This is a genomic window from Corynebacterium sp. NPDC104732, assembly GCF_055583565.1.
The window spans coordinates 1-191,355 of the sequence record NZ_JBVJNS010000004.1 but is presented as its reverse complement, the minus strand read 5'-3'; the positions used below and the strand labels follow the sequence as shown (position 1 = coordinate 191,355).

Below are 191,355 nucleotides of genomic sequence, written 5' to 3'. Positions count from 1 at the left end.
TGACACACAATGTTGCCCGCCTTATGAATCCCGTAAGAATGATAGACATACATCAGTCCGGGCGGGCCAAACAGGGCAGCATTCGCCCTGGTAAGGCCCCGAGACGCATGAGAAGCAGGATCATCCTCACCTAGGTATGCCTCCACCTCCGTGAGTCTTATCGAAACCCCGTTCCAGGTGAACACAGCACCCAGCAACTCAGGGGCAACAACGTCGGCAGGTCGGGCGAAAAAGTCCATGCTCAGACACTAGGCGTGCCGGATTTGGTAATGCAAAGTGACGTTTTGACGGCTAAAAAGTCAGTTTCCATTACCAAATTCGGCGCCGGCTTTCTCTAACTTCCTCCGCACCCGCCGCATCAGATCTTGCTCCCTCCGGAGCATCCCTTTGGTCACGCGCATGACGTGCCAGCCTTGTTCTTGAAGGTAGGCGAGGATTTCGTTGTCGCGGTCGATGTTTTTCTGGTCGCCGTGGTGTTCGCCGTCGTAATAGATCGCGACTTTGAGGTGCACCCAAGCGAAATCGACGATGGTGACCAATGTTCCGTTTTCGTAGACTTCGTGTTGCGTCGTCCACCCGGGAAGTAGCCGTTTCAGCATGAGGCGAAGAGTGGTCTCTTGGGGCGAATCCGCGTTGGGCACCGAGAGCTTCATGAGGCGTTTGAGGCGCCGTTGACATAGGCGTCGTCGAGCAGCCTTGCGGACGGCTTGCAGTGTAACGCCTGCGTATCGACGCGCAGCGTCCAAAATCTGGACCGCACGGAGTTCGGTTAACCACAATCCTGTCACCTTCGCAGTACAGTAAGTGATGCGTTCCCGCAGGACGTAAATCATGCAATCGATCGTGGCAGTTGCAGCATCAACGCAAATGAGGTCAGGAAAAATTTGGTCAAGACCAGTAACTTCTTGGAAGCGGACCCCTTTAATTAAATGGAGATGAGGGTTTTCTCGGACCCCGCGCGCCGGAGTATGTACCGTAGCCAACGGAATATCCCACCAATACGGCACCCCATGATAAGCAAGCGCCGCGAACCCACCAATAACACCAGAAGGAAAACGCAGATGAGCGGCGCGAACTCTAAAGAGCAAATCAGGAGGGGAAGCAGGAGAAGCGTAAACACCATGGGAAAAACGGTGCACGTGGTTGCGTCAGATAAGGGAAATTGAAAGTTGATGAGCCGGAGCAGGAAAAATTAAAGGGTTCATACTTATTTAGACTTGGCGGGAGCCGGAAAGGGTTCCATCAGACAAGGAACTTGTTGAATTTGGTAATGCAAAGTGACGTTTTGGCAGCTAAAAAGTCAGTTTCCATTACCAAATCCGGCACGGCAGTATCTTGGAAGACATGAACTTTCTCTTCGATCTCTACGGTGTCCTTTTGAAAACTCAGTCGGAGCAGGCGCTCCGGGCTTTGGAGCAGGTGACTGGGGCGACGGATGAGTTGTGGCCGGTGTATTGGGAGTTGCGCCCGGATTTTGATGCTGGTCGGGTGACTGCGGAGGAGTACTGGGACAAGGTGCAGAAGCGGCTGCATGTGGATCCGTTTGATGTTCAGCAGGCGATTGATACGGATTATGCCGGTTGGTTGGAAGAGGATCCGGAGATGGTTGATTTGGTCCGCGGGTTGGCGAAGGACCATAGGGTGGGGTTGCTGTCGAATATTCCGGAGGGGCTTGCGCGTGAGGTGTTGAGGAAGCACACGTGGCTGCAGGATTTCGACAGTATTGCGATGTCGTATGACATTGGGGTGGAGAAGCCCCAGCCGGAGGCTTATGCGAAGGCGTTGGAGTTGTTGGGGACTTTGCCTGCGGAGACGCATTTTTTCGACGACAATGAGGCTAATGTGCGGGCTGCGGAGCGGTGTGGTTTGCAGGCGCATTTGTTTACTGGCATCGACACCTTGAAGGAAATATTGTGATCCTGGAATTCAATGGCAAGGCTCCGAAGATTCATCCGGATGCGTTTGTGGCTCCGAATGCGACGATTATCGGTGATGTAGAGATCGGTAAGGATGCCAGCATTTGGTACAACGTGGTGATCCGCGCGGATGTGAATAAGATCCGCATTGGTGAGCGCACGAATGTGCAGGATGGGTCAATTTTGCATGTGGATAGGGATGCGCCGTGCATTCTTGGCGATGACGTCACGATCGGCCACATGGCCCTGATCCACGGTACGACGGTGGGCAATGGCACGTTGGTGGGGATGAAGTCGGGCCTGCTCAGCCGGTCGAAGATTGGTGAGGGGTGTCTTATTGCCGCTGGTGCGATTGTGCTTGAGGGGCAGGAAATCCCTGACCACACGTTGGCTGCGGGGATTCCGGCGAAGGTGAAGCGCGAGAATGATCGCGAGTTTGTCACCCATGCGGGCCATTACGTGGAGCTTTCCAAGGAGCACGGGCGCCTGTAGTTCCAGAAGGACGGCGCCAGCACCATACATACAAGGGTGCCGAGTATCACCAGTACTCCACCGGAAATGATGGTGTAGGCGGGGCCGATCAGGCCCGAGCTGTAGCCGTGGAGGAGGTCGCCGAAGCGCGGCCCACCCGCGACAACGATGAGGAAAATTCCTTGGATGCGCCCTTGGACGTGTTCGTCGGCGGATTCCTGGAGGATGGCGGAGCGGAACGCCATGCTGAACATGTCCATCATCCCGCCGAGGACCAGCATGACCAGGCAGAGCCACGCGAGGTGGGAGAGGACGCCAATACCGGCGCCGATCACCGCTAGCCCCCAGGCGATGATGAGGACGTAGACGGCTACTCCTTGCCGTGTCACCGTGCTGATCCAACCAGAAAATAGCCCACCCAGGACCGCCCCTAGCGCCATCGACGCGTACAACAAGGCCAGGATCGTCCCTCCCGAAGCAGGACCGCCGAAAGAAACGTGTGCGATCTCGGGGTAGAGGGCGCGCGGTAGGCCGAAAACCATCGCGATGAGGTCGGCGACCAGGGAAATCAGCAGGATAGGCTGCGTCGCGGCATATTTCACCCCGGCCACCACCGACGCCACGCCTGGCCCGGGACCGCCACCCGGCACTGCAGGCAGCTTCACGACGGCCCAAAGGGTGCTCATCAAGGACAACGCATCGATCGCGTACAACCACGCAAAACCGGTAATCGGGATTAACGCTCCGGCCAGCAGGGGACCCACAATCGCGCCGAACTGCACCAAAGTCATGTTGAGCGCTGCCGCGGCGGCGAGCAACCCCTTAGGGAGCAAACGCGGCATCAGCGCGGTGCGCGTTGGCTGGTTGACCGCGAAAAACGCCTGCTGCAGGGAATACGTGCCCAGCAGGAGCCACACATTCGTGTTACCCAGGACGGTCAGGACCCAAAACAGTGCAGTGGTGCCGATGAGGCCGAGAGTGGTCGCTAGCAGCACACGGCGCTTATCAAAGGCGTCGGCAATGGCGCCACCGTAGAGGCCGAAAACGATGAGCGGAACTAAACCAAAAAGGCCGGTGAGGCCGACGTAACCAGAATCCTTCGTGATCGAGTAGATCTGCGCCGGGACGGCCACGACCGTCATCTGCCCGCCAATGACGGTGACTATGTTTGCCAGCCATAGGCGTCGGAAAGCAGGCGATTGAAGCGGACGAGTGTCGGCGAAGAGCTTGGTCACGCCTTCGCCAACTCCAGCGGGTGAGCGTTGAACATCGACAGGGACAGCGCGTGGGTGATGGTGCGCAGCGTCTCCAACTCGGGGCGGGTAAGCCGCAGCTTGACCTCGTCGTGGAACGCCTCGGTGAGCTGAGCGCGGATCCGATTGCGGTTCTCCGGGTTGATGAAATAGGAGCCGGAAAACACGATCTGCTTCGGACGATCCTGCTCAATCAGATAGGTCAGCCACTCATCCACAGACATACTCACCTCCGGGATGGACACGCCCGTCCTGTTGATATACGCCGCTGATGTGGTGTTATCCGAATACAGGACAAACACATCCTCCTCAGTGATGTCCTGCTGAGACTCCGCCAACGCGAGCGCAGACGCCGCATTACCGGTGATAGTGGGAACGTGGAACTCAAACTCGAGGCGCTCACGGATCGCAGTGAAATCATTCCAGTGCAGCGAGGCCGCGCTCAACGCAATACTTTTAATCGGCAGATGAAGATCACCCTTGATGCGGTAGATCGCAGCCACGATGTACTCCAGCACATCCGCACACACGTGATTTTGGGCGAACTCGCTCACCACAATCTCACGAAGCAGGCGACCACGGGCATCAAAGCAACCGATAACAGCGTCATCCTTATCGAGCGCCACCCCAATGAAAGCGCCCGGCCACGACGCCAACTCCAGGGGCACCACGGGACGACCCGGGCGAGACGTATTGATCAAATCGCGCCTCTCGCGGAGCAAGCCGGCATTAGCGAGAGCAGCAACGGCGCGGGTGATCGTCGGCTGCGACAGGCCGGTCGCCTTCACAAGCTCACCACGGCCCACATGAGGCGAACGCCGAACATGGTACAAAACCTGCGCAGCAGGAGTAGCCGGCTTCTCAAAAATTTGGCTGAACGCAAGTCTCATGATGAAAATTATAGTTTCCGCTCAGGTGCAAGTTTGTTTCCTACGGGCAAAATTCTCCGATAGATCGATTTTGTAGCATTTGCTATCACAATCCGTCCTGGCAATCGTCGCTGAAAAAGCTAGACTATGCGCTTATGACTCGAGAGCCATCCCTACTCGACGCCACGTGCGACGCATACGTCCACGCCGTCGCAGCCGTATCACCGACCGACGCCACCGGATGGGGCATCCCCGGACACGACGACCAGCTCCAAGACTTTTCCCCCGCATACTGGGACAAACTTGCTGACCTTTCCCGAGACCTCCTCGCTGACGTCGACGCCTTCGACGACTGCACCGATGACTGCGACGACATTGATGACTTCGACGACGTCGATACCGTCACCGCCGCGGTGCTCCGCGACCGACTTGGACTCCAACTGGATCTTCACCACCGCGCAGAAAACTACGCCCTACTGAACAACCTGGCCTCCCCAGTCCAAACCATCCGAGACACCTTCTCCCTCATGTCCGACCAGGACGCCATCCGGGCCCGCCTGGCCAAGGTCCCCTCCGCTCTCAAGGGCTACCGCGAATCCCTCGCCCTCGCCGCCGGCCAAGGACGAGTCGCTGCGCTGCGCCAAGTGGAACTCCTCATCGCAGAATGCGGCAACACCTCCTTCTACGACACTCTCGGAGCCCCCGAAGCAGAAGTTAAATCCGTCAAAAAAGCCTTTGCTGAACTGGGAGAATGGCTCTCCGAGTGCCTGGCCTCCCATGCTCCGACCACAGATGCTGTCGGCCGGGAACGCTACGAGTTGTTCTCCCGCGAATTCGTCGGAGCGTCTGTAGATCTCGACGAAGCCTACGAGTGGGGCCTCGAAAGGCTGCGCGACATTATTGCCGCACAAGAATCCGTTGCACGACAACTGTACGGACCGGGAACCACCGTCCCGGAAGCAATCACCAAGCTCAACTCAGACCCCAAGTATCTGATCGAGGGCGTCGATAAGCTGCAGCAATGGATGCAAACCGCAGCCGACGAAGCAGTCGCCGCCTTCAACATTCCCGAAGAAATCCGCCGCATCGAATGCTGCATCGACAAAGCCGGCACCGGTGGCATCTTCTACACCCCACCCACCGCCGACTTCTCCCGCCCCGGTCGCATGTGGTGGTCCGTCGCGCCGGGCGATAACACCTTCCACAAATGGCAGGAACTCACCACCGTCTACCACGAAGGCGTCCCCGGCCACCACCTCCAAATCGGCTCCGCCATGCTCGCCCCGCTCAACCTCTGGCGCCGCGTCCCCTGCTGGAACTCCGGACACGGCGAAGGTTGGGCGCTCTACGCCGAAAACCTCATGGACGAACTCGGATACCTATCCGACCCCGGCATGAAAATGGGACTACTCGACGCCCAACGACTCCGCGCCGCCCGAGTTGTCCTCGACATCGGCGTCCACCTCGGCAAACACGTCCCCGATGGAATCAGCACCTGGGACGCCTCCTACGCGCGGAACTTCCTCCGCGAAAACTCCGCCATGAGCCCCGCCGCCCTGGAATTCGAACTCAACCGCTACCTCGGCTGGCCCGGACAAGCACCGTCCTACGCCCTCGGACAACGGCTCTGGCAACAACTGCGGGACGACGCCCTCGCTGCCGGCATGTCACTACAGGATTTCCACGCACGCGCGCTGTCCTATGGATCAATCCCGATGGAGATCCTTAGAGAGGAAGTCCTTGCCGGATTTGGTAAAGCAAACTGACGATTTTCCCGCTAAAAGTGCGGTTTGCATTACCAAATCCGACGCGCCAGTATCTTCGGCAAGTATCCCGCCACGAGCAAGATGGCGATGAGTCGGATGACTTGGATCGCGGCGATGGAAGGTCCGGCGTCGAATTCATCGGCGAGGGCTAAGACTGTTTCTAGCCCGCCGGGGCTGGTGGCGAGGTATGCCTCGAAGTATGAGGTATCCAGCCAGTGCATGATCCCAATGGCCATGATTGCGCAGGATCCCAGTAGCAGGAAGATGAAGATGAAGGTGGCCGGGAGCTGCTTGGCGAAGAATTTCAGCGCGGGGATCGAGAGCATGCCACCGGCGGTCCAGCCGATGATGACGAACGTGAAGATTTTGAGTTCTGTGGGCAGCGCTAGGGCAGAGGGGTGTGGAAAGAATTGGGCTAGGAGGATCGTGAGACCGAGTGGCCCGATAATGCCGGGCGCAGGGAAACGTAGCAGTGTGGCCAGGGGTTCTGCGACGAGCACGATTGCCCCGATGGCGAGCAGCGGGATGAGTTCGTAGGGAGCTTCCTGGTGGGAGATCGTTCCCCGGGGCACATCCATCAGTGGCACGAGCAGGGGCAGCGTGATCGTCACGGTGAGGAGCCGCAGGTATTGGGAAAGCGTGACATAGCGGAAGTCCGCGCCCATGGTCTCGGCGAGCACCGGCATGATAGAGGCCCCGCCAGCCAGCATGGATAGCACACCAGTCTCCCGAGAGATTGCTGGTTCGTGGCGGGAAAGGAGCATACCACCTGCGATACCGATGCCTACCGTCACCGCGGAAACCACAACACCAGGCAGGATGAAGTGCAACAGGTCCTCTGGGCTGGTGGCAACGATGGGGGCTGCCGCCATGACCGCAATGAGATTACGGCTGATCCTTTTGAGCAGAGAGTGCACCGGGAGCTCGGTGGACGTGTAGAGCGCCAGCGATGCGGAACCGACGATCGCACCCAGAATCCAAGCAGCGGGCACCCCGGCACGGTCGAAGAGAAAACCGCAGCCGAAAGTCAGTGCGATGACGATCGACCAGCGTGTAACCATAAGTTAAAATTCCTTTCCGTCACCTAGGTTAGGAGTAATCAAGTTGGAATGGGGAATACTCATCGCAGGATCGATGGCTGCCGGTTGGGTCGATGCGATGATCGGAGGCGGAGGCCTCATCCTTATTCCGCTGCTCATGGCCGTATTTCCGGGCATGTCTCCAGCGATGGTCGTAGCGACCAACAAAGTCGCAGCGATCACAGGCACCGCATCAGCGGCGGTGGCATACCTGAGGAAAGTTGCCGTGCCACGCCAGCTGGCGGTGATGTTCATCCCGATCGCCGCGATGTGTTCGGGCGTCGGTGCATTGATCGCAGCCATGATCTCCAAAGACGTGATGCGGCCGATGGTAATCGTGCTCATGCTGATCGTCGGCACGATTGTGGCGCTTCGGCCATCGTTCGGGCAGGGGGAGTCGGAGGAAGCACCGTCGATAGGCAGGCGGGTGCTGACCTTGCTTGGGGTGGGCGCGATCGCATTTTATGACGGCATCTTCGGACCCGGCACGGGCATGTTCCTGATCATGGTGTTCACCGGAATTTTGTCGCAGAATTTCCTGGCGTCCACCGCGCTGACCAAGGTGGTCAATACCGCCACGAATCTGGGTGCGCTGGTCGTTTTCACAGTTGGTGGACACATTTGGTGGCAGCTTGGCCTCACTCTGGCGGTAGCGAATGTGATCGGGGCACAACTCGGCGCCCGCACGGTGCTCGGCGGTGGAACACGCCTCATCCGCATCCTCTTACTGTGCACAGTGGTGATCATGTCCTGCTATTTGGGCTGGCAGCAGTGGGGTTGATCTCATTCCTTTTCCAACCCTGGGCGGTGCTGGGGTACGCGGTCGCGCTGTCAGTAAAGGCACGCTGGGCGTGGGTGCCCGTCGCGTGCGCCAGCTTAACCACACACCTGCTCAAACCCCTTTTCGCCGTCCCGCGGCCGGCCACTGCAACCGTGTATGAGGCTTCCTACTCTTTCCCTAGCGGGCACGCCACAGCGATTGCTGCGTTGGCCTGCGTGATTGTTGTGCTGTGGTCCCGGTGGTGGGTGGCCTGTGGCGCTGTAGCATTGGCGCTGCTTGTGGGCTATTCCCGCCTGTATTTAGGGGTACATCGGCCAGTGGAAATCCTCGCTGGGTACGCGGTGGGATGTGCGTGGGTTTTTGCCGTAAGTAAAATTCGACATTTTTGCTCTGATACGGCATGAAAAACCGCGAAAATGCCGAATTTTACTTACGCTTCGTTAATGCTGTCGCCGGCGCCGACCACGGATCTTCCGGCCACGGGTGCTTCGGGTAGCGCCCGCGCATCTCGGCGCGCACGCCCCGGTAGGGGCCATTCCAGAAACTTGCTAAGTCATCGGTGACGGCCAGCGGCCGGCCCGCGGGGGAGAGCAGATGAAACTGCACCCGTACCTCACAGAACACCGGAGATTCGGCTAGGCCGAAGCATTCCTGCAGCTTGACCCGGCATACCGGGCGCCCGGAATCGTAGTGCAATGCGTGTGAGCGGCCACTCGGAACCTTCAGGCGCTCCGGGGCGAGCTCATCCAGGCGCGCAGCTTCAGGCCAGGGGAGGAGGGCTTTGAGGAAGTCGGCACCGACTGTGGCGCTGGAACCCGACCAGGTGCGGGTCAAGGATTCATCGGAAACATCCGGCCATGGCGCGCCCAGCTGAGCATGCAGGAACGCCAAGCGATCGCGCAGCGCCACGAACCCCTCGGAGGTGTGCAAAATGCCAAAACCCTGAGCGCGCACCGCATTAGTGAGAGCTTCTTCAATCTCCAAAGGAGAAAGCGCAACCGGGGTACTGGACAGCTCGATAGCGCCTGCCCGCCGCACCCGACGCCCCTTCACACGAGTGCCTTCCACCAGTGCAGACGTCTCCTCCACCACCGGAACCACCCGTAATGCGTCCTCTTGGCTGAGCGCCGCAGCAGCGCGAATCACGCCACCGCTCTTGGTGCGAGACACCGCGGCGCAGGCAATCCACTCGGAGCCCAGGTCCGGGAAACCCAAGGTAGCGCGGGTGCCCGACGCCAGCTGGAACTCGTTTCCTGCTACCCGCCGTGCCACCCATTCCGGGTAGGCAAAGGCCGTGGTCAACCCGGGTTGGACAGCGCCGGAACCCGACAGTCTTTTCACCTCACGGGCTGGTGGCTGAATGCGGGCGATATCGCCGGAAGGTTGGTCAGCAAGCGCAGCCACCGTTCGGGCATCCCCAGTTTCTAACAGCGCCCGGCCCAGCCGGGGCGCCACCGGTAGCAGCGCTAACGAACGAGCAACCTGAGGATCATCCGCCCCTAAAGTGCGCAACGTTGCGAGTGCATCCTCGACCGAGGCTGCGGGCATCGGATCCAGCAGCGGTACGTCAAGCGAACCCCAGCATTTCAGGAACAGCACCGCCTGGGTGAGGTCAGCCGATTGGATTTCTGGGGTGGTGAAAGATTTGAACGCCTCATACTCACTGGAAGAATAGGCACGGATCACGCGGCCAGGTCCCTCGCGGCCCGCACGCCCAGCACGCTGGTCCGCAGAAGACCGGGAGATTGAAGCTGTGACCAGTCCCGTCATCCCGCGGGCGCGATCATAACGAGGTTCGCGTGCCAACCCCGAATCAATCACGGTGCGCACACCAGGAACGGTGATGGAGGACTCGGCCACATTCGTCGCCACGATTACGCGGGGAGCGTCGGTATAGAGCGCTGCATCTTGCTCCGCCAGGGACAGGCGCCCATGCAGCGGATACGCATCAATTTCCTCGCACACCCACGCGACTTCCCGCGCGCCGGGAACAAAGACCAACACCGAATGCGAACCAACATGAGACTCGGCGAGGCGCGCAAGCGCAGCGTAAAACGACCGCGTACCCTCCAGCCGGCCGGGAATCGACTGGTAAGAAATATCCAGCGGATGCAGCACAGCCGGGGTTTCCAGCACCGGCACGCCGCCGAGTAACTCGGAAAACCGGGCAGCATCCAGGGTGGCTGACATGGCGAAGAGAGCGAGATCGTCCCGAACTGAGCTCAGCTCAATGAGCATGCCAAGCACCAGGTCCGTGTCCAACCCGCGCTCGTGCACCTCGTCCACTACCACGGCAGACACGCCCTCCAAGAAGGGGTCCTGCAACAGTCGGCGCAACAACACTCCGGGAGTGACGAACTCCACCAGGTCCGAAGGCTGGGAAGCCCCGCGTACCGCGAATCCGACCGGAAGGCCCGACAGCGCACGAAGCCGCGCCGCGGCCGCCCGCACGGCAACTCGCCGAGGCGCCACCACTACGACACGGCCACCGACAGCATTAAACACCGCCGGCGGGACGAGCGTCGTTTTACCCGTGCCGGGCGGTGCTTGGATGACGGCGCTGTGGGCGTCGTGGAGCTCGGCGAGGATGCCCGAAACAGGCAGACCAGCGCCGATCTTTTCTAAATCAAACAAGCTTGTCTTGGATCTGACCAGCCAGCGCGTCCAGGTCGGAAGTGATGGAACGGTGCGCGCGTCGACGCTGCTCAGGGGTCATGAACTCCGCATTGTCCACGGCCTTATCCAGCTCATTCAGGCGCTCATCAGCATCAATCTTGAAACCGCGCGCAATCGGGGCATCCTCCAGATTCTTCCGCATCCCCGCAATACGCGCCTTAAGCGACGCACCGTGGCCCGCGAACTGGGACATCTCTGCAGCCGAGATTCCCGCCTTCTGGGCGCGCTGCTTGGTGATCGCCTCCCGGATCTGCGTGGAAGCCTTATAAATCAACGGCAGCAAAATAGGGGTCAACATCCGGGCGGTCCCCAGGTAACGCTGGACCTTAGCCTTGTTAAACCTGCCGGCCTGAACACGCGCCAACTCGGTCTTGGCTAACTTTAGCTCCTGCTTACGCTTCGCCTTCAGGCCCTTGCTTTCTGCCTTGAGCAGCTTGTGTTCCTGCTTCGCGAGCAGCTTCTCCTGACGAACCTTAGCCTTCTGCGCGGCCTTCACCTCAGCCTTGGCACGAGCCTTCGCGGCCTTCACCTCAGCCTTAGTCTTCGCGCGGGCCTTACGCATCGACTCAAACACACCCATGGTTAACTCCCGAATACTTCGTAAAACTTTTGCTCCTTATTACCCTACCTGGGATATGGCAAAGTAGTTGTTGTGATTTCTCCGAGCGATCTAGTCGGCTGCCGCTACCGGTCCGTGCAGCGCTCAGCACACCCCGACGTTCCGCCGACCCCCGCGGGCCTCGCGCGACTGGAAAGAATTGAGAAAGCCCGCGCTGTGGTATTCGAATCATTGCCGGTCACGCCAGCGCGCGGGGACCGAGGCTACTTCGCTCGGGTTGACGCCGGGGACGATTTCTTCGACACCCTCGAAGCGATCGCCGCCGGGGCCACCCTCATCACCAACGCCGTGCTTAACGACGTCTCCATCGACATCCTCGTCGCCTTCAACGGAGGATACCTGCCCGTCATCATCACCAACCACCGAGCCGCCCGCCCCCACGCCGGTCGCCGTGTTTCTTACCTGGCCGTCCCCCGCCTCGGCCTCGGCAGCCCCCTGACCGGCGAATACAAGATCCGCCACCACGCCATCGATACGTACCGGCTCGCGATCGCCGGTCGCGCCCTCCAAGAAATGGATCTCGAACGCGGCTACGGCGGCGTCATCGGCCAAGACCGCACCCGCGCCTTCCTGGACCCGCTCCCGCCGCTTTACGACGCCCTCGACCGAGCCCTCCTAGTAGAAACACCCACCGCACCCAGACGCGTCAAAGAATGCGATTCCTGCAGGTACTGGCCCTATTGCTCTGAGCAATTGACCGCTTCTGACGATATTTCACTACTGCTCCCCGGGGACCGCGCGAACCCCTACCGAGAGATGGGACTTACCACCGTCTCGGCATTGGCTGCAGCGAACCTCGGCGACGCTTCCCGCATGGCCGTCGCGTTTCAAAACGGCGAGGTAGTGGTGCCCCGCGGGCCAGTAACCGCACCCCGCTTTGACGTGGAACTGGATATCGACCTCGAAAGCTATCTTGACCAAGGCGTCTACCTCTGGGGAGCATTCGACGGATCCACCTACCACGCCTTCACCGCGTGGTCGCTTTCCACAGAATCCGAAGCTTTCGCTGCATTCTGGGACTTCATATCTGGGGTTCGTGATAACGCCCTAGAGCAGGGCCTCACATTCGGGGCCTTCTGCTACTCCAACCACGGCGAAAACCACTGGCTACGTTCCGCCGCCCGCCGCTTCGCAGGCCAACCAGGGGTTCCCTCGTTGGAAGAGGTGGAAGACTTCATCGGCGCCCCCTACTGGATCGACATCTTCCAACTCGTCCGCAAACAATTCCTGGGCCCATTCGGGCTCGGACTGAAAGTCATCGCCCCCGCAGCAGGATACAACTACCACGTCGACGTCGACGGCGAATCCTCCGTCAATCTGTACCTCGCCGCCGCCTCCGGGGCAACGGACGCCCGCGAAGAACTACTGCAATACAACGAAGACGATTGCCGGGCCACCGCGGCTGTCAGAGAGTGGCTTGCCGGATTTGGCAATGCAAACTGACGTTTCTGGGCTTAAAAGTGCGGTTTGCATTACCAGATTCGACATCTACATCTAGTAGTTCTCTCGCTTCTTCACCGCCGCAATGACTGCGTAGGTTACGGGCATCATGCAAACTTCGACACCGGTTTTCCACAGGAATCCGACCATGGTGTAGTTCACGGTGTCTGTAAAGGTGGTGATGCCGATGACGGGGGCTGCGATGAGGCAGAAGATGAGGGTGTCGCCAAACTCGCCCACCACTGTTGACGACAGCAGCCGCGCCCACAAAGACTTTTCACCTGTTTTTGCCTTCAGTTTCACCAATGTAAATGCGTTGAGTAGCTGTCCGACCAGGTAGCCGGCTAGGGAGGCAGCCACGATTCGGGGCACTAAGCCGAGTGTTTCGGCAAACGCCTGCTGGCCCTCGTAAAAGTCAGCTGCCGGCAGCGCAATAGCGATGTAGAACGCGATGACCGCGATGAGCATGCCAGCGAAGCCAGTCCAGATGGCGTTGCGAGTTGCTTTGAAGCCGTAGCATTCGGAGAGCACGTCGCCGATGACGTATGCGGCTGGGAAGAGGAAGAACGCGCCGTCGGTGATGATAGGGCCGAACGCGACGCCCTTGGAGGCCGTGATGTTCGAGATGATGAAGATCGCCACGAACAGGGCGAGGAAAACAGGGTAGTAGGAACGTTGGACAGTGATGTGGCGGGGTGTACTAGCGGGCGCAGCGGTGGCTACGCCCTCCCCAGACTTAGAAATATTCACTAGCATTAATTACCATGATCGGACGCTATGCACCCAGCCCGAGCGGGGATTTACACTTCGGCAACCTCCGTACCGCCTTGCTGGCCTGGCTGTTTGCGCGTCACGACGGCGGGGGCTTCGTACTTCGCGTTGAGGACGTTGATACTGGTCGTTCGTCTATGGAATCTGCTGAACGGCAGCTTGAGGATCTTGCCGCGATTGGCCTGGACTGGGATGGTGAACCGCTCTACCAATCAACCCGAAGTGATGCCTACGCGACAGCACTGGCTAGTTTGGACACCTACCCGTGCTATTGCTCACGGAAGGAGATCCAGGAAGCATCTCGTGCTCCCCATGCGATTCCGGGATCCTACCCAGGGACCTGCCGAAACGGGGCAGTGGTGCGCCCCGGCAAGGCCCCTTCAACTCGCCTGCGCTCGTCAGTGACGTCATTTACCGTGCAGGACTACTTTGCAGGTTCGTATACCGGCGACGTCGATGATATGGTCTTGCGACGTGGTGACGGTGACTGGGCCTACAACCTGGCCGTCGTCGTTGACGATGCTTACCAGGGCGTCACTCAAGTAGTACGGGGCGATGACCTGCTGCCCTCAGCGCCACGTCAGGCATATTTGGCATCTTTGTTGGGGCTTCCTGTCCCCGAGTATGTGCACGTGCCGTTGGTGCTGAATGCCGCGGGTAAGCGGTTAGCTAAACGCGATGGGGCGGTTACGTTGCGCGACATGGACCTGTCCTGGGCCCGAGCAGAGCTCGCCCGTTCGATTGGGTTGCAGCCCGCCTCCCCAGCCGGGCTATTGGAACAATTCGCCCCTTCGAAACTGTCGCGGCAACCGGTGGTATTTAAGTAGGGAACCATTTGCGGGATTTGGTCAGTCTAACTAAGTGTGGAGACATTATCGCATCGTAGTTACCTGGCCATCCGATCCAGCTCGTCTGCCGTCCTCGGCGGATGGGCCGCTTTGCAATGCCATGGGCTGGATTTCTACCACGATGCCCCGGTTCACCTGCACGTTTCCTATCGTCCCCGGAAACCTGATCCACCAGGTATCGTGACATGCTATCGGTCGCATGCCTTGGTGCATGAGCGACAATGGGGTGAGGTAGTTTGTCGGTTCACCGATGTGGCCACTGCTGTGGTCGACTGTCTAGTGAGTATCTTTCGCGGGCATCATGAATGGAGAGTGCCACACATAGCCGGGCTCGCTCCTGCAGAAGTGCACGCCATCGAAATTCTCGATCTGGTGCGCACTAAAATCGGTTTGACCAGGGAAGATCTCTTTGCAGAAGCTGCATCGCGGACGTGCCGAAGGAGGCTTAAACGGCTGTGGAAGCTGAGCGTGGCGGGGGTGGATTCTCCACCAGAAACGCATATGCGACTCATCCTCCGGGATCTCGCGGACTGGGAGAACCAGACGGAATTCTTTGACGCAACGGGTAGATACCTCACTGCTGCTGACCTTTATGACCCCGTGTCTCGCCTAGCTTTGTTCTATGACGGTGAACACCACCTGCAGCGTTTACAACGTGATTACGATTCGGAGGTTGGGCAACAGCTATTGCTTCAGGGCATCACACCAGTTCGTATTACTGCCGGGCAGATCCGTAATCCGGAACAGCTACGTTCGCTTGTGTCTGCATTGCAGAAGCGTAAGTAAAATTCTGCATCTGAGACGCTTTTGACCGGTCCCGTGGACTTGAAATGCAGAATTTTACTTACGCCCCAACAGTGCGCTCAGCACGACAATCACGCCACTGAGCCCTGCGAGCCAACCGATAAGCCACCACCAGCCAAGCTGAAACATATGTCCAGACAGCCAGCCGACTAAGGAACTTCCTGCGTAGTAGTTGAAAACATACATACTTGACGCTTCTGCACGGTGAGATTTGGCCAGCAACCCCACCCAACTCGATGCCGTCGAATGCATGACAAAAAAGGCTGCTGTGAACACGAATAATGCCACGAGCAACAACAGTAATGAGCTCGTGCCAAGCCCCGGTAGGGACAGCAACATCAGCAGCGCCGACGCCAAAACTACGTGTTCCCGCCCAAACCGCTGCACCATCTTGCCGGCCCGCGCGGAACTCCACGTGCCTGACAAGTACATCAAAAAGAGCAAACCGACTAAGCCCTGCGACAGTCCAAACATCGACACCAGTCGAAAACCTAGGTAGTTGTATACCGACACGAACGTGCCCATCGCCAGGAAAGGTAGCACAAACAGCAGCACGAGTCGTGGGTTTTTCCAGTGTCCAAGCATCGCGTGAAATTCACTGCGGAAATGCAGTTCCTTCGGCCTAAAATTGCGCTGCTTAGGCAGTAGCATCCACACCGCGAGCGCCATCGCAAACGCGAACACAGCGTTTACGCCCATAGCCCACTGCCACGACGTGAACTCCAGCATTCCCGCCGGAATGAGACGACCGATCAGCCCACCGACAGTATTACCTGCGATATAGATGCCCATCGCGCGAGCAAGCTCTTCCCGGCCCATCTCTTCACTTAGCCAGGTCATCGCCACCGCTGGAGTGCCAGCAAAAAATAGGCCCTGAAGTGCGCGAATGGCGATGATGGCGTACGCATTAGTCAAGAATGGGATCACAAGCCCCAAAGCAGTGGCGGCTAGCAACGACCCCACCAGGATCCGCCCACGCCCAAAGCGCTCGGAAAGAATCGACGCCGGAACCACGCAGAGTGCGAGCATGCCGGTAGTCGCTGAAATGGTGAGAGCCGCAGTGGTCGGGGAGATCTTGAACACGGAGGCCAACGTCGGTAACAGTGCTTGAGTGCAATAAAGCCCGTTGAAAGTGGCGAGGCCGACGGCGAGCATGGCAATAATCGCTTTTTGGTCTCGTGTCATACTCATAAGTATATGGCGGGCATTGGAATGCTCTTTCAAAGGTCTGAAAGGAATAAGAATGTTGAATGAAAAGACAGCGATCCTCGCAATTCACTTGATGGGTGACATCGTTGCTGACGGCACCGCTTTTGGCAGCCTGTTCTACCCAGAGGTGGCTCGTCGTGATGTTATTGGTAAGTGCAATACGGCCTTTACTAAAGTGCGCGACGCTGGAGGCACGGTGGTTGCTCTACGCGTAGCCTTTCAGGACGACTACTCCGACCTCGCGCCACATATCCCGCTGCTTGCAATGGCACAACAGGCGGGGGCGCTCAAGGATGGATCTCCCGGTGCGGATATTGTGGCTGACGTAGAACTACACGATTCCGACATTGTTGTCACTCATACCCGACCCGGACCCTTTTCTTCCTCACACCTGGAGACGCTGCTCAAGGAACACGGGATTGAAAACATCATCGTATGTGGGGTAGCAACTAACGCCTCAGTGGAATCAACAGTGAGAGAAGCGGCAGACCTGGGCTTCAACACGTTCTTACTGGAGGACGCCTGTTCGGCAGTTACGCCGGAAGCTCACGATGCCGCCGTGGAATCGATGCGGTTGTTTGCGCAGGTAATCACTACAGCCGACCTATAAAACGCACATCCGCCCCGCAGCTGATACACGGGGCGGATGTGCTAGGAGAGTTTACTTAGCAGCAGCGAAGCGCTGTGCAACCTCATCCCAGTTGAAGACGTTCCAGACAGCCTTGACGTAGTCTGCCTTGACGTTCTTGTACTGGAGGTAGAAAGCGTGCTCCCACATGTCCAGGAGGAGCAGTGGCTTCAGGTCGATGGAGAGGTTGCCCTGCTGGTCAGTCATCTGCTCGATAACTAGGCGTTCGCCCAGGCTGTCCCAAGCCAGCACCGCCCAGCCGGAGCCCTGCAGGCCAAGAGCTGCTGCTTCGAAGTGAGCCTGGAACTTCTCGAAGGAACCGAAGTCGCGGTCGATGGCGTCGGCAAGCTCGCCGGTTGGCTCGCCGCCAGCGTTAGGGCCAAGGTTCTTCCAGAACAGGGAGTGGTTGGTGTGGCCACCAAGGTTGAAAGCGAGGTCCTTGGACAGGGCGGTGACGACGGCGCCGATGGAACCATCGTTGCGAGCAGCCTCAAGCTTCTCCAAAGCAGCGTTAGCACCGTTGACGTAGTTCTGGTGGTGCTTGGTGTGGTGCAGCTCCATGATCTCAGCGGAGATGTGTGGCTCGAGAGCGTCGTATGCGTAGTCGAGCTGAGGAAGTTCGTACTTAGCCATGTGTTTTACCTTTCGTCGATTCAAACGTGTGCCACCCATGATAGGCGTGTTTGTGGATTCCGCAACGATATGATGGCGTATATGGGATTCTTGTTTGCTCCGAAACCTGTCATGGTCACCGCTGAAAACGCCTTGTCTGGCGGTTCGACACCAGTCAACCCCGCCCCAGCGCCCCACGCCGTGCTCGGAACTGCCCTGGATATGCCAGGAAATGACATCTTGATCGGTATCGGGTGTTTCTGGGGTGCCGAAAAATTGTTCTGGGAGATGCCCGGTGTGCTGTCGACATCCGTCGGCTACGCCGGCGGGTTCACCCCCAACCCGACCTACCGCGAAGTCTGCACTGGCCGCACCGGACATGCCGAGGTGGTCCGCGTGGTCTTCGACTGCCCGCTAGAGGACATCGTGCGCGCCGCCCTGGAAGCTCACGACCCAACGCAGGGATATCGCCAGGGCAATGACGTCGGCACGCAATACCGGTCGCTTATCTGCACCCACGAGCCTGAGAAGGTACGCCCGCTTGTCGACGCCTATGGCGCCAAACTCGCTGCCCACGGGTACCCAGCCATCACCACCGAGGTGACCGACATGCAGCCCTTCTACCTCGCTGAAGAAGAACACCAGCAGTACCTGCATAAAAACCCAGGAGGTTACTGCCCGGTGCATTCGACAGGCATCGCGTGCGGCTAGCCTAGTTCGACGCAGAAAACCCCGAGGGTGATGAGCGCAAGCCCTGCCATCATCTTTCGGCTAATGCGCTCATGGAAGAGGATTGCAGACAGCAGTGTGGTGGCGAGCAGCCCGAGGGCTGCCCAGAGTCCATAAGCAATGCTGAGGGGCATGCCTGATTTCAGGGTGAGTGCGAGGAAGAGGTAGGACACCACATACAGGATCGTTACAGGGAGGAAAATCCAGCGGTTACCGAAAGTCGCGACTCGCAGTAACAATGTGCCACAAACTTCTGAGGCGATAGCGGCCAGCAAGTAAATCATGCTTGTACCAGGTAAACGCCGACGACAATGAGAGCTAGCCCGAATGCTGCTAGCGGTGAGATCGGGTCATGGAACAGTGCAGTGGCGGCGATCGCGGTGAGTGCGACTCCAATCGCGGAACATAAGCCATAAGCGACACCAAGCCCCATGCCGGCTTTGAGGGTGCGGCTGAGAAAGAAGAACGCGCTGGCATAGCCCACCACCACAATCGGCCACAGAGCCACATGAGTGAGGGCGGGTTCAAGGCACAGTGTTGCGATCACTTCGCAGGCGATCGCGCCACCAAGATAAGCGTAAGTAAAATTCTGCATTTCGAGCCGTGGATTCCTTATTTTTCGGGCCGAAATGCAGAATTTTACTTACGCCTGAAGCTGCTCCACAACCTGAGCAAGGGTGCCAACTTGGTGTGCGGCAGGGGTGAAGGTGCCATCGACATTCTCGTTGTTCAGATTGACGGAGACCTGCGCACGGGTGGTGCGCATGGAGAAGTTGCCGAGGACGGTGCGTAGCTGGTCTACAACCCGGATGGCGCCGTCGTAGCCGTAAGAGATAAATCCAGCTGGTTTTCCTGCGAGCTCTACGCCGAGGGAGTCGATGGCGTTCTTTAAGGCTCCTGGAATGCCACGGTTATATTCGCCAGTGACAAATATGAATGCATCGTATTGCCCCATTGCGTTGCCCCAGGCCTGCTGTTCGGGGACGTCGTACTTTCCTTGTTGCGCCATCGGTGGGACGGATCCGGTGAATACTGGGAGGTTGAATTCCTTGAGGTCAACCAGTTCAGCGCCTTCGATGTGTGATAGCGCCCAGTCGGCTACCTGCTTGCCGAAGCGACCTTCGCGCACAGATCCAAGTACGATAGCGATTTTCATAGCTAGCTCCCAAAATGTTGACGTTTGAACAATGTAGATATTAGCACTGCGCTTTAGACAAGGTTTCAGGTGCGCTATTTATGTCGTGTTGTCTGGTAATACGAAAAAACCGCAACTGTCCGTGGGGGTACGCACTCTTTGGGGTTGCGGTTTGGGGGTTGGTGGGGTTACTGGCCCTTGAGCTTGTCCTTTGCTAGCTCCTGAGCGCGGTCTACATGCTCTTCGTGCTGGTGGTTGGTCTTGGCGTCGATAGCGTCGCCAGCCTTATCGATAGCCTGATCCACCTTATCTGGGTTGTTAGCTGCAGCTTCTTTAGCCTTGTCAAAAATTCCCATGTGTTATTCTCCTTAGATTTATGTTTGGGGATGCCCTCGATGCTAGAGATGTTTGGAGGGAACATGTATTCGATAGATAGTCTGTCCTGGCGTTTTGACTGCATTTGAGGCCGGATTGTGGCCTAACTGTGATACTTTATAGTCTTTTATTGCAGGTAGGTGCGGAGGGTTGTTCGCGAACATATGTTCTAATTTGGGTGAGGTGTGTCCGGACAGCATTTTAAAATAGGGTCATGAACGCTGAAATTAACGAAAAAGGACTTGTTACCTGCTCCGATGGGCGCATCAGGCCGAGGTGGGCGACAACATCTGACTTAATGCAGGACTACTACGATTACGAATGGGGTAAGCCACTAACCACAGAGGACGATGCCTTTGAGCGGCTCGTACTAGAGGGGTTCCAAGCTGGGCTTTCTTGGGAAACCGTGTTGAAAAAGCGAGCGGCTTTTCGGGAAGCATTTGCGAACTTCCATGTTGATACCGTTGCTGATTACAACGAAGCCGACATTGAACGACTGCTGAACAACCCAGCCATCATCCGCAATAGAAAAAAGATTTGCGCTGCGATAACCAATGCTTGTTGTGTACAAGAACTGCGGGATGATGGCGGCTTACTCACATTCCTATCCAGTTTTGCACCCACCGAATGGACCCAACCGGAATTCCTTACTACTGCACAAACAACCTCAGCCGAATCCATAGCAATGTCAACTGCGCTTAAAGCTCGAGGTTTCAAGTTTGTTGGTCCCACCACTTGTTTTGCGCTCATGGAGGCCACAGGAATGATAAACAACCGCGTAGTTGGCTCGTCCGACCTAAAGTAGTGACTATGACAAAGACTGCACTGGTAACTGGAGCGTCAAGTGGCATTGGGGAAGCGACCGCTGAAGCGCTGGCTAAAGATGGCTGGCAAGTCATCGTTGCTGCTCGTCGTGTTGACCGTCTGAAGAGCATCGCGGATCGCATCGGAGGAACTGCTGTCGAACTTGATGTCACCGATATCGAATCTGTAACCCGACTGGCTGAGCAGATCGACTCCCTTGACCTACTCGTTAACAACGCAGGTGGTGCGAAAGGCCTCGATCCTATTGCCGACGCCGACGTCGACGATTGGCGTTGGATGTATGAAACCAACGTGATCGGCACCCTGAACGTCACTCGGGCACTGCTGGACAAACTGCTGAAAGCCGAAGGCACCATCATCAACATCGGCTCCATCGCAGCCTTCACCCCATACAAAGGTGGCGCTGGCTACAACGCCGCAAAGTTTGGCGTCCGTGCAATGACCACAGTGCTGCGCCAAGAAATGGAAGGCCAGCCACTGCGGATCACCGAAATCGATCCTGGCCGCGTAAAAACGGACTTCTCTCTCATCCGCTTCAAAGGGGACAAAGACAAAGCGGATGCCGTATACGCAGACAAGCTCAACCTCACTGCCGCGGACATCGCGGAAGCTGTCCGCTGGGTAGCCTCGCTACCAGCACATATGAACATTGAAAACATGACCATCAAACCAAGGGACCAAGTATGATCGTCACCACCACCAACTGCGTTGAGGGACGCGAAATCAGCCAATACCTCCGTGTCGTCGCTGGAGAAACCATCGTCGGCATCAATGCTTTCAAAGACTTCACCGCAGGATTTCGAAACATCGTTGGCGGTCGCGCAGAATCCTACGAGGGCGAAGCAGCTGCCGCCCGTGAAAATGCCCTCGCAGAGCTTGTACAACGGGCTCAGGAACTGGGCGCCGATGCAGTTGTAGGGGTGAGCTTGGACTATTCCGCCATGGGGCAAGCAAATAACATGCTCATGGTTAGTGCAACTGGTACTGCCGTAAAACTGGCGTAAGCTCCTTCACTATGTACGACGTCGGAATCAAAGACGAAACCATCAAACTAGGCCAGTTCATCAAGCTGGCCAACCTCGTAGAAACAGGCGGGGAAGCCAAGGAAGTCATCGCTGCCGGTAACGTCACCGTCAACGGTGAGGTAGACACCCGCCGCGGCAAAACACTACGACACGGTGATGTTGTGTGCATCGGCTCAAACTGCGCTAAAGTCACCGCTGCCGAAGACGACGACTACTTCGATGAAGCCACAGCCAACGATGACTTTGACTACGAAAAGTGGAGGAACATGTAGCCATGCCCGCATTCGAAGCACGCCACGGAATGCCGATCTGGGTAGAGCTGTCTACCTCCGACATCCGCAAAACCTCCCGCTTCTACAGTGAAATCTTGGGTTGGGACACAAGTGACGACGCCGACTATCGCATTGCCCGCTCCCAAAACCTCCCCGTAGCCGGCTTTGTCGCCCAGGCCGACGCCAGCACCCCAGACGCCTGGATCACCTACTTCTACACCGAAAACCTCGACAACACAGTACTGCGGGTCGCTGAACTCGGTGGCCGAGTACTCGTCGAACCAACCGAAGTAACACGTGGCACAATCGCGATCTGTGTCGATACAGCAGGCGCCCTGTTCGGTCTCATGCACACCGACGAGATCTTCGTTGCCGGGGGCGAACCAGGAACCTGCGCCTGGTACGAGCTCACCGCGACAGCTAAATACGAGCGTGCCGTCGAATTTTACGAAGAGCTCTTCGGCTGGATGACTAACTCCTTGGGTAACGATAACGGCGACTTTAAGTACACCACCGTGCTGGAAGATGGGGCGCCGTTCGCGGGAATCTGGGATGCCGAAGGCCAATTCCCACCACAGGTTCCAAGTTTCTGGCAAACCTACCTTGGCGTGCTCAACGTGGATGAAGCAGCAAGCAAAGTCGCGGAACTCGGCGGCACCATCGTCCGGGAACCATGGGACTCCGACTTCGGTCGCATGGCACTGATCGCTGACTCTACTGGCGCCACCTTCACGCTTGCCCAGGTACCCGAGCCCATCGAGGAAGGACGCGAAGAAGACCCGCTCCAGGGGATCGACCTCAGCCAATTCCAGTGATCGAGCAGGTACTCGATTTTGTAGATCGAATCCCCGCGGGTCAAGTCGCCACCTACGGGGAAATCGGACATGCCGTTGGATGTAGCGCTCGTCAGGTAGGAAGAATCATGCGAGACCACGGCCACCAGACCAACTGGTGGCGCGTCGTCCGCGCCGATGGCACCAGCACTGTCGCAGAAAAAGCCCGCCCACACTGGATCACAGACGGGCTGCCACTCACAGAAAAAGGCGTGGATCTTAGGCGGATCTAGTACCCATTCAGAAACTCCGCCACAGCCTTAATTTCATCCCGTGCGGCGGCGGGGGTCTGAATCCAGTCGCCGTTTGGTCGGGTGAGGAGGTAATTGTCGTAGCCGGCATCTTCCACGAGTGGGCAACCGTCGGCGAGCCCCCAGGCGGTGGGTGCGAAGGATTTAGCCTCTGCCACCTGGTTTGTTACCAAGATGGTGGTGCCGGACAGCTGTGCGGCGGCTGCGACGAGCGGGTACCAGTAGTTGTCGGTGGCGGGGCCGTCTGGGCGTCCCCACGACGCAACGGCGGTGCGCCCAGTGGGGTGAGACGGGGTGAATAGCACGCCGAGCCCGTGTTCCGACAACCGAATTCCTTCGGAGTACAGCACGCCGGGCATCTCGTGATCCGCTGCGGCGCCGAGCTGCATCATTGCGGCGTGGGTGAGGCGATCGGGGAGGCGGGCCAGCCAATCCTCCTGGTCCGACAGTGGGTAGTGTTCCTCGAAATACCAGGTGATTTCCGCGAGCTGTTCTTCGGGAGTGAGTTCGCGGTCTTGACCACCGACAACAAAATCGTCCATAAAGTGGAGTATATGTTGTGCTTCGATACGACCCTCGGGCCCCTCACCGTGGTTTCCTCAGCAACAGGCATTAAGCAGGTGCTTTTCGACGCCCACAGCAGCGAAAACCCTACCCCCTTCGAACAACAAGCTAGGGCCGAAATCGTGGAATACCTCGCTGGTGAGCGGAAGATCTTTGAGGTGCCCTTGGATCGAGCTACGCCGAAAACCTTTGGAGACGAGGTGCGGCGGCAGTTGTCGTCGATAAGCTATGGCCAAACAAAAACCTACGGTGAGCTGGCGAAACAGCTGGGCAAGCCACATGCGGCTCGTGCGGTGGGGACGGCTTGTGCCCGGAATCCGCTGCCAATCCTGGTACCATGCCATCGCGTGGTGGGGGCACATGGGCTGGGTGGTTACCTGGGCGGACTGGAGACGAAACAATACCTCCTTGAGCTGGAGCGCATACACTGGCGGTCATGAGTGGTGTAGCAGAAATTCTCGCAGCAGAACTGACCCCCAGTAAAGAAGAAGTTCTTCGTGCCTGGTGGCCAAACTTTCAAGAAAAAGGCGCTTTTCGCCTGGTAGATCCAGCGGGTGAGGTGGGGATCGACTTCGTTATCGGCACCGACGAGGCGGATCGCTACCTGCAGCTTCCCGTCACCTACCGCAGCGCGGAGCTCGACGGTGGCTCGGTGGGGCAGCTGGAACACAGCGTGTTAGGTACCCGCTACCTCACGAAGGCCACGTATGACCCTGTTGCCGTCGGGGAAATCGTGCGAGTCATCTTGGCAGGTGACAATGAAGCGCAGCGTAGCGACGCCAAACCCCAGATCCTTAAGATAAAGGGAAGCGGGCAGACTCCCTCCACGGAGGTCACCGAAGTGGTCATCGAAGACGCCTCTGAAGAACGCGTCTTTGCTAATGCCAAAATCAACGGCGTCGGTCGGTCCTTTGAGCTGCGCTTGCCACGCCGCCTGTTGCCTGTCAAGTATCTGCGTGCCTCCCGGGTGCCATCGCCCCGCAATATCACTGGTGTGTTCTCGGATTCGGAAGAACCATTGGTGATTGCGGAGCTCATCTGGCGAGACCTTTAAAGGAGGCTGGCCCACCACATCAGCAAGGATGCCAGCGCGCTGATTGCTAGGCCGGGGAGGGCCAGCATGAGTAGCTGGCTGATGCGGTATCGGCGGAGTGCCCGTGGGCCAGCGCCGACATCGTGCAATCGCTGGCGGTCCTGACGCGATTCGAATGTGGTCAGAGCCAGGATCGTGGCGACGATCGCGAAGACAAACACCACACAGAACGCGATCGTGGTTCCAGAAATGGCCCGCGTGACGGCGGAATGATTAGCCGCCGTCAGCTCCATGCCAGAGCGCTGGCTGAGGCGCTGCAGTTCGACCAGCTGCCAAGCGGAAGGGCTGTTCGGGAACAAACTACCCCGGTAAATCAGATGGCCCGACGCCATGTCTGGGGTGAGAAGCTCGCCCGGTCGTTCCATGCCGAGCTCCCTGGCAGACACAGGTGTTCTCTCAGCGAGCTTGGCTTTCGCCTGGTTCCGTACCTCCACCGGCAGGTTGAGCCGATCCAGGAGCTCTGGGGTGGTGACCAACTGTACATCACCGATCCCCAGGTCAATCCAGGGGCCTCCGTAGCCTTGTTGATCGGTCGGCCCAGCGCTGTATAGATCGATACGCGGCCCAAAATCCGCTTCGAGATCATCCAACGTTGCTGCGTAACCATCGGGTGTGGTTACTTCAATGTTGGGTGCTGCCAGCACACCTTCGGTCAGGACACCATCCGGTTCCATAAAGATGGTGGCCCACAATCCGATGCCCGTGGTCGCCAGGGTAGTGAGGACGATGGCGCCAATCGCGGCACTGCTGCGTCGAAAATGTCGAAAAGCATTGCGTGCCGCCATCGCCTCGAGCAGTGGCAGTCGTGGCGCGCACCAGCCCAGCAACGTTACAGCTGTCAACCCGCACAGTGCGCCACCCATCACAATGAGCATCACCCCGAGGACCAGCCACTGTGCGGTTGTAAAGATAAGTGCGATACCGCCGAGGAGGAGCACTGGACCGGGTATCGCTACCCAGCGCGGAGGGGTGCGACGCTGTCCGCCGAGTAACGGCAACTGGGAGGCCACCGCTGCCGCCAGGATCATCGGCGCGGAAAACAGTGCGCCCGCGTGATAATCCCAGCGCACTGAGCAGCCCAACAAATACTGGATTGTGGCCTCCGAGATAGCCCAGGATGAGAGCAAACCGAGGAAAACTCCCAGCGCTGCGAGCATCAGCCCCTCGGCTAGGAAGAGCAGACGAATAGCGCTACGACGCGCGCCGGTGCAGCTAAGTAATTCGAGGGTGTTACGCATTCGCGCATGTGCCACAGTGAAAATCGGTGCGGCCAGTCCCGCGGTGAGGATCAGGATGATTCCCCAGACCGGGGCAAACAGCACAGAGGTTACCAAGCCATGCGTGATGATGTTTCCCAAGCTTGGTGGCATGGGATCTGCACTGAACAGCTGGAGATATGTGGTTGGTGGCTGGTGCTCCACGAGCCACCAGTTGCTATCGAGGGAACTGAAGTCAGAGATGTTCGCGATGGCGTTCCGGTGATAGTGCAGGTCATGAACCGTAACGGGGACTCCGCCAACATTTACTGTGTCCCCGATGTCCACCCCGATCGCTCCCGCCGGATTCACCGGCAAGTCAATGGTGCCCGCAGGCGGGATACTCAGGTCCTCATTGGCGGCAGATTCGGGGAGCGCCGTAACCCAGAGCCTGGTCGAAAGGTCGCCAGAAGTGCCTTTCAAGTAGCCACGGAACACAGGGGAGAACCCGTCGCCGGGTGGTGAGTCAGTTTGCACGTAAGTGAGCGTGTTTTCCGGGTGCTCATCCAGATATATCGAAGTGGACAGCACACTGAAAAAGCTGACAAAGAAGGTCACGGGCAGCGCGAAAAGGAGCACTGCGACGAGTGATCTACCCCAGTACTTTCGGATGTCCCTCCAGGCCAGGCGGATCATTGCAGCTCACCGTCCTTCAAGTGCAGTGTGCGGTCGGCCCAGGCGGCGAGTCGCGGTTCATGGGTGACGAGTAGCCCGGAGGCACCGGCGTCGATTTTCTCCCGGAGCAGCCGGATGACCTTATCGGAGGTGGCGGTGTCGAGGGCGCCGGTGGGTTCGTCTGCGAGCAAGGTGGTGCGGGACCCGATGAAGGCGCGGGCAATGGCAGCACGTTGTCGTTCACCTCCGGAGACATCGGACGGGAAGTGAGCAGCGACCTCAGCGAGTCCCAGCGCGGACAGTTCTTCCAGTGCGGCGGTACGGGCGCCGGATACTCCCGCGAGTTCCAGAGGAAGCGCGACGTTTTCGAGGAGAGTGAGGGAAGGAATCAGGTTGTAGTCCTGAAACACGAAGCCAAGCTTGTCGCGTCGCAGGTCAGCGCGCGCGTTAGGGGTGAGGAGGGAGCAGTCTAGGCCGTCGATAAGCACGCGTCCGCTGGTCGGCATTTCCAGCAGCCCGGCGATGCGGAGCAGGGTGGTTTTCCCGGAGCCGGAGGGGCCCATGACCGCGACGAGTTCACCGGGTGCGACCTCGAGCGAGACGCCGCGGAGGATGGTGCGGGGGCGGGCGCCGTCGGTGACGGTGTAGGTGACATTGTCGAGCTTCATAGCTGTTCCTCCAGGTAGTCGAGCCAGCGGCTTTCCGCTTCGAGGTCAAAGATCTGTCGTTGCTTCAGCAGCTCCGCCGCCCCCTCCGCCGGGGTGCGCACGAGCTCACGCAGCCGAGCCATGTTTGCTTCCCGCTGAAGTTTGATAAGCGGCCCGCGCTCCTTCACGACGGCCATCCGAATCACCAACTCATCGCGGTCATCCGCCGGCTTCTCGACGGCCACTGCCAGCTCACGAGTAAGCTCCGCACGCCCCGTCGCGGTAAGCGAAAAAATGTCCGCTTTACCCTCCCGACCGGTGATCTCTACCAGGCCATCGCGCTGCAAACGCTTAACAGTTTGATACACCTGGCCAATGTTCAGCGGCCAGGTGCGGTCGGTGCAGTCATGGAAAGCATGTTGCAGCTGGGCGACCCCCATGGGGTGATCCACCAGCAGCGTCAGTAACGCGAATTTGACGGACATCGTTTTCAATCTCCTCCTTACTGAGTAAGTTTAGAGTTACTTGTCGGATTTGGTAATGCAAACTGACGTTTGAGCGGGTAAAAGTATGGTTTCCGTTACCAAATCCGGCACGGGAGTATCTTCGAAGCCATGCTCCACGTCGATGTCTCCTACGGTTACAAGCTGCCTTTGGGTTCGTTGGCTCGCGATTTTAAACCAGGAATGTATGGTTTCGCGGGGCCTAACGGTTCCGGAAAATCTACGTTGCTGCTGACTATCGCTGGTGAGCTGGCTCCCATCTCAGGGGAGGTGGTGTGTGCTGGGGAGCGGCCGATAGTGCGGATTGGTGATCCGATCTTTTATCCAGATCTGACGGTGGCTGAGCATTTGGAGTTGCTGCCGGTGCCTTTTGATCAGGTGGTTGACTCTTGGCAGCTGGGGGATTTGCTGCCACATCCGCCGATCTGGTTATCCAGCGGTCAGCGTCAGCGCGTGTTCTTGGCGTCGCAACTTTCGATTCCCGCCGATGTGAGCATTATTGACGAACCAGAGCGCCATTTGGACTCTGACTGGACTGATTTTCTTGCTGTTGAGCTGCGCGAACTATCCGGAGACCGGGTCGTTTTGGTTGCGTCCCACTCTCCGGCGATCTTGGCAGCGTGTGATGAAGTAATTGCCCTGTGATGTCCTTTTTAGAGAACGTTTCGGGCTGGCTCTACCCGGTGGTGCTGGGAGGATTTGTTCTGGGCTTTGGTTGGAATGCGGTTGGTTGGCTGGAGCAGCGTTCCCACCTGGACGTGGCGGTGGTTCCTCGGGAGATGGCGCTTGTTGCGGCTGTTATAGCCGTCTGCCTTTTCATCGTATTGTTGGAAAAGATCATGCCGCTGCGGGCAATGGCTGAGCTGCGCTGGGTATATCGACAGCGCCCATACAACCGGATGCGCAGCTGGGACGCTGATTCTGTCATACAGCTGGTCGCCACGGGCGCATTCGGCCTTTTGGTGGGGGCGAGCGTTGGGCAGCCACTGCTGGCAGTGTTGGCTCTCGGGGTGAGAGTGGCGTGGGGGATGCGTCGTAAAGCTAGCCTGGCGACCTTGCTGCAAGCTGGCCGCACCCGGACAATCGGCCTGGCCAGCCTGCATGTCCAAGACAATGAGCTTGCCTCCGACGCCCTCGCCGCCACCTGGGTCTCCTGGCGCATCCTTGCGCGCGGCCCGCTCGTTGTGCGTCGCTACCTCAGGCGCTCCTACCTGCTGCTGCTCGGCGCACTGCACTTTACGACGGCCATTGCCACCGCCAACGCGTTAGGCCCAGCGGGACTCCTCGTCTTCGCGCTCGCCTGGACAGTGCTGGGAGCGGGAGTGTATCGGTGCGCTGACCTGCGCAAACTTCAGCGGTCAATGGTGTGGGAGATCGGGGTGGTTGTGGTGCATGCCCTGGTCGGGACGCTCTTTTGCGCCGTCATGTGGCATCTCACCTGGATCGGCGCCACAGCTCTGTTCGCAGCGTTCGCGTGGGGATCCTATCAGCGCGGACAGCCCCGACGGGTCACCAGGCTCAGCTACGGCGATAGCGGCATGGGCATGTCCGCGCCACCCGAACTCATCGGTTACTACCTGCGCGGGTTGATGGTAGTGGTTCTTGCCGGATTTGGTAATGCAATCTGACGTTTGAACGGTCAAAAGTACGGTTTGCGTTACCAAATCCGACATCGGGAAGCTCTACCAGATGCGAACCCGCTCGGCTTCCGGAATCGCCATTTCGCCGACCTCGAAGGCTTCGTAGAATTCGTCGATGTTGGCTGCGATCACGTTGCAACGGAACTCGGCAGGGGAGTGCGGATCGATGGCCAGGTACTGTTCGGCCATTTCCGGGCGGATCGCGGTGCGCCAGATCCGTGCCCAAGAAAGGAACAATTCTGGCAGTTCCTCGCGGGAGCCGCCAGACATGAGGTAGGCGGTGACGGCGATGCCGAGTCCGCCGAGGTCACCGATGTTTTCGCCTAGGGTGAACTCGCCGTTGACGCCCTTGATTCCTTCTCTACCGGCCAAAACGGACGGAATCAAGCCATCGAACTGGGTAACCAGCTTGGAAGTGAGCTCAGAGAACGCGGCTCGGTCTTCCTCGGTCCACCACGAGTTGAGGTTGCCATCGCCGTCGTAATGCGAGCCTTGGTCGTCGAAGCCGTGTCCGATCTCATGGCCGATGACTGCACCGATGGCGCCGAAGTTGACGGCGTCGGAGGCGGTGGGGTCGAAGAAGGGCGCCTGCAGGATCGCTGCCGGGAAGGTGATGTCGTTGACCACGGGGTTGTAGAACGCGTTGACGGTTTGTGGGGTGGTGACCCATTCGTCGCGATTCGCGGGCTTGCCCACCTTGGCCGCTTCGTAGTCGTGGTTGAACGCCGAAGCCGTGCGGATGTTGTCCAGCAGGCTATCCCCAAAGGTCAGCGCGTCAAAGGAGCGCCACTCGTTTGGATAGCCGATCTTGGCGCGGAACTTCGACAGCTTTTCCAGGGCGCGGGTGCGGGTTTCCGGAGTCATCCAGGTCAGGGCAGAAATGCGAGCTTCGTAGGCATCAAGCAAGCTGGCGACCAGACGGTCCATTTCCTCCTTATGCGCAGGAGGGAAATACTTGGCCACGTAAGCCTTGCCAATCTCCTCGCCCACCATGGATTCCACCAACTCCACGGCGCGCTTCCAGCGGTCACGCTGTTCGGTGGCGCCGGTAAGGACACGGCCGTAAAACTCCCAGTTGGCGCGGGAGATTTCCTCGGTGAGGTACGCCGCACGTTCACTCAAAATGTTCCACGTCAGCCAGGGCTTCCAGTCCTGAGACTCGAGCAGCTCAGCCAGAGTCGTGGTGAACGACGGCATCATGTTAATGACGCGGTACTCCGGAATACCTGCTGCTCGCAGGATTTCCTGGATCGGCTGCGGCAGTTCATCAAAGGCGCAGGGGTTGAAGGTCTTCTGTGCGTCGCGGGCTTCCACGTTGCTCCAGTGCGCGGCAGCAAGCTTTTTCTCCAGCTCAATCACAGCCGGGGCCAGATCGGACTTGCCGAGGAACTCAAGCATACGGGCCATGTGCTGTTCATAGGCGGCCAAAATCTCTGGGTATTCGCGGTAGTAGGCTTCGTCGGGAAGCCCCAGCCCGGCTTGGTAGAGGTACACCAAGGATTCCTCGGAGGCCGAATCCTTGGCGATGTATGCACCGATCGGCGCGGAAACACCGGTGCGCCAGAGTTTGCCCAGCGCCTCGGTCAGTGGGAGTTCCATGAGCCCGAAGTCAGCGTCGAGGGGACCAACGCCGAGGGTGTTCAAAGTCTCAACATCCATGAAGCCGGTGTAGAGCGGATGGTCCTTGACCAGCTCGTGGACTGCAGCTTCGGCATCGTCGCGCAGCTTATGGAAAGTGCCATCTACGGCGCGATCATCAGGGATGACGTGGCTGGCAAGCCAGCTGCCATTGACGTGTTGATAGAGATTGTCCATACCGCACTATTCTAGTGTTCATGCCGTCTTACCGACTGAAACCCCGCCTCCAGGTTTGGAAAATCACAGGCCTCGTCGCGGCGTTGCTCATCATTCCTAACGCAGTAGACCCCATCGTTCCCGACCTTGACGACGATCGAGCTCAAGTGAAACTAGGGGAAAAAGCCTCTGATTGGGAGATCCCCCTCGAGTGGCCCGACGGTGGTCCCTTGGTGTGCGAAAAAGACGACGACTCGATGTACACATCTTGGCTCTGTGAAGGAGCGACAGTCTCCAGCATCGTGATGGACAACGTCATCGACCAGAAAAACTCGCTTAAGCGTGGAATACGTGCGATGACCATTTCGGAACCAAAACTGGGGTCCTTTGCCTATGAAGGCAATGTGCTGTTGTACGAGACCAAAGATGCGATTGCACTATCGCAACAAGGTGTCGGCGATCAAGAAGGAAAAACATTGGTCGTGGTGGTGAGCGGAGAACAGCAAGATCCGTACACAGACTTGGTCCTCCACAACCTTCGCGGTAACGAGGATAAGCGCCCAGACCTGAACGAGATTGGAACAGCAGCGTGAATAAAACCCTCTTGATGTGGCTGTTAGCTGTCATTGTGCTCCCCGCGACCGTCGTGGCCGTGCTTGCCAATGCGTTGCTTTCCTCCGTTGGCACCTGGGTGGGCCTGTTGTTTGGTGCGTTGTACCTGGTAGCAGGTACATTGCTGTTTCGCGCCGGTCCGCTGTGGCCCAACGCCGGGTCGTTATGGTGGCTCAGCTGTGTGGCATGGGGAGCGGGGATGTCCGTAGCCCTGGTTTTTCCCGCATCCACTGGCTGGACAAACATCACTGACAAGTTGGGCTGGGAGCCCGTCGCAGCGTCATTCTCGGGAGCTTACCCGGAGGAGCTTTCCAAAGCGTTTGGGGTTGTCATTATTTTGTATGCCTTCCGTAAACTCAATCGACCTTGGCACGGTTTTGTCACCGGCGGCCTGGTTGGCTTGGGGTTTGAGGTGCATGAAAATGTGATTTATGGCGCAACGGGCGCGCTTCTCGACCCCAACAGTGATTTCAACGGCGCTGTGGAAATGTGGTTTACCAGAATGGTGGCCGGACCTGGCCTGCATATCGTGTTCACAGCTCTTGCCGGGTGGGGCATTGGCTTGGCGATGTTCCGTCGTGACTCTTTGCGGGGTCTGTGGTGGGTTGTTGCTGGTCTATTGCTGCATTTTGTGTGGAATATTTTGTGGCCTTCGGAGTTCTGGCTCGTTGTGCACTATGTCGCGCTGACGATTTTGATATACCCGTTGTTCATCTGGGTGTATTGGCAGGCGGTGCGTGCAAAGAAAACTGACAATTCTTACGTGTTACTCGCGTGACTTGTGTGAAAGTTGTGTACCTTTGTTGTCATGCGTATTACTCGACGGACACGACAGGCACTCCTTCCACTGCTGTTATCTGCCACTTTCCTGCTCGCCCCCGGGGCGGTAGCTGATAGCCACAAGGCGCCTTCCGGCGTCGACGTTGCCAGCTGGCAAGGCTCCATCGACTGGGCCACGGTGAACCAATCGCAAGAGTTCGCTATCGTCAAGGCAACCGAAGGCATCGGCTACCAAAACCCGCAATACACACACGATATTCAGCAGGCAAAAGCCAACGGCCTGACCGTCGGGGCCTACCACTACGCTCGTCCCGGCTCTGACCCAGCAGCCCAAGCTGCAGAATTTGCGAAGGCATACAGCGCACACCAGCAGGATCTGCCACCAGTAATGGACCTGGAACAAACCGACGGGCTAGGTCCTGCACAACTAAAAGACTGGACACGCACCTTCCTGAAGGAAACTGAACGCCTCACCGGCCGCAAACCTATCGTTTACACCTACCGCTACTTCTGGCAACAGGATATGGAGAACACCACAGAGTTCGCCCACTACCCACTATGGTTTGCGGCATACCAAAACGATGTTCCTGATAATCTCCCCGGAGGCTGGGAACAGATGGCTTTTTGGCAGCGCACCGGCGACGGCCGAGTCACCGGCATCAACACCCCGGTGGATATGAACCTCTTCAACGGCACCCCAGACCAGCTGAGGGGATTCTCCGGCTTCGGTGGCGTTCTCCGCCCAGGAGAAGTAGTAGCAGCAGACCGCAACCTAGGTGAATCCAACAAGCAGCTAATCGCTGCACTCCTAGCAGCTGCCGGCGCAATGGGCATTATGCCAGCTGACCAGGCCGGAGGAATGGCCGAACAGCTCGGAAGTGCAGCCGGCCTGGAAGGCGATGCCGCCGGCGCACTAGGTGGCCTGGTGAAAGACCTCGGTGGCAACCTGCCCGTCGGTGACCTGAACACCATGCTTCAAGGCGACTACACCATCGGTGACCTACTGCTCCTGCTCAATGCCGCTGGCCACCACAATCCTTAACCGGTATTCGTTGACACAATGAAAAAGTGGGGTTAAGTAGCAAAAGTGTGTCTGAATTTTGCAGGAAAGCCAGGTCAGAGCATGTAAACAGGTGCTGCATATTGTTTCGGGCCTTATAAACCCACAAATCTTGTTCAATACCGCGAGTGATACCGCACCTGTACCAAAAGGTGAGGTTACCTAACTCCGGTGGCTAAGAACCGACCCGATGCCCGATCTGCCAGGGACAAAAAGCACCACAGGTGGCGATGCACCACAACCAGAGCTGATCACACACGCGGCGAACTTTTCGGGCCTTCCTGCTTATGCTGTCGGCTTAGCCGCAATGACCGATGCTGCAGCCTCGTGAGGTATCTTCCGATGGAGTCTGGGCCGCAGGTTCGCTTATTGATGCCTTCTGCACCGCCGACCCCTACCCGCGTAAATGATCAGGTCTTTATCGAGGCGACCTCTACTGCAGCAGGGTGCTTACTCATCGCATCCCTCCTCGACCACGTAGTGTGCTGGCACTGGGGCAAACGAAACCCACGCCAACCGGGAAACCGGCCGACCGGTCCTGTTGCGTCAACGGCTATGCCAGCTGACTACTAACGCACCAGTGCTTGGCCGGGCACGCATTGTGCTGCTTAACTCCGCAAAACCCGGGAAGCGTTCCCCGGGTCTCGGTGATCTTTTAGGCTTCACACCTGCTATTTCACTGTTTTGGGCCCGAGATCCGGGAAATGCTTCCCGGGTTTTAGGAAGAAACTTCAGGGTCCGTGATCAGAGCCCCCAGAAGTGCAGTAGCAATACAAAAGTGTCCGACCTGTGACACGCCGACCAGACACACATTTTGCTACTTAACCCGAAAAAGTCCCCAATGGATGGGGACTTCGGTGTCTCAACCCGCTGTCGGATAATCCCTGACAGCGGGTTTTGCTATGACTACAACACCATCACGCCGAGTGGCGCGGGGATAGGGCGTCGATAAGCACAGCAAACGTGCGTGACTTACCGATACCCGAAGACTACTCCGCGGTCTGCATCCTCCCCGGGTTCCACAGGCCGGAGCGCTGGATCGTTTCGTGATGGATTACAGCAACGTCGGGGACTTGCCCGCGGACGTTGGTGCGTGGCGAGTACCGGGTGATGGAGCCCCAGTCGCGGTGCCAGTCGTTCTTAAGGTAGCCAGGGATTTCGATGGAGGTGTTGACGGCTTCCGTCACACCCAGCACGCCACCGCCGGCGTAGTCCATCACTGGCGACAGCGTAACTTTACCTGGGTGATCTGGTGCGATGCGGTACTTCGGCAGCTCGGCGACACCGGCGTAGTGGCCGAAGGTGCGCTGGCATGGGAACTGGAGTGCAACCGCCCAGTCGAGCAGGCCGGGATCTTCGGAGCCGATGACCTCGTTGAGGGATTTAAGCTCTGGGACACGTGGGGGCAGGAAGGCCAGCCACTGTTCTGGGTCCAGGTTTCGGTCTTCTGCGACGATACGGACGGCGTTAGCTTCGGCAGGGATCTGATCCATCGGTACGCGCAGGTTGCGCCAGGATGGGGTAGGGCCAATATCGAGCGGTTCAATTTCGCCGCGGCCAGTGACCTGGGAGTCATTGACGGTGGCGTACTCAAGGACCAGCTTCTGACCCTTTTGTTCCACACCGTTGATGTCGTGGTGGTAAATGCGACCAGCTGCGGAAATCACCACGATAGGGGTGGTTTCCGAACGCTGTGGCAGGGCGTACCACGCGGTAGTGACCTCAGCTGGGAACTGTGGTCCTTCCGTGTAGGAGCCGACGAGCGGGATTTTCTTGTAATCCAGGTCGAACGGGAGGGATGCGCGGGAGCCATTCACGCCGACATCCGCGCGAACACCGCCGGAGTTACCGGTGGTTTGGCCGCCGCCGATTTCGGTAGTGGAGTCCGATGCAGTCGCGCCACCGATGGTGCCCTCCGACTTATCGATACCCACAGACTCAGTATCGATAGTGGCCGGGATGTTGTTGGCGTCAAACCCTCGGTTGCTCACCTCCAGGGAGGTGCCCAGCTCGGAGCCGTCCAGTGGGGTGAGGAAGGAATCATTGGAGTTGGTCTCCAGCATCGCGTCATTCGCCAGCGCGCAGTGGTTGCCCACCGCAGAACGGAAATTACCAAGCCCCACGGAGTACGCCGGGTACTGCGACACAAAGCCCTTGCCCAGGCTGAGGACGGTAAAGACCATCACCAGGGCGGAGACAACGGCGATAGGAGAGGCTGCCAGGCCCTGGAACCGCTCTAGGCGCGCGCTTCTCGACGCCTTCAGCTGATCCAGTTCGCCAGCGGCCTCCGCTTGTGCGGTGCGCACGTCAGACACGAAGGACTGCACCACGCCGATGAACAGCACGAGCAGCGAGATCGCCAGCATCACGCTGGAAGCTTCGATGCCTTTGAGCTGGACAGTCTTGTCATACCATGGCACCCCGAAGCTGGAGACGTACCACCAGCCATTAGGTCCGGAAAGACAGAACGCCAGGATGAACAGGATGCCACCGAACAGCAAGGTGCGGGAGCGGGCAGATTTCAGCGCCATGTGCGACAGCGCAACGGCAGCCAGGCCAGCCATGGCGGCGCCAATGCCGGCCCACACACCGAAGTGGTGAGTCCACTTGGTTGGGGTGAACATCATGAAGAACAAAGTGCCCAGGAACACGAGCAGCAAGCGCATCGACGGGCCCTGCGCCGAGCCCGGCACCCGCCCATTTCGCAGCATGGATGCCAGTACCAGCGCCACGGAGACGAACACCATGATCACCGCGAAGCGGCGGGTGAACGAGCCGTCCACGGTCTGGCCCATCAAGGACTCGTAGCGCACCCACTCCTGGTACCAGGACAACGCCGGACCCTTTTCCGCACGAACCCTAATCGCTTCGATCACGGTGGTGAGCGTCTGGTCACCGAACACTGCCAACAAAATCGCCGTGCCGGAGGCAAGGAACGGCGCCACCATAGCCAGCACAGCGCTGAAGGTGCCCTTACCGCCGTGCGGAGCACCCAACAGCGGCAGGCGTCGATAAACGATGCGAATCAGGCTGGACAGGCCAGCGAGTAGCGCCGCAACAGCCATCAGGCCCGTCGGTCCGGCCCCCAGAGACAACGTCGCCACGATGACTGCCAGAGCTGCCGGCAACAAGCGAGAGGTAGCGATAGCGCGTTCCATGCACACCCAGGTCAGCAGAGCACCAAGGGCGATCACTGGCTCCGGGCGGGTGCCGTTGTTGTAGACGATCCAGAAGCTTAGGAAGCTGAACGCCGCAGTCCAGTGCGCGACACGACGGTCACCAATCCGGGTACCCAATCGCGGCAGCACCTCACGCGTAATGAGCAACCACACGATCCAGCCAGCGAGCAGGCCAGGCAGGCGCATCCAAATGGAGCTAGTAGAAATGCGCGCCATCACGGCGAGCAGATCGTAGTACGGGGCGCCGAACGGAGACTCTGGCACGCCAAACCAGCGGTAGTAGTTCGCCATGTAACCCGAATCGTGTGACAGGCGAGCCATGGTGAGAAGGTAGCCGTCGTCAGCAGTGTTTGCACCAATGAAGTGCCACAGCAGCAGCACGGCACCGACCAAGGCGTCGAGAGGCTTAAGCTTCCACCACTCCGGTGGGAAGAAACTCCGCGAGGTGCGTCCATCCAGGGTGTCGAAGCGGTGCAGGCACCACAGCGACACCATCGTCAGCGCCAGGCCCAGCCACATCGCGATGTACTTAATCGCGCTCGGGCTAGAGGTAAACCGTGAGTTCACCTCCACGTGGGCGGACAGGCCATCGATGCGCTCATCACCCGGAAGATCCGTGTAAATACCAGTGAGCTGCGGGCGGTAATCGCCCTTAATGGTCTCAGACTTGTTGCCGAAGGACACCGTGGTTTTCTCTACTGTGGAAGATACCTTCAACACGCCGTCGGTAGGCAGGTTAGACTTCGGGACGCTCAGCGGGACGCGGTCACGAACCACCACGTCCAAGCCCTGCGCCGTCCAGCGCACGAACAACCCGCGCGCCGTAGCGTCCTTAGAATCAGCAGGAAGCGTACCGAGCACCATCCACTGGTTCTCCGGCATCTTCTTCGTCGCAGCCACCGGAACTTCCAGGTTGATCTCCTGCGGTGCGTAGGACAACAGCGGTGCGTTGACGCTGTTTAGGCCGTTCTGGGGCCAGTCAAACGAGGATTGTGTTTGGCTGACCGGCAGGAACGGTGTGAGGACGAAAAGTAGAAATCCGACGAGACCAGAAATGATCGCGGTGGATTTTAACCAGTTCGGGGCTTGTTTCGCTGCTTTTGACACAAACAAATACTTTACGTCACTGGCTTAACAACTACCACAAGCGGACCGATCTGCTTGACATGCCAACCTTCGAAAACCGCTGGATTAAAGAAAACCCCACGGAATCGGACATTCGGATTATTCGGGTAAATGTCCTCAGCCAGATCGTACTTCCAGGTGCTCTTCGGATCCGAGGCATCACCATGAAGGATGAACACATCCGGCGACCGCCACGGAGCCTTCTGCAACTCCGCCTGGAACCGCTGCGGGTCCTTCAGATCCGTATGGGAACGGGTGGCCCACTCTTCAATGAGCTTATTGCGCTCCTCAAACCGGCCGAGCGGATTAGCGTAGTGGCCGGTAAAAGCCTGGAAACCATAATAAGGGTAGAAGGACATGAAGTCCTTCACATCTGTGAGGACGACCGTGCTCGTTGGCTGGTACCCCTCAGACTGGATGAAAGAGTCGATCTCAGCGAAGTATTTCGCGGAATCCGCCGGGAAGCGATCCGCGCGATCACCGTAGCCATCGGTATCGGTGTAGGCCAAGTCAATGGCCACCCGAGCATGGTTGGGGATGCGCTGCACATAGGAGACCCCCGCCGCGAAGAGGATTACCGCCATCGCCGCGGAAATCTGAATGCGGGCCCGGGCAGACAGCTGCTCTGGCCAGACACGTGGCAGGCCATTAAGCCGCAGGTCAGCAATGCCCAGCACTCCGGCAGTAGCCAAAATCAACGTCACCAGGATGTCCAGCCGGAACCCCAGCAGCGTATTCCCGGACAGCGTGAACACCATCGACGCCACAATCCACCCGTAGACAATGACAAGGGTAATTCCGAGGGAACGCACATCGTGATCCTGGAAACGGAACACCAGGAAACCCAGGCCGATCATGCACAACAGCCCAATCAGGGTGAAGGAAAAGAAGGGGAGCGGCAATTGCGTGCCCTCCCACGGCAAGTAATGGGTAGCGCTGGAATTACTGATCGGGGCGCCCCGGAGGATCTGCCACAGGTATGGCCCCCACACCACCAGCGCGATCAACGACGAGCTGATACCCACCACTGCCAGCTTGAGCACCGGCTGGAACGAACGCTCAATCAGCAACGCGTACATCAAAGCAATCACCACCACGCTCATCGCGATGGCTGCCGTGAAGATCGTGTACGTTGCCGCGGAAAGACCAAGGTACACAGCGAGGGCAGTGGCCGCCGGCCAACTGTTATCCATAGTGCGTGACATGAGCACAGCAGCAGCCGGGATACCCAAAGCGACAATGCCCGCATAGGGTTCCTCCGGACTCATCACCAGGAAAATCGCGATGCTGACTAGGGCAATCGTCACAGCAATCGGCAGGCTTCCCGTCAGACGCTGCCACAGGGGCACCAGCACGCACGCCACAGCACCGATGGAAACCAAGGCCCACGGTTGGTAGGCCTCCCACCCGGGCAGACCTAACAGATTCGCTAGGCGCGCACCGAGCCAGAACCAACCACCAGGGTAGAACGAGGGCATCCCCTCATAGTTCATGTCCGGCAAACCCGGCTCTGCAGCCAGACGAGTCAAGAACTGGGTGCGAAACCCCTGGTCAATTGTGACGCCGTCCAGGTACAGGCGCGTCGCGGACAACGGCAGCCCGACGGAGGTCACCACGATAGCCGCCGGAGACAGGTATGTGACTAGGTAGGTCAGCAGGACGCGCCAGCGCGGGGGCTTGGCCCCCTTGTGGGCGTCACGAAGCCAGAAAAAAACGAGCGCGCCGACGGCGACGAGGACCATGATGGACCCGGCCGTCGATAAGGCGCGCGAAACGTATGAACCACCAAACGCCGGCAGGTTGGTGGTCTTAAGCACCAACCAACATGCCAGCGTAAACAGGGCGCTGCCGAGCCCGGTGGCGAACATCGCGAGGACAGTGGTGCGGATACTGAGTTTGTCAGCGGTGTAGTTCTCGGCGACGTTCATTATCTCTCTTTGTTACAACGGCAGCTTACGGAAAATAGGTTTCGGAATGTGTTGCAGAACCAGCATCACCGCCTGGAACGCAGGGTGAACCCACAGCTCGCTCTTACGATCCAGCACGCCCGCCACCACTGCCTTCGCCACGTCTTCGCGGTTCACAGTGAGCGGGGCTTCCTTAACTCCTGCGCTCATCTTAGTGCGCACCTGACCCGGACGAACAACCAGAACGTTGACGCCGAACTCACGCAGTGCCTCACCGAGCTGAGTGAAGAAACCATCAAAGCCGGCCTTGGTGGAGCCGTACACAAAGTTAGAACGACGCACCTTCACGCCCGCCACGGAGCTCAGCGCAACGATGGTGCCGTGCTGCTGCTTCTTCAGACGCTCCGCAAGCAGCGTACCGACGGACACCGCACCGGTGAAATTAATCTGGGCAGCTTCCACAGCCTTCGCCTGGTTCTGCCACTGCTCCTCATTGTCACCGAGGACGCCGAATGCCACAATGGCGACGTCAATATCGCCCGTGATCTGCTCGAAAACCGCAGGGTGGGAATCGAAATCGACCGCATCGAACTCGATGAACTCCGCCGTGCCGCCACGCTTCTCGACGGCCTGAATAGCCTTCTCTGGACGCGTGCGGTTAGCCAGAGTGACCTTCGCCGCACCGCGGTCGAGAAACTCCTCAACAATGGCAAGTCCAATGTCAGAATTGCCACCGAAGAGCACAATGTGCTGGGGCTTTCCTACTGCGTTAAGCATTTACTTTCCTCCCAATTCGAGGCGACGGGACATATCGGACGCGAAGACACCGGTCGGGTCGATCTCATTACGGATCTTGAGCCAATCAGCCATGCCCGGGTACATCTGGTGGAAATTCTCCGCCGAGGTGCGGGATTCCTTAGCCAGGTACAGGCGGCCACCGAACTCCATGACTCGTTTGTCCAACTCATCCAGGAACTGGCCCAGGCCCGGCTTGATTGGGAAGTCCACGCAGACGTTCCAGCCAGGCATTGGGTAGGACAGTGGAGCCTTGTTGCCCTCACCGAACAGCTTGAACACATTCAGCGCAGAGTAGTGGCCGGACTTCTGGATGTCCTTGACAATCTCCTTGAACGGCTCCACAGCCTCGCGCGGAACCACGAACTGGTACTGCAAGAAACCCTTCTTGCCGTAGCCGCGGTTCCACTCGCCGATCAGGTCCAGTGGCTGGTAGAACTGCGTCAGGTTCTGCACTTGGTTCTTGTAGGTGCCGGACTTGAGCCACCACAGCTCGCCGATGGCGATCATGGACAGCTTGTTCATGGTGAAGGATGGGAAGATGTCTGGCACGGTGACCAGCTGCGGGGCGTTGAACTTCAGCGGATCCTTCGCCAGCTTCGGGCTGAGCTCCTCCAGCTGTGCGAGGGTAGCCAGGGAGCCACGAGAGATAGCTGCGCGACCGAGCTTTGGCTCTGGGGAGATCGCGTCGAACCAGGCGGAAGAGTAGGTGTATTTCTTCTCGGAGCCGTCGGAGTGGAACTCGATGGTCTCATCCAGATTCGCGGTCAGGTCGCCGTCGGCAATGAAGTAGGCCGTTTCGGTGCGGGTCATCTTGATGCGTGCCCGCAGGATGATGCCGGTCAGGCCCATACCACCCACGGTGGCCCAGAACAGCTCACCCTTCGGATCGTCCGGGGTGCCTTCTGGCTCCAGGTGCAGGATGCGGCCATCCGCCACCAGCAGTTCCATGGACACCACGTGATCGCCGAAGGAGCCAGCGGAGTGGTGGTTCTTGCCGTGGATATCTGGTCCGATAGCGCCACCGATGGTCACCTGTCGGGTGCCGGGAAGGACGGGGACCCACAGGCCGTATGGCAAGGCCGCCTTCATCAGCTGATCGAGGGTCACACCACCGTCTACGTCGACGATGGCGGTTTCCGTGTCGATGGAGTGGATCTGGTTCAGCGGCTGCATGTCGATGACAAGGCCACCAGCATTCTGGGCAGGGTCGCCGTAGGAGCGACCCATGCCACGGGCGATCACACCACGGTCGTTCTTCTCGGCAGCTTCCTTGACTGCGCGGACGATCTGCTCCACGTCTGGGGTGGACAATACCTGCGCAGTTGTCGGGGCGGTACGACCCCAACCTGTCAGTACTTGTTGTTTAATCACGCCATCAAGGCTACCCCCTGTTTCGTCCGGGTGGCTGTCCCCATTCTGGGGGATCGCTCACATTTGGCTGGGCCTGCGCACTAATACAGGTCCAGGAGGTCCTTGATTTCGGTGGGAAGATCGTCCTGCGTGGTGATGGTGGGGCCATCATAGTTTTCGAGGATTTCGTAGACCCGCACCCGGTCCTGGGAATCCAACAGAGGCAGTTCCTGCGCCAGCATCATGGTCAGTTCGTTGCTCAACGGCGTGTTGGTCATGGTGGCGGCGGTGTGTTCGGTGGGGGCCTTCTTCTTCAAAAATCCAAACATGAGGCCATACTAGTAGCTATGGATGATCTGATTCTTGCTACTTCGGTGGGGCTTGCCACTGCGCTTCGGAAACCATGGCAGCGCGTCGCTACGCTTGCTGCTGGCGTGGGGACGGTGGCCTACATTAATTCAACTGATGATGACCCCAACAACGACCCTGCTGTTGTTATTGACAGGGTAAAGCAGCGCATTGGCGATATTGGAGACACACCCGGGCCGGAGTCGGATGCTCCCGCGGGGGATTTGGGCTCGCCACTGCGCACGTGGGCGATTGTTGGCGGTCTTGCGCTAGCTGTTGTCGGCGCAGCGAAAGCGGAAAAGTACCTGCTCAAGCACCCCGTGGCGCGTATCATGGCGGGCTGTGCGACGGGCACTGCCACATACTTGTGCTGCCAAAGCGTCACTTAGCCTTTAGCATCACAAGATGTGAGCTTCGTACCAGTAACTGACCCAGCACGGCAGCGCCCGTTGCGTCGCGAGCCTGCGGCGCCGGGACACGCGTTGCTGATTCAGGCTGCTGCGGCCGGATGTTGGCGTCGGCTCCGGGTCCCGGCAGAAATTGGGATGGAGCGTTTCGCTCGGATTATCCAGCTCGCCTTCGATGTTGTGGAGTCTGCCGAACACGCATTCCTACAGTTGGATGGCTCGGAGCAGGGAGCGCCGGTGGTCATGCCGGCGCCGACTTTGGTGCGTTTCGATGCCGCCGGCACGCCGTCGGAAACAGTGACATTGGGGGAGCTGCTGCGCGTCGCTGACCTGCGATTTTTATCTAGGTTTGCGGATCCTCTGGTTATCGATATCTCGTTAGTATCAGAGATTCAGCGCTCTCCGCGCCTGGAAACACTGTGCATTGATGGTGAGGGAACGCTCGAGCAAGGATTTTTTGACATTAAAGCGGTCAACCGCGAGCTTGATGCCGAGCGGTGGGTGTTTGCCAAGATGGCTGAGGTCAAACCCAGCCTGCAGGACCTGATTTTCCGCACTGGGATGTGGGAGACTGCCCAGCTCATTGCGTTTTTGAACATCGACTCCCCGGCGGATGTCACCGAGTCAGAGGCCGCGAAGATGATTGAGCCGGTACTCTCTGACGCGCGTCTGGTGGAGCTGCTCGACCTCGATGACACCCGACTCGGCCTCACCACTGCCCTTGATACTTGGCATCACATTGCTCACCGCCTCCCTTTGGAGCGTGATACTCGCGGCAATGACGCTGCCTGGCTGCGACTCATCGCTCTGATCTCTTCTATGCCGTTTGGTGCCGCGACGACGTTCATCCTGGAAGGCATGGCGTGGACGGGTCAGCGGACGACGCTCGCAGAGGTGGATTCACTCACCCGGCAGACGATGGATGTACTCCGTGCGCTGGGGATCATTGTGGGCGATGACCTGGTGCTCGGCGGTGTGCTGTCTAAGCCGCGCCGGGAGTTTCTCCGGATGATCCTCCACTCTTCTTAAGTGATTTCACTACCCTGGGCACTATGCGTTCCTTGATTTTGTGGGCTGGGGTCCGGGGCGCAGACGTGTACCGGCACATTGGGGTTAATGACACGATGTGCCTCGGCGAGTTGTCTCGGGTCCTGAACATCAGCTTCGGCTTTGACCCGGCTGAGCCTGCGACCTTCCCTGGCCACAATCCTGCTGACCGCATCCCTGACGAGTTCACGTACGAGTGGGGGCTGTGGACCGTCGACGTGCGGGTTGTTGATGCCTACCCCCGCGACGAGGGCACCCCGCGCGCCCTGTGCATTGGTGGGGCAGGCTCGCTTGACGACGACTTCAACCTCGCAACCGTGAACACCGAACTTACGGGTCGCGAGACTGTCTCAGCCGTGCTTTCCCTCGCGCACCCGGAACTGCGGGAGTTGATCGAGCGTGGTTCGCTCTACGACTTCGTCCCGCTGCTGCAGGCCATTGACCTGCGCCAAGCTTTGCAACCAGCCTCGGAGTTTCCTTTGGAGTCTGATCCGGCTGCCCGGGACGCCTACTGGGCGATGGTGTTGGTGCTGTCCTGCTTTAGCGATCCAGACATGTCCGATCAGCTCCTGGAAGGCGCCATGGCTTCCCTCGGCTGGGTTGAGGACGATGGTTCTCCCCTCACAGCGGCCGCGATCCGCGCGCTGTGCTCGTCGTCCCTTGCCCGGCTCGCCGAACTGGGAGCCTACGGGCGACACGCCAAATCCCCAGTCGACCGACTAGAGATTTATCGGAACCTGCTCGCGGGGTAGGCTATCTGCTCGTGGATATGAAAACCCAGGGCTACCGCTTCATCATTTCCGGCGTCATCTCGGCCGTTGTTGACTGGGGCGTTACCGCTCTCACCCAGTTCCTGTTCGGATTCGCGGCATCCCGTGCCCGCCTCGTCGGCTTCATCTTCGGCACGATCACCGCCTACATGATCAACCGGCGCTGGACCTTCCAAGCAGACCACTCCTGGAAGCGCCTGTTCTACGTGGCGGTCCTCTACACCGTCACCGGCTGGCTCAACATGACGCTGTACGCCTGGGGATTCCACCTGCTCGAGCCTCACACGCCGCGACTTGTTGCCTCCATCGGCGCATTTGTTTTCGCGCAGGGCATCGCCACAGTGATCAACTTCTTCGCGCAGCGGATGTTTATTTTTAAGCAGCCCAAGAGCGTCATCGTGGTGGAGCAAACCCCATAGGAAGGGCAACATTGCTAGTGAACCGAGAGAGCCTCATTGTTCGCTACGTTTTGGTCGGAGTGTTGTATGCCTATTGGGTGATTCCGCCTCTGGTTCTTGTGGAAAGCTATATTGCTTGGTTGCTTGCTGTCATCGGCGCCGTGGTTGTGGGATACGTGGCTCGTAAGGCACGGCTGTGGCATTCGTTATTTGTCAGCGGATGCGTGGCCTTTGCCTGGGGCAGGTTCACGATCTACGCTGTGGATCCGTCGGTAGCGTTCGCCGCCCCCAGTACCGTGGTCGCATTAGTTGTGCTCGGTTTTTGTGGCATCTCGGCGATTCAAGAGAGCGAACGCGAAGATTAGTTGGCCCGGGAAACAGGGTGCTCTTCCGGCCCCGAGATTGGAGGGCCAGGCGCACGGCCCCGAGATTACGGTCCCGAGATCGCCCCAAAAATGTCCTCACCATCCCGAACTTCGGGAGGGTAATGTCGGGGCGAACATACAAACAGCTTCACACGCCCGGAAATGACGCTCCAAGAGAGCGAACGCGAACCCTAAGGTCGCTCAAACCTCTCATCACGCCCCATCTTGTGCAGCCTTAGCCATTCGCGGAAACCGGCAAAGTCTCGCTCCTGCACGAGGAAGAACCACGCAAAGCGGGCGTATTCCTGGGGCAGGAGTTTGCGCATGCCGGGCTGGTTCATGAGGTAGCCGCGGTTGCGGTAGGTGAAGAAGCGCTTGGCTTCGGAGGACGGGTATTGGGTGTGCATTTTGCCACCCAAAATTGGCTTGAATTCGTCGGAGCCATTGGGGTGGAGATATGCGCAGGTCAGGCAGGTGCCGAAGGGGAGCCCGGAGCGGACGAGGCGGCGGTGGTATTCGACTTCGTCGCCACGGATGAAGAGGCGGTAGTCCGGCACACCGATTTGTTCCATGGCTTTGGCGGAGATCAGCGCACCGTTGAACAGGGACGCGATGCCGGGCAGGAAGCCGCTGCCGAGTTCCGCACGAGACCGGCGCCAGCTGAGGCCACGGCGGAGCGGGAAAGCCAGTTCAGAAGGCGCTGCTTTGTCCACCACGACGGGGGATACTTCCGCCAGGCCGTGCTCAAGGGCGCACTCGTACAAGGAAGCCAGAACGTCCGGCCCCTCGGGACGGCCGTCGTCGTCGGCGCACCAGATGGCGTCGGCCCCCAGCGCGAGCGCTGTGAGGAAACCGTAGGCGAAGCCGCCCGCGCCACCGAGGTTGGTGCGGGACGGCAGGTATACTCCGCGGGAACCGCACACCTGAGTGACCAGCGACGCCACGGCGTCTTCGCAGCCGTTGTCCACGACGATGATCCACTCGACGGGGCGGGTCTGTGCAGCCACCACTTCGAGGGATTCGCGCAGCATATCGACGCGCTGGTGCGTCACAATCACCGCGGCGACGCGGTCAGTCTTGGAGAGCATTAGGCTTCCTCTTCCATTCGCTTGATCAGGCGACGAACATGGTCGGCGGCGCCTTTACCTTCGTATGCTTCCACGATCTCGGGGACGGTGCCAGCTTGGCGGATGGTGCCGTGGTCGACCCAGAGGGCGGTGTCACAGAGCTGCGCGAGGAAGTCGTTGGAGTGAGAGGCGAACACTAGGATGCCGGAGCGCTCCACCAGCTCTTGCAGACGGGAGCGGGCTTTGGCCATGAAGGCGGCGTCGACGGCGCCGATGCCTTCGTCGAGGAGCAGGATTTCCGGTTCGATGGAGGTGACCACGCCGAGCGCTAGGCGGATGCGCATGCCGGTGGAGTAGGTGCGCAGTGGCATGGCCAGGTATTCGCCGAGCTCGGAGAACTCCGCGATCTCATCCATCTTCGCTTTCATCTGCTTGCGGGTCTGGCCGAGGAAGAGACCACGGATGATGATGTTTTCGTAGCCGGAGATCTCCGGGTCCATGCCCACGCCCAGGTCAAAGACGGGTGCGACGCGGCCGCGGATGTGCGCGGAGCCACGAGTGGGTTCGTAGATGCCGGACAGCAGGCGAAGCAGGGTGGATTTGCCGGCGCCGTTATGTCCGACGAGCCCCACGCGGTCGCCTTCCCGTAGGTGCAGGTTGACGTCGCGGAGTGCTTCGACCACCACGGTGTTGTTGGAGTTTCGTCCTATCGCCCCGCCGGCGGCGCCGAGGAACGCCTTCTTCATGGAGCGGGATTTGGCATCGAAGATGGGGAAGTCGACGCAGGCGTTGTGTGTATCAATTGAAACCATCGAGTTCTCCTTACACCCAGTAGCTCACGCGGTAGCGCCATTGTTTCATCGCCAGCATCGCCAGGATGAGGCCACCTGCGGTGCAGCCGAGGACGACATACCAGTGGTAGGCGGGAAGCGGTGCACCGATCAGTGGCGCGCGGACCACTTCCATGTAGTGGTACAGCGGATTGAGCTCGACGATGCGGGCCCGGGTTGCCATCTCCGGTCCGGCGGTTTTGAGGGTGGTAGTGGTCCAGACGATAGGCGTGACGTAGAACAGCAGCTGCACCAGCGCTTCCAGCAGCGGTGCCACATCGCGGTAGCGGGTAGCGATGATGCCGAAGAACATCGACACCCACACGCCGTTGACGATCAGCAGGATGAGCGCGGGGATTGCGAGTAGCAGGTCCCAACCGAGGGGGCGGGGGAAGATCAGCATCAGCAGCACCCAGATCACCATGTTGTGCAGCAGGAAAAGCGTTTGGCGCCACACCAGGCGGTACACGTGGACTGAGAGAGCGGAGGGGAGCTGCTTAATGAGGCCTTCGTTGTCGATGAAGATGTCGGCGCCTTCTTTAATGGCACCGGAAATAAATCCCCACATGATCAGGCCGACAGTGACGTGAGGCAAGAATTCCGCGAGCGGGATCCTAAACAGCAGCGAGTACAGCAGGCCGAGGGCGAGTGCCATGACACCCGTAGCAATGGTGATCCAAAGGGGGCCCAGCACGGAGCGTCGGTAACGCTGCTTGATGTCCTGCCAGCCGAGCTGCAACCACAGTTCGTGCTGGTTGAAACCGCGCACGAGGTCGTTCCACGCTGCGGTGAAGGTCATGGATCGGGATGCTGGCGCGTCGGTGGCATCGACGCGGGTCATCCGCTCGAGAACTGCTGCTTTGTCTGACACTCCTATGAGCCTAGCTGTAGCTGTATGCTTTACGAGGTAAGTGGGTGCCTATCCTGAGGAGTTTTTATGTTTGACGTCGCGTACGCGAGAGGTCACTACACCTCGCTGAGCGATGGTTGGACGTATCTGAATGCCCACGTGCATGCGCAAATTCCCGAGCGAGTATCTTCTGCTGTGTCGACGGCGTTTCGCACCTCTGCGCTTCTCGACGCCCGCATCCCCACCTCTGGTAGCCATTCGCGCTCTCAGGAAAACCGCTCCAGTCTGGGGGTGAGCCATGTTGCGGCTGCCCGCGTGGCGGTTGCTGATCTGGTGGGCTCTGTTCCAGAACGCGTGGTTTTGGGGGCTAACAAGCAGATTTTGCTGAACTGTTTGGCGGAGGCGCTGCAGCCACGTTTGCGGCGTACTACCCAGATGGTGCTGAACCGAGTTGACCCAGAGTCGACCAATGAGCCGTTTCTTCGTCGTGATGCGTCCGTGGTGTGGGCGGAACCTGATCTGGGGACCGGTGAGTTGCCGGCCTGGCAATACGAAGAGGTGGTCAACGGTTCCACACGGCTGGTAATGGTCCCTGCGGCCCATGCCCTCACCGGAACAGTGACGAAAATCTCAGAAATTTCAGATATTGTGCGGGCAAAATCCCGGGCTTGGCTGGTGGTTGATGCCTCCGCTGTGGCTGCCTACCGGCCGATCTCCATTGATGACTGGGGTGCGGATGTCGTGGTGGTTGACTTCGCCAAGATGGGCGGGCCACAGTTTGCCGCTCTGGTATTTCGTGACACCTCCATGTTCCCGCTGCTCAAGTCCCTCAATAGTGCTGCTCCGGCGGATTCCGCTGCGAAGCTAGAAATCGGTGAGTTGTCCCCTGGCCTGGCAGGAGGCGTCAGCGCGATCGTCGATCACTTCGCGGGATTGGTGGAAAGTGGTGGCACGAGGAGCACCCGGCTACAGCGATCCATGGTGGAAGTTGATCGTTATTCGCGTCAGCTCACTCGCCATTTGCTCAATTCCTTGCTTGGGCTGCCGAAGGTGCACGTGCTGGGCATTACCGGCGAAGCTGCTGGTAAGGACGCGCTCTATTTGGATCGCGTGCCACGGATATCTTTCATGGTGAATGGAGTTCCGGCAGCGACGGTACAGAAGCGACTGCTCACTAATGGTTTGGTGACGGAACTGAGCCCGCGTGACCCGCTGCTTGAGGCGATGGGTGCTTTCGAGGAAGGCGGTGCCATCACGGTCGGCTTGGCGCCGTACAACACCATGAATGACATTGACCAGCTCACTCGGGTGTTGGCGTCGCTCGCATAGGCTGGCGTGCTTCGTGGCGCCACCAGCTGATCGTCACCCCGAGGAGAACCACCATCAACACGTTGCGGGTGATGAGGGCGAGGGTGGGCAGGAAGTCCGGGTCGTTCGTCATTAAGCTGTCGTAGTGACCTGGATAGACGTACTGCGTTAGCCAGGTGATGAGGAGCACCAGCACTGCATTGATCCGCGCGTGCTTCGCGTGAGTGAAGCAGAGACTCACGGCTGTGATCGGGGCGAGCCACACCATGTACTGCGGGGAGAAAACCTTGTTTGTCACCAGCACCGCAACGATCAGCACCATGGACAGCGCGATGGATTCCCAGGAGCGCCAGGTGTGTTTGCTTAGGCGACGCAGCACGATGAGCGCAGCGGCCAACACGGTCAAGTAAAGGGCGATGCTAGCCAATTGCGTAGCGACGTCCACCCCTGGGCCCGTGATCTCGAAGCTTTTCGATTCCGCATAGCGAACCGTGTATTCGCCGCCGCCCGTGGACGCCAGCACCATGAAAGGTGTGGCAGCTATCGATTCGATCTGCAGCCCCCGATCAGACTGGTATTGCAACGGTGACAGCAGTCGATCAACCCCCTGGGTGAGGATGGTCACCAGCGCCATGGCGACGAGCGTGCCACCAAAAACACTGATACGCAGCCACGATTGCTTGCTCTTTATGCTCCCCACCAGCACCGTTGCCAGGACACCTGGCCACAACTTCATCATCGTGGCGGCGCCGAGAAACGCAGCTGAGACTTTCGGGTGCCGCGCCAGCAAGTACGCAAACACGCCCACCAGCAGGCCAGGGATGAGGTCGAGGCGGGTGAGGTAGATCGGGCCAACCACAAAACCGAAAGCCACCCAAAATGCGCCCGCTAAGTAGTGCTTTCTGTGAATGAGGACAGCCAAAAAGAGCAGGTCAAGCACCAAGATGAAGCCGACGTACCAGTATTCGACCCCGGACTGGGTGTCCGGGGCGAAGCGATCAATCAGCCGGATGAGCCACAGATTTGCCTCCGGGTATTCCTTCAAAGCCACCTGGCCGGTGCGCTCCTTGGCGATCTCCGAAAAGTAATAGTGGACATCGCCGAAAATCCAGCGCTGACGCCCGAAGGTCTGCTTGACCATCAACCAACGGCTCAGCGCCCAACCCGAAAGCAGAATCAGAAAAGGCACATTTACCGATACTAGGCGACAGTGAGAACAATCTTCCCAGTGACAGCGCCTTCCTTGAGCAGCTGGTGTGCCTTTTCGGCCTCAGCCAACGGGAGGGTGGTGCTTAAGTGATGCTTGATCTGGCCGTCGTTAAGCAGCGGCCATACGGTCGCTTCGGTATCGCGCACGATGCGGGCCTTGTCGGCGAGGTCGCGGGCGCGCAGGGCGGTTGCGGAGATGCTACCGCGTTTGGTGAGCAGCCGACCGATGTTCAGCTCGCCCTTCACGCCGCCCTGCATGCCGATGATGACGAGGTGGCCGTCCATCGCCAAGGCTTTGACATTCTGATCCAAGTACTTCGCGCCCATAATGTCCAGGATCACGTCGCACTTATTCTTCATCACCTCAGCGAAATCCTCCTCCTTGTAGTTAATGAGGATGTCCGCACCAAGTTCCTGACAGGTAGCAAGCTTTTCGGCGCTGCCTGCCGTCACCGCGACAGTGCAGCCAAGGGCCTTCGCATACTGAATCGCAAAGGTGCCAATGCCACCCGCACCACCGTGGATCAGCAACGTGTTGCTCTGCTTGAGGCCCGCCAGCTGCATATTTGAATGCACCGTGCAGGCCACCTCCACGATCGCCGCAGCCTCAGTGGTGGTCCAACCTTCCGGAATGCTCAGCAACTGGCCCTCAGGGACAGCCACGAACTCCGCATAACCACCACCAGCCAGCAGACAAGCAACCTTTTCGCCCTTCTCACGGGACGTTGTGCCAGGGTCAGCAATCTCCCCCGCGCACTCCAACCCCATAATCTCGCTCGCACCTGGAGGCGGCGGGTAGTGGCCCGCAGCCTGCAACACATCACCGCGATTCACACCCGCGGCATGAACCTTCACCAGCACCTCCCCATCCTTCAACTCGGGCGTAGGGACTTCCGTGAGAGTAAGTTTTTCCTGGATTTCAATAGCACGCATGCCCTCAAGGGTAGTCAAAATAGCAATTGCGCACGCCCATACGTTATTATTTTCTGCACTGCCCCTTTTGGGGAAGATCGAGTCCCTTTTTTTGGGGCAGATGGAAGTATGGCAGAGCGGCCGAATGCACTGGTCTTGAAAACCAGCGATGGGAAACCATCCGGGGGTTCAAATCCCTCTACTTCCGCCAAATGCAAAACCCCTGTTCAGTGTTGAGCGGGGGTTTTGTTGATACTTAAGCCCTGAAACCCGGGAAGTGAAACTCGGGTCTCGGGGCGAAAATCACTGTTTAGCAGATGTGCAGCTCAAAATGGAGCCGAAACCCGGGTTTCACTTCCCGGGGATTCGAGGAAGCAGAACTCCAATGGTCGAGTCCTGAGTGCTGGTAGGCGCGCGTGTCAGCCTGCAGGCAAGGTCTTGCTGATAGCGATTTGTCTGGTCGGGAAATAACTACGCCTTTCAGAGCTAAAGTCCCTGGTTAGCTCTAGGGGTAGGCGTAGGTTTTAGAGGCGCGAACATAATCGCTATCCGCGCAGCTTAAGCAGTGCTGCAGTTGTACGGTGATTTTCAATTTGGTTACGGCGTTTAGTACGCTGCTAGGCGTCCGAAGAGTTTGCGATTACTTTGTTGCGCTCTCCCTGGCCGAGTGGCGGGGGAGGATGACCGCAGTGGGAGAGAAGGTCCCTCATGAGCCTGCAACGCAGGGAGGCGATTCGTTCCTTTGTTGCGGCGGGATTAATCGGAATTTACTTGGTATCGCGGGCCCTTTTGTTTGCGGTTCCTGAAGGAACTATCGCGATGCTGTGGCTGATGGTTGGGGGCAGCGCAGCGGCTTGGGTTGGCATGTGGTGGCTGCTACGGTCCCTCGCCCCACTAATGATGTCGCTTTCAGCATCGAGCTACATATGTGCCATGCTTATCCGGGCTATTCAGGAAACACAATTGTGGGTTCATCCCATGGGGTATCGGGATGACTCGACTTCTTGGCTCGTAGCACAGTTCTTAACGGCCCTGGCATACTGCTTGCTTGCCTATATTGTGTGGAAGGAGCAGATCGGCCACCGGTTCCTCTACCTGCACATAGTGGTCTTTGTTGCCCTAGTTATTGTGCGAACTATCGCTGCCGTTCACGCCGACCTCGGGACATATATCACGGTCATGCTCATTCGGGATCTCGTCGGCGGCGCCTTGTACATCGCATTAGCCATCACTTTCTTCCTGCATGGTCGGCAGTGCTGGGTGGACGCGAATTCCCAGGATAGCCGGCCGTAACTGCGCGCATTTAACGCAGTGGCCCCAGTAGCTCCTCGGTGGCAGCCTCATCCCACAACACCACTGATCCGACCTCGGTGTCGGCGAAACCGTCCAGTGGAATAGTTTCCGTCCGGGTGCCACCCTTCAGAGCCAGCGCGACCCGCGCTAGATGCCATGCGTGATCGTCCTCGTCCACAATGAATGCCGAACCTGTATGGGAAATCAGAGGAATAGTGCGCAGCGGATTCGCGATTGTGGCGGGGGAGGTCGCCTTGTCCATTAGCGCAGCAAAGAATTTCCGTTGGCGCGCGACACGATCCAAATCTCCCATCGGGGTGGCGCGGGTGCGGACATAGCTGAGCGCCGTTGGGCCGTCCATCTCCTGGCATCCCGCATCGAGGTACAAGCTAATCACATCGTCCGCAATAGGCTCATCGACGCAAATCTCCACGCCACCGACTGCATCAACCATGCCCGAAAAACCACCAAAACCAATCTCGGCATAGTGGTCAATCCGCAGTCCTGTGGCCTGCTCGACGGTCTGGGTCAGCAGCTGCGGACCACCGGTAGTGAAGGCAGAGTTGATCTTGTTCTGGCCGTAGCCCGGAATGTTCACATAGGAATCGCGCGGAATCGAAATGAGTGTCGGCTGGCCCGAAGTCGGAATGTGCAGCAACATAATCGTGTCCGTACGGCCCACACCAATATCGCCACCTGTGTTCAGCTTCGCTATCTCGTCCTCGCTCAAGCCTTGGCGCGAATCAGAACCCACAAGCAGCCAGTTCACCCCGGCAGTATTGCTGATTCTCTGAGCAGGCAGCGCCTCCACTCGAGTGAGCTTTGTATCCGCCCACACGAAGGCTCCGACCAGTGCAACCGCCAGGAGCACAGCAAGTGTCATGACACCACGGAGACAGCCGACAGTACGTGGGGTCTTCCGCCGCTTCTTTACCGGCGGATTGTACGGCTGTGGCTGATAGTGCTGTGGGCGGGATTGCTGCTGCTGCGGTGGGGGAAAATACTGTCGGGGTTGGGAAGCAGGCCGCTGCTCCGGGGTTGGGTACTGCTGGGCAGGCCGCTGCCTCGCAGCGGGATATTGCTGAGTAGGGCGCGGTTGTTCCTCGCGCCGGGGACGACGCTGAGGTGGCTGCGTCATCCGCGTGTTCGGTCGCTTGCGCACTGGCCGCCCGTAGCGGTCAAGAATGGGACGCCCGTAGCGGTCGCGTGCTACGTCGTCACCATAGTTGTCGGAATGCTTGCCACCTTCGGTCATGGTTACTAAGGGTAACGCTTTATCTCGAGGTAGTGCACTGTTGCCTGAGCCAGGCGGCGGCGTCGGCTTCTGGATCTTCGGTTGTGACGTCGGGTTGGATGGGGTCATCGGAGAACTCTTCTCCGGTGCGGGCACGGTCTTTTGCGGTGGTGATCATAAGGCCGGCGCCGTCGTAGAGGTCGATTACGACGTTGGCGGACGCATACCCTGCGGTGGGGGCGCCGAAGCTGCGGGAGTTTGACAGTCCGCGGAACGCGAGCATGGTTGCTTCACCAGAGGAGGCGGTATCGGCGTCGGTAAGCACGGCGGTAGGGACATCCTGCTTGCCGCCGTGAGTGGTGGTCGGGGTTCCACCGCCCTTGACGCCGTTGCCTTCTACGGTGACCTGGGTAGTGGCCGTCCGTGAGACGAATTCCAAGGCGGTGCCGTTAGGCAGGAGCGGGCTGAGGCCGCCGAGCATAGGGCCCATGTCGCCGCCCCCGTTGCCGCGCAGGTCGATGATGGCTCCGCAGCGGGCGTGCTCGTGAATGCCGTCGGTGAGGATGGTGGCGTAGGTTTGACCTGCCTCGCCGCGGCTGAGCGCGGGGAGTTTGAGGTAGGCGAGCTCGCCACGCTTTTCGACGGCCGGCATCTCCGCAGAATCCACAGTGCTTGGTTCGTTGTCACCTGGGGCGAGGAAGTTCAAATGCTTACCGCCGCCAGCTTTGAGTGCTGCGCGTAGCGGCTCGTATGTGTCCTCAAAGCTCTTGGTAGTTGTCGCAGCCTCCAGGGCAGCGTCTTTGGCCTGCGTGAACTCTGGGGAATCGGCATTGATGGCCAAGGTTTCCACGATGGCTAACGCATCTTTGGCATAGCGCTCAGGGGAAGGTTTCACCAGGTAACGAATTTTTCCAGTGGTGATCCCTGTGAGCATGGGGCCATAAAGGTAGCCACCGATGGCTGCGGCAATGGTGAACAACGCGACGACTGAAAGCAAAATTTTACGTAACGCTGAACAAATCTCCTGGTTGGCAATCGAGTGCTTCGCAGAGCGCGGTAAGAGTGGTGAAGCGGACAGCTTTTGCCCGGTTGTTTTTCAGGACGGAGAGGTTGACCGCGGTGATATCGACTAGTTTCGACAGCTCCGCCAGAGTCATGCCTTTTTCCTCCAATATTCGATCGAGGTGGCAGATGACCCCCATTTAGATCAGGCCCTCCTGGTCTTCCTGCATTTTCACGGCGCGGTCAAGAGCGATGGCTGTAACTGTCAGAACCATCATCAGGATGTACATCGGGATGAACACCGGATCGTCGATGCCGTTGGGGAGCGCGTTATGCCGGACATCTTCGGTGGCTGATACCCAATTATTGCCGATCCCTTCGAAGAACTGCCCCACGATATAAGCCAGCGCGGCCCAGCTGGCAATTTTGAACATCTTTACGTTGGTGCGATTGAAGAAATCGCCCTTGAGGAAGTTGCGGCCCGCGAGAAGCAAAGTCACGCACAGTGCGATGCTGGCAATCGTCTTGATGACGAATGCTCCAAGGAAAATCGCTGGCTGTCCTTCCTGTAGCGCTTCCAGTGGGACATGAATGCTTTTGACGTCGGATATCAGTAGTCCCACTGGGCTGGAAATCTCGTGTAACAGGGCGAGACGGGCAATGCTCAAGCTGATGAGGAACAGGATGAGAACGTAGCCAAAGTTGGCGGAGCTGATGCCGCGGAGGGCTTTCTTGTCCATGGTTCTTATCCCATCTTGTATCGCTTTTCGATGTATTGACTTTCATTGTATCGATAAACGATATGGAGTCAAGGGGGGTTGGGCTAAAGATTGTCGAAAACTCGGGAAGCATAACCCGGGTTTCGGAGAAAAAAGAGCAAAATAGCACAACTGAAGCCCGAAACGGCTCCGAGACCCGGGTTATGCTTCCCGGGAATTAGCCCCAACGGAGCCGCAAGGAAGCTACAGGGAGCCACAAAACAACTAGCTAGTGCTGCTCGATGCGAACCATCTGGCTCTTGGCCTCTTCTGGTGAGACTAAACGGAGCCGGGTAATGAGTGATGTGCCCGAAATGTCCAATAGCGCGCTGATTAGTGTCGTTCGCAGTTCCGCCGACAGATGTGAAAAAGGGCCACTGGATTGGAGTGTTGCTAGGCCGTGGGCGGTGGCCCATAGGTTTAAAGATGCTTCGAAAATCTGAATTGTTGATGGGGGAGTGCCAGCTACTTCCAGCACTTGTCGGGTGGTGTCAAACAGAAATTGCATGGCTTCGCCCATTGGTACGTCGGGGCTGCTGTCGGGCATGATGGACTGTTCGTAGATGAGGGTGTAGACATCAAAATGCTTTGGGAAAGACACCGCTAACCCGATATATGCTGCGCCGATAGCTTTGCTGAGTTCGAAGGGGTGTGGCGTGTTGGGCAGCTGACCAAATTGCGCCATGAGGTGCATTTTCATGGTGGCACCCAGGTGGTCGCAGAGCTGATGTTGGAAGGATTGGTCGGGTGTGAGTAGCTGGCGGGCAGTGTGCAGGGGAATGTTGGCCGAGGCTGCGGCGCGTTCCACGGTTAGTAGGTTGATGCCCTCTTGGTGGACGACTCTAATGGCGCCTTCGAAAAGCTGCTCTCGCAATGCACTGGCCTTATCGACGTCAAACTCAGTGGGAGGCAGCAGATCACATCGATATGTGTGAGGAGCGAGCTTAAAGACATTCCCCTCTGGCAGCACGATCCGACAGGCGTGAATGACATGGTTGATTACGGCGTTGAACAGTATCTTTCGCCCGCTTTTACTTAGTCGTCTAGTTGCCCCCTGGCAATGCAAATGCGTAATCCCGTGAATCCCGGAATACAGGACAACGGTGACTATTGACCAGAGCCAAGGGGATTGGGGAGACCCTAGCTCGCGCATGTATTTGCGGGTGACCTCTAGCAGTCGAGCAAACACTGGATCTATCGGGAGCACGTCCAGGTTAGCCTCGAAATCTGTTGGGAAAGTGCGAGTGCGGGCCAAGGAGTTGTATGCAGTGAAGTGCAGTGGGGACGTCGATGCGAACGAAAGGTAGCCGTCCGCAAACTGGGTCGCTGCTTGCTCGAAGTCGGCTGTATCGATCGACGACGGGAGATGGGAGTTCAAGCGCTGTGTACATTGAGCCAACAGCTCTTCTCGGAAATGCTCTTCAGTAGGGAACACGTCCTGGGCGTCGTTTAGTGGTATGCCCACCGCAGCAGCTACCTGCTTTAAGTTTACAGATGTGCCGTCTAGTCCTGATGCCCTTCGGATTCCCTCAGTGATTAATTGCTGACGGAGCTGTGAAAGCGCATGCTTGTGTTCCATCTCCATAATTTGAGAGTATCCCGAATGATCACATTTGAAAAATGTTTGGGTGAAAAATAACTAGAAAAAGGCCTGGTAACCGACGAATGCAACGGCGTCGATAAGAAAATGCCCAATGATAAGCGGCCACACCCGACCGAACTTGAGGAAGAACCACCCATAGACAAGGCCCATGACGATGTTGCCGAAACCCGCGGAGACCCCTTGGTACAGGTGGTAGCTGCCACGCAACACAGCAGTGCATCCGAGGATCAGCCACGTCGAAAGGCCCAGCCCTCGTAGTCGGGTGACCAGCCAGCCGACCACCACCACTTCTTCCCCAAAGGCATTGGCGAAGGACCACAACAGCAGTACCGGTATCGCCCACCAGGACTCGAACCCGGAGGGGATCACTTCTTTGGTCAGCCCGAAGTGCAGCGCCCCGAAGTAAAACGCTAGGCCGGGCAGCCCAATGAGGGCCGCGAGCCCGGCGCCGGAAAGTAAGTCCCGGCGCTGGAAGGAAGGCAGCCGGATCCCATCGCCAGCGAGGAAGAACATGGCTAGCAAACCCCACGCCACCAGCACAAAAGCGGAGCATAACTGCAGTGAGTAGTCCAGCCACAACGAGGTGGCCATGGGTTTATTCAAGGTCACCGACTGCTGGTCGAGTGGCCCTTCGAGGAGGGAATCGACGAGTCGTAGCAGGGATCGCACCCCGCTCATGCCGAACGTGATGCTGAGCAGCAGGAAGATTTCCCACTGAATCCGCTTATGAACCATGCAACTCCTCCGCGAGCGCGAGCAATGCAGGAACTTCGGCCCGAATGGCTCCCAGATGAATGGAGCGATCAGCGAACGGGATCGAGATGCCTGCCCACCCGGTGATGTTAAACAGGGTGCACCATGGTGTCCACCGGGTTTGCTCGGCGAAATCCTCGGCGGGCGCCAGCGCGGAGAAGTGCCCGATCGGTGGCGGGTCAAACGCCAGCGTCGGGGTGAGTAGCACGTCAACGTCCCAGGCAGCGCGCACCACCGCCCCCAACGCCGAGCACTTATCGACGGCCATTGCCCGCTCACCATCCGTCAACCGTCGGCCCCGGTCCCGCAGAAACTCCACGATGGGGCTCGCTTCTCCGTCGATCTTCCGGCACATTCCAGAAAGCATTATGCCGAACGCTTCAAAGTAAGAAGCGTCGTAGGCGGGGTCGAGTGGGACAACGTCGTGTCCTAGGTCAGAGAGTGCGTCTGCTGCTTTTTCGCAGGCGGTGCGCCATTCAGGGGCTACGGATCCATCTCCGTGCAGGGGCTCCACAAGCACTCCGACCCGCAGCCGTCGCGCGGCCAACGGCGCACCGTGCATCATGGCCTGATCCTGCACTGAACCAGTGATGAATCCTTGTGCCGTGAGCTTGCCACCAGCATTGTTGTGGGGCGGTTTGTATCCGACCACACCACAAGCTGCTGCCGGGACACGGATGGAACCGCCACCATCGGATGCGTGGGCCACTCGCACCAGGCCACGCGCCACCGCCACAGCAGCACCACCGGAGGAACCACCAGGAGTGCACCCAGGAAACAACGGGTTGTCCACCGCAGGCATGCCCACTGGCTCGGTGTACGCCGTCATGCCTAGTTCACTGGTGGCGGTTTTCCCTACGATCCGTGCGCCCCGTCGCTGCAGCGCCACCACAAACGGATCTGAAGGCTCGAGCACGCGCCGCGTCACGGATCCGTAGGTGGTGGGCATGCCGGACACCGGCATGAGATCTTTGATGGGGAGGAGGATTCCGGAGAGGGGGCCGTCGGTAAGCGGCGGTGGCGTGGTAGCCACGTGGACAAAACCCGACTGCGCCGGGGTGAGCCCTGCAACACGGGAAAGGAACTCCTCAAACATATATCCAGACTAGGGTAGAAAGACATGACTACTTCCGTTGCCTACCTCGGCCCGCAGGGCACGTTCACTGAAATGGCTGCGCTGCGCCTCATGCCAGACGCGGAACTGGTGCCCGTAGACAGCCCCGCGGAAGCGATCGCGGCCCCCACAGACTTTGCTGTGGTGGCGATCGAAAACTCGGTGGACGGCCCCGTCACCCCCACCTTCGATGCCCTGGCCAGCATTGATACCACCCAAATCTACGCAGAAACCGACATCGAGGTCGCCTTCGCCATTATGCGCTCAGCCACCTCCGGCACGAGTACCTTGGCTACGCACCCCGTCGCCTGGCAGCAAGTCAAGGGTTGGGTGGCGCAGAATCTTCCTGGGGTGAAATTCGTCCCCGCCAGCTCCAACGCCGACGCTGCCCGGATGGTAGCCGACGGCGAAGCCGACTATGCCGCAGCACCAGCCCGAGCCGCGGAAATTTATGGGCTGGACACGGTCGCGGAGAATGTGGCTGATGTGAAGGGGGCGCGAACCAGGTTTGTGCTCGTCGGTAAGCGGGGGCGCCCTACCACCCGAACCGGCAACGACCGCACCTCAGTCGCCTTCACCCTCCCCAATGTGCCCGGCTCGCTGGTGCGCGCGCTCAACGAATTCGCCGTGCGCGGCGTCGATCTCACCCGCATCGAATCCCGCCCCACCCGAGAAGGACTTGGCACCTACCGCTTCTACGCAGACATCGCCGGGCATATCGACGACATTCCCGTAGCCGAAGCCCTCCGCGCCCTCTACCTCCACGCCGAGCACATGCACTATCTCGGCTCCTGGCCTGCAGCCACCGACAACACAGGGGATACTGGCACTGACATGCTCCAGCGCATCGCTGACGCCGACGCCTACGTCACCCGACTAAAAACAGGAGACTACTAATGGGACGCATCATCCTGCTGCGCCACGGCCAAACCCACTCCAATCTCAACCGTGTCCTCGACACCCGCCCACCTGGAGCCGAGCTGACCGACCTCGGCCGGGAACAAGCAACCACCGTTGGCCTTGAACTCGCTGAACTTTGCGGCGTCGGCCACGGAAACTTCGGTCGCCTTCGGCTCCTAGCCTCCTCCATCGCGATCCGTGCCCAACAAACCGCAGTCCGCGTCGCAGCCTCCATCGAAGCAACTGCCGGCCTACCAGCCGATTCGCTACCCATCGACGTCCGCATGGGCATCCACGAAATCTCCGCCGGTAACCTCCAAGGCGCCCAAGGCGAAGAAGCCGCCGCCCTCTACACCGACGCCTTCCGAGGATGGCTCGGCGGCGACGCCGACGCACGCTTGCCCGAAGGTGAAAACTACCGCAACGTGCTGGAACGTTACCAGCCAGTAATCGAAGACATCGCCAATTCTCTCGGCGAAGATGACGACGCCATCATCGTCTCCCACGGCGCCGCCATCCGCGTCGTCTCCACCCACGCCTGCGGCGTCGACCCCGACTTCGCCTTCGGTGCCTACCTGCCCAACTGCCGATTCGTCATACTCAACCCGGACGGCAAGGAATTCGGCCAATGGAAAGTCGAGCGCTGGGCGGACACAGCGGTGCAGCTTTAGGGTGGGCGAATTTGTGGTTCTGTTTGACCGTCGCCGAGGTACCCTCAGGCAGTCAGTGAAACAGCAAATAGCTCCTCTCGGTCTTATGCCGGGAAGAGCTATGCTATCTGGGGAATGCCTTTTATTTTGTCATCTTCGCCTAGACCTAACGTTCACGGGCATACTGAGTGAGCCAAAAGGCTACTGCGGCGAGAACGAGGCACACAGTGGCGAGTGCTCCGTACAGCAAGAGTCTATCTGCGAAGCTTGCGACAGCAGTTGCTGCAAGAGGGCTACCCAAATGAGTTTTGCGATAGAGGTTGTAGCTGCCGTTAAGCACTCCCAGCATGGATGCAAAGCTCCCACAAAGGGCAAGGTATCCAATCGTTCTTAGGGTGTTATGTGATGGCATTGCTCTCCACGAAATGCGCCACTAACAAACAAGCGAGCACACATCATTCCTGGTTGTACGTTCAGATTGTGAATTCCTTGGTCGCCGACCATACCCCATGCGCATCCCAAGTGATTACCGTTGGAATGAGTAGCTACGATATGGCCGTTGATGTCACGGTTTTGATAGTCGATCCGGTAATTGCAAATGTTGGCAGCAGTCGTGTAGGTGGCTGTTTCGAAATCAATATGAGTTCCGGATCCATTGATTCGATGGAAGATTTGTCCGCTAGGAATGTTAACCTGTGCGCCGAAAACATCTGCCATAAAGCCCGGAACAAATGCGTATCCCGCAGCGCTCCGAAGTTGCTGGTCCGCCTCGCTGTTTGGGGAAACATAGTCGTAGCGAGAAGGGTCTGTGGACTGAACCGTTCCTCCGAGGACTGTCTCTCCTGCATTTAAGCGATGGTCTGCATCAAGTTCTGTGCTGTGGGCGAGTGGGCCTTGAAGAGCGCTGACTACGGTTACTAGCGCTAAAGTTTTTTTGGCGATGCTCATTGGAATTCCTTTCTATTAACGGGCATCGCTTTGATGGTAACTTGAAAAATTCTTATTGGCAATAACTTTCTAATGCTAAAATCTGAAATTCAGCCGTGCTATCCCCAACCGAGGGCGTGGAGTTCGTCGTCATCGAGGCCGAAGTAGTGGCCGATTTCGTGGACGACTGTGATGGTGACTTGTTCGATGAGTTCGTCTTCGGTGGTGCAGTAGTCCTGGAGGGCGCCGCGGTAGATCCAGATGGCGTCGGGGAGGTGCGCGGAGTAGTCGCTGGTGCGTTCGGGGAGTGCGACACCTTCGTAGAGTCCGAGGATGTGGGGGCCGTCGGGGTGGTAGTCCTCGATGAGGATGACGGTGTTTTCGAGTCGGCTGAGGAGCTCGCGGGGGACTCGGTCTAGTCCTTGGTCCACGAGCTCCTCGAAGCGTTCCTCGGAGACTTCGATCATGGTTCGCGGAGTGGGTTCCGGGTTGGCTGTGGCGGAGGTGGGGCGCCGTCGATGGTGAAGGCGTCCTTGGCTGAGCCCTGGAGGACCGAGAAGTTGCCGGCGTCGTTGGGCTTGAACAGTGCGCAGTTGACTGTGTGGGAGCCTCCGATCCAGGAGTTGGTGTTGATCGAGGTCCAGAACAGTTGCAGCGTGGAGTTGTAGAGGGCGTCGTCGCCACCGAGGTATTCGTGCGCTGCGGTCAGGCATTGTTCGTGGAGGAACTCGTCTTGCTCTTCCACTGTTGGCACGGTGTCGGGGAAGTGCTCCTTGAGGTTGATTTCCTTGGTTACCTCGAAGGAGTGGTCCTGCCCGCAGTCGACGGTTTGGGTGGAGCGAGCCGGGTCTACCAGGACGCAGGTGCCTTCCGGGTGGGTGCGTGACTGGTCTTGCTCTGTCGCACTGCCGGCGGTGAGCATCGGGATTCCGTTCTCGCCAGCAACTTGGAGGCCGCACAGCATGGTGCGGTCACCAGCTGCCCACGCTTCGGGAGGCGGGAGAATCGGGGCGATAGAGTAGCGACCCAGCGGATCGAACTGGCCTTTGAGGTATTCGATAGTGGGGCCCTTGCATAGCTCTTCGCGCAGTTGCGCCTGTCGAGTAACGTCCGGGGCGGGGGCCTTCGGGCCGAACTCCGACGACGGGTACGCAGCCAGGTTCTCGCGCGATGCCACTTCGTAGCGATGTTCCGACGAGCAATCTGTCTGGCCAAAGTTCGCAAAACTACCGTCCGGATTGACATCCCACGTCAGGCAGCTGCCGGTATCTGCGGTGGTGAAAGGTGCCGCCTCGCGCGCAGGCTTAACGACGCCACCACTGGAATTGGAGCCAGGTTTTGACGTCGGTAAGCCTGCAGATTGCGCAGAGTAGCCACCTATGCCGCATGCCGTGGCCAGCGCCATAATCAACGCAGCACGCACTGCCACGGAGCTACGCCAAGAATTCTGAGTAGTCATCAGATCCAATTGTGCCTAACCGATAGCCCAAAATCACATCTGGGCGCGAGTGACATGAGTCTTCAAAGTGTAGCGATCAGTCCGATAAAGCGAACTGCACCACTCCACTGCCAGGCCGTTCGACTGCGACTGGCGCACAATTTTCAACAGTGCGGTGCCGGGATCGACGTCGAGAAGCTCAGCAACCTCCTCGGTGGCATTGACCGCTGTCGCCGTCTGAATAGCATCAGTGACGGGCACGTTATACTCACTGGCCAAAATCGCGTACACCGAATTGTAAACATCGTTTTCCAACAGGTCAGGGACGTGCTTTGAGTTATACCACGCATCGTCAATCGCGTAGGGGATGCCGTTGCCTAACCGCAGACGGCGCAAATGAGTATGCGTCGCAGTCGAGCCGAAAAACTCTGCCACCTCAGCAGGGGCCGCGGCCCGAGCGGAAAGTAAAATCTTGCTCGAGGACTGCAGCTGCTGCGCTGCCATCTCCTGCGAAAACGATGCCAAATGCAATCGCGACACCAACGGGCTCGGAGCCACAAACGTACCTTTGCCACGAGCCCGCTTTAACACCCCTGATGCCACCAAATCACCAATCGCCCGCCGCACTGTAATGCGAGACACCCCATACGTCTCCTCCAATACCCGCTCGCCAGGCAACATGTCGCCAGGCGCGAGCTGCGTGGTGCACAGCTGCTCCAATATTTCACGCAGCTGGGCATGCTTAGGCTTCGAAGGGTCATCCAGGGCGGTGGCAGGTAAATCCGCTGCACTATTCAGAGCAGTCATACTATTAACAATACGCCCTACTGGTTATGACCACCGGGTTGACTGGTGAGTTACTGGTCACTTTTGGTGGTGGGGTTCTTGGTTCTCCCCGACATCACGGCCCCGACATTACCCTCCCGAAGTTCGGGGTCTTTGGGGGCATTCTCGGGGTCGTAATGTCGGGGCCTTGGTTCTAGTAGCGCCACCAGTCAAGTCGTAACACCCCAGTTATCCCACTGGCCCCAACAATCCCGCAACGTGCCTATGAATGAGGCTCGTTGCTCTTCTCCCCGACATTACCCTCCCGAAGTTCGGGGTGGCGGACCCATTTTTGGGGCATTCTCGGGGCCGTAATGTCGGGGCCTTAGCTTCGGCGACCCAATCTCGGGGCCGTAATGTCGGGGCCTTAGCTTCGGCGACCCAATCTCGGGGCCGTAATGTCGGGGCCTTAGCTTCGGCCACCCAATCTCGGGGCCGTAATGTCGGGGCCTTAGCTTCGGCCACCCAATCTCGGGGCCGTAATGTCGGGGGCGTGGGAAACCCGCAGCAATCTAGCCAGCCAACAAGCCCCCGTAGCCCAATCTGATAATGGCCTGGCGAGGCTGCCGAGGGATGCTGAAATGCGCTAGGGTTGACTACGTGATTGATCTCAAATTTCTCCGTGAAAACCCTGATGTTGTGCGTGCGTCCCAGGTCACTCGTGGGGAGGATCCAGCGCTGGTAGATGAGCTGCTTGCTGCTGATGAAGCACGCCGTGAAGCGATCCTTGCCGCGGATACTTTGCGTGGCGAGCAGAAGGCTTTTGGTAAGAAGATTGGCCAGGCCTCTCCGGAAGATCGCCCTGCTTTGTTGGAGGGTTCCAATGAGCTGAAGGAAAAGGTCAAGGACGCGGAGAAGGCGCAGGCTGAGGCTGAGCAAAAGGTCTTTGATCTGCAGATGCGGATCGACAACATTGTGGTTGGCGCTCCCGCTGGTGGCGAGGATGACTTTGTTGTCCTGGAGCATATTGGCGAGCCTACGAAGTTTGACTTTGAGCCGAAGGATCACTTGGAGCTGGGTGAGTCTTTGGGGCTTATTGATATGGAACGCGGCGCGAAGATTTCGGGCGCCCGTTTCTACTTCCTCACTGGTTATGGTGCGATGCTGCAGTTGGGCATGTTGAATTTGGCTGCGCAGAAGGCGATTGCTAACGGTTTCCAGTTGATGATCCCACCGGTGTTGGTTCGTCCTGAGGTTATGCAGGGCACTGGTTTCTTGGGCCAGCATGCGGATGAGGTGTACTACCTGGAGAAGGACGATATGTTCCTCGTCGGCACCTCTGAGGTTGCGCTGGCTGGCTACCACCAGGGCGAGATCATTGATTTGTCGCAGGGCCCGAAGCGGTATGCGGGCTGGTCGAGCTGCTTCCGCCGTGAAGCTGGTTCGCACGGCAAGGACACGCGCGGTATTTTGCGTGTCCACCAGTTCGACAAGCTGGAGATGTTCTCCTACTGCAAGCCTGAGGAAGCTGAGGCTGAGCACCAGCGACTGCTAAGCATGGAGCGCGAGATGCTCGCAGCGGTGGAGGTTCCGTACCGCATCATCGATGTTGCTGGCGGCGACCTTGGTTCTTCCGCAGCACGCAAGTTTGATACCGAGGCGTGGATTCCAACCCAAAACACGTACCGAGAGCTCACTTCAACTTCTAACTGCACCACGTTCCAGGCACGTCGCCTGCAGGTCCGTTATCGCGATGAGCAGGGTAAAGCACAGATTGCCGCTACGCTGAACGGTACGCTGGCCACTACGCGTTGGCTGGTAGCGATTCTGGAAAATAACCAGCAGGCGGATGGCTCTGTGGTCGTGCCGGAGGCGCTGCGTCCATACGTTGGTAAGGAAGTTCTTGAGCCGATTAAGTAGGGGTAGCATGTCCACCTTCGAGTTTCGTCGTTGCGGTGTGGCCTTCCTGCCGAAGGGGTTCAAGCCAGCTACTGCGCACCCGGAGAAAAAGGAGCCGTTTTACGGCAGTATTGTCCGCGTGGTGCGGCTCATGCTGCGTGCCCAGGGCATCAAGGTGTATGTCGAAGGCGCTGAACGTGTTCCTGCTTCGGGTGGCGCGCTGCTTGCCTTCAATCACACGGGCTACTTCGACTTCATTCTTGGAGGTGTCCCTGCATGGGCGAACGCGAAGCGTCTCGTTCGCTTCATGGCCAAGCGCGAGATTTTTGATATTCCGCTGGTCGGTAGTGCGATGCGGAAGATGCACCACATCAGTGTGGACCGTGCGGCAGGCGCGCAGTCGCTTGACGACGCCGTAGCCTCCCTCACAGCAGGCAACCTCGTTGGCATTTTCCCGGAAGCCACCATTTCTCGCAGCTTTGAGATCAAGGAATTGAAAAGCGGCGCCGCCCGAATCGCGCATAACGCCGACGTGCCACTGATCCCGGTGGTGATCTGGGGCTCTCAGCGGATTTGGACGAAGGATCTGCCGAAGAACCTCGTGCGTCCGAAGGTGCCGGTGTGGATCCGGGTGGGTGAACCCCTGCAACTCACTGGCGATGCGGATGTAGACACCGCTGCGTTGAAAACACAGCTGACTGAGCTGCTGGCCCAGCTTCGGAAAGACTATTCAGCAAAGTTTGGTCCTATTTCGCCAGGGCAGCCGTGGATGCCGGAATCGATGGGCGGGAATGCACCCTCCCCGAAACGCGCTGCGCTTCTAGCGTTGGAGGAACAGGAGCGTCGTCAAGTTGCGCGAGAGCGTAAGCGGGAGAAAAAGCTGCGCCGCCTGGACCTGCGGGCCGACCGCAAGGCAATGGACGTGTTGCGCTCGCGCGGCTGGTTCGGCCGGATGAAGGCCCGCATCGCCGCCGCGATTGAGGAGCGACGTGGTCACTGAGCCGCCGTTGCTCATCGCCAGCGACGTTGATGGCACGCTTATCGACGACCATGAGCGCATCCCCGCCACCGTGCGCAGCGCAATCCGACGCGCAGTATCAATGGGAACGGTGTTCGCTCTCGCCACCGGCCGACCACCACGGTGGATTCACCCTATCTTGGAGCAACTAGGGCTCACGCCCGTGTGCGTGTGTGCGAACGGCGCCATCGTCTACGACGCTGCCACCGACACCATGCTCGACGTGTGCAACCTCGCCCCCGACGCCTTGCAAACCATTGCCACCACAGTAGCAACGGTTCTGGAACCCCACGGCGGTGCAGGTTTTGCTGTCGAGCGAGCTGGAACCTCCGCCTGGGCACCAGAAAACGAACTATTTCTCGTGTCGCCAACCTACGTGCCCGCCTGGTTCTCCGAAGACAACGGCATGGTGGACCTAGACACCTTGTTGTCACAGCCAGCGATCAAGCTTCTCATCCGAAACGAAAAGCTCAGCTCAGCGGACATCTATGACCTGGTGGCGCCACGCATTCCCTCCCACCTTGCCCACGTCACCTTCTCCATCCCGGACGGGTTACTGGAAGTGGCCGCCCCAGGAATTACGAAGGCGCGGGGAGTGCAATACCTAGCGTCTCGAATTGGAGCGAGCCCAGCCGATGTCATTGCTTTTGGCGACATGCCCAACGACATCGAAATGCTGCAGTGGGCAGGACACGGAGTAGCCATGGCCAACGCAGTCCCAGAGCTACGATCCATCGCAGATGAAGTCACCCAAAGCAACAACGACGGCGGAATCGCCACCGTGCTGCAACGGTGGTTCTGAGGCAAAACAAGTTTTGCTCACAGAAGTAAAAATATGCGAAATGTATGCTATTTAGAGTATGCGTGTGTGGAAGCTGAGAACATTTTAGGAAAACTCTCGTATGCGTATTAATATAGTTCCATATGCTTCTAATCTGCCCTCGCCGTTGGGTAGTGGCTACCTATAGAGGAAATAAAATGAAGAGTTCGCAGCAGGCCTCGCGTGTTTTTCAAAAAGCATTGGCCCTCATGTGCAGCCTGGCGCTCATGACGAGCGGAACGATGAATATCGCATACGCGCAGGAAACGACTCTAATGTCGACGCCTTCACCGCAAACCGCCCCGGAGGAGGAAACGACACCGAACGCAACCGCTGAGCCAACTCTGCCAGTACTAGAGCAACCGATCCTCACACCACCGGAAACCGTCACCCCCACCGTTGCGCCCCTGGTCCACACATACCGGGCGGAAACAGAAAGTAAAGTTGCAGACGGCGAGGCTGCCAAAAACAAAGTAGTGCTTACGCTGGACCCGGCGCTGCTCGTAGATGGCATGTTGAGCATTGAACGAGATAAAGATGACGTTGAATTTCTTGGGCACGGGTCTGTGCTGCTTAATGGGCATCCTTTGCCAGAGGAAGACGCAGCTTCGATGCCTGAAGGGGAATCGCGAGGTGCCCGCATTGCCGTTAAGCTTCCTGAGGCAAGTTGGACAGTGGGAGACCATCTAGAGATTCAGTATGCAACCATTGAAGCGGATGCGGGTTCGGAATGGCGCCTGGTGAAAGATGGGGCAGAAGTCTTTTCCCTCCGAGACGACATGTCACATGCAGTGGAAGTCAGTGACCCGACTAGTGCCACAGCACAAACCACCACGACCAAAGCGCATCAGGTCCAAGTTCCCTCAAAAGACAAATTTAACAACGGAAAATGCGCAAATTCCTATGTTGGCAATATCTACTTTTACGCACCAGCCAATGTAAAAGCTACTCGCATTACAGTCAAACGAACAACAGCGCTAAACCTGTACATTCCGCCTGCTACGCAGTTCAATAGCGATACCCCTAATATAAAGGTCGCTGAATTTGAACGCATGTATCGAAATGAATACAAGCCGCTGTGGAATGATATTCGCCACAAAGAAATGGTGGTTAGATCTATTGATGATAAAACTCTGGAAATCATCATTCCTGACGGGATTACCATGGAAAAAGGGGAATATGTCAAGTTGACAAATGCATTTTCCTATTGTTCTGCTGGTGCCCCAGACAGAGATAACCTTGAAATTGCTGTCACTGGCGATACCCAAGACGGTGGTTTTTGTGAAGCGCGCCCACGGTACACCTTCCCAGCTCGTAACCTTGGAAACTCGGAAATCAATCGGTTGAGAACTGTCGATGGCGATGGCAACGGTAACCTCGTAGCTTCGCCATGGGATACCCTGAAAGGGGTTTCTGAGTCTGGAGGAAGTGATCCTTACCGAGTCTTTTTCCGGCCGAATGGCAACGATAATGAGTATGTGCTGCGACACGTGCCATTCCAAGGAACCGTCACGGACGGCTCCCAAGTAGTACCGCGCAAACCGAAGCGGGAGCTGTCCCAAATCGAGCGTGAAAATGGCACTAACGTGTACGTCTCTGAATCAAAAGCAAATGGCCAGGTGCGTTGGAAGTCATACGTTGCGCGACAGGATACCGGCACCGGTAGCTTTGTGCGCCTTGGAGGGCCGAACCAGGAAACCGGATGGATTATCAACTCATTGGCTTTTAATCCGCAAGACAACTGGTTATACGCAATCAGTCAGGGACGGTTAGGCGAAGACTGGGGTCGGTTAGCTGGGCAGACCGTGCAGGGGGATGCTCAGAATAAGTTCCGGCCAGTAATTACTGCAGAAGACCCATGCTTTCCTGCAGGGCATTTGCTTCAAATTGATCCCGAGACTGGTGAAGTCTATAACCTGGGTCGGGTAACCCCGAACGTGGCGAGTAAGGAATACGCTTTCCAAGGCAAAAAGCAGGCATATTGGCCTAATGACCTATGGGGCGGAATCAATGTCGGAGGCATTGACAAAGACGGAAACTACTACGTTGCCAACGCTTCAAAGTCTGGAACTGGAGCAGTGTACAAAGTCAACCTGAATGATGTCACCGCTACGCCCACAGACAATGGTAGAAAATGGCTCGCAAGCGGGATCCGGTTAGACAATGACTGGAATGGCGTGAGCGATCACTCCGGTCGAGCATGGTCAGAAGACTGGACGCCACTTTTCGTTCCGGAAAATACATCATGTCAGCCACAAACTAATTCTCCTTGTAAACAGCGTCAAGCTGGAAACTACATGTGGGGGATTAGCAATGGCTGGAACTCCCAAAATGGAGTGTGGATCGAGCGAATCAATCTGACTGATGGCAGTGTGCAGCGTTGGGATATTACTAATATTCGCACGCCCTCTGGTCAAGGTATTTCGAAACCTAATCAGTGGGGTAGAGCTTGGACATTTGGCAACGGCCTGCTTGGATTTGCTACAGCCAGTGTCGGTGCGAACGATAACGTTCTTCGCATCAAAGTGAATGAACCCGAATCAAACAACCCGTCGTTCCAGCTCATCTCGGTCAATGCCGTAGCAACCGCTTCCTACAACTCAAACGGCACTAGTTCCGTGGGGTTTGAGGAAAATGTTGTAGACCTGCAGATCAAGAAGACGCGTGCTGACATCACAGATCGAGATGGAAAATCGAGGATCAAGTGGGAAATCCAGGTCCGAAATTCCAGCGAGAAAAATGCTAGTACTGGGTTTACAGTGTTTGACACTATCCCCAAGGGATATCAGGTGGTTCGCCTGGAGTCGGGTGACTCGGGGGAGCAGGTTTCTGACGGTAAAAGTGTCCGCTTTGGACGTTGGTCGGCCTTCGTAAAGAAAGCAAATGACAATTACGTCATCGAAGGGCATCACGGTTCCTTGAAAGCTGGTGATACCGCGACCTTCTCGATCATCGCAGAACCAATCAACAATCTGGCTCTCCCTAAAGAATGCGTCGAAAATGTAGCTGGCGTCATCGGCATTGACCGCGACCCAAATACCAAGAAGATTGAGGTGGGAGCGAACGGCAAGGATGCGTTTGGTAACTCTTCTGGAACATACGGCGACCTGAACTATATCGGAAAAACGTATTCGGATATCGCCTCGGATGACTATTGCCGCAGTCGCCTCACTGTAATCAAACACGTCGAAGAAAACAGTGTGAAAACTGAGAAGGTTAATGGGTGGGCGTTTACCGCAGCAACCTCTGGCGATCAATCTATTCTGTTGGATGCTGGTAGTGGTGCCAAGCCTGAAGCAGTGAATGCTTCGACCTTAATTACAGGGCAGACCGGGCAAGGAAAATCTACTCACCCACAAGGTCAGGTGTCGTGGATCATCAATTCGATAGACGAACAAAAGATTCGCGTGACGGAAGATCTGGCTGGGCACGATGGTTTTAAGTTCAATTCTGTCAAATGTTCATTGGACGGTAAGAATCAAAATGCGACTGTAGAGAGCACAAAAGATAAACCGGAGTTTGTTGTCACCATCCCTAAAACAGCGAAGGTCACCTGCGAGGTCTGGAATGTGAAGCAGCCAGAAGAAGGCACCATCGCGATCCAGAAAGCGACTTACGATCCAGCAACAAAAGGGCCAATTAATACGGGCAACCTGGTCGGCTGGGCTTTTGAACTGCGAAAGAAGGACGCAACAACGCCTGCGATCGAACTGAAACCAGGTGATGGGACAAATACAGCAAAAGTTACCCCTGGCACCTACGTTCTAGTAGAGACGAAAGCGCCTGCAAACCACAGTCTCCTCCCACAACCCATCGAGTTCACCATCAAGCGCGGTAAGGACGCAAACCTGGAACTAGCTGATCTTGCCAATGGTGGCGGAGTTGTCACATTTGAAAACCCAAATGCCCAACGGCCGAACATTATTCTCACCGTCGCAGACCCCCAGACTGGTACTTTGCCAAAAACTGGTGGCAGCGGTGTAGCGATTCCGGCACTACTGGGAGTGATGCTAGTTCTGATAGGGGCGGTGTTGACACGGCGTCGTAAAGCGCACAGCGTTTAAAAGGGTGACGGCAGTTAAACTGTCCACCATGACTTCAACCGACAAGGAACTGCCCAGCTTCATGCAGCACCCGGACAAGGTGGACCGGATTCTCTTCGCAACCCTCATGATCATGGCGATATACGGGTTTGCGCTGATCCCGTTCCGGGCAGTACTCCTGCTAGAGCACACGTTCTTGTACACGTGGCTCTCCGGTTCGAGTCTGTCGGTGCTTATTTTGGCGGCGCAAAATCCGGATCGACCAGTGTTCCTAGGGTTCGTGGTGCTGGTGGCGGCACTTTCTATGGTGAAGTTTCTGCCCTTGTACTACTGGATGGGGAAGAAATGGGGCCCGGAGTTCATCACTATGAGCTTCGGAGGTCACCCGCCCCGCTGGTTCAGGAAGCTGGAAGGTTTCATCTACCGGCGCATTGATGTCAGTCTGTTTGCTTCCTACATCCCGTTTTCGCCGATTCCCGCGACGATCGTGGTGGCGATCGGTGGCATTGCCAAAGTGAAGGGCTGGTTGGTGAGCATCTACGTTGTGTTGTTTGCGACGATGCTGAAATGCTTCTACCTGTATTTGGGCTTGCGGTTCGGCGAAGGGATTCAGTCTTCGCTAGAAACCATCGATAAATATGTCATGCGGATAACCCTGGCACTGATTGCGTGGATGTTCATCTCCATTTGGTGGAAGAACAAGAAGAAAGCACAGTAGGCTCAGGGCCGGGAAACCCGGGAAACGCTTCCCGGGTTTCGCACAGAGTAACACTACTCAGTGTGGCGCAGCAGTTAGCAGCTACATGTGGATCTGAGTTTGGTTGGTGGCTGGATCGTAGGTGATGTAGCCGTGCTCGAAGTCCATTCGGGTGAGGCCGCCATCTGCGTATTCGTCGCTGGTTGGCAGGCCGAGTGGGCCTGCGTCGAGGCCCTGCTGGATCCACGCGTCACCGATTGCGCCGTGGACGGCGTGGGTGCCGGTGGCTGGGGACTTGACTACAGCGCCGTTTTCGAATGCCTCGAAGGTAACTGGGTTTTCGGCGTCGGCCGCGTACTGGACTGGCCCCTTGGATGCACCCAGCACTCCCTTGGCAAGTGCTGCCACCTTCGCGATGTCAGGGTCAGAGGAGAGCGCTTGGGCGTTGTTGATGGTGCCTGGGATGTCGGAGATCTTCAGGCCAGCGATCTTTGGCACGCCTCCGTCGACGGTGATCCCGGCTGGGAGCTTGCCGCTTTTTGCTAGGAAGCCGAAGACGAGGGTAGCGAGGGTGCCTGCTACGCCGAGGATGGCGTTGAAGTCACCGCCGGCTGCTTGTCCGAGCACGCCGAGCAGATTGCCGATGGTGTTTGCGGGTTGGGTCCCCTGAGCGGCGGGTTGAGCGCCTTGAGCAGCTGGTGCGGTGTTGTCCAGTGCGATAGGTGCGGTGTTCACAGGTGCGCTGGGTGCGCTAGCGGAGCCACCGATGCTGGCGTATTTTTGGGCCGCGATGTCGCGGATGCGTCCCATTTGGGCGTAGCCGGCGTCGCCTGGGCAGGTGGTGGTGCCAACATCGCGGTGCGCGAAGATGTTCGGCAGGGTCACTGCTTGGCCGTAGGGGTACTTGGAGTAGCTGGTGCCTTCGGAGTAGTGGGTGTCGGAGCCCTTGGGGTCGAATCCGGCGACCTTGGCGCGCCAACCAGCGAGTTCACCGACGGACTTGATTTGTGCGTCGGAGGGGGTGACGGTGGAGTAGTCGCCCATCATGGAGATTGCCCAGGTGTTTTCGTTGAAGCCGCCGGCGTGTGCGCCCAAGATTGGCTTGTTGATGCCGCCGTAGCGACCTTCGAAGATGTTGCCGTACTTGTCGACCAGGGAGTGGTATCCGACGTCGCACCAGCCAAGGTTTGCGCCGTGGTACTGGTAAATGCCACGGACGATGCCGGCGGATTGGGCTTCGGTGTAGTTGTTGGAGCCGGCGGTGTGGTGGATGGTGATGGCGTTGACTTCGTCAGAGTAGTCGGGGCTGGCCTGGCAGTTCGTGCGGATCGATTCGTCGGCGCCCCAGCCTGAGCGGGAAATGATGCGTGGCATGCCGTCGGAGTCGGCCATCAGGTCGATTCCGGCGACGGGCGTGCTGGTGCCACCGTCGATGAATACGGCTTCCAGCCCGGCGTTTGTTACCTCGGCGACGGGCTTGATGTCGCCGTAGTTGGTGGGAAGGGCAGGCAGGCCTGCTGGCTTATCGACGGCCAGTTCCGCATTCTCTACCGGTGCTTCCGCAGGCTGCTCGCCCATGAGATCGACGCCGACGAGAGATACCTGCACCCGCTTGGTGGGCTCGATGTAGACGAGCTCGGTGCCGTTCTTCCCGGAAGTGCCGTACTCAGGTTCTGGCTCTGCGTCGAACCATTCGGTCCAGGTGCCGTCGGCACGCTGGCCACGGAAGTGGGCAACAACGTCCTGTTGTCCCGGCCAGGTGAGTGCGAACATGGAGAACTCTTTGTCGCGGGTGAATTCTTTGACCGCGCGTGGTCCGGCGGTTTTGCCTTGGCCGGTGACGGCCGGATCATCGACGACTACGGTTTCGCCATCACTGAACGCGGCGGTTTCCATGGATGCTGCTACGGGGGCGATCCCCTCGGTTTGGGTGGGGCGGATATCGCCTTTCACACCCAGTGCCGCTGAAGCGACAAGGGCGGTGGATAGCAAAATCGCCCACGCCGGGCGTGAGGTCGAAGTGCGAAGAGTTCGTCGTTGCAGCACTATGTTCTCCCTGGTAATGCACACTGGTGCAGCTGTGACAATAGTTATCAGCTGTTCATAATAGTGCAATATTGTGATTGATGATAGTCGAGTGACAAATTTTTTCTTGTGGGAGAGAAAGAATCTCCTGGCTCCGGCCAGGGATCCTGTCGGAACAGCGATAGCCAACTACGCTCTGTAGACATGACTTATGACTTGATTGTGGTGGGCTCTGGCCTGTTTGGATTAACGGTTGCTGAGCAGGCGGCGAGCCGGCTGGGTAAGAAGGTTCTGGTCGTCGAAAAGCGGGCGCATCTCGGCGGAAACGCCTATTCCGAGGCGGAGCCAGAAACTGGGATTGAAATTCATAAGTACGGGGCGCACCTGTTCCACACCTCCAACAAGCGGGTCTGGAACTACGTGAACCAATTCACCTCGTTTACGGACTATCAGCACCGCGTCTTTGCTATGCACAAGGGCACCGCCTACCAGTTCCCAATGGGGCTCGGGCTCATCAACCAGTTCTTCGGCAAGTACTACTCGCCGGAAGAAGCGAAGAAGCTGATCGCCTCGCAGGCCTCCGAAATCTCCGTTGATGAGGCCACCAACCTGGAAGAAAAGGCCATCGCTCTCATCGGTCGCCCGCTTTACGAGGCCTTCGTCCGTGACTACACCGCAAAGCAGTGGCAGACCGACCCGAAGGAGCTGCCGGCCGGCAACATCACCCGCCTGCCAGTGCGCTACACCTTCAACAACCGCTACTTCAATGACACCTACGAAGGCCTGCCTGTTGACGGTTATGCAGCGTGGCTGGAGAAGATGGCTGAGTCTGACCTGATCGAAGTGCGCCTGAACACCGACTGGTTTGAAGTACGCGATTCTATTAGGGCCGAGTCCCCTGATGCACCGGTCGTCTACACCGGCCCGCTCGACCGCTACTTTGGCTACTCCGAAGGCAAGCTCGGCTGGCGCACCCTGGACTTCTCCATCGAGGTCCTCGAAGTTGGCGACTTCCAGGGCACCCCGGTGATGAACTACAACGACGCCGACGTACCATTCACCCGTATACACGAGTTCCGCCACTTCCATCCAGAGCGTGCCGACAAGTACCCGACGGATAAGACCGTCATTATGAAGGAGTACTCGCGCTTCGCTGAGGGGGACGATGAGCCGTACTACCCAATCAACACCCCAGCCGACCGCGAGATGCTGCTGAAGTATCGCGAGCTTGCCGAAGCCGAAGAAGGAGTGTTCTTCGGTGGTCGCCTCGGCACCTACCAGTACCTGGACATGCACATGGCCATCGCGTCCGCGCTGTCCATGTTCGACAACAAATTGGAAGAGCTACTGAAGTAGCAGGACCTGCGCAAATTTAGCGTACGGATGGGATTTTTTAAGTCGAAATCGTCCCATCTGTACGCTTTATTTGGCTTCGGGACATTTTCTGCTTTGATTCCCACCTAGTTGATGAGTAAAGTTAACAGCAGGTTAACAACAAGGTTCCTCTAGGTTAATTGTGGGGGCCTGGGAGAGGGAAACATGTCTCACCGTGATTTTGAAATCGTCCGTGAGGATCTGCACCGCCGGTACGGTCATGTGGTCGATGAGGTCACCATCAATGGCGTGGTGGACGATACTATCGCTGAGCAACAGGCTTCTGCCAAGCTCACCGCCTTTCTACCGGTTTTTGTGGAGCGTTTTGCCACCGAAAAACTCGAAGGCCTGGTCGAAGGTAAGGAAACCAACCCACGCAAAGAAGTTCTCTTTGCCTGCGAACGCAATGCCGGACGCTCCCAACTTGCCTCCGCCATCATGCGTCACCTCGTAGGGGACGACGTGTTCGTCCGTTCCGTCGGTTTGAAGGCCCGCGGTGGGATTAATCCCACCGTCATCGAGGTGCTCAAGGAACGCGGAATCAGCACCGAAGGGCTGTACCAAAAGGAAATCACCCCGCGGGTATCTCACCGGGCTGATGTAGTTGTTTTGTTGGGGATCGACGAAATTCCCGGTATCCCAGGAGACCGCTACATCCGTTGGGAGATCGCGGATCCCGAGGGGGCTTCCATCGAAGAAATCCGCACCATTGCCGACGCAATCGAAACGAAAATTCGCGAGTTGCTGCCACAGCTTGAAGTGGCAGTGCCTGCCTAGAACCCGCCACACCGTTATTCTCCGGGGAGCTACCTTGATGCAAGGTCGCTCCCTTTTTGCGCGCCCTCGCACGAGAGCACACCTAGAACAACTACGCTGGTAATCATCCCAAACTTAGAAAGGCTGGACATGAGCGAGAGCAAAGCGGTAGAGCAATTGCAGCGAGTTCTGCTGCCAAAACGCGGCGAACCGCACGATGTGCGTACCCTTTACCTGCTTGAAGCGGAACAGAACAAAGAGCGAGCCACCTGGTCAGACAGGTTTTCCCTGACCATCCCGGCTGGTGCAGAGGTATCCTTCCAGACCTACTTCAACGCCTTCGCCGCTAGCTATTGGCGACGCTGGTCACAACTAAGCTCGGTGATCCTCAAGGTAGACATCGACGGTGAAGCCCGAGTCGATATCTACCGTTCCAAGATCGACGGCTCCCGTATCGCCGTCGAAGGTGACCTCGTGAGCGGTACCGGTGAGTTTGAAATCTCCCTCGCTCCGTTTGAAGACGGGGGCTGGATTTGGTTCGACATCACGGCTGAGACTGACAGCGTCGTAAAGCAAGCTGGCTGGTGGGCGCCACAAGCCCCGCAGGCGCAGACCATGCCGAACGGCACCCAGGTCGGACCGTTCGACAAGCGCGTCACCGTCGGCATTCCGACCTTCAACCGCCCTGCCGACGCCGTCGCTGCCCTGGAAGCGCTGGCATCCGACCCTGAGGTCGACGCCGTGATCGATACCGTCATCATGCCGGACCAGGGCAACAAACACCCCGCTGACGAGCCCGGCTATGAGGCAGCCACCAAGCACTTTGGCGACCGATTCTTCGAGTTCCGCCAAGGCAACCTCGGTGGCTCCGGCGGCTACTCCCGCATCATGTTCGAAGCTCTCGGCGGCGTAGACGGCACCGGAGCAGCAGGCGCAAAGAAATCCCCGTATATCCTCTACATGGACGATGACATTGCCATCGAACCGGATTCCATCCTCCGCGCCTTGCAGGCAGCCCGCTACGCCAAGAGCCCCACGCTCATCGGCGGCCAGATGCTCAACCTGCAGGAACGCAGCCACCTGCACTCCATGGGCGAGGTAGTGGGACGCCACGACTTCATGTGGACCTCCGCACCATACGTGCACTACGACCACGACTTTGCCAAGCACCCGCTCTCCGATCGCGGTAAGCCAGGCGACAAGCCCGACGCACCAAACTCCCGCGACCTGCACCGCCGCATCGACGTGGACTACAACGGCTGGTGGATGACCATGATCCCGCGCGTCGTTGCAGAAGAGATCGGCCAACCGCTGCCGCTGTTCATTAAGTGGGACGACGCCGAATTCGGTCTCCGCGCCGGGGACCACGGCTACCCAACCGCCACCTGGCCGGGCATCGCCATCTGGCACATGGCTTGGTCCGACAAAGACGACGCCATCGACTGGCAGGCCTACTTCCACCTGCGCAACCGCCTTATCGTCGCAGCACTGCAGCACACGGGACCGGTGGATGGAATCATCAAGTCGATGCAAAAGGCCACCATCAAGCACCTGGTCTGCATGGAATACTCCACCGTCGCCATCCAAAACGAGGCCATGAAGGATTTCCTCGCCGGCCCAAACCAGCTGTTCGACATCCTGGAAACCTCGCTGCCACGCATCAACGCGATCCGCAAAACCTACCCGGACGCAGTAGTCATGCCAACTGCCGCTGACCTGCCGAAACCATCTGGCGCGCCGGGCGTTCCGATCAAGGACATCGGTGGCCGCTCTGCCAAGCCAATCAAGGCTGTGTGGGCACTCAAGGGCTTGCTGCACTCCCTGACCAAGGAAGATCGCAAGCACCACGAAGTGCCACAGGCGAACCTGGCACCGATCAACGCACGTTGGTTCTCGCTCTCGCGTCTCGACGGCGCCACCGTCACCACCGCAGACGGTCGGGGAGTGGTCTACCGCAAACGTGACCGCGACAAGGCCAAGGAACTGCTGCAAGAGTCCCGCCGCCTGCAGAAGGAAGTGGCGGAGCGATTCGCAGAAATGCAAGACAAGTACCGCGCTGCCCACAAGCACCTGACCAGCCGCGAGGCATGGGGAGAAATCTTTAATGACTAAAGAATCCGACATCCTGGTCGCGATCCAGGATCAGCTCTACCGGGAACCCTACATCCAGGTAGCGCGCGGGATGAGCCTGTTCGGTGAGCATGCTGCGGGCTGGCTGGGAATGGGTGTTGTGGGGATGGCCGTCGATAAGCGGCGGCGCCGGAAGTGGGCGGCACTGACCGCGTCGGCGTTTGCTAGCCACGCCGCGTCCGTCGTCATCAAACGCGTGGTTCGACGCCCGCGCCCTACCGACGCACGCCTCACCATCGGCGTGGGCACCCCCAGCCAGCTAAGCTTTCCGTCCTCGCACGCGACCTCAACGACCGCAGCTCTCACTTCGCTCGCGTTGTTGACTCGGTCACCTCTGCCCCTCGTTGGTGTGCCTGCGATGATGCTCTCGCGTATGGTACTTGGAGTTCACTACCCAACGGACGTGGCGGCTGGTGCCATCCTCGGCGCATCCACCGCACTCCTCGCGGACAAGCTTGAAAAGAGGAACGCATGACCATGGAGCAGCGCTTCGGCGACTCGGAACCGCACACCGAGGGCATCGACACGATGAAGAAGCGCCAGCCGCCGAAAAACCTCTTCGACGGCATGATCAAGGCACTGCGCCCCAAGCAGTGGGTGAAAAACGTCCTAGTCGTGGCAGCTCCAGCAGCCGCTGGGGCCGACGCTCTGCTCAGCCAGCGCACGCTTATCGACGTCGCACTGGCCTTCATCGCATTCTGCATGGCAGCCTCGGCCATCTACCTCATCAACGACGCCCGCGATGTCGAAGCCGACCGCGCACACCCGACTAAACGATTCCGCCCCATCGCTGCGGGTGTCCTCCCTGTTAGCCTCGCGTACTTCATGGCCGCCGTGCTCATGGCTGCCGCGCTCGGAATCTCCTTCCTAGCTACCGCAGGTATGTCCTTGGCGATCATCGTTACGATCTACCTAGCACTCCAATTGGGCTACTGCTTCGGGTGGAAACACCAACCTGTGATCGATATTGCACTTGTCTCCTCGGGATTCATGCTGCGCACCATGGCCGGTGGTGTCGCTGCAGGCATCGTCCTGTCCCAATGGTTCCTCCTCGTGGCCGCTTTCGGTTCCCTCTTCATGGCCTCCGGCAAGCGCTACGCAGAAATCCTTTTGGCCGAAAAAACCGGCGCGAAAATCCGCAAATCCCTCGAAGGATACACCCCTACTTACCTGCGCTTTGTCTGGACATTGTCCGCAACGGCCGTGGTGATGTCCTACGCGCTGTGGGGCTTTGATATGGGTCGCGAATCCGAAAAAATCGCTGCGATTTGGTACCAAATTTCCATGGTTCCATTTACCATCGCGATCCTGCGCTTCGCAGCCGATGTGGACCGTGGCGACGGTGGGGCACCAGACGAGTTGGCACTCACAGACCGCACTCTACAAACCCTGGCTATCCTGTGGATTCTCTGCATTGTAATGGCCGTGTACGTTTCACCGATGTTATAACTGCTTGCCTACTTCTGGATTTCGTGTAGGTTAAGTTACGATCTGATAAAGAACTTCGAGGAGAACCATGTCAATTGCAAAGCGTCTGCGCAATGCAGGACGGAAAATCACTTCGGTAGCGCTTGCTGCTGTCACCGCGGCAGGTCTGGCCGTCGCCGGTTCTGGTGTTGCACATGCTGATAATCGCGATTGGCTGCGCCCAGACGCCACCGGTACCTGTGACTGGGACCCAGCAATGTACTGGGTACAGCGTTGCGATGTCTGGTCCGAATCCATGGGACGCACCATCCCTGTCCTGATTCAGCCAGCACAGCGTGGCGGTGACGCAGGCTTCTACCTCCTCGACGGCATGCGCGCCGACAACAACCAGACCGGTTGGACCAAGTACTCCAACGCCCCACAGGCATACGAGAACTCCAACATCACCCTGATCATGCCAGTCGGTGGTGCAGGTTCCTTCTACGCAGACTGGGATGAGCCAGCACTCGTCTCCTCGAACTCCAGCGGAGGCCCAGTTACTTACCGTTGGGAAACCTTCCTGACCAGCGAACTGCCAGGCTACCTGCAGCAGCACTTCGGCGTTAACCCAGGCCGCAACTCCATCGCCGGCCTGTCCATGGGTGGTACCGCCGCACTGAACCTAGCCGCACGCCACCCAGGCCAGTTCCAGCAGGCAATGTCCTGGTCCGGCTACCTGCACACCACCGCCCCAGGCATGCAGTCCCTGCTGCGCATCGCGCTCATCGACACCGGCGGATTCAACCTGAACGCAATGTTCGGCGCCACCATGAACCCACGTCGCTTCGAAAACGACCCATTCCACAATCTGGAAGGCCTCCGCGGCAAGGACGTCTACATCTCCGCCGCTACCGGCAACTGGACCGAAGCTGACATGAACCTAGCCCTCAACGACCGCATCGTAGGCTGGGGACTCGAAGCACTGGCCAACATGTCCACCAGGGAGTGGGAGCAAAAGGCCCGCGGCATGGGCCTGAACGTCACCGCTGACTACCAGCCAGCAGGCGTGCACAACTGGGGCATCTGGAACGATCAGATGTGGAAGACTCGTGACCGCGTCCTCGACGTCATGGGCGCCTGGTAAAACGCACTTTTAAGCCCCCGGCAGGGTTCACCTGCCGGGGTTTCGGCGTTATTGGGGTGCTGGTTGGTGGGGTGTTGTGCGTTGTTCCCGACATTACCCTCCCGAAGTTCGGGGTGAATGGGGCGTTTTTGGGGCAACCTCGGGGGCGTAATGTCGGGGCGATGGTTGTGGCCGAAGCGGCAGATGAAGAACTCCTCGTTTTATTGGTGTGTCACACCCCAAAAGTCTAAAGTTGAACTTAAACTTGAGTCCAACCTGACGGCTGATCCATTTGGCCCACACCAAGTGGCTGCTCGGCCTGAAGCGGCGAAAAATTCATAAGGCGTCACGCCTTCCGGAAGCGGGGAACTTTCGGAAATTGTGGCCCGCAGATATCAGTCTCTGTCTCGCATATGAGGTGGGGACTAGTTCCAGCTGAAAACATACTAAGTCTAAGGAATTTTCATGCGCGAAACTCGCTCTGCTCGGCGACGTTCCCTGTTCCGCACCCTGGCTGCCGTGCCGGTTGCGTTGGCGTTAACTACGTCGATGGCTTCCCCTGCATTGGCACAGAGTGTTTCTTCTGGTGTATCCAGTGGCCTTCCGGGCACAGATTACCTGAAGCCGGGAGAGGTGCCGCCGCGTACCCCAATTAAGACCGATCACCCAAAGATTGAGGGTTTGCCGGCAGGTGTGTCGGTGGACCGTGTTGAGTGGCTCACTGACCGTCGTGTGGCGGTGTTCATTAAGTCGGCTGTGATGCCGGAGCAGTTGATGCAGGTTCAGATTTTGTTGGCCCGCGACTGGCACTCAAACCCAACGATGAAGTTCCCAGAGGTGTGGGCGCTGGATGGCCTGCGCGCAGTGGATACGGAAAATGGCTGGACCATTCACACCAACATTGAGCAGTTCTATGCCGACAAGAATGTGAATGTGATTCTGCCGGTCGGTGGCGAGGCGTCCTTCTACACCGACTGGGAAGGTCCTGCCAACGGCAAGAACTACAAGTGGGAGTCTTTCCTGCTTAATGAGCTGCCAGCTGTCCTAGACAACGGTTACCGGTCTAGCGGTCAGCGCGCTATCACTGGCCTGTCCATGGGTGGCACTGCCGCAATGAACCTTGCTCAGCATCGTCCAGACATGTTCAATTTCGTGGGTTCCTTCTCTGGTTACCTGGACACCACCTCCCCAGGAATGCCGGAGATGCTGCGGGCTGCCATGGTTGAGGGCGGCGGATACGACGTCAACAACATGTGGGGTGCGCCGGTGAACCAGCGATGGATCGACAACGATCCAAAGCTCGGAATTGATGCGCTCAAGGGTAAGACCGTGTATGTATCGGCAGGCAGTGGACGCGATGACTTCGGCGAGCCAGGCTCTGTCGCAACCGGACCGGCCAATGAGGCTGGCAAGGGTCTCGAGGTGGTTTCTCGGATGACTACCCAAACCTTCGTTGCCCGAGCAAAGAAGGACAATGTGCCGGTCATTGCTCAGTTCCGCCCATCTGGCGTCCACAACTGGCCGTACTGGCAGTTCGAGATGGCTCAGGCCTGGCCATACATTGCGGACTCCATGGGGATGAAGAAGGAAGACCGTGGTTCGGACTGCACCACAGTTGGTGCGATTGCGGATCTGACCAAGGGTGGCCAGTGGGGCTCCTGCCTGAATGATGAGTATGACGTCAAGGGCGGTCGGGCTCAGGACTTCCGCGCAGGCCGCGCATACTGGTCCCCAGAGACCGGGGCTCATATCTTGATTGGCCGTATCGGTGCTCGCTACACCGAGATGGGTGCTACTGATTCCTGGCTCGGCTTCCCGATCTCTAACGAGGAAGCTACCCCTGATGGCAAGGGACGCTACGTCCACTTCCAGAACGGCTCCATCTACTGGACCCACGAGACCAACGCCGTGGAAATCCCTCGTGACATGTTCGAGGCGTTCGGTCGCCAGGGTTATGAAGCTGGCGTGCTTGGCTACCCAGTTGACGTGCCAAAGCAGGTCAACGGCAATTTGGTCCAGCAGTTCCAGGGTGGTTACGTGGTTCGTAACAGCAAGGGCGAGGCGTTCTTCGTCCGCGGCGAAATTGCGAAGCACTACGGTGAACTGAAGACGGCGTCGTCGAAGCTGGGTGCACCAGTCTCCGATGAGTTCTTGATTCCGGGCGGTGCCCTGCAGAACTTTGAGCATGGCACCATGTACTGGAGTGCCGCTACGGGTGCGCACTTCATTCTCAACGGCGACATTCGCGATGCGTGGGGCAAAACCGGGTGGGAGAATGGCCCATTCGGCTGGCCAATCGCTGACCAGGAAGCAATTCCAGCCGGTGGTGAGCAAATGAAGTTCCAGCACGGCACCATCAAACAGCTCAATGGCCAAATTGTTGAGGAGCGACGCTAGATGCGTAACACCGCAACCGTAGTCGCACTCGCCGCTGTCGCGCTCACACTGGGCGCGTGCGGTGGGGGTGCGACTGTAGACAATGAAAAAGCTACACCGTCGACCGTGGCGCCGCTGGCGAAGGTGCCGGGGGTTGAGGGCACTCCGGCGTCGACAAGCCCGGCAAAGCCCTCACGCAGCGGCGGTGAGGCAGCAGCCCCCGCGCCGCGCGACGAGGCCGTGCAGGAAGTAAGCGCCTTGCCGACGCCCGCCCCACGCCCCGACAAGGAACAAAAGCTCCTTGATGACCTGAAAAAGCAGGGCATCAAGGTGGAAGGCGTCGAAGACCAAATGGTGAGCGTCGCCGACGGGATCTGTACCCAAGAAAAGGACAACCCAACGGTGGGCGCAGTATCGGGTCAGCTCATTGAGCAGCAGCGCACCGACAAGAAACCAGAAGAAGTAGCGGACATCCTTGTGAAATCCGCGAAAGGGGCGTACTGCTAACGTATGCGAAAAATTCTCACTGTCGTCGTGACGCTGATCCTCCTCGTGGTGGTTGGTGCGGGCGTGATCAACTGGCTTAACAGCACAAACAAGAGCCCGCTTCCTACCGAGCCAGGAGAAACCCCCACCTCAGAGGCAGCCCAGCCTGACTGGTGCCCGAACGTGGAAGTCATCGCGGCGCCGGGCACCTGGGAATCCGCCCCGGAGGACGACCCCATTAACCCGACCGCGAACCCGGCGTCGTTCATGCTGACAGTGACCAAGCCCCTGCAACAGCGATACAGCCCAAATGACGTGAAAGTGTGGACGCTGCCGTACACAGCACAGTTCCAGAACGTCAACGCGATGCACGAGATGCCTTATGACCAGTCACGTCAGGAAGGCACCTCGAAGCTGGAGAATGAGCTGCGCATCATGCATAGGGATTGCCCGATGACCGAATTTGTGTTGATGGGCTTCTCGCAGGGCGCCGTGATCGTCGGAGACATTGCTAACCAGATTGGCGCCGGGCAGGGCGTCATTCCGGCAGAGAGTGTCCGAGGTGTCGCGGTCGTAGCGGACGGGCGCCGTGAGCCTGGTGTGGGTCAGGCTCAGGGTAACCCCGTCTCCGGTGTGGGCGCGGAAGTGTCCCTGGAGCTGCTGAATCCGCTTACCCAGCACATCATGCCTGGCGCTACCATGCGTGGCCCACGCGCTGGTGGCTACGGGTCCCTGCAGGATCGGGTGATGGACATTTGTGCTCCGGATGACCACATCTGCGACGCCCCACTAGGGGTGGGCAATGCCATTGCCCGCGCACAGGCACTCATCGCCGCGAATGCCGTGCACGCGCAATACGCCACCAACCCAAACGTCTTCCCGGGGTTGACCACCACCCAGTGGCTCATCGACTGGGCCGCCGGGCTTATCGACGCCTCGTAGCCGCTTAGCTGAATGCCACCTCGGTCGTTGTTAATGGAGGCCGGGGTGGTTTTTGGTATCTCGGGCGCGAACAAATTGCCTGCATAACTGGCTCAAGGCAGGTAAACTCTTCGCTTAACAAAACTTTCCAGAAGAAATAGTTTTGCTTCGCAAAGCAATCTGGGTAAAGTGACCTCACGAAATGACACGCGACTTTTAAGGACACATATGGATATCAATGCAGCAATGGGCCGGTTCTTCGATGAAACTGGCAATATTGTCCTCCCTCCTGAGTTCACTCTCGCAGCGATGTGCGAGTTGCTGTACCAGGCAGATGCTGCTGCTGGCGGTAAGGACCGCGAAGTACTGCGCTTCTGGGATTACGCGGATTCTCGCGAGGGACAGCTGATGTCCTTCACTCGCGAGCAGGTCAACACCCGCATCAAGGCGGTGGCTGCGCGTCTGCAGCAGACCGGCCAGCTCGGTGACCGTGTCGCAATCCTGGCGGGTAACAGCCCGGAATATGTGTTCTCCTTCCTGGGTGCCCTCTACGCCGGCATGGTGCCGGTGCCACTGTACGACCCAGCTGAGCCGGGCCACACGGATCACCTGACCGCGGTGATCGGCGATTCCAAGCCTAAGTTCGCCCTCACCAATTCCAAGAGCGCAGCCGCCACCCGTAAGTTCTTCGCGGCAACCCCTGCGGCGGAGCGCCCACGCATCCTCTCAGTGGATTCCCTCCCGGACTCCACCGCCGAGGCCTTTGTGAACCCGATGACTAACCCTGAGGTGCTGGCGATGCTGAAGGAGTCTAAGACGGCTCCGGTAGATTCGGTGGCATTCCTGCAGTACACCTCCGGTTCCACCCGCACCCCAGCTGGTGTGGTGTTGACCAACCGCAACATCATGACCAACGTGCTGCAGATTTTCCGTGCTGCACAGCTTAAGCACCCGATGCGCCTTGCACTGTGGATCCCGTTGCACCACGACATGGGCATGATCCTGTCCGCATTCGTCACCATCCTTGGCGTGGGCCTGGACTTGATGCGCCCACGCGACTTCCTGCAGCAGCCATCTCGCTGGATCGAGCAGCTGAACCGCCGCGAGGGCGACGCCAACGTGTACTCCGTGGTCCCGAACTTCGCATTGGAGCTCGGCGCACGCTATGGCATGCCAAAGGATGTAGACGTTGACCTGTCGGCTGTAGACGGTCTGATCATTGGCTCTGAGCCGGTGACCGAGAAGGCCGTCGAATCTTTCTTCCAGGTGTACGGCGAGAAGGGCTTGAACCGGCTCGCCCTGCGCCCAACTTACGGCCTGGCGGAGGCAACCCTGCTGGTATCCACCCCTCAGACGGACGAGCGTCCGCTGTTCAAGCGCTTTGACCGCGAGGCGCTCGCGGAAGGACGCGTGGAGCTCAGCGACGGCGGCACTGCATTCGCTGCAGTTGGCCAGCCAATTCAGCCAATGGCGATGATCCTGGTCAACCCAGAGACTCGCGAGGAAATCGAAGACGGACAGATCGGTGAGTTCTGGTGCCATGGCGCCAACATGGCACAGGGCTACCTGGGCCGTGATGAGGAAACCGCCACCACCTTCCACAACAAGCTGGCGAAGAAGCTGGACAAGGGATCCCGTGCCGAAGGCGTCGCAGAGGATGCGATCTGGATGGCCACCGGTGACTTGGGAACCTTCATTGACGGCCAGATCTACCTCACCGGCCGACTCAAGGACCTCATCGTTATCGCTGGTCGCAACCACTACCCGCAGGACATTGAACACACTGTCCAGACCGCGAGCGAGCAGGTGCGCCCAGACAGCGTTGCTGCGTTCGCGATCGAGGGGGAGGACGTCGAAAAGCTGGTTATTATCGCCGAGCGTGACATTGACCGCACTGAGGACGGCGACGCTGCAGCCATCGACGCGATCCGTTCCGCGGTGACCGCCCAGCATGGTGTTAATCCTCACGACGTGCGGATCGTGGCGCCTGATGAGATTAAGCGCTCCTCGAGCGGTAAGATTGCACGCAGGGTGGTGCGCAAAGCGTACCTTGAGGAAAGCTAGGTGCCACTGTAACGATTTGTAACAAAATCGAGACAAGTACCTAGAGAGCCCTTCTATGTCCTCTCAATTGAGAAGATGGAGAAGGGCCTTTTAGTAATGTCCGTAAATCGATCGAAGAAGGTAGGCTGCCGGCATGGACTCCACGCAGGAAAGCACCGGGATGAATGTCTCTGAGCTGAAAGAGTGGCTGCGTAGTTGGGTGGTAGCCACGACCGGTTTACCTGCAGAAGAGATCACGGACGACAAATCTCTCCAAAACTTCGGTTTGAGCTCCCGCGATGTGGTGCTGCTCTCCGGTGAGCTGGAAAACCTGCTGGGTGTTCAGCTGGACGCCACCGTCGCCTACGAATACCCCACCATCGGGGCACTCGCACAGCGCCTTATCGACGGCGCATCCACCCGCACCCTCACCGCCAAGGGCCGACGCAACGTAGCCGCCACGACCGGCGCGCACGACATTGCCATCGTGGGCATGGCTACCCGTTTCCCCGGCGCCGCGAACGCCGACGAGTTCTGGGACCTGTTGGTTTCCGGTGTGGACGCCACCTCTGACTTGCCAATGGGGCGCTGGTCCGAATACTCCGCCGACGAGGTGATGACGGAAAAGATCGCGGAAAACAATGTCCGTGGCGGTTACATCCAGGACATCGGCACTTTTGATGCTGAGTTTTTCGGTATTTCCCCAGTGGAAGCTGCGAACATGGATCCGCAGCAGCGGTTTGCGCTCGAACTGACCTGGGAAGCGTTGGAACACGCGCACATCCCGGCAAGTTCGCTGAAGGGCGAGTCCGTTGGCGTGTTCATCGGTTCCTCCAATGTTGACTACGGAATGATCATCGTCGCTGACCCAGCTGAGGCGCACCCGTACGCGCTTACTGGTACAGCCAGCTCGATCATCCCGAACCGTGTGTCCTACGCCTTCGATTTCCGCGGACCTTCCGTATCCGTGGACACCGCATGCTCGTCCAGCCTCGTGGCCATTCACGACGCCGTCCGCGCGCTGCGTACCGGCGATGCTGACCTTGCCATTGCCGGTGGTGTGAACATCCTGGCCTCCCCATTCGTTTCCACAGCTTTCGGTGAGCTGGGCGTGATCAGCCCTACCGGTAAGATCCACGCCTTTTCCGATGATGCTGACGGATTCGTCCGTGCCGACGGTGCGGGCCTGTTCGTGCTCAAGCGGGTAGAGGAAGCCATTGCCGACGGCGACGACATCCTCGGCGTGATCAAGGGCTCCGCGGTGAACTCCGACGGCCACTCCAACGGTCTGACCGCGCCGAACCCGGAAGCACAGGTTGACGTGCTGGAACGCGCCTACGCCGATGCCGGCATTGATCCGACCACCGTGGACTACGTTGAAGCACACGGCACGGGAACCATCCTCGGTGATCCTATCGAAGCATCGGCGTTGGGGGCGGTGCTCGGCAAGGGGCGCGACGTCTCAGAACCGACTCTGCTGGGCTCCGCGAAGTCCAACATCGGGCACTCTGAATCCGCAGCCGGTGCCGCTGGCCTGGCTAAAGTGCTGCTGGGTATGCACAACGGCGTGATCCCGCCGAGCATCAACTTTGCCGGGCCGAACCGCTACATCGACTTTGACGCCGAACACTTGGAAATCGTGGAAGACCCACGGGAGTGGCCGGAATACTCTGGCAAGAAGCTCGCTGGTGTATCTGGATTCGGTTTCGGTGGCACCAACGCACACCTGGTGGTGCAGGAGTTTGACCCAGCGGAATACGAACAAAAGCCACAGCAGGATAGCCAGCTGGAAGGCGTGCTGTTGCCGGTGAGCGGATTGCTGCCATCGCGGCGTCGGCAAGCAGCGGCAGACCTGGCGGACTTCCTGGAAGGGCGCCCGGACGCGGACCTCGTGAAAGTGGGACGCTCCCTCGCGCGCCGCAACCACGGCCGCTCCCGCGCTACGGTTGATGCCAGCACGGTGGAAGAGGCCGTCAAGCGCTTGCGCCAGGTGGCGGAAGGCAAGAAGAGTGTCGGTATCAATGCTGCTGACGCGCCTGCCACGCACGGGCCGGTGTTCGTCTACTCCGGGTTCGGTTCGCAGCACCGCAAGATGGCGAAGGACATGCTGGAGCTGTCGCCGATGTTCGCGCAGCGACTGGCGGAACTCAACACGCTGATTGAGTTCGAGTCCGGCTGGTCCCTCCTGGACATCATCGCTGACGATGCCCAAACCTACGACACGGAGACCGCGCAGGTCGCCATCACCGCGATCCAGATTGCCCTCACGGACTACCTCGCTGCGTTCGGCGCGAAGCCAGCTGCCGTTGTCGGTATGTCCATGGGTGAAATCGCCGCAGCATACGCCGCAGGTGGCCTCACCGATGTCGACGCGATGCGCATCGCCTCACACCGCTCCCGCCTGATGGGAGAGGGAGAAAAATCCCTGCCCGAAGACCAGCTCGGCGCGATGGCTGTGGTGGAGTTCTCCGCTGAAGACCTGGAGAGCTTCATCGCAGAGCACCCCGAGTACGAAGGCATCGAGCCAGCCGTTTACGCCGGTCCAGGCATGACCACCGTCGGCGGTCCGCGTGAGGCTGTGATGAACCTCGTAGAGTACCTGGATGGCGAGGGTAAATTCGCGCGCGCCCTCGACGTCAAGGGCGCTGGCCACACCTCCGCCGTGGAGCCACTGCTGGGAGAGTTGGCGGCGGAAACCGCTGACATCGAGCCACACCCCACCACGATCCCGCTGTTCAGCTCGGTGGATAAGGGAGTGGTCTACCCAGCCGGTTCCGTCATCCACGACTCCGACTACTGGCTCCGCTGCACCCGCGGCAGTGTCTGGTTCTTGGAAGCTACCCAACAGGTGTTCGCAGCTGGGCACAGCACGTTGGTGGAGATTTCCCCGAACCCAGTCGCTCTCATGGGCATGATGAATACTGCCTTTTCCGTTGGAGCGGCTGATTCGCAACTCCTCTACGCGCTCAAGCGGAAGGTCCCAGCCGCAGACTCGCTGCGCGACCTGCTGGCGAAGCTGTATGTGGGTGGTGCAGACATCAACTTCGACCTTCTCTACGGCGATGGCGCTCGCCTCGATGCGCCACAAATCACCTGGAAGCACCAGCGCTACTGGACCGCAGCGCGCCCGTCGTCCTCCGGAAGCGTCGGAATGCCAGGCCACAAGGTGTCCCTTCCGGACGGTTCCGTCGCATTTTCCACCCTTGCTGAGCTGGTGCCAAGCACCGAAGCCCTCATGGAGTCTGCAGTCGTCGCGCTCGACGCCGCCGCCACCCTGGTGGCCACCGAAGAACGCGCCCCGCTGCCCCCAACTGGCGAAGTAACCACCCTCACGCACAAAAACTTGGGCGGCATTACCTTGTCGGTGTACCGCAAGCTTGGCGACGCCATGTCCCTCGTCGCTGAAGGCTTCGCAACATCCTCTGCTGCTGCACCCGCCACAACTGTTGACGAACCAACCCGAGTGGTAGCGCCACGCGTGAGGGATGAAATCGACATCGACGCTGTCCACTGGGATCCTACTTCTGGCGAAACTGTGGAACAGCGGATGCGCTCCATTGTCTCCGAGGCCATGGGCTACGACGTTGAGGATCTCCCCCGGGAGCTTCCGCTGATCGACCTCGGCCTGGACTCCCTCATGGGCATGCGCATCAAGAACCGCATTGAGCACGATTTCCAGATCCCTGAGCTGCAAGTTCAGGCCCTCCGGGACGCATCAGTTGCCGACGTGGTGGCCATGGTGGAAGACATGGTGGCAGGCCGGGAACAGGTTGACGACGTGGCTCCAGCTGCGGGCGTCGAAAAGCCAGTGGCCAAGAAGGGCGGCGTGGGCGTGGCCCCGCGTGACGCCTCCGAGCGCCTCGTCTTCGCCACCTGGGCCACCATCACCGGTGCCGCAGCCGCTGGCGTGACCTCCGAGTTGCCGGAACTGTTGGGGACGCAGGCCGCCGACATTGCCGCGCGCCTGAGCGAACGTTCCGGCGCAGTGGTCACCGAAGACGACGTTCTCGCCGCGGAAACCCTGGAACCGCTGGCAAATCTTGTCCGCGAGGGGCTCGAGACCGAAGTCGAAGGCAACATCCGTGTCCTGCGCGCCCGCCCAGAAGGATCCCGCAAACCAGCCGTATTCATGTTCCACCCAGCTGGCGGCTCCTCTGTGGTGTACCAGCCACTTATGCGACGCCTGCCGGAAGACGTACCGGTGTACGGCGTGGAGCGCCTCGAAGGGCCGCTGACTGAGCGCGCCGCTGCGTACCTTGATGAGATCAAGCAGTACTCCGACGGCCTGCCCATCGTGCTCGGCGGTTGGAGCTTTGGCGGCGCCCTCGCCTATGAAGTAGCGCACCAGCTGAAGGGCACTGATGTTGAGGTAGCACTGGTTGCGCTGCTCGACACTGTCCAACCAGCAGAAACCGTGCCAGACACGCCGGAGGAAACCCGCGCCCGGTGGGAACGCTACCAAGCCTTTGCCAAGAAGACCTACGGCCTGGACTTCCCAGTGCCATTCGATCTGCTGGAAACCGCAGGCGAAGACGCGCTGCTTACCATGCTGGCGGAGTTCCTCGCCACCACCGACGCCTCCGAACATGGCCTGTCCGCCGGGGTTCTGGAACACCAGCGGGCCTCCTTCGTAGACAACCGCATTCTGGACAAGATCGACTTCACTCAATGGGCTGGAGTGAAAGTCCCAGTGATCCTGTTCCGGGCGGAGCGCATGCACGACGGCGCGATCGAATTGGAGCCACGCTACGCCACGATTAAAGAAGATGGTGGCTGGTCGGCTATCGTGGAAGAGTTAGAGATCGTTCACTTGCATGGTGATCACCTTGCGGTGGTGGACGAGCCGGAAATCGCCACGGTCGGGGCGCACCTGACCCGGCGGATTACGGAGCTGACTTAAGACGTAGAAACGAGTAGCTTAGAAACGTGACTGGAAAAACGACAGCAGATAAACTCGCTGATCTCCGAGCACGCCTGGAAAAAGCTAAAGATCCAGGTAGTGAGCGGGCGCGAGCGCGACGTGACGAGGCCGGCCTTACCACGCCACGTCAGCGCATCGACCGTCTGCTGGATCCAGGCTCATTCGTAGAAATCGGTGCGCTGGGCCGAACCCCCGACGATCCCGAAGCGCCATACTCAGACGGTGTGGTCACTGGCTACGGTCGCATCGAGGGGCGCCCAGTGGTGATCTACGCACACGACAAAACCGTCTACGGTGGCTCTGTCGGTGAAACGTTCGGCCGAAAAGTCTGCGAGGTCATGGATATGGCCATCCGCGTGGGCTGCCCTGTGATTGGTATTCAAGACTCCGGTGGCGCGCGTATTCAGGACGCGGTGACCTCCTTGGCTATGTATTCGGAGATTGCGCGTCGTCAATTGCCGCTGTCCGGCCGTAGCCCGCAGATTTCCATCATGATGGGTAAGTCCGCTGGTGGCGCCGTGTACGCCCCGGTGACCACCGATTTTGTGGTTGCTGTGGATGAGCGCGCCGAAATGTATGTCACCGGCCCAGCCGTGATTAAGGAAGTTACCGGCGAAAACATCACCTCCGCGGAGCTCGGCGGCGCCCGCCAGCAGGAGCTCAACGGCAACGTCTCCTACGTGGCGAAGGACGAGGACGACGCCTTCAACTACGTCAAGGATCTCCTCGATCATCTCCCGCTCACCTGCAACGACCCCGGCCCGGAGTTTTGGGCTCCTTCCGACGAGGACGTCGCATTCACCGACGGGCTCGACCTGTTCATGCCGAACGACACCAACACCGGCTACGACATGCACGACCTCATCGCGAAGCTGTTCGACGCCAACGACTTCCTAGAAGTGCAGCCGAATTTCGCGCAGAACCTGATCGTGGGCTTTGCGCGTATCGACGGCAAGTCCGTCGGCGTGATCGCGAACCAGCCACTCGTTTATGCTGGCTGCATTGACGCAGATGCTGCCGACAAGGGCGCCCGCTTCATCCGCATCTGCGACGCCTACAACATCCCGCTCGTCTACCTGGTGGACACCCCGGGCTACCTCCCGGGTGTGGCGCAAGAAAAAGCTGGCCTCATTCACCGTGGCGCAAAGTTCGCATTCGCACTGGTAGAAGCCACGGTGCCGAAGGTATCCCTGATCGTGCGCAAGGCCTACGGCGGAGCGTATGCAGTGATGGGGTCCAAGAACCTCTCCGGTGACATCAACCTCGCGTGGCCAACTGCGCAGATCGCCGTAATGGGATCTGCTGCTGCCGTTGTGATGATCCAGGGTAAGCAGCTGGCGAAGATTGAAGACGAAAACCAGCGTGCCTACATGAAGAAAGTCTTCATGGACTTCTACGACGAGAACATGACTTCTCCGTATGTCGCCGCCGAGCGTGGCTACATTGACGCGATGATCGAACCGAATCAGACGAGGTTGGCGCTGCGTCAGGCACTACGTCAACTCGCCACTAAAACCGAGCGTGACCTGCCGAAGAAACACACCATCATGCCGATGTAACGTTCTCGTTGTATATTGCGACAGAGCTGTTAGAGTACACAGCTGATAGAAAGTGAAAGGGCACAAATAATGCTGAGCACCGTTGTGGATGTAATCGGAGACCTCTTCGGCATGTTCTTCATGCTCGTCAACCAGGTCCGTGCGACGCTGTCTCGCTAAATAGCTAGCGAATCTTCAAAGCTCCCGCGCCTCTTTTTGAGGGTGGGAGCTTTTTCATGAGGTTGGGGAGTTTTGGGGGCTGGTCCGAGATCCGGGTTTCTGGTCACACCAAGGGTAAAACCCAAGGTCAGTTACCAGGTAGTCTTCTAAAACTCGGGTTTCGGTGCTGGCCCAAAATCCCAGCAACCCCTAAGCTTTGCGGATAACCCGCGCAGCTCCACGCCAGCCGAGCAACAGCAGGCCGGACATGACTGTGGCGACGATGATGAAGGAAATGTGTGGCACGCGTCCGTTGTTACCTGCCCAGATCCCGAGTCCACAGACTACGGAACACACCCAAACAACACTGCCGGCGGCGAAAGAAGCTGGTGGGCTGGTGATGAAGCGGAGTAGGACCCAGCCGAGGATGACTCCGATGAGGAATGGCCACCAGGTGTCCAGGATGTTGATGAATGTAAAAGGTTCTGCTTTGTGTGCCATGCGTGCGAAGACCGCGAAAAGAAAAATGGCGATGACGTCGAGCAGGAAATATTTCATTGTGTCTCCTTTAGTCCCACTAGATACACTACCCAGCCGATTGCAGTGGCGAGGATGAAGGACACCATTCGGTACACCAGGACGGCGGCGAGGGCGGTGGCAGCGGTGAGCCCTGTGGCTACGAGGGAGGCGGTGAGCGCGGCTTCTAACGGACCTAATCCGCCCGGGGTCACGCCGGTGGCGCCGACAATCTTGGCGGAAAGGAAAGCGAGGGTAATACCGGGAAGAGTAGGGGAGGAGGTCACGGCCATGACTGCCGCCCAAAGCGACGCTAGGTCAAGGAGGCGGTTGAGTAGGGACATCAAGGAGACGGAAGCGAAGCGGGGAAAGGTGAGTCGCACGACTTGCAGTTGATGGATCTGTTTTACTACTGCCGCCATGCCAGCGTCGGGGGTGCGACGCAGCAGCCGGTTGAACACCGGGAGGACTAGACCTGCACAGCGTTCCAGGAACAGCGGGTTGTTGGCGGCCCAGTAGACCAGGAATGCGAGTAGCGCCATGCCGGCGCCCACGAGGAGGAGAGACCAGAGCGAGAATGTTGCCCCGAGGAGGAGTACTGCGCCGAGGCCGAGGAGGACGAGCCAGAGCGTCGATAAGGCGCCGGAAAGCACTACAAACCAGCTGATAACCATGACGGGCGCGCCCCACGCCCGCTGCACCTTGAACTGCAGCACGGTGGACAGCGCCGGCCCGCCGGGGAGACTGTTCGACCAAGAGTTAGCAGCGAGCACCAACGCCAATGCTTGCCGACGCCCCACCCCCACATCTCCTGCCCGGAGCAACTCCACCATGACTTCAGCCATCGCAACGAATGACAGCGCACACAGCACAACCGTGAGCACCACCCACGGTAGGGACGCTGTGCGCACCGCGGTGATTCCTTGGGTGATGAAGTCGAGCTGGTCGCGGAAGAAAAAGGCCGCCGCGCCGAGGAGCGCGACGGTGATAATGACGCGCGCCCAGCGAGCACGAAACAGCTTGCCGAGCGCGTCCACTAGTTGCCTTCTTCCCTCAGGCGTTTCATCAGTTCAGCGAAGGGGACCAAGTTTTCGTCGGAGATGGTGGAGCGTCCGCCACGAATTGCGGCGTTGTGGACGGAAACGTCGTGCACCGACATCTCCCGTGGCGCAGGCTCCGGAGCTGGTGCCGGGGCAGGCTTAGCAGCCGTAGCGATGACGGGCTCCTTGCCGTGGCCCATCCGCTCGGACGCCTGCTTGACCCATTGTGGTGCCCACCAGTTGTCTTCGCGTAGCAGGTGCATGACGGCTGGGACGAGCATCATGCGGATGATCGTGGCGTCGAGGATCAAGGCCGCGATCATTCCGAAGGCGATGTACTTCATCATCACGATGTTGGAGAACCCGAAGGCGCCACACACCACGATCATGATGAGCGCAGCGGCGGTGATGATGGAGCCGGTGTGTGCAGTGCCGTACTTGATGGCGTGGTCTGTGGCGTCGCCCCGGTTGCGGGACTCCACCATGCGGGAAACCAGGAATACTTCGTAGTCGGTGGACAGGCCGTAGACGATGGCCACGATCAGCACCAGCACCGGAGACATCAGTGGCCCTGCGGTGAAGTCGAAGAGCGTTCCGCCGAGGCCGTCAACGAACATCGCCGTCAGGATGCCGAGCGTCGCGCCGAGACCAAGCACCGTCATGATGATCGCCTTCGCCGGTAGGATCAGCGAACCAAACACCAGCGCCATAAGCACGAACGTAGCGATGATGATGTACAGCGCCATCCACGGCAACTTATCGAACAACGCTTCGATCGATTCCACCTCCAGCGCCGGAGTGCCACCGATATACACATTGACGCCTTCAGGGACATCCATCGCACGCAATTGCTTCACGACGGCCTCGTTGTTCTCACGATCCACAATCCCTGCCGAAAGCACGGTGGTGCCATCCTTGGTGGGGTGGGAAGGCGAGAACCGTCCGGTCAGCCCTTCCACGGCATTGGCCTGCTGGTAGATCTGCACCAGCTGATTGTTGTCTGCCCCGGTGACCACGAGCTTGATGGGCTCGGTGCGGAAGTCGGGGAAGGAAGAATCGAAGGTGCTTTGGGCAGCGCGCACCTCGTCGGATGGCGGCAGGTAGGTTTCATTGATCCCGCCGAACTTCACTCCCGTCAGCGGGATGGTCAGGCCAAGCAACACGGCGATGATACCGGCAGCGACGAGCCTGGAGTGCTTCATGGACCAAGCGGGGATGCGTGCCCAAATGGTCTGTTCCCACAGGGACTCGTCCTTAGCGGTCTTGCGGATCGCCCACTTGTCGATGTTCTTCCCCAGCATGCCGAACAGTGCGGGAAGGACCGTGATGGACAGGAACGCAGCGAGTCCCACAGCGGAGATCGCGCCATAGGCGATGGATTTAAGGAAGGCTTGTGGGAAAACGAACAGGCCCGAGAGGGCCACGATCACCATGAGTGCGGAGAACACGACAGTTTGCCCAGCGGTAGCCACGGTGGTCGCCACAGCCGGTTTGATGTCTTTACCCGCGGCCATTTCCTCGCGGAACCGAGAGACCATGAACAGGCCGTAGTCGATGGCCAGGCCCAAGCCCAGAAGCGTCACCACGGATTGCGCAAACACGTTCACCTGGGCTTGTGCAGCCAGAACGGACAGGACTCCCAGGGAACCCGCGATGGACAGGATACCGACCACCAGCGGCATGACGGCAGCGACCACGGACCCGAAAACAATCAGCAGCAACAGCGCGACCAATGGCAGAGCAAACAGCTCAGCACGTTTGATGTCGCCGCTCATGCCGTCGTCAAGCGCGTCGGCGACGGCAGTGGCGCCTGCGACCCTCGTGGTGACCTCGCCGGGCAGGGCGTCGGTAAGCACTGCGTCCTCCACGGCGCGGTAGGACTTCAGAGTTTGCTCGCCGTCGCCCTTCAACCCCACGGCGGCGAACGCGGTCCGCTTGTCCGGGGTGATCAGCTTCGGGTTTTGCTTATCAAAATAGCTGGTGACGTGGGCGATATGATCGGGGTGCTGCTCCTTGAGCTGCGTGAGGTGCTGCTGCGCCGCCGTTATCACGGCAGGGTCATCCACCGACTTGCCCTCGGGGGCCTCAAACAAAATGATGACGTCACCAGAGTTGTCACGCCCGAAGGTATCCAACTCGATGCGGGCAGCTGCGCTCGAGGAGGAATGGGGATCGTCCCAGCCTTCTTGGCTCATGCGATCACCAAGTTTGGTGCCCTGAAAAGCGAATAGCCCCAAGATAGCTGCGACGATCAAGATCGGCACAGTGATGCGAAAGCGATAGGCAATCTCGCCCCAACGATAGAACACAGGTTTCCTTTCGTTCCGCCAGCGGTTAGCGGGAAGATAGCAGCGCGGACAGAGGACGGAACGGCTGGAGCCACGCGCCTTCCTGTGGGAGCGAATCCAGGTTGATACGCGGCAGCGGTTCGCGGAACACACCTGGGATCTCTTCCAGATCAATGAATTTAATTGCCTCGTGGCTGACCGCCCACGATGCGTGCTCGTGGAAACCAATCACCGTGGCAGGGATATTCTGCTGGACCAGCTTCTCCAGCAGCTCACGGAAATTCTGCCCATCAGCAGACGCCACGATAACGCCCTGGAGGATCCCCTCGTTGAAACGACGTTTAATATGCTCCAGCATGTCCGGATCCACATCGGAATCCTCGCCAACCTTCGGCTTAGCAAAGACCGCAAAACCGACGTTACGCAGGGCCTCCACCCAAGAACGCATAACATCTGCGCCACCTTGTGGGACGTTGGTAAACACAGTGGCCTCCGGCTCAATGTGTTCACCGATCTCCGCGGATAGTTCAGCGCCACGGTTTAGGAGCCAGCGACCGATGGCGTCGAAACGCGGGCGGTACGCTGCGGTGGGGCGGCTACCGAGAATCGCGCCGAGGCCCATGTCGATGTTCGGAGCATCCCATACCAGCAGCAAAGTCTGCGGTGGTTCGAAGTCCTGTGGGTGATCGGAGTAGTTGTGCATGAATTCGTGAGCCGACATGTGCTTACCCCTCTCGCACCGGCGCGTCGGTGCGCTGCCAGAGGAACTCGGTGATCACGTGTTGCTTCTCCAAGCCTTTGCCCTCGAACTTGGTGATCACTTGGCGGTCAGTGAGCTGCGGGCACTCCGGCCACGGCCAGCCCTTGAATTCGAGCAACGGTTCAACGTGGACGAGTTCTTTGATCCACTCCGCGTAATCACCGTGGTCGGTGGCGACGTGGAGGACGCCACCAGGCTTCAGGCGAGTGGCGATCAGATGCAGCACACCGGACTGGATGATGCGGCGCTTGTGGTGGCGTGCCTTCGGCCATGGGTCTGGGAAGTAAATGCGGACACCATCGAGCGACTGCTCTGGCAGCATGCGGTTGAGAACTTCGACGCCGTCGCCACGTACGAGCCGGATGTTGCTGAGGTTTTCGCGGACCGCAGCGCCCATCAGCTTAGCCAGGCCCGGCTTGTAGATTTCACAAGCAATGATGTTCGTGTCTGCTTCGAGTGGTGCCATGGCGGCGGTAGAAGTGCCGGTGCCGGAGCCGATTTCGAGGATCGTCTTAGCTCCGGTGCGACCGAACCATTCGTCTAGGTCAATGACCTCGTCGGCGAGAACTTTGCCCATGGCTGGCCAGTTCTCGTCCCACATCTTGGTTTGATTGGGGGTTAGGGTTCCGCGACGGAAACTCATGGAGCCCAGGCGCGGGTAGTCCAAGCCGTCGTTGAATTCGGACTGGAGCGGGCGACCGAAAGGGACGTTGCCAACAGTGGTGCCGTGCGAATCGGAATGAGAAGAATCAGTATTATGCATCGCTGTCTATTTTGCCTTTCCGCCGGTCAAGACACAACATGCAGCTAAAACTTGCAGCTGCGCAGAAAGTGGGGTGCAATGGCGGGCAAAGGTTGTTGTTTCAGTGGGGGGCTGAAAATTGGGGGACATTGGACTTTCACAATTGCGGGAGATAGCTGCCCGGCACGACTCGCGCCCTGAGGTGGCTGCGGCGCTGCGGCGCAGCCGGGAAATACCTCGGGTAGGTGCGTGCACGCTTGAGGTAGCGTTGCCGATCGAGCTTCCCGACGCCCACAGCGTCCAGCTCACCTGGCCCGCTATTGGGGTGGACGTGGACGTGATTTTCCTGGTGCATGATGGGCCGCTCAGCGCGCGGGTGCGTGACCGGATAGCGGCGGGACCAGCGGAGTTTGTGCTGGTGCCTCGGGCTGCAGAGATCGCGGCGGCGTGGGAAAGCTTGGACCCGGAGGTTATTGAGCGGGCGCGGGCCCGCAGCTTGTGGCAGGCGCTGGCGGCGATGGGGATTGCCGTTCCGGCTGCGCAGAGCAGTGGTGGACAGGCCGCATCCTGCAGTGTGTCGGTGGTGGGGCCAGTAGCCGAAGACCGCGAGCGGGTAGCCATGCAGCTTCACGACGCCGGATTCACCCTCGTCGCTAGCCCCGCAGCCGATGTGGTGGTGGCGGTCGCACCGACCACAGGCTGGGGAGCTGCTGATTTTACGCAGCTAGACAGTGTTTTTGCGCAAGTAGGGCGGGTGGTTGCTACCGCTCCAGTTCCGCGCCAGGTGTGTCCTGAAGTGTGGGTTGTGACTGAGGAAAACCTTGCCGATGCGGTTTCTCGGTGTGTCGCCTTGCCTCCGCTTGCCCCGCTGCCGACTGCGGTGCCAGGGGCCTGGGAAAAGGGTGCGGCCCGGTTGGAACGAGTGGGCGGGCACACCGGTTGGGTGGTTCCACTAAGCGACGCACTGGTTATAACCGCTATTACGTTTGTGGGGTTCTCTCGACTTATACACGTGGAGCTTGCCATGATCTTTGCAGTCATTGTGGGGACAATTCGTGCCTGGGTCAGGCTCCGAGTGGGTGGGGGCGCTAGTTCGGTGGTTGGGGCGCCTCGCGACTCTCGACCTGGTGCGTGGGTGCGCCGGAAACTGGCGGGACAAGTGCGGGGGTGAATGAGGGAATGAATTGGCTCACGGTTGTTGAACAGCTGTTAGGTGTTGAGAGTGGCGGCGGCGTTAGCCCCGAGAGCTGGGACCTTGGCGCGGATGCACACTATGAGTATGACGAGCAAGGGGTCACGGTATTTTCCGATCTTGACGGCGACGGTCAGATCGACCAGGTCTCCCGAATGGAGTTTTCCGGACATTCCTGCACGTTGTCCATCGATGACGGGGGTTGGGGAAGTTGGATTGAAGAATCCCCTGAAAGGGGGGAGGAAAATGAGGGATGGGCCACACAGACGGCCGTGGAATACCCAAAAGGATGGGGGTAGCTTACCGGTAATGACAAATTGTGGTCGTTGTCTCATTCGGGAACTGCAAAAGTAGTGCGCATGTGACTAGTCTTGATGAGGAGAACGTAATACGAGCCGGTATTCGGCGACCCTAAACGAATGGCGAAGCCAGTTACCGAAAAGTCAGGAGAAACAATGACCGCTGCTGCAATTAAGGGTCTTGTGGGCGAAGCCCCAACCAACAACGAAGAGATGCTGAGCTGGATTGCGGATGCGGTCGAGTTGTTCACCCCAGAAAAGGTTGTCTTTGCAGACGGCTCCGAAGAAGAGTGGGCTCGCCTGGGCCAGGAGCTTGTCGACGCAGGAACCTTCATCAAGCTGAACGAAGAGAAGCGACCAAACTCCTTCCTCGCTCGCTCGAACCCATCTGACGTGGCTCGCGTTGAGTCCCGTACCTTCATCTGCACCGAGACCGAAGACGGTGCCGGCCCGACCAACAACTGGGCTCCTCCAGCTGCAATGAAGGAAGAGATGCTGGAGCACTACAAGGGCTGCATGAAGGGCCGCACCATGTACGTGGTCCCATTCTGCATGGGCCCTATCAATGACCCAGAACCAAAGCTGGGCGTGCAGCTTACCGACTCCGCTTACGTTGTTATGTCCATGCGGATCATGACCCGCATGGGTAAGGAAGCTCTGGACAAGATCGGCGAGAACGGCGATTTCGTCCGCGCGCTACACTCCGTGGGTGCTCCTCTGGAGCCAGGTCAGGAAGATGTTCCTTGGCCATGCAACGAGACCAAGTACATTACCCAGTTCCCTGAGACCCGCGAGATCTGGTCCTACGGTTCCGGCTACGGCGGAAACGCCATCCTGGCTAAGAAGTGCTACGCGCTGCGTATTGCTTCCGCGATGGCTCATGACGAAGGCTGGATGGCCGAGCACATGCTCATCCTGAAGCTGAACTCCCCAGAGGGCAAGTCCTACCACGTTGCTGCTGCATTCCCATCCGCATGTGGCAAGACCAACCTGGCTATGCTCCAGCCAACCATTGAAGGCTGGACCGCTGAGGTCGTCGGTGACGACATCGCTTGGCTGCACATCCGCGAGGATGGTCGCCTGTACGCCGTCAACCCAGAGAACGGCTTCTTCGGCGTTGCCCCAGGCACCAACTACGCCTCCAACCCGAACGCAATGCGCACCATGGAGCCAGGCAACGCAATCTTCACCAACGTTGCACTGACCGACGATGGCGATGTGTGGTGGGAAGGCCTCGAGGGCGAGCCACAACACCTCATCGACTGGAAGGGTAACGACTGGACCCCAGAGTCCGGCGAGCTGTCCTCCCACCCGAACTCCCGCTACTGTGTGCCAATTTCCCAGTGCCCAGTTGCCGCACCTGAGTACGACGACTGGAAGGGTGTCCCACTGGATGCCATCCTGTTCGGTGGCCGTCGCCCAGACACCGTGCCACTGGTCACCCAGGCATTCGACTGGGAGCACGGCACCATGATCGGCGCCCTGCTGGCCTCCGGCCAGACCGCCGCTTCCGCGGAAGCTAAGGTCGGTGCCCTGCGCCACGACCCAATGGCAATGCTGCCATTCATCGGCTACAACGCTGGTGAGTACCTGCAGCACTGGATCGACATGGGTCGCAAGGGTGGCGACAAGATGCCAGCTATCTTCCTGGTCAACTGGTTCCGTCGCGGCGAAGACGGTCGCTTCCTGTGGCCAGGCTTTGGTGACAACTCCCGCGTCCTCAAGTGGATCGTGGACCGTGTCGAAGGACGCGTCGAGGCTGACGAGACCGTCGCAGGCCTCACCGCCCGCGTTGAGGACCTGGACCTGACCGGCCTGGATGCCCCAGAAGAGGACGTCAAGGAAGCTCTCACTGCACCTGCAGAACAGTGGGCACGCGACATTGCCGACAACGAAGAGTGGCTGACCTTCCTGGGACCAAAGGTCCCAGCTGAGGTACATGCTCAGTTCGACGCATTGAAGAAGCGCATCGCAGACGCCAAGTAACCTTGGACCGCCAAATTTGGCGTACCGATGGGACGAAAATCGCGAAAATCGTCCCATCCGTACGCTAAATCTGGCGGTTTTTCTGTATTACGATCACTAGGTTGCTCACTAAAAACTCCCTCACCACCGGCACTTTCACGAGCCACCATGCCCACCGCGGGTGATACCGAGGGAAAAGCCCGACACATGTGCCTCCGCGCACGGACTGGGCCCAATGGATACCTTCGGCGCAGGAGACATCGAAAAGCGATTCACCGAAGACATTTTTCGGAGGCTTGCCGTGCACGCGGCTGTAGCGGTCCCGGGCCCAAGCCCCACCTACGTAGTGCTGCCACAACCCGGTTTCGTGACCGCCGAAGGGGCCGAGCCAGATGGTGTAGCTGAGTACTACTAGTCCGCCGGGCCGGGTGACGCGCAGCATCTCTTCACCCATGCGCCACGGATCTGGAATGTGCTCTGCCACGTTGGAGGAGAAGGTTAGATCGAACGACGAGGTGGCGAAGGGCAGGCATTGCCCGTCGGCGCGCACGGCCGTTGGGGTCGGAAGGCTGGAGCTGTGTAGTTCGGCGATAGACGGTTCGACGCTGATATAGGAACAATTGTTGGCAGCGAACTCAGCACCGAAATAGCCGGGGCCGCCTCCCACATCGAGCACCGCAGCACCTGTGAGAGGCTGGTGCTTCACGTCGTGGTGGAGCGCGTCCAGTTGGGTGAAAGTGTCAGCAGCTAACCCGTGGTAGAACTCGTCGGGGTGGGTTTGTTCTTTGGGGAAGGAACGCAGCAGTCGGAGCGAGCGCCCGAGAGTTGCGAGGCGTCGGGTGTGATGGAGCTTGGGCACACCAGCATTGTAGGCTGTCGACAGAGATGAATATTTTATTGCTGTGTTGGCGGGATACTGCGCATCCGCAGGGTGGCGGTAGTGAGCGTTATCTGGAGCGTGTTGCGGAGTATGCGGCGCTCCGGGGACACCGGGTTATGTATCGCACGGCTGCGGTGAGCCGGAAGCCTGCCCGAGAAACTAAAGGTGGGGTGGAGTTTCGGCGTCGGGGTGGCCGGATGTCGGTGTATGTGACCGCGGCACTGGAAATGCTCATGGGGGCGTATCGGGATGTTGACGTGGTGGTAGACACCCAAAATGGGATCCCGTTTTTTGCGAAGTGGTGGCTGCGTCGGCCGACTGTGGTGCTGACGCATCACTGCCATCGGGAGCAGTGGCCGGTTGCCGGGCCGGTGTTGGCGCGCCTGGGTTGGTTTTTGGAAGGCACCGTCGCGCCGTTTGCTTACCGACGCTCCCAGTACATCACCGTCTCCGAACCCTCGGCACGGGAGCTGACGGAACTTGGGGTCAATCGGGAGCGGATCGCGATTGTCCGCAATGGTTTGGACCCTGTGCTCGCATTCACGCCCCTTGCCGAGGACGGCAGGGTTCACCTGGTGACGTTGTCGCGCCTGGTGCCCCATAAGCAGATCGAGCACGCAATGGACGTGGTGGCGGCCCTCGCGCCACACCACGATGTGGTCCTGGACGTGATCGGTTCCGGCTGGTGGGAAGACGAACTTCGCCAGTATGCCCGGGAGGTTGGGGTGGACAGCCGGGTGGTGTTCCACGGGCATGTATCAGAAGAAACTAAACATGCCTTGTTGGCACGTGCGGCCGTGCACCTGATGCCGAGCCGAAAGGAGGGCTGGGGCTTGGCCGTCATGGAAGCCGGACAGCACGGGGTACCGACGGTGGGTTATTCCAGCTCGGCGGGGCTGCGGGACTCCGTGATCGATGGCGAGACTGGGCTGCTTGTGCGGGATAAAGCCGGGCTGATCCAGGCGGTGTACGAGATGACTTTGGATGAGGGGCGTCGGCAAGCCTTGGGCGAGGCGGCGCGACTCAGGGCGCGGGAGTTTTCCTGGGCGCACACCGGGGCAGACTTTCTCCAGGTCGTCGCAGCGGTAGCGCACTCGCAACGCCCATCGCGAGCCAGCCGAGCAGCAGAATCAACCCGAGATACCACCGCCAGTTAGGCGGTTGGGGATCCCCGATGGGAGTGAGCTGGCCGTCAGCGTAGATCGAGTCAATACCCATACCGCGCAGCCCCGCGGTATCGCCCCGCTGCCACAGCTGGTGTGCCTCGACGAACCGCGAGGACGGGTAATCGACGGGAACGCCATCAACCGTGAGCGCACCGTTTTCCACCACGGCGATCGCCTTGGGCAGCGGGTGTGCGGTGGGGGTGCCGTCGATAAGCGTGAGCGTGGTGAGCTCTGGCACGAACACCTCCCGCCCCGCTGCCACAGCGTGAAGCTCACCCAGCAGCGCAGGCTCCGGCACCGGTCGTAGCTTCTCGACAGCCACCGGCGCGTCCCACACCTGCCCTAGCGCAGCGCAGAGAGCAACCACCGCCAGTGCCCGCGGACGCACTTGCGCTGCCAGGAACACGTACGCCGGAATGGCAAAGAGCAGCAGTTTGTGCGAATCTCGAAACAGCGCGGCACCAGGCACCTTAGCACTCAGTAATCCCGCCACATCCGGCACGAACGCCAGCGCAACCGTCAGTGCCAGCGCGAGCGCCCCCAAAGCCGCGAGCCGCCGCGGAATTCGCCGGAAAAACACCACGATGATCCCAAAAAGCACCAAGCCCAGGACACCCCACCCGGAGTGTCGTGAAGCAGGCACAGCGGCGGAATTCCAGATACCCCCCAAACTCAACACCGCCCCCACGGTGCCCACCCACTGCTCAGCGCGGGCCGAAAACAGTGCGCCACCAGCAGGAAGCGCGGTCGCGGGGGATAGCAGACTAGGAACGAGCCACGGGGCGGAGAGCGCTGCGCCCCACACGGCAAGCAACCACCGGCGGCCCAGCAGCACCGCCACCGCCGTCGAGACCACCGCGCCCGTCGGGGTGAGCGAGGCCAGCCACAACGCCGGAAGGAGAACCCGCCACCTGCCAGTCAGCGCCCACACGGCGATCCCGGGCAGCAGCCACGCGGCAATCACCAGACTCCACTGGCCCTGCAACAGCCGCTCCACCACAAACGGGTTGACCAGTGTGACCGTCAGAGCGAGCAGCGTCCCGAGCACGCCGGCCCGGGCATGTTTCGCAACGGCCGACGCGCCCCACGCGCCCCACACCGAGCCCACGAGCAGCAGCCCGCGAGCCACCCAAGAAGCAGGAAGGGCAAACCCCAGCAGCGCCAATGCTCCGTCCTGGGGTGCATTCCGGGCGGGCACATCCCCAAAACCCAGGGCCGACTGGTGCAACGCCATGTGGTCAAACACGGACATGTCCCGGTACAGCAACACCCCAGGGGCAGCGAGCGGCCACAACAAGCCACCGATCAGCACCGCTGACCAGCACACGAAAAGTGCGCGTCTAGCCATCATGTCCAATGAGGGCACGGCGCAGGAAGATCACACCGAGGAAAACGCTGACAGTGGAGCCGACCGTGGTGAGCAACAAACCGATCTCCACCCATTTCAGGGTGCGCAGCCCAGCGTGGGCCCGAGTCCACATCTGCGCTTTAGTTCCTTCATCCCACCGCAACGTTGCTGAGAACAAAGTCCGAGAGCTGTCTGTGTCCGACGCAGCTTCCGCATCGTCACGGGCGAGGAAAATACGCGGGATTTCAACGCTGTCCACAATGGTCCCGGTTTTAGGTTCCACCCAGAGCGTGCGCGTCATGGTGTAGTACTGGTTCAGCACCACGGTGCTGGGTCCGGATAACCCCGTGCTGGCCAGTTCTTCTTCGGAGTAGAACTGGCGGGCGGGGCCTTTGATGGTGCCGATGCCGAGCTGAATAGGGCTGAGCTTTTGGTGGAACCGGTATACCTTGGCGCCACGTAGCTGCTCCGCATCGTGGAAATCAATCGGGGTGGAGGTACCTGAGTACTTGTCAAAGAACTGGTAGCTGCGGAATTCGGTGGCAAAGGGGAAGGAATACTGTAATCCTTCTCGGGTTTTGTTGGTGAATTCGCGGGAGAACCCAGGGATGGGGGAAGTCGCGGTGAGAGAGGAGGCGGGCTCATCCACGGGGAAGGAGGAATGCCGCACCAGACGCACTTCGTCCTGGGAGTCGAACAGCACCTCACCGCTTTCTAGGGTGAGCTGCTCCGTCACGCTGTAGCGCACCTCTTTGCGCTTTTCCGCTGGTGCGCTGGTGATTGTTTTGGAGGCGGTGGCGGTCGAGCGGTGCACGTAGCAGCTCAGATCGCTGGTGTCCGGGTTGAGGCAGCGCGGATCGTCCACCACTGGCGTGCCCTGCTCCCAGGCTTGTTGGTCGAACCTGACGGCTTCGGCGGGCTCGGTGCTGGTGTGGATCGACGCGTTCACCGGCAACAGTCGAACCTGGAACGTGGCGAGTGTTGGTCCCACGGCACGCAACGACAACAGGACCAGCGCGAGCGCGAATGCGATCACAGCTTGAGTCTTTTTCGTCACGATCTGAGCCTTTCCGTTAGGATCCAGGTACGACGCACACAGCGGGTGAGGGAGGACGTAGCGAGTGCCAACAGCTCAAGCTTACTTAACGCACCGCTCGTTCATCGCACCCCTCGAAGGGTTACGCGCCGTCGCGGCCTTCGGCATCATGCTCACTCACGTTTCGTTCCAGACCGGCGGCGACCCCGCCTCGGTCCTCGCGCGGTTCGATTTCTTTGTCCCCGTGTTCTTCGCGCTGTCCGCGTTTGTGCTGTGGCGGCGTTACGACGGCGACGCCCGCCGCTACTACTGGCACCGGGCGGTGCGCATCCTGCCCGCCTACCTGGTGACCGTCGCTTCCGTGTTTCTGCTGCTCCCCGACGCTTTCGGTTCCAGCTTACCGATGATCCTCGCTAACCTGACGCTGACCCAGATTTACGTCCCAGACGCCCTCGCGCCGGGCCTGACACATCTGTGGTCACTGTGCGTGGAGGTGGCGTTCTACGTGGTGCTGCCGCTGATTGCGCTGGCGTTACGACGCCTCCCCTCACGAACCCGAGTGCTGGCGATTTTCCTGTTTTCCCTGCTCAGTTTGGGCTGGGCGTTTGTACCCTTCGTGGAAGCAACCCCAGCACCTGGCTTGCCGAACCTACAGATCTTCCCAATTTCCTACACCTGCTGGTTCGCGGTGGGCATGATCGCTGCTGAGCTGGAGGGGCGGGTTCGTATTCCCGGCCCGGTGTTTCTGTATTGGGCGTTGGCGCTGGCGGTGGCGTGGGGAGCCGCACAACCTTGGTTCGGGCCCCTGGGGCTGACCCATCCGACGCCGTGGGAGTTTGTGCGTCGTGTTCTCGCCGGTATGGCGTTCGGGGCTTTGGTGTTTCTACCGGTGGCGTTGGGTCGGGGCGTCGGGTCTCTCACCTCGGGGCCGATGCAGCACCTGGGCAGATGGTCGTATGCCATCTTCCTGTGGCACGTACCGATGCTTGCCTGGGCGTTTCCGCTGCTCGGAGTAACTCAATTTTCCGGGCAGTTCTGGCAGGTCCTCGCCGTGACCGTGGCCTTGACGGTCCCAGTATCCGCGGCTAGCTACTACTTCGTGGAGGAACCTGCCCGGCAGCTATTGAAACGGGTGGCGTCCATCAGGCAACACCAACGCCGCGAGGCTCACACAGCAGGCGAGCGCCACGAACCACTGGTCGCCCGCGTAGGAGGCGCTAGGCCACGGGGCATGGGCGAGCCACAGTCCAGCCAACCCCACCCCTAGCGCGGCAAGCGCGGGCCTGGTCACCAGGGTGAAGCGCAATATCAGCCAGGCTAGCGCTGCTGCAATGATGCCCCAGATTCCACCCACAACGCCCAGCACCACGGCACCGAAAACTACCGGGAACCCAGTATGGCGCAGCGGAACCTGCACATCTTCGCGACGCCACCACAGACACCCGAGCACAGTCACAATGGCCAGAAAAAGGCCACCGAACAGCGACGCTCGATAAGGACCTTCGCCAGCGAAAGTGAGTGAAACGGGGCCGTGGACCCCGGCGGGGATGAGGAATGCTTGGGTATCGGCGTCGATGAGCTGCGGTGCTACCTCCACGCCGCCGACCGTGGCACGCAGGCCCTTGTTGTAGGCGCGGCCGGTGACCAGGATGCGGTCCTCGGACGCCGGTGGGACGGTGCCAGAGGTAGGTAATGGTGCTGGTGGTGGCGCATAGTCCGGGGTGGTGAGGGTGATCCAGGAGGCGGTGGTGGATAGCTCGTGCATGCCGGCGGGCAGGGTCACTGAGTCGCCGCAGGAGAGGGGGGAGCTGTCGAGAAGGAAATCGTCGGTGACCCCGGATGGGTTCGCGGTGCGGGGATCTTCGTCGCAAGAGGAAGCATCGACCGTCACTGTCATGTCCCGTGGGGCGGTGAAACGGCGCTGGATTAAGTCGGTATCCACAAACACGCGCTGGAACAGGAACTTCTGCACTTCAGGCGAGGTGTTCGGTACTTCCAGGACGCGGCTGATGTCGTGCCCCAGCAGCCGGACATCTGCCAGACCCGCTGGAGAAGCGGAGGCACCGAGCGTGATCGTGAGGGACGAGGTTTCGCCAGCTAATTCCACCCGCAGTTTCTGCCCTGGCCTGGCGAATCGATGCAGCGTGGTGGAATCGCTGCTGATGGTGAGCACCACGGGCGCCCCAGTGGTCACTATTTCAAGGACAGGGTCCGTGGCGGGCTCCCTAATGGTCAACGTTTCGCCCTCCTGGTGTCCCGGCGCTGGGAACCAGGCCGTGTCCAGCGAGCCGTCGACTGCAGCCGTAGCGGAGCGCGCTGGGTTGGCGCCACCGAAAGCGGTGGCATCAGCGGCGGAGGACGATACCGAGATCGGGTTCGGGGATACAGTGGCCAGTGGCCCGCGCGAGGGGTAGTCCCGCACCTTGTTGCGCACGTCGTCGCCCTCATCTGGGGGCGCCAAGGGCGCGGATTGCGCGTTCCACACCGTGCCGTAGTTGCGGGACACCAGCTGTGGGGTGTCGGTGACCACCGTCGCGTCGGAAGTCACCAGTTCGTAGGCGCCAGGATCCAGCAGCGCCAGGGATTCGCCACCGCCTGCTACTTTTTGGGTGCCGGACACCAGGTGCATCGAGTGCGCAAGGTCGAACTCCACGATGTCGACCTCACCGAAGGTATGCACCGGCAGGCCTTGTTTTTTGAAAGAATCACTCAAAGCGCGCGATCCCGTTTCGCCGGTGAGGTCATGGCGGATCACTGCGGCGCCGACACCCAGTCGCGCGAAGCCCTCTGGGGTCGGGTGAGCCATGAGTCCGTCCAAACCCCGGATCGCTTCCGGCGGGACTAAGGGGACGGCGTCGCGCACGACCCATGGGACGTCGAGAAGCGGCTGCAGCGGCTCGTCGCGCGTCCACCCCCACTCCTGCCTGGCAAAAGACGACTGTGGCAGGATCACCGTCCGGGTCCCGGCAGCGTTTTCGTTCAACCACGCCGCCGCCTCGTGCCAGTAACCCGGCACTTGCTCGAACCCGCCGCGGGGAGCCAGCCGCCCACTCCACGCCGGCGCCAGCGAACTCACCGCAAGCAGCCACAGCAGTGCAGTTGCGGTGGTGCGCCGCCCCGCGTCGGCAAGCCTTAGCGACGACGCTGCGTGCACAAACCCAACCACCAGCGGCAGCCGTACCAGCACATCGAACTTATGGACGTTGCGCAGCGGCGCGCCCGCTCCGTCTAAGAAGGCCAACACCTGCGCACCCAACGGCCCATGTGCGCTACCCATGATCAGCACGCCGCAGAGCAACATCGTGATCCACAGCCGCTGCTGCGGCGTTCGTACCAACCCCGCTAGGCCCAGCGCCGCCACCGCCACCGTGAGCAGCACAAAGTACGGGCTGGTGGCCAACACCGTGCCGGCGATCCGCTCAGAATCGGCAAATGGAGCCCAGGAAGTAGTGCCACGCAGCACTTCCACCAGTGACAGCCACCGGGTGGTGACGTAGCTGCTCTCAATGAAATCTGTGAACGGCGGGGAATATCTGCCCAGGATTATCAGCGGGCCCAGCCACCAGATGGACACGAGGCAACAACCGGCCAACCACAGCGCCAGTGGCCGCCAGGCGCGCGCCACCAGAAGAGTGACAAACACCGGAAGGCACGCCGCAGCGGTGGCCGTAGCATTCACCGCCCCCATGCAGGCCACCGCGATCACGGAACCGGCCACCCCACGCGTGGTGGGCCGCACTCCTACTATCGGAAGCAGCGCCCACGGGGTGAGCATCATCGGCCACGTTTCTGAGCTGATCGCCGCCACCGTGCTGATCGTGTGCGGCGACAGAGCGAATAAGAAACTGCCCAGCATCTGCCATCCCGGCGCGCCTACCTGAGCTTTCTTTAGTAGGAGGCAGAAGCCGGAATAGCCAAGTCCAAGCAGTAGCCACCACCATAGCCGCTGGGCGATCCAGTCTGGAAGTGGGTCGGTGAGGAGGAAAAACAACCCTTGGGGAAAGAGGTAACCGTAGGCCTGGTTTTGGAGCTGGCCGAGTGGGAAGATGTCGGTCCACGCGTGTAGCGCACCGTGGAGGAACCCCCACGGATTGGCAGTGAGGTCATGCTTGGTGTCCGCAACCGTGAGGCCGGGGGATTGGAGGAATACGAGGATTCCGAGGATCAGCCAGCCGATCAGGTGCGGGCGGCTACTGGCGCGAGCCATACTCCGGGCCGCCTAGCAGCGCGGTGTCGGCATTAGCGACGGGACCGGCGGGTAACGAGTCTTGGTTAGAGACCGTGGCCACGCCGATCACAGCTGCAACTCCCACAGCAAGGCCGAGGACCGCGCTGGCGAGCGCGGGGCCGATGGTGCGACGGGTGAGGGAGTCGGTTTCCAAAGCCATAGGGCGAACTATACCAAGTCGGTGTCGTCGGAGTCCTCTGGCGGGACGATGAGGACCGGCAGGCCGGCGTTGCTGACCAGGTTTTCCGCGGTGGAGGAGGTGAACAGGGAGCGTAGCCCCTTGTTGGCGCGGGTGCCGGTGACGATGAGGTCGGGGGAGAGCTCTTGGGCGGCGTCGACGAGGGCGCTCCAGATGGAGGTGGAGGTTTCCACCAGGTGAGCGTGTGCTTCGAAGCCGTAGGATTCGGCGAGGGTGATGCCTTCTCGGCAGGTGGTGAGCGCGTGGGTGTAGGCAGGGTCGTCCCCGTCGGCGTTTTCCACGGCCGAGGAGAAGTCTGTTTGCATCATTCCGGCGCCGCCGGCGGCGCGTGCTGCCTGCCGGTGTAGTGGTTCCCAGGCGGTGAGAATGTGAACCTCGGCAGGGCGGAGGAGACGGACACCGTATTCAAGTGCCCGCCGGGATTCGGCGGAGCCATCGAATGCGACAAGGATGGTAGGTGCTGTTGGGCGCTCCATGGGGTGAGTGTTTCCTTATGCTGTTTCGGTTGCAAGGTTCTAATACAGCAGCCTAATCAACTTTGTGCGGTATTGTCTGGGAGAAATCAGCTAGTGGAGGGAGAAGTGTTGCGTCGGTTCGCGGTTGTCACTTCTCTGTCCCTGCTGCTCTGGGGGTGTGCGCCGGTGCCGGAGTCGCAGGTCAGTGGGCCGGCGCAGGCGTTGGTGACGATGCTTGCGAATCAGGAACAGGCGGAGCAGGCGGCTATGGAAAAAGCGGATGCGGCGCGTTTTGGGGTGACGGTGGCTCAGCTGCGTGAGGCGCGAGCGTCGCTGCCTTCGGAGCAACGGGCGAAGGTGGCGTCGTTGCTGATGGTTGGGGTGCGAGATTTTGACGATGCGAAGTTCGCGCTGGACCAGGGGGTTGGGGGGATTTTTGTTGGGTCGTGGACGGATCCTGCGCTTCTTACGGAGCCGGGGCGTGATATCGCTGCGTTGCGGGAGCAGGTGGGGCGACCGTTTTCGGTGTCGATTGACGCGGAGGGAGGTCGAGTGCAGCGCCAGCCAGCGTTGTTTGGGCAGGTCCCTGCGCCACGCGAATTGGTAGCTGGCGGCACCCCGGAGCGCGCCCACGAGGTGGCTTTCGGGCTGGGAACTCGGCTGCGGGAGGTCGGTGTGACGGTGGATTTCGCGCCGGTGTTAGACGTCGATCATGGCTCTGCGAACGGGGCTATCGGTGACCGCAGCTTCTCCGGCGATCCGGCCGAGGCGGCGGCGTTTGGGGCGGCGTTTGCGCGCGGGCTTCACGACGCCGGGGTGCATCCCGTGTACAAACATTTTCCCGGTCATGGTCGCGCGTCGGGCGATTCTCACTTTGAGGATGTGACCGCGCCACCCCTTGATGACGTGAAACGGGTAGACCTGGCGCCGTATGGCCCGGCCCTGCGCGAGGCTCCTGGGGCAGTGATGATGGGGCACGTGCGGGTACCGGGGCTTGGCGACGCCACCCCCTCCAGCCTCAACCCGGCAGCCTACAAGTTGCTGCGCAGCGGTGACTATCCTGGCGGTGCGCCGTTTCGTGGGGTGATCTACACCGATGACTTGTCCGGAATGAAGGCGATTTCCGATCAGCTCAGCACTCCGGATGCGGTGCTTGCGGCGCTGATCGCTGGTGCGGATTGTGCGCTGTGGATTTCCACTGTGCAGGTAGGGGCTGCTATTGATGCGGTTGACACTGCGGTGTCCTCGGGTGCCTATCCGCTGGCGCAGATGGAGGATTCTGCTGTTCGGATAAGGTTGCAACAGCTATCTTCCTAATTTTGTTTTTGTGTCAACTATAGTGTTGGGTGTTCGTTGCTTAAAGGTGGGAGTTTGATGTCCGCTGCGAAGATTGCCGCTGCATGTGTTGGTGGTGTCATTGGCCTATCCGCCCTGGCCTATGGTGCTGATTACTTCCTGACCCAAGACCAGGTTCCGCGCGGTACCACAGTCGCTGGTGTGTCAGTAGGTGGTATGTCGCCACAGGCTGCCAGCGACAAACTGGCGGCTGAGTTGACGACGTGCACGCAACATCCGGTGCTGGTGACGGCCGGCGCACGAGAGGCAACCGTGGATCCAGTAGCGGCAGGGCTGAGCGTGAACTGGGAAGAAACCATCGCTGCCGCCGGGAAACCCTCCTTGAATCCGTGGACTCGGCTCTCGTCGTTCTTTGTGGATCGGGAAGTGGGTATCGTGAGCGATGTTGCGGAAGAGCAGTTCGCTCCGGAACTGGACCGGGTGGGGCAGGAACTTTCTATCGCCCCAGTCGACGGCGCCGTGAACATCGACGGCGGCAGGATCAACCAAACCAAGCCCGTCGATGGGCAGCGGATAGTGGACACCGACCTGAGGTCAGCGCTGGTATCGGACTGGCTCAATCCTGCTGGGGTAGTGGTGAAACCAGCAGTGATCACCCCAGACATCGACGACTCTGACATGCAAAAAGCTGTAACCGGCCCCGCCGAACAAGCACTGTCCGCCCCGATCACGGCTACCGGCCACGACGACGTCACCGGCGTGATCCCCGTGGAACGCATGGGTGAGGTCGTGACCTTCGTTCCCGAACAGGGCGCCCTCAAACCCGAGGTGAATGCGGAGGCAGCGCAAGGAATTCTGGCAGAAAACCTCGGCAAAACAGAAGTGAAGCGCCGCAACGCCACCATCACCTTCACGGGCGGCGGCAGGGATGTCACTCCGTCGGTGGATGGCATCAAAATTGACTGGGAAAAGACGCTGATGGATTTCCCGGAACGAGTCGTCGGTAAGGCAGAGCGCACCTTCGACGTGGTGTACCAGGAGGACAAAGCGACGTTCACCACGGAGATGGCCCGCACCGCCACCTTCGACGACACCATCGGCACCTTCACCACCAGCGGCTTCTCCGGGCCCTCGGGCGTCAACATCGCCCGCACCGCCGAGATGGTTGACGGGGCGATCGTCGCGCCGGGCGACACCTTCTCCCTCAACGGCTGGACCGGTCCCCGCGGCGCAGCGCAAGGATTCGTGGAATCCGGCATCATCCTCAACGGGCGCGCGGGCAAGGCGATCGGTGGCGGAATCTCCCAGTTCGCCACCACGCTCTACAACGCCTACTACTTCGCCGGTATGGAAGACGTGACCCACACCCCACACAGCTATTACATCTCCCGCTACCCAGCCGGCCGCGAAGCTACCGTCTATGACGGCCTCATCGACCTCGCATTCAAGAACAATTCGGACTACCCAGTCATGATCACCGCCTCCGTATCTGGAAATTCAGTGACCGTGGCGCTCAAAGGCGTGAAAACCGTAGAGGTGGAATCCGTTCCCGGCGGGCGCTGGGCCCCCACCCAACCCCGCGAGGTGAAGGTGCCGGCCGCGTCATGCCAACCCTCAGGCGGTGCACCAGGCTTCACGACGTCCGATACCCGCATCATCCGTTCCCTATCAGGGGCCGAAATCTCCCGCGAAACCACCACCACGAAATACGACCCGCAGCCGATTGTGCGGTGTGGGTAGGGGATTGGATTCTAGGTTCTGGGGCTTTGGGTGTTGGGCCTTGGTCCCGACATTACGGCCCCGAGATTGGTAGGTCAGGGCCATGACCCCGACATTACGGCCCCGAGGTTGCTCTAAAATCGCTGCGACGAGCCCGAACTTCGGGAGAGTAATGTCGGGGACAACGCTGAACCGCCTTCCCCTCAAAGCTCACGAGTGTAGTTATTGAGGCCAGTGAGGCGGTTGGGGATGTTGTAATTGCTAAGTTTCTTGGCCCCTGCGTTACCTCCCTGGGACGGTCCGGTCAGGAGCATGACCCCGACATTACGGCCCCGAGGTTGCTCTAAAATCGCTGCGACGAGCCCGAACTTCGGGAGAGTAATGTCGGGGACAACGCTAAACCGCCTTCCCCAATGCCCACGATTATAAATATTGAGGCTAGTGACACGGTTGAGAACGCTGCACAATAAACAAGACAGAAGCCACCATCTTGTTGCCTATCAAAATAACCATCGCGCCTTACGGCGGCAAAGATTTCTAACAATTCCCGTAAAACAGTGGCACGCGTCACGTTATAACGGTACGGTTAGAGGAAAATCCGTACTGGTTGAAAGAAGGTGTGTCATGGATGTCGTCATCGTAGGGGCGGCGCGAACCCCGTTTGGAAAGCTGCTTGGCGGTTTGTCCGGTGTGAAGGCGACAGAGCTTGGCTCGCATGCCATCAAGGGCGCGCTGGATCAAGGCGGCATTGACCCGAATGCGGTTGAAGCCGTCGTTATGGGACAAGTGCTGCAGGCTGGTGTTGGCCAGAATCCTGCTAAGCAGGCTGCTTTAGGGGCGGGTATTTCTCCGGATGCGCACACCACCACCGTTAATAAGGTGTGTTTGTCGGGGCTAACTGCGGTGATTGACTCTGCACGTCTTATCCGTTCTGGCGAGGCTGAGGTCGTGGTCGCTGGTGGCATGGAATCTATGTCTAATGCGCCGCATTTGTTGCCGAAGTCTCGTACTGGCACGAAGTACGGTTCGATCGAGATGCTCGACCACATGGCGTGGGATGGTCTTTCGGATGCTGCCCAGGGGATTTCCATGGGTGAGCTCACTGAGCTGCACGCTGAGCGTTATCCGGTGACGCGCGCGGAGCAGGATGAGCTTGCTGCGGGTTCTCACAACCGTGCGGAGGTGAATCGCGATAAGTTGGCCCGTGAGATTGTGCCGGTGACCATCGCGACGCGTAAGGGGGAGACTGTCGTGTCGGAGGATGAGGGCGTGCGGAGCGGTGCGACGCCGGAGACGATGGCACAGTTGCGTCCCGCTTTTACTAAGGATGGCACTATCACAGCTGGTAGCTCTTCGCAGATTTCCGATGGCGCTGCGGCGGTGGTCCTGACTACCCGTGAGCGTGCGGAGAAGGAAGGGTGGCCGATCATGGCGGTGCTGCGCTCTCCGGGGCAGGTTGCGGGGCCGGATTCTTCGTTGCAGGCGCAGCCGGCGAATGCGCTGGCCAAGGCCCTAGAGCGTGAGGGGTGGACCGCCTCGGACCTGGATGTTATCGAGATTAATGAGGCTTTCGCCGCCGTGGGCGTTTACTCCGCGAGACAACTGGGCGTGAGCCTGGACAAGGTAAATCCGTGCGGTGGCGCGATTGCGCTGGGGCACCCGATTGGCGCGTCTGGTGCTCGTTTGGTCGCGCACCTGGCGCACCGCCTGGCTAACGGTGAGGCACGGAAGGTAGGCGCGTCGTTATGCGGCGGCGGAGGCCAAGGTGAAGCACTTTTGATGGAGGCAAACTAATGATTCGTACTGAAGTTCGTGGCAATGCCGGTCTGATCATCCTGGACCGTCCGAAGGCTCTCAACGCGCTGAGTCATGAGATGGCGCTGGACATTGAACGTGCGCTGGAGGACTGGCGCGACGATGACGCCGTCCAGCTCATTATTGTCCGTGGCGTCGGCGACCGTGGGCTGTGCGCCGGCGGCGATGTGGCGGCCCTGCGGGAGGACGCACTTAACGACGGCCATGCCGGAGCGGATTTCTGGGCCGACGAATATCGCCTCAACCTGCTGATTTCCCAGTACCCCAAGCCGTACGTGGCCATCATGAACGGCATCGTCCTCGGTGGAGGTGTGGGGATTTCCGCCCACGGCTCCCACCGCATCGTTACCGACTCCACCAAGCTAGGGATGCCAGAAACCGGGATTGGTTTCTGCCCTGATGTGGGAGGCTCCTGGATCCTCGGCCATGCACCGCACAACCTCGGCATTCACTACGGGCTCACCGGGATTCATGAGGGTGGCGCCCAGGCGATCGAGGCTGGGCTCGCCGACTACCTCGTTGCAGACAAAGACATTGATGCGCTCGTCGCCGAGCTGTGCGAAACCGGGCAGGTCGGGGTTATTGAAAAGTTCGCCGCGGAAGCACCGGTGGGCTTCGGGCCTCGGCGCGTCGATATGGAGCGCATCTATGGTGCGGACACTGTCGAAGAAATCCTCGAGCTCCTCGACGCGCACGACGAAGAATGGGCAGCCGACGCCGCGAAGCGAATCCGACGCAACAGCCCGCACGCACTCAAGGTGACGCTGGAATCCATCCGACGCGCACGCTCCCTCACACTGGCTGACGCGTTGCGTGAGGAATATCGCATTTCCTGCCATATGCAGAAGAATCCGGACTTCGCGGAAGGTGTTCGGGCGCAGATCATCGACAAGGACCGGCAGCCGAAGTGGCAACCCGCTACCCTCGGGGACGTCACCGCAGAATCTGTGGCAGCAGCTTTCGAACCACTGGAAAAAGAATTGGAGTTTTAATGTCTTACGAAAACATCCTGGTATCTCGTGAGGGACGCGTCGGCGTTATCACCCTCAACCGCCCGAAGGCCCTCAACGCCCTCAACGATCAAACCATGCGCGAGGTTGTGGCAGCAGCTCGTGAACTAGACGCGGACAGTGGCGTTGGCTGCATCGTCTTGACCGGATCCGAAAAGGCATTTGCCGCCGGCGCAGACATCAAGGAGATGGCACCGAAGGGTGCCACCGAAATGTACAACCTCGACTGGTTCGCCGGTTGGGACGGCCTCACCGCCGTACGTACCCCAATCATCGCCGCCGTCAACGGTTACGCCCTCGGCGGCGGTTGCGAAGTAGCCATGATGTGCGACTTCATCATCGCCGGTGACAACGCAAAGTTCGGGCAGCCAGAAATCAACCTCGGCGTCACCCCGGGCATGGGCGGTTCCCAGCGCCTCACCCGCGCCGTCGGCAAGGCTAAGGCAATGGAAATGTGTCTGACGGGTCGCATGATGGACGCCGCTGAAGCTGAGCAGTCCGGGTTGGTGGCGCGCGTCGTCCCAGCGGCGTCTCTGATGGAAGAAACAATGAAGACCGCTGAGGTCATCGCAGCGAAGTCGCTCGTTGCAGCCAGCCTGGTCAAGGAGCAAGTCAACGCCGCCTACGAGATGACCCTCACCCAGGGCATCATGTACGAACGTCGCACCTTCCACGCCATCTTCGCCTCCGAAGATCAGAAGGAAGGCATGGCTGCGTTCGTCGAAAAGCGCGACGCGGAATTCCAGGGGAAGTAAATGCGGTATCCAGCGAACCGGGTGACAAAGCTCACTGGATTTGGTGAGTAAGTGCTCGCCTGGCAGCCGCTGCAGCTGCTCAGTGGCATGTACGGGCAGGTCGCCATCGGTGGGCATCTGGAAGTCGCCCCGGATGAGCTGGTCTTCCAACCTCATGCCATGAATCTCAGCACCGAAGTGCTGCGCATCCCGCGCAGTGCCATCGTGGGGCTGCGCAAGAAACAATCGCTAGCTGCCGCGTTGCTGGTGGTGAGCCTGTCAGATGGTCGCGAAGAACGGTTCGTCTCGTGGAAACGCGACGAGATCATCGGGGAGCTTGGGTTAGGCGCACAGTAGAGCAAGCGGGATGACGGCGACACCATCGGGGCGCCGATAGGCGTGCTTTCCGGTGGTGATCACGGCCATGTCGATGACATCATCTGGCAGCTTGTCTCGGAGCCAGAGCAGGTGGCGGACGTCATCATCGTTGGGGGTAGCGGTCAGCTTTACTTCGATCGGGATGATGCCGCCGTCTTGCGTTTCGACGATGATGTCAATCTCTCGGCCACCGTCGAGACTCCGGAAATGCCCAACCTTGGCAAAGTTCGCCTCTGCTGCGACGCGCACGCTGAGGACCGCGAGTGCCTCGAATAGCGCGCCAAGCATCCGGGTGTTTTTCGGAAGCAGCAAATTGCGCTCACTGAGACCTAGTAGCCGCGCGGCGAGTGCTGGGTCTGCTAAGAAATGCGTCTCACCTTGGGAAATTCGTGGGAACGGGTTCATTGCAAAATTCCACGCCGGAAGCGGATCCAGGAGCCAAATTTCCGAGAGCTTTTCCCGGTATTTCATAGTGGTCTTTTTTGAAGGTTTATCCGATTCTGATGGCGTGGCACCGTCAAGAATTTGGTTATAGCTTGCTTCGGTGGCCGTTGCTGCAGCGTAAGACCGTAGCCAATTCATGAGTGACTGTTTGTCACGAACCATGTATCCCTGTTCCACCAATTCTCTATCGACCACGCGTTGCAGATAGGAATCGAGCTGGCTTGTGCGAACCATGGGCGATAATGGCTGAATTCCGGGAAGTCCGCTTTCGGCAATCGCTGTCGCATAATCTTGCAGTGCCACATCCGTCGAACCTGAGAGATCAGCGGTGCCTGCCATCAGCGTTTGCAGGCTTATCGACGCCTTCGCCCCGGCACGCTCGAACAAAGCCATGGGCCTCATTCGTAGTGAGAGGATGCGCCCAGCACCACTGTGCGTGTCTGTGCCAGAAACGGGTGTCGCGGATCCTGTGAGCAGGAACCGTCCAGGTCCAGCGCCATCATCGACGGCTCTACGGACCCGATCCCACACCTCGGGAAGTTTTTGCCATTCGTCGATGAGGATTGTTCCAGTCTCAAAACGTTTAAAGTTGGGATAGGCCTGGAATAATGCTTGATCTTCTTGCTGATCGAGGCGGATAGTTCGCTGAGAACGTTGCTCAGCGGTGGAAGTCTTGCCCACGCCTTTCGGGCCCTCAATAGCGATCGCCGCCACTTCAGGCATGAAGAGATCAAGCTGTTGCTCAAGGGCGCGTGGAAGGTAAGTCATGCTTCAAGGTTACCATTTGAGCAACTCGAAGGTAACCATTTGAGCTACTCGAGAGTTACCGTTTGAGCGGATTGGCTATTGGGGAAAATTATTTGGTACCGCAGTCTCTCACTATCTGAATGGTCGAGCTCGAGCTTCAACGCTTCTAGAAAGTGCTTATACCCGTGTGGGCGGGGCGAAAATCCTACCCGTCCCCAAGCTGTCGTCGCAGCGCAGAGCTTTCCTCAAGGAGCGCTTCGGATGAAATGTCGAGGGAGGTAAAGAACCTGTTCAAGGCGGGCGTTGCGGAGGATGCCAGGGCGATGCCCTGGTCTGTGATGGAGACGAGCACTCCGCGCCCGTCGCGAGGATCCGGCGAGCGCTCCACCAGTCCAGCCTGTTCAAGGGCGGACACCATGTGGGTGATCGACGCGGGAGGGATGTTGAGTCGAGAGCTGGCTTTTTTCATGGGGAGGGCGCCGGTGCGGGAGAACATTAGCAGGGTGAGCAGCTCGAAGCGGGAGAACGTGATCCCGTAGGGTTTGAGGACTTGGTTGACGTGGGCGTCGAGAAGCGAGCCCAGTCGCACCAGCGAGGTGACCGTGGCCATGCCCAACGACGCCGCAGTCCAGCCCTTTTTATCCCAGTTCTGGCGGGCGAGGTCTACGGCGTCGATCGAGGTGGTCATGGGGGAGATGTTAACCCTTCAGTGATGGAAAATCCGAGTCGGAGAATTCGCAGGAGACAGAGGACGCGCCACCGTCGGCTGCGTGGATCTCGTTTTCGCGCTTGCGCAGGTCCACACGACGGATCTTGCCGGACACGGTCTTTGGCAGCTCGTAGAACTCCAGGCGGCGGATGCGCTTGTAAGGGGCGAGATTGTCACGGCAGTGCTTCAGGATGGATTCGGCGGTCTCCGCGTTAGGTTCGAAACCCGCCGCTAGGGCCACGTACGCCTTCGGTACAGCGAGGCGGATCGGATCTGGGGACGGAACCACGGCCACCTCGGCCACCGCCTCGTGCTCAATCACGGCGGACTCGAGCTCGAATGGGGAGAGGCGGTAATCGGACGCCTTGAACACGTCGTCGTCGCGGCCGACGTAGGTAATGTAGCCGTCCTCGTCGCGCTCCGCGATGTCGCCGGTGTGGTAGTAACCGTCCCGGAACACCTCCGCGTTCTTCTCATCGGCCTGGTAGTAGCCCGGGGTGAGACCGACTGGGCGCGGGTCGATGGACAGGCAGATCTCGCCGTGGTTGGTCTCTTCCCCGGTAATCGGGTCGATCAGGCGCACGTCCATGCCTGGCAGCGGGCGGCCCATGGAACCCGGCTTGACGGGCTGGCCTGGGGTGTTAGCAATCTGCAGGGAGGACTCGGTCTGGCCGAATCCGTCGCGAATCGTGGTGCCCCATGCGCGCTCAACGGTGGCGATCATCTCCGGGTTAAGCGGTTCACCAGCGGCAACCAGCTTGGTTGGCGGGGTCTTGAGGCGAGTGAGATCCGCCTGTGCGAGCATGCGCCACACGGTCGGTGGGGCACAGAAGCTGGTCACGCCTTCGCGAGCCATGGTGTCCATGAGGGCCGCGGCGTCGAAGCGAGTGTAGTTGTAGATGAAGATGGTGGCGCCGGCGATCCACGGGGCGAAGAAGTTAGACCAGGCGTGCTTCGCCCAACCCGGTGCGGCGACGTTGAGGTGCACGTCCTGCGGGGTTAGTCCGATCCAGTACATGGTGGTCAGGTGCCCGACGGGGTAGGAGGTGTGGGTGTGCTGCACCAGCTTCGCCTTCGAGGTCGTGCCGGAGGTGAAGTAGAGGAACAGCAGCTCGTCGGCACGCGTATCGACGGCCGGGGTGAACTCTTCTGGTGCCTGGAAAGAATCGGAGAACTGGATAGTCGGGTGGGAGGTTTGCGTTGGGGCCTCGTCGCCACACTGGATGATGGTGAAATCTCCCGTGACATCCTGGAACTTCTCCGCGTCTTCCGGGTTGACGATGACCCAAGACACCTCGGCTCGTTCGGTGCGATCCTGCAGGTCGGCGGTGCCCAGCATCGCGGTTGCTGGGTTCATCACGAAGCCACCCTTGATACAGGCGAGCATGGATTCCCACAGCTCGACCTGGTTGCCGAGCATGAGCATGATGCGGTCACCGCGCTTCACACCGAGGGAGGTGAGCCAGTTGGCCATCTGGTTGGAACGCTGCTTGAGCTGGCCGAAGGTGCGACGGGTTTCAGAACCGTCGATCTCGATAATCACCAACGCTTCGTCGTCATCAGGGAGCGAGTCGAACCAGTCGAGGGCGAAGTTGAACTTGTCAAAGCGGGGCCACTCGAAGGCCTCGCGGGCGGACTCCCAATCCTGCTGATGAGAGATCAGCAGGTCGCGGGCCGCGCGGAATTGTTCTGTCACGGTCTGGTTGGTGGTCATGGTGGCTCCTCTTCGAAGTTCAACTTCAGTGGGGAACTGTTGAGTGATCCAGCTCCACCACAATGGTTAATTGTGATTTGGGTCGCAAGTGAGCTTAGTTGCAAGTTGAACTAATTGCGAGGAGTCGGGGGTAAAAAATTAGACGCGTGTCACAATTCCGTGCAGGATGAGCTTGCCGAGCTCCCGGTACGCATCTGCAAAGGGCAAGGTAGCAGCGTATGTTCCCTGCTGAATCTGTTCCATCGTGCTGCGGATGATGAGGGTGAGAAATTCTGGCGCGGTGGTGGAAAACTCCCCCTTCTCCACGCCCTTGTCGATGATTCCGGCGATCTTTTCCGTTGCGGCTGCGGTGTTGAGTTCGTACACCTCGCGGGCGACTGGTTCTGTAGCAAGATCTCGCATAAAGGCAGGCGAGGCTGGTTCAAGCGCGCTGGTCATCGCGCTGAAATAGGTTTCCAGGATCGCCTGTTGGGTGCGCAGTCCCGCTAGCTGGGCATCTACCTGGCGGGTGACTTCCTTGAAGAAAGTGACCAGAATGCGCCGAATGATGTCGTCGCGCGTCCTGCCCAATGCGTATACGGTCGACTTGCTGCAATGGTGGGCAGCTGCCGCACCGTCAATGGTGAAATCGGCGAAGCCGTGGGTGAGGAAATAGGTGTACAGGGCGTCGAAAAGCTCGCGCTGGCGGGGGGTAAGCACAAAAACTCCTCAGAAAGTAGTGACGTGGCGCACAATTGCCTGTACGCTAACCAATGAAAGCGTACTGATTACTTTACCGTCCCACTTCGAGAGGAACGACAATGCCCCCTATTCTGTCCACCATTGCAACGGACTTCCCGAAGGTCCAATTCCCTCACGCTGACATCCTCGGTGTCGCGGACATGCTTACTCCAGAGGAGCAGACCCAGCTGCAAACCATTCACGAGTTCCTGCAGACCGAGATCCGCCCGAACGTTGGCGAGTACTGGGATCGGGAGGAACTGCCCTTCGACATGCTGCCGAAACTCGCCGAGCATGGCCTGGGTGAACTCGACTTCATCTCCGATTCCCGCCTGTTCAAAGGCCTCGTCTACGCCGAGGTCACCCGCGCCGATGTCTCCCTCTCTGCGCTGGTGGGAATCCACAACGAGCTCATCGTTGATTTCATCAACGCCATGGGTACCCAGGAGCAGAAGGACACCTGGCTGCCGGGGCTGCGGAAGTTCCAAAATGTTGGCTGCTTCGCCCTCACTGAACCCGATCACGGCTCCGACATCGCCGGCGGCCTCGCCACCACAGCTCAAAAAACCAACGACGGCTGGGTGATCAACGGCGAAAAACGCTGGATCGGCGCCGGCACCTTCGCGGACTTTGCCCTCGTCTTCGCCCGCGATCTGGACGATAACGAAATCAAGGGCTTCCTCGTCGAACTCGACCGCGACGGTGTCACCCGCGGGAAGATCTCCCGCAAGATGGGTCTGCGCATCATGCAGAACGCCGATCTGAAGTTCGAGAACGTTGAGATCCCGTTGGCGAACGCATTGCCTGGCGCCGCTTCCTTCGCAGCCACCAACGTACTGCTGCGCAACTCCCGCGCCTGGGTCGGCTGGCAGGGCGCCGGCATCCAGCTCGCCATGTTCGAAGCCGCCCGCCGCTACGCCATCGAACGTGAGCAGTTCGGCCGACCGCTGGCAAAGTTCCAGCTCATCCAGGAGCCACTGACCCGGATCCTGGGCAACGCAACGGCGTCGCTTAGCATGATGGCGCAGGTCGCCCGCATCCAGCAGGACGATCAGATGGACATGCCACATGCCGCCCTCGCGAAGGCCACCACCACCCGCCTGGCCCGCGAATCCGCCGCCGCCTGCCGCGGCATCTTCGGCGGCAACGGCATCTGCACCGACTATGAAGCCTCCAAACTCATGTCCGACGCCGAAATCCTCTTCACCTACGAAGGCACCTACGAAATCAACTCACTCATCGTCGGCCGCGCCGTCACCGGCACCTCCGCATTCGTATAAGGAGACGTTATGGACCTCACTGGAAAAGCAGCAATCATCACCGGCGGCGCATCCGGCCTGGGCGCCGCCACCGCCCGCGCGCTTCACGACGCCGGAGTCAAGGTCTACTCATTCGACCTGCAAGCAGGGGATATTGAGGGCGTTGACTATCGCGTTGTTGATGTAACTTCTGCTGACGCAGTCACTGAGGCTGTGCAGTCGGTGGCATCCGAAGCTGAGCTGCGCGTTTTGGTCGCCTGTGCCGGTATTTGCCCATCGCAGCGCATTGTGGGGCGCAAGGGCCCGCATGACCTGGGGCTGTATGCTAAGACGATTCAGGTGAACCTGATCGGTACGTTTAACGTGCTCACCGCGTTTTCTTCAGTTGTCAGTGAGCTGGAGCCACTTGATTCCGATGGCCAGCGTGGCGTCGCGATCATGACCGCTTCCGTCGCCGCCTTCGAGGGCCAGGTCGGCCAAGCGGCTTACGCATCCTCCAAGGGTGGCATCTACGCGCTCACCATCACCGCAGCCCGCGACCTGGCGTCCCTGGGAATCCGAGTGTGCTCGATCGCGCCGGGCGTGGTGAACACCCCAATGATGGCCTCTATTTCCGAGGAATTCCGTACCGAGCTGGAATCCCGCGTGCAGTTCCCGTCCCGCATGGCTCAGCCAGAAGAGTACGCGCTGCTCGTACGGCAAATCGTGGCTAATAACTACCTCAACGGCGAAACGATTCGCCTGGATGGTGGCCTGCGCATGCCACCGCGGTAGGTGATGTGGGTGCTCTGGCGGGGTTTTCGGGCTTTAAGCACTGTTCGGCGATATTAAATTGACGATGCTTCCTGGATATCGATGATTTTCATTAGGCCGACCTGCAAGCATCGGCAATTTAATATCGTCATTCCCGTGGTGTGGTTCCCGCCCTGGTAGTTCCTTAGCTTGAGATCCTGGGGTTGGGGACGTTGCGTTGTCTGGGTTCGGTAGTGCTGATGTTGAATTGACGATGTTTCCTGGAGGTCGATGATTTTCATTAGCGTGACCTGCAAGCATCGTCACTCCAACATCGTCATTCCCGTGGCGTGATTCTCGCCTTGTAATTTCTTAGCTTGAAATCCTGGGTTGTGGGACTTTGCGCTGTCTGATTCCATGATGCTGATATTGAATTGACGATACTTCCTGGATGTCGATGATTTTCATCAGCGTGACCTGCAAGCATCGTCACTCCAACATCGTCATTCCCGTAGTGGGGAGCCAGAATCTTCTTTTGCTGGAACACCCCTACCCATACGGTTGCAGTCCCCAGTAGGGGAACACTGCCTTTGATGTGGCCTTCATTGCAGCGCTAGCCCCGGAGTGCATGATCTGATCCAAGCTGAGCGCATTGACCAGAAAGGCTGCGCCGGGATCTCCCCAGGTCACTGAGCAGGGCGCGCCGACCCGACGGGACCAGTTGTGTGGCATGGGAGCGGTCGGCTCGAAGGGTATTCCGGCGACCGCCGCCATAAGAGCGACCCAGATCCGGGCGACGCTATCGCGGTGGTAGCCACCGCCTCCTAAAGCTACCCAGCGTCCCGAGGCGTAGCGATCCGCCCAGCGCCCGATGGAAGAATAGGCCCGGTAGAGAGCATCGACTGATAAGCGCAGGTCGGCCAAAGGATCGTCGCGGTGTGGGTCCGCCCCGTGCTGGGAAATGATGATCTCGGGGCGACATACCTTGAGGATCTGCGGGATTAGGGAATGCACGCACCGTAGCCACTCCTCGTCCGAGGTGTCTCGGTCCAGTGCAATGTTCACGGCGGTGCCTAAGGCGGAAGGTCCGCCGATGTCGTGGGCGAACCCGGTACCGGGGAACAGGTAGAGGCCGGATTCGTGGATGGAGATGGTGAGCACGCGTGGGTCGTCCCAGAACTCCTGCTCCACGCCGTCGCCGTGGTGGGCGTCCACATCGATATACGCCACCCGCTGCGCGCCTTTGTTTAAGAGTGACCGGATCGCGATGGCGGCGTCGTTGTACATGCAAAAGCCGGACATTCGATCCGGGAACGCGTGGTGCAACCCACCCGAAATGTTAACGGCCCGCTTCCGGCGCCCGGACCATACTTCTTCGGCGGCGGCCACGGTTGCGGACACGATGTGGGCGCCAATGGACTCCATTACCGGCGTTACTACTGGATTGTCTTCGACCCCGATTCCGTGTTCCAGCGAAGGTTCACCCGCGAGCAAAGCATCAATGTATGCGGGGGAGTGAACCATTTCCAGCAGTGCGCGCGTGGGGGCCGGCGGAACTTCCAGGTCAAAGTGGGACAGGATCCCGAAGTAGTCCGCGAGTTCCACGGCCAAGCGGACACGATCCGCGCCCATCGGATGCGTGTCGCCGAGGTTGTAACCGTAGAGGGCGTCGTCGAGAAGCAACAGCGGTTTCATAGCGATCGTGCCAGCGGGTCGCGTTCGGTGGCCAGCGGGGCGAGGCGCAGGCGCGCGCCGACGACCGTGGTGCCGTCGTTGCTGGCGATCACCGGGGTGAGCTCAATATCCACGATCGCGGCGATATCGTCCTTCAGGCGTGCCACCTGCATAATCAGCTGCTCGATCTGGTCGAGCTGGGCGGGCAGGGAACCGCGGTAGCCCATGAGCAGCGGGGCGGCGCGCAGCTGCTCGATCATGGCGTGGGCGTCGGTACGCCGGAGTGGCGGGACACGCCAGGTGGTGTCTCCGAGCAACTCCGACGGCGGGCCGACGACCCCAAGCGAAACCATCGGCCCCAGCACTGGATCCTCAATCGCACGAATCGACAGGGTGGTTCCCGGCTTCACCGTGGGTTGCACGACTGCTTCGAACCCGATGCCGAGGTCATGAGCCATCGTCTCCAGCGTCTCCCACGCCGTGGTGAGCGCCTCAGCGGAGGTGAGGTGCCGCATGACCGCGGAGAGCTCCGGGCGCCCGCGCACCGCGGAGTGAATGTTCTTGAGCACCACGTTCCAGCCGTACCCCTCGGCAGCATGTAACGCTTCTGCCAGGGACTTCACCGGAGTCCACGGGATCAGATTGATGCCATACGTGCGCAGGATCTCGGCGGATTCTTCGTCGGTGGCCCAGCGCCCCTGCGGGGATTCGTTCAGGATCTGCTGCACTGCCTGCGTCGCGGCGGTTTTGTCGCCTTCGCCGAACTCATCGTCCGGAGTGGGGCGGGTGGCGGCGCGCTGTTTCTCGGACGCCAAAATGCGCGAGACTGCCTCGATGGCGTCAGCGTAGGTGCCGAAGACCGGGAGCTGTCCGCGCTGCTCGGGGCCGGAAAGATCCTCTGTTACGGGGCGGAACCCAACAAACGTGCTGATGAGAGGAGTGTTTTCTGTGGTGGCCGCGAGTTGTTGTAGTCCAGCGTAGGCTGCCTCGAAAAGTTCCTCGCCGATCTCCACAATGCCACTGAGCACCACGTCCGAGGTCTGTAGCGCCTTTTCGGTAGCTGCGAGAATCCCCTCGACGGGATCTTCCAATACCGTGACCGCGGTGGGCTCCAGCCCGAAACGCTGCGCCGACTGCGTCATTTGCGCAGTAAGCCCCGCGGAATTGGAGATAACCGTGATCCGCGGGCCGCGCGGTACCGGCTGGCGCGCGAGCAGCTGAGCAATATCAAACATGGTTTCGCGACGCGTGACCACCATCGCCCCGGTGTTGCGGATGACCTCGTCGAGCGCCTGCGTGGAGGCAGTTTCCAGGCTGTCCAGCTGGTAGTGGCGAGCGGATTTCAGCGCGCGACTCGGGATGAACACCACCACGCGCTTTTCCAGCGCCAAGCGCGAGAGAACCCGGAAGAACTTGCGGGGGTTACCGATCGAATCCAGGGATAACAGGCAGATCTCGGTTTGTTCGTCGTTGGCCCAATACTGGATCACGTCGTTGCCGGTGACGTCACCAAACGAGCCAGCGCCGATGAACGAACTCAGGCCCGAGCCTCGCTTCAACGCGTAAGAGAGGGTGAGCGTCGCAACGCCAGCAGACTGCGTAAACAACCCCACCGTGCCCGTGCGCGGCATCGGCGCCGGCGAGGCATTCAGCTGGGTGTGAGTGTTGATAAGGCCGACCGCCGCCGGGCCCAACGCGCGCAGGCCATAATCACGCGCCTTATCGACGAACGCCTTCGCATCCTCGAGTGTCAGACCAGGGTTCGTAGAACCTGCAAGCGCCACCACCCCGAACGCATGCTTTTCTGCAGCGCATTTCAGGGCGTCTTCAAAAGTATCCGGGTCATGCTCCACGATCACCAGATCTGTATTGTCCGGGATCTGCTTGTAGTCAGTGGTGCCAGTGTGGATGCGGAGCTCACCCTGGAAGCAGGCCTGAGTGAGATTCGGGATCACGGACTGCATGTGGTCAACGTCGCCGATCACGGCCACCGACTTCGGCTGGAGCAGTCTCCGGATCGAGTTCGCTTCCGCACGCAACTCCCGGCGGGCCATGACCTCTCTTGAAGTCTCGGTGGGGTCGATCGGGAAATTCACCGTGATGAAGCCATCCTCTAGCTCCGGATTCACCCGATAACCAGCTTTAATGAAGGTCTGCACCATCGTCCGGTTCTGGGTCAGCATCTCCGCGAAGAAGGTCTCGATGTCACATTCCCGGCCAATCTGTGCCAAGTGCTCCAGCAGAATATTGGCCACACCCTTATGGTGGTGATCGTCCTGTACCAGGAAGGACACATCAGCGGTGCGCGTTTCACCCGGGATCAGAGCGTACTTGGCCGTAGCCACGATACTGTCCCTGTCCACCATGACCAACGTGACCCGGTCATGGTGATCCACATCCACCCAGTTATCCAGGTCCTCGTCGGTCAGCACCGGGTGTGCGGCGAAAAACCGCAGGTACTTCGACCTATCGGAGACGCGGGAATAGAAGTCCTGGAGCCCATCGCGGTCCGAAGCGCGCACAGGGCGCAGCGTGACAATATCGCCGTCATTAAGGACGACATCAGCTTCCCAATGCTGCGGAGTAATCATGTGATCGAGCTTACAGCGGTGTAGGTGCTCTCGGGTGGGGTTTTGCTGATGTTGGATTGACGATGATTCCTGGATGTCGATGGTTTTCATTAGCGTGACCTGGAAGCATCGTCAATTTTATATCGTCATTCCCGTGTGGCAGGGGAGTGTGAGTTGTTCGTGCTGCCGAGCCTGGCTCACGCCTTGTGGGTGCTTGATGTTTCTGGTTTTGGGGCTCTTTGTTACTTGGTTCAGGTAATGCTGATTGTGGATTGACGATGATTCCTGGATGTCGATGGTTTTCATTAGCGTGACCTGGGAGCATCGTCAAAGTAACATCGTCAAAAGATCCAGGACACTAAAATCTGCCCCATGGCCTCTGAACTCATCGAAGAATGGATCCCGGATTCTAAAACCGCGATGCTGATGAACGTCGGTGGCATTATCTCCACGTTCGGCGCGATCCTTGGGTTCGCCACGCTGTTCTCCGTGGCTCATCCGGGTCCGCATACCATCGAGTTTTCGGCCCGTGAACTGGGGCTTGTTTTGAGTTCGGTGTTCCTGATTCTGTTTCTTATGGTGGTTCACGAACTGTTGCATGGTTTCGCGTTGCGAACCCTTGGTCACAAGCCGAAGTATGGAGCCACCATGGTTGGTGGTGTCATGCCTGCGTTTTATTGCACTGCGCCCGGCGCGCGACTAAGAAAAGCCGGGTTCACATATGTGGCGCTCTTGCCGGGGGTGGTGTTGGCGATAGTGCCGGCGGCCTATATCCTTGCTGGTCTGCCGCTTGCGGGGTGGTTGGTGGTTCCTGCCGGTGTGCTGCTGGGTGGCGCGATCGGTGACTGGTTCATGACGTATAAGGCGCTCCGCGCGCCGAAGTTCGCGCAGATCGAGGACATGAAAGACGGGCTGCGTATTTGGCGTTAGCTCACCCCAAACAGTCGCTGTTGGTTCTCCAGGATTGCGGGCACCATGTCTGTCCCGCGCAAAGATGAGATCGCAGCAGCGGTTTCGTGCAGTGCTTGGGATACTTCGCGGGCGTGTTCCGTTTCGTCTTGCTCGCGTGAGGAAGGGAAGTCGGTCTCTAACAAGATCCGATCCGCCGGTACCTGTTTTACAAAGGCCCGGCCGCGTTTGGTCTCCAGCATCCGGGTATTAATGGAGATGTAGCCACCCATTCTGATTAGCCTGGTGAGCTCATCGGAGTTCCCGGAAAACCAGTGAATGATTGGGGTAGCAGGGCAGCCTTCCAGTAGATCCAGTACCGCTGACGCTGAGCGCACCGCATGGATGGACATCACGTGCTCCTCATTAAGGGCGGAAACAATGTGCCTGAAAGCCTGCTGCTGCAGGTCAGCGTTGTCGAGGCGGCGCAGGGAAAAATCCAGCCCGATCTCGCCGATGAATCGGGTGAGGTGCACTGCGTCGTCGAAAAGCGCGAGCTGCTTGTCCATGTCCGATGACACCCACCACGGGTGGTAGCCCAGCGACCGCAGCGGGCCGGGGGTAAAAGAAGAGGGCAGCACGGTTTGCGCCACCACCTGCACATCCAGCGCGGCGAGAAAAGCATCGGGATCGGATAAAAAGTCCAGGTGAAAGTGGGTGTCTAGGAGCATTCGAGAGCCAGGGCTTCCTCGCGGGAACGGAACAGGCGGGGTGGGCGGGGTATCGGTTCGAGGCCGGACAGGCGACGGATCACCTTGCCTGCGATCATCATACCCATAATCGGCGGCATGTAGCTCATGGAGCCGAGCGTCTCCGCTTTGGTGGTGCCGTGGCCGGGGCGCTGCGGAATCTCGGTGGAAAACAGCACCTCGACGCCCTTGATGCGTCGCTTGTTGCACTCCAGGCGCATCACCTTGGAAAGCTGGCACACGGACGTTTTGCGCAGATTCGCGAATTTCAGTTGGGTGGGGTCCAAGCGGTTGGCGGCGCCCATGGAACTGAGCAGCGGAATCCCGTTCGAGGCACACCAGTGCGCGACCGCCAGTTTCTGCGACACCGTATCAATGCAGTCGAGCACGTAGTCGGGACGCGGTAGCTCGTCCAAAACGGCGGGGACGTTGTCCGCAGTGAGGAACACCTGCTGAGCGATGACGGAGGCAGCCGGGTTGATGTCCTGGATCTTCTCCGCCATAACCTCGGCTTTTACCCGTCCGATGGTGGAGGTGAACGCGATCAGTTGCCGGTTGATGTTGCTGGCTTCCACAGTGTCACGGTCCAGGATGATCAAGTTCCCCACCCCACCACGCGCCAACGCCTCCGCGCACGCCGAACCGACACCACCGAGGCCAAGGACCATGACGGTGGCATGTTTTAGGTTTTCCAGGCCGTCGTCGCCGAGTAGGAGGTGGAGGCGGGCGTGACGTTCATCGTGGATGGGCATGAGGCTCCTGGGTTCTGGCGGTATCAGCTCTGGGGTGGTGGTGACCCACTCCTACTGTAGTGATTCAGAAAAACAAAAACCCAGCCACGCGTGGCCGGGTGTTGGAGCCAACAATAATGGTTCGCGCATCACTTAAGAAACACTCCTAGATAGCGGACGTAACCTTTCGTTCTTTCCCTGATGAAGGTATGTCAATGCCCCGGCGAGAATACCTGTCCAGATTTCTCCGTCAGATAGCGCTCCACCGGGGCTTCGTTGCAGATTCTAGCGGACCCTTGCAACTTCGCCATTCAAGCAGGACCGTTGGAGCAAAGAAGTAGATCTAGCTGTAGCGCGTTTGTAGTTCAGCGCGCAGGTCGCGGGAATACTGGGTTTGGTAGGCGACAAGGAATCGTTTTGCTATCCATTTTGGAAGCAGCTTATTTCGAAGGTGCACATCCTCGACAAATCTGACTTGGCAGCTGCCTCTTCCCGTGGGCTCAAGGATCCCCTGCCATGTCCCAACCAGGGTTGGTGAGTCCATTTGAAATTCCCAAATGTGCGGTGGCTCGAAGCAGGTCGTACGAAAACGAATGGGTTTTCCTTTCTTCGGAATCTCGATAAACCTATGCTCGTCGATTAGCTCGCAATCAGCTAGATCGCTACGCCATTTCCAGTTCGTTAGGTCGGTGATCACCTGCCAGATTTGGTGGGGCGTATAGGGAAGATATTCTTCCCAAGTGACAACGAGGTTTCCCATGTCTAACCACCTTTCCTATGCATCATTATAGGGCTGGGGACGAAAACTCTATGGCGGGTGACGGCACCAGCAGCATTGGAGGACACCGCTATTGGTAATGCGGTCGGTGCCTGTTGACAAGATCAAGCCTGAGCCGTACGCACGATAGGTGGGGATTCAGGATGAGGGGAACCTGGGCCCGGTTGGGGACCGTGGCGTCCCTTACCCCAAAACAAAAACCCAGCCACGCGTGGCCGGGATATGGAGCCGATGACGGGAATCGAACCCGCGTATTCAGCTTGGGAAGCTGACATTCTACCATTGAATTACATCGGCAATTGCTGCTTGCAATAGAAAGCATTCTAGCACCAGGAGGTCGGTATTGGAAAACGGGCTGCGTTACACTTAACAACATGCTGCTTTCAGATCGTGATATCCGCGCTGCCATCGAGAACGATGAGCTTGGCATTGAGCCGTTTGAGGAGAAGATGATCCAGCCGTCGTCAATTGACGTGCGTATGGATCGCTTCTTCCGTGTGTTTAATAATCAGAAGTACACGCACATTGATCCGAAGCTGCAGCAGGATGAGCTGACCAGCGAGATTGAGGTGCAGGACGGCGAGCCGTTTATTCTGCACCCTGGCGAGTTTGTGCTCGCGGCGACCTACGAGAAGTTCACCCTGCCAGCGCACCTGGCGGGCCGCCTTGAGGGGAAGTCCTCCTTGGGGCGTCTTGGTCTGCTGACGCACTCCACCGCCGGTTTTATTGACCCGGGTTTTTCGGGCCACATCACCTTGGAGCTGTCGAACGTGGCTAACCTGCCGATCGCGCTGTGGCCGGGCATGAAGGTGGGCCAGTTGGCGCTGTTCAAGATGAGCTCTCCCGCGGAGACGCCGTATGGCAGCGGCAAGCTGGGCTCCAAGTACCAAGGACAGCGGGGGCCAACCCCAAGCAAGGCGTATCTGAACTTTAGGTAACGAAGTCAGCGCACTCCCGCATCCGGGACTAGATTGGACTGTTATGCGTATGACAGTCATCGGAACCGGATACTTGGGCGCTACCCACGCTGCCTGTATGGCAGAACTTGGCCACGACGTCCTGGGCGTGGACGTGGATGAGAGCAAGATTGCCGCGCTGCAAAACAGCACCGTGCCTTTCTATGAACCGGGCCTGCCGGAGGTGCTGGAGCGCAACATCGCCGCGCAACGCCTGAGCTTCACGACGTCCTACGCTGAAGCCGCGTCCTTTGCCAACGTCCACTTCCTGGGGGTCGGCACTCCGCAGCAGCGTGGCTCCTACGCGGCGGACCTTACCTACGTCTTCGCGGTGATCAAGGATCTGGTGCCGAAGCTTAAGGGGCGGCACGTGATTTTCGGTAAGTCCACCGTCCCAGTAGGCACCGCTGCTGAGCTGCAGCAATTGGCCGATGAGCTGGCCCCGGAGGGGACCAGTGTGGAGATCGCCTGGAACCCGGAATTCCTGCGCGAGGGGTACGCGGTGCAGGACACGATCACCCCGGACCGCATCGTGTTGGGAACGCGCGCTGAAGACAGTGAAGCGGAGCAGATCGCGCGCGAGGTGTACGCGATCCCTCTGAACAATGACACCCCATTCATCGTCACGGATCTGCAGACCGCCGAACTGGTGAAGGTGTCCGCAAACGCCTTCTTGGCCACCAAGATTTCCTTCATCAACGCCGTCTCGGAGGTGTGCGAGTTGGTGGGGGCGGACGTCGTCAAGCTTGCCGACGCCATCGGCTACGACGACCGCATCGGCCGGAAATTCCTCGGCGCTGGACTCGGCTTTGGCGGTGGCTGCCTGCCTAAGGACATCCGCGCGTTCATGGCCCGCGCCGGCGAACTGGGCGCTGACCAGGCGCTGACCTTCCTACGTGAAGTCGACGCGATCAACATGCGGCGCCGCGACCGGATGGTGCTGCTCGCGCGGGAGGCCTGCGGCGGCAACCTTCTCGGCCACAACGTGACGGTGCTCGGCGCGGCGTTCAAACCCAATTCCGACGACGTGCGGGATTCACCAGCGCTCTCCGTCGCCGGGTCGCTCTCCTTGGCTGGTGCGCAGGTGACGGTCTACGATCCGCAGGGCATGGATAACGCCCGCAAGGTCTTCCCGACCTTGAACTACGCGTCCTCCACCGATGACGCACTGCGCGGGGCCGACGTCGTGGTGCTGGCCACCGAATGGCAAGAATTCAAGGAACTCGACCCCGTCCACGCCGCTGACCTGGTGCGAAAGAAGGTCATGCTGGATGGTCGTAACGTCCTGCCGGTTGAGAAATGGCAGGATGCTGGCTGGACCGTGCAAGCGCTCGGCAGGAGCCTTTAACGAGCCGGTCGAACAGTGAACGCCGCGATGGCGGTGGTGAGCGGAATAGCGCACACCATCGCCAGGGCGCCCACCCCGGAGCGCATGAGCTCGGTGGCCATCACATGGCTGGTGAGCGTCTGTGACAGCGGGCGGTTTGCCACGTGCAACAGCAGCAACATTGGCAGGGCTGCACCCGTGTAGGACAGCACGAGGGTGTACACCATGGATGCGATATGGTCCTGGCCCACCCGCATCGCGCTGATGAACACTGCCCACGGCGACGCCTGTGGCGAGGATTCGTACAGCTCGTTCACCGTCGATGCTTGAGCGATGGTGACGTCATTGAGCACCCCCAGCGCGCCGATGATGAACCCACACAGCATCAGCCCCGAGACGGAGATATCTGGAAGATACAGCTGGATGAGCAGGTTGTTTTCATCTCCCAGGCCCTGCAAATCATTGGATGCGATGGCGTAGCGGGCCAATATGGCAGCAAACCCCAACGCGCTGAGGGTTCCTGCCAGCGCGGAGGTTGTTTTCCAACTGATGCCGTGCACCAGGAACAACGTGAGAAACAGGATCGCTGAGCCACACGTCAATGCCAGTAGGAGTGGTGAACCGCCGTGTGCGAGCCCGGGGAGTAAGAACACGCTGATCGCAGTGAAGGTGATGGCGAGGCCGATTAGCGAAAGCAGCCCGCGCAACACACCGATGGCCACAACGGCCCCGGCGATGAGCAGCCCCCACCACAGCAGCGTAGAACCACGCTGGAAATCCGCGAACGCGTAAATCAGGGAGCCGTCCGGACCTTTGGTTTCAGTGAGCCAAATGTGCTGGCCTTGGTGTAGTTCGTAACCCTCCGTCATCAGTAGCGTCGATTTGCCCTGGTTGGGGCCCTCTTCCAGGGCGACTAGCGCTCGGGGGCACAGGCTTCCGCGGTTGATAGTGGTGATGGGGTCGCCGTCGAAGGCCTTGCCTACCGACGGGCTGTTGCAGATCCCCGGTCGGGCATCCGTCACTGTACCCGACACTCGAGGCATGGCCAGGTTTGAGGACGCAGAAAACTTCTCGCTCACGTGCACCGGCGTGGAATCCGGCCACAGCCGCAACAATCCGAAAACTGTCGCCAGCGCCGCGCAGACTAAGGCAATGGCGACGATCAGCCGTGGGATGTTGGTCGGTGCCGGTTCCTTGCGACGCCTATGCCTAGTACGGGATGTGGGGGCAGTAACGGAATGGTGGTGGGCCATGCCAGCCGATTGTAATAAGTGATTGGTGAAGTTGAAACTTAAAAATGACGGACAAGAAATTAGTGTCTTGTCAGCAAAAGGAAGGGCGAACTGAGAAGTTAGCAAGAATAACAATCCTACTCTTTACTTCCTTTGCTCGCCCACCTATCTTGAGGGCATATTAACGATCTTGTACTGAGGGATACTTGTGCTCACTTTTGCTTATCGCCTGTTGGAGATTGTTCTCATCGGCGTGGCTTTTACTCTTCCAACAACCGATCCACTGGCTGTGGCGTGCATCGCAATGATGGCAAGTGCAGCATTGAGCGTGATCGCACTGGTGCGGGGACTGGAAGGCGATAAGTACTACGCTTACGGAGTCGCAGTATCGGTCAGTGGTGGCCTCGCGTGGTTCTTGGAGCTTTCCCGCGATATTCCCGCGTGGCTGCTGTGGCTTCCAGTTGCCCTCATCGCCGTGGAGTATGTGATGCGCGGCGGTTCGTTATGGCATAACAAAAACAACTACGCCCGCCGAGCGGGTGCGTAGTTGTCTGGTTAAGTAGCAGAAAGTGTGTCTGTTGTCCGCGATAGGTCCTGTTCAAGGTATGCAAATGCATGTTTTATATTGCTTGAGGTCTTATAAACGCACAATCCTTGTTCAATACCGCGAGTGATACCGCACCTGTACTAACAGGTGCGGTCACCTAACTCCGGTGACCAAAAACCGACCCCGATGCCCCCGTCTGCCGGGGACGAAAGCAAAAACAACGGCACCACCAAAACCAGAGCGGATCACATACACGCGGCGACCTTTACGGGCCTTCCATGCTTATGCTGTCGGCTCAACCGCACTGACCGATCCTGCAGGCTCGTGAGGTATCTCCCGATGGGGCATGCCAACCGGGAAACAGGCCGATCAGCTCTATTGCGTCAACGGCTAGCCCAGCCGACTGCCAACACAATAGTGCCCGGCTAGAGACACACCGCCCGGACACACATTGTGTTACTTAACCCTGTAAAACCCGGGAAGCGTTCCCCGGGTTTCGGTGATTTTTTAGGCTTCACACCTGCTATTTCACTGTTTTGGGCCCAAGATCCGGGAAATGCTTCCCGGGTTTTAGTAAAAAACTTCAGGGGCCGTGGCCAAAGACCCAGAAGTGAAGCAGCAACGCCGACTGGACACACATGTTGCTACTTAACCCGTAGTTGTCTGGTTAAAAAGCTACTGCTTGTACCGCTGGAGGAATGCGCCGAAGCGTTTGATGGCGTCGGTAAGCTCGGCGGTGTGAGGCAGCGTGACCACACGGAAGTGGTCGGGTTTGTCCCAGTTGAAGCCAGTGCCGTGAACCATGAGGATCTTCTCCTGGCGGAGCAGATCGAGCATCATGCGGGCATCGTCGTGGATGGGGTACATGTCCAAGTCGATGCGTGGGAACGCGTACAGGGCGCCCATCGGCTTCACGCAAGACACGCCGGGGATCTCATTGAGGGCCTCGTATGTGGCGTTGCGCTGGCGAAGCAGGCGGCCGCCTTCGCCGGTGAGGGAGTAAATGGATTGCCGTCCGCCCAGCGCCACCTGGATAGCGTGCTGAGCAGGCACATTCGGGCACAGGCGGGTGCCCGCCAGCAGTTCCAGGCCCTCGATGAAGCCTTCGGCGTTATGCTTCGGGCCGGTCAGGATCATCCAGCCGGCGCGGTAACCAGCAACGCGGTAGGCCTTGGACAGGCCGTTGAAGGTAATGCACAGCAGATCCGGGCAGAGGGAAGCGATGGAGATGTGTTCGGCATCGTCGTAGAGGATCCGGTCGTAAATCTCATCGGCCAGGATCAGCAGCTCGTGCTCGCGGGCAATATCGACGATCTGCTGCAGCACCTCGCGTGAGTACACCGCGCCGGTCGGGTTATTCGGGTTGATCACCACGATGGCCTTGGTCTTGTCGGTGACCTTGGCCTTAATGTCCTCGATGGAAGGATTCCAGTCATCCTCTTCATCGCACAGGTAATGGACTGCCTTGCCACCAGCCAGGGAGGTAGCGGCGGTCCACAGCGGATAGTCCGGGGCGGGGATGAGGACCTCATCGCCGTCGTTAAGCAGCGCCTGCGTGACCATGGAGATCAGCTCGGACACGCCGTTGCCGAGGAAGACGTCGTCAATGTCGAACTCCGGGAAGCCCTCGGTGAGCTCGTAGCGAGTCACAATTGCGCGTCGCGCCGGGACAATACCCTTGGAGGTGGAGTAACCCTGGGAGGTAGGCAGCGCGGCGATCATGTCCTGCAGGATGACGTCGGGCGCGTCGAACCCGAAGATCGCCGGGTTGCCCGTGTTCAGCTTCAGGATGCGGTTTCCCTCGTTCTCGAGGCGTTCCGCCTCCGCAGAAACAGGCCCGCGGATCTCGTACAAAACTCCCTTGAGTTTTTCGGATTGATCGAAGATACGTGGTGGTTTCTGGGTATTCACCCGTACTATCATGCCACTGTATGACCCCTAAAATAAAGTACCCACCGTTTGATCTGCAGCTTTCCGACGCCGTCCTGCACCTCCACGTTGTCACCGATAGCGATTTAGCTCACATGTGTTCCGTGGCGGAGGAAGACGTCTTTGAACCTGGCTGCCCATGGGTATTTCCCTGGATTCAGGCAGACGATCGGGCGCTGTCCACTGCCCAATTCCAATGGGGGCTGCGAGCGACTAACAAACCGGAAGATTGGAAGTTGTCTTTCGCCGCCTACCTGGATGGCGAATTCATCGGGTCGATAGACATGCGGGCTGAGCAGTTCCACAAGAGGCGATGCATTGAAACCGGTTCGTACCTGCTGCGCCGTTTTCAAGGCCAGGGCTTGGGGAAGCGGATGCGCGCCATTGTCGCTGCGTACGCGTTTAATTATCTCGGTGCGCGGGAGATGCGCACCGCGTGGCACGAACTGAACAAGGCGTCAGGTGGGGTGAGTAAGGCACTGGGATATGAGGTTGTAGGGCACACAGCATTCGGTGAGGACGACCGCCCGGAGGTACACGCCCGCCTGGTTCCTGAGAATTTTATTGGGTGCCCGAATCTTAACGTTGCTGGCCACACCCCCGAACTGATGTCCTTCCTGGACGCGCACACCACCCGCTAGTGTTACTGGGGCTGGACTCTGCAATTCGAGTGGGTAAGGTATCTGGTTGGTCAGGATGAACATCGGGTGGGAAGACTAACCATGAACAAGCGGATTCAGCAGGTGCCAGGAATCGACGGGCTCCGAGGGCTCGCTGTTATTTCAGTGCTGCTGTACCACTTTTTTGCCTTCGCCGTCCCCGGTGGTTTCTTGGGTGTCGACATCTTCTTCGTCCTCTCTGGTTTCCTCATTACCTCCCTGCTGGTACGGGAAGTAGCTGCAACGGGGCGGGTCGATCTGGCTCACTTTTGGGTGCGTCGCGCGCGTCGTATCCTCCCAGCTGCCGTGTTTGTGTTGGTGGTGTGCACCGCGCTCGCGGGCCTGGTTGGCGGGGATCCTGCGGTGGGGATCGGTACCCAATTCACCTCCACGCTGTTCTTCGTGAACAACTGGGCCCAGATTGCGGGCTCACAGAGTTACTTCGCCCAGTCCGGGGTGCAGCTGTTCGCGCACTACTGGTCGCTAGCGGTAGAGGAACAGTTTTATGTGTTGTGGCCACTGGTCGTGGCCGGAGTCTGCATGCTGGTGCGCAAACGTTGGGCGATGGTTCTCGCGGCGCTGTCCCTTGCTCTCGGGGCGGGCTCCTTCGCGCTCATGCTGTGGCAGTACAACCCTGACGTCGACCCAACCCGCGTCTACTACGGCACCGATACCCACGCGTTCGGCTTGCTCACCGGTGCGCTGCTGGCGTTCCTCATTACCTCACGAACCCAGGAGAGAAGTTTTCCGGCGCCCCGTTGGGTGGACTATGTGGCAGCGGCATTAGGAATCCCGGCGCTCGGGGTGCTCGGATACTTGATCGTCACCCTGCCTGCCACCGCCCCGGAGACCTACCGCGGTGGGTTGGTCGCGGCGTCGTTAAGCACGGCCATCGTGCTGTTTTCCGTCATCCGCGAGACCGGCCCCGTGTCGTGGCTGTTCCGCATGCGCTGGCTGCGTTGGTTCGGCGACCGCTCCTTCAGCATGTACCTGTGGCACTGGCCGATTTTGGTGCTGGTGCGGGAGCAGCTTATCGACGTCGCGCCGGGCAACCAGGTGCTCCCCGGTGTGCTGGCGGCTGCGCTGTCCATCCCGCTGGCGATGTGGTCGTACACCTACATTGAGAATCCGTTCCGTCGACTGGGTTACGCGGGTGTGATCAAGCAGGCCGCAGGACAGTTCGCCGGAGCCCGCACCGGTGCGCTCGTACAGCACGTGACCGCCATGACGGTGGCCAGCCTCGCAGTCATCGCCATCGCCACTGCCCCGAAGCAGAGCGCGCTAGAAACTGACCTCATGGCCCTAGCCGCGCATCCGCAACAAGCAGCGGAAAAAGCGGCAGCTACGCCCCCGCCTGCTGTGACCCGAGAATTCCCGGAGGGGACGTCGATCACCGCGATCGGTGACTCCGTCATGCTCGCCTCCCTGCTTCCGCTGCAAGAACGCTTCCCTGGAATCTACGTCGATGCTGCGGTATCTCGGCATTACACCGCCGGGATCCCCCTGCTGGAGCAGATGGTTGCGGAAGATACGCTCGACCCCTTTGTGGTGCTCGGATTCGGCACCAACGGGGCTAGCTTCCCTGGGCAGATCGACCAGATGATGCAGGTCATTGGCCCGGATCGTACCGTGGTGATGGTGATGCCGTACGGTGACCGCGCTTGGATGCCAGCGGCCCAACAGGAGATTCGCGACGCCGCAGCTCGCTACCCCAACGTGTACCTCGCGGATTGGAACGGCGCAGTGATGGGCGACCCGAGCCTGTTGCGGGAAGACTACATTCACCCTTCCGAGGCCGGCGGCCAGGCCTACGCGGAGGCAGTTGCCGCCGCGATCACTGAGTGGGTGAAGGGCTAGTCAGCTAGTGGCTTGCTTGTGAGCTGGTGGAGAGCGAAGCCCGCGTACATCTCCGCCAGCTCATCGGCGGTGTATTCGCCGTCGTCGCTAAACCACTGTGCGACCCCGATGCCCATGTCGATGAGGGCCCAGCAGGTGATCTTCAGGTCAGTCGCTGTAAAAACGCCCTTATCGACGCCCTCGGAGACAATACTGATCCACCGACCGACGTAGTCCCGTCGCAGCTGCAAAACAATGCTGCGTGCGGGCTCTTCCAGATTGCTGAGCTGGGAATTAGTCACACGCACCCGCCGGGCCTGCGTGGCGTGGAAGTGGACATGGTTGCGGACGGTGGCGGCTAGTTGTTCGGTCGGATCCGCCAGTCCGGCGATCGCCCTGGCATGGGTGCGCAGCATCTCTTCCATTGCGCCGGTGGCGATCTCTTGGAGGATCTCCTGCTTAGAGGAACAGTGGTTGTACAGGCTGGAGGCCCGCATGCCTACCGCCTCGGCGATGTGTTCCATGCCGGTGGCGTGGTAGCCGCGGGCATCGAACAGTTGCAGTGCCGCGGTGATGATCTGTTCGCGGCGCCGTTGGTTAGCCACGGATCCCCCTTCTCTTGACAGTGTGTGCGATCCCGGTCACAATATTGCTACTAATGGCCATTCGTCGGTGGAGGTGCAATGTCCCACAATTTATTTCAGTCTACAACTGATTTCCTGGGCGTTTTCGATGACGTTTCCGAAACAGATGCCGCGGCGTGGGCTCGTGCCGCATCGTTGAAGGAGGAAGTTCACGAGATTATCAATGACGCCTGGGAACGTGCCGAATACCCTACCCAGCTCGCGAAGCGTCTTGGTGAGCTCGACATCCTCACCGACGGGCTGAACATTCCCGGTCATGAGCACCTTTCCCCGCTGGCGGCAGGCCTGGTTCAAATGGAAATTACCCGCATCGACGCCTCCCTCGGCACCGTCATCGCTGTGCAGCCCGGCTTGGCGATGCGCGCGATCGACATGCTGGGCAGCGAGGAGCACAAGGACGAATGGTTAGACGCTTTGGCCCGTGGTGAAAAACTCGCGGCCTTTGGCCTCACCGAACCAGAGCATGGCTCCGACTCCATCGCCTTGGAAACCACTGCCGTCCGCGACGGTGATTCCTACATCCTCAATGGCGAAAAGAAATGGATCGGAAATGGCTCCGTCGGTGACGTCACGGTGATTTTCGCCCGCACCGAAGATGGTAATGTTTCGGCCTTCCTCGTGCCACAAGATACCTCGGGTTACTCTGCGCAGACCCAGGTGGGCAAGGTGTCGCTGCGGGCCATCAAGCAGGCCCACATCGTGCTGGAAAACTGTCGCGTTCCCCTGTCTGCGAAAATGCCCGGCTGTGGTTCCTTCAAAGATGTCGCCCGGGTCCTCACTGCCACCCGCGTCGGGGTGTCCTGGATGGCGCTTGGCTCCGCCATCGCCTGCTACGAGCAGGCCCGCGACTACGCCCTCGAACGTAAACAATTCGGCCGCGAACTCGCCAACGCGCAGATCATCCAACAACGCCTCACCAACATGCTCATGGACATCAGCCAGATGATGCTCATGTGCCGTCGTGTCACCGATGCCCTCGCAGCCGGCACGATGCGCCCCGAGCAAGCCTCCATGGCCAAGGTCCACAACACCCGGGCAGCACGGCGCGTTGCCGCCGACGCACGCGACATGCTCGGCGGGGTCGGTATCCTGCTCGAAAACCACATCATCCGCCACATGGTGGACATCGAAGCGATGCACACCTATGAAGGCACCGACACTGTGCAGTCCCTGATCATCGGAAAGAAAATCACCGGGATGTCGGCGTACAAGTAACAGGCTGTTTTTGCTTACCGACGCCGCGCCCCTGGCTCTCAGCGGGTTATGCTTTACAGCTCTCCTAGCTCCTCGGCGAGCTCGAAAATGCCTTTCTTCCAGCCGAAACCGAGCTTGAGTCCAGTGTCGATATCTGCGGGAGAATCGGCAATGTTCGCGCAATGGGTGCGGCAGTACTCCAGCGTGGTGTGGAACAGTTCGCGTGCGAAGTGTCCCTCGGGGGTGTCGCTGGCCATGAGTTCGCGGGGGTCGTTGGAAGGAAGTGTTGGGGTCAGGCGTGGTCGGTAGGTGAAGTTGGTGTCGATGGTTTCTTCGCGGCCACGGTAGAAGCCTCCGGGGCCCGTGCGCCCGGTAAGTCCACGTTCTACCAGGCCGGCGATGATCGCGTCTCCGCGCAGCGGGTACTGAGAGTAGCCGTCGTCGGCGGGAAGGGCGTCTTCCAGGCTGCCCCAAATTGGGTCGACGAGTTGCAAGCCGATGTAGTCGAGGAGCCCAAAAATTCCGGTTCGTGGGATGCCGAAGGGGCGTCCGAAGGTGGCGTCGGCAAGCTCGTAGCTGAGGCCGTGTTTGCGGGCGAGGTGCACGCCCGCGGCGAGCCAGAAGCAGCCGACGCGGTTCGCAATGAAGCCGGGGGTGTCACGGCAGGTCAGGGCGGTCTTCCCGAGTTGTTCGGTGATTGCCTGCCCGAGGGCTGCGTGCGTGTCCGGATGGGATGCGACGAGTTCCACCAACTGCATGATGTGGGGCGGGTTGAAAAAGTGGGTGATGGCGAAACGATCGGGATCTTTCACTCCCCGCACCAGCTCGGATAGTGGCAAAGTGGACGTGTTGGAGGTGAGGTAGGCGCCATCTTTGAGCTCCAGCTGGCGGTACAGATCATGCTTGGCCTGTAGGTCCTCGAAGATCGCCTCCACTACCCAGTCGCATTCCTTAACCAGATCGAGGTCGGTCGCGGTACTCGCTGGGGTGACGTTCTCCGCAAGCTCTGGGGAGGGAAAACCGCCACGCTGCAGCTGCAGATCGATCCCGCGTTGGGCGCCGTCCCGATCCAGATCGAACAGATACACTTTCATTCCCGAGCTGGCCATGAGTGCGGCGATGCCCGCCCCCATCGATCCCGCACCAATCACAGCTGCAGTTGAAATCGGCATAGCACTCTCCCTTGGCGAATGGTCATTAGTCTGACACGTAGCCTACGTCACAGCCAAGGGTTACGCAATGAAAACTGGCCGGAAGAGCCGCTAAGCCTAGTCGACGCTCGGTCGCGCCCCACCTGGCGGGATCGCTCCAGGAGGCTGCGGAGCTGGCGGCTTCACGACGGGCGGTGCTGCCATCGGTGGTTTAGCAGCGGGTGGCTTGGCGACCGGGGGTTTGGCAACCGGAGGTTGTGCCGCAGGTGGCGTCGCTACTGGGGGCGCAGCCACGGGAGGCTTTGCCACAGGAGGCTTTGCCACAGGTGGTGCCGCGACTGGCGGCTGTGCCGCAGGAGGCTGCGCGGCAGGGGGTTTTGCAGTCGGGGGCTGTGCTGCTGGGGGAGCAGCTACGGGAGGCTGTGCCACAGGTGGTGCTGCTACCGGAGCTTTGGTAACCGGAGGAGCAGCCACAGGAGGAGCAGCCACAGGAGGAGCAGCCACAGATGGCTTTGCCGCAGGCGACGCAGTTACCGGAGGAGTCACTGACTTAGGTTCAGGAGTTTCAGCGACGCTCGCGGGTGGCTTGGCAGGGGATTCCGCAGGGTCTGGTGCAGGCTTTTGTGGTGTGATTTCGATGCGCTTTGGTGCCTCCAGGAACTGTGGTTCGCGGAATTCTGGGAGGTTCCCGTCGGTGAGGACGGCGTCGCGAAGCATAACTGCTACGTCCGTGACTTTGGCAGGGGTGCCGAGCGCCTTCGTGCCGCCGTCGAGCATGGTGTTGCAGAACGGGCAGCCGGTGATGATTTCCTCGGACGCAGCGAGGGCTTCGGCGGCGCGATTTTCGTTGATACGGGTGCCGAGCTTTTCTTCCATGAACATCCGCGCGCCACCTGCACCACAACAGAAGCTGGTGTCGCGGCTGCGAGGCATTTCTACCAGTGGACCAGCTGCCGTGATCAGTTCGCGTGGCGGGTCGTACACCTTGTTGTGCCGGCCGAGGAAGCATGGATCGTGGTAGGTGACCGGCTTGCGGTTTTCGGGGCCACGAGGGATAGGTGTGAGCAGGCCCTCACGCACCAGCCGGTTGAGGAGCTGGGTGTGGTGGATGACATCGTAGTGGCCATCGAAGTCCGGGTATTCCTTGCGCAGCGTGTTAAAACAGTGCGCACACGACGTGACGATCTTGCGCTGGCCGGCCGGGTAGGCGGCGAAGGCATCGTCCAGTACCTCCACGTTGGTGGCGGCGAGCATCTGGAACAGGAACTCGTTGCCAGCACGACGCGCCGGGTCACCAGTACACGATTCCCCCTCGATGACCGCGAACTTCACGCCCGCCACATTGAGCAACTCTGCGATAGCGCGGGACGTCTTTCGGCCGTTGTCATCGAACGCACCAGCGCAACCCACCCACAGCAAGTACTCGAAATCCGTGCCGTCAGACACCACCGGCACCGGAATACCATCGCGGTTCGCCTCCTCCACCCAGGACATCCGCTCTGCGGAGTTTCGACCCCACGGGTTTCCCTTGACCTCCAGGTTCTTAAACATTCCCGTGAGCTCCGACGGGAAGTCGGACTCGGCCAGCACCTGGAAACGACGCAGGTTAGCAATGTGGTCAATGTGCTCAATATCTACCGGGCACTGCTCCACGCAGGCGCCACAGTTAGTGCAGCTCCACAGCGCATCTGGATCCACAACTGTACCCACCAGCTTCAGCACGTCAACATCTTGGTGCGGAATCGCATCACGAATGCCCGTGAGCAACAACTTCGGAGACAGTGGTTTTTCGGTGTGCCATGCGGGGCACTGTTCCTGGCAACGGCCGCAGTCCGTACACGCGGAGACATCGAGCAGCATCTTCCAGGGTGCGTCGGCAAGCGTACCGATGCCAAGCTTATCGACGTCCGGATCCGCATTCTCAAGCGTTAAATGCTTATCCCCGGAGAGCAACGGTGGTAATGCCCCGAGCGACTTTTCGCCAGGCGTGCGCGTAAAGAACAACGTGAAGAAGGCGAGGAAGCGGTGCCAGGCCACGCCCCAGCGCAGCTGGCGACCCACCACGAACAGCCACACCATGCCGGAAAGCAACTTGATCAGCGCAAACACCGAAACCAGCAGGGGAGAGGCTGGCAATGGGATCAGACGCGAGACAAAGTCAGCCCACACGGAGCCGTCACGGAACGTAGCAATCTGCGAGGCCTTGACCAACAGCATGCCCAGCCCCTCAATGAGGACCACAGCCTCAACAAAGTGGGCGGCGCGGGCGTTAGAGCCGTAAAACCTATCGAAGCGGTTATCGGAACCGGCTCGCAACCGAACCCCAATGAGGAACAGGATTCCCAGGACTGTTCCTAGGCCGAGGATTTCCTCAACGAAGTGGTAGATCTCCCAATCACAGAAGCCACCGGCCGGAGAGAAGGTTTGTACGTAGGCCTCAAACCAGAACACCGACCCGATGATGAAGCCAAACATCACGAACCAGTGCGCGAGGGCAACGAATGGCTTCCGGGCCATTCCTTCATGGAGGACAACCTTGCGCAGCACCGTCCACACGCGCTTACCGATGTTGGATGCACGATCGGTTGTTGGTTGGCCCGCAGCGATGAGACGGTAAAGGCGCCACGCCCCGCTCAGGAAGTAAACCCAAGCAGGCAGTGACGCCACTACTCCGAAAATGCCAAGCGCGATGCTGGTTGAGGTCATATGGGGCGGATCCTCTAGTTAGATTTCGACAAGGGATGCTCTACCAACCATAGGCCTAAACTACCGCGCGGCTAAATTACATATCCTTCTGCTGAGACTGGACTCCCAGTTGACGCAACGCACGTGCCGTAGCCAAGAACAGACCAAGGCCACCCAGCAAGGACATCAAACCGATACCGATCACGAAACCAGCCAGCCAGCCGCCCGATGTCAGCCCGCCCGTCTGGGCAGAGTTCGTCACCTGAGGGTTCTGAGAATTCTGGTTAGGAGCCGCGGGAACAGGAGTTGACTTCTTCGAAGGCACCCGCTTCGGCGCTACAGTCTGCTTGGTGGGCGCCGCAGAATTCTTCTTCGCCTTGGAATCAGACTTCGCTGCTGGCTTCGAACCGCCACCAGAAGCGGGGGCCTTAGTTCCGCCGCCAGTGCCGCCACCAGCCGAAGCAGGGGCCTTAGAACCACCTGTCTGGGCCTTAGCAGGGGCCGGGCTGTTGTCGCTGTTACCCGTCTTAGCAGCAGGAGCAGCCGCGGCTGGTGCGGTTTTAGCCGTGGTGGAATCCTTAGAGTTCTTATCGGGGTTCATCAGGTGAGACGCCAACTTCAGGCCAACCGCCCCAAGGCCAAGAGCCAAGCCGATGTTTTCCGCGGCCCCGTTACCTTGGGACTTACCGCCTTCGCTAGGAGGCGTTGGGGAGCCAGGGGCTGGGGCTGCTGAAGTGGGATCCGTGGATGGATCCGTTTCATCCGTGCCTGACTCACCCGTGCCTGGCTTATCCGAATTCTGCTCACACGTCGGGGTGGTATCCCGCTCAGGTTGCTCCGAGAGGTTGAGAGTCTTGGGGTCGATGCCCATCGTTTCTGCAGCGTCGTACAGGGCAGAATCGCCAACCATGTAGTAGGCCACGATTTCCGTGTACAGCTTGCCTCCCTGTGCGAGCTCGCCTTCGAAGGAGTAGACCACGCGGTACGCACCTGGCTGGGTGAAGAAGAAGCCCATGTGGTCATGTGCCGTCTTCGGGTAGTGAACCCTTAAGGAAAGATCCTCAGAGTCGAGTGCAATGGTGGTTGAGCTCAAGGAATCATGCGTTGCAATCATTCGCCCAGGACCCTCGACCTTGTCGAGGCCAAGGCGAAGCCCGTCAGCAGTGACGGAGCTGTAGTCGAACTTCTCCGTAGAAAAACCTGGCCATGGCAGCTCGAAATCTTGCTGCTGTGGCAGCACCCAGGCCGCGCACACCCCAAGCTGAGTGGCGATAGCCGACGGGAGCTGGTGCAGCGCGCGATTCGGGACAGCGTAGACGAACTGGGTGGATCGGTGATCGCCATCCACGTCACTGTGCATCTTGGCTTCGGCCTCACGGCCAGCGCCGAACAGACCCATGTCCTGGTGGCCATGCGTGATGATTTTCTTCGGGTTGGAACGCCACAGCAGTTTCTGGACCTGGTCCTTGCTCTGGACGTACACCTCACGTTCGGCTTCACCGGGAGTTGGTGGTGCCGTGGGGTCAGCAGCCTTGCTCAACTCATCACGGATCACCTCAGCGGACCTCTTGATGGGGGCCAGGTTCTTCGTGGTGCCTTCTGGAAGTCCCACCTCTTCATCGGAGCCCACGAGCCACCGGGTGGTCACCTTCGGACCAGTTTCCGTGCTGCCGTCGGTCTTCTTGCCGCTGACCTGCCAGGTGAGGTCGTAGATTCCTGGTTTGCTAAAGGTCCAGCTGTAGTGGCCGTGAGAGCCCACCTGCAGATCAAAATTCATCATCTTGTCTTTGGTGGAGAAGATTCGCTTAGGCTTTTGCACGGACCGGTTGTAGAAGAACAACTCGACGTCGCCTGGGCCTTCTACTTCAGCGAGCGTCATGTTGACCTTGTTGCCCTCAAAGTCCGTGGGCACCTCTAGCTCGTGGTGCTTATCGAAGGCGCCTGCGCCGGCCCACAGCGGGCGCCACGCATCAGTGAAGTCCACTTCCTGTGGAGCCACCCACAGGATGTCCCCTGGCTCGCCGAGGAAGCTGAGGTTGGGGTCGTCGTAAGGCACGACGAGGCGCGAGACCTCATCGCCTTTCTTGTTGGCGTCCGGGGCAAGGCGCATGCAGAGTTCGTCGGCAGGTACTGGCACCTGACCATCCACGATCATGGTCGTGAGTTCACCGTTGTAGTGAGTGGCGTAGATAGCGTCGAAGTGGGCTTGGTACGCGAGCTTGCGCCCGGCACACGGGTGCAGCTCGTTTGTCCCCGCCATCTTCGTATCAGCCGGAAGATTAACACCGAAGCCCCTGTTACCCGGCTTAAATTCGGTTGCCTGAGCAGTAGGAACGAGCGTGGAGAAAGCGAGTAGGCTCGCTGCAACAAAGCTTAAGGTCTTTTTCATGCGGGAATTCCTTTGTTGAAGGTGCGAAGGACGCCATTTTTGGGGGACAGCAACCAACACAGGAAGAAAATGACAGTACAAGTAAGAACAATGGTCGCGCCGGTAGGAAGGTTTGCGGCCCAGGAAAGATAAATACCCAGGAAGCTGCCGATGCCACCGATAGCGGCGGAAAGCAACATCATCACGCCGAGGCGGTCTGTGAGCAACCTTGCCGACGCCGCAGGCGTAATCAGCAACGCGAGAACCAAAATGTTGCCGATTGTGCGGACAGAGATCACCACCGCAGCTGTCACCATCACATACATCACGATGTCCAGCGCAAAAACCGGCAGGCCTTGGGCTCGGGCGGACTCCCGATCCAGGCTCACGGCGACGAGCTCCTTGTTGAAGGCCAGCAGCACAGTGATGACCACCGCACCAACAATGAACACCAAAATGATGTCCGAATCAGGCACACCGTTGATCGACCCGAACAAGAAACTAGTAAGTGAGGCGGTATAGCCGTCTATTCGGGAAATAATCACCAAACCGAGGGCAAAGGCTGCGGCATAGAAAATACCGATCAGTGTATCTTCCTTCACGCGTCGACGCTGTGAGAACACAGCGACCAGCAGGGCCACCACCGTGCCGGCTACCGCCCCACCAATTAGCACAGAACCCTGCAGCGCAAAGGCGATGGCGATGCCGGGGAAGACAGCGTGCGCGACAGCGTCACCGATGAAGGCCATCCCACGCAACACCACGTGCGTACCGACGACGGCACACACCAAGGAACTAAGCACCGAGATCAGCAGCGCCTTGGGGAGAAAAGCGAGAGCCGGATTAGTCAGGTCAGACAGGAACTGAGTGAAAGAGATCATGCGACACCTACAATCCGCAGGAGCGGAGAAGCGGCGGTGATGCCGAACGCTTCCATCCACACGTTTTGATCCTGCAGTTCGTCGGGAGAGCCAGAGGCAATGACTTTCCCATTCAGGAGCACCACTCGGCTACACACCTCCATAGCTTCGGGCAGGTTATGCGTCGACATCACAATCGCGACGCCTTCCTCCGCGAGCTCGTTGAACAACTCCAGCAGCAGTTCCGCGCTAGGCATATCGAGGCCGGTGAACGGTTCGTCGAGAAGCAAAATGTCCGGGTCCGAGGCGAGGGCGCGGGCGACCAAGACGCGCTGGCGCTGGCCACCGGAAAGCTCCCCGATCGGGCGGTCTGCCAGTTCCTGCAGGCGGACACGGCCCAACGCGCGGTCAACTGCCTTGTAGTCATCGACGCGGGGACGACGCAGCCAACCGATCGAACGGGCGCGCCCAGTCATCACAGTGTCATGAATGCTGATGGGGAAATCCCACGCAAACTCATGCCGCTGAGGAACGTATCCAATTCGGTCACGGGCCTTAGCCACCCGCTCACCAGAGATGAGAATGTCACCGGAGGCCATGGGCAACAGCCCAAGAATCGAGCGGAACAGCGTCGTTTTGCCGGCACCGTTGGGGCCAATGAGGCCGACGAACTCGCCAGGGGCGATCTCCAGATCTACGCCCCGCAGTACCTCGCGGCCGGCGAGGTTTACGCACAGATTCGATACTACAAGTGGGGTCACTTCTTGCTCTCCCCGGACACAGCGGCGTTACGACGCCCTGCAGCAGATCGTTTCATCAGCAGGGCACCCAAGATAAGAACAACAGTGACTACGAGCAGCCCGATACCAACCCACAGCACGGTGTTAGAGCCTTGGGATGAGGAGGCAGAGTCTGCGGTTGTCTCCTCCGCGAGCATTTCACCTTCCCAGGTTGCAGCGGCAGCTTCTTCCACCGAAGTATCGCCAACAGCAAACTTCAGGATCTTCGTGTCACGCATCTCGGTTCCGTCAACCTGCTGGACCACGAGTTCCAATGCCACCTGGTGAACACCGGGCTCGGTAAATACCCAGTTGGCGTGGGTGTGTGTATTGATTTCGGCCCACATGGACTGCTGGGTATCGGACGCGGAGGTAAACAGCTGCTGTGGCTTTGCAAAACCACCGGCCTGCAAGAACAGCGTGTATTGGCCGGGGCCTTGGTGGCCGAGGTAGTTCATGGTGACACCGCGGTCAGCGAGCTCCACGACGCTGGGGTGCTGGGTGTTCCAACCCAGCCAGACTACGCCGGGAACTTCTGTCTGCGGAACGACCCACACGTCTTCACCGCCACTAGCACCAGTGAAGTCAAACTCATCTCCCTCGGGCAACGTTGTCAGCGCGTTATCTCCCACTGGGAAAACAACATCCTCGATGTGTCGCCACACAGGCTGCTCCTGGGAATCATCGCGGACGAGGAACTCCAGCTGCCCGTCGATGATCATAGGGCCGAGATCGGCGTGACCTGCATCGATAACCGCAGGGGTGCCGAGAGGCTCGATGACCTCTTGATCTGTGACGGTTTGCTGGAGAGCCGGATCTTGCATGGGGGCCTGAGCCCATGCTGGGGTGGCCGTGACTAGTGCGATAGTTGCAAGTAATGCGGAAAGTCGTTTTTTCATTTGTTGTCCCAAAATGTTAAGCGGTAAGGCATCGGTGTAGCGAGTCTGCGTTGTAGCGCATCATCGCGGTATAACTGTGAATCTCTTCATCGAAGGAATCGCCGTATATGCGGCAAACCTGGATATTGAGGCGGTGAGCCGTCTCGGTCAGGGTGCCGGACCTACGGGCTAGATTCGGTTCCAAGAAAACTGCTGGCACCTGTAGGTTTTCCAACGTGTGCGTGAGGGCAATCAGGTCGCGGGTACTGGCTTCCACACTGGGGTTCGGTGTGACAAACCCTGCGATGCTGATGCCGTAAGCGTCACCGAGGTAGTGGTACCCATCGTGAGTGGTGACCAAGTGGCGACGAGCCTCGGGGATCGCGTTAATCGATTCCCGCATGTACTCATCCACCTCAGCTAGCTCGGCCAAGTATTGGTCGGTGTTACGCTCGTAATCCCGGGCGCCAGCCGGATCCACCGCGATGAGGTGATCGCGAATGAGCTTGACGTAAGCGATGGCGTTGGCCACGTTATGCCACAGGTGCGGGTCGAGCTCGCCATGGACGTGCTTGCCCAAAACTGCCTGCGGGAGCAGGAAGGTTTCTGTCCCTGGTTTTCCTAGGAAGCGGAATTCCGGGGTTCCCGGAATCTGCTGAAGCGTCGTATTTGGCACTGCGATAACGACGTCACCGGTAGCGTGGTCGCCTGAGTCACCGACGATGCTGATACCGCCCGTGTCCACGTTGACGGCGATATCTTCATGCCCCTGGTTGAGGACTTTCTTTCCAGTAGCTTGCGGATTCACGCCCACTGCAAAGGTGACGGTGGCTTCACCGAGGCTCTCTTTGCCATCTAATGTGGCTTGCAGATCAAGGTCATAGATGCCCGGCTTAGTGAAAGACCAGCTCATGTGAGTATGGGCATCCACGGGGAGCGTGGTGTAGTCATTGCCGAAGCCGTCGGCAGAGTTAAAGAAGATTTCCGGGGTACCGAACGTAGACGTGACAAAACCTGTCATATCTCCGGGCCCACGGACCGCTAGCGCGTTGAGCTTCACCTCGGATGCGCGGGTAGCGCCCTTGTCTTTCCCGGTACCGTTGACGCGAAGTCCCAGCCAGATGGAGTCAAGCGTGATGTCTTCGACCAGCGGGATGACTTTTCCGCCGTAGCGGGCAGCTTCCTCTGCCAAGGTAACCACCGGGACACCAGGGCGCACCGATTCATCCACGGTCCTAATCAAACTCTGCGGCTCGAGCAGCATGTAGTTGGTGAAAGCAACGTCGGCGTTGGCGACGTTGCGCACGTCGCGCAGCGTTGGTTCGTGGGTGTGTGGATCAGCGCCGGGTGGCATGAGAGCCGTTACCCGGGCGCGGTCCCCAGCAACATGGCTGGCGAGATCATACAGAATCGGGGTGGTCACCACCACGTCCGTAATCCCGTCATCGCGCTGGGGGACGGCCTGCGACGAACACGCAGTTAGAGCACAGGCGGCTAGGGCCGCTACCAATTTCTGTTTCACGTTAGAACCAACGGAAGTAACGACCAGTAAAGACGAAGCCAGCACCAAGGGTGAGGACACCCAGCGCCAAAATCGCGATTGGGAGTGTCATGACCGTAAGGCCGGTGTTCGGGAGGGACTTCCCATTAACTGCGCCACCGGCTTGGCCACCACCACAGTTGCTGGAGGTCTTGATCTCTGAACCGAAGTCGAAGTGACCTTCCGTCGCAGAGCCGGCTTCATTTCCGACTTCAAACGTCAACGTTCCAGCGCCAGACGTGGTGCTGCCATCATTGAGCTGTACGGTCTGCGTCAGTTCCACGTGGTACGTACCAGGTGCTGAGAAAACCCAGTTCGGGTGCACGTGGCTGTTGCGCGGCACGACGATCTGCCCACTGCCCTGCCCGTTTTCGGCGCGGAACCATTCTTCACCGACCACATTGCCCAGGTTGCCTTGTGTGAAGACAAACATGTTTCCTGGACCCGAGAAGCTCGTGAGTGACCACGTAACGTCCCCGGAAGCGTGCTCGAGCAGCGAAGGGTTCATCGTGTTTACACCAAGCCATGGCACGTTCGGCTCTTGCGTCGCACCGATCATGTAGGCCTCACCGGCCGGAACCGGTCCGAGAGAATCGGGCAAGTTCTTCTTCGCAGCGGCACCGAGGTTGAACGTTTCGCTGTCGGGGCGCTTCCACACTGCTGGCGACTGACGGTCATCCTTCAGCAGCGGGATCAGCTTCAGGCATTCCTTCGGCGTAGCAGCAGTTTCATTGTTTGCTGAGGCACCGCTTTTCGAGGTCTTCTCTGCTGTAGCCCGCCCGGAATCGGTGGTGACATCGCTGACCGTGGCATTCGTTCCATAGTTGGTTGCTGCAGCCGGGGTGGCGTCGCCACCGCTGCCCACAATCCACTTGTAAGCAGCGCTATTGGAAGTGGTGGTGCCATCTGCGATAGCTTGCACAGTCATCTCGTAGGTGCCAGGCTCTGTAAACGCCCAGTTAGCGTGGGTGTGACCAGGCTGTGCCTGGGTAACCACGCTGCCACTACTAAGCTCATAGGATCCGTTGGTGGTCATGGCACTGAGGGAGCCAAGGTTCTGGTTGAAAAGGTAGACAGAGCCCGGCCCAGAGATCGAGGTGAATTTCAGATCAACTGAAGTGAATCCACCATCGCGCACACCGTTGGTGTCCCAACCTGGCCACAGCAAGTTTGGATCTTGGGTTTGTGGCAGGAAGTAGGTTTGTTTACCAATTTCGGGCACGGACTCGGTAGCGCTGCTTAGCGCAGAATCTTTCACACCCAGAACCACGTCTTCTGGTGCGTGTCGTACGTTGTGGCCGGTGACGTCTTCTTTGAGGTCGAGGAGGAGCGAGCCACCCTCTGCCGTCACGTGAAAGGCATCCACATGGCCCTCGTCGAGGGTGAGGCTTTGCGCTCGGGCCGGGGGAGTGGTGAAGATGCTAATGCTGAAGCACAGCGCAACGCTTGCTAATAGCGCGAGTATGGAGCGGATCCAGTGAGTCCGTGGCAGTGGCATCCGAGGCCTTTCATTTCAGTTTTCTAAAAACTACTTTCGTTAAGCTACGCGGATTAAAAATCGCTGTCAATATTGACCCCTTAGCGATTTTCAACAAAAGTTAACTATTGAAAACGAGAAGTCTTCTCCTGCAGATTTTGACCTAGGGTGATTGTTTTGTGGTGAAAAGCAAAAACCGCTCACCGAGCTTTTGGGGATACTCGGTGAGCGGTCTGTTAGACAATAAGAAGTGACTTCTACTCTTCCTCTACGTTGACTGCCAGGTTGTCAGACTTCTCTCTTGTCTTGGAGGAGTGGCGGCCGAGCTTGCTGAATCGCTCACGAATTGCTTCAAAAGCATCTTCGGCAGAGTTGGTGTTGCCAGCTGAACGAGCTGTCTCAATTTTAATGTCATCCACGGTGAGCTCCCCGGATCGCAGTGAGACCAGATCGGCGTGGTAACGCAGCCACACCGCAATGGAAGCTGCAATAGGGACGGCCAAGAATGCGCCGACGATTCCGAACAGGCTTGAACCCACAGTCACGGACAGCAGAACGATGGCTGGGTGCAGGTTCATGGCCTTGGACTGCAGGATTGGGGACAGAACGTTGCCCTCCAGCTGCTGCACCAAGATGACCAGCGCGAGAACGATAATCGCGGTGGTGAGCCCATTGGATACCAAAGCAACCAGCACTGCCAAAGCGCCAGCAGCGACCGCACCCACGATCGGGATGAAACCGGCGAAGAACGTGAGTACCGCGAGGACGAAGGCAAGGGGAACCCCGAGTACTACCAGGCCGAGCCCGATGATGACGGCGTCGATAAGCGACACTGCCGCCTGCGCGCGGATGTAACCCGCAAGCGTATTCCATGTACGCATCAGCACCTCGGTCAGGTGCCAACCCGTATTCGTGCCCGCGGTGCGACGCACCCACGGCAGGAAGCGATCGCCGTCTTTCAGGAAGAAGAAGGTGAGGACCAACATGACACCGAGGGTGACCAGCACGGACGAGGCGGTTGATACGCCTTGTGCAACGCCTGATGCGATGCCGGACGCCTGTTCCTGCACCTTCACCATGATGTCATTCAGGAACCCCGTTACCTGGTCAATCTTGAGGTTGAACGGTGGGCCTTGCACCCAGCTTTCCAACTTCACCAGGCCTTCGGAGGCGCGGTCAACGAGTTCCTTCGACTGGTTGGCGATGCTCGGCGCCATGGCGGTGAAAGTCCCCACAATCACGCCGATGCTCAAGAGCAAAACGGTGCTCACTGCGAGGCCGGACGACCACTTCTTGCTGCGCAGCCACTTCACCGGTGGCCACAACACCGTGGACACCAGGATGGCAAGCAAGATGGGGAGCAGTCCTGTCCAGACCTGTCCCAGGCCTTTCCACAGAATGAAGCCAGCCACTGCGAGGATGATGAAACGAAGCGCCCAGCCGGCTAACCAGCGGCCATCCTGGCCCAGGATCGCTGCGCGATCAATGAATTCACCTTTAACACGTTTGGTCGTGGGAACTTCAGCAGCTGACTCAACAACTTCAAGCGGATCCAAGGCGTGATCAGGCGTAGCGCCCGTTCCTGTTGTGTTATCAGCTCTCATAAGTGTCTCCCATACTTTTGGTCAGGTGAACAATGCAGAGACGAGTCTAGTGGATGAAGCCACTGTGACATTACTTAAACAAAAACGTGTGGATTTATAGACCCTACCCGTTATCCAGCGGATTTAAGGAGGCCTGCTACAGATGCATATTTGGGGGTAGGGACTAGGGGGTCTGGTTGTTGAATTGCCAGCAAACTCTTATTAGTCTCCCCAAAAGAATATATTTTTAGGGGCAGAGCCTGGCACTGGTTCAACCCTTCGGAAAATTAGAGAGAGACCGCATGAACCTTCGCAAGCGCACCTTCGCGGCCCTGTTCGCCGCCTCGCTGGCCTTTTCCGCGACACCCGTCGTGATCGCCCAGGAGACGGAAGTAAATACCCCAGCAGCAGCCATCCCGGCCATCCCTGAGAAGGTGACGCTGAAGATTCACAAGCTTAAAGGGCTAGAAACCAAGAACCCCTCGAATGGTCTTCCACTGGAACAGAACCCAGACGGTACCGAAGCTGTCACCGGTGTGAAATTCACCGTATCTAAAGTCAAAGGCATCGACCTCACCACCGATGCGGGCTGGAAGCAACTAAAAGACCAGACCCCGGAGAGTGTCAAAGGTCGAGTTGAAAATCCTACCCAGATCACTACTGAAAAAGGCGTTGCTACCGCAGAAGGCCTTGCCCCTGGTCTCTACCTGGTGGAAGAAGAAGCAAACCCAAAGGACAACGACGGTAACGCGTTGGTGAAGTCTGCGCCATTCCTCATCACTTTGCCGATGACGCACCCCACCGAGCGCACGCGCTGGCTGAATGAGGTGCACGTGTACCCGAAGAACCAGGCGACAGAAAAGCCAGTGAAGAAGATCGCGTCGCAGGGGCCGGTGAACGTGGGGGACACCATCACCTACACCATCGAATCTGTAATCCCGACCCTGCCAGAAGGTAAACCTTTGACCGGCTACAACGTGCTCGATCGTCTGCCGAAAGAGCTCGCTAATGGGAAGGTGGTCAAGGTTGAGCTGGACGAAAAAGACTTCTCCTACTACGTGGAAAACAAATACACCGTCGATGCCAAAGGTAACGCCTTGATGGTGAGGGTGACGCCAAGCGAACTCTCGAAACTGACCGCTGGCGCCAAGTTTAAGGTGACCATCGAAGCAACAGTTAAAAATATTGCAGAAGGAATCATTGAAAATGAAGCCTTCGTGCTGCCGAACGATCCTGGCACCGATTACGACATTGAGAACGGCCCGGTGCCGAACCCCTCCAATAATGTGGAGTCCATCTATGGTCAGGTGGATATTGTTAAGCAAGGCGAGGATGAGAACACGAAGCTGGAGGACGCAACTTTCCAGCTGTACCGCTGCAATGGCAATAACAAAGCCGTGGAGGAACCGATCAAGGTCGGCGGGAAGACGGACTTTGTGACCGATAAAGACGGAAAGGTTTCCATTTCTGGTATTCACCTGGGCAACTACTCACCAGATGATTCTGGTACCGATGTTTACACTGACGTTTGGGCTGGTAAAGGTGAGAACTTCTGCCTGGTGGAAACCAAGGCTCCGGATGGATACGAACTGCTGGCTGAGCCGGTAAAGGTCGAGCTTGCGGGTAGTGTTGATGAGTCTCAACCAGTAATAATCAAGAACGTTAAGCACAACGGTGGCTTCAACCTGCCGATGACTGGTGGGATCGGTACTTGGGTGAGCATTATCGCCGGTTTGCTGGGATTAGCGGCTGCAGCGTTCTACTTCTTTGCACCCCGCCGCAACAAGAACTAGATGGGAAAGCATCAACTAGTCACTGAGCAGCGCCCCGCACGGCCACGACACCGTGCGCTCGTGGCGCTGTTCATTGCGCTTGTTTCACTTGCCGTCATGGTTTACCCAGTCGCAGTGACGTATTACAACAACACTCGTCAGGCGAAGGTTGCCGAAGTGAACCGTGCTGCGCAGCAGGCACTCAACCCTGCAGAGCGGAAGATGTGGCTCGAATCGGCGAGAGAATACAACGAGACCGAAACCAATCAACCCATCTTGGACCCGTGGCTCGCTCGCGTTTCTAAGGACAACGCGCCATACCGTAACTACCTTGATGAGCTTGCGTCAAGTGAAATCATGGCGACATTGACCATCCCCAGCATCAAAAGTGAACTTCCGATCTATCACGGTACTGATACGGAAACATTAGAGCGGGGCATCGGACACCTGTATGGGTCGGCGCTGCCGGTCGGCGGTGAAGGCACCCATTCAGTGCTCACGGGGCACACCGGTCTGACATCAGCCACGTTGTTTGACAAGCTCGACAAGGTTGCGGTGGGGGATGCGTTCTTCATCGACGTGATGGGGGAAACCCTCAAATACGAAGTGGAGAGCATCCAAATTGTGCTGCCGGAAGAAACAGAAAGTCTCGCAGCTCAACCGGGGCGAGACCTAGTGACCCTCATTACCTGCACCCCATACGCAGTAAACACGCACCGATTGCTCGTGCACGGCCAACGCGTTCCATACGACCCAGTCAAGGATGTCGATTACGCCGGAAAAATCGCGGTGTGGCAGACCTGGATGTGGGTCGTGGTCGCCATCGTGGTGCTCGCCCTGGCTGTTATTACCTTCCTCATTCTTCGTGGACGTGCCCAAAGGAGGCAAGATGCGTAGAGGTTTTGCTGCCTTGATGGCCACCGTGGCCCTCATATCCACCCCGACGATGACTGCCACTGCGGTAGAACTCTTCCCCGCAACCGCACGGGCCTCGCTCGCGGATATCGCCACCGGTAACATCCACATCGTGCTCACACCGGGGAACCCTTACGACGACAAACCATCTCGCCCGATCGCTAGGGTCCCGGTGGGGATCAAACACCTTGATTTCGACCTGAACAACCCGGACGACATCGCACGTCTTGAACAAGCAACGATGGCTGAGCTCGTCGATAAGGCAGCTAACTTACCTTTCCTCCTCATCGACAACACTGACCACAACGGAGAAGTCACCTTCCGCGACCTGAGTGCCGGTATATATTTGGTCGCCTCGCCGCTTACCGACGCCGACTTCCACCCACTCGTTGTCTCCGTTCCTGCCTGGGACAAGGAAGCCAAGACGTGGCGCGCCACCGCGGAAGCTCGTCCAAAGCCACGTCCGAAATCCCCCGAGCCCGCCCCTTACCTTCCGCCGAGGATTACCACAGTTGATCCGCCGCAGTCCGTGCCATCCCATCCGGCTACTGAAGAGCAGCATCGGAATAAAGGGCTCGGACGCTTGGCCCAAACAGGTGCCAGCGTGCTCGGGGTAGTGGGGATTGCCCTAGCTCTCCTGGTGCTGGGTGTCATGATAGTGCGACGAAACAAAAGGAATTAAGCAATGAGCATTACGAAACGAATCGCAGCGCTCTTAGCCACGCTGTTCATGGCACTTACGATCCTCGTGGTTCCGCAGGCAATAAATCCTCCGAAAGCAGAGGCACAAACTTCTGTTGCGGGTGAATGTGGCGCCACAGTCGCATTCGTTGTTGACCTTTCTAATTCCTTGTCTAACGCGGACGTGTCAAACTTGAAAAGGGCTCTGGCATCGATGATTAATTCCCTAGCGGGAGCCCCATACAATATCGGTGTCTACACCTTTGCTAGTAAAGCGCCGGCTGCGGGCGTACAAAACACAAATTTGAATGCGGTGTCCTTGCAGGACCAAGCAGCAGTACAACAACTGTTAGATAAAGTCGGCGCACTAGAACTTCCCGGTAATGTTTCTGCTCGAGAAGGTGGCACAAACTGGGAAGGTGGCCTCGAACGGGTCGCGGAAGATATTGAGCTGGGAACCAAATATGACATCGTCTATTTCATTACCGACGGTAAACCCACCTTCGATAATTACGGCATCAACTACAAGGGAAATTCCACCGAGCAAAAAGAACTGGACAATGCTATTGACCAGAAAAAACGCATTGAAAAGCTTGGCGGAAAGATTATTCCAGTCGGTGTCGGTGCCGTTGGCTCAACGGAAAAACAGCCAATTTATGAGCTCAGGCAATACCAGGAACCGGTGATCATAGGATACCGCTCCGATCTAACTGGCTACGATTGGCTAGGGCGTCCAATTTATGAAGATATTCCGGTGTATGAAAACCGAAGGGTGACGCGATGGGAAGAAGTTGACCGGAAAACCAACCGTGAGATGCTGGGATCCATCGCAACCGATGATTCGAAAACTATTATCGCACGGGACTACCAGGCCCTCCCGGGGGAATTGCAGTCTAACTTTGTTACCGGATGTCTCTTCGTTAATAAAAACATCGTCGATAACGATGGAAATCTGCTTGAAAAAGGTGCAGACTGGAAATTTGATCTGCAGCCGCTCAACTTCTCGGGCACCCGGAGAACCTTAAGCACTGATCAAACAGGCGTGGCCCTCACCGCTTTTGACCACATTACTTCGTCCTCTCGCGTCGCCATTACCGAGCAGCAGCAAGAGGGGTTCCGGCTGCGGAAAGCAACATGCACCGCCTACAAACCAGGCCAGCAAAAAACTGAAGTGCGGGTATCGCTGACAGGAAACAAGCTAGAAGTCCCGCTTGATCCTGCCAAAATCACTTCCTGTACTTTCGAAAATCTCCCTAGTGTTCCCATGTCCTTGGGCAAGGAAGTTGTGGTTACTGACCCAGTGCTACAACAGCGTCTGCATGACGCAACCTTTGATTTCACCTACACCTGTACCAAGGATCGTGACACCGTCGCTACTGGCGAGATGAAAGGAATGAAAAACGGGGAGCGTCGTTCCATCGGCACAGTGCCATTGGGGACTTCCTGCACGATTAAGGAAACCAAGCCACGGACCGAGCCGGAGCTTTACAGCGTTGCCACCAGCTGGAAAGGCACAAACACCATCGGTCAAGAGACCTCTGGGGACGGGTTGACTCACAAAGTCAAACCCGACCCGGAAGCCTACGTTAAAACGGGCGAAGCGGCCGTGACGGCCGTCAATACCTATTCCCCTAAGATGAAAAAGATTCAACTTAGCAAAGTGATTCCTAATCGGGATCAGCTGCCTGCCTCACAGGTACCGCAGCAGTTCCCGGTGCGCTACGCCTGCCGGTATGTGCCAACAGCCAAAGACCGTCCGGATCAAGGCTCGCCAGTCAACCCGCCATTCGTCGCAGATGGCACCGTCCTCGTTCCACTCGATGGCACCGCTGAGATCGGGCCATTCCCTGTAGGAACCCAATGTGGATTGACTGAGACGAGTACTGACGGTAACCCAGTGAGCATTCCAGGGTTTGACCTCGATACCAGCTGGCAATCCAATGCATGTGATAAACCCGGGGACGCAACCGCTGGGGGACTTAACCAATGCGGTACGAACTACGTATGGCTTAACCCAGTAGCCGGCGAAACCCAGGCCGCAGTAGCGGTAGAGAATAAGTACACGCGTCAAAAAGGCAACCTTGTTATTGAAAAGACGTTGTCTGGTGATGCCGCGCGAGCAGGCAGCGCAACAGAATTCCTGTTCGATGTCACTTGTACCCAAGAAGGCGTGACTGCGTACGGCCCGAAAGAAATCAGAGTTCGAGGTGGGCAGAGCACCCGTCTAGAAGACGTGCCAGTGGGAACCACCTGTACCGTGCGGGAGAAGGACGTCACGATCGAAAACGTTGATGTGGTCAAACCTGCCGAAGGACGCGCAGTGATCACTCCGATCGGTAGCAACGATGCCACCGTGGTGATGAACAACGAACTGACTTACCGTAAGGCCCCGGTGTCTCTGACTAAGACCGTTGACGTGACGCAAGTACGGAACGTGGAGCGGGTGGGGGAGCTCACCGCTGCTCGATTTGACGTCACCGCACAATGTACAGTCCCTGGTGAAGAAGCTCCTCGTGAACTGTCCCACACAATGTCGGATGGGGAAACGTGGCAGCTGGGACAATTCCCCATCGGGACACGGTGCGTATTCAAAGAAGAATACGAAGCACCTGAAAACATCGAGTTCAACCACCACTTTGAACCTGACACCGCTACAGTGCGCTCTGAAACAGGCGAAAAAGTAACCCTGACTAATAGCTTTGCCACCCCGACGGGCGATCTAAAAATAACCAAGCACGTGACCATGGTGAGCGGTGAGGTAGCAGACATTGCTACGTTTGTGCCCAAGTCCTTCAACATGCGACTAACCTGCGGCACCCGGACTGAAACCTTCTCCGTAACCGACAATGCTACGCACACCGTGCCGCAGCTCACCTCGGGTGAAACCTGTACCCTTACGGAACTCGCTTCCGATCCGGCAGAGCTTAAACGCACCACAACAATCACCGGGCAGGATGGAACAACCCAGGAGAGTGCGGAAGGACCGAGCTATACCTTCCAGGTTCCGGACGAGGGCGGAGCGCTCGCCCTCCAAGTCGACAACACCTATGAACCAGCTATGACGACCATGGCCGTCGAAAAGCAGGCACACCTGACCTATGCTGACGGCAGCTCCGTACCGGAATCGGTGCATGGCGCCTTCCTTAAGGACAGAAAATTCGACTTCACCTATACCTGTAAACGTGGCGAAACCGTTTTGGTTCGAGAGCGCGGATTCGAATTGAGTCACGGCGAGTCCAAAGAGATCTCCGTGCCCGTGGGATCCGACTGCACAGTCACGGAAAACCCGCTGAAAATCACAGGCGCAAGCGGCCCAACCATCAGCGCGGCCGGTGATGCAACACTGGAAAACAGCACCTTAACCTTTGCCAAGGTAAGCACGCCGAAGAAAGCCACCGTGACCAACGCTTACGTTGTAGAAACTGGTGCCTTCAATATGAAAAAGAAGGTGGACGGCGACGGTGTCGCCACCATCGGGCGTGACCGTAAATTCACCTTCAACTACAAGTGTGAATACCAAGGTGATGTCCTCAAGGAAGGAACCTGGCAGCTCGGGCGTTTCGACAGTGGCACCATTGCCCGCGTCGACAACCTGCCTGTTGGAACCACCTGCACAGTGATCGAAGATAACGCTTCAGCGGTAGAAACTGACGCAGATTGGTCCGTGCGATGGAACATCTCCGAACAAGCAGACGGCTACGGTGAAGAAACATCGTGTGACAACCGCAGCAGCTGTCAGACAGCTGACAATCAGGCAACAATCACCATTGTTCCGAAAGAAACAACTGCCGAAGGTGGGGTTCATGAGCAAGGCGCCTTGGTGGCGTGGAATACCTACCACTACCACCAAGTCAACTTGAAACTAGCGAAGAAGCTGACAGGTGACGGTCCAGACATTGCTCAAGGCGATACCTTCACCATGAAGCTGGAATGCACCGACCCCCGAAAAGCAGTCCTTCCTTTCGAGCTTCCGGACAACACGAATATTCAAACTGTGGAGATTACTGGCGCGGGAGAAATTCAACTGCCGAAGCAAGTTACCGCAGGGTGGAACTGTCGCCTGACAGAACAGCCAGTCAACCGCCATGACGCATCAGTCACCGCATCGTTCGAAGGTGCGACATTAAACGGTGATGGCACCTTCGGGGATTCTGGTGTCACAGGGACTTTCACCGTGCAAAGCGGCAAAGATTCCACGCAAGTTGTCACCGTCGTTAATGATTACCAGCGTGAACGAGCAGAGCTGCAGCTGACCAAACAACTCGTAGGCGAACAACAAAACAACGTCAATGACTACCTCAACAATCGCGAAACCTTTGCCGTGACCTGGGAATGTGCCGATACCGTGGCGGAAGGTAAAACCTACAGTGGCACCGCGCAGGTGCCATCAGACGGGACAGCGGTTTCTATCACCTTGGCAGATGGTAGAAACCTGCCGGCATCCGCCATCTGTAAATTCACAGAGAACGACGAGGACAAAATCCCCGAAGAATCCAAAAAAACTGTGCACAGCTACCACAGCGTGCAAGTTCGTGTCGGTGACCAGCAAGTCCCCTCAGTAGCAGGCGATAAGACAGTCTCGGAGGTGCCGTTAACCAACGAAGCCGTCACCAGCGTTGACTTCAAAAACTCCTACTGGGTGAACACCGAGTACTTCGGACTGGAGAAAGCCGTCGAAGGCGATCCAAAGAATAAAGTGTTCCCTGCCGACACTGCTTTCCAGTTCACCTTCCGCTGCAAAATCGACGGTCTGCTACCGGGGCAACCGATGCCAAAGGTGATCGGAAGTAACCTCCAATACGAGAAAAACGAGATTAGTGGCGAGTTCGTGCTGACGATGGGCAAGACGTGGAGCCCGGGTGCACTCCCCGAAGGGTCGCAATGCTGGGTGAAAGAAAAACCACTCCCAGAAGCACTGCAGAAGAAACTGGAGGAAGAGAACCTGCGGATGCAGGCTAACTACGTCCACCTCAACGAAGACCGCTACGGGGCTGGCACCAGCGAACCCGTAACAAATCCGACACTGAAAGATCGAATCGGCGACGCCACACGCATCCCGCTGGTGAACGACGAAGTACCGCTGAGTGATAAAGACGGCCGCTTCGCTCTCCTCGTGAATAGCTTGTACCGCACCGACGGCAAAGTAGTGGTGAAAAAAGTTGATCCTGACGGCAAACCACTCGAAGGGGCAAAGTTTGCCATCTACCAGGCTGGAACAGGCGATAAACCCGAAGGAGAACCACTTTTCGCTGACCTCGGATTTGATGGAAACGATCCAACAAAATTCCAGTTAGAGCTAAAACCGGGAAGCTACTACCTTGTTGAAACCCGCTCCGGGACCGGATCACAGCTACTGGCGCAGCCATGGCGGTTCAATGTCGAGGCCACCAACAAGGACAATGTGTTGGAGGACCTAAAGTTCACACTTTCCGCACACTCGGAAAACTCTGGACTGGTTGAACTTAAGCAACCGGAGAACGAAAACGACCCTTGGGTGATTCAGGTAGCTAACGTGCAGGCCGGATCACTACCAAAGACCGGTGGAGAATGGCTGCCACGAGCCTATGGCTTCGCCGCAATCCTGCTGCTTATGGCAACGGGGCTATTCATTAGCTCGCGACGCCGCAGCTAAAAACCGATATTCGGGTTAGCAGTTCACTCACGAGCTGCTAACCCGTTTCTGTAGTGCGGATAGCTTTTTTGTTGCTGAAATCCAATACCCTACGCCTATCCCGTTTCCTGTCCAGGGAATATGGTCATCAACGTGATAGGGATTTGATCCTGAGGTTCAAATCCCTATCCCTCTTTCCGCAACAGTCCTGTAGTTTTCAGTGTGGTCAGTTGTTGGTGGGGGATGGCCGTCGTGAAGCAAGTGCGTTAACCTGCGGAAACAAAAAAGTTGAGTCAAGTGGGAACAAGTTCGCCGTGTGGTGCGTTGTGACTAGTGAACAGGTTGAGTGACACCGACTCAAGGTATCTGGTAGGGTGACTCCAGAAGTTGAGTACAGTGCAGTCAACGTTGCACAACTTTCAATAAACACAGGAGGAAAAATATGGGACGCGCAGTAGGTATTGACCTCGGAACCACCAACTCGGTCGTATCCGTGCTGGAAGGTGGCGAACCAGTAGTTATCGCTAACGCAGAAGGTGCTCGCACCACCCCGTCCGTCGTTGCTTTTGCAAAAAACGGTGAGGTGCTCGTCGGCCAGTCTGCAAAGAACCAGGCGGTCACCAACGTTGACCGCACCATCCGCTCCGTCAAGCGCCACATCGGCACTGACTGGACCGTCAGCATCGATGATAAGAAGTACACCCCACAGGAGATCTCCGCTCGCACGCTGATGAAGCTCAAGCGTGACGCGGAAGCATACCTGGGTGAAGAGGTCACCGACGCTGTCATTACCGTTCCGGCATACTTCGAAGACTCTCAGCGTCAGGCCACCAAGGAAGCTGGCCAGATCGCAGGTCTGAACGTGCTGCGCATCGTCAACGAGCCAACCGCCGCTGCACTGGCATACGGCCTGGAAAAGGGTGACAAGGAACAGACCATCCTCGTTTTCGACCTCGGTGGCGGTACCTTCGACGTCTCCTTGCTGGAAATCGGCGACGGCGTCGTGGAAGTTCGTGCCACCTCCGGTGACAACGAGCTCGGTGGCGACGACTGGGATCAGCGCATCGTCGACTGGCTGGTGGAGAAGTTCAAGGCTGCCAACGGTATCGACCTGACCAAGGACAAGATGGCCCTGCAGCGTCTGCGCGAAGCAGCTGAGAAGGCGAAGATCGAGCTGTCTGCTTCCCAGTCCGCAAACATCAACCTGCCTTACATCACCGTTGATGCGGAAAAGAACCCACTGTTCCTGGACGAGACCCTCTCTCGCACCGAGTTCCAGCGCATCACCCAGGACCTGCTGGACCGCACCAAGGCACCATTCAACCAGGTGATCAAGGACGCCGAGCTGTCCATCTCTGACATTGACCACGTGGTCCTCGTCGGTGGCTCCACCCGTATGCCAGCTGTCACCGACTTGGTCAAGGAACTCACCGGTGGCCGCGAGCCAAACAAGGGCGTCAACCCGGACGAGGTCGTCGCAGTCGGCGCAGCTCTCCAGGCCGGCGTGCTGCGTGGCGAGGTTAAGGACGTGCTGCTTCTCGACGTCACCCCGCTCTCGCTCGGTATCGAAACCAAGGGTGGCGTGATGACCAAGCTGATCGAGCGCAACACCACCATCCCAACCAAGCGTTCCGAGACCTTCACCACTGCGGAAGACAACCAGCCTTCCGTTCAGATCCAGGTCTTCCAGGGCGAGCGTGAGATGGCCGCAGCTAACAAGCTGCTCGGTTCCTTCGAACTCGGTGGCATTGCACCTGCACCACGTGGCGTGCCACAGATCGAGGTCACCTTTGACATTGACGCCAACGGCATCGTCCACGTCACCGCAAAGGACAAGGGCACCGGCAAAGAAAATACCATCAAGATCCAGGACGGTTCCGGTCTGTCTCAGGAAGAAATCGATCGCATGATCAAGGACGCTGAGGCACACGCGGAAGAGGACAAGAAGCGTCGTGAAGAGCAGGAAGTCCGCAACTCTGCGGAATCCCTGGCCTACCAGACCCGCAAGTTCATGGAGGACAACACCGACAAGGTCTCCGATGAGATCAAGGGCAAAGTAGAGGACGCAGCCAAGGCTGTGGACGAAGCTCTCAAGGGTGACGACATCGAAGCCATCAAGTCCGCAGTGGAGAACCTGAACAAGGAATCCCAGGAGCTGGGCAAGGCCATCTACGAGGCGCAGGCTGCAGAAGCAGGTGCCGCTGAGGCTGGCGCAACCGACGACGGCGTTGTTGACGCTGAGGTCATCGACGAGGAAGAAGAGAAGAAGTAATGACTGAGCCGAATCGCGACATGTCGCAAGACCCCGGCGATCCAGAGATCACCGATACGGAAGCCACCTCCCCGGAGGCCGCTGAAGCTGAAGCGGCTGCCGCTGAGGAGGCTCAGGCAGAAGCTGATCTCGAAGCCCAGGTCAACGAGGCACTTGCCGACGTCGACCTCGACGACGACGGCGCTGTCTCTACGGCCGAGGCTGAGCTCGCTGAGCGCACCGAAGATCTGCTGCGGATGACCGCCGAGTACGCGAACTACCGCAAGCGCACCGAGCGTGACCGGAAAGTGGCTATCGACACGGCCAAAGCCAAGGTGATCGAAAAGTTCCTACCGATCCTCGATGACCTGGAGCTAGCCGAAAAACACGGTGACCTGGAAGCAGGGCCACTCAAGGCCTTCGCCGACAAGTTCACTAACACCATTACCGCCGAAGGCCTCGTAGCCTTCGGTGCGGAAGGTGACGAGTTTGATCCAGAACGCCACGAAGCTGTCCAGGATCTATCCAGCGGTGAAGAAAAGGTCATCGGCACGGTACTGCGCAAGGGTTACCTCGTTGGGGAGCGCCTCGTGCGCACCGCAATGGTGATCATCGCAGACCCAGCTGAGGCCTAACATCGGGCTTCCCGTACACACAGAAAAGCAGAAAGGAGGAGATGCCCAATGACGCAACGCGAATGGGCGGAGAAAGATTACTATGCGGACTTGGGGGTCTCCTCGTCTGCATCAGCGGCAGAGATTAAGAAGGCTTACCGCCAGCTAGCCCGTGACAATCACCCGGATAAACATCCAGGTGACAAGGCTGCGGAAGAGCGCTTCAAGAAAGTCGCCGAGGCATACGACGTCCTCGGTGACGAAAAGAAACGCAAAGAATACGACGAGCTGAAAGCCATGCTGAAGTCCGGCGGGTTCGGCGGTTTCGGAGGTCCCGGCTTTCCGGGAGGGTTTCAAGAATCCGGCGGGTTCGAGAACGTTTTCCGAGACGGCAGATTTACTGGCGACGGTGGCTTTGGGGATATCTTCAGTGGCTTTTTCAACCGCGGTGGCCATAGCCGCCAGTCAGCTGCGCCGACGCGGGGCGCTGACGTGGAAACCTCCATCACCCTGGAATTCCGCGAAGCGGCGAAAGGGACCACACTTCCCATCCAGCTAACCGGAGAAGCTCCGTGCACCGACTGCCACGGTTCCGGATCCCGCAGCGGAAACCCCTCCGTATGCGGTGACTGCAACGGAACCGGGTTTACCTCGGAAAACCGGGGCGCATTCGGATTCTCTGCACCATGCACCAAGTGTGGTGGCACCGGCCGGATCATTACCGACCCGTGCCCTACCTGCAACGGCACCGGCACTGCCCGGCGTACCCGCTCCATCACCGTTCGCATCCCAGCGGGTGTAGAGGACGGCAAGAAAGTGCGCCTCGCTGGCCAAGGTGAAGCAGGGCCCAATGGCAAACCTGCAGGTGACCTGTTCGTTAATGTGACGGTCCGCCCGGATAAGGTCTTCACCCGTTCTGGCGACGACATCCAGGTCACCGTGCCAGTCAGCTTCGGTGAGCTGGCGCTGGGAGGTGCCATCACGGTGCCGACGCTTGACGACGCCGTAAAGGTCAAAATCCCAGCCGGGACACCATCCGGCCGCGTTCTACGTGTGCGCGGCCGAGGAGTGCACCGGCCCTCGGGAGTGGCAGGCGATTTGCTGGTGAAAGTTGAAGTGCAGATCCCGAAGAACATGGGAGCTGCAGAAACTTCCGCGCTGCGCACCTACCTGCAAGCCGAGAAGGACGCAGGATATGACCCACGCGCTGGCTGGACCGGACTGGAATAAGGAGGTATCCCCATGAGTAGCCGAGGGCAAGAAAGCGAGGTCTTCGTGATCTCCGTTGCCGCGGAGCTCGCTGGGATGCATGCCCAAACCCTAAGGACATACGACCGATTGGGCTTGGTGATCCCCCAGCGCACCCGCGGGGGCGGACGACGCTATTCGCGCCGAGACGTAGACCTCCTCCGTGAAATCCAGCGCCTCTCCCAAGAGGAAGGCGTGAACCTCGCGGGAATCAAATCAATCATTGAACTAACCCAAGAAAACGAACGCCTAAAAGCAGAAAACGAGCAACTGCGCAGCGAACTAGCCGAAGTCAAAGAAGCTGCATCACGACGCCGCTCTCATGGTGAACTCGTTCACGTCCCACGATCAACAGCAGTGGTGATGTGGGAACCGCGACGTCGTCGCAAGAGCTAGCCTTTTCACAATCCCTGCCCCTTTTGAAAGGAGGGCAGGGATTTTTGTGTGCGGGTTTCTGGTGGTTTGGTGGTTTGGGTGGCTTTGGGGGCTTTGGGTGTTTGGTGGAAAACCCGGGAAGTGAAACCCGGGTTTCGGGCCCTGTGACGCCGAAATCAGGCTGCAAATCTGCTATTTGTTCCGAGATTCGGGGAATGCTTCCCGGGTTTCGGGCGGTGTTGCGTTTTTGCGCGTTGGCCCCGACATTACGGCCCCGACATTACCCTCCCGAAGTTCGGGCTTGCGGACCCATTTTTGGAGCATTGTCGGGGGCGTAATGTCGGGGGGCTGCGGCCTAGCAGAGACCGTCAAATGATTGGTGTGAGGCGCCATAGTGGCCATTGTTACAGCAATCTTCAATCGCCTCATCGGCCTCAACAAGTGCGCTAATGAATTCAAGTCAAGGCTTTACAGCAATCTCCCCGACATTACCCTCCCGAAGTTCGGGCTTGCGGACCCATTTTTGGAGCATTGTCGGGGGCGTAATGTCGAGGCCAATGCACAAACCATTCGGCACCCTCAGGGGTTTGTCTAAATGGGTGGGTAGAACTTGACTTTAACCCGTAATGAAAACGGTCGGCGCTGTGGGGAAACGACCGTCGGGCACCCTTTGCGGCCAGCTTCAACAAAGTTAACTAAATTTGCAAAATGCTCATATCCAGCGTTAATGGATTAACTTCTTTGCAAATATCTTTAATGTGACTCGGGACACAAAATCTGCTGTTAGTGTGGTGGGCAATTCAGCAAGTTCACTACTGAAAACGAAAAGAGGGTCACATGACTGTTTATGCAAATCCCGGAACCGAAGGCTCCATCGTCCAATTCAAGGACCGCTACGACAACTTCATCGGTGGCCAGTGGGTCCCTCCGGTAGCAGGCAAGTACATGGATAACCTTTCTCCGGTCAACGGCGAAGTGTTCTGTCAGGTGCCACGTTCCGACGCTGCGGACATCGATCTCGCTCTTGATGCTGCGCACGCTGCGAAGGCTAAGTGGGGTAAGACCAGCCCAGCCAAGCGCGCGGCGGTGCTCAACGCTATCGCTGATCGCATGGAGGAAAACCTGGAGCAGCTCGCTGTCGCAGAAACCTGGGACAACGGTAAGGCTGTTCGTGAAACTCTTGCGGCGGACGTGCCGTTGGCTGTCGACCACTTCCGCTACTTTGCCTCCGTGGTGCGCACCCAGGAGGGGCGCATGTCGCAGATCGACGACAATACTGTGGCGTACCACTTCCAAGAGCCGATCGGCGTGGTGGGCCAGATCATTCCGTGGAACTTCCCACTGCTCATGGCAGCGTGGAAGATCGCGCCGGCACTCGCTGGTGGTAACTGCATCGTGCTCAAGCCCGCGGAGCATACCCCAGCCTCGATTTTGTACTTCATCGAACTTGTTCAGGACCTGTTGCCAGAAGGCGTGCTCAACGTGGTGAACGGCCTTGGCACGGAGGCTGGCGCGGCCCTGACCGCGAGCGACCGGGTGGCAAAGATTGCCTTCACCGGTTCCACCGAGGTGGGCAAGATTATCCACTCGGCGGTGTCTGACAAGATCATCCCGGTCACCCTCGAGCTCGGCGGCAAGTCGCCATCCATCTTCTTCCCAGACGTGATGGACAAGGATGATGAGTTCCTGGACAAGTGTGTGGAAGGCCTGGCGATGTTCGCCCTCAACCAGGGCGAGGTGTGCACCTGCCCATCCCGCGCCCTCATCCACGAGGACATCGCAGAAGAGTTCCTGAAGCGCGCCGTGAAGAAGGTCGAGTCCCTGAAGTTCGGAAACCCGCTGGACACCGACGTCCAAATGGGTGCCCAGGCTTCCCAGGAGCAGATGGACAAGATCACCGGCTACCTCAAGTCCGGCCCAGCCGAGGGCGCAGAAACCCTCACGGGTGGTGGCGTGAACAAGATCGAAGGCTTGGAGGGCGGCTACTACATCCAGCCGACCATCTTCAAGGGCGACAACACTATGCAGTGCTTCCGGGAAGAAATCTTCGGCCCCGTCCTGGCGGTGACCACCTTCAAGACCTTCGAAGAAGCCATGGAGATCGCCAACGACACCATCTATGGTCTCGGAGCCGGTGTATGGAGTCGAAACGGAAACCAGGCATACCGCGCCGGTCGCGCGATCGAAGCCGGTCGCGTTTGGGTGAACAACTACCACAACTACCCAGCTCACGCTGCATTCGGTGGCTACAAGCAGTCCGGTATCGGCCGTGAGAACCACCTCATGATGATGTCCCACTACCAGCAGACCAAGTGCATGCTCGTGTCCTACGACGAGCGGCCAACGGGACTGTTCTGATGACATAAGGAGTAACAATGAGCACCGAGAAATTCGAGGCAGCGGTCGTCGAAAAGTTTGGCCCGACGCTGGAGCTTACCGACGTCGACCTGCCACAGCCCGGCCCACACCAAGCCCTGGTCAAGCTGCTTGCCAGCGGCGTGTGCCACACCGATCTGCACGCTGCGGAAGGTGACTGGCCAGTGAAACCGGAACCGCCATTTGTCCCCGGCCACGAGGGCGTGGGAGAAGTGGTGGAGCTTGGTCCAGGTGACCACGATGTTGCCGTTGGCGACATGGTGGGAAACGTGTGGCTCTGGTCCGCATGCGGCACCTGCGAGCACTGCATCACCGGTTGGGAGACCCTGTGTAACAGCGCTGAATACGGTGGTTACACCGTCGATGGTTCGTTCGGTCAATACATGCTGGTAGATACCCGTTACTGCGCGCGTATCCCGGCTGGCTCGGACCCGGTGGAGGTCGCGCCGATCCTGTGCGCCGGCGTCACGGTGTACAAGGGCCTGAAGGTCTCGGATACTCGCCCCGGCCAGTTCATGGTTATCTCCGGCATCGGTGGGCTCGGTCATATCGCAGTGCAGTACGCCAAGGCGCTGGGTATGCGAGTCATTGCGGTGGATATTTCCGATGAAAAGCTCGCTCTGGCGAAGGAACTGGGCGCCGAGTTCACGGTAAATGCGAAGGAGGTGGATCCGGTAACAGCAGTGAACACCTACACCGATGGCGGTGCGCACGGCATCCTAGTCACGGCTGTGCACCCGCAGGCCTTCGGCCAGGCAATCGGCATGGCCCGCAAGGGTGGCACGATCGTCTTCAACGGTTTGCCACCGGGAGAGTTCCCAGCGCCGATCTTCGAGATCGTGTTCAAGGGGCTCACCATCCGTGGTTCCCTGGTGGGCACCCGCCAGGACCTTGCCGAAGCCCTCGACTTCTACGCCCGTGGCCTCATCAAGCCGCGCGTGACGGAGTGCAAGCTGGGCGATATCAACAACGTGTTTGAGGATATGCGCAGCGGCAAGATCGACGGTCGCATGGCCATCAACTACGTCTAACCAGCTCCTGGAGCTGCCGGTGAAACTCGGCGTCCGACCAGTAGTCTGAGTGACCGCCCTGGATTGCCCAGGTGCGGTCCGCGCCGAACGCTGGGTCAGCTGGGTCTGGGCCATGCACGCCCGCCCGAGATGTCACCGCGAGCCCAATCGGGTCCGCGGGTGATGTCGCCGCAATGACCTGAGGTTTATCCGAACGAAGATTCAGTGCGGTGGCGTGACTAGTCCCGACTCCTGGGCTGCCCAACAACACCAGGGAATCAGCCACCAAACCTCGCCCTTGTGCCGCGTAACCTGCCACGACACTGCCGTAGGAGTGCGCGACCACCACCCGGTGTGGCTCGTTTCCCACTCGGGCGCTGCGCCGGGAGAGCTCTGCTTGAAACTCCCTCAGGTCCGCCGCTCCCGCCGTTGCTGGCGCGGTGCCGGTGGCGGTGATGAGGTTTTTCGGCGGCTGGTAGCCGATCCACAGTACGCCCGCCCCGCCGGTGAGCTGGGCAATCTGTTGGGTGCGTGCCGCATAGCCAGCCCACCCCGCCGGGTCACCAGACCCCACCCCGGGGACGACGGTGGTCACCGAAGGCGCAGTGTCAAGGTCACCGAACGCCACCACCACGCCGCTTGCCGACGGCAACAACCTGGCATCCGGAAACTGCTCCGCGAGTGCTCTGACCTCCGGCGACGCCGTGGCTAGCACGGATTCATGTATCTCTGGCAATGATGCATCCGCATAATGGGTCAGATCAGGCCCATGCCGTGCTTCAACGCCGCAGATCCGGTTGATTTCCGCAGCGCAGGCACGATCGATGGAGGACCCGAGAGTGCGGAGTTCGCGAAGTAATGCGTCCATGGTGGGGGAGGACTGTGTGGCGGCGTCGGTGGACATGATCAGGGAATCTAAATCAATTTCGATGTCGCGAACGGTGTCCGCTGCGGAATGGAGTACACGGGATACCGCTGACATTTCGGTGATGGTGCCCGCGTGCGCCTTCATAAGGGCGCGATCGGACTTTGCTGCCGCGGTGATGAAATCGGCGGAGTTGCCTGCCACGAGGAAGGTATCCCATGCGTCGGTGGAGGCACGGAGGGCATGAGCTTGCTTGGTGGATAAGGTATCGAGGCGCCCGGCGGCGTCGTAAAGCTCGGCGGATCTAATAGGCAGCATTGACCTGCTCCGAGAATCGCTGGTCAGCGCTTCGCAGCTGGTTAATGGTGGCGACGAGGCGACGGTGGGAATCATGGAGCGCTGCCGTGGTGGAGCTGGAGTTGTCACTCCAGCGTTCGGTGGCAGCTCTCAGAGCTGCGCTGGTGTGCGTACCGGCGGGAAGCTGCGGAAAATCCCGGGGGAGAGTAGCAGGGCGGTTGGGGCGAGAGATGAGTTTCATGAGAGGAGAATGGCATATTCGGCACAAAGTGATGCAGCCTCAGCCGTACTACTTGTGGATAACTACCCGTTATCCACATAAAGTGGGGTGGCATGAAGATCGCACTTATCCAGATGCTGTCCACCGGCGATAAGCTGGAGAATTTGGCCCGCATGGAAGAAAAAGCGCGGGAAGCCGCCGGACAAGGCGCTGAACTGCTCGTTTTTCCCGAAGCGGCAATGAAAGCTTTCCAGAGTGGCCGGCTCGATGAAGCAGCTGAGCCACTGGATGGCCAGTTCGGCAGCGCCCTGACTGAGCTGGCGAAGCAGCTAGGCGTCACCATCGTCGCCGGTATGTTCACCCCTGCAGATAAACAGGGCAAATTCAATCGGGTGTACAACACCCTGATTATCACCAATGGTGCGGAAACGAAACGTTACGACAAGCTCCACACCTTTGACGCCTTCGGCTACCGGGAATCCGACACCGTCGCGCCGGGTACTGAGCTGGTGACCTGGGGTGATCTGGGCTTCGCCACCTGCTACGACATCCGGTTCCCGGAACAATTCAAAGCGCTCGCACGCCGGGGCGCCAAGCTGATCGTAGTATCCGCGTCCTGGGCGAATGGGGACGACAAGCTCCGGCAGTGGCGCCTGCTCACCAACGCTCGCGCCCTCGACTCCACCAGTTACGTGGTGGCAGTGGGGCAGGCTCAGCCAGAGAACCCAAAGGAGGGCGATCCGACAGGAATTGGCCACTCCGCACTCATCAGTCCCACGGGGAAGCGCCTGGTGGAGGCCGGTTTTGACGAGGAAATCGTGCTGGTTGAGGTTGAGCTGGATGACGTCGATAAGGCGCGGGCAGCGCTGCCGGTGTTACAGGCCTAGCACCTGAATATTGTCTGCGGGGGTGCCTGCGGTGAGCATGGCGTTTCGCATCCGCTGCGCCCACTCGCGCGGCCCGGCGATCAGTACCTCACGGTCGCCCCACGCGCCCCAGGCGGTCACCACGTCCTCCAACTTGCCTTCTTGCTGCAGGTGGAGCCCGCGTGGCGCGCGGGAGTGCTCGGTGGCACCCACCCACCACGCGTCCGCAGGCTTTTCGACGACCGGTGTCACCGACAACCACGGCGCGGCAGCAGCCAACTGCCACAGTCCCGCAAGCTCATACAATTCCCCCGGGTATTCTGCCCCATAGTAAAGGTGGGTGCGGCGATGCTTGCCGGTGGTGAACGCATCGAGGATGAGAGCCCTCAAGGGAGCGAGGCCGGTGCCATGGGAAATAAGCAGTGCGTCGGATTCCCCCGACAGCTGCAGGTTGCCGTGGGCCGGGCCGAAGAACCACTCGTCGCCTGGTTGAGAAACAGCGAGGCCTTCCAGCGCAGGGGAGTGGTCGAGGTGAAACTCGATGAGGCCAGCATCGTTATACGGCATGGCCGGGGCCAGGCGAGGCCAATAGCCTTGGATAAGTGGGGAGGATACCCCAAGGTACTGGCCTGGAAGATAGCGGGGCGGCTCCGGGCATTCGAGTCGAACCACGGTGATGCGTCGGGCGCGGCGCTGCACTTCCACCACCTTCCCCCAGCCGGGCGCGGGGGTGGCGTCAAGGGTTGTGCAGAGGATTTCGGCTAACCACTGCAGGCGTTGATCTGCTTCGTGTACCTCAGAATAGGGTAGTTCGGTGCAGAAGTGATGGATCGCGTCCTGGATGATGGAGATGCCCGAACGGGCAATATCGGAAGTGAGTCCGAAAGCTCGGTGCTCACGTGCCAAGTTAGCCACTAGTGCTTCGTCTGGGTCGCTATCCAGCAGGAACGTGAGCGCAAAGACGAGATGCGTGTGGGCGTCCTCAGCATGCGCGGGAAACCACAGTCGCGTTTCGGGATGCTTTTGGTAGAGCCCACCGAGCACACGCTCACGAAACTCCGCTGCGTTGGCGGAAAGTTCACGGGACACGAGGGAAGGCATGCTCCCATTGTGCCGTTAATATCTTGGCATGGACAATTTTTCTGGCGCTTTGCCACGAACCCGCACTGATCGGCTGGAAGAGCTGCCGATCACCCGGAAGCACGCCCGACTGTTGGGTGTATCCGGGATCGGGTGGGCGCTGGATGCGATGGACGTCGGACTGATCTCGTTCATCATGGCTGCGCTGGTGGTGGAGTGGGATCTGTCTAAGACCGAGGTATCGTGGCTGGGATCCGTCGGATTTATCGGTATGGCGCTCGGGGCTACCTTGGGCGGGTTGCTGGCCGACAAGTTTGGGCGTCGGCAAGTATTTGCGCTGACGCTGCTGGTCTACGGCGTAGCGACGGGCGCGTCCGCCCTCGCCGGGTCACTCGCGCTACTCATGATCCTGCGGTTCTTTGTCGGCCTGGGGCTCGGCGCGGAACTGCCGGTGGCATCCACCCTGATCTCGGAGTTTTCTCCGCGGGCCGTGCGGGGGCGCATGGTGGTGTTGCTGGAAGCCTTCTGGGCGGTGGGGTGGATCCTCGCGGCGGTGATCGGCACGTTTGTGGTCGCCAGTTCCCCAAATGGTTGGCGGTGGGCGCTCGCGCTGGGCTGCATCCCAGCCCTGTACTCCCTGATCGTGCGCATGGGGCTGCCCGAATCGGTCCGGTTCCTGGAATCCAAAAACCGGCACGACGAAGCCGAAAAAGTAGTGGCATCCTTCGAAGCATCGCCACAGGCGTTCGCCATTCGACCAGCCCCACCTGCACGGACAACGAAGGTCACCGCCCACCACATCTGGGATCCTTCGGTACGTGGCCGCACCACCGCGCTGTGGATCATCTGGTTCTGCGTCAATTTCTCCTACTACGGTGCCTTCATTTGGATCCCATCGCTGCTGCACTCACAGGGTTTCACGCTGGTGAAATCCTTCAGTTTCACGCTTATCATCACGCTGGCGCAGCTGCCGGGCTACGCGGTAGCTGCGGTGCTCATTGAGAACTGGGGGCGTCGTAAAACGCTTGCTGCTTTTCTCGTGGGGTCCGCGGTCGCGGCGTGGCTGTTCGGGATGTCCAGTGAGCAGTGGCAGATCATCACTGCTGGCTGCTTGCTGTCCTTCTTCAATCTCGGTGCTTGGGGTGCGCTCTACGCGGTGGGGCCGGAGCTGTATCCAACGAACATCAGGGCCGCGGGTACCGGAGCCGCGGCGGGTTTCGGTCGGATCGCCTCGATCATCGCGCCATTGATGGTGCCACCTGTCCTTGCGTCTGTGGGGGCCGATGGGTTATTTGTTCTGTTCGCTGTCGCTTTCGGCACGGCGGCGGTGGCGGCGTTCGCCCTGCCAGAGTTTAAGGGCAGCGAACTGAGCTAGCTTGCTGTGTTTGGCTGCCACCCCAAGGCCGGTGCCACGTGTTCCGCGAAATTCTGCAAAATACCAATGTTGACGTCCGCGCCCATCCCGGTGGGGAGAGTAAGGAGCAAGGTATCAGCTTCTTTGATAGCCGGGTCTTGTTGCAGTTGCTCGATGAGAACGTCAGGTTCCGCGGCATAGCTGCGACCAAAGGTAGCTTTTCCTGCCTCAGGAAGGTAACCAACCTGGTCAACACTTGTTGCTTGCCGCCCGAATAACTCGTGGTCAGCGGGGCTGACCAGCGGGAAGATCGACCGAGAGATGGATACACGTGGTTCCCAGCCGTGGCCAGCTTCCTGCCAGGTCGCCCGGTAGCGCTGAATCTGTTCTGCCTGAATTGCCCCGAGAGTGTCATGGTTGGTTTCCGAAACCAAAGTGGACGACATCAAATTCACCCCGTCCCGAGCCGCCTGCTCTGCCGTGCGGTGGGTGCCGGAACCCCAGTAAATCCGCCGGCGCAGACCCTGTGAATGGGGAAAGACTGGCAACGGGGTGCCTGGCTGAAACATGCGCGGGTATTGCTGCACGAGCGGTGCGGCCTCAGCCATCGGTTCACCGTCAATCGCAGCGAGGAACTTCTCGAAGTGAGCGCGCGCTAGATCAGAACCATCGGGCTTTTGACTGCGGTAGCCGAAAGCTTCCCACCCGCGGGTTGCTACCTCCGGGGCGCCACGGGACAGGCCAAGCGCGACTCGTCCACCCGAGAGCTGATCGAGGGCAGCAGCCTCTTCTGCCAGGTACAGCGGATTTTCGTAACGCATATCAATCACGCCGGTGCCGACCTCAATCCGCTTGGTGGCTCCGGCGATCGCGCCTAAGAGCGGCATCGGCGCGGCCGCCTGTGGCACGAAGTGATGCACGCGGAACGACGCGACATTCACCCCAATCTCATCCGCAGCCTGTGCCAGGTCAAGATGGATCCGCATCATGTCGCTTGCCGACGGCCCCTGTTGGCCTCCCGATGAGTAGTGTCCAAAACTCAAAAACCCGAAGTACTTCACTGTAATTCTCCTATTGCTCGTTTCGCTGCTAGTCGACCTGCTCGAGTGGCGCCCACCGTGGATGCAGTAGAGCCGTAGCCAGCCAGCAGTAGGCGGGGATTCCTCAAAGGAGTGACCTCATCGATCATGTCGATTCCGCCCCGCGAGTTACGTAACTGCAGCGGGGCAAGGTGGTTGAGGGAATGCCGGAAACCCGTGTTCCAGAAGATCGTGTCCACCTCAACCTCCGTCCCGGCAGGGAAGGGATCCCAGCCGTAGGCTGCGGGCGAGTCGGAGCCCTGAAACGTGACCGCGGTGGGGGAGATATGGCTGATCATTCCTCGTGAGATAAGCAGGCCTCGTTCCACCCCAGCGCGATACTCCGGGCGCGCCGGGATACCCGTGCTGGCAACCACCGAACGGGGCGGTTCACCTGTGAAGACATGGGAGCGGACACGGTTTTCCACGGTGCGTCCCCATTCGGGAGAAATGCCCTCGCGGCGCCATTCGGGTGGGCGCCTGGTGGTCCACACTGTGTCCGTGACCTTCTCCAGCTGAAGGAGGAATTGAATTGCAGACAAACCACCTCCGACAACGAGGGTCCGTTGGCCTGCGAAGTCTGTTGCATTCTTAAATTCGTGAGTGTGCAGCTGTCGGCCCTGGAAGGCGTCGATGCCGGGAACGTAGGGGATGAACGGTGAATCCCAGGTCCCGGTTGCGGAAATAACCACGTCCGCCGTGAGTTCGGTGCCGTCTGAGAGTGACAGGTGGAAGTTGTCGGGCATGGTCACCGACGTGACCTTCACTGGGCGTCGCACATGAAGGTTGAATTGTTGCTCGTAGGCTTCGTAGTAGCGTGCTACGGCGACTGATGCGGGGGTGTGGTCGTCGGCAAGCGGGGCAGCCATGCCGGGGAGGTCGGCGATGTGGTGGGCGGCGCCGAGGGTGAGGGAGTCCCAGCGGTGGCGCCAGGCACCGCCGGGGCCGGAGTTAGCATCGAGGATGAGGAAATCGGTCCCGGGGGTGAGGCCACGATGGGCGAGCTGTTGGCCGGCAGCAAGCCCGGCTTGACCTGCGCCGATAACAACAACCCTCAAATGTGACATGTCAACAGTCTAGCGGAAAATAAAGTTGAGTCAAGAAATATCAACTTTTTTCTAGTTGAGTGGAACAGACTCAACCTCTCGTGCGTTACTACTAGTAGAAAGAGAGGAAAAACATGAGTTCATTCAACCCAACTACTAAAACATCCGAGGCCCTGCAGACCGCACTGCAGCTATCCTCAACTAACGGAAATCCAGACATTCGCCCAGCTCACCTGCTAGTAGCGATTCTGGAACAGACCGACGGCATTGCCGCCCCGGTCCTACAGGCAGCGGGCGTAGACCCGTCCCAGGTACTCAAAGAAGCCAAGGCCAAGGTCGACGGCTACCCATCTGCCAGCGGCAGCAACCTAGCGAACCCGCAGTTTAACCGCGAGGCACTCAGCGTGCTTACCGACGCCCAGGAGCTCGCAGGCGAACTTGGCGACGAATACGTCTCCACCGAAGTCCTCCTCGCAGCCATCGCGCGAGGAAACTCCGACGCCGCCGACATCTTGAAGTCTCGGGGCGCCACCTACGAGGTGATTAAGAACGCCTTCACCGCCGTCCGCGGATCCCAGAAGGTTACTTCCCAAGATCCAGAAGGTCAGTTCCAGGCCCTGGAGAAATACTCTACGGACTTGACCAGGCTTGCCCGCGAGGGCAAGATTGACCCGGTCATCGGCCGGGATGAGGAAATTCGACGCGTGGTTCAGGTGCTATCCCGGCGTACGAAAAATAACCCGGTGCTGATTGGTGAACCGGGCGTCGGTAAGACTGCCATCGTGGAGGGGCTGGCTCGCCGCATTGTCGCAGGTGACGTGCCAGAATCCCTGCAGGGTAAAACGCTGCTGTCGCTCGATCTTGGCTCTATGGTTGCGGGCGCGAAGTACCGCGGTGAGTTTGAAGAGCGCCTCAAGGCCGTGCTCGACGAGATTAAGGCTGCCGAGGGGCAGATCATCACCTTCATTGATGAGCTGCATACCATCGTCGGCGCGGGTGCCGGCGGCGATTCCGCCATGGACGCTGGCAACATGATTAAGCCGTTGCTGGCGCGCGGTGAGCTGCGCCTGGTGGGTGCCACCACGCTGGAGGAATACCGAAAGTACATCGAGAAGGATGCCGCGCTGGAACGCCGCTTCCAGCAGGTATATGTTGGCGAGCCTTCCGTCGAAGACGCCATCGGTATCCTGCGTGGCCTGAAGGAACGTTACGAAGTCCACCACGGTGTCCGGATCCAGGACTCCGCATTGGTTGCCGCCGCAACGCTCTCCGACCGCTACATCACCTCCCGCTTCCTGCCGGACAAGGCCATCGACCTCGTCGACGAGGCGGCCTCACGCCTGCGCATGGAGATTGACTCCTCACCGCAGGAAATCGACGCCCTGGAACGCATCGTCCGCCGACTCGAGGTGGAGGAAATGGCGCTGCAGAAGGAATCTGACGCCGCGTCAAAGATCCGCCTCGAGAAGTTGCGCCAAGAACTAGCCGACGAAAAAGAAAAACTTGGCGAACTCAAGGCCCGCTGGCAGAACGAAAAGTCCTCCATTGACCGTGTCCGCACGGCCAAGGAAGAACTTGACCGCCTGCGCACCGAATCCGAGCGCGCCGAACGCGAGGGTGACCTGGGTAGGGTGGCTGAGCTGCGCTACGGCCGCATCCCAGAGCTGGAGAAGGAAGTCGCCGCCGCCGAATCCGCAGTGAACGCCTCCATGGTCACTGAGGAAGTCACCCCAGACACCATCGCTGATGTTGTTTCCGCATGGACCGGCATTCCCGCTGGCAAAATGATGCAGGGCGAAACCGAGAAGCTGCTGAACATGGAAGCAGAGCTGGGTAAACGAGTGGTGGGGCAGTCTGAAGCTGTGACCGCCGTGTCCGATGCGGTGCGTCGCGCGCGTGCGGGTGTCGCTGACCCGAACCGCCCTACCGGCTCCTTCCTTTTCCTCGGCCCCACCGGCGTGGGTAAGACGGAGCTGGCCAAGGCCCTCGCGGAGTTCCTCTTCGACGACGAACGCGCCATGGTCCGTATCGACATGTCCGAATACGGCGAAAAGCACTCCGTCGCACGCCTCGTCGGAGCCCCTCCGGGATACGTCGGCTACGACCAGGGCGGGCAGCTCACCGAGGCAGTCCGGCGCCGCCCTTACACCGTCGTGCTCTTCGACGAGGTAGAGAAAGCCCACCCGGACGTGTTCGACGTCCTGCTGCAGGTCCTCGACGAAGGCAGGCTTACCGACGGCCAGGGCCGCACCGTCGATTTCCGCAACACCTTGCTGATCCTCACGTCCAACCTGGGGGCTGGCGGAACCCGCGAACAGATGATGGACGCGGTCAAGCACGCCTTCAAACCGGAGTTCGTCAACCGCCTGGACGACGTCGTGATCTTCGATGCGCTGTCCGCGGAACAGCTGGTATCCATCGTCGATATCCAGATTGGATTCCTGGCCTCACGTCTCGCAGCGCGGCGTTTGACACTGGCTGTGTCTGACGAGGCTCGTAGCTGGCTCGGCGAACGTGGCTACGACCCCGCCTACGGCGCGCGCCCACTGCGCCGGCTGATCCAGCAGGCCATCGGCGACCAGCTGGCTAAGAAGCTGCTGGCAGGTGAGATTGTGGACGGTGACACTGTCCATGTATCAGTTGCAGAAGGCGGGGAAGGGTTGGAGCTTTCCAGCTAGATCCATCCAGATTCTCGGGCCCGCAGAAACGCTTCAAAGCGGTTTTGCGCCCCGAGTTTCGCCATTGCCGAAGAAAGGTAATTCCTCGTAGTCCCGGTGGCCAGGAACACTTCTTTGGCTATCTGTTCAATCGATCCTCCTTTACCTGCGGCTTCGATTACCTCGGCCTCGCGATCTGTCAAGGGGCTTTCCCCAGCTGTAATAGTCATCGCTGCGAGTTGCTGGTCTATGAAGCTTTTTCCCGCGTGCACAGCGCGTATGGCTGTGGCGAATTCTTCAGCAGTTGCGGTTTTCGGAAGGAACCCTTGAACTCCGTTGGTCAGGGCTCGTTTGAGCTGGAGCGGGCGAGAATGACTTGTGACAACAACGATGGCAGTGTTGGGGCTGACTTGCCCAATTTCGTTGGCAAGGTCGATGCCATCGCTACCTCCCAGCTGCAGATCAGTAACCAAAACATCTGGGATTGGTTCTTGTAACGTTAAAGCTCGTTTCCACCAAGCTATGGCATCTTCAGCACTGGAAAAAGTGGCCGACACTTCCAGATCCTCCTCAAGGCTCAGGAGCGTAGTAAGCGAGGAAGCGATGAGCTTCTCATCATCGACAATTGCAAGAGTGATCACTTGATGTTGTCCTTCCAAGTAAGAGACGCGGTAAAGATGTCGGCATCGTGAGTCAAAGAGATTGCTCCGCCGATTTTCTGAGCTCGATCTTGGAGGACTTGCATCCCCCCAAGGGCCCCAACATCTTGGTCAGCGCCGTCGTTGACTATGGTCACCCCGTCCGTTGAAAAAGCGAAGCTTACGGTGCTAGCAGTAGAGTGCTTAATTACATTCGTCGTTGCTTCACGGATGAACCAGGCTGCGACCTGTCGAGACTTCTCAGGGATGGCCTGTGAGTTCCCCGCTACTAGCACTGAGACTCTAGCCTCTTCCAAGAGCTGGATCGCAGTTTTCAATTCTGCACTGGGACTTAGATTGCGATATCCGGTTACAACTTGACGCAGATCTTCGCGCATAAGCCGAACTAGATGTTCGAGTTCTCGCATTTCGCCTTTGACCTTGTCTCTGTCTCTTTCATAAAGCGCAATCGCTAGTTGAAGCTTGAGGGACATCGCGGCCAAATGCTGTCCCAGGCTGTCATGCAACTCTTGAGCGAACCGTAGCCGCTCCTCGTGTACCCGCAACTGAGACTCGAGATTTCTTGTCCTGCATAGCTCTTTCACTACCTTTGCTGACCAAACAGTTGTTTTGCTCCCCCAAACCAACAGGAGGCAGAAGACAACGACGAAAACAGGATGCGCGAAGGTGGGGTGTTCGACTAGTGCGGCTGTAACTGCGCTCAAAGCGAGCGTGATCAAATACGAATGTGGGAGGTGGATCGTTAACGCGAATGCGAAACTGCTGAGCAAGAACAGTGAAAGACCTGATGATTGCACTGAACGATTCGTGGCAAAAACCAGTACGGTGACGAGCCAACAAGCTAGATTTATTGTTAGCGCTGCAGCGTTTAGGCCTTTAGGAGTCTTAGTGACATCTGATAGAACCGGGGATCGTTCGATGACAAACGCTGCCAAAACGCCGTTCGCTAGAGCGATGAAAATGGCAGTTCCCGACTCGAGTGAAACAGGCTCTTCCAGTGCTGGCCGAAAACTTAGGATGGCGAATGCCACCAACGCTGCGTGCATTGAAAAACGGACGTAAGCAGAGAATTTGTCCGTCTCTGTCATCTCAACGAGCCTTCCCAGCGTAGTCATGGTGCCAGGGTACATCGAGTGTCGTTGCGGGTCAGCGGTTGGTTTCCCACTTCATATAGCGATACGCCGCCCACAGGAGGGCGATGCTCCACACCAGCAACAGAATCATCGGGTTTATCGCGGTAGAGATTGTTGCTGAGAATCCCTCGTCGCCAGTGGCAGCGGCAGCAATATACGTTTGACCTGTCCATTCGATGAAGGTGAGGTCACCGAGCAGTGCGAACGGAGTTCGAGCTAACGGATCTTGGATTTGCTGAGGAAGCGCCGAACGTAGCGGCGACTGTGAGAGCATTGCCAGCACCATGACTGGCAGAGATGTCATCTGAGCAGCCTCAGCATTGGCAGTGATGGAGCTGGTGAGCAAGGCTAATGAGGTCGATATAACGATCCCCAGCAGCGCGATGAGGACTAGTAGAATGCCCGTACACGGGACGATGCCTGTGTAGAAAATGAGGATGGCAGACATCAGCGCAGTCAGCACGAGAGACATGATCGCCCCTGGTGTGGCGAGCGCGACAAGAATCTCTGCGTTTCGAGCTTCACCAGTACGCAGTCTCTTGAGTACCCGCTCGTCGCGACGAGTGGTGGTCATGGAGAGCACGGAATAGAATTGGACAAACATCAAGGTGATGAGGGAAAAGACCTCCATCGAGATTGCGGTGCGAACGGGCGCGGCCGCAGGCTGGCCAGCTGATCCCATGAATAGCATTAGCAGGCCCACCCCGATGGGGAATACCAATGCCATGAACAACAGGGTCTTGTTACGCAAATATTGCCGAATTTCGGCCATAGCCAAAGCCCAGTACCGGTGCCAGCTTGAGTTTCGAGGATGCAGGGATTCATTAACGAATTCGATAACGGCAGAGGCACGTTGGAAGGTGGCGAGTTCCATCTTGTTTACGATCCTTTGTGGCTAGTTTGTATGTTCCTTGTGGTCCGCAATGCTCATAAACACTTTTTCCAGGGAGGCTGGTCGGGCGGAAAAATCATCCAAATCAAGATGGTTTTTATGTGCCCACTCCAAAACAGCGAAAGTGTCTTGGGGTAGTTGCTTAGTTGAAATTATGTGGCGATTTTGCTCGGTCATGATAGTTGTGCCAGGAAGCCGGGGCGGTGTGTCGGAGCTGGTCACCGTAATCTCCGCAGAAACTGTGTTTACCAGTTCGGAAAGAGTTCCTTCTCGGGCAACGGCTCCTCCATCCATGATTGCTATGCGATCGCACAACAACTCGGCTTCTTCCAAATAGTGGGTGGTCAGGATCATTGTGACGCCCTGCTTCTTGAGTCGGAGGAGAAGCCTCCACACGTTTCTACGAGATTCTGGATCTAGTCCTGTGGTCGGCTCGTCAAGGAATAGCAATTCTGGATTGCCGAGTAGAGCGCATCCGAGGTCCAGTCGGCGCTGTTCACCACCGGAGAGGACACCCACCCGGACGTTTAGACGGTGCAATAGCTCGACGTCCGTGAGGACCTGCTCGGGGTCACGTGGGTTCGAGCAGGTCCCTTGCCACATCTTGATGGTCTCCCGCACCGTGAGCTGCCTGGGAAGCCCACCCGACTGGAGCATGATGCCCATCTTGGGGCGAACGACAGCTCTGTTGACAAATGGGTTGTGTCCAAAGACCTTTACGACGCCCGAGGTTGCGGGGGCCAAGCCTTCCAGGATTTCAAGGGTGGAGGTTTTCCCAGCGCCGTTAGTGCCGAGAAGTCCGAAGACCTCCCCGCGACAGACGTGGAAGTTGAGCCCCTTGACTGCCTGGAATGCCTCTGCCCCCTTTCCGTAGCTGCGGGTGAGGTCACTGACTTGGACAATTGTGTCTTGGCAGGTTGGTTGGTTCATGCCTCCATGCTGGCAATGCCGTGGTCAATTAGCTACGGGGATAAATCACCGGCTTGCCTGCCAGTGCTCACGAGGTTGGCATGACATTTGTCAAAACGAGCAGCGTGGCGGTGGGAAATTCCTTCTTGTCGCGAATGATAAAGCTCATGTGAACTGCATACTTTTGGCACTAGGGAGCGGCTGCCGATTTCGGCACAGTGGAAAGCGTAAGAGTTAGGCGAACCCTAAGAGGAGGAATTTTCATGAACATTATTGAAGACATGCTTCGGTTGACTCCAGCGCCGACCGTTCAGCGCGAGGTCGCCGTGTTTTTCCTGACGGTGGCTGTTCTGGTCATTGTCGCGTTCCTGGCGACCAGTTCCGCCAACGGCACTCTCGTGCTTGTCCTGGTGGGTGTGCTGGCCGTGTACGCGGCAGGACGGTTGGTTTACCGACTTCTGAACCCCGCGAAGGTTACCACCCAACGGTAGTTTTGAATGCCTCGGCGCCTGCTATGAATTCATGGCAGGCGCCTTTGTCTGCTTAGTCTCGGCCCGAGACAAATCGGACTAATCGCTCCTCCAGCGCATCAATCTCCCCACTGGGCGGGGCATAGTGCCCCCCACGGTGACGAAGCAGCACTGCCGTGCCCTGCGTGCGCTTCCAACGCGCGCAGAAGGAATCGAAGTCTTGGTCTTGGACAATGGAATCCTTGTCCCCGACAACCAGCAGCAAATCCGTGTCGCTTGGCTGCGCCTCGCACACCAATGTGGCCGGGTCCATCCCCGTAGGATCTGCGGGGAATTCTGCACGATGCTTTTGGCCCAGCTCGGTGGCTAAATATCGCGGTAGGTCCACGATCGGACAGGTGGCGCTCACCCCATCGACCAATTCCGGGTTTCGCAGGCCGGTGACGAGAGCCAGCCATCCTCCGTGCGAGGCCCCGGATAGGATGATTCTTTGATAGCCACGTTGTCGAAGCAGCTTGGCAGCGGTGGCGAGGTCACATAGCGCATTGGGTTTATTTTCGCCCCGCCCTTTTAAGGCCCAGTCGGCCCCGAGCTCACCGCCCCCTCGGACGTGGGCGAATGCCAGTGTGAGATTTTGAGTGACTGGAAGCGAGGAAAATGGCAGTAACGGGGCGCCGAAGCCGCCGTGAACGGTCAGCACGATGGTGTCTCGGAGATCGTGGGGGTGGGAGAAGACGGTGACCGGGACCTCCTGTGTGCCCGCATACAGTGTTGATGTGACAAACGGTGCTTGAGGAATTTCAGAGGTGCCTGCTAGATCGGTGGCGCTGAGGTTAGTCTCATGATGTCCGCAGCGAAAGCTGAACCGCAGCTCGCCGTTGTTCACGAGCTCCCCGACGAACCAGAGGTGGGGAAGTGGGGTGACGTGGCGGTGGCCCGAACTGTTCGTGGCACAAATGATAGTCCCGGTGATGCTGTGGAACACGGCGTAGCGGCTGCCCTGCCACGTCACGCAGCGACGAAACTGCGCCGGGTGTGTTGTCTCACCTGGGCAGTCGTGGCTAGCGGTGTCCAACGGTGCGCAGGGCCGGCCGGTGGCATCGCAGTCAAGGAAGTGGGTCCCTGAGTAGGGGTGAGTGGTGTTCGCAGCGATGTCGACGACAACAGTGCCGGTGGGAGTGCGTGCGATGAGGAAGCGAGAGTTAGCGGAGAAATTGAAATCGGTTGTGGAAAGTGGAAATTGCGCAAGCGTCCAATCGGCTAGGCACAGAATCGAGATCCTGCCAGCGAGATCCAGGAATGCTACGTGGTCGGCGCTTAGCTGAAACTCCCCGATGAGCGGTTGGGACGGCGCAGCTCGGAAACCGCGAGCTGCGGAGAAGTGAGCGAAGTGGAAACGCTCGCCGTCGAGGTAGCTCAGCGCGATTCCGGCCTCGATCTCCGAGATTTGTTGGATTATCGCGTCCGCCGGAATGCATTCGATGAGCTCGGGAGACGCCAGCACTTCTTGGAATGTGGCCTCCAGATGAGGAGCGAGCCTAGGCACCGGCAACCTCCTGGTTGATCACGGCAATGAACTTGTCAATAGTGGGGAAGCCCTGCCCAGTCTTGGTACCGCCATCGGCGACCTCGACCGCGGGGAAGGTTGCGCGGGAAACTCGGTATCCCATCTCCTCCATTCTGCGCAGGACGACCTCCCGTCGCGCACCGACGTCCTCAGCGGAAAAGGCGGGGAAAACGATCACCGGGCAATGCGCGAACGCCGCAGTGGCGCTCACGATGTCATCGGCGATTCCTGAGCTCAGCTTCCCGCAGGTGTTGAATGATGCCGGACAAATCGCAATCGCATCGAGTCCCGCGCTGAGCGTCTTGTGCTGGGCTGTTCCTTTGGTGAGCCAGGCGGTATCCAGCGCTACCGGTTTACCATTGATGGCCTCTAGCGCGGCGACGCTGACAAAGGACTGTGCAGTGTGGGTGAGTGCTACCTCGATGTCCCACTCTTGCACAGTGCGTAAATATAGCAGCCATCCTGGCATGAGCGAGGCGGCAACGCCGCCGGTGATGAAAAGACCAAGTTTCATGACGTGACCTTCCGGTAGTTGAGTGACTGCAGTGAGGTGCTGGCCTTGGCCACGGCGTCGTGGTGGGCAGACAGCATGCCGGGGTTGAGTGCTGCGGTGCGTAGCAGGTGCGAATTCCAGGTTGCGCGAACGGCGTCTGCAGCGAGGGGGAAGTCGCTTGCGATATCGTCGGCGACATCCCGCAGGCCGGTGGTGTTCGCCGCCTTGTGCTCCGCCAGCAATTGGATGAAGAGCTGAAGCTCGGCCCAAATCCGTTCCCGGCCGTTAGAAAACCCGTCTGCGCCCCAGGCGAGTACTGTTAGGGCACCAGCCGATGAGGGATCTAGGAACGCACTGCCCAGCCCAACTCGTCTGTCCCAAGCTGAGCTTGGCGTCAGGACAGTCTCGGCGGTGGAAGAATCCCCGGGTGTGGGGGCGGTCTCCCAGGGGCCACCCCACACCAGGTTCCTGAGGGCTGCCAGAGACTCGGTGGACTCGGGCTCGGCGAGTAGGCGCTGACCCAGCGAGAGCTCGTCTGGGACCTGTTCAAAGATCAGTTGTGATTCCCGAAGCTTTGGCTCCGGATACAGTGTCCGCAGTGCCGGGCCCTCTTGGATGGGGAACGCCCGGTTGGTGGGTTGCACGTCAGTTAACACCGGAACCGCATCGGTGGATCTGTGGGTGAATACGAAGGTGAACGCGTTGTTAGACAAGGGAGTCCACCTCGTTTCGGAATGCATTTTCGCGCTGGTGGAGCTCGTTGAAATCGTTCCTGACTAGGCATTGCGCGGCCACCGCAGATAGTCCAGCTCCGAAACTGGTGTGGGCGTTGATACCAGGGCCACCTATCCATACCGATTCGGTCAGTTGCATTGAGAAGCCGGGGCCGTGTCCTCCTGGGGTGAAGGCACTGATGGCGTCGACAAGCGCGCCGAGGGCACCGGACCTGATTTGAGCGGGGTCGAAGTAGATGACCGTGGCGTCAGGTCGCGGGATGAGGCGGAGGTCTCTACTCTGGCCGAGGGTGGTCTTCATGGACCACCGAGGCAGGTGCGTTTGCCTGTCCATGAAATCGACCAATGCTGAGAATCTGCGAAGGGAGACGCCAGGCAGGTAGAGGCGCCACGCAGCGGTGAGACGAGGCGGCTCGAGTGATTCCACTACGAGCCATCCGGGGAGGGCATTGACCCGCAGCCGAGGCAAGGCCACTGTGAACTGCCCATTCGGTGTCGGGGTGTGAGGGAATTGGTCGGGACGCAGCGTGAATTGGCCATCCTTGCGCAGTTCGCCGTCGACCAAGTCCCAGCCTGGTGAGTGCACGGTATGCGCCGCAAGGTCCACGAATTGCGTCACTGTGGGCAGGTCCGCGAACAGGGCGGCGCTTTCGCAGCCTCGCAGGTGAATGTCGGAGTAGATGTAGGCGCGAAGCTCGGGGGCGGATACTTCCGTCTTGGATGTAAGACGTCGGAATGCGGACGGGGAAATTTTTTGGAAGCTGCTGGTGCACAGGGCTTCCCAGGGAGAACCAGTAGCCATCTTAAGTCTGTTGTCCTTCCAACCAGGCACCAAAGGTGGGCAATCCCGAAGTGGCGATGGTGGACAATGACGTCTCCACCACCGCGACCGTTGTTGGGGGCGAACCGGCGATGATTGCGCCCTGAAGCCGGCACATAAGTGAGAGGAAGACGGCACCGCTCAGCGCTGGCTTGTCGACGGACATCCCGCAGGAGTTCAACACGGAGAGGAATCGGGCAGAAAGCTCCTGAGTTTCACGCATCGCCGTAGTTACTTCGTGTTGGAAGTGAGCTTCAGCGGACGGGTTTCCTTCCTCGGTGGTGAGGTTGGGGCGTGTCATCGCGGCCCAGGTGGAGCGGGCGAGGGCGTAGAATATGACGCTGGCCAGGAAGTTCCCCATGTCCTCCTCTGGGCAGCCGATGCCGCTACACTCCCAGTCGATGAGACTGATCTCATTGTTTTCGGATTTAATCAGGTTGTCTAGCTTGAGGTCGCCGTGAACGAATCGCTGGGGGGTGCTGGTCCGGCGCACTAGTGACTGCGCTGTCTGCACCAACTCGCGGTACTGGTGGCCGATATTGAGGGCTTTTAGCGGGGTGGCAGCGAGATGTTGGAAGCCTAGTGGCTCGACTATGGGACGCTCACGGCTGGCTTTCGGAATGGGAGTGCTCGCAGTTTCAAGCCGCCAGAGCTGGATGAACTCCTCTGCGATCAGTTCAATAAGATGGGGCGTCAAAGTCACTTCGTCAAAACAGGTACCATCGACATACCGGCACAGGTAGAACTCTTCTTCCACGTCCAGTACATGGGACTGAGGTGCGTTATTGGCTAGGAAGCGCAGACGCTGGGTTTCGTCGTCGGCGGGGCCATTAGCTGTGAGCTCGCGACTACGTCGGTGGATGACTACCGGAACTGTGTCAACAGAGCTAAACCTAACGCGTGGATGCTTGGGTACGATATCACCGTCGTGCCAAAGGCGTGCTAGCGGGCTAAGGGGTGGAGCGAATGTAGTCATTGGGCATCACCAGTTTCAGGTCGAAAACAATGGAGTAACTAGTAAAATGCCTCCTGGATTCGTACCGCGGCGGTGGTTGTCAACCTGTTGTGAGTCACTAACTGATTCCCTTTTTATGCGGTTTTTAACACCGTCAGATTGATTCCCTCAACGGCCTTAGGCATC

At 59.0% G+C, this 191,355-nt stretch carries 168 protein-coding genes, 2 tRNA genes and 2 pseudogenes; 83 read left to right on the top strand and 89 right to left on the bottom strand.

Annotation, left to right across the window (positions count from 1 at the left end; translation table 11 throughout):
• Together ACZ6ZO_RS04900 and ACZ6ZO_RS04895 are read right to left on the bottom strand one after the other, a co-directional pair.
• The coding region (locus ACZ6ZO_RS04900; RefSeq protein WP_465290996.1) for a DNA-3-methyladenine glycosylase at window positions 1-239 on the bottom strand (239 nt) is incomplete at its 3' end.
• Window positions 240-299: 60 nt separating this feature from the next.
• Window positions 300-833 carry an endonuclease domain-containing protein gene (locus ACZ6ZO_RS04895; RefSeq protein ID WP_465290994.1) on the bottom strand — a complete coding sequence of 178 codons (534 nt, stop codon included), beginning with the start codon at window positions 831-833 and terminating at the stop codon, window positions 300-302.
• 511 nt (window positions 834-1,344) lie between these two features.
• Between ACZ6ZO_RS04895 and ACZ6ZO_RS04890 the strand changes: the two genes are divergently transcribed.
• Together ACZ6ZO_RS04890 and ACZ6ZO_RS04885 are read left to right on the top strand one after the other, a co-directional pair.
• On the top strand, window positions 1,345-1,917 hold the full coding sequence (locus tag ACZ6ZO_RS04890; RefSeq protein WP_465290992.1) for an HAD family hydrolase: 573 nt from the start codon (window positions 1,345-1,347) through the stop codon (window positions 1,915-1,917).
• Window positions 1,911-2,408, top strand: a complete 498-nt coding sequence (locus ACZ6ZO_RS04885) for a gamma carbonic anhydrase family protein (RefSeq protein WP_182387446.1) — start codon at window positions 1,911-1,913, stop codon at window positions 2,406-2,408. The genes ACZ6ZO_RS04890 and ACZ6ZO_RS04885 overlap by 7 nt, the downstream gene beginning before the upstream one ends.
• On the opposite strand, the gene ACZ6ZO_RS04880 is transcribed toward ACZ6ZO_RS04885, so the two are convergent.
• Entirely contained in the window at window positions 2,372-3,622 is a 1,251-nt protein-coding gene (locus ACZ6ZO_RS04880; RefSeq protein ID WP_465290990.1) for an MFS transporter, read from the bottom strand. The two genes, ACZ6ZO_RS04885 and ACZ6ZO_RS04880, sit on opposite strands and share 37 nt — an antisense overlap.
• Window positions 3,619-4,530 carry a MarR family transcriptional regulator gene (locus ACZ6ZO_RS04875; RefSeq protein ID WP_465290988.1) on the bottom strand — a complete coding sequence of 304 codons (912 nt, stop codon included), beginning with the start codon at window positions 4,528-4,530 and terminating at the stop codon, window positions 3,619-3,621. Before ACZ6ZO_RS04875 ends, ACZ6ZO_RS04880 begins: the two co-directional genes overlap by 4 nt.
• A gap of 134 nt (window positions 4,531-4,664) precedes the next feature.
• Here ACZ6ZO_RS04875 and ACZ6ZO_RS04870 point away from each other — a divergent pair, with 134 nt between their 5' ends.
• The gene (locus tag ACZ6ZO_RS04870; RefSeq protein ID WP_465290986.1) at window positions 4,665-6,275 is read left to right on the top strand and encodes a DUF885 domain-containing protein; all 1,611 of its coding nucleotides are present in this window, start codon (window positions 4,665-4,667) and stop codon (window positions 6,273-6,275) included.
• Window positions 6,276-6,304: 29 nt separating this feature from the next.
• Here ACZ6ZO_RS04870 and ACZ6ZO_RS04865 read toward each other — a convergent pair whose 3' ends face one another.
• Complete coding sequence (locus ACZ6ZO_RS04865) at window positions 6,305-7,336, bottom strand: AbrB family transcriptional regulator (RefSeq protein ID WP_465290984.1); 1,032 nt, start codon at window positions 7,334-7,336, stop codon at window positions 6,305-6,307.
• A 43-nt stretch (window positions 7,337-7,379) separates the two neighbouring features.
• Here ACZ6ZO_RS04865 and ACZ6ZO_RS04860 point away from each other — a divergent pair, with 43 nt between their 5' ends.
• Window positions 7,380-8,135: a TSUP family transporter gene (locus tag ACZ6ZO_RS04860; RefSeq protein WP_465290982.1), complete on the top strand. Its 756-nt coding sequence runs from the start codon at window positions 7,380-7,382 to the stop codon at window positions 8,133-8,135.
• On the top strand, window positions 8,084-8,539 hold the full coding sequence (locus tag ACZ6ZO_RS04855; protein ID WP_465290980.1) for a phosphatase PAP2 family protein: 456 nt from the start codon (window positions 8,084-8,086) through the stop codon (window positions 8,537-8,539). The genes ACZ6ZO_RS04860 and ACZ6ZO_RS04855 overlap by 52 nt, the downstream gene beginning before the upstream one ends.
• A gap of 22 nt (window positions 8,540-8,561) precedes the next feature.
• Here the strand turns inward: ACZ6ZO_RS04855 and ACZ6ZO_RS04850 are convergent, their stop codons facing one another.
• Both ACZ6ZO_RS04850 and ACZ6ZO_RS04845 read right to left on the bottom strand, forming a co-directional pair.
• Window positions 8,562-10,769, bottom strand: a complete 2,208-nt coding sequence (locus ACZ6ZO_RS04850; RefSeq protein ID WP_465290978.1) for an ATP-dependent RNA helicase — start codon at window positions 10,767-10,769, stop codon at window positions 8,562-8,564.
• Entirely contained in the window at window positions 10,762-11,391 is a 630-nt protein-coding gene (locus ACZ6ZO_RS04845; protein WP_182385168.1) for a DUF6474 family protein, read from the bottom strand. The genes ACZ6ZO_RS04850 and ACZ6ZO_RS04845 overlap by 8 nt, the downstream gene beginning before the upstream one ends.
• 72 nt (window positions 11,392-11,463) lie before the next feature.
• Here ACZ6ZO_RS04845 and ACZ6ZO_RS04840 point away from each other — a divergent pair, with 72 nt between their 5' ends.
• The gene (locus ACZ6ZO_RS04840; protein WP_465290976.1) at window positions 11,464-12,873 is read left to right on the top strand and encodes a TM0106 family RecB-like putative nuclease; all 1,410 of its coding nucleotides are present in this window, start codon (window positions 11,464-11,466) and stop codon (window positions 12,871-12,873) included.
• Window positions 12,874-12,924: 51 nt separating this feature from the next.
• Here the strand turns inward: ACZ6ZO_RS04840 and ACZ6ZO_RS04835 are convergent, their stop codons facing one another.
• On the bottom strand, window positions 12,925-13,626 hold the full coding sequence (locus ACZ6ZO_RS04835; RefSeq protein WP_208768282.1) for a queuosine precursor transporter: 702 nt from the start codon (window positions 13,624-13,626) through the stop codon (window positions 12,925-12,927).
• A gap of 8 nt (window positions 13,627-13,634) precedes the next feature.
• Here ACZ6ZO_RS04835 and gluQRS point away from each other — a divergent pair, with 8 nt between their 5' ends.
• Both gluQRS and ACZ6ZO_RS04825 read left to right on the top strand, forming a co-directional pair.
• Window positions 13,635-14,468 carry a tRNA glutamyl-Q(34) synthetase GluQRS gene (gene gluQRS, locus ACZ6ZO_RS04830; RefSeq protein WP_465290973.1) on the top strand — a complete coding sequence of 278 codons (834 nt, stop codon included), beginning with the start codon at window positions 13,635-13,637 and terminating at the stop codon, window positions 14,466-14,468.
• A gap of 333 nt (window positions 14,469-14,801) precedes the next feature.
• Window positions 14,802-15,275 (top strand): hypothetical protein, encoded by a 474-nt coding sequence (locus ACZ6ZO_RS04825; RefSeq protein WP_465290971.1) that lies wholly within the window; start codon window positions 14,802-14,804, stop codon window positions 15,273-15,275.
• A gap of 54 nt (window positions 15,276-15,329) precedes the next feature.
• Here ACZ6ZO_RS04825 and ACZ6ZO_RS04820 read toward each other — a convergent pair whose 3' ends face one another.
• On the bottom strand, window positions 15,330-16,478 hold the full coding sequence (locus tag ACZ6ZO_RS04820; protein ID WP_465290969.1) for an MFS transporter: 1,149 nt from the start codon (window positions 16,476-16,478) through the stop codon (window positions 15,330-15,332).
• A 58-nt stretch (window positions 16,479-16,536) separates the two neighbouring features.
• Here ACZ6ZO_RS04820 and ACZ6ZO_RS04815 point away from each other — a divergent pair, with 58 nt between their 5' ends.
• The gene (locus tag ACZ6ZO_RS04815) at window positions 16,537-17,112 is read left to right on the top strand and encodes a cysteine hydrolase family protein (RefSeq protein WP_465290967.1); all 576 of its coding nucleotides are present in this window, start codon (window positions 16,537-16,539) and stop codon (window positions 17,110-17,112) included.
• Window positions 17,113-17,163: 51 nt separating this feature from the next.
• On the opposite strand, the gene ACZ6ZO_RS04810 is transcribed toward ACZ6ZO_RS04815, so the two are convergent.
• The gene (locus tag ACZ6ZO_RS04810; protein ID WP_182385176.1) at window positions 17,164-17,763 is read right to left on the bottom strand and encodes a superoxide dismutase; all 600 of its coding nucleotides are present in this window, start codon (window positions 17,761-17,763) and stop codon (window positions 17,164-17,166) included.
• Between the two features lie 81 nt (window positions 17,764-17,844).
• On the opposite strand from ACZ6ZO_RS04810, the gene msrA reads away from it, so the two are divergent.
• Window positions 17,845-18,453 (top strand): peptide-methionine (S)-S-oxide reductase MsrA, encoded by a 609-nt coding sequence (gene msrA, locus ACZ6ZO_RS04805; RefSeq protein WP_182385177.1) that lies wholly within the window; start codon window positions 17,845-17,847, stop codon window positions 18,451-18,453.
• Here msrA and ACZ6ZO_RS04800 read toward each other — a convergent pair.
• From ACZ6ZO_RS04800 to ACZ6ZO_RS04785, 4 genes are all read right to left on the bottom strand, one after another.
• Window positions 18,450-18,755: a DMT family transporter gene (locus ACZ6ZO_RS04800; protein ID WP_182385178.1), complete on the bottom strand. Its 306-nt coding sequence runs from the start codon at window positions 18,753-18,755 to the stop codon at window positions 18,450-18,452. The genes msrA and ACZ6ZO_RS04800 overlap by 4 nt on opposite strands.
• Window positions 18,752-19,066 (bottom strand): DMT family transporter, encoded by a 315-nt coding sequence (locus tag ACZ6ZO_RS04795; protein WP_465290964.1) that lies wholly within the window; start codon window positions 19,064-19,066, stop codon window positions 18,752-18,754. Before ACZ6ZO_RS04795 ends, ACZ6ZO_RS04800 begins: the two co-directional genes overlap by 4 nt.
• 48 nt (window positions 19,067-19,114) lie before the next feature.
• The gene (locus ACZ6ZO_RS04790) at window positions 19,115-19,627 is read right to left on the bottom strand and encodes an NADPH-dependent FMN reductase (protein ID WP_465290962.1); all 513 of its coding nucleotides are present in this window, start codon (window positions 19,625-19,627) and stop codon (window positions 19,115-19,117) included.
• 167 nt (window positions 19,628-19,794) lie between these two features.
• Window positions 19,795-19,962 (bottom strand): antitoxin, encoded by a 168-nt coding sequence (locus tag ACZ6ZO_RS04785; protein ID WP_182385181.1) that lies wholly within the window; start codon window positions 19,960-19,962, stop codon window positions 19,795-19,797.
• A 233-nt stretch (window positions 19,963-20,195) separates the two neighbouring features.
• Here ACZ6ZO_RS04785 and ACZ6ZO_RS04780 point away from each other — a divergent pair, with 233 nt between their 5' ends.
• The 6 genes from ACZ6ZO_RS04780 to ACZ6ZO_RS04755 are packed head-to-tail and all read left to right on the top strand — an operon-like array spanning window position 20,196 to window position 23,169.
• A complete protein-coding gene (locus ACZ6ZO_RS04780; RefSeq protein WP_465290960.1) occupies window positions 20,196-20,786 on the top strand; it encodes a DNA-3-methyladenine glycosylase I in 591 nt (196 codons plus the stop codon).
• Window positions 20,787-20,791: 5 nt separating this feature from the next.
• Window positions 20,792-21,493: an SDR family oxidoreductase gene (locus ACZ6ZO_RS04775; RefSeq protein ID WP_182385183.1), complete on the top strand. Its 702-nt coding sequence runs from the start codon at window positions 20,792-20,794 to the stop codon at window positions 21,491-21,493.
• Window positions 21,490-21,810: a YbjQ family protein gene (locus tag ACZ6ZO_RS04770; RefSeq protein ID WP_182385184.1), complete on the top strand. Its 321-nt coding sequence runs from the start codon at window positions 21,490-21,492 to the stop codon at window positions 21,808-21,810. Before ACZ6ZO_RS04775 ends, ACZ6ZO_RS04770 begins: the two co-directional genes overlap by 4 nt.
• 11 nt (window positions 21,811-21,821) lie before the next feature.
• The gene (locus tag ACZ6ZO_RS04765) at window positions 21,822-22,103 is read left to right on the top strand and encodes an RNA-binding S4 domain-containing protein (RefSeq protein WP_182385185.1); all 282 of its coding nucleotides are present in this window, start codon (window positions 21,822-21,824) and stop codon (window positions 22,101-22,103) included.
• A gap of 2 nt (window positions 22,104-22,105) precedes the next feature.
• Window positions 22,106-22,918: a VOC family protein gene (locus ACZ6ZO_RS04760; RefSeq protein ID WP_465290957.1), complete on the top strand. Its 813-nt coding sequence runs from the start codon at window positions 22,106-22,108 to the stop codon at window positions 22,916-22,918.
• Window positions 22,915-23,169 (top strand): MGMT family protein, encoded by a 255-nt coding sequence (locus ACZ6ZO_RS04755; protein WP_232843219.1) that lies wholly within the window; start codon window positions 22,915-22,917, stop codon window positions 23,167-23,169. Before ACZ6ZO_RS04760 ends, ACZ6ZO_RS04755 begins: the two co-directional genes overlap by 4 nt.
• On the opposite strand, the gene ACZ6ZO_RS04750 is transcribed toward ACZ6ZO_RS04755, so the two are convergent.
• Entirely contained in the window at window positions 23,166-23,729 is a 564-nt protein-coding gene (locus ACZ6ZO_RS04750; RefSeq protein ID WP_182385187.1) for a hypothetical protein, read from the bottom strand. The two genes, ACZ6ZO_RS04755 and ACZ6ZO_RS04750, sit on opposite strands and share 4 nt — an antisense overlap.
• A 12-nt stretch (window positions 23,730-23,741) precedes the next feature.
• On the opposite strand from ACZ6ZO_RS04750, the gene ACZ6ZO_RS04745 reads away from it, so the two are divergent.
• Both ACZ6ZO_RS04745 and ACZ6ZO_RS04740 read left to right on the top strand, forming a co-directional pair.
• Window positions 23,742-24,191, top strand: a complete 450-nt coding sequence (locus tag ACZ6ZO_RS04745) for a methylated-DNA--[protein]-cysteine S-methyltransferase (protein WP_182385188.1) — start codon at window positions 23,742-23,744, stop codon at window positions 24,189-24,191.
• Window positions 24,188-24,805, top strand: a complete 618-nt coding sequence (locus ACZ6ZO_RS04740; protein ID WP_182385189.1) for a CG0192 family protein — start codon at window positions 24,188-24,190, stop codon at window positions 24,803-24,805. Before ACZ6ZO_RS04745 ends, ACZ6ZO_RS04740 begins: the two co-directional genes overlap by 4 nt.
• Here the strand turns inward: ACZ6ZO_RS04740 and ACZ6ZO_RS04735 are convergent.
• Genes ACZ6ZO_RS04735 through ACZ6ZO_RS04725 form a run of 3 tightly spaced genes read right to left on the bottom strand, consistent with a single transcriptional unit; the run spans window position 24,802 to window position 27,847 of the window.
• On the bottom strand, window positions 24,802-26,736 hold the full coding sequence (locus ACZ6ZO_RS04735; protein WP_465290954.1) for a hypothetical protein: 1,935 nt from the start codon (window positions 26,734-26,736) through the stop codon (window positions 24,802-24,804). The genes ACZ6ZO_RS04740 and ACZ6ZO_RS04735 overlap by 4 nt on opposite strands.
• The gene (locus ACZ6ZO_RS04730; protein WP_465290952.1) at window positions 26,733-27,383 is read right to left on the bottom strand and encodes an ABC transporter ATP-binding protein; all 651 of its coding nucleotides are present in this window, start codon (window positions 27,381-27,383) and stop codon (window positions 26,733-26,735) included. Before ACZ6ZO_RS04730 ends, ACZ6ZO_RS04735 begins: the two co-directional genes overlap by 4 nt.
• On the bottom strand, window positions 27,380-27,847 hold the full coding sequence (locus ACZ6ZO_RS04725) for a PadR family transcriptional regulator (RefSeq protein ID WP_208768249.1): 468 nt from the start codon (window positions 27,845-27,847) through the stop codon (window positions 27,380-27,382). Before ACZ6ZO_RS04725 ends, ACZ6ZO_RS04730 begins: the two co-directional genes overlap by 4 nt.
• A 129-nt stretch (window positions 27,848-27,976) precedes the next feature.
• On the opposite strand from ACZ6ZO_RS04725, the gene ACZ6ZO_RS04720 reads away from it, so the two are divergent.
• Both ACZ6ZO_RS04720 and ACZ6ZO_RS04715 read left to right on the top strand, forming a co-directional pair.
• Window positions 27,977-28,510, top strand: coding sequence for an ABC transporter ATP-binding protein (locus ACZ6ZO_RS04720; RefSeq protein ID WP_182385193.1), 534 nt, complete (start codon window positions 27,977-27,979; stop codon window positions 28,508-28,510).
• Complete coding sequence (locus ACZ6ZO_RS04715) at window positions 28,510-29,493, top strand: hypothetical protein (RefSeq protein WP_465290949.1); 984 nt, start codon at window positions 28,510-28,512, stop codon at window positions 29,491-29,493. The genes ACZ6ZO_RS04720 and ACZ6ZO_RS04715 overlap by 1 nt, the downstream gene beginning before the upstream one ends.
• A gap of 54 nt (window positions 29,494-29,547) precedes the next feature.
• On the opposite strand, the gene ACZ6ZO_RS04710 is transcribed toward ACZ6ZO_RS04715, so the two are convergent.
• Complete coding sequence (locus ACZ6ZO_RS04710; RefSeq protein WP_465290947.1) at window positions 29,548-31,320, bottom strand: M13 family metallopeptidase; 1,773 nt, start codon at window positions 31,318-31,320, stop codon at window positions 29,548-29,550.
• A gap of 20 nt (window positions 31,321-31,340) precedes the next feature.
• Between ACZ6ZO_RS04710 and ACZ6ZO_RS04705 the strand changes: the two genes are divergently transcribed.
• The 3 genes from ACZ6ZO_RS04705 to ACZ6ZO_RS04695 are packed head-to-tail and all read left to right on the top strand — an operon-like array spanning window position 31,341 to window position 33,733.
• On the top strand, window positions 31,341-31,892 hold the full coding sequence (locus tag ACZ6ZO_RS04705; protein WP_182385198.1) for a hypothetical protein: 552 nt from the start codon (window positions 31,341-31,343) through the stop codon (window positions 31,890-31,892).
• Complete coding sequence (locus ACZ6ZO_RS04700; protein ID WP_182385199.1) at window positions 31,889-32,689, top strand: PrsW family intramembrane metalloprotease; 801 nt, start codon at window positions 31,889-31,891, stop codon at window positions 32,687-32,689. The genes ACZ6ZO_RS04705 and ACZ6ZO_RS04700 overlap by 4 nt, the downstream gene beginning before the upstream one ends.
• Before the next feature lie 30 nt (window positions 32,690-32,719).
• Complete coding sequence (locus ACZ6ZO_RS04695) at window positions 32,720-33,733, top strand: glycoside hydrolase family 25 protein (protein WP_465290944.1); 1,014 nt, start codon at window positions 32,720-32,722, stop codon at window positions 33,731-33,733.
• Between the two features lie 1,007 nt (window positions 33,734-34,740).
• Here the strand turns inward: ACZ6ZO_RS04695 and ACZ6ZO_RS04690 are convergent.
• The 5 genes from ACZ6ZO_RS04690 to ACZ6ZO_RS04670 form a co-directional block, all read right to left on the bottom strand.
• Entirely contained in the window at window positions 34,741-38,037 is a 3,297-nt protein-coding gene (locus tag ACZ6ZO_RS04690; RefSeq protein ID WP_465290942.1) for an arabinosyltransferase domain-containing protein, read from the bottom strand.
• A gap of 11 nt (window positions 38,038-38,048) precedes the next feature.
• Window positions 38,049-39,983 (bottom strand): galactan 5-O-arabinofuranosyltransferase, encoded by a 1,935-nt coding sequence (locus ACZ6ZO_RS04685; protein ID WP_465290940.1) that lies wholly within the window; start codon window positions 39,981-39,983, stop codon window positions 38,049-38,051.
• Window positions 39,984-39,995: 12 nt separating this feature from the next.
• Window positions 39,996-40,739 (bottom strand): decaprenylphospho-beta-D-erythro-pentofuranosid-2-ulose 2-reductase, encoded by a 744-nt coding sequence (locus tag ACZ6ZO_RS04680; protein WP_343158701.1) that lies wholly within the window; start codon window positions 40,737-40,739, stop codon window positions 39,996-39,998.
• The gene (locus ACZ6ZO_RS04675; RefSeq protein WP_465290938.1) at window positions 40,740-42,131 is read right to left on the bottom strand and encodes an FAD-binding oxidoreductase; all 1,392 of its coding nucleotides are present in this window, start codon (window positions 42,129-42,131) and stop codon (window positions 40,740-40,742) included.
• 80 nt (window positions 42,132-42,211) lie between these two features.
• Complete coding sequence (locus tag ACZ6ZO_RS04670) at window positions 42,212-42,439, bottom strand: hypothetical protein (protein WP_182385205.1); 228 nt, start codon at window positions 42,437-42,439, stop codon at window positions 42,212-42,214.
• An 18-nt stretch (window positions 42,440-42,457) separates the two neighbouring features.
• Here ACZ6ZO_RS04670 and ACZ6ZO_RS04665 point away from each other — a divergent pair, with 18 nt between their 5' ends.
• The 5 genes from ACZ6ZO_RS04665 to ACZ6ZO_RS04645 are packed head-to-tail and all read left to right on the top strand — an operon-like array spanning window position 42,458 to window position 45,445.
• Window positions 42,458-42,847 carry a hypothetical protein gene (locus ACZ6ZO_RS04665; protein WP_465290936.1) on the top strand — a complete coding sequence of 130 codons (390 nt, stop codon included), beginning with the start codon at window positions 42,458-42,460 and terminating at the stop codon, window positions 42,845-42,847.
• Between the two features lie 18 nt (window positions 42,848-42,865).
• A complete protein-coding gene (locus ACZ6ZO_RS04660) occupies window positions 42,866-43,894 on the top strand; it encodes an IS1096 element passenger TnpR family protein (RefSeq protein WP_465290934.1) in 1,029 nt (342 codons plus the stop codon).
• 23 nt (window positions 43,895-43,917) lie between these two features.
• The gene (locus ACZ6ZO_RS04655) at window positions 43,918-44,664 is read left to right on the top strand and encodes a plasmid pRiA4b ORF-3 family protein (RefSeq protein ID WP_465290932.1); all 747 of its coding nucleotides are present in this window, start codon (window positions 43,918-43,920) and stop codon (window positions 44,662-44,664) included.
• A gap of 17 nt (window positions 44,665-44,681) precedes the next feature.
• Entirely contained in the window at window positions 44,682-45,101 is a 420-nt protein-coding gene (locus ACZ6ZO_RS04650; protein ID WP_182387454.1) for a GtrA family protein, read from the top strand.
• Window positions 45,102-45,118: 17 nt separating this feature from the next.
• Window positions 45,119-45,445, top strand: coding sequence for a hypothetical protein (locus ACZ6ZO_RS04645; RefSeq protein WP_465290930.1), 327 nt, complete (start codon window positions 45,119-45,121; stop codon window positions 45,443-45,445).
• A gap of 191 nt (window positions 45,446-45,636) precedes the next feature.
• Here ACZ6ZO_RS04645 and glfT1 read toward each other — a convergent pair whose 3' ends face one another.
• From glfT1 to wzm, 3 genes are read right to left on the bottom strand one after another with little or no spacing between them, the layout of a single operon-like run.
• Entirely contained in the window at window positions 45,637-46,533 is an 897-nt protein-coding gene (gene glfT1, locus ACZ6ZO_RS04640) for a galactofuranosyltransferase GlfT1 (RefSeq protein ID WP_465290928.1), read from the bottom strand.
• Window positions 46,533-47,324, bottom strand: a complete 792-nt coding sequence (gene wzt / locus ACZ6ZO_RS04635; RefSeq protein WP_182385211.1) for a galactan export ABC transporter ATP-binding subunit Wzt/RfbE — start codon at window positions 47,322-47,324, stop codon at window positions 46,533-46,535. Before wzt ends, glfT1 begins: the two co-directional genes overlap by 1 nt.
• 10 nt (window positions 47,325-47,334) lie before the next feature.
• Window positions 47,335-48,183: a galactan export ABC transporter permease subunit Wzm/RfbD gene (gene wzm / locus ACZ6ZO_RS04630; protein WP_465290998.1), complete on the bottom strand. Its 849-nt coding sequence runs from the start codon at window positions 48,181-48,183 to the stop codon at window positions 47,335-47,337.
• Between the two features lie 96 nt (window positions 48,184-48,279).
• On the opposite strand from wzm, the gene ACZ6ZO_RS04625 reads away from it, so the two are divergent.
• Window positions 48,280-49,521, top strand: coding sequence for an aminotransferase class V-fold PLP-dependent enzyme (locus ACZ6ZO_RS04625; RefSeq protein ID WP_182385212.1), 1,242 nt, complete (start codon window positions 48,280-48,282; stop codon window positions 49,519-49,521).
• On the opposite strand, the gene ACZ6ZO_RS04620 is transcribed toward ACZ6ZO_RS04625, so the two are convergent.
• Window positions 49,493-50,689, bottom strand: a complete 1,197-nt coding sequence (locus ACZ6ZO_RS04620) for a hypothetical protein (protein WP_465290925.1) — start codon at window positions 50,687-50,689, stop codon at window positions 49,493-49,495. The genes ACZ6ZO_RS04625 and ACZ6ZO_RS04620 overlap by 29 nt on opposite strands.
• 11 nt (window positions 50,690-50,700) lie before the next feature.
• Window positions 50,701-51,642 (bottom strand): NAD(P)H-quinone oxidoreductase, encoded by a 942-nt coding sequence (locus tag ACZ6ZO_RS04615; protein WP_465290923.1) that lies wholly within the window; start codon window positions 51,640-51,642, stop codon window positions 50,701-50,703.
• 102 nt (window positions 51,643-51,744) lie between these two features.
• Between ACZ6ZO_RS04615 and ACZ6ZO_RS04610 the strand changes: the two genes are divergently transcribed.
• Window positions 51,745-51,832, top strand: a tRNA-Ser gene (locus ACZ6ZO_RS04610).
• 497 nt (window positions 51,833-52,329) lie between these two features.
• A complete protein-coding gene (locus tag ACZ6ZO_RS04605; protein ID WP_465290921.1) occupies window positions 52,330-52,914 on the top strand; it encodes a hypothetical protein in 585 nt (194 codons plus the stop codon).
• A gap of 10 nt (window positions 52,915-52,924) precedes the next feature.
• Here ACZ6ZO_RS04605 and ACZ6ZO_RS04600 read toward each other — a convergent pair whose 3' ends face one another.
• The 7 genes from ACZ6ZO_RS04600 to ACZ6ZO_RS04570 form a co-directional block, all read right to left on the bottom strand.
• The gene (locus tag ACZ6ZO_RS04600; RefSeq protein WP_465290919.1) at window positions 52,925-54,169 is read right to left on the bottom strand and encodes an LCP family protein; all 1,245 of its coding nucleotides are present in this window, start codon (window positions 54,167-54,169) and stop codon (window positions 52,925-52,927) included.
• Window positions 54,170-54,188: 19 nt separating this feature from the next.
• Complete coding sequence (locus ACZ6ZO_RS04595) at window positions 54,189-55,145, bottom strand: S41 family peptidase (protein ID WP_465290917.1); 957 nt, start codon at window positions 55,143-55,145, stop codon at window positions 54,189-54,191.
• A 4-nt stretch (window positions 55,146-55,149) separates the two neighbouring features.
• Window positions 55,150-55,350: a helix-turn-helix domain-containing protein gene (locus ACZ6ZO_RS04590; RefSeq protein WP_343158683.1), complete on the bottom strand. Its 201-nt coding sequence runs from the start codon at window positions 55,348-55,350 to the stop codon at window positions 55,150-55,152.
• On the bottom strand, window positions 55,351-55,890 hold the full coding sequence (locus ACZ6ZO_RS04585; protein ID WP_465290915.1) for a hypothetical protein: 540 nt from the start codon (window positions 55,888-55,890) through the stop codon (window positions 55,351-55,353). It lies immediately after the preceding gene.
• A 247-nt stretch (window positions 55,891-56,137) separates the two neighbouring features.
• A complete protein-coding gene (locus ACZ6ZO_RS04580; protein ID WP_465290913.1) occupies window positions 56,138-57,373 on the bottom strand; it encodes a TetR-like C-terminal domain-containing protein in 1,236 nt (411 codons plus the stop codon).
• 174 nt (window positions 57,374-57,547) lie between these two features.
• Entirely contained in the window at window positions 57,548-58,246 is a 699-nt protein-coding gene (locus ACZ6ZO_RS04575) for a CPBP family intramembrane glutamic endopeptidase (RefSeq protein ID WP_417925794.1), read from the bottom strand.
• Window positions 58,236-59,360 carry an amidase gene (locus tag ACZ6ZO_RS04570; protein ID WP_465290911.1) on the bottom strand — a complete coding sequence of 375 codons (1,125 nt, stop codon included), beginning with the start codon at window positions 59,358-59,360 and terminating at the stop codon, window positions 58,236-58,238. The genes ACZ6ZO_RS04575 and ACZ6ZO_RS04570 overlap by 11 nt, the downstream gene beginning before the upstream one ends.
• A gap of 24 nt (window positions 59,361-59,384) precedes the next feature.
• On the opposite strand from ACZ6ZO_RS04570, the gene pheA reads away from it, so the two are divergent.
• Both pheA and ACZ6ZO_RS04560 read left to right on the top strand, forming a co-directional pair.
• Window positions 59,385-60,275, top strand: coding sequence for a prephenate dehydratase (gene pheA / locus ACZ6ZO_RS04565; RefSeq protein ID WP_465290909.1), 891 nt, complete (start codon window positions 59,385-59,387; stop codon window positions 60,273-60,275).
• A complete protein-coding gene (locus ACZ6ZO_RS04560) occupies window positions 60,275-60,949 on the top strand; it encodes a histidine phosphatase family protein (RefSeq protein WP_182385224.1) in 675 nt (224 codons plus the stop codon). The genes pheA and ACZ6ZO_RS04560 overlap by 1 nt, the downstream gene beginning before the upstream one ends.
• A 369-nt stretch (window positions 60,950-61,318) precedes the next feature.
• Here the strand turns inward: ACZ6ZO_RS04560 and ACZ6ZO_RS04555 are convergent, their stop codons facing one another.
• From ACZ6ZO_RS04555 to ACZ6ZO_RS04540, 4 genes are all read right to left on the bottom strand, one after another.
• Window positions 61,319-61,876: a hypothetical protein gene (locus tag ACZ6ZO_RS04555; RefSeq protein WP_465290907.1), complete on the bottom strand. Its 558-nt coding sequence runs from the start codon at window positions 61,874-61,876 to the stop codon at window positions 61,319-61,321.
• Window positions 61,877-61,974: 98 nt separating this feature from the next.
• Window positions 61,975-62,322, bottom strand: a complete 348-nt coding sequence (locus ACZ6ZO_RS04550) for a metallopeptidase family protein (RefSeq protein ID WP_182385225.1) — start codon at window positions 62,320-62,322, stop codon at window positions 61,975-61,977.
• Window positions 62,319-63,314 carry a septum formation family protein gene (locus tag ACZ6ZO_RS04545; protein ID WP_465290905.1) on the bottom strand — a complete coding sequence of 332 codons (996 nt, stop codon included), beginning with the start codon at window positions 63,312-63,314 and terminating at the stop codon, window positions 62,319-62,321. Before ACZ6ZO_RS04545 ends, ACZ6ZO_RS04550 begins: the two co-directional genes overlap by 4 nt.
• Window positions 63,315-63,347: 33 nt before the next feature.
• Window positions 63,348-64,100: a GntR family transcriptional regulator gene (locus tag ACZ6ZO_RS04540; protein ID WP_182385227.1), complete on the bottom strand. Its 753-nt coding sequence runs from the start codon at window positions 64,098-64,100 to the stop codon at window positions 63,348-63,350.
• A 618-nt stretch (window positions 64,101-64,718) separates the two neighbouring features.
• Here ACZ6ZO_RS04540 and serS point away from each other — a divergent pair.
• From serS to ACZ6ZO_RS04515, 5 genes are all read left to right on the top strand, one after another.
• Entirely contained in the window at window positions 64,719-65,978 is a 1,260-nt protein-coding gene (gene serS / locus ACZ6ZO_RS04535; protein ID WP_182385228.1) for a serine--tRNA ligase, read from the top strand.
• A 7-nt stretch (window positions 65,979-65,985) separates the two neighbouring features.
• Entirely contained in the window at window positions 65,986-66,957 is a 972-nt protein-coding gene (locus ACZ6ZO_RS04530; protein WP_465290903.1) for a lysophospholipid acyltransferase family protein, read from the top strand.
• A complete protein-coding gene (locus tag ACZ6ZO_RS04525; protein WP_465290901.1) occupies window positions 66,947-67,777 on the top strand; it encodes an HAD family hydrolase in 831 nt (276 codons plus the stop codon). The genes ACZ6ZO_RS04530 and ACZ6ZO_RS04525 overlap by 11 nt, the downstream gene beginning before the upstream one ends.
• 245 nt (window positions 67,778-68,022) lie before the next feature.
• A complete protein-coding gene (locus ACZ6ZO_RS04520) occupies window positions 68,023-71,859 on the top strand; it encodes a DUF6923 family protein (protein WP_465290899.1) in 3,837 nt (1,278 codons plus the stop codon).
• A 28-nt stretch (window positions 71,860-71,887) separates the two neighbouring features.
• The gene (locus ACZ6ZO_RS04515; protein WP_465290897.1) at window positions 71,888-72,556 is read left to right on the top strand and encodes a hypothetical protein; all 669 of its coding nucleotides are present in this window, start codon (window positions 71,888-71,890) and stop codon (window positions 72,554-72,556) included.
• A gap of 81 nt (window positions 72,557-72,637) precedes the next feature.
• Here ACZ6ZO_RS04515 and ACZ6ZO_RS04510 read toward each other — a convergent pair whose 3' ends face one another.
• Window positions 72,638-74,581 carry an N-acetylmuramoyl-L-alanine amidase gene (locus ACZ6ZO_RS04510; protein WP_465290895.1) on the bottom strand — a complete coding sequence of 648 codons (1,944 nt, stop codon included), beginning with the start codon at window positions 74,579-74,581 and terminating at the stop codon, window positions 72,638-72,640.
• A 183-nt stretch (window positions 74,582-74,764) separates the two neighbouring features.
• Here ACZ6ZO_RS04510 and glf point away from each other — a divergent pair, with 183 nt between their 5' ends.
• The 12 genes from glf (at window position 74,765) to ACZ6ZO_RS04450 (ending at window position 93,656) form a co-directional block, all read left to right on the top strand.
• Window positions 74,765-75,916, top strand: coding sequence for a UDP-galactopyranose mutase (gene glf, locus ACZ6ZO_RS04505; RefSeq protein ID WP_182385234.1), 1,152 nt, complete (start codon window positions 74,765-74,767; stop codon window positions 75,914-75,916).
• A 183-nt stretch (window positions 75,917-76,099) separates the two neighbouring features.
• Window positions 76,100-76,711, top strand: a complete 612-nt coding sequence (locus tag ACZ6ZO_RS04500; RefSeq protein ID WP_465290893.1) for an arsenate-mycothiol transferase ArsC — start codon at window positions 76,100-76,102, stop codon at window positions 76,709-76,711.
• Window positions 76,712-76,840: 129 nt separating this feature from the next.
• On the top strand, window positions 76,841-78,802 hold the full coding sequence (locus ACZ6ZO_RS04495; protein ID WP_465290891.1) for a glycosyltransferase: 1,962 nt from the start codon (window positions 76,841-76,843) through the stop codon (window positions 78,800-78,802).
• Entirely contained in the window at window positions 78,795-79,295 is a 501-nt protein-coding gene (locus ACZ6ZO_RS04490; protein WP_182385236.1) for a phosphatase PAP2 family protein, read from the top strand. Before ACZ6ZO_RS04495 ends, ACZ6ZO_RS04490 begins: the two co-directional genes overlap by 8 nt.
• Window positions 79,292-80,269, top strand: coding sequence for a decaprenyl-phosphate phosphoribosyltransferase (locus tag ACZ6ZO_RS04485; protein WP_182385237.1), 978 nt, complete (start codon window positions 79,292-79,294; stop codon window positions 80,267-80,269). The genes ACZ6ZO_RS04490 and ACZ6ZO_RS04485 overlap by 4 nt, the downstream gene beginning before the upstream one ends.
• Window positions 80,270-80,336: 67 nt before the next feature.
• On the top strand, window positions 80,337-81,371 hold the full coding sequence (locus ACZ6ZO_RS04480; RefSeq protein ID WP_465290886.1) for an alpha/beta hydrolase: 1,035 nt from the start codon (window positions 80,337-80,339) through the stop codon (window positions 81,369-81,371).
• A 444-nt stretch (window positions 81,372-81,815) separates the two neighbouring features.
• Window positions 81,816-83,747 (top strand): alpha/beta hydrolase-fold protein, encoded by a 1,932-nt coding sequence (locus tag ACZ6ZO_RS04475; protein WP_465290882.1) that lies wholly within the window; start codon window positions 81,816-81,818, stop codon window positions 83,745-83,747.
• Window positions 83,748-84,233, top strand: coding sequence for a DUF732 domain-containing protein (locus ACZ6ZO_RS04470; RefSeq protein WP_465290880.1), 486 nt, complete (start codon window positions 83,748-83,750; stop codon window positions 84,231-84,233). It begins immediately after the preceding gene.
• 3 nt (window positions 84,234-84,236) lie between these two features.
• Window positions 84,237-85,154 (top strand): cutinase family protein, encoded by a 918-nt coding sequence (locus ACZ6ZO_RS04465; RefSeq protein WP_465290878.1) that lies wholly within the window; start codon window positions 84,237-84,239, stop codon window positions 85,152-85,154.
• Between the two features lie 207 nt (window positions 85,155-85,361).
• Complete coding sequence (locus ACZ6ZO_RS04460) at window positions 85,362-87,197, top strand: FadD32-like long-chain-fatty-acid--AMP ligase (protein ID WP_465290876.1); 1,836 nt, start codon at window positions 85,362-85,364, stop codon at window positions 87,195-87,197.
• 133 nt (window positions 87,198-87,330) lie between these two features.
• Window positions 87,331-92,076 (top strand): beta-ketoacyl synthase N-terminal-like domain-containing protein, encoded by a 4,746-nt coding sequence (locus ACZ6ZO_RS04455; protein ID WP_465290874.1) that lies wholly within the window; start codon window positions 87,331-87,333, stop codon window positions 92,074-92,076.
• Window positions 92,077-92,102: 26 nt separating this feature from the next.
• Window positions 92,103-93,656: an acyl-CoA carboxylase subunit beta gene (locus tag ACZ6ZO_RS04450; protein ID WP_465290872.1), complete on the top strand. Its 1,554-nt coding sequence runs from the start codon at window positions 92,103-92,105 to the stop codon at window positions 93,654-93,656.
• Between the two features lie 348 nt (window positions 93,657-94,004).
• Here ACZ6ZO_RS04450 and ACZ6ZO_RS04445 read toward each other — a convergent pair whose 3' ends face one another.
• From ACZ6ZO_RS04445 to trmB, 5 genes are read right to left on the bottom strand one after another with little or no spacing between them, the layout of a single operon-like run.
• Complete coding sequence (locus tag ACZ6ZO_RS04445; RefSeq protein WP_182385245.1) at window positions 94,005-94,352, bottom strand: DUF3054 domain-containing protein; 348 nt, start codon at window positions 94,350-94,352, stop codon at window positions 94,005-94,007.
• The gene (locus ACZ6ZO_RS04440; protein WP_465290870.1) at window positions 94,349-95,347 is read right to left on the bottom strand and encodes a lysylphosphatidylglycerol synthase transmembrane domain-containing protein; all 999 of its coding nucleotides are present in this window, start codon (window positions 95,345-95,347) and stop codon (window positions 94,349-94,351) included. Before ACZ6ZO_RS04440 ends, ACZ6ZO_RS04445 begins: the two co-directional genes overlap by 4 nt.
• Complete coding sequence (locus ACZ6ZO_RS04435; RefSeq protein ID WP_465290868.1) at window positions 95,347-97,659, bottom strand: MMPL family transporter; 2,313 nt, start codon at window positions 97,657-97,659, stop codon at window positions 95,347-95,349. The genes ACZ6ZO_RS04440 and ACZ6ZO_RS04435 overlap by 1 nt, the downstream gene beginning before the upstream one ends.
• A 25-nt stretch (window positions 97,660-97,684) precedes the next feature.
• The gene (locus ACZ6ZO_RS04430) at window positions 97,685-98,359 is read right to left on the bottom strand and encodes an NYN domain-containing protein (RefSeq protein WP_465290866.1); all 675 of its coding nucleotides are present in this window, start codon (window positions 98,357-98,359) and stop codon (window positions 97,685-97,687) included.
• A 4-nt stretch (window positions 98,360-98,363) separates the two neighbouring features.
• Window positions 98,364-99,161 carry a tRNA (guanosine(46)-N7)-methyltransferase TrmB gene (trmB, locus tag ACZ6ZO_RS04425; RefSeq protein WP_465290864.1) on the bottom strand — a complete coding sequence of 266 codons (798 nt, stop codon included), beginning with the start codon at window positions 99,159-99,161 and terminating at the stop codon, window positions 98,364-98,366.
• Window positions 99,162-99,303: 142 nt separating this feature from the next.
• On the opposite strand from trmB, the gene ACZ6ZO_RS04420 reads away from it, so the two are divergent.
• The gene (locus tag ACZ6ZO_RS04420; RefSeq protein WP_465290862.1) at window positions 99,304-100,311 is read left to right on the top strand and encodes a hypothetical protein; all 1,008 of its coding nucleotides are present in this window, start codon (window positions 99,304-99,306) and stop codon (window positions 100,309-100,311) included.
• A gap of 38 nt (window positions 100,312-100,349) precedes the next feature.
• Here ACZ6ZO_RS04420 and ACZ6ZO_RS04415 read toward each other — a convergent pair whose 3' ends face one another.
• Complete coding sequence (locus ACZ6ZO_RS04415) at window positions 100,350-100,505, bottom strand: hypothetical protein (protein WP_465290860.1); 156 nt, start codon at window positions 100,503-100,505, stop codon at window positions 100,350-100,352.
• Between the two features lie 282 nt (window positions 100,506-100,787).
• Between ACZ6ZO_RS04415 and ACZ6ZO_RS04410 the strand changes: the two genes are divergently transcribed.
• Window positions 100,788-102,617, top strand: a complete 1,830-nt coding sequence (locus ACZ6ZO_RS04410) for a phosphoenolpyruvate carboxykinase (GTP) (protein ID WP_208768198.1) — start codon at window positions 100,788-100,790, stop codon at window positions 102,615-102,617.
• A gap of 64 nt (window positions 102,618-102,681) precedes the next feature.
• Here ACZ6ZO_RS04410 and ACZ6ZO_RS04405 read toward each other — a convergent pair whose 3' ends face one another.
• Window positions 102,682-103,455: a class I SAM-dependent methyltransferase gene (locus ACZ6ZO_RS04405; RefSeq protein WP_465290858.1), complete on the bottom strand. Its 774-nt coding sequence runs from the start codon at window positions 103,453-103,455 to the stop codon at window positions 102,682-102,684.
• A 26-nt stretch (window positions 103,456-103,481) separates the two neighbouring features.
• Here ACZ6ZO_RS04405 and ACZ6ZO_RS04400 point away from each other — a divergent pair, with 26 nt between their 5' ends.
• A complete protein-coding gene (locus tag ACZ6ZO_RS04400) occupies window positions 103,482-104,633 on the top strand; it encodes a glycosyltransferase family 4 protein (protein WP_465290856.1) in 1,152 nt (383 codons plus the stop codon).
• A 46-nt stretch (window positions 104,634-104,679) separates the two neighbouring features.
• Here ACZ6ZO_RS04400 and ACZ6ZO_RS04395 read toward each other — a convergent pair.
• Both ACZ6ZO_RS04395 and ACZ6ZO_RS04390 read right to left on the bottom strand, forming a co-directional pair.
• A pseudogene (locus tag ACZ6ZO_RS04395) lies at window positions 104,680-105,990 on the bottom strand (MmpA family trehalose lipid delivery protein); the annotation flags it as partial.
• Entirely contained in the window at window positions 105,983-107,047 is a 1,065-nt protein-coding gene (locus ACZ6ZO_RS04390; RefSeq protein ID WP_465290854.1) for a PorA family protein, read from the bottom strand. The gene ACZ6ZO_RS04390 and the pseudogene ACZ6ZO_RS04395, both read right to left, overlap by 8 nt.
• Window positions 107,048-107,111: 64 nt before the next feature.
• Here ACZ6ZO_RS04390 and ACZ6ZO_RS04385 point away from each other — a divergent pair.
• A pseudogene (locus ACZ6ZO_RS04385) lies at window positions 107,112-108,101 on the top strand (acyltransferase family protein); the annotation flags it as partial.
• 45 nt (window positions 108,102-108,146) lie between these two features.
• Here ACZ6ZO_RS04385 and ACZ6ZO_RS04380 read toward each other — a convergent pair.
• The 3 genes from ACZ6ZO_RS04380 to ACZ6ZO_RS04370 are packed head-to-tail and all read right to left on the bottom strand — an operon-like array spanning window position 108,147 to window position 111,929.
• On the bottom strand, window positions 108,147-111,233 hold the full coding sequence (locus tag ACZ6ZO_RS04380) for an alpha-(1->3)-arabinofuranosyltransferase domain-containing protein (RefSeq protein ID WP_465290852.1): 3,087 nt from the start codon (window positions 111,231-111,233) through the stop codon (window positions 108,147-108,149).
• On the bottom strand, window positions 111,217-111,414 hold the full coding sequence (locus ACZ6ZO_RS04375; RefSeq protein WP_182385255.1) for a DUF2613 domain-containing protein: 198 nt from the start codon (window positions 111,412-111,414) through the stop codon (window positions 111,217-111,219). Before ACZ6ZO_RS04375 ends, ACZ6ZO_RS04380 begins: the two co-directional genes overlap by 17 nt.
• An 8-nt stretch (window positions 111,415-111,422) precedes the next feature.
• Window positions 111,423-111,929 (bottom strand): universal stress protein, encoded by a 507-nt coding sequence (locus tag ACZ6ZO_RS04370; RefSeq protein ID WP_465290849.1) that lies wholly within the window; start codon window positions 111,927-111,929, stop codon window positions 111,423-111,425.
• Between the two features lie 105 nt (window positions 111,930-112,034).
• On the opposite strand from ACZ6ZO_RS04370, the gene ACZ6ZO_RS04365 reads away from it, so the two are divergent.
• The 6 genes from ACZ6ZO_RS04365 (at window position 112,035) to ACZ6ZO_RS04340 (ending at window position 118,839) form a co-directional block, all read left to right on the top strand.
• Window positions 112,035-113,225, top strand: coding sequence for a glycoside hydrolase family 3 N-terminal domain-containing protein (locus tag ACZ6ZO_RS04365; RefSeq protein ID WP_465290847.1), 1,191 nt, complete (start codon window positions 112,035-112,037; stop codon window positions 113,223-113,225).
• A gap of 57 nt (window positions 113,226-113,282) precedes the next feature.
• Window positions 113,283-114,944, top strand: coding sequence for a VanW family protein (locus ACZ6ZO_RS04360; RefSeq protein WP_465290845.1), 1,662 nt, complete (start codon window positions 113,283-113,285; stop codon window positions 114,942-114,944).
• Window positions 114,945-115,547: 603 nt separating this feature from the next.
• Window positions 115,548-116,717, top strand: a complete 1,170-nt coding sequence (locus ACZ6ZO_RS04355; protein ID WP_182385258.1) for an acetyl-CoA C-acetyltransferase — start codon at window positions 115,548-115,550, stop codon at window positions 116,715-116,717.
• Window positions 116,717-117,730, top strand: coding sequence for an enoyl-CoA hydratase/isomerase family protein (locus tag ACZ6ZO_RS04350; protein ID WP_465290843.1), 1,014 nt, complete (start codon window positions 116,717-116,719; stop codon window positions 117,728-117,730). The genes ACZ6ZO_RS04355 and ACZ6ZO_RS04350 overlap by 1 nt, the downstream gene beginning before the upstream one ends.
• Complete coding sequence (locus ACZ6ZO_RS04345) at window positions 117,730-118,503, top strand: enoyl-CoA hydratase (RefSeq protein WP_182385260.1); 774 nt, start codon at window positions 117,730-117,732, stop codon at window positions 118,501-118,503. The genes ACZ6ZO_RS04350 and ACZ6ZO_RS04345 overlap by 1 nt, the downstream gene beginning before the upstream one ends.
• A 51-nt stretch (window positions 118,504-118,554) precedes the next feature.
• Window positions 118,555-118,839, top strand: a complete 285-nt coding sequence (locus tag ACZ6ZO_RS04340; RefSeq protein WP_465290840.1) for a hypothetical protein — start codon at window positions 118,555-118,557, stop codon at window positions 118,837-118,839.
• Here ACZ6ZO_RS04340 and ACZ6ZO_RS04335 read toward each other — a convergent pair.
• The 4 genes from ACZ6ZO_RS04335 to ACZ6ZO_RS04320 all read right to left on the bottom strand — a co-directional run bounded on the left by ACZ6ZO_RS04335 (window position 118,825) and on the right by ACZ6ZO_RS04320 (window position 123,173).
• Entirely contained in the window at window positions 118,825-120,072 is a 1,248-nt protein-coding gene (locus ACZ6ZO_RS04335; protein ID WP_465290838.1) for an ATP-binding protein, read from the bottom strand. The two genes, ACZ6ZO_RS04340 and ACZ6ZO_RS04335, sit on opposite strands and share 15 nt — an antisense overlap.
• 184 nt (window positions 120,073-120,256) lie before the next feature.
• The gene (locus tag ACZ6ZO_RS04330) at window positions 120,257-120,739 is read right to left on the bottom strand and encodes a MarR family transcriptional regulator (RefSeq protein WP_465290836.1); all 483 of its coding nucleotides are present in this window, start codon (window positions 120,737-120,739) and stop codon (window positions 120,257-120,259) included.
• A gap of 10 nt (window positions 120,740-120,749) precedes the next feature.
• Window positions 120,750-122,474: an AMP-binding protein gene (locus tag ACZ6ZO_RS04325; RefSeq protein ID WP_465290834.1), complete on the bottom strand. Its 1,725-nt coding sequence runs from the start codon at window positions 122,472-122,474 to the stop codon at window positions 120,750-120,752.
• Between the two features lie 138 nt (window positions 122,475-122,612).
• Entirely contained in the window at window positions 122,613-123,173 is a 561-nt protein-coding gene (locus tag ACZ6ZO_RS04320; RefSeq protein WP_465290832.1) for a TetR/AcrR family transcriptional regulator, read from the bottom strand.
• A 101-nt stretch (window positions 123,174-123,274) separates the two neighbouring features.
• Here ACZ6ZO_RS04320 and ACZ6ZO_RS04315 point away from each other — a divergent pair, with 101 nt between their 5' ends.
• Window positions 123,275-124,474 (top strand): acyl-CoA dehydrogenase family protein, encoded by a 1,200-nt coding sequence (locus ACZ6ZO_RS04315; RefSeq protein WP_465290830.1) that lies wholly within the window; start codon window positions 123,275-123,277, stop codon window positions 124,472-124,474.
• A gap of 9 nt (window positions 124,475-124,483) precedes the next feature.
• Window positions 124,484-125,227 (top strand): SDR family NAD(P)-dependent oxidoreductase, encoded by a 744-nt coding sequence (locus ACZ6ZO_RS04310; protein WP_465290828.1) that lies wholly within the window; start codon window positions 124,484-124,486, stop codon window positions 125,225-125,227.
• A 507-nt stretch (window positions 125,228-125,734) separates the two neighbouring features.
• Here ACZ6ZO_RS04310 and ACZ6ZO_RS04305 read toward each other — a convergent pair.
• Together ACZ6ZO_RS04305 and ACZ6ZO_RS04300 are read right to left on the bottom strand one after the other, a co-directional pair.
• Window positions 125,735-126,880: an acetoin utilization protein AcuC gene (locus ACZ6ZO_RS04305; RefSeq protein ID WP_182385274.1), complete on the bottom strand. Its 1,146-nt coding sequence runs from the start codon at window positions 126,878-126,880 to the stop codon at window positions 125,735-125,737.
• Window positions 126,877-129,450: a GNAT family N-acetyltransferase gene (locus ACZ6ZO_RS04300; protein ID WP_465290826.1), complete on the bottom strand. Its 2,574-nt coding sequence runs from the start codon at window positions 129,448-129,450 to the stop codon at window positions 126,877-126,879. Before ACZ6ZO_RS04300 ends, ACZ6ZO_RS04305 begins: the two co-directional genes overlap by 4 nt.
• 351 nt (window positions 129,451-129,801) lie before the next feature.
• Between ACZ6ZO_RS04300 and ACZ6ZO_RS04295 the strand changes: the two genes are divergently transcribed.
• Window positions 129,802-130,359 (top strand): DUF3267 domain-containing protein, encoded by a 558-nt coding sequence (locus tag ACZ6ZO_RS04295; protein ID WP_465290824.1) that lies wholly within the window; start codon window positions 129,802-129,804, stop codon window positions 130,357-130,359.
• Here ACZ6ZO_RS04295 and ACZ6ZO_RS04290 read toward each other — a convergent pair.
• The 4 genes from ACZ6ZO_RS04290 to ACZ6ZO_RS04275 all read right to left on the bottom strand — a co-directional run bounded on the left by ACZ6ZO_RS04290 (window position 130,356) and on the right by ACZ6ZO_RS04275 (window position 132,872).
• The gene (locus ACZ6ZO_RS04290; protein WP_465290822.1) at window positions 130,356-131,048 is read right to left on the bottom strand and encodes a TatD family hydrolase; all 693 of its coding nucleotides are present in this window, start codon (window positions 131,046-131,048) and stop codon (window positions 130,356-130,358) included. The two genes, ACZ6ZO_RS04295 and ACZ6ZO_RS04290, sit on opposite strands and share 4 nt — an antisense overlap.
• Window positions 131,039-131,818, bottom strand: coding sequence for a tRNA threonylcarbamoyladenosine dehydratase (locus ACZ6ZO_RS04285; RefSeq protein ID WP_465290820.1), 780 nt, complete (start codon window positions 131,816-131,818; stop codon window positions 131,039-131,041). The genes ACZ6ZO_RS04290 and ACZ6ZO_RS04285 overlap by 10 nt, the downstream gene beginning before the upstream one ends.
• A 322-nt stretch (window positions 131,819-132,140) precedes the next feature.
• A complete protein-coding gene (locus tag ACZ6ZO_RS04280; protein WP_465290818.1) occupies window positions 132,141-132,557 on the bottom strand; it encodes an SRPBCC family protein in 417 nt (138 codons plus the stop codon).
• Window positions 132,558-132,798: 241 nt separating this feature from the next.
• Window positions 132,799-132,872, bottom strand: a tRNA-Gly gene (locus tag ACZ6ZO_RS04275).
• A 77-nt stretch (window positions 132,873-132,949) separates the two neighbouring features.
• Here ACZ6ZO_RS04275 and dcd point away from each other — a divergent pair.
• Window positions 132,950-133,513, top strand: a complete 564-nt coding sequence (gene dcd / locus ACZ6ZO_RS04270) for a dCTP deaminase (RefSeq protein ID WP_182385280.1) — start codon at window positions 132,950-132,952, stop codon at window positions 133,511-133,513.
• A 49-nt stretch (window positions 133,514-133,562) separates the two neighbouring features.
• Window positions 133,563-134,879: a UDP-glucose dehydrogenase family protein gene (locus ACZ6ZO_RS04265; protein WP_208768171.1), complete on the top strand. Its 1,317-nt coding sequence runs from the start codon at window positions 133,563-133,565 to the stop codon at window positions 134,877-134,879.
• Here the strand turns inward: ACZ6ZO_RS04265 and ACZ6ZO_RS04260 are convergent.
• A complete protein-coding gene (locus ACZ6ZO_RS04260; RefSeq protein ID WP_182385282.1) occupies window positions 134,876-136,111 on the bottom strand; it encodes a YibE/F family protein in 1,236 nt (411 codons plus the stop codon). The two genes, ACZ6ZO_RS04265 and ACZ6ZO_RS04260, sit on opposite strands and share 4 nt — an antisense overlap.
• Before the next feature lie 187 nt (window positions 136,112-136,298).
• On the opposite strand from ACZ6ZO_RS04260, the gene ACZ6ZO_RS04255 reads away from it, so the two are divergent.
• The gene (locus ACZ6ZO_RS04255) at window positions 136,299-136,637 is read left to right on the top strand and encodes a hypothetical protein (RefSeq protein ID WP_182385283.1); all 339 of its coding nucleotides are present in this window, start codon (window positions 136,299-136,301) and stop codon (window positions 136,635-136,637) included.
• A gap of 675 nt (window positions 136,638-137,312) precedes the next feature.
• Here ACZ6ZO_RS04255 and ACZ6ZO_RS04250 read toward each other — a convergent pair.
• Window positions 137,313-138,548 (bottom strand): pyridoxal phosphate-dependent aminotransferase, encoded by a 1,236-nt coding sequence (locus tag ACZ6ZO_RS04250; protein ID WP_465290815.1) that lies wholly within the window; start codon window positions 138,546-138,548, stop codon window positions 137,313-137,315.
• 20 nt (window positions 138,549-138,568) lie between these two features.
• Here ACZ6ZO_RS04250 and ACZ6ZO_RS04245 point away from each other — a divergent pair, with 20 nt between their 5' ends.
• Together ACZ6ZO_RS04245 and ACZ6ZO_RS04240 are read left to right on the top strand one after the other, a co-directional pair.
• On the top strand, window positions 138,569-139,207 hold the full coding sequence (locus ACZ6ZO_RS04245; protein ID WP_465290813.1) for a GNAT family N-acetyltransferase: 639 nt from the start codon (window positions 138,569-138,571) through the stop codon (window positions 139,205-139,207).
• Between the two features lie 81 nt (window positions 139,208-139,288).
• The gene (locus tag ACZ6ZO_RS04240) at window positions 139,289-141,082 is read left to right on the top strand and encodes an acyltransferase family protein (RefSeq protein WP_465290811.1); all 1,794 of its coding nucleotides are present in this window, start codon (window positions 139,289-139,291) and stop codon (window positions 141,080-141,082) included.
• Here the strand turns inward: ACZ6ZO_RS04240 and ACZ6ZO_RS04235 are convergent.
• The gene (locus ACZ6ZO_RS04235; protein ID WP_465290809.1) at window positions 141,079-141,666 is read right to left on the bottom strand and encodes a TetR/AcrR family transcriptional regulator; all 588 of its coding nucleotides are present in this window, start codon (window positions 141,664-141,666) and stop codon (window positions 141,079-141,081) included. The two genes, ACZ6ZO_RS04240 and ACZ6ZO_RS04235, sit on opposite strands and share 4 nt — an antisense overlap.
• A 78-nt stretch (window positions 141,667-141,744) precedes the next feature.
• Here ACZ6ZO_RS04235 and ACZ6ZO_RS04230 point away from each other — a divergent pair, with 78 nt between their 5' ends.
• Window positions 141,745-142,920, top strand: a complete 1,176-nt coding sequence (locus tag ACZ6ZO_RS04230; RefSeq protein WP_465290807.1) for an acyl-CoA dehydrogenase family protein — start codon at window positions 141,745-141,747, stop codon at window positions 142,918-142,920.
• Window positions 142,921-142,973: 53 nt separating this feature from the next.
• On the opposite strand, the gene ACZ6ZO_RS04225 is transcribed toward ACZ6ZO_RS04230, so the two are convergent.
• The 9 genes from ACZ6ZO_RS04225 to ACZ6ZO_RS04185 form a co-directional block, all read right to left on the bottom strand.
• On the bottom strand, window positions 142,974-144,071 hold the full coding sequence (locus tag ACZ6ZO_RS04225; RefSeq protein WP_465290805.1) for a 3-hydroxyacyl-CoA dehydrogenase family protein: 1,098 nt from the start codon (window positions 144,069-144,071) through the stop codon (window positions 142,974-142,976).
• A gap of 96 nt (window positions 144,072-144,167) precedes the next feature.
• Entirely contained in the window at window positions 144,168-146,756 is a 2,589-nt protein-coding gene (locus ACZ6ZO_RS04220; RefSeq protein ID WP_465290803.1) for a heterodisulfide reductase-related iron-sulfur binding cluster, read from the bottom strand.
• 76 nt (window positions 146,757-146,832) lie between these two features.
• Window positions 146,833-149,124, bottom strand: a complete 2,292-nt coding sequence (locus ACZ6ZO_RS04215) for a choice-of-anchor M domain-containing protein (protein WP_465290801.1) — start codon at window positions 149,122-149,124, stop codon at window positions 146,833-146,835.
• Entirely contained in the window at window positions 149,121-149,984 is an 864-nt protein-coding gene (locus ACZ6ZO_RS04210; protein WP_182385292.1) for an anchored repeat-type ABC transporter permease subunit, read from the bottom strand. Before ACZ6ZO_RS04210 ends, ACZ6ZO_RS04215 begins: the two co-directional genes overlap by 4 nt.
• The gene (locus ACZ6ZO_RS04205) at window positions 149,981-150,724 is read right to left on the bottom strand and encodes an anchored repeat-type ABC transporter ATP-binding subunit (RefSeq protein WP_182385293.1); all 744 of its coding nucleotides are present in this window, start codon (window positions 150,722-150,724) and stop codon (window positions 149,981-149,983) included. The genes ACZ6ZO_RS04210 and ACZ6ZO_RS04205 overlap by 4 nt, the downstream gene beginning before the upstream one ends.
• Complete coding sequence (locus ACZ6ZO_RS04200; RefSeq protein WP_343158569.1) at window positions 150,721-151,641, bottom strand: choice-of-anchor M domain-containing protein; 921 nt, start codon at window positions 151,639-151,641, stop codon at window positions 150,721-150,723. The genes ACZ6ZO_RS04205 and ACZ6ZO_RS04200 overlap by 4 nt, the downstream gene beginning before the upstream one ends.
• A gap of 16 nt (window positions 151,642-151,657) precedes the next feature.
• Window positions 151,658-153,142 carry an anchored repeat ABC transporter, substrate-binding protein gene (locus ACZ6ZO_RS04195; protein WP_465290798.1) on the bottom strand — a complete coding sequence of 495 codons (1,485 nt, stop codon included), beginning with the start codon at window positions 153,140-153,142 and terminating at the stop codon, window positions 151,658-151,660.
• Window position 153,143: 1 nt separating this feature from the next.
• Window positions 153,144-154,658 carry a choice-of-anchor M domain-containing protein gene (locus ACZ6ZO_RS04190; RefSeq protein ID WP_465290796.1) on the bottom strand — a complete coding sequence of 505 codons (1,515 nt, stop codon included), beginning with the start codon at window positions 154,656-154,658 and terminating at the stop codon, window positions 153,144-153,146.
• A 236-nt stretch (window positions 154,659-154,894) separates the two neighbouring features.
• Entirely contained in the window at window positions 154,895-156,241 is a 1,347-nt protein-coding gene (locus ACZ6ZO_RS04185) for an AI-2E family transporter (RefSeq protein WP_465290794.1), read from the bottom strand.
• 281 nt (window positions 156,242-156,522) lie between these two features.
• Between ACZ6ZO_RS04185 and ACZ6ZO_RS04180 the strand changes: the two genes are divergently transcribed.
• The 10 genes from ACZ6ZO_RS04180 to adhP all read left to right on the top strand — a co-directional run bounded on the left by ACZ6ZO_RS04180 (window position 156,523) and on the right by adhP (window position 173,094).
• Complete coding sequence (locus ACZ6ZO_RS04180) at window positions 156,523-158,013, top strand: SpaH/EbpB family LPXTG-anchored major pilin (RefSeq protein ID WP_465290792.1); 1,491 nt, start codon at window positions 156,523-156,525, stop codon at window positions 158,011-158,013.
• Window positions 158,014-158,889 (top strand): class C sortase, encoded by an 876-nt coding sequence (locus tag ACZ6ZO_RS04175; protein WP_465290790.1) that lies wholly within the window; start codon window positions 158,014-158,016, stop codon window positions 158,887-158,889.
• Window positions 158,882-159,589 (top strand): LPXTG cell wall anchor domain-containing protein, encoded by a 708-nt coding sequence (locus ACZ6ZO_RS04170; RefSeq protein WP_465290788.1) that lies wholly within the window; start codon window positions 158,882-158,884, stop codon window positions 159,587-159,589. Before ACZ6ZO_RS04175 ends, ACZ6ZO_RS04170 begins: the two co-directional genes overlap by 8 nt.
• Before the next feature lie 3 nt (window positions 159,590-159,592).
• Entirely contained in the window at window positions 159,593-165,220 is a 5,628-nt protein-coding gene (locus ACZ6ZO_RS04165) for a DUF5979 domain-containing protein (RefSeq protein ID WP_465290786.1), read from the top strand.
• A 421-nt stretch (window positions 165,221-165,641) separates the two neighbouring features.
• A complete protein-coding gene (gene dnaK / locus ACZ6ZO_RS04160) occupies window positions 165,642-167,471 on the top strand; it encodes a molecular chaperone DnaK (protein ID WP_465290784.1) in 1,830 nt (609 codons plus the stop codon).
• Window positions 167,471-168,085, top strand: coding sequence for a nucleotide exchange factor GrpE (gene grpE / locus ACZ6ZO_RS04155; RefSeq protein ID WP_465290782.1), 615 nt, complete (start codon window positions 167,471-167,473; stop codon window positions 168,083-168,085). Before dnaK ends, grpE begins: the two co-directional genes overlap by 1 nt.
• 48 nt (window positions 168,086-168,133) lie before the next feature.
• Window positions 168,134-169,294, top strand: a complete 1,161-nt coding sequence (gene dnaJ / locus ACZ6ZO_RS04150) for a molecular chaperone DnaJ (RefSeq protein ID WP_465290780.1) — start codon at window positions 168,134-168,136, stop codon at window positions 169,292-169,294.
• A 12-nt stretch (window positions 169,295-169,306) separates the two neighbouring features.
• Window positions 169,307-169,708, top strand: coding sequence for a heat shock protein transcriptional repressor HspR (locus ACZ6ZO_RS04145; RefSeq protein WP_465290778.1), 402 nt, complete (start codon window positions 169,307-169,309; stop codon window positions 169,706-169,708).
• Window positions 169,709-170,524: 816 nt separating this feature from the next.
• Entirely contained in the window at window positions 170,525-172,045 is a 1,521-nt protein-coding gene (gene exaC / locus ACZ6ZO_RS04140; protein WP_465290776.1) for an acetaldehyde dehydrogenase ExaC, read from the top strand.
• Between the two features lie 17 nt (window positions 172,046-172,062).
• The gene (gene adhP / locus ACZ6ZO_RS04135) at window positions 172,063-173,094 is read left to right on the top strand and encodes an alcohol dehydrogenase AdhP (RefSeq protein ID WP_465290774.1); all 1,032 of its coding nucleotides are present in this window, start codon (window positions 172,063-172,065) and stop codon (window positions 173,092-173,094) included.
• Here adhP and ACZ6ZO_RS04130 read toward each other — a convergent pair.
• Together ACZ6ZO_RS04130 and ACZ6ZO_RS04125 are read right to left on the bottom strand one after the other, a co-directional pair.
• The gene (locus tag ACZ6ZO_RS04130) at window positions 173,081-174,256 is read right to left on the bottom strand and encodes an alpha/beta hydrolase (RefSeq protein ID WP_465290772.1); all 1,176 of its coding nucleotides are present in this window, start codon (window positions 174,254-174,256) and stop codon (window positions 173,081-173,083) included. The two genes, adhP and ACZ6ZO_RS04130, sit on opposite strands and share 14 nt — an antisense overlap.
• Window positions 174,243-174,476 carry a hypothetical protein gene (locus ACZ6ZO_RS04125; RefSeq protein ID WP_182385309.1) on the bottom strand — a complete coding sequence of 78 codons (234 nt, stop codon included), beginning with the start codon at window positions 174,474-174,476 and terminating at the stop codon, window positions 174,243-174,245. Before ACZ6ZO_RS04125 ends, ACZ6ZO_RS04130 begins: the two co-directional genes overlap by 14 nt.
• Window positions 174,477-174,568: 92 nt before the next feature.
• On the opposite strand from ACZ6ZO_RS04125, the gene ACZ6ZO_RS04120 reads away from it, so the two are divergent.
• A complete protein-coding gene (locus tag ACZ6ZO_RS04120; protein WP_465290770.1) occupies window positions 174,569-175,342 on the top strand; it encodes a carbon-nitrogen hydrolase family protein in 774 nt (257 codons plus the stop codon).
• Here the strand turns inward: ACZ6ZO_RS04120 and ACZ6ZO_RS04115 are convergent.
• Window positions 175,331-176,422, bottom strand: a complete 1,092-nt coding sequence (locus ACZ6ZO_RS04115; protein WP_182385311.1) for a 2-polyprenylphenol hydroxylase — start codon at window positions 176,420-176,422, stop codon at window positions 175,331-175,333. The genes ACZ6ZO_RS04120 and ACZ6ZO_RS04115 overlap by 12 nt on opposite strands.
• Before the next feature lie 28 nt (window positions 176,423-176,450).
• Between ACZ6ZO_RS04115 and ACZ6ZO_RS04110 the strand changes: the two genes are divergently transcribed.
• Window positions 176,451-177,776, top strand: coding sequence for an MFS transporter (locus tag ACZ6ZO_RS04110; protein WP_182385312.1), 1,326 nt, complete (start codon window positions 176,451-176,453; stop codon window positions 177,774-177,776).
• Here the strand turns inward: ACZ6ZO_RS04110 and ACZ6ZO_RS04105 are convergent.
• A complete protein-coding gene (locus tag ACZ6ZO_RS04105) occupies window positions 177,773-178,816 on the bottom strand; it encodes an LLM class flavin-dependent oxidoreductase (protein WP_465290768.1) in 1,044 nt (347 codons plus the stop codon). The genes ACZ6ZO_RS04110 and ACZ6ZO_RS04105 overlap by 4 nt on opposite strands.
• Window positions 178,813-179,901: an NAD(P)-binding domain-containing protein gene (locus tag ACZ6ZO_RS04100; RefSeq protein ID WP_465290766.1), complete on the bottom strand. Its 1,089-nt coding sequence runs from the start codon at window positions 179,899-179,901 to the stop codon at window positions 178,813-178,815. Before ACZ6ZO_RS04100 ends, ACZ6ZO_RS04105 begins: the two co-directional genes overlap by 4 nt.
• Window positions 179,902-180,014: 113 nt before the next feature.
• Between ACZ6ZO_RS04100 and clpB the strand changes: the two genes are divergently transcribed.
• Window positions 180,015-182,558, top strand: coding sequence for an ATP-dependent chaperone ClpB (gene clpB / locus ACZ6ZO_RS04095; protein ID WP_465290764.1), 2,544 nt, complete (start codon window positions 180,015-180,017; stop codon window positions 182,556-182,558).
• Here the strand turns inward: clpB and ACZ6ZO_RS04090 are convergent.
• The 4 genes from ACZ6ZO_RS04090 to ACZ6ZO_RS04075 are packed head-to-tail and all read right to left on the bottom strand — an operon-like array spanning window position 182,555 to window position 186,151.
• Complete coding sequence (locus ACZ6ZO_RS04090) at window positions 182,555-183,178, bottom strand: response regulator transcription factor (RefSeq protein WP_182385316.1); 624 nt, start codon at window positions 183,176-183,178, stop codon at window positions 182,555-182,557. The genes clpB and ACZ6ZO_RS04090 overlap by 4 nt on opposite strands.
• Window positions 183,175-184,311 (bottom strand): sensor histidine kinase, encoded by a 1,137-nt coding sequence (locus ACZ6ZO_RS04085; protein ID WP_465290762.1) that lies wholly within the window; start codon window positions 184,309-184,311, stop codon window positions 183,175-183,177. Before ACZ6ZO_RS04085 ends, ACZ6ZO_RS04090 begins: the two co-directional genes overlap by 4 nt.
• Window positions 184,312-184,342: 31 nt before the next feature.
• Window positions 184,343-185,203: an ABC transporter permease gene (locus ACZ6ZO_RS04080; protein ID WP_465290760.1), complete on the bottom strand. Its 861-nt coding sequence runs from the start codon at window positions 185,201-185,203 to the stop codon at window positions 184,343-184,345.
• A 21-nt stretch (window positions 185,204-185,224) separates the two neighbouring features.
• A complete protein-coding gene (locus tag ACZ6ZO_RS04075) occupies window positions 185,225-186,151 on the bottom strand; it encodes an ABC transporter ATP-binding protein (RefSeq protein WP_182385318.1) in 927 nt (308 codons plus the stop codon).
• Between the two features lie 242 nt (window positions 186,152-186,393).
• Here ACZ6ZO_RS04075 and ACZ6ZO_RS04070 point away from each other — a divergent pair, with 242 nt between their 5' ends.
• Complete coding sequence (locus ACZ6ZO_RS04070) at window positions 186,394-186,621, top strand: hypothetical protein (protein ID WP_182385319.1); 228 nt, start codon at window positions 186,394-186,396, stop codon at window positions 186,619-186,621.
• A gap of 52 nt (window positions 186,622-186,673) precedes the next feature.
• Here ACZ6ZO_RS04070 and ACZ6ZO_RS04065 read toward each other — a convergent pair whose 3' ends face one another.
• From ACZ6ZO_RS04065 to ACZ6ZO_RS04045, 5 genes are read right to left on the bottom strand one after another with little or no spacing between them, the layout of a single operon-like run.
• Complete coding sequence (locus ACZ6ZO_RS04065; RefSeq protein ID WP_465290758.1) at window positions 186,674-188,146, bottom strand: prolyl oligopeptidase family serine peptidase; 1,473 nt, start codon at window positions 188,144-188,146, stop codon at window positions 186,674-186,676.
• Window positions 188,139-188,681 carry a flavoprotein gene (locus ACZ6ZO_RS04060; protein ID WP_182385321.1) on the bottom strand — a complete coding sequence of 181 codons (543 nt, stop codon included), beginning with the start codon at window positions 188,679-188,681 and terminating at the stop codon, window positions 188,139-188,141. The genes ACZ6ZO_RS04065 and ACZ6ZO_RS04060 overlap by 8 nt, the downstream gene beginning before the upstream one ends.
• Window positions 188,678-189,373 carry a hypothetical protein gene (locus ACZ6ZO_RS04055; RefSeq protein ID WP_182385322.1) on the bottom strand — a complete coding sequence of 232 codons (696 nt, stop codon included), beginning with the start codon at window positions 189,371-189,373 and terminating at the stop codon, window positions 188,678-188,680. Before ACZ6ZO_RS04055 ends, ACZ6ZO_RS04060 begins: the two co-directional genes overlap by 4 nt.
• A complete protein-coding gene (locus ACZ6ZO_RS04050) occupies window positions 189,366-190,196 on the bottom strand; it encodes a hypothetical protein (protein WP_182385323.1) in 831 nt (276 codons plus the stop codon). The genes ACZ6ZO_RS04055 and ACZ6ZO_RS04050 overlap by 8 nt, the downstream gene beginning before the upstream one ends.
• A gap of 1 nt (window position 190,197) precedes the next feature.
• Window positions 190,198-191,190, bottom strand: coding sequence for a phosphotransferase (locus tag ACZ6ZO_RS04045; RefSeq protein WP_465290755.1), 993 nt, complete (start codon window positions 191,188-191,190; stop codon window positions 190,198-190,200).
• Between the last annotated feature and the right edge of the window lie 165 nt (window positions 191,191-191,355).

Bases quoted from the DNA above. Each gene is read 5' to 3' on its own strand.
- ACZ6ZO_RS04895 (WP_465290994.1), bottom strand. From the start codon at position 833: ATGATTTACGTCCTGCGGGAACGCATCACTTACTGTACTGCGAAGGTG.
- ACZ6ZO_RS04890 (WP_465290992.1), top strand. From the start codon at position 1,345: ATGAACTTTCTCTTCGATCTCTACGGTGTCCTTTTGAAAACTCAGTCG.
- ACZ6ZO_RS04875 (WP_465290988.1), bottom strand. From the start codon at position 4,530: ATGAGACTTGCGTTCAGCCAAATTTTTGAGAAGCCGGCTACTCCTGCT.
- ACZ6ZO_RS04870 (WP_465290986.1), top strand. From the start codon at position 4,665: ATGACTCGAGAGCCATCCCTACTCGACGCCACGTGCGACGCATACGTC.
- ACZ6ZO_RS04865 (WP_465290984.1), bottom strand. From the start codon at position 7,336: ATGGTTACACGCTGGTCGATCGTCATCGCACTGACTTTCGGCTGCGGT.
- ACZ6ZO_RS04845 (WP_182385168.1), bottom strand. From the start codon at position 11,391: ATGGGTGTGTTTGAGTCGATGCGTAAGGCCCGCGCGAAGACTAAGGCT.
- ACZ6ZO_RS04835 (WP_208768282.1), bottom strand. From the start codon at position 13,626: ATGCTAGTGAATATTTCTAAGTCTGGGGAGGGCGTAGCCACCGCTGCG.
- gluQRS (WP_465290973.1), top strand. From the start codon at position 13,635: ATGATCGGACGCTATGCACCCAGCCCGAGCGGGGATTTACACTTCGGC.
- ACZ6ZO_RS04820 (WP_465290969.1), bottom strand. From the start codon at position 16,478: ATGACACGAGACCAAAAAGCGATTATTGCCATGCTCGCCGTCGGCCTC.
- ACZ6ZO_RS04815 (WP_465290967.1), top strand. From the start codon at position 16,537: ATGTTGAATGAAAAGACAGCGATCCTCGCAATTCACTTGATGGGTGAC.
- ACZ6ZO_RS04810 (WP_182385176.1), bottom strand. From the start codon at position 17,763: ATGGCTAAGTACGAACTTCCTCAGCTCGACTACGCATACGACGCTCTC.
- msrA (WP_182385177.1), top strand. From the start codon at position 17,845: ATGGGATTCTTGTTTGCTCCGAAACCTGTCATGGTCACCGCTGAAAAC.
- ACZ6ZO_RS04800 (WP_182385178.1), bottom strand. From the start codon at position 18,755: ATGATTTACTTGCTGGCCGCTATCGCCTCAGAAGTTTGTGGCACATTG.
- ACZ6ZO_RS04795 (WP_465290964.1), bottom strand. From the start codon at position 19,066: ATGCAGAATTTTACTTACGCTTATCTTGGTGGCGCGATCGCCTGCGAA.
- ACZ6ZO_RS04790 (WP_465290962.1), bottom strand. From the start codon at position 19,627: ATGAAAATCGCTATCGTACTTGGATCTGTGCGCGAAGGTCGCTTCGGC.
- ACZ6ZO_RS04785 (WP_182385181.1), bottom strand. From the start codon at position 19,962: ATGGGAATTTTTGACAAGGCTAAAGAAGCTGCAGCTAACAACCCAGAT.
- ACZ6ZO_RS04780 (WP_465290960.1), top strand. From the start codon at position 20,196: ATGAACGCTGAAATTAACGAAAAAGGACTTGTTACCTGCTCCGATGGG.
- ACZ6ZO_RS04775 (WP_182385183.1), top strand. From the start codon at position 20,792: ATGACAAAGACTGCACTGGTAACTGGAGCGTCAAGTGGCATTGGGGAA.
- ACZ6ZO_RS04770 (WP_182385184.1), top strand. From the start codon at position 21,490: ATGATCGTCACCACCACCAACTGCGTTGAGGGACGCGAAATCAGCCAA.
- ACZ6ZO_RS04765 (WP_182385185.1), top strand. From the start codon at position 21,822: ATGTACGACGTCGGAATCAAAGACGAAACCATCAAACTAGGCCAGTTC.
- ACZ6ZO_RS04760 (WP_465290957.1), top strand. From the start codon at position 22,106: ATGCCCGCATTCGAAGCACGCCACGGAATGCCGATCTGGGTAGAGCTG.
- ACZ6ZO_RS04750 (WP_182385187.1), bottom strand. From the start codon at position 23,729: ATGGACGATTTTGTTGTCGGTGGTCAAGACCGCGAACTCACTCCCGAA.
- ACZ6ZO_RS04745 (WP_182385188.1), top strand. From the start codon at position 23,742: ATGTTGTGCTTCGATACGACCCTCGGGCCCCTCACCGTGGTTTCCTCA.
- ACZ6ZO_RS04740 (WP_182385189.1), top strand. From the start codon at position 24,188: ATGAGTGGTGTAGCAGAAATTCTCGCAGCAGAACTGACCCCCAGTAAA.
- ACZ6ZO_RS04735 (WP_465290954.1), bottom strand. From the start codon at position 26,736: ATGATCCGCCTGGCCTGGAGGGACATCCGAAAGTACTGGGGTAGATCA.
- ACZ6ZO_RS04730 (WP_465290952.1), bottom strand. From the start codon at position 27,383: ATGAAGCTCGACAATGTCACCTACACCGTCACCGACGGCGCCCGCCCC.
- ACZ6ZO_RS04725 (WP_208768249.1), bottom strand. From the start codon at position 27,847: ATGTCCGTCAAATTCGCGTTACTGACGCTGCTGGTGGATCACCCCATG.
- ACZ6ZO_RS04720 (WP_182385193.1), top strand. From the start codon at position 27,977: ATGCTCCACGTCGATGTCTCCTACGGTTACAAGCTGCCTTTGGGTTCG.
- ACZ6ZO_RS04715 (WP_465290949.1), top strand. From the start codon at position 28,510: ATGTCCTTTTTAGAGAACGTTTCGGGCTGGCTCTACCCGGTGGTGCTG.
- ACZ6ZO_RS04710 (WP_465290947.1), bottom strand. From the start codon at position 31,320: ATGGACAATCTCTATCAACACGTCAATGGCAGCTGGCTTGCCAGCCAC.
- ACZ6ZO_RS04705 (WP_182385198.1), top strand. From the start codon at position 31,341: ATGCCGTCTTACCGACTGAAACCCCGCCTCCAGGTTTGGAAAATCACA.
- ACZ6ZO_RS04695 (WP_465290944.1), top strand. From the start codon at position 32,720: ATGCGTATTACTCGACGGACACGACAGGCACTCCTTCCACTGCTGTTA.
- ACZ6ZO_RS04685 (WP_465290940.1), bottom strand. From the start codon at position 39,983: ATGAACGTCGCCGAGAACTACACCGCTGACAAACTCAGTATCCGCACC.
- ACZ6ZO_RS04680 (WP_343158701.1), bottom strand. From the start codon at position 40,739: ATGCTTAACGCAGTAGGAAAGCCCCAGCACATTGTGCTCTTCGGTGGC.
- ACZ6ZO_RS04670 (WP_182385205.1), bottom strand. From the start codon at position 42,439: ATGTTTGGATTTTTGAAGAAGAAGGCCCCCACCGAACACACCGCCGCC.
- ACZ6ZO_RS04665 (WP_465290936.1), top strand. From the start codon at position 42,458: ATGGATGATCTGATTCTTGCTACTTCGGTGGGGCTTGCCACTGCGCTT.
- ACZ6ZO_RS04655 (WP_465290932.1), top strand. From the start codon at position 43,918: ATGCGTTCCTTGATTTTGTGGGCTGGGGTCCGGGGCGCAGACGTGTAC.
- ACZ6ZO_RS04650 (WP_182387454.1), top strand. From the start codon at position 44,682: ATGAAAACCCAGGGCTACCGCTTCATCATTTCCGGCGTCATCTCGGCC.
- glfT1 (WP_465290928.1), bottom strand. From the start codon at position 46,533: ATGCTCTCCAAGACTGACCGCGTCGCCGCGGTGATTGTGACGCACCAG.
- wzt (WP_182385211.1), bottom strand. From the start codon at position 47,324: ATGGTTTCAATTGATACACACAACGCCTGCGTCGACTTCCCCATCTTC.
- wzm (WP_465290998.1), bottom strand. From the start codon at position 48,183: ATGACCCGCGTCGATGCCACCGACGCGCCAGCATCCCGATCCATGACC.
- ACZ6ZO_RS04625 (WP_182385212.1), top strand. From the start codon at position 48,280: ATGTTTGACGTCGCGTACGCGAGAGGTCACTACACCTCGCTGAGCGAT.
- ACZ6ZO_RS04615 (WP_465290923.1), bottom strand. From the start codon at position 51,642: ATGCGTGCTATTGAAATCCAGGAAAAACTTACTCTCACGGAAGTCCCT.
- ACZ6ZO_RS04605 (WP_465290921.1), top strand. From the start codon at position 52,330: ATGAGCCTGCAACGCAGGGAGGCGATTCGTTCCTTTGTTGCGGCGGGA.
- ACZ6ZO_RS04600 (WP_465290919.1), bottom strand. From the start codon at position 54,169: ATGACCGAAGGTGGCAAGCATTCCGACAACTATGGTGACGACGTAGCA.
- ACZ6ZO_RS04590 (WP_343158683.1), bottom strand. From the start codon at position 55,350: ATGGGGGTCATCTGCCACCTCGATCGAATATTGGAGGAAAAAGGCATG.
- ACZ6ZO_RS04585 (WP_465290915.1), bottom strand. From the start codon at position 55,890: ATGGACAAGAAAGCCCTCCGCGGCATCAGCTCCGCCAACTTTGGCTAC.
- ACZ6ZO_RS04575 (WP_417925794.1), bottom strand. From the start codon at position 58,246: ATGGTTCATAAGCGGATTCAGTGGGAAATCTTCCTGCTGCTCAGCATC.
- ACZ6ZO_RS04570 (WP_465290911.1), bottom strand. From the start codon at position 59,360: ATGTTTGAGGAGTTCCTTTCCCGTGTTGCAGGGCTCACCCCGGCGCAG.
- pheA (WP_465290909.1), top strand. From the start codon at position 59,385: ATGACTACTTCCGTTGCCTACCTCGGCCCGCAGGGCACGTTCACTGAA.
- ACZ6ZO_RS04560 (WP_182385224.1), top strand. From the start codon at position 60,275: ATGGGACGCATCATCCTGCTGCGCCACGGCCAAACCCACTCCAATCTC.
- ACZ6ZO_RS04555 (WP_465290907.1), bottom strand. From the start codon at position 61,876: ATGAGCATCGCCAAAAAAACTTTAGCGCTAGTAACCGTAGTCAGCGCT.
- ACZ6ZO_RS04550 (WP_182385225.1), bottom strand. From the start codon at position 62,322: ATGATCGAAGTCTCCGAGGAACGCTTCGAGGAGCTCGTGGACCAAGGA.
- ACZ6ZO_RS04545 (WP_465290905.1), bottom strand. From the start codon at position 63,314: ATGACTACTCAGAATTCTTGGCGTAGCTCCGTGGCAGTGCGTGCTGCG.
- ACZ6ZO_RS04540 (WP_182385227.1), bottom strand. From the start codon at position 64,100: ATGACTGCTCTGAATAGTGCAGCGGATTTACCTGCCACCGCCCTGGAT.
- ACZ6ZO_RS04530 (WP_465290903.1), top strand. From the start codon at position 65,986: ATGTCCACCTTCGAGTTTCGTCGTTGCGGTGTGGCCTTCCTGCCGAAG.
- ACZ6ZO_RS04520 (WP_465290899.1), top strand. From the start codon at position 68,023: ATGACGAGCGGAACGATGAATATCGCATACGCGCAGGAAACGACTCTA.
- ACZ6ZO_RS04515 (WP_465290897.1), top strand. From the start codon at position 71,888: ATGACTTCAACCGACAAGGAACTGCCCAGCTTCATGCAGCACCCGGAC.
- glf (WP_182385234.1), top strand. From the start codon at position 74,765: ATGACTTATGACTTGATTGTGGTGGGCTCTGGCCTGTTTGGATTAACG.
- ACZ6ZO_RS04500 (WP_465290893.1), top strand. From the start codon at position 76,100: ATGTCTCACCGTGATTTTGAAATCGTCCGTGAGGATCTGCACCGCCGG.
- ACZ6ZO_RS04495 (WP_465290891.1), top strand. From the start codon at position 76,841: ATGAGCGAGAGCAAAGCGGTAGAGCAATTGCAGCGAGTTCTGCTGCCA.
- ACZ6ZO_RS04490 (WP_182385236.1), top strand. From the start codon at position 78,795: ATGACTAAAGAATCCGACATCCTGGTCGCGATCCAGGATCAGCTCTAC.
- ACZ6ZO_RS04485 (WP_182385237.1), top strand. From the start codon at position 79,292: ATGACCATGGAGCAGCGCTTCGGCGACTCGGAACCGCACACCGAGGGC.
- ACZ6ZO_RS04480 (WP_465290886.1), top strand. From the start codon at position 80,337: ATGTCAATTGCAAAGCGTCTGCGCAATGCAGGACGGAAAATCACTTCG.
- ACZ6ZO_RS04475 (WP_465290882.1), top strand. From the start codon at position 81,816: ATGCGCGAAACTCGCTCTGCTCGGCGACGTTCCCTGTTCCGCACCCTG.
- ACZ6ZO_RS04470 (WP_465290880.1), top strand. From the start codon at position 83,748: ATGCGTAACACCGCAACCGTAGTCGCACTCGCCGCTGTCGCGCTCACA.
- ACZ6ZO_RS04465 (WP_465290878.1), top strand. From the start codon at position 84,237: ATGCGAAAAATTCTCACTGTCGTCGTGACGCTGATCCTCCTCGTGGTG.
- ACZ6ZO_RS04460 (WP_465290876.1), top strand. From the start codon at position 85,362: ATGGATATCAATGCAGCAATGGGCCGGTTCTTCGATGAAACTGGCAAT.
- ACZ6ZO_RS04455 (WP_465290874.1), top strand. From the start codon at position 87,331: ATGGACTCCACGCAGGAAAGCACCGGGATGAATGTCTCTGAGCTGAAA.
- ACZ6ZO_RS04445 (WP_182385245.1), bottom strand. From the start codon at position 94,352: ATGAAATATTTCCTGCTCGACGTCATCGCCATTTTTCTTTTCGCGGTC.
- ACZ6ZO_RS04430 (WP_465290866.1), bottom strand. From the start codon at position 98,359: ATGTCGGCTCACGAATTCATGCACAACTACTCCGATCACCCACAGGAC.
- trmB (WP_465290864.1), bottom strand. From the start codon at position 99,161: ATGCATAATACTGATTCTTCTCATTCCGATTCGCACGGCACCACTGTT.
- ACZ6ZO_RS04415 (WP_465290860.1), bottom strand. From the start codon at position 100,505: ATGTCCGGAAAACTCCATTCGGGAGACCTGGTCGATCTGACCGTCGCC.
- ACZ6ZO_RS04410 (WP_208768198.1), top strand. From the start codon at position 100,788: ATGACCGCTGCTGCAATTAAGGGTCTTGTGGGCGAAGCCCCAACCAAC.
- ACZ6ZO_RS04400 (WP_465290856.1), top strand. From the start codon at position 103,482: ATGAATATTTTATTGCTGTGTTGGCGGGATACTGCGCATCCGCAGGGT.
- ACZ6ZO_RS04380 (WP_465290852.1), bottom strand. From the start codon at position 111,233: ATGGCTCGCGCCAGTAGCCGCCCGCACCTGATCGGCTGGCTGATCCTC.
- ACZ6ZO_RS04375 (WP_182385255.1), bottom strand. From the start codon at position 111,414: ATGGCTTTGGAAACCGACTCCCTCACCCGTCGCACCATCGGCCCCGCG.
- ACZ6ZO_RS04370 (WP_465290849.1), bottom strand. From the start codon at position 111,929: ATGGAGCGCCCAACAGCACCTACCATCCTTGTCGCATTCGATGGCTCC.
- ACZ6ZO_RS04360 (WP_465290845.1), top strand. From the start codon at position 113,283: ATGTCCGCTGCGAAGATTGCCGCTGCATGTGTTGGTGGTGTCATTGGC.
- ACZ6ZO_RS04355 (WP_182385258.1), top strand. From the start codon at position 115,548: ATGGATGTCGTCATCGTAGGGGCGGCGCGAACCCCGTTTGGAAAGCTG.
- ACZ6ZO_RS04350 (WP_465290843.1), top strand. From the start codon at position 116,717: ATGATTCGTACTGAAGTTCGTGGCAATGCCGGTCTGATCATCCTGGAC.
- ACZ6ZO_RS04345 (WP_182385260.1), top strand. From the start codon at position 117,730: ATGTCTTACGAAAACATCCTGGTATCTCGTGAGGGACGCGTCGGCGTT.
- ACZ6ZO_RS04335 (WP_465290838.1), bottom strand. From the start codon at position 120,072: ATGACTTACCTTCCACGCGCCCTTGAGCAACAGCTTGATCTCTTCATG.
- ACZ6ZO_RS04330 (WP_465290836.1), bottom strand. From the start codon at position 120,739: ATGACCACCTCGATCGACGCCGTAGACCTCGCCCGCCAGAACTGGGAT.
- ACZ6ZO_RS04325 (WP_465290834.1), bottom strand. From the start codon at position 122,474: ATGACCACCAACCAGACCGTGACAGAACAATTCCGCGCGGCCCGCGAC.
- ACZ6ZO_RS04315 (WP_465290830.1), top strand. From the start codon at position 123,275: ATGCCCCCTATTCTGTCCACCATTGCAACGGACTTCCCGAAGGTCCAA.
- ACZ6ZO_RS04310 (WP_465290828.1), top strand. From the start codon at position 124,484: ATGGACCTCACTGGAAAAGCAGCAATCATCACCGGCGGCGCATCCGGC.
- ACZ6ZO_RS04305 (WP_182385274.1), bottom strand. From the start codon at position 126,880: ATGAAACCGCTGTTGCTTCTCGACGACGCCCTCTACGGTTACAACCTC.
- ACZ6ZO_RS04300 (WP_465290826.1), bottom strand. From the start codon at position 129,450: ATGATTACTCCGCAGCATTGGGAAGCTGATGTCGTCCTTAATGACGGC.
- ACZ6ZO_RS04295 (WP_465290824.1), top strand. From the start codon at position 129,802: ATGGCCTCTGAACTCATCGAAGAATGGATCCCGGATTCTAAAACCGCG.
- ACZ6ZO_RS04290 (WP_465290822.1), bottom strand. From the start codon at position 131,048: ATGCTCCTAGACACCCACTTTCACCTGGACTTTTTATCCGATCCCGAT.
- ACZ6ZO_RS04285 (WP_465290820.1), bottom strand. From the start codon at position 131,818: ATGCCCATCCACGATGAACGTCACGCCCGCCTCCACCTCCTACTCGGC.
- ACZ6ZO_RS04280 (WP_465290818.1), bottom strand. From the start codon at position 132,557: ATGGGAAACCTCGTTGTCACTTGGGAAGAATATCTTCCCTATACGCCC.
- dcd (WP_182385280.1), top strand. From the start codon at position 132,950: ATGCTGCTTTCAGATCGTGATATCCGCGCTGCCATCGAGAACGATGAG.
- ACZ6ZO_RS04265 (WP_208768171.1), top strand. From the start codon at position 133,563: ATGACAGTCATCGGAACCGGATACTTGGGCGCTACCCACGCTGCCTGT.
- ACZ6ZO_RS04260 (WP_182385282.1), bottom strand. From the start codon at position 136,111: ATGGCCCACCACCATTCCGTTACTGCCCCCACATCCCGTACTAGGCAT.
- ACZ6ZO_RS04245 (WP_465290813.1), top strand. From the start codon at position 138,569: ATGACCCCTAAAATAAAGTACCCACCGTTTGATCTGCAGCTTTCCGAC.
- ACZ6ZO_RS04240 (WP_465290811.1), top strand. From the start codon at position 139,289: ATGAACAAGCGGATTCAGCAGGTGCCAGGAATCGACGGGCTCCGAGGG.
- ACZ6ZO_RS04230 (WP_465290807.1), top strand. From the start codon at position 141,745: ATGTCCCACAATTTATTTCAGTCTACAACTGATTTCCTGGGCGTTTTC.
- ACZ6ZO_RS04225 (WP_465290805.1), bottom strand. From the start codon at position 144,071: ATGCCGATTTCAACTGCAGCTGTGATTGGTGCGGGATCGATGGGGGCG.
- ACZ6ZO_RS04220 (WP_465290803.1), bottom strand. From the start codon at position 146,756: ATGACCTCAACCAGCATCGCGCTTGGCATTTTCGGAGTAGTGGCGTCA.
- ACZ6ZO_RS04215 (WP_465290801.1), bottom strand. From the start codon at position 149,124: ATGAAAAAGACCTTAAGCTTTGTTGCAGCGAGCCTACTCGCTTTCTCC.
- ACZ6ZO_RS04210 (WP_182385292.1), bottom strand. From the start codon at position 149,984: ATGATCTCTTTCACTCAGTTCCTGTCTGACCTGACTAATCCGGCTCTC.
- ACZ6ZO_RS04200 (WP_343158569.1), bottom strand. From the start codon at position 151,641: ATGAAAAAACGACTTTCCGCATTACTTGCAACTATCGCACTAGTCACG.
- ACZ6ZO_RS04190 (WP_465290796.1), bottom strand. From the start codon at position 154,658: ATGCCACTGCCACGGACTCACTGGATCCGCTCCATACTCGCGCTATTA.
- ACZ6ZO_RS04185 (WP_465290794.1), bottom strand. From the start codon at position 156,241: ATGAGAGCTGATAACACAACAGGAACGGGCGCTACGCCTGATCACGCC.
- ACZ6ZO_RS04180 (WP_465290792.1), top strand. From the start codon at position 156,523: ATGAACCTTCGCAAGCGCACCTTCGCGGCCCTGTTCGCCGCCTCGCTG.
- ACZ6ZO_RS04175 (WP_465290790.1), top strand. From the start codon at position 158,014: ATGGGAAAGCATCAACTAGTCACTGAGCAGCGCCCCGCACGGCCACGA.
- ACZ6ZO_RS04170 (WP_465290788.1), top strand. From the start codon at position 158,882: ATGCGTAGAGGTTTTGCTGCCTTGATGGCCACCGTGGCCCTCATATCC.
- ACZ6ZO_RS04165 (WP_465290786.1), top strand. From the start codon at position 159,593: ATGAGCATTACGAAACGAATCGCAGCGCTCTTAGCCACGCTGTTCATG.
- dnaK (WP_465290784.1), top strand. From the start codon at position 165,642: ATGGGACGCGCAGTAGGTATTGACCTCGGAACCACCAACTCGGTCGTA.
- grpE (WP_465290782.1), top strand. From the start codon at position 167,471: ATGACTGAGCCGAATCGCGACATGTCGCAAGACCCCGGCGATCCAGAG.
- dnaJ (WP_465290780.1), top strand. From the start codon at position 168,134: ATGACGCAACGCGAATGGGCGGAGAAAGATTACTATGCGGACTTGGGG.
- ACZ6ZO_RS04145 (WP_465290778.1), top strand. From the start codon at position 169,307: ATGAGTAGCCGAGGGCAAGAAAGCGAGGTCTTCGTGATCTCCGTTGCC.
- exaC (WP_465290776.1), top strand. From the start codon at position 170,525: ATGACTGTTTATGCAAATCCCGGAACCGAAGGCTCCATCGTCCAATTC.
- adhP (WP_465290774.1), top strand. From the start codon at position 172,063: ATGAGCACCGAGAAATTCGAGGCAGCGGTCGTCGAAAAGTTTGGCCCG.
- ACZ6ZO_RS04130 (WP_465290772.1), bottom strand. From the start codon at position 174,256: ATGCTGCCTATTAGATCCGCCGAGCTTTACGACGCCGCCGGGCGCCTC.
- ACZ6ZO_RS04125 (WP_182385309.1), bottom strand. From the start codon at position 174,476: ATGAAACTCATCTCTCGCCCCAACCGCCCTGCTACTCTCCCCCGGGAT.
- ACZ6ZO_RS04120 (WP_465290770.1), top strand. From the start codon at position 174,569: ATGAAGATCGCACTTATCCAGATGCTGTCCACCGGCGATAAGCTGGAG.
- ACZ6ZO_RS04115 (WP_182385311.1), bottom strand. From the start codon at position 176,422: ATGCCTTCCCTCGTGTCCCGTGAACTTTCCGCCAACGCAGCGGAGTTT.
- ACZ6ZO_RS04110 (WP_182385312.1), top strand. From the start codon at position 176,451: ATGGACAATTTTTCTGGCGCTTTGCCACGAACCCGCACTGATCGGCTG.
- ACZ6ZO_RS04100 (WP_465290766.1), bottom strand. From the start codon at position 179,901: ATGTCACATTTGAGGGTTGTTGTTATCGGCGCAGGTCAAGCCGGGCTT.
- clpB (WP_465290764.1), top strand. From the start codon at position 180,015: ATGAGTTCATTCAACCCAACTACTAAAACATCCGAGGCCCTGCAGACC.
- ACZ6ZO_RS04085 (WP_465290762.1), bottom strand. From the start codon at position 184,311: ATGACTACGCTGGGAAGGCTCGTTGAGATGACAGAGACGGACAAATTC.
- ACZ6ZO_RS04080 (WP_465290760.1), bottom strand. From the start codon at position 185,203: ATGGAACTCGCCACCTTCCAACGTGCCTCTGCCGTTATCGAATTCGTT.
- ACZ6ZO_RS04075 (WP_182385318.1), bottom strand. From the start codon at position 186,151: ATGAACCAACCAACCTGCCAAGACACAATTGTCCAAGTCAGTGACCTC.
- ACZ6ZO_RS04070 (WP_182385319.1), top strand. From the start codon at position 186,394: ATGAACATTATTGAAGACATGCTTCGGTTGACTCCAGCGCCGACCGTT.
- ACZ6ZO_RS04060 (WP_182385321.1), bottom strand. From the start codon at position 188,681: ATGAAACTTGGTCTTTTCATCACCGGCGGCGTTGCCGCCTCGCTCATG.
- ACZ6ZO_RS04050 (WP_182385323.1), bottom strand. From the start codon at position 190,196: ATGGCTACTGGTTCTCCCTGGGAAGCCCTGTGCACCAGCAGCTTCCAA.
- ACZ6ZO_RS04045 (WP_465290755.1), bottom strand. From the start codon at position 191,190: ATGACTACATTCGCTCCACCCCTTAGCCCGCTAGCACGCCTTTGGCAC.